At 59.7% G+C, this 187,653-nt stretch carries 153 protein-coding genes and 8 tRNA genes; 125 read left to right on the top strand and 36 right to left on the bottom strand.

What is annotated here, in order from left to right; genetic code table 11:
• Window positions 1–90 precede the first annotated feature (90 nt).
• Window positions 91–735, top strand: a complete 645-nt coding sequence (locus ACFO3S_RS17050) for a hypothetical protein (RefSeq protein WP_378098638.1) — start codon at window positions 91–93, stop codon at window positions 733–735.
• Between the two features lies 1 nt (window position 736).
• Window positions 737–853 (top strand): CD1375 family protein, encoded by a 117-nt coding sequence (locus tag ACFO3S_RS17045; RefSeq protein ID WP_378098637.1) that lies wholly within the window; start codon window positions 737–739, stop codon window positions 851–853.
• A 97-nt stretch (window positions 854–950) separates the two neighbouring features.
• Here the strand turns inward: ACFO3S_RS17045 and ACFO3S_RS17040 are convergent, their stop codons facing one another.
• The 4 genes from ACFO3S_RS17040 to ACFO3S_RS17025 all read right to left on the bottom strand — a co-directional run bounded on the left by ACFO3S_RS17040 (window position 951) and on the right by ACFO3S_RS17025 (window position 4,771).
• Window positions 951–1,559 (bottom strand): DUF1349 domain-containing protein, encoded by a 609-nt coding sequence (locus ACFO3S_RS17040; RefSeq protein ID WP_378098648.1) that lies wholly within the window; start codon window positions 1,557–1,559, stop codon window positions 951–953.
• A 226-nt stretch (window positions 1,560–1,785) separates the two neighbouring features.
• Window positions 1,786–2,154 (bottom strand): hypothetical protein, encoded by a 369-nt coding sequence (locus ACFO3S_RS17035; protein ID WP_378098636.1) that lies wholly within the window; start codon window positions 2,152–2,154, stop codon window positions 1,786–1,788.
• Between the two features lie 504 nt (window positions 2,155–2,658).
• Complete coding sequence (locus ACFO3S_RS17030; protein WP_378098635.1) at window positions 2,659–3,474, bottom strand: WYL domain-containing protein; 816 nt, start codon at window positions 3,472–3,474, stop codon at window positions 2,659–2,661.
• A complete protein-coding gene (locus ACFO3S_RS17025) occupies window positions 3,449–4,771 on the bottom strand; it encodes a helix-turn-helix transcriptional regulator (protein ID WP_378098633.1) in 1,323 nt (440 codons plus the stop codon). Before ACFO3S_RS17025 ends, ACFO3S_RS17030 begins: the two co-directional genes overlap by 26 nt.
• Window positions 4,772–4,963: 192 nt before the next feature.
• Here ACFO3S_RS17025 and ACFO3S_RS17020 point away from each other — a divergent pair, with 192 nt between their 5' ends.
• The 7 genes from ACFO3S_RS17020 to ACFO3S_RS16990 all read left to right on the top strand — a co-directional run bounded on the left by ACFO3S_RS17020 (window position 4,964) and on the right by ACFO3S_RS16990 (window position 16,648).
• Window positions 4,964–6,781, top strand: coding sequence for a cache domain-containing sensor histidine kinase (locus ACFO3S_RS17020; protein ID WP_378098632.1), 1,818 nt, complete (start codon window positions 4,964–4,966; stop codon window positions 6,779–6,781).
• Between the two features lie 20 nt (window positions 6,782–6,801).
• Window positions 6,802–8,394 (top strand): response regulator, encoded by a 1,593-nt coding sequence (locus ACFO3S_RS17015; protein ID WP_378098630.1) that lies wholly within the window; start codon window positions 6,802–6,804, stop codon window positions 8,392–8,394.
• A gap of 141 nt (window positions 8,395–8,535) precedes the next feature.
• Window positions 8,536–9,855: an ABC transporter substrate-binding protein gene (locus ACFO3S_RS17010; RefSeq protein WP_378098628.1), complete on the top strand. Its 1,320-nt coding sequence runs from the start codon at window positions 8,536–8,538 to the stop codon at window positions 9,853–9,855.
• 48 nt (window positions 9,856–9,903) lie between these two features.
• On the top strand, window positions 9,904–10,782 hold the full coding sequence (locus tag ACFO3S_RS17005) for a carbohydrate ABC transporter permease (protein WP_378098627.1): 879 nt from the start codon (window positions 9,904–9,906) through the stop codon (window positions 10,780–10,782).
• The gene (locus ACFO3S_RS17000) at window positions 10,779–11,615 is read left to right on the top strand and encodes a carbohydrate ABC transporter permease (RefSeq protein ID WP_378098625.1); all 837 of its coding nucleotides are present in this window, start codon (window positions 10,779–10,781) and stop codon (window positions 11,613–11,615) included. The genes ACFO3S_RS17005 and ACFO3S_RS17000 overlap by 4 nt, the downstream gene beginning before the upstream one ends.
• A 12-nt stretch (window positions 11,616–11,627) precedes the next feature.
• Window positions 11,628–13,550, top strand: coding sequence for an alpha-L-rhamnosidase-related protein (locus ACFO3S_RS16995; protein WP_378098623.1), 1,923 nt, complete (start codon window positions 11,628–11,630; stop codon window positions 13,548–13,550).
• 14 nt (window positions 13,551–13,564) lie between these two features.
• On the top strand, window positions 13,565–16,648 hold the full coding sequence (locus ACFO3S_RS16990) for a discoidin domain-containing protein (protein WP_378098621.1): 3,084 nt from the start codon (window positions 13,565–13,567) through the stop codon (window positions 16,646–16,648).
• A gap of 219 nt (window positions 16,649–16,867) precedes the next feature.
• Here the strand turns inward: ACFO3S_RS16990 and ACFO3S_RS16985 are convergent, their stop codons facing one another.
• The 3 genes from ACFO3S_RS16985 to ACFO3S_RS16975 all read right to left on the bottom strand — a co-directional run bounded on the left by ACFO3S_RS16985 (window position 16,868) and on the right by ACFO3S_RS16975 (window position 18,499).
• On the bottom strand, window positions 16,868–17,569 hold the full coding sequence (locus ACFO3S_RS16985; RefSeq protein ID WP_378098620.1) for a hypothetical protein: 702 nt from the start codon (window positions 17,567–17,569) through the stop codon (window positions 16,868–16,870).
• 217 nt (window positions 17,570–17,786) lie between these two features.
• The gene (locus ACFO3S_RS16980) at window positions 17,787–18,212 is read right to left on the bottom strand and encodes a type II toxin-antitoxin system RelE family toxin (RefSeq protein WP_378098619.1); all 426 of its coding nucleotides are present in this window, start codon (window positions 18,210–18,212) and stop codon (window positions 17,787–17,789) included.
• On the bottom strand, window positions 18,209–18,499 hold the full coding sequence (locus ACFO3S_RS16975; protein ID WP_378098618.1) for a hypothetical protein: 291 nt from the start codon (window positions 18,497–18,499) through the stop codon (window positions 18,209–18,211). The genes ACFO3S_RS16980 and ACFO3S_RS16975 overlap by 4 nt, the downstream gene beginning before the upstream one ends.
• A 1,223-nt stretch (window positions 18,500–19,722) precedes the next feature.
• On the opposite strand from ACFO3S_RS16975, the gene ACFO3S_RS16970 reads away from it, so the two are divergent.
• From ACFO3S_RS16970 to ACFO3S_RS16890, 17 genes are all read left to right on the top strand, one after another.
• Window positions 19,723–19,797 (top strand) — tRNA-His (locus ACFO3S_RS16970).
• Window positions 19,798–19,801: 4 nt separating this feature from the next.
• Window positions 19,802–19,875: transfer RNA gene (locus tag ACFO3S_RS16965), tRNA-Gln, on the top strand.
• 81 nt (window positions 19,876–19,956) lie between these two features.
• A tRNA-Glu gene (locus ACFO3S_RS16960) sits at window positions 19,957–20,033 on the top strand.
• 3 nt (window positions 20,034–20,036) lie between these two features.
• A tRNA-Asp gene (locus ACFO3S_RS16955) sits at window positions 20,037–20,110 on the top strand.
• 3 nt (window positions 20,111–20,113) lie between these two features.
• A tRNA-Pro gene (locus tag ACFO3S_RS16950) sits at window positions 20,114–20,191 on the top strand.
• A gap of 1 nt (window position 20,192) precedes the next feature.
• Window positions 20,193–20,268, top strand: a tRNA-Asn gene (locus ACFO3S_RS16945).
• A gap of 1 nt (window position 20,269) precedes the next feature.
• A tRNA-Trp gene (locus tag ACFO3S_RS16940) sits at window positions 20,270–20,344 on the top strand.
• Window positions 20,345–20,599: 255 nt separating this feature from the next.
• Window positions 20,600–21,163, top strand: coding sequence for a ribonuclease H-like YkuK family protein (locus ACFO3S_RS16935; protein ID WP_378098616.1), 564 nt, complete (start codon window positions 20,600–20,602; stop codon window positions 21,161–21,163).
• 110 nt (window positions 21,164–21,273) lie between these two features.
• Window positions 21,274–21,338: transfer RNA gene (locus ACFO3S_RS16930), tRNA-OTHER, on the top strand.
• Between the two features lie 336 nt (window positions 21,339–21,674).
• Window positions 21,675–23,168, top strand: a complete 1,494-nt coding sequence (locus ACFO3S_RS16925) for a TROVE domain-containing protein (RefSeq protein ID WP_378098615.1) — start codon at window positions 21,675–21,677, stop codon at window positions 23,166–23,168.
• A gap of 17 nt (window positions 23,169–23,185) precedes the next feature.
• Complete coding sequence (locus tag ACFO3S_RS16920; protein ID WP_378098613.1) at window positions 23,186–23,962, top strand: nucleotidyltransferase domain-containing protein; 777 nt, start codon at window positions 23,186–23,188, stop codon at window positions 23,960–23,962.
• Window positions 23,963–23,990: 28 nt separating this feature from the next.
• Window positions 23,991–25,217 (top strand): RtcB family protein, encoded by a 1,227-nt coding sequence (locus tag ACFO3S_RS16915; protein WP_378098611.1) that lies wholly within the window; start codon window positions 23,991–23,993, stop codon window positions 25,215–25,217.
• 160 nt (window positions 25,218–25,377) lie between these two features.
• Complete coding sequence (locus tag ACFO3S_RS16910) at window positions 25,378–26,478, top strand: RCC1 domain-containing protein (protein WP_378098609.1); 1,101 nt, start codon at window positions 25,378–25,380, stop codon at window positions 26,476–26,478.
• Window positions 26,479–26,836: 358 nt separating this feature from the next.
• Window positions 26,837–28,267 carry an RtcB family protein gene (locus ACFO3S_RS16905; protein ID WP_378098607.1) on the top strand — a complete coding sequence of 477 codons (1,431 nt, stop codon included), beginning with the start codon at window positions 26,837–26,839 and terminating at the stop codon, window positions 28,265–28,267.
• 8 nt (window positions 28,268–28,275) lie between these two features.
• Window positions 28,276–29,574, top strand: a complete 1,299-nt coding sequence (locus tag ACFO3S_RS16900) for an AAA family ATPase (RefSeq protein WP_378098606.1) — start codon at window positions 28,276–28,278, stop codon at window positions 29,572–29,574.
• 68 nt (window positions 29,575–29,642) lie between these two features.
• Window positions 29,643–30,374 carry an NAD-dependent protein deacylase gene (locus ACFO3S_RS16895; protein WP_378098604.1) on the top strand — a complete coding sequence of 244 codons (732 nt, stop codon included), beginning with the start codon at window positions 29,643–29,645 and terminating at the stop codon, window positions 30,372–30,374.
• Between the two features lie 294 nt (window positions 30,375–30,668).
• Window positions 30,669–30,893: a cold-shock protein gene (locus ACFO3S_RS16890; protein WP_378098603.1), complete on the top strand. Its 225-nt coding sequence runs from the start codon at window positions 30,669–30,671 to the stop codon at window positions 30,891–30,893.
• Here the strand turns inward: ACFO3S_RS16890 and ACFO3S_RS16885 are convergent.
• A complete protein-coding gene (locus ACFO3S_RS16885; RefSeq protein WP_378098602.1) occupies window positions 30,868–32,235 on the bottom strand; it encodes a sensor histidine kinase in 1,368 nt (455 codons plus the stop codon). The two genes, ACFO3S_RS16890 and ACFO3S_RS16885, sit on opposite strands and share 26 nt — an antisense overlap.
• Window positions 32,232–32,918 (bottom strand): response regulator, encoded by a 687-nt coding sequence (locus ACFO3S_RS16880; protein ID WP_378098600.1) that lies wholly within the window; start codon window positions 32,916–32,918, stop codon window positions 32,232–32,234. The genes ACFO3S_RS16885 and ACFO3S_RS16880 overlap by 4 nt, the downstream gene beginning before the upstream one ends.
• Before the next feature lie 159 nt (window positions 32,919–33,077).
• Here ACFO3S_RS16880 and ACFO3S_RS16875 point away from each other — a divergent pair, with 159 nt between their 5' ends.
• Both ACFO3S_RS16875 and ACFO3S_RS16870 read left to right on the top strand, forming a co-directional pair.
• Entirely contained in the window at window positions 33,078–33,290 is a 213-nt protein-coding gene (locus tag ACFO3S_RS16875) for a DUF5957 family protein (RefSeq protein WP_378098598.1), read from the top strand.
• Window positions 33,291–33,294: 4 nt separating this feature from the next.
• On the top strand, window positions 33,295–33,669 hold the full coding sequence (locus ACFO3S_RS16870) for a DUF6220 domain-containing protein (protein ID WP_378098596.1): 375 nt from the start codon (window positions 33,295–33,297) through the stop codon (window positions 33,667–33,669).
• A 23-nt stretch (window positions 33,670–33,692) separates the two neighbouring features.
• Here ACFO3S_RS16870 and ACFO3S_RS16865 read toward each other — a convergent pair whose 3' ends face one another.
• A complete protein-coding gene (locus ACFO3S_RS16865) occupies window positions 33,693–34,151 on the bottom strand; it encodes an ion transporter (protein ID WP_378098594.1) in 459 nt (152 codons plus the stop codon).
• A gap of 273 nt (window positions 34,152–34,424) precedes the next feature.
• Between ACFO3S_RS16865 and ACFO3S_RS16860 the strand changes: the two genes are divergently transcribed.
• From ACFO3S_RS16860 to serS, 6 genes are all read left to right on the top strand, one after another.
• Window positions 34,425–36,155 (top strand): methyl-accepting chemotaxis protein, encoded by a 1,731-nt coding sequence (locus ACFO3S_RS16860; protein ID WP_378098592.1) that lies wholly within the window; start codon window positions 34,425–34,427, stop codon window positions 36,153–36,155.
• Window positions 36,156–36,261: 106 nt separating this feature from the next.
• Window positions 36,262–37,266 (top strand): S1C family serine protease, encoded by a 1,005-nt coding sequence (locus tag ACFO3S_RS16855; RefSeq protein WP_378098590.1) that lies wholly within the window; start codon window positions 36,262–36,264, stop codon window positions 37,264–37,266.
• A 172-nt stretch (window positions 37,267–37,438) separates the two neighbouring features.
• Window positions 37,439–39,298, top strand: a complete 1,860-nt coding sequence (locus ACFO3S_RS16850; protein ID WP_378098588.1) for an SLC13 family permease — start codon at window positions 37,439–37,441, stop codon at window positions 39,296–39,298.
• A 321-nt stretch (window positions 39,299–39,619) separates the two neighbouring features.
• Complete coding sequence (locus ACFO3S_RS16845) at window positions 39,620–40,315, top strand: aminotransferase class V-fold PLP-dependent enzyme (protein WP_378098587.1); 696 nt, start codon at window positions 39,620–39,622, stop codon at window positions 40,313–40,315.
• Window positions 40,227–40,706, top strand: a complete 480-nt coding sequence (locus tag ACFO3S_RS16840) for an aminotransferase class V-fold PLP-dependent enzyme (protein ID WP_378098585.1) — start codon at window positions 40,227–40,229, stop codon at window positions 40,704–40,706. The genes ACFO3S_RS16845 and ACFO3S_RS16840 overlap by 89 nt, the downstream gene beginning before the upstream one ends.
• A 12-nt stretch (window positions 40,707–40,718) precedes the next feature.
• Window positions 40,719–42,005, top strand: a complete 1,287-nt coding sequence (gene serS / locus ACFO3S_RS16835; protein WP_378098583.1) for a serine--tRNA ligase — start codon at window positions 40,719–40,721, stop codon at window positions 42,003–42,005.
• A 108-nt stretch (window positions 42,006–42,113) separates the two neighbouring features.
• Here the strand turns inward: serS and ACFO3S_RS16830 are convergent, their stop codons facing one another.
• Window positions 42,114–43,037 carry a hypothetical protein gene (locus ACFO3S_RS16830; protein WP_378098581.1) on the bottom strand — a complete coding sequence of 308 codons (924 nt, stop codon included), beginning with the start codon at window positions 43,035–43,037 and terminating at the stop codon, window positions 42,114–42,116.
• Window positions 43,038–43,241: 204 nt separating this feature from the next.
• Here ACFO3S_RS16830 and ACFO3S_RS16825 point away from each other — a divergent pair, with 204 nt between their 5' ends.
• From ACFO3S_RS16825 to ACFO3S_RS16770, 12 genes are all read left to right on the top strand, one after another.
• Window positions 43,242–43,985, top strand: coding sequence for a DUF3800 domain-containing protein (locus ACFO3S_RS16825; protein ID WP_378098580.1), 744 nt, complete (start codon window positions 43,242–43,244; stop codon window positions 43,983–43,985).
• Window positions 43,986–44,225: 240 nt separating this feature from the next.
• Window positions 44,226–45,731 (top strand): TIGR02677 family protein, encoded by a 1,506-nt coding sequence (locus tag ACFO3S_RS16820; protein ID WP_378098578.1) that lies wholly within the window; start codon window positions 44,226–44,228, stop codon window positions 45,729–45,731.
• Window positions 45,724–46,974: a TIGR02678 family protein gene (locus tag ACFO3S_RS16815; RefSeq protein ID WP_378098577.1), complete on the top strand. Its 1,251-nt coding sequence runs from the start codon at window positions 45,724–45,726 to the stop codon at window positions 46,972–46,974. Before ACFO3S_RS16820 ends, ACFO3S_RS16815 begins: the two co-directional genes overlap by 8 nt.
• 17 nt (window positions 46,975–46,991) lie before the next feature.
• The gene (locus tag ACFO3S_RS16810; RefSeq protein ID WP_378098576.1) at window positions 46,992–51,203 is read left to right on the top strand and encodes a TIGR02680 family protein; all 4,212 of its coding nucleotides are present in this window, start codon (window positions 46,992–46,994) and stop codon (window positions 51,201–51,203) included.
• Window positions 51,178–52,716, top strand: coding sequence for a TIGR02679 domain-containing protein (locus ACFO3S_RS16805; RefSeq protein ID WP_378098575.1), 1,539 nt, complete (start codon window positions 51,178–51,180; stop codon window positions 52,714–52,716). Before ACFO3S_RS16810 ends, ACFO3S_RS16805 begins: the two co-directional genes overlap by 26 nt.
• Window positions 52,717–52,868: 152 nt before the next feature.
• The gene (locus tag ACFO3S_RS16800; protein ID WP_378098573.1) at window positions 52,869–53,015 is read left to right on the top strand and encodes a cytochrome c oxidase subunit 2A; all 147 of its coding nucleotides are present in this window, start codon (window positions 52,869–52,871) and stop codon (window positions 53,013–53,015) included.
• A gap of 17 nt (window positions 53,016–53,032) precedes the next feature.
• On the top strand, window positions 53,033–53,506 hold the full coding sequence (locus ACFO3S_RS16795; protein WP_378098571.1) for a cytochrome c oxidase subunit II: 474 nt from the start codon (window positions 53,033–53,035) through the stop codon (window positions 53,504–53,506).
• Between the two features lie 15 nt (window positions 53,507–53,521).
• Window positions 53,522–55,165 (top strand): cbb3-type cytochrome c oxidase subunit I, encoded by a 1,644-nt coding sequence (locus ACFO3S_RS16790; RefSeq protein WP_378098569.1) that lies wholly within the window; start codon window positions 53,522–53,524, stop codon window positions 55,163–55,165.
• Window positions 55,166–55,174: 9 nt separating this feature from the next.
• Complete coding sequence (locus ACFO3S_RS16785; protein WP_378098567.1) at window positions 55,175–55,816, top strand: SCO family protein; 642 nt, start codon at window positions 55,175–55,177, stop codon at window positions 55,814–55,816.
• Window positions 55,813–56,370 carry a hypothetical protein gene (locus ACFO3S_RS16780; protein WP_378098566.1) on the top strand — a complete coding sequence of 186 codons (558 nt, stop codon included), beginning with the start codon at window positions 55,813–55,815 and terminating at the stop codon, window positions 56,368–56,370. The genes ACFO3S_RS16785 and ACFO3S_RS16780 overlap by 4 nt, the downstream gene beginning before the upstream one ends.
• A gap of 169 nt (window positions 56,371–56,539) precedes the next feature.
• Window positions 56,540–56,869, top strand: coding sequence for a helix-turn-helix domain-containing protein (locus ACFO3S_RS16775; protein ID WP_378098564.1), 330 nt, complete (start codon window positions 56,540–56,542; stop codon window positions 56,867–56,869).
• A gap of 26 nt (window positions 56,870–56,895) precedes the next feature.
• On the top strand, window positions 56,896–57,216 hold the full coding sequence (locus ACFO3S_RS16770) for a hypothetical protein (protein WP_378098563.1): 321 nt from the start codon (window positions 56,896–56,898) through the stop codon (window positions 57,214–57,216).
• A gap of 15 nt (window positions 57,217–57,231) precedes the next feature.
• Here ACFO3S_RS16770 and ACFO3S_RS16765 read toward each other — a convergent pair whose 3' ends face one another.
• The 3 genes from ACFO3S_RS16765 to ACFO3S_RS16755 are packed head-to-tail and all read right to left on the bottom strand — an operon-like array spanning window position 57,232 to window position 58,847.
• Window positions 57,232–57,726 (bottom strand): nitroreductase family protein, encoded by a 495-nt coding sequence (locus ACFO3S_RS16765; protein ID WP_378098561.1) that lies wholly within the window; start codon window positions 57,724–57,726, stop codon window positions 57,232–57,234.
• Window positions 57,727–57,762: 36 nt separating this feature from the next.
• Complete coding sequence (locus tag ACFO3S_RS16760; RefSeq protein ID WP_378098559.1) at window positions 57,763–58,332, bottom strand: nitroreductase family protein; 570 nt, start codon at window positions 58,330–58,332, stop codon at window positions 57,763–57,765.
• Window positions 58,329–58,847: a MarR family transcriptional regulator gene (locus tag ACFO3S_RS16755; RefSeq protein WP_378098557.1), complete on the bottom strand. Its 519-nt coding sequence runs from the start codon at window positions 58,845–58,847 to the stop codon at window positions 58,329–58,331. The genes ACFO3S_RS16760 and ACFO3S_RS16755 overlap by 4 nt, the downstream gene beginning before the upstream one ends.
• Before the next feature lie 295 nt (window positions 58,848–59,142).
• Here ACFO3S_RS16755 and ACFO3S_RS16750 point away from each other — a divergent pair, with 295 nt between their 5' ends.
• The 7 genes from ACFO3S_RS16750 to ACFO3S_RS16720 all read left to right on the top strand — a co-directional run bounded on the left by ACFO3S_RS16750 (window position 59,143) and on the right by ACFO3S_RS16720 (window position 69,901).
• A complete protein-coding gene (locus ACFO3S_RS16750) occupies window positions 59,143–59,979 on the top strand; it encodes a carbohydrate ABC transporter permease (protein ID WP_378098556.1) in 837 nt (278 codons plus the stop codon).
• A gap of 118 nt (window positions 59,980–60,097) precedes the next feature.
• Window positions 60,098–61,456: an ABC transporter substrate-binding protein gene (locus tag ACFO3S_RS16745; RefSeq protein ID WP_378098554.1), complete on the top strand. Its 1,359-nt coding sequence runs from the start codon at window positions 60,098–60,100 to the stop codon at window positions 61,454–61,456.
• A 60-nt stretch (window positions 61,457–61,516) separates the two neighbouring features.
• Window positions 61,517–62,425: a carbohydrate ABC transporter permease gene (locus tag ACFO3S_RS16740; RefSeq protein ID WP_378098553.1), complete on the top strand. Its 909-nt coding sequence runs from the start codon at window positions 61,517–61,519 to the stop codon at window positions 62,423–62,425.
• Window positions 62,426–62,473: 48 nt separating this feature from the next.
• Window positions 62,474–64,837 (top strand): discoidin domain-containing protein, encoded by a 2,364-nt coding sequence (locus tag ACFO3S_RS16735; protein WP_378098552.1) that lies wholly within the window; start codon window positions 62,474–62,476, stop codon window positions 64,835–64,837.
• Window positions 64,838–64,879: 42 nt separating this feature from the next.
• Complete coding sequence (locus ACFO3S_RS16730; RefSeq protein WP_378098550.1) at window positions 64,880–66,310, top strand: DUF4185 domain-containing protein; 1,431 nt, start codon at window positions 64,880–64,882, stop codon at window positions 66,308–66,310.
• Window positions 66,311–66,330: 20 nt separating this feature from the next.
• The gene (locus tag ACFO3S_RS16725; RefSeq protein WP_378098548.1) at window positions 66,331–67,317 is read left to right on the top strand and encodes an ROK family protein; all 987 of its coding nucleotides are present in this window, start codon (window positions 66,331–66,333) and stop codon (window positions 67,315–67,317) included.
• On the top strand, window positions 67,280–69,901 hold the full coding sequence (locus ACFO3S_RS16720; protein ID WP_378098546.1) for a glycoside hydrolase family 38 N-terminal domain-containing protein: 2,622 nt from the start codon (window positions 67,280–67,282) through the stop codon (window positions 69,899–69,901). Before ACFO3S_RS16725 ends, ACFO3S_RS16720 begins: the two co-directional genes overlap by 38 nt.
• 75 nt (window positions 69,902–69,976) lie before the next feature.
• Here the strand turns inward: ACFO3S_RS16720 and ACFO3S_RS16715 are convergent, their stop codons facing one another.
• Window positions 69,977–70,876 (bottom strand): helix-turn-helix domain-containing protein, encoded by a 900-nt coding sequence (locus ACFO3S_RS16715; RefSeq protein ID WP_378098544.1) that lies wholly within the window; start codon window positions 70,874–70,876, stop codon window positions 69,977–69,979.
• 183 nt (window positions 70,877–71,059) lie between these two features.
• Here ACFO3S_RS16715 and ACFO3S_RS16710 point away from each other — a divergent pair, with 183 nt between their 5' ends.
• From ACFO3S_RS16710 to ACFO3S_RS16700, 3 genes are read left to right on the top strand one after another with little or no spacing between them, the layout of a single operon-like run.
• Complete coding sequence (locus ACFO3S_RS16710; protein WP_378098542.1) at window positions 71,060–72,799, top strand: class I mannose-6-phosphate isomerase; 1,740 nt, start codon at window positions 71,060–71,062, stop codon at window positions 72,797–72,799.
• Window positions 72,800–72,826: 27 nt separating this feature from the next.
• Window positions 72,827–73,780: an ROK family protein gene (locus tag ACFO3S_RS16705; protein WP_378098541.1), complete on the top strand. Its 954-nt coding sequence runs from the start codon at window positions 72,827–72,829 to the stop codon at window positions 73,778–73,780.
• A 5-nt stretch (window positions 73,781–73,785) separates the two neighbouring features.
• Window positions 73,786–75,225 carry a sialate O-acetylesterase gene (locus tag ACFO3S_RS16700; RefSeq protein WP_378098539.1) on the top strand — a complete coding sequence of 480 codons (1,440 nt, stop codon included), beginning with the start codon at window positions 73,786–73,788 and terminating at the stop codon, window positions 75,223–75,225.
• A 335-nt stretch (window positions 75,226–75,560) separates the two neighbouring features.
• On the opposite strand, the gene ACFO3S_RS16695 is transcribed toward ACFO3S_RS16700, so the two are convergent.
• Together ACFO3S_RS16695 and ACFO3S_RS16690 are read right to left on the bottom strand one after the other, a co-directional pair.
• Window positions 75,561–76,688, bottom strand: coding sequence for a transglutaminase domain-containing protein (locus ACFO3S_RS16695; protein WP_378098538.1), 1,128 nt, complete (start codon window positions 76,686–76,688; stop codon window positions 75,561–75,563).
• Between the two features lie 132 nt (window positions 76,689–76,820).
• Entirely contained in the window at window positions 76,821–77,696 is an 876-nt protein-coding gene (locus ACFO3S_RS16690) for an AraC family transcriptional regulator (protein ID WP_378098536.1), read from the bottom strand.
• Window positions 77,697–77,814: 118 nt separating this feature from the next.
• Here ACFO3S_RS16690 and ACFO3S_RS16685 point away from each other — a divergent pair, with 118 nt between their 5' ends.
• The 9 genes from ACFO3S_RS16685 (at window position 77,815) to rhaS (ending at window position 89,106) form a co-directional block, all read left to right on the top strand.
• Complete coding sequence (locus ACFO3S_RS16685; RefSeq protein WP_378098534.1) at window positions 77,815–79,317, top strand: L-arabinose isomerase family protein; 1,503 nt, start codon at window positions 77,815–77,817, stop codon at window positions 79,315–79,317.
• A gap of 48 nt (window positions 79,318–79,365) precedes the next feature.
• Window positions 79,366–80,412, top strand: a complete 1,047-nt coding sequence (locus ACFO3S_RS16680) for an autoinducer 2 ABC transporter substrate-binding protein (protein WP_378098532.1) — start codon at window positions 79,366–79,368, stop codon at window positions 80,410–80,412.
• Complete coding sequence (locus ACFO3S_RS16675; RefSeq protein ID WP_378098530.1) at window positions 80,402–82,237, top strand: cache domain-containing sensor histidine kinase; 1,836 nt, start codon at window positions 80,402–80,404, stop codon at window positions 82,235–82,237. Before ACFO3S_RS16680 ends, ACFO3S_RS16675 begins: the two co-directional genes overlap by 11 nt.
• Window positions 82,224–83,888 carry a response regulator transcription factor gene (locus tag ACFO3S_RS16670; protein WP_378098529.1) on the top strand — a complete coding sequence of 555 codons (1,665 nt, stop codon included), beginning with the start codon at window positions 82,224–82,226 and terminating at the stop codon, window positions 83,886–83,888. Before ACFO3S_RS16675 ends, ACFO3S_RS16670 begins: the two co-directional genes overlap by 14 nt.
• Window positions 83,872–84,198, top strand: a complete 327-nt coding sequence (locus ACFO3S_RS16665; RefSeq protein WP_378098527.1) for an L-rhamnose mutarotase — start codon at window positions 83,872–83,874, stop codon at window positions 84,196–84,198. Before ACFO3S_RS16670 ends, ACFO3S_RS16665 begins: the two co-directional genes overlap by 17 nt.
• A 144-nt stretch (window positions 84,199–84,342) precedes the next feature.
• Window positions 84,343–85,878, top strand: a complete 1,536-nt coding sequence (locus tag ACFO3S_RS16660; protein WP_378098526.1) for a sugar ABC transporter ATP-binding protein — start codon at window positions 84,343–84,345, stop codon at window positions 85,876–85,878.
• Window positions 85,875–86,924 carry an ABC transporter permease gene (locus ACFO3S_RS16655; protein WP_378098524.1) on the top strand — a complete coding sequence of 350 codons (1,050 nt, stop codon included), beginning with the start codon at window positions 85,875–85,877 and terminating at the stop codon, window positions 86,922–86,924. The genes ACFO3S_RS16660 and ACFO3S_RS16655 overlap by 4 nt, the downstream gene beginning before the upstream one ends.
• Window positions 86,925–86,927: 3 nt before the next feature.
• Entirely contained in the window at window positions 86,928–87,917 is a 990-nt protein-coding gene (locus tag ACFO3S_RS16650; RefSeq protein ID WP_378098522.1) for an ABC transporter permease, read from the top strand.
• A 94-nt stretch (window positions 87,918–88,011) separates the two neighbouring features.
• Window positions 88,012–89,106: a rhamnose ABC transporter substrate-binding protein gene (gene rhaS / locus ACFO3S_RS16645; RefSeq protein WP_378098520.1), complete on the top strand. Its 1,095-nt coding sequence runs from the start codon at window positions 88,012–88,014 to the stop codon at window positions 89,104–89,106.
• 160 nt (window positions 89,107–89,266) lie between these two features.
• On the opposite strand, the gene ACFO3S_RS16640 is transcribed toward rhaS, so the two are convergent.
• The gene (locus ACFO3S_RS16640; protein WP_378098519.1) at window positions 89,267–90,109 is read right to left on the bottom strand and encodes a lipoate--protein ligase family protein; all 843 of its coding nucleotides are present in this window, start codon (window positions 90,107–90,109) and stop codon (window positions 89,267–89,269) included.
• Between the two features lie 245 nt (window positions 90,110–90,354).
• Here ACFO3S_RS16640 and ACFO3S_RS16635 point away from each other — a divergent pair, with 245 nt between their 5' ends.
• The 5 genes from ACFO3S_RS16635 (at window position 90,355) to ACFO3S_RS16615 (ending at window position 97,221) form a co-directional block, all read left to right on the top strand.
• Window positions 90,355–91,680: a glycoside hydrolase family 125 protein gene (locus ACFO3S_RS16635; RefSeq protein WP_378098518.1), complete on the top strand. Its 1,326-nt coding sequence runs from the start codon at window positions 90,355–90,357 to the stop codon at window positions 91,678–91,680.
• A complete protein-coding gene (locus tag ACFO3S_RS16630; RefSeq protein ID WP_378098516.1) occupies window positions 91,673–94,783 on the top strand; it encodes a beta-galactosidase in 3,111 nt (1,036 codons plus the stop codon). Before ACFO3S_RS16635 ends, ACFO3S_RS16630 begins: the two co-directional genes overlap by 8 nt.
• Window positions 94,784–94,940: 157 nt before the next feature.
• Window positions 94,941–95,672, top strand: coding sequence for a ZIP family metal transporter (locus ACFO3S_RS16625; protein ID WP_378098514.1), 732 nt, complete (start codon window positions 94,941–94,943; stop codon window positions 95,670–95,672).
• A 19-nt stretch (window positions 95,673–95,691) separates the two neighbouring features.
• Window positions 95,692–96,309 carry a hypothetical protein gene (locus ACFO3S_RS16620; protein ID WP_378098512.1) on the top strand — a complete coding sequence of 206 codons (618 nt, stop codon included), beginning with the start codon at window positions 95,692–95,694 and terminating at the stop codon, window positions 96,307–96,309.
• A gap of 270 nt (window positions 96,310–96,579) precedes the next feature.
• Window positions 96,580–97,221, top strand: coding sequence for an Rpn family recombination-promoting nuclease/putative transposase (locus tag ACFO3S_RS16615; protein ID WP_378098510.1), 642 nt, complete (start codon window positions 96,580–96,582; stop codon window positions 97,219–97,221).
• A 194-nt stretch (window positions 97,222–97,415) separates the two neighbouring features.
• On the opposite strand, the gene ACFO3S_RS16610 is transcribed toward ACFO3S_RS16615, so the two are convergent.
• Window positions 97,416–97,721, bottom strand: a complete 306-nt coding sequence (locus tag ACFO3S_RS16610; protein WP_378098647.1) for a helix-turn-helix domain-containing protein — start codon at window positions 97,719–97,721, stop codon at window positions 97,416–97,418.
• A 285-nt stretch (window positions 97,722–98,006) separates the two neighbouring features.
• Between ACFO3S_RS16610 and ACFO3S_RS16605 the strand changes: the two genes are divergently transcribed.
• Both ACFO3S_RS16605 and ACFO3S_RS16600 read left to right on the top strand, forming a co-directional pair.
• A complete protein-coding gene (locus ACFO3S_RS16605) occupies window positions 98,007–98,363 on the top strand; it encodes a LytTR family DNA-binding domain-containing protein (RefSeq protein ID WP_378098507.1) in 357 nt (118 codons plus the stop codon).
• Window positions 98,364–98,453: 90 nt separating this feature from the next.
• Window positions 98,454–98,732, top strand: coding sequence for a hypothetical protein (locus ACFO3S_RS16600; protein ID WP_378098504.1), 279 nt, complete (start codon window positions 98,454–98,456; stop codon window positions 98,730–98,732).
• A gap of 70 nt (window positions 98,733–98,802) precedes the next feature.
• Here ACFO3S_RS16600 and ACFO3S_RS16595 read toward each other — a convergent pair whose 3' ends face one another.
• Together ACFO3S_RS16595 and ACFO3S_RS16590 are read right to left on the bottom strand one after the other, a co-directional pair.
• The gene (locus tag ACFO3S_RS16595; RefSeq protein WP_378098502.1) at window positions 98,803–101,781 is read right to left on the bottom strand and encodes an SNF2-related protein; all 2,979 of its coding nucleotides are present in this window, start codon (window positions 101,779–101,781) and stop codon (window positions 98,803–98,805) included.
• Window positions 101,778–103,418 carry an SWIM zinc finger family protein gene (locus ACFO3S_RS16590; protein WP_378098499.1) on the bottom strand — a complete coding sequence of 547 codons (1,641 nt, stop codon included), beginning with the start codon at window positions 103,416–103,418 and terminating at the stop codon, window positions 101,778–101,780. The genes ACFO3S_RS16595 and ACFO3S_RS16590 overlap by 4 nt, the downstream gene beginning before the upstream one ends.
• Window positions 103,419–103,632: 214 nt before the next feature.
• Between ACFO3S_RS16590 and ACFO3S_RS16585 the strand changes: the two genes are divergently transcribed.
• Window positions 103,633–105,393, top strand: a complete 1,761-nt coding sequence (locus tag ACFO3S_RS16585; protein ID WP_378098497.1) for a methyl-accepting chemotaxis protein — start codon at window positions 103,633–103,635, stop codon at window positions 105,391–105,393.
• A gap of 83 nt (window positions 105,394–105,476) precedes the next feature.
• Here ACFO3S_RS16585 and hflX read toward each other — a convergent pair whose 3' ends face one another.
• Window positions 105,477–106,748, bottom strand: coding sequence for a GTPase HflX (gene hflX, locus ACFO3S_RS16580; protein ID WP_378098495.1), 1,272 nt, complete (start codon window positions 106,746–106,748; stop codon window positions 105,477–105,479).
• 589 nt (window positions 106,749–107,337) lie between these two features.
• Here hflX and ACFO3S_RS16575 point away from each other — a divergent pair.
• The 9 genes from ACFO3S_RS16575 (at window position 107,338) to ACFO3S_RS16535 (ending at window position 116,723) form a co-directional block, all read left to right on the top strand.
• Window positions 107,338–108,474 (top strand): site-2 protease family protein, encoded by a 1,137-nt coding sequence (locus ACFO3S_RS16575; RefSeq protein ID WP_378098492.1) that lies wholly within the window; start codon window positions 107,338–107,340, stop codon window positions 108,472–108,474.
• A gap of 328 nt (window positions 108,475–108,802) precedes the next feature.
• On the top strand, window positions 108,803–109,003 hold the full coding sequence (locus ACFO3S_RS16570) for a hypothetical protein (RefSeq protein ID WP_378098490.1): 201 nt from the start codon (window positions 108,803–108,805) through the stop codon (window positions 109,001–109,003).
• A gap of 180 nt (window positions 109,004–109,183) precedes the next feature.
• Window positions 109,184–109,795 (top strand): TetR/AcrR family transcriptional regulator, encoded by a 612-nt coding sequence (locus tag ACFO3S_RS16565; RefSeq protein WP_378098487.1) that lies wholly within the window; start codon window positions 109,184–109,186, stop codon window positions 109,793–109,795.
• A gap of 263 nt (window positions 109,796–110,058) precedes the next feature.
• Window positions 110,059–111,282 carry an MFS transporter gene (locus ACFO3S_RS16560; RefSeq protein WP_378098484.1) on the top strand — a complete coding sequence of 408 codons (1,224 nt, stop codon included), beginning with the start codon at window positions 110,059–110,061 and terminating at the stop codon, window positions 111,280–111,282.
• A complete protein-coding gene (locus ACFO3S_RS16555; protein ID WP_378098481.1) occupies window positions 111,275–112,027 on the top strand; it encodes a CPBP family intramembrane glutamic endopeptidase in 753 nt (250 codons plus the stop codon). The genes ACFO3S_RS16560 and ACFO3S_RS16555 overlap by 8 nt, the downstream gene beginning before the upstream one ends.
• 123 nt (window positions 112,028–112,150) lie before the next feature.
• Complete coding sequence (locus ACFO3S_RS16550; protein ID WP_378098478.1) at window positions 112,151–112,732, top strand: sigma-70 family RNA polymerase sigma factor; 582 nt, start codon at window positions 112,151–112,153, stop codon at window positions 112,730–112,732.
• Complete coding sequence (locus ACFO3S_RS16545) at window positions 112,722–113,720, top strand: hypothetical protein (protein WP_378098475.1); 999 nt, start codon at window positions 112,722–112,724, stop codon at window positions 113,718–113,720. The genes ACFO3S_RS16550 and ACFO3S_RS16545 overlap by 11 nt, the downstream gene beginning before the upstream one ends.
• Before the next feature lie 303 nt (window positions 113,721–114,023).
• A complete protein-coding gene (locus tag ACFO3S_RS16540) occupies window positions 114,024–115,568 on the top strand; it encodes a helix-turn-helix domain-containing protein (protein WP_378098472.1) in 1,545 nt (514 codons plus the stop codon).
• Between the two features lie 129 nt (window positions 115,569–115,697).
• On the top strand, window positions 115,698–116,723 hold the full coding sequence (locus tag ACFO3S_RS16535; protein WP_378098469.1) for an ABC transporter substrate-binding protein: 1,026 nt from the start codon (window positions 115,698–115,700) through the stop codon (window positions 116,721–116,723).
• 92 nt (window positions 116,724–116,815) lie between these two features.
• Here ACFO3S_RS16535 and ACFO3S_RS16530 read toward each other — a convergent pair whose 3' ends face one another.
• On the bottom strand, window positions 116,816–117,988 hold the full coding sequence (locus ACFO3S_RS16530) for a ParB/RepB/Spo0J family partition protein (RefSeq protein ID WP_378098466.1): 1,173 nt from the start codon (window positions 117,986–117,988) through the stop codon (window positions 116,816–116,818).
• Between the two features lie 278 nt (window positions 117,989–118,266).
• On the opposite strand from ACFO3S_RS16530, the gene map reads away from it, so the two are divergent.
• A complete protein-coding gene (map, locus tag ACFO3S_RS16525; protein ID WP_378098463.1) occupies window positions 118,267–119,013 on the top strand; it encodes a type I methionyl aminopeptidase in 747 nt (248 codons plus the stop codon).
• Window positions 119,014–119,046: 33 nt separating this feature from the next.
• Window positions 119,047–119,685, top strand: a complete 639-nt coding sequence (gene rnhA / locus ACFO3S_RS16520; RefSeq protein ID WP_378098461.1) for a ribonuclease H — start codon at window positions 119,047–119,049, stop codon at window positions 119,683–119,685.
• 98 nt (window positions 119,686–119,783) lie between these two features.
• Here the strand turns inward: rnhA and ACFO3S_RS16515 are convergent, their stop codons facing one another.
• The gene (locus ACFO3S_RS16515) at window positions 119,784–120,746 is read right to left on the bottom strand and encodes a DNA-methyltransferase (protein ID WP_378098458.1); all 963 of its coding nucleotides are present in this window, start codon (window positions 120,744–120,746) and stop codon (window positions 119,784–119,786) included.
• A gap of 160 nt (window positions 120,747–120,906) precedes the next feature.
• On the opposite strand from ACFO3S_RS16515, the gene ACFO3S_RS16510 reads away from it, so the two are divergent.
• Window positions 120,907–121,965 carry a stalk domain-containing protein gene (locus ACFO3S_RS16510; protein WP_378098455.1) on the top strand — a complete coding sequence of 353 codons (1,059 nt, stop codon included), beginning with the start codon at window positions 120,907–120,909 and terminating at the stop codon, window positions 121,963–121,965.
• Window positions 121,966–122,060: 95 nt separating this feature from the next.
• Here the strand turns inward: ACFO3S_RS16510 and ACFO3S_RS16505 are convergent, their stop codons facing one another.
• Window positions 122,061–122,705: a peptidylprolyl isomerase gene (locus tag ACFO3S_RS16505; protein ID WP_378098452.1), complete on the bottom strand. Its 645-nt coding sequence runs from the start codon at window positions 122,703–122,705 to the stop codon at window positions 122,061–122,063.
• Window positions 122,706–122,885: 180 nt separating this feature from the next.
• On the opposite strand from ACFO3S_RS16505, the gene ACFO3S_RS16500 reads away from it, so the two are divergent.
• Window positions 122,886–124,640, top strand: a complete 1,755-nt coding sequence (locus tag ACFO3S_RS16500) for an ABC transporter ATP-binding protein (RefSeq protein WP_378098449.1) — start codon at window positions 122,886–122,888, stop codon at window positions 124,638–124,640.
• On the top strand, window positions 124,621–126,456 hold the full coding sequence (locus tag ACFO3S_RS16495; protein WP_378098447.1) for an ABC transporter ATP-binding protein: 1,836 nt from the start codon (window positions 124,621–124,623) through the stop codon (window positions 126,454–126,456). The genes ACFO3S_RS16500 and ACFO3S_RS16495 overlap by 20 nt, the downstream gene beginning before the upstream one ends.
• On the opposite strand, the gene ACFO3S_RS16490 is transcribed toward ACFO3S_RS16495, so the two are convergent.
• From ACFO3S_RS16490 to ACFO3S_RS16480, 3 genes are all read right to left on the bottom strand, one after another.
• Window positions 126,457–126,969 carry a L,D-transpeptidase gene (locus ACFO3S_RS16490; RefSeq protein ID WP_378098444.1) on the bottom strand — a complete coding sequence of 171 codons (513 nt, stop codon included), beginning with the start codon at window positions 126,967–126,969 and terminating at the stop codon, window positions 126,457–126,459. It lies immediately after the preceding gene.
• Window positions 126,970–127,090: 121 nt separating this feature from the next.
• Window positions 127,091–127,306 (bottom strand): hypothetical protein, encoded by a 216-nt coding sequence (locus tag ACFO3S_RS16485; RefSeq protein WP_378098441.1) that lies wholly within the window; start codon window positions 127,304–127,306, stop codon window positions 127,091–127,093.
• An 87-nt stretch (window positions 127,307–127,393) separates the two neighbouring features.
• Complete coding sequence (locus ACFO3S_RS16480; protein WP_378098438.1) at window positions 127,394–128,215, bottom strand: hypothetical protein; 822 nt, start codon at window positions 128,213–128,215, stop codon at window positions 127,394–127,396.
• 334 nt (window positions 128,216–128,549) lie between these two features.
• On the opposite strand from ACFO3S_RS16480, the gene ACFO3S_RS16475 reads away from it, so the two are divergent.
• Window positions 128,550–129,338 (top strand): SDR family oxidoreductase, encoded by a 789-nt coding sequence (locus tag ACFO3S_RS16475; RefSeq protein ID WP_378098435.1) that lies wholly within the window; start codon window positions 128,550–128,552, stop codon window positions 129,336–129,338.
• 65 nt (window positions 129,339–129,403) lie between these two features.
• Here the strand turns inward: ACFO3S_RS16475 and ACFO3S_RS16470 are convergent, their stop codons facing one another.
• On the bottom strand, window positions 129,404–130,084 hold the full coding sequence (locus ACFO3S_RS16470) for an SOS response-associated peptidase (protein ID WP_378098432.1): 681 nt from the start codon (window positions 130,082–130,084) through the stop codon (window positions 129,404–129,406).
• Window positions 130,085–130,276: 192 nt separating this feature from the next.
• Here ACFO3S_RS16470 and ACFO3S_RS16465 point away from each other — a divergent pair, with 192 nt between their 5' ends.
• The 19 genes from ACFO3S_RS16465 (at window position 130,277) to ACFO3S_RS16375 (ending at window position 156,902) form a co-directional block, all read left to right on the top strand.
• The gene (locus tag ACFO3S_RS16465; protein WP_378098429.1) at window positions 130,277–130,993 is read left to right on the top strand and encodes an HAD family hydrolase; all 717 of its coding nucleotides are present in this window, start codon (window positions 130,277–130,279) and stop codon (window positions 130,991–130,993) included.
• Window positions 130,994–131,013: 20 nt separating this feature from the next.
• Window positions 131,014–131,865 carry a MurR/RpiR family transcriptional regulator gene (locus ACFO3S_RS16460; RefSeq protein ID WP_378098646.1) on the top strand — a complete coding sequence of 284 codons (852 nt, stop codon included), beginning with the start codon at window positions 131,014–131,016 and terminating at the stop codon, window positions 131,863–131,865.
• 22 nt (window positions 131,866–131,887) lie between these two features.
• Window positions 131,888–132,622 carry an MBL fold metallo-hydrolase gene (locus ACFO3S_RS16455; RefSeq protein WP_378098426.1) on the top strand — a complete coding sequence of 245 codons (735 nt, stop codon included), beginning with the start codon at window positions 131,888–131,890 and terminating at the stop codon, window positions 132,620–132,622.
• Window positions 132,623–132,645: 23 nt separating this feature from the next.
• Complete coding sequence (locus tag ACFO3S_RS16450; protein WP_378098423.1) at window positions 132,646–134,238, top strand: ABC transporter substrate-binding protein; 1,593 nt, start codon at window positions 132,646–132,648, stop codon at window positions 134,236–134,238.
• A gap of 14 nt (window positions 134,239–134,252) precedes the next feature.
• Complete coding sequence (locus tag ACFO3S_RS16445; protein WP_378098420.1) at window positions 134,253–135,197, top strand: ABC transporter permease; 945 nt, start codon at window positions 134,253–134,255, stop codon at window positions 135,195–135,197.
• A gap of 5 nt (window positions 135,198–135,202) precedes the next feature.
• A complete protein-coding gene (locus tag ACFO3S_RS16440) occupies window positions 135,203–136,021 on the top strand; it encodes an ABC transporter permease (RefSeq protein WP_378098417.1) in 819 nt (272 codons plus the stop codon).
• Window positions 136,022–136,032: 11 nt separating this feature from the next.
• Window positions 136,033–137,028 carry an ABC transporter ATP-binding protein gene (locus ACFO3S_RS16435; protein ID WP_378098414.1) on the top strand — a complete coding sequence of 332 codons (996 nt, stop codon included), beginning with the start codon at window positions 136,033–136,035 and terminating at the stop codon, window positions 137,026–137,028.
• The gene (locus tag ACFO3S_RS16430; protein ID WP_378098412.1) at window positions 137,016–137,993 is read left to right on the top strand and encodes an ABC transporter ATP-binding protein; all 978 of its coding nucleotides are present in this window, start codon (window positions 137,016–137,018) and stop codon (window positions 137,991–137,993) included. Before ACFO3S_RS16435 ends, ACFO3S_RS16430 begins: the two co-directional genes overlap by 13 nt.
• Window positions 137,990–138,805, top strand: coding sequence for a metallophosphoesterase (locus ACFO3S_RS16425; protein ID WP_378098409.1), 816 nt, complete (start codon window positions 137,990–137,992; stop codon window positions 138,803–138,805). The genes ACFO3S_RS16430 and ACFO3S_RS16425 overlap by 4 nt, the downstream gene beginning before the upstream one ends.
• 135 nt (window positions 138,806–138,940) lie before the next feature.
• On the top strand, window positions 138,941–140,482 hold the full coding sequence (locus ACFO3S_RS16420; protein ID WP_378098406.1) for a M14 family zinc carboxypeptidase: 1,542 nt from the start codon (window positions 138,941–138,943) through the stop codon (window positions 140,480–140,482).
• Window positions 140,483–140,681: 199 nt separating this feature from the next.
• Window positions 140,682–141,554, top strand: coding sequence for a polyamine aminopropyltransferase (gene speE / locus ACFO3S_RS16415; protein WP_378098403.1), 873 nt, complete (start codon window positions 140,682–140,684; stop codon window positions 141,552–141,554).
• A gap of 227 nt (window positions 141,555–141,781) precedes the next feature.
• The gene (locus ACFO3S_RS16410) at window positions 141,782–142,429 is read left to right on the top strand and encodes a hypothetical protein (RefSeq protein WP_378098400.1); all 648 of its coding nucleotides are present in this window, start codon (window positions 141,782–141,784) and stop codon (window positions 142,427–142,429) included.
• Window positions 142,405–144,798: an ATP-binding protein gene (locus tag ACFO3S_RS16405; RefSeq protein WP_378098397.1), complete on the top strand. Its 2,394-nt coding sequence runs from the start codon at window positions 142,405–142,407 to the stop codon at window positions 144,796–144,798. The genes ACFO3S_RS16410 and ACFO3S_RS16405 overlap by 25 nt, the downstream gene beginning before the upstream one ends.
• A gap of 7 nt (window positions 144,799–144,805) precedes the next feature.
• A complete protein-coding gene (locus ACFO3S_RS16400; protein ID WP_378098394.1) occupies window positions 144,806–145,900 on the top strand; it encodes a response regulator in 1,095 nt (364 codons plus the stop codon).
• Between the two features lie 267 nt (window positions 145,901–146,167).
• Window positions 146,168–151,624, top strand: a complete 5,457-nt coding sequence (locus ACFO3S_RS16395; protein ID WP_378098391.1) for an immunoglobulin-like domain-containing protein — start codon at window positions 146,168–146,170, stop codon at window positions 151,622–151,624.
• 797 nt (window positions 151,625–152,421) lie between these two features.
• A complete protein-coding gene (locus tag ACFO3S_RS16390; protein ID WP_378098388.1) occupies window positions 152,422–153,294 on the top strand; it encodes an alpha/beta hydrolase in 873 nt (290 codons plus the stop codon).
• Window positions 153,287–154,732, top strand: coding sequence for a hypothetical protein (locus ACFO3S_RS16385; RefSeq protein WP_378098385.1), 1,446 nt, complete (start codon window positions 153,287–153,289; stop codon window positions 154,730–154,732). Before ACFO3S_RS16390 ends, ACFO3S_RS16385 begins: the two co-directional genes overlap by 8 nt.
• A gap of 292 nt (window positions 154,733–155,024) precedes the next feature.
• Window positions 155,025–155,795 carry a DeoR/GlpR family DNA-binding transcription regulator gene (locus ACFO3S_RS16380; protein WP_378098382.1) on the top strand — a complete coding sequence of 257 codons (771 nt, stop codon included), beginning with the start codon at window positions 155,025–155,027 and terminating at the stop codon, window positions 155,793–155,795.
• A gap of 252 nt (window positions 155,796–156,047) precedes the next feature.
• Window positions 156,048–156,902, top strand: coding sequence for a TVP38/TMEM64 family protein (locus ACFO3S_RS16375; RefSeq protein WP_378098379.1), 855 nt, complete (start codon window positions 156,048–156,050; stop codon window positions 156,900–156,902).
• Here ACFO3S_RS16375 and ACFO3S_RS16370 read toward each other — a convergent pair.
• Window positions 156,899–158,128: a hypothetical protein gene (locus ACFO3S_RS16370; RefSeq protein ID WP_378098376.1), complete on the bottom strand. Its 1,230-nt coding sequence runs from the start codon at window positions 158,126–158,128 to the stop codon at window positions 156,899–156,901. The two genes, ACFO3S_RS16375 and ACFO3S_RS16370, sit on opposite strands and share 4 nt — an antisense overlap.
• Window positions 158,129–158,286: 158 nt before the next feature.
• On the opposite strand from ACFO3S_RS16370, the gene ACFO3S_RS16365 reads away from it, so the two are divergent.
• The 3 genes from ACFO3S_RS16365 to ACFO3S_RS16355 all read left to right on the top strand — a co-directional run bounded on the left by ACFO3S_RS16365 (window position 158,287) and on the right by ACFO3S_RS16355 (window position 161,919).
• Window positions 158,287–160,590 carry a type IA DNA topoisomerase gene (locus ACFO3S_RS16365; RefSeq protein WP_378098644.1) on the top strand — a complete coding sequence of 768 codons (2,304 nt, stop codon included), beginning with the start codon at window positions 158,287–158,289 and terminating at the stop codon, window positions 160,588–160,590.
• A gap of 406 nt (window positions 160,591–160,996) precedes the next feature.
• Entirely contained in the window at window positions 160,997–161,359 is a 363-nt protein-coding gene (locus ACFO3S_RS16360) for a VOC family protein (protein ID WP_378098373.1), read from the top strand.
• Window positions 161,356–161,919: a winged helix-turn-helix transcriptional regulator gene (locus tag ACFO3S_RS16355; protein ID WP_378098370.1), complete on the top strand. Its 564-nt coding sequence runs from the start codon at window positions 161,356–161,358 to the stop codon at window positions 161,917–161,919. The genes ACFO3S_RS16360 and ACFO3S_RS16355 overlap by 4 nt, the downstream gene beginning before the upstream one ends.
• Window positions 161,920–162,135: 216 nt before the next feature.
• On the opposite strand, the gene ACFO3S_RS16350 is transcribed toward ACFO3S_RS16355, so the two are convergent.
• Genes ACFO3S_RS16350 through ACFO3S_RS16340 form a run of 3 tightly spaced genes read right to left on the bottom strand, consistent with a single transcriptional unit; the run spans window position 162,136 to window position 164,568 of the window.
• Window positions 162,136–163,119, bottom strand: coding sequence for an electron transfer flavoprotein subunit alpha/FixB family protein (locus tag ACFO3S_RS16350; protein WP_378098367.1), 984 nt, complete (start codon window positions 163,117–163,119; stop codon window positions 162,136–162,138).
• A 34-nt stretch (window positions 163,120–163,153) separates the two neighbouring features.
• On the bottom strand, window positions 163,154–163,921 hold the full coding sequence (locus ACFO3S_RS16345; RefSeq protein WP_378098364.1) for an electron transfer flavoprotein subunit beta/FixA family protein: 768 nt from the start codon (window positions 163,919–163,921) through the stop codon (window positions 163,154–163,156).
• 41 nt (window positions 163,922–163,962) lie between these two features.
• Window positions 163,963–164,568 carry a TetR/AcrR family transcriptional regulator gene (locus ACFO3S_RS16340; protein WP_378098361.1) on the bottom strand — a complete coding sequence of 202 codons (606 nt, stop codon included), beginning with the start codon at window positions 164,566–164,568 and terminating at the stop codon, window positions 163,963–163,965.
• Between the two features lie 74 nt (window positions 164,569–164,642).
• On the opposite strand from ACFO3S_RS16340, the gene ACFO3S_RS16335 reads away from it, so the two are divergent.
• The 10 genes from ACFO3S_RS16335 (at window position 164,643) to infC (ending at window position 178,403) form a co-directional block, all read left to right on the top strand.
• Window positions 164,643–166,856: a (Fe-S)-binding protein gene (locus tag ACFO3S_RS16335; RefSeq protein ID WP_378098643.1), complete on the top strand. Its 2,214-nt coding sequence runs from the start codon at window positions 164,643–164,645 to the stop codon at window positions 166,854–166,856.
• A gap of 5 nt (window positions 166,857–166,861) precedes the next feature.
• Window positions 166,862–169,261 (top strand): 3-hydroxyacyl-CoA dehydrogenase/enoyl-CoA hydratase family protein, encoded by a 2,400-nt coding sequence (locus ACFO3S_RS16330; protein WP_378098358.1) that lies wholly within the window; start codon window positions 166,862–166,864, stop codon window positions 169,259–169,261.
• Between the two features lie 247 nt (window positions 169,262–169,508).
• A complete protein-coding gene (locus ACFO3S_RS16325) occupies window positions 169,509–170,693 on the top strand; it encodes an acetyl-CoA C-acetyltransferase (protein WP_378098356.1) in 1,185 nt (394 codons plus the stop codon).
• A gap of 568 nt (window positions 170,694–171,261) precedes the next feature.
• The gene (locus tag ACFO3S_RS16320) at window positions 171,262–173,046 is read left to right on the top strand and encodes an acyl-CoA dehydrogenase family protein (protein ID WP_378098353.1); all 1,785 of its coding nucleotides are present in this window, start codon (window positions 171,262–171,264) and stop codon (window positions 173,044–173,046) included.
• A 37-nt stretch (window positions 173,047–173,083) separates the two neighbouring features.
• Complete coding sequence (locus ACFO3S_RS16315) at window positions 173,084–173,506, top strand: PaaI family thioesterase (protein ID WP_378098350.1); 423 nt, start codon at window positions 173,084–173,086, stop codon at window positions 173,504–173,506.
• Window positions 173,507–173,621: 115 nt separating this feature from the next.
• Window positions 173,622–174,302: a YdeI/OmpD-associated family protein gene (locus ACFO3S_RS16310; protein ID WP_378098347.1), complete on the top strand. Its 681-nt coding sequence runs from the start codon at window positions 173,622–173,624 to the stop codon at window positions 174,300–174,302.
• A 541-nt stretch (window positions 174,303–174,843) separates the two neighbouring features.
• Complete coding sequence (locus ACFO3S_RS16305; protein ID WP_378098344.1) at window positions 174,844–175,452, top strand: ECF transporter S component; 609 nt, start codon at window positions 174,844–174,846, stop codon at window positions 175,450–175,452.
• Window positions 175,453–175,577: 125 nt separating this feature from the next.
• Window positions 175,578–177,149, top strand: coding sequence for an ABC transporter ATP-binding protein (locus tag ACFO3S_RS16300; RefSeq protein WP_378098642.1), 1,572 nt, complete (start codon window positions 175,578–175,580; stop codon window positions 177,147–177,149).
• Window positions 177,103–177,894 (top strand): energy-coupling factor transporter transmembrane component T family protein, encoded by a 792-nt coding sequence (locus ACFO3S_RS16295; protein ID WP_378098341.1) that lies wholly within the window; start codon window positions 177,103–177,105, stop codon window positions 177,892–177,894. The genes ACFO3S_RS16300 and ACFO3S_RS16295 overlap by 47 nt, the downstream gene beginning before the upstream one ends.
• A 17-nt stretch (window positions 177,895–177,911) precedes the next feature.
• The gene (gene infC / locus ACFO3S_RS16290; RefSeq protein WP_378098338.1) at window positions 177,912–178,403 is read left to right on the top strand and encodes a translation initiation factor IF-3; all 492 of its coding nucleotides are present in this window, start codon (window positions 177,912–177,914) and stop codon (window positions 178,401–178,403) included.
• Window positions 178,404–178,484: 81 nt separating this feature from the next.
• On the opposite strand, the gene ACFO3S_RS16285 is transcribed toward infC, so the two are convergent.
• Both ACFO3S_RS16285 and ACFO3S_RS16280 read right to left on the bottom strand, forming a co-directional pair.
• Window positions 178,485–179,393 carry a pseudouridine-5'-phosphate glycosidase gene (locus ACFO3S_RS16285; protein ID WP_378098640.1) on the bottom strand — a complete coding sequence of 303 codons (909 nt, stop codon included), beginning with the start codon at window positions 179,391–179,393 and terminating at the stop codon, window positions 178,485–178,487.
• A gap of 8 nt (window positions 179,394–179,401) precedes the next feature.
• The gene (locus tag ACFO3S_RS16280) at window positions 179,402–180,499 is read right to left on the bottom strand and encodes a carbohydrate kinase (protein ID WP_378098335.1); all 1,098 of its coding nucleotides are present in this window, start codon (window positions 180,497–180,499) and stop codon (window positions 179,402–179,404) included.
• 146 nt (window positions 180,500–180,645) lie between these two features.
• Between ACFO3S_RS16280 and ACFO3S_RS16275 the strand changes: the two genes are divergently transcribed.
• The gene (locus ACFO3S_RS16275; RefSeq protein WP_378098332.1) at window positions 180,646–181,755 is read left to right on the top strand and encodes an acyl-CoA dehydrogenase family protein; all 1,110 of its coding nucleotides are present in this window, start codon (window positions 180,646–180,648) and stop codon (window positions 181,753–181,755) included.
• Window positions 181,756–181,850: 95 nt separating this feature from the next.
• Window positions 181,851–182,840, top strand: a complete 990-nt coding sequence (locus ACFO3S_RS16270) for an oxidoreductase (RefSeq protein WP_378098329.1) — start codon at window positions 181,851–181,853, stop codon at window positions 182,838–182,840.
• On the opposite strand, the gene ACFO3S_RS16265 is transcribed toward ACFO3S_RS16270, so the two are convergent.
• On the bottom strand, window positions 182,835–184,871 hold the full coding sequence (locus tag ACFO3S_RS16265; protein WP_378098326.1) for a molybdopterin-containing oxidoreductase family protein: 2,037 nt from the start codon (window positions 184,869–184,871) through the stop codon (window positions 182,835–182,837). The genes ACFO3S_RS16270 and ACFO3S_RS16265 overlap by 6 nt on opposite strands.
• A 294-nt stretch (window positions 184,872–185,165) precedes the next feature.
• Between ACFO3S_RS16265 and ACFO3S_RS16260 the strand changes: the two genes are divergently transcribed.
• The 3 genes from ACFO3S_RS16260 to tnpA all read left to right on the top strand — a co-directional run.
• Entirely contained in the window at window positions 185,166–185,366 is a 201-nt protein-coding gene (locus tag ACFO3S_RS16260; RefSeq protein WP_378098323.1) for a cold-shock protein, read from the top strand.
• A 362-nt stretch (window positions 185,367–185,728) separates the two neighbouring features.
• Window positions 185,729–186,988 (top strand): NAD(P)/FAD-dependent oxidoreductase, encoded by a 1,260-nt coding sequence (locus ACFO3S_RS16255; protein WP_378098320.1) that lies wholly within the window; start codon window positions 185,729–185,731, stop codon window positions 186,986–186,988.
• 441 nt (window positions 186,989–187,429) lie between these two features.
• Window positions 187,430–187,653, top strand: a 224-nt coding sequence (tnpA, locus tag ACFO3S_RS16250; RefSeq protein ID WP_378098317.1) for an IS200/IS605 family transposase, incomplete at its 3' end; no start/stop codon positions are given.

Raw genomic sequence — 187,653 nt, 5'->3', positions numbered from 1 at the left:
TCTACACCACGAATCCAGGGGGCTGGCCCCCATCGATTTATCGTGAAAGAATGCTGTCACAAGCAGCCTAGCAACAGGATTTCTTCATGAGTGTGTTTTCAAACTGCACTTTTCTTGACAACTCCAGCCATAAAAGTAGACCTCGAAGGCTATTACATCGAACCGGTCCTCGTTCCACTTTCTCAAACGGGAGTGACGGAGACCCGCGAACTGCTGCCCGCCGAAGACGACGAGGAGCCGGAAGAAGTCGTTACCGGCTATATCATAGCCGAGAAAGTCTCAAACGGGCTGTTTAAACCCCGATGGAACTTTGCTTTGTGGGCGGACTATCAGGCCGCGCTGATCGCCTCCCGTGAAGCCCACGATCAAGCCCTGGCGGACTGGTACGCCGAGACGGAGGAGGAGCGTGGGGAGCGCCCGGCTTATGTCGAGCCTCCGCGCCCGGAATGCTGGGTCGAGGGTATGCCGCAAGAGGAGATCGACGCAATCCGGAACGCGCCGCAGCCGGTCACGACAGAGCAGCGCGTTGCCCAACTCGAATCTGAAAGCGTCGAAACGATGCTCGGGCTTGCCGAAGTCTATGAGACATCGCTAACGGCCAACACTATCCGCGAGCAGGAGACCGTCGAGACGATGCTCGGACTTGCTGAGGCTTACGAAATCATCCTCATACAGCAAGCAACGATAGACGCCCTGTCTGCTCGTGTCGCCGCCCTGGAAGGGGGTGAGAGTTGACATGGCACAAGTATACGCCAATCTGATTCGCAAGGGTCTGAAGACAATCGAGGACGTTCCCGCCGAGAAGCGGGCAGAAGTCGAAGCCATCCTGAATGCCCAAAACAGTAATCGCTGACAGCCCCTTGCAATAAGTCCATCTCTGGATTAACCGGTAAGGGGGCGATAAAAACATCTCCCTCGTCCTACTAATTCAAGCCGACCCCACACGCGCCTCAAACATCTGCCGGAGGGTCAGCATGCAGTTCGGCATCGGGAGCCGTCAGCGACCAGCGGGTAAACACGACCTCCAGGCCGGCCCTCGTTGGCGCGCATACCAGCGGACCTGCCAGATTGCCGGACGAATAGGGAAAGCGCGCCACCCGAACCGTACGCCAGCCTTCGGATCGCGTGCGGGCGCGGATAATGACGGCTTCCTTCATCCGGGAAGCGCGGATCGTCACTTCCTCGCCGAGCCATTCGGGTACGGGGGCGAGCGACCAGTCCGAGTAGCCGTCCGTCGCGACGACAGCCAGATGCGGGACGCCGTCGTTTAATTCGATCCCCGCCTTGATCCATTGCTGCTGGCCGTGCCACAGCATCAGTCCGGCCTGGTCGTACAGCTCGGTCAGGGAGTCCAACCGGAAGCCGACCTCGACCGCGCGCCCGTCCGTCCATTCCGCCAGCAGCGCATGACCGTCGCGGTGCTCGAATTCGTAGAGCGTTTTCTCCCAATAATCGCTTCCGTGCTTGGCTCCGACCCTTAGCAGCCCTTCCTCTTCTTTCACGGATAACGGAGCCGTCGTCCATTTTCCCCTGCTCCATGGAATATCCTCGGACTTGATTGACATGGCGAAGTCCCCCTCTTGTCGGATTCTTTTAGTTTACCCGACCAGCCTCGATCTGGCGATATGCGAAAAAGGAGATGCGTTTTACACGCTCCGGTTTCGGCCGTCTCTTCGTCAGGTTTTGATAGGCGGAATACGGTAGAGGTCCATCGTCCAGACATGCAAAAGAGGTACAGCTCCCCCACCTGCTTGAGGAACTGTACCCTTTGCTTTTAGCTTGCGATTAGACGAATCGAGCGTAGGTGGTCAAGTCGGCGAGCGTGCCGGCGTAAGAATACCGAATTTTGTACGTGCCTTGCGTAAACGAAGTATTAAACGTAATCGTATAGTTCACAACGCTAGGGTTGGTGTAAATGTTCGAACGTCCGCTGGTCACGTACTCCTCGACACCGTTCACGATGCGGTATACGTCCGCGAAGATGATTCCGGCCGGAGGGCTGTTGCTAAAATAAGCAGTCCCGGTAATCAAAATATCCCCTTGCCCTGTAACGGTATCCGTGTGGTTTAACGGGGTGCTGGCGCTCGAAGCGGTCGAGAAGGCAAAGAGCAACACGACGGACAGCAGAAGTGCCGTTAACTTGTTCATTTTCACGAATATCCATCCTTTCAATGTGGGATTGTTTAGAAGGAGTTTCTGGAGGCTGAATGCTGGCCAGCGTTCATCGGGAGCTGCAACCCTTCCAACACCAGTATGACATCATTTGTAATTTCATGTAAATGATGATAAAGTACGGTACGCGATTCGACACTTAAGTCCGCAGACCTAATGGCCGAATCGACAAAATTCTCTTTACGGGTCGGAACGCGGGCAACAGCCGATCATGGAGATCGCGGGCAGGTCGGGATTCCATTCGTGTCTCCGCCAGGTTCCGCAAGCTTGGTGCCGTAGGATAGCTCGCGAATTAGGGGCTCCAGGATTGACAAATACCCGATCCGTGGATCGTCTCGCACAAGTTGCAGGAGAAGATCACGCCGGAAGGCGCTTTGAAGCCTTTTTACGGCGCAACGACGGGGTATCGCAGATCGGAACGAGATAAAGCACGGCGGAGGAAGTAGCCGATCTGTACGATATGCTGCGCGGCCCGTTAGGCCCCCGTTACTCTGCACTGCCGATCGAATCGCCATACCGCCCCAACGCTTTCTCCGCCGACTCCAGCATCCTTTTGCGAAGCCCGTCTCCCTCCACGACTTTCACCCTCAAGCCGAGAAAGCGGATTTTGGCTAACAGATACTCGCTCTCGTCCGCGAGGTAAGCGACCCGAATCCGATACAGGTTGGACTGTTCGTCATAGCTGACCGTCTTGTCGAAGCAGGAGAACGCATATAAAATGCGCGACAGCTCGGCATTGTAGGTGCGTACGACCTCAATAACGGTTTGCGCTTTGCGAGTGTCCAGCAGGCAGGCAATCCGATCTCGCATGGCGGCGATCCGTTCGGCAGGGAGCGCCATTTCCTCGACCGAGAGAATGTGGCTCAGCTTGGTGGACATGAGGATACGTTTGCGCGCGCTGTACCAGAGCAAATACCATTCCCGCTTCACCATCGAGTACTCCAATTTGAAAGGAAGACCCGACTGGCTCGCCTGGATCCCCCCATGCTTGATCCGGTAGGTCAGGCGAATGCCCATATCTCGCATGACGATGCGGCGAAGCGTTCGCAGAAGCGGGTGATACACCTGGCGTTCCCGGCTCTTGGCTTTCTCGGTCAACATTCCGCGAATGTCGATTGAGGCTTCTCCCTGAAGCAGCAGCTGCAGCTTGTCCAACGTATCGGGCGTGAAAGCGTCGGAGGAGGCCGGGTGCTCCAGCATCGTCTTCAGCCACGATCGTTCTTGAGCCGTCAGCGCGTAGGAATCCGATTCGTCCAGACGGGAGATGACTTGGTAATTAAATATTTTCTCGAACGGATTCATAGTACGCCTGGATCTCCTTCCACTCGGCAATGAACTCGCGGCGGAGCCAGGCCGGCTCCAGCACCTCGCAGCTTGATCCGAAGCTTCTCAGCCACGGCTTGATCTCGTATATCCCGTTAACCGTAATTTCATAGAGAAAGGTAGATTCGGATTCCTCGCGAACCGTTCCCCACTGGCCTTGCGCCTCCACCCGTTCCCGAATGAAGTTGGCCCCCGCGCGGTCGGGATGGTAGAAGCGGGCCACGACCTTTACCGGGCGCAGCGTATCCGTGACCCAGCTCCGTTCAAGCTGCTCCCGAGCGCGATCAAGCCGGGCGGCGAATCCCGCTTCGTCCACCGCTTCGCCCGTCTCGATCTGCGTAATTCCCTCCATTCGGTATTTCATCATGCCCAGCTTGGCGTGGTGACCGATCAGATACCAGCGTCCGTACTGATGATCGTAGACGACGAGCAGCGGAAGCGTTGATTCGTCGCTGCCCTCGGTTTCCCTCTCGAAGAGGGGGTTCGTATTTTTCGAGGCGTAGTTTTTCCCCTTTTTGGGGGACAGATAGAGAAAATGAAGCTTCTTCCGCTCCCGGATCGCCTGAAAAATGGCGTGCAGATGCGCCTCGTCGAGAATGCGCGAATGGTAGTGGTACTTGTACAGATGAATGTCCGACGCCTCCGGGGCGAAGCCCCGCTTGCCGAGCGCCTTCTTGAGCGTGTCGCGCAGCAGGTAGCCTTGAACCGCCGGCACCTGAGTGTTGGCCATCACGTCGACGTAATCGTACAGATCGAGCAGCTCGTCGTCGGACAGCCGATCGACCAAATCGTTGGCGGCTCGATAGCGGTAAGGACGACCGCCTTCGCAGCGCGCGATGACGCCGACCTCCTCCAGATACTTCAAGTCGCCTCGAATCGTCTTCTCGTCGGGGCAGGGGAAGTCGGCGGGCATGTTTTCGCTGCAGGCGTCCAGAAGCTCCATTGCCGTCAATTCCCGGTCCTGCAAAAGGGTGATCGTCAAGGAAAGCCGGACGCTTTCCGACTCCTTGAGCGATTTGGCGCGGAACAGGAACAGAAGCAGCGGGTCCGCCGACTCATAAGGATTGTAGCGAAGCCCCTCCGCGAGGTCGGACTCCTGCTTCTCGGAGAGAGGCTGAAGCGACGTTCTCATGTCCTTGAGGTGGCGAAGCGTTTTGTCGTAGGTATGCACGGAAATTCCCAGACGCGAGGCGAACTGCTGCCTATTGTACGCGCCGCCGGCGAGCGCCAGCAGCCGAAGAAACTGCACCTCTTTGTCGAAGCTCTCCCGGGCCATTCTGTTTCCTCCCGTTCTCTTCCGTTTCCGTATACGTTTCATTGTAGCAATTACAGAGGTTGGGGAAAATGGCATTTTATCGAGTCTGGGCAGCAGATCCAAGTGCCGGCCGCCGTTAATGCGTTAAAAAAAGAATGGTTCCGGCCGCTACGTTCCACTATAATCAATTCCAAAAAGTCTAACGGACAGGGGATGAGGGCGATTCGGCGCAAGTTCAGCATCAAGCACAAGCTGTTCGTGATTTTTCTAGGCGTCTCGCTCCTTCCGATTATTCTGATCACCGTCGTGTCCTACAGAGGATACTCGGATCTTATTCAACGGCAGGTGAGCGCGACCGCGGCCAATCTGCTGGACAACAGCATGAACAAGGTCGGCGACGCGCTGGACGAGATCGCGGACGTGAGCCAGACGTTCGCCTACCAGCCTTATTCGCCGGACAATCGTTCGATCATCGACATCTTGAGACGGCACAAGGCGTATACCGATGATTTGAACAACTTCGAGCTGTTGCAGAGCCATCGGGACTTGAAGTTTCTGTTCGAGAGTTTGCTCTATACGCATCGCTATATGAACGGCATCTATTTGTTTGCCGCAGGGGGCAACTCCTTCTATTACGCCAGAACGGATAACGATTTGCGGCTCGGGTACCGCCCGGAGGGGGCGGAATGGTACAACAGAACGCTGGAGGACGGAATTTATGTAAGCGATATCGGACGCAAGGACTATTCGATGTCGGTCAAGCCTTCGATCTCGTTCTCCCGTCTGATCGTCGACCCGACGACGAACGAGCCGCTGGGCGTCGTCTTGATCGATTGCAATCTGGAGCTGTTCGGAGGCATCGACAAAAACATCCTTCCCCAGCAGTCCGCTATGTTCATCACAAGCCTGGACGGACGCATCGAATACGACAGCTCGGAGGGGAAGGGAGGCGTGCCTCTGTCGGCGAGCGACGAAGAGCTGCTGTCCGGCAAGGAGGCCGGGCAGTTCATGGACGACGCGGGCGAATGGCTGACGATCTTCAGGACGTTCCCGAATTACGAATGGAAGCTCGTCCTTCGGGTGTCGATGGCCGCGTTGGAAAACCAGTTCATTCCCGTGCGCAACGTGCTGATCGCGATAGCCGTCACCTGCTGCATCATGTTCTGGGCGATTTCCTTTTTCCTGTCGCGCATGGTCACGAGGCCGATCGTCAACTTAAGCCGCATCATGAAGTCGGAGAAGTCCAATGAGGTGCTCTTGAACAACAAGCACCTGCGGGGCAGCGACGAGATCGCGACCTTGTACAACGAATACAACGCGATGATTGCGGAGAACAAGGCGATTATCAAGGAGCGCTATCAAAACCGAATTATTCTGCTGGATTCTCAGATGAGGGCGCTGGAGGCGCAGATCAACTCTCATTTTCTGTACAACACCCTGGAGTCGATCAACAGCATCGCGGACGTGGAGGGCGTTGTCAGCATTACGGTTATTACGAAGGCTCTGGGGGATATGTTCCGCTACAGCATCAAGACGGACAGCGAGCAGGTGCGGCTGCAGGACGAGCTTACTCATGTGCTCAATTACTTGACGATTCAGAAGATGCGCTACGGCGACAGGCTGGTCTTCGATATTCAGATCGACGAACCGCTGCGCGAGGAAAAAATATTGAAGCTCATCCTGCAGCCGCTGGTCGAAAATGCGATCTATCACGGTCTGGAGACGAAGGAGGGGCCGGGGAAAATCGCGATTTCGGGACGGATGGACGACGAAGCGATCGAGATCGACATCCGCGACGACGGCTCCGGGATGACGGCGGAGCAGCTTGAACGCCTGCGGCGTCAGTTGAAAGTGCCGCCTCGCTTCACGGAGATGGGGCGCAGGGAGAAGGGCGGCATCGGCGTTTCCAACATTCATTCGCGTATTCGCCTGTATTACGGACAAGCGTCGCAAGAAGCGGGAATCGAAGTAGACAGCGAGCAGGGCCGGGGCACGAACGTGCGCGTGCGCGTACCGAGGCTCAGGCCATAAAGGCAGGAGGGAGCAGGCTTATGATGTACAGCTATGTCATCGTGGACGACGAGCCGCTCATTCGCAGCGGCATTCGCAGCAAAATCGACAGCTTCGCCGAGTCGCTGAAGCTCGTTTGCGCAGGAGAAGCGAACAACGGGAGGGAAGCGCTGGCGCTTATCGCCGAGCGCGACCCGCAAATCATCGTGACGGATATGCGCATGCCGGGCGTGGACGGCCGGGAGCTGCTAGCCCTGCTGAAGCAGCACTATTCGGACAAGCAGATGATCGTCGTCAGCGGCTACAAGGATTACGAGTATATGATGGGCGCCATCGAAGCGCAGGTGGCCGGCTATCTGCTCAAGCCGTTCAGCCGCGAGGAGGTTCAGGCGGTGATGGCCAAAGCGATCGAGGCGATCGAAAAGGCAGCGGCGTCCAGAGAGCTTCGGGAGAAGCTCGACGACATGCAGGCCGAGCAGGAACGCTTGTATGAGCAGTATGATCTGGAGCTGTGCCGCGTTCAGATCGAGTCCGGCAGATCGGGAGCGGCTTCCGCGGAGCTTCAATCGCGCCGGGGCCGCACGCTTCAGGCGTTCAAGCGCTACATGCTGTTGGCGCAGTATACAAACGAGGCTCGAAGCGTGCAGAAGACGGGCTTGCGTCGACTCGCCGATCTGTTGCGGGAGCCGCACGAGTTCATCTCGGAGCCGGTCCTTATTCCGGGGTCGGCCGAGGCGTGGCTTTACCTCGTCGTTCCGTTGAATTCGGAGGACGACTCCAGGCGCGTCCATGCGCTGGCGAAGAAATCGATGACGGAAGCGGGCCCGCTTGTAGACGATACGACCGAGAGTCGACTCCTGATCGCCGCGAGCTTGCCGAAGCGGGAGCTGGGGCAGCTTCACGAAGCATATTTGGAATGCCGGTCGGCAATGGACGCCTGTCCGGCAGCCGGGAAGTACGGCTACAGCAGCTACTTCGAACGTCCGTCCGCAAGATCGGAGCGATGGGAGGAGACGGAGCGGTTCGTTTATTGGCTGGAATCCGGCTCGACAGATAAAGCCGCAGAGGAGATGAACGAGGCCCTATTCCGCGACAACCCGACCTGGAGCGAAGTCAGGTCGCGGTGCAGGCAGCTGATCGAGGCGATAACGAACGCGACGCGCCAGAAGCTGCTGCTGGCGCCGCCCGATTGGGCGAAGGAAGCGGATGCCGTACTGAACGACGGGTACGACAGTCGGCGGCTGGCCGAGTTCATGCAGGAGCTGCTGCAAGCGATAGAATCGCCAAGTCGCTCTTCCGGCGCGGACTCGTCCCATAGCCTGGTCCGCAAGCTTCAGAGCTATATCGAAGCGCATTACCAGGAGGAGCTGTCTCTGCAGAAGCTGGCTCAGCGCTTCTATGTCAACGCCAGCTATTGCAGCTATATTTTCAAAGAAAAGACGGGGATGAATATATCGGAATTCGTGCTAGCCAAGCGCATCGCCAAGGCGAAGGAACTGCTGGAACGAACCGATTACCCGCTCGATCGCATCGCCAGACTGGTCGGCTACAGCAACGACAAGTATTTCATTCGGATTTTCAAGAAAACGACGGGAGTTACTCCGCAAGCCTTTCGACAGTCCCGGCGGCGCTAGCGCCGCCTCCCCCAAAAAAAGTACACCCCAAATGCCAAAATCCTGTTCCGGTTTCTCGATTATAATCGATTTGTGCACAGTAAGGGCGAGCTTGCCGCAACGCATACGGGCATCGACAATCATAGGGAGGGCTTGTCTGAGATGAAAAAAAGCTTAGTAACGACGCTGGCGATCTTGCTGGCATTTGCCTTGGCCGCATGCGGGAAAGGCGACAATTCCGCCAACAATGGAAGCGGTGCCAATTCGCCGAAAACGGAAAACGAACCGATCACGATCACGATGCTGGGACCCGGGAACGCTTCGACGGATAAGAAGGATTTCAATACGGAGATTTTCCCGGAGTTGGTCAAAGAGAAATTCCCTCACGTCACGATCCAATCGGAGACGCTTCCGAACGAGCAATATATTACGACGCTGAAGGCGAGAATGGCGACGGGCGGCGGGCCGGACATTTTCTTCTACTGGCCGAAAATGCAGGCGCTGGACGTCGTGAAGCCGGGCTATGCGAAGGAGATTACCGGACTGTCGGTGCTGGACAAGTTCAATTCCGGAGTCGTGGACGCCTTCGCCGTCGACGGGAAGCAATATGCGATTCCGTCCGGGGTCAACATTCTTGGCGTCTATTACAACCAATCGCTGTTCGAGCAGGCCGGCATCGCGGAAATCCCCGGGGATTGGGAAGCTTTCCTCGCCGCCTGCCAGAAGCTTCAGGACGCGGGCATCCAACCGCTCGTTTCCGGGGACAAAGACGGCTTCGTGGCGCAGTTCGGCTTGTATCAGCTGGCAGCCTCGATCGTATACCCGCAGGAGAACGATTTCGACACCAAGCTGTTGGCGGGCGAGCAGAGCTTTGCCGACCCGAAATGGCTGGAAGTGCTGACGAAATACAAAACGCTGTACGACCGCGGCTTCGTTCAGAAAAATTCGCTCGGAGCGGGCAATACGCAGGCGCAGCAGCTCTTCATCGACGGCAAGGCCGCCATGACGATCGACGGCAACTGGTCGCAGTCCAACCTTACGCAGAAGGGCGAGGTCGATTTCGAACGCGGATTTTTCCCGCTGCCGGGCAACGATCCGGGAGAGCCGCTGGGCTTGTCGGCAGCGCCAAGCGGAGGAACGTTCATCAACGCGAAGACGGAGCATTACGATACGATCGTCGAAATCATGGAGTACATGTACGACGGAGAATCCCCGCTGTTCAAGGCATGGGCGGAATACAACGTCGGGCAGGTTCCGTCCTATAAAGGCGTGGAATTCCAAGGCGGCGAGGTGTTCGACGAATACTATCGGCTGTTCCAGACAAGTCCGTCCTGGTACTTCAGCAACCAGGCTTGGCCGGGCGGGTTGTCCGACGAGCTGTGCGCCAAAGTCCAGGAGATGATCAGCGGCAAGGAAACGGTCGAAGGCGTGGCCAAGGCGGCCGATCTGAAGCTGTCCGAGCTGATGGCACAGCAGCAGTAGGAGTCGAGCGGGCGGCCGGAAATCGGCCGTCCGTAGGAAGGAGCAGCTATGAGCGAGGCTTTCAAGAAAAGAATGTACTGGTTCGCCGTTCCGGCTTTGGCCGTATACGTGACCTTCTGGATCTGTCCGGTCCTTCTCACCTTTTACTACAGCCTGACGAACTCCAACGGATTCGACACCCAATACCGGTTTGTCGGCTTGCGAAATTACGAATATTTGCTCAAGGACGGAACGCTCGCCAACGCCATGAGAAATACGCTCGTCTACACGGTCGGAAGCGTCATCGCAACCAATGTGCTGGCGCTGGCCCTAGCGCTGGCGCTTAACGCCAGACTCCGGCTGAGCGGGCTTTACCGGACGTTCGCTTACGTTCCGACCTTGTTCAGCACGATCGTCGTCGGCTTTATCTGGGGCTTTATTTATTTGCCCGATTATGGCTTGCTGGCCGCGCTGCTGGGCAAAGTCGGGCTCGGAGGCTGGGAGCTGAACCTGCTCGGCGACGCCTCCACCGCGCTGTGGGCGACGATGGCCGTCGACGTATGGAAGGGCTTCGGGGGAACGATGATCATTTATTTGGCCGGGCTTCAGTCGGTGCCGGCGGAGCTGGAGGAGGCGGGGCGGATGGACGGCGCGAACGGCTGGCAGCTGATCCGCCGGATCAAGCTTCCGCTGCTGGCCGCCGCCGTGACGATCAACGTGACGCTGGGACTTATTAACGGCCTTAAGCAATTCGACTACATTTACACGATGACGCAGGGCGGTCCGGGCAAATCGACGAGAACGCTAATGTTCGAGATGTTCCGGATGGCCTTCGCGGAGTCGCTGTTCGGCAAGGCGGCCGCGCTCGGCGTCATCTCTTTCGTCGTCATTTCCGCCGTAACGATGGTGTTCGTCAAGCTGCTGAGAGCCAGGGAGGTGTCTGCATGAGAACTCGCAACCGAATCCGCTCCGCCCTCCTTCATGCGGCCATTGTATTGTTTTCCGTCGCCAGTCTGTACCCGCTTGTCATTGTGTTGTCCGGCTCCTTGCGGCCGCCCGGCCAGTCGGCTGCCCCGCTTAATCTGTTCGAGCAAGTGACGATGAGCAGCTACCGGGTCGCGTACGAAACGATGAAATACCCTTTGTCGCTGTGGAACAGCGTGCTGCTCACCTTCGTCTCCGTGACGGGGGTCGTCCTGCTGGCGTCTGCGGCCGCTTATCCGATGGCCCGCATTCAAAGCCGGACCAGCCGATTTCTGGCGATGTTCTTTCTCTCGGGGCTGATCGTATCCGGCCAAATGGCGTTGATCCCGATCTACACGGTAATGGACGCTTTGCAGATTAAAGACGGGCAGCTGGCGAGCATCCTGATGTTCTTGACGTGCAGCCTGCCGTTTTCCACCTTTCTGTATACCGGATTCATCAACAGCAGCGTCCCTTACGAGCTGGAAGAGGCGGCCGTGATCGACGGGGCGGGGTTGCTCCGGCGTTACTGGAGAATCGTTTTTCCTCTGCTGCTGCCCGCCACGACAGCCGTCGTCATTACGCAGGCGGTATGGATTTGGAACGATTTTCTCTATCCGCTCGTGTTTATCACTCAGCCCGACCAGAAGCCGCTGCCTCTCGTGATGATTCGGTTTCTGGGAGATCGGGAAAATCCGACGCAGTGGAATCAGCTATTTGCGGCTTGCGTCCTGTGCACGCTGCCGATGATTGCGGCATTTTCCTTGCTGCAGAGGTACTTCATCGGGGGCATGACCGTCGGCGCGGTGAAGGGATAGGGAGGAACCGCTATGAAAACCGGATTTATCTTTCCGAGCCTGGTGTCCGCAGAGGCCGGAGACGGGGAAGCGCTCAACGTGTCCGCGATGCTGAATAAGGGAGAAGGGGCTGCATATTTATCCGTCGGCGGATCGCGCGCTCCTAGCGTGCTGCTGGACTTCGGCATTAAGACGACCGGCTGCTTCTTCGTCGAACTGGAGAAAAGCTCGGGAGACGAGCTGGTCATTCAGTACGGACCTTTACGCGACGCGCTGATTAAATCGCTTGTCGTCCCGATGCCGGCTGACGGCGTACTCTGGGTCGACGAGGAATATATCGCCTTGCGCTACATGAAGCTGTCCATCCGCAGCAAGGCGGTGCTTCCGGCTCCTTGCCATGCTTCGATCCGGAGGGTCGGCGTGAAGTTTTCCGCGTATCCCTGCGTGTACCGCGGCAGCTTCCGCGCGGCCGATCCTTTCTGGGAGAAGCTGTGGCGGACCGGCGCGTATACGACGCAGCTGTGCCTGCAGCGCTCCCGCTTTGCCAGCACCTTCCGCAGCGAGCTGCCGGAGCCTCATCGGACTTTCGTGAACGAATGGCGCAGCCCTTATTCGGATTACGTTATTTTCGACGGCCCGCGCAGAGACCGCGAGGCCTGGATCGGCGATATCCGCACCGAAGCGCTCAACATTTATTACGCGTTCGGGGCGAACGAGACGGTGAAGAGCAGCCTGCACCTGTTCCATGCGCTCCAAGAGAGCTCGGGATTAATTCCCGGAAGCGCGGCTTCGCGGCAAGCTTTTACCGAATACAACCTGTGGTGGATCATTTCGATCTGGGAGCACTATCTGTTCACGGAGGACCGGGCCTTCCTGGAAAAAATGTACGAGGGCTACCGCTCCTTGATGGACTGGATCGAATTTCAGCTCGACCGCCGCGGCTTTCTGTATAACGATAAAACGTGGATGTGGACGTTCCCGCGGGAGGGCTGCGGGTCGGCTACGCAATGCGTTCTGTACCGGGCTTTGCAGTGCGCGGCGCTGATCGAAGAGGAAGCGGGCGAGCGCGAGCGGGGAGAAGAGCTGGAACGTCTGGCCGCCCATCTGCGCCATCATCTTGTCGAGACCTACTGGGATGAGGGAAAAGGAGTGTTCCGCGACGTGCTTAATCTCGAAGATACGGATGTCGTGCTGAGCGACGTGAACTGCTATGCCGTCGTCTTCGGACTCGCGGACCGGGAGATGTCCGAACGAATCCTGAGCTACTTGAAGGCCGAGATGTGGACCCCTTACGGCTCCGCGACGCTGGATCGCAAGCTGGAACGTGCAGTTCCGGCCGAGGGCTGCTCGCATTTCCAGACGTATTTGCCGGGAATCAACCTCACGGACGAGCAGACGATGAGCTTCATGTGGCCGCATAACAAGCAGATCTGGCCGTTCATGAACGGATATGAGGTTGAAGCCCGATTTCTGGCCGACCAGGCTGACGAGGCGTTGGAACTCACCCGTAGATGCTGGGGAACGATGCTGGCGAAGGAGCCGGGCACGTACTGGGAGATGATCGACGCCGAATCGGGCGAATTTCCGCTGCGGTCGTTTTTCGAGTTTTCCAAAGGGGACGCGCTGAACAGCGCCTGCCATGGCTGGTCGGGCTGGATTTCGGCCATTCTGCAAGGCTATGCGCTAGGGGTGAGACCGCCGCGCCCCGGATTTCGGGAGACGCTGATCGCTCCCCGACTCGGCGCTGGCTTAACCGAGATCGAGGGTGCGGTTCCTACGCCCCATGGTCCGATTTCCGTGAAAATCGAAAGCGATGAGAAGCAAGTCAGGCTGGAGGTCAGACATCCCGAGGCGGTTAAGGTGGTTTATGACTTCGCCAGCCGCTTTTTCGCAGGAAAACAGGTTGTGATCAACGGAGAAGCTGGGCACTCGCAAGGGCAATCCACTTCTGAATAAGAGAGGGATCAAGGATGAAACGCGGAGTAAAAAGGTTTTGCCTGTTCGGTTTATTGCTTCTGGTTGCAGCGGCGACAGTTCCGACAAGCTATGCGACTCGCGCCTTTGCATCTCCGAGCTTGACGGTATGGGCGGCCGACGGGCTGACCAAGCTGTTTCGGGCGACGCTTCCTCCCGGCGACGCGCCGGGAACGATCCGCCTGTTGGCGGCTCGCAACGAGTATCGGGCCGGACAGCTCGGCATTCGGTCCGCGCAGGAGCTGCACGACTTGTCCGTAACCGTCGGACCGTTGACGGGACCGGGCGGCGCCCAGATCGCGGCCTCCAACATCAGCGCGAGATGGATCGACTTCATTCATCTGAAGCAGCATACGGATCAGCTGCCGGTGGAGCATCAGGTGCTCGCCCCGGACGGCAGTATGGATTATCCGGACCGAATCACCAACGATTCGACGCTGGCCGTACTGCCCGCGAACACGACGCAGCCGGTCTGGTACAGCGTGTATGTGCCTGTCGGCACTCCGGCCGGTGAGTACTCGGGGACGGTAACGGTCCAATCCAACGAGGGGAGCGCCAGCGTTCCGGTTCACGTTCGGGTGTACGACGTGACGCTGCCGGACGGACGGCTGTCCTCGTACAAGGTCGACAACTGGTTTTCGTCGGCCGGATGGGAGCCTGCGGCGACGGAAGCGCTTCGCTACCAGTACGGGACTACGGAGTTTTCGAACGACTGGTGGACCGTGATGACCCGTTTTGCCCAATACATGAAGAAGCACCGCAACAACGTCATCTGGGTCGATCCGATCGGCTACCTGGTTCCCGACGTCCAGATCGGTCCGAGCGGAGAGTACCTGTTCGATTGGACGAAGTTCGACCGATTCGTGCAGCTGTTCATCGACGAAGGCGCGATGAAGGAGCTGCACGGAGCGAGCCTGATGACGAAGGCGGGAGACCGCTACCAGGTGCGCACGATTCAGAACGTCAACGGCGCGCCGCGAATGGTCCCGGTTCCCGCTCAGTCGGCCGAAGCGGAGGCGTGGCTCGACATTTATCTTCCCGCGCTGAGGGCGCATCTGGATACGAAGGGCTGGCTGAATCTGTTCTACCAAAGCGGCGGGGACGAGCCGATCAACGATCAGGATCGCGCGGACGACAACTGGTTTTACGGCAAAGTGCATTCGCTTGCGCCGGGCGTTCGGACGATTGAAGCCAACTTCGTGCCGACCTACGCCTTCGAGGACACGCTGGACGTGCAGGTGGTCAAGCAAAGCAACTACGATTACGAATCCAACTATCATAAAATCAGGCAGGATTTCGGACAGGAGGTGTGGCTGTACATTTGCAACTATCCGACGTGGGAGTATCTGGTGCGCAATATCGACGCCCCGCTAGCAAAAACGGTGCTCCCGCACTGGTACACGTTCCGCCACGGCATGGACGGGTATTTGCATTGGGGGTTCAACTACTGGAATTTGAACTCGGCGTCCGGCAACCGTCCGGTTGCCGCATCCAGCTCCTACGAAGCGGCCGGCTGGTCGACCGCGAATCTGACCGACGGGACCGTCAGCTCCCTGCCTTCCTCCATGGGATGGAGCAGCAGCTCGAATACGGGGGTCAACCATTCCGAGTGGATCACGGTCGATTTGGGCGAGAGCACGGAAGTGCGCAAGGCGACGCTGTTCCCGAGAGACGACGGAGCGAATCGAGGCTATGGCTTTCCGATCGATTTCTCGATAAGCGTTTCAGAGGACAACGTCAATTGGATCACCGTCGTATCGGAAGCCGGCCATCCTCAGCCGACCGTGTACGACGAAGCGCCGAGCTTCTCGTTCGCGCCGGTGTCGGCCCGTTACGTCAAGATCGAGGGCACGAATTTGCGCGCCAACCCGCATGACGGAGGCGCTTACCGCATGCAGTTCGCGGAGATCGCCGTCTATGGCATGGACGACGTACTGAAGGAGGCGGATACGCCGACGCCCGGAGATCGTTGGCTGGCGTATCCGGACAAAGCCAATCTGGGCCTGTTCGAATCGATTCGCGGCGAAGCCGAGCTGGAAGGCATCCAGGATCGGGAGCTGCTCATGCTGCTGGCGGAGTCAAAGCCCGATCTGGCGCAAAATATTGCCGAAGCGCTCATCTACAACGGAACGAGCTACAATGCCGACGGGAATTCAATTCGAATGGCGCGCCAGGCGATTCTGGACAGTCTGACGGGCAGCGGCGCGAACGAGACGTTCGTAGACGAGATGAACGATTTCAGCAGCATCTACGAACGAAGCGCCAATCTGACGGTGGACGGCTCCTATGCCGGCGTCATTGCCGAGAACGATGCCGGGCGCATTCGCAGAACGACGGGCTCCGAGGAGTATATCGTGTACAACCGTTTCAACATCCGTTCTTTTACGGCTGCGTTGTATTACGAAGGCTCCCGCGATCTTCGGTTCTATGCTTCGCCGGATAATCGCTCCTGGACGCCGATTACGGTAACGGAGGAGCCCCCCGTGCAGACGTCTGCGCCTTGGAATCGAATCCGCCTGAGCGCGGACAGCATTCCGTGGGGGACGAACTATTTGAAGATCGTATTCAGCGCCGCCAACGATTACGATTGGGTTCCGCAGCTGGGGCGGATAGAGATCGTCTCCGGTTACGGAGCGGGCGGCCCTCCGGCCGTCCTGCGCGATACGATGGACAATTTCCGCTGGATGCACGATCGCAGCGCCAACCTCGTCGTCGACGGATCTTACGCGAACGAGATCGCCGGCGGGGATGCGGGACGGGTTCGCCGGACGGCCGATTCAGACGAATGGTTCGTGTACAAGCGCACGAACATGCTTAGCTTCAAGGCTTCAATCTACTACGAAGGAACCGGGCAGTTGGAGCTCTACGCTTCGCCGGACGGCAGCTCCTGGACGCCGCTCAGCCCGGCTTGGGGCACTCCCGTCCCCGCCGCTGGCGGATCGCCTTGGTCCGGCAGAAGCGTTGAGGCGCCTTCGCTGCCTTCGGGAACGAACTACCTGAAAGTCGTGCTTCCCGCGACGAATACGTATTCATGGGCTCCTCAGATTGGGGAGGTTTGGATAACTTCTGAACCAGACTAAGAGGCTCGTATCGACACGAGGACGCTTTATAAATGACGGGAGCAGCGCAGAGTCAGGAAAGCGACTGTAGAGTTGGATCATGAGCAGGCAGTTCTAGCCAGAGATACAAGTGTTAGGAATCATCCGCCTCCACCAAATCAATAATCTGCCGAATATCGCTGATGCCTGGAGCATCGGCGATTTTTTTGTTCTTCAAGTCCTGAATAGGCCCGACGAGTATCAAAAGGTAATCGTAGCTCTCCAGGACCCTCCTCCTTGAGTGCAGGTGTAAGTGCCCGTGACCGTTCTTCCGTCTCCCGCGATAGTGCCGGTATAGTTGCAATTATTGCCATCGCTGCTGTTTCTGCGCAATACCTGGACGTTATTGCCGAACAGGTTGATCGTTAATACGGCCGTAATCGCTGCCGCCCCGGGCATCGTCCATATGGCGTCGAAAATGTTGCTGTTCCCCCGGCGAGTCCAGACGCCAGTCCAACCGCCTTCTTGTACGTACCAGACCCGTCCTAGTCGGGCTGCTTCGCGCCGAATGATTGTGGCGGTCCAAGTGCCTCCTCCCCGGATACATCTATAATTTCCGGTAACCGAACGGCCGTCTGCGGAGAGCGTTCCCGTGTAGTCGCAGTCATTGCCATCGCTGCTGTTCCGTCGCTGAACATACACGAAATTGCCGAAAATATAGATGGTCAAAACGGCTGTTACGGCCGGAGCTCCGGGCATTGTCCATATGGCATCGAAGAGGTTGCTGGTTCCCCGCCTGCGCCATACCCCGCTCCACGGGCCTTCTTGCACGCGCCACTCCACGCCCAACGCTTGCTGGCCAAATAGGAAGTCGGGGATTGGGAAAGGGGACAATTGGCGGTAGCCGTACGGAGCGTAATTGGACAGATCGTAATTGCACGGTTCCCAATTCTGTCGATACATCGCATCTTCTCCTTCGTCGAATCTAATTTCCCCCTATATTATGTTGGGTTTACGCCCAGGGTACCTGCATAAAAAACGGGTCGCCGAGCGTCGGTTCTACTATAATCATAATTGTATAAAAAAAATCGCTGGTGCCTCTTAAGGGCATCGGCGATTTTTTAAGCGAGGCTTGCGGCAGGAAGGATCAATCCTTTCTTTATTGGACAGTTCGTTGTGACTATTCGCCTTGCTTAGGTCTCTTGGTGCGTATCATATCCTGCCATCTTTTTTGTTTCTCGTGGAGCTTTCGCGATTCTTCTTTGGTTAGTTTACGAATGGCCTTCATCCGAGAATGGGCGATTTTGAAAGCCATATCACGGTTACGTCGCTCAATGGTCAGAACAATGACGATACGAAGCACGTGAACGACTTGATCTGTCACGCGGTATACAATTCGAATACCGGCATCACGTAGCTTTATCTCTCTGCAGCCTGCGAGTTTGGTATCATTATTATTCCTCAGTGCTTTGCCGACTTCATCAGCCCTGAGGACCAATTCGTCGATTGCCTTATTTACTGCGCCAAGAACAGAACCATCCAGTCGGTTATATTCCTCTTCAGCATCGGGGTCGAATCGAACATCAAAACAATCTTCGGACATCATGGTTCCGGTTTACGCTTGATGTCTTTCCACGATTTTGCGGCTGTTGGATTTTGTTCGGTTCGTTCGATACGCTCTAACAAGATTCGGCGCTCTTCTTCATCCTCCAGACGAGTGAGTCGGTCATAGATTTGTTCGAAGAGTTCATAACCAATCAATACGGAATCGACTGTACCGTTATCCGTAATAAATTGCGGATTTTTTTTTGCTTTTTTTCGCAGGTCGCCAAATTTTTTGGCCGCTTCCGATGAGGTAATCAGCTGATCAACGGTAAATGTTGGTTTCGTCATCCTCTTCACCATCTTTCATTTCCCTAATTACTCCCTATTATCTTATGTCTCATTCTTAAAGAAGTCATACGTACTCTGCTTATTATATTACGGAAAATATGACGTAATAACAAGGCGGAAGGATAAGACAGGAGCAAAGTTGTATCATCAATGCGCCTATGGCCGATAGGGGAGAGAAGACAATCGAAGCGTTGGCCGAGGCAGCGTAAGCAACTCTGCACGCAGCACAAATCATCGGCCGAGCGGAGAACGAACGATTTTACGCAGGCTACGGCAGAGTCAACCTCGATAGGCATCGAAGAGAGGAATAAAACGATGCTCAAGCGCAATAAGTTTTTTTCGTTGCCATACTTTCGCCCTGTTCGTAAGCCGTCTGATCGGCGAAAATCAGATTGTGAAGCCGAGGTCGCAAGGCAAAGGCCTCGCGGTTGCAGAGGCGCTAGGAAGGGTTACTTCGGTGGCTTAAAATGGGTTCGAATCCCATCCGTCTCCCTCGCAGGAAGCTGCGACGGAGGTGCGGTGAACACCTTTCCAAACTTTTTCCTCTGCAATTTTATGAAATGAATGGTTGACATGGTTAAAGATGAGATGTTAGGATTGTCAGCAAACATTCTAATCCAGAAAGGAGTGCAGGAACATGCGTGAGATGAATCGACTCGATTGGGAGAACAAACCGGCAGTTTATGCGGAGCAGTTCAATGAACAGTGGCATGAGACGCTTATTTCCTGCATTCCATTTCATAGAGGCTATCTTTACAAACGCAGACGATTCGTTGCGGTTCTTCGGCTGATCTCTACAGCCTGACTCCGTTCGCGATCGCATACCTAGCGTTCTTGTAAAGACTGCCGAGGCCGGTAGTCTTTTTCTATGGGCAGGCTTGGCCATGGGAGAAGACGAAGGCGACAGGGGTCTTTTTTTTAATCGCTTGGCCCCTATAAAGTACATATCGCAACAATAATCCATTTTAGAAAAGAGGCGAGTCCCATGAAAACCAATCTATATCCGTTCGAACGCAATTGGTGTCGTCAGGATCATGAGATCGAGACGACGGATAGCCGATCCGCGAGAGGAAGGCAACGTCTGCCGGACGACCGGCAGAGCTGCCCTGCCTTCTCATAGCGAGAACATTCTCGCGGCGCGAATCGAGCTATCCGGATGCCGAGTCCTTTTTCCCTGTTAAGGCGGGGAGCGGGGAACGGTCCCTGGATAGCTTTTTATTCTGGAGACCATGGCGAAAGGGCGAACGCGGCGGTTTGTGACCCCGTTAGTACCCGTTCGAGTCTGGTTGGTCTCCCCAATATTGCTCGGTAGCCAAGCGGCAAGGCAGATGACTTTGAATCATCGATCGCAGGTTCGATCCCTGCCCGGGCATCCAACATGGATAGGCGTTATCAGATAGGCTGCTGCGATTCGGCGGCCGACAGATCGGCGGGGAATACCCGCTCCTGTCCTCCACGGCGTGGTGGTGAAAAGGAATAACACACGGGCCTTTCACGTCCGGATGTGCGGGTTCGAGTCCCGTCCACGCCTCCACTCGGTCCCATCGTTCAGTGGAAGAACGCCGCGTTGTCAGCGCGGAAGCAGGAGTTCGATCCTCCTTGGGACCGCCATACCGGGACGTAGCTCAGCTTGGCTGGAGCGCTTGCCTTGGAAGCAAGAGGCCGCAGGTTCGAATCCTGCCGTTCCGACCATAGGGTTGTAGCTCAGCGGGTAGAGCGCCCGACTGTTAATCGGACGGTCGCAGGTTCGAGCCCTGCCAACCCTGCCATGGGGGTGTAGTTCAATAGGTAGAACGCCGGTCTCCAAAACCGCATATGCAGGTTCGACTCCTGCTGCCCCTGCCACATAACCTATTAAATGTGAGTTCAAAAAGTTCGGTTTTCAGCACCGAGAAGGTTGGATGAAGCCAGGAACTGAGGAACGGAGTGTAGGAGAACCTACATGAGTACCGGAAGATCCGGCTGAATGCAAGATTCGACGTCGAGTATGCTTCTTGGGATACTTCGTGATCAAAAGCGGACTTTTTAAACAACCACTTGAGAAAGGAAGAAGCCGACCTTGCGTTACAGGTGACCCTTATGCAGAGAAGACAAATCCCTATGATCCACGAAAAAACGTTCCGCAACGTCACCGAAAAGGAGCTGACGATGGACGACGTGTTCGCCCGCATTCGCGGCTTCATGAACGCCGATCCGCGCGCCGCCTACCAGCTGATGGTCGGCACGGATGCTCAAGTTCACGCCGGACATACGAAGTTCGTGACGTCCGTCGTCGTTCATCGGCCAGGCAGAGGAGCCTGGTTCTGCTATCGGCAGGTCGTTCTGCCGCGGGAAATCCGTTCCCTTCAGGAGAAGCTTAGTCTGGAGACGACGTTCAGCCAGGAGATTGCCTCATATTTCGATGAGAGCAAACGCGCCGAGCTGGAGGACATCCTCCTGCCTTACGTTTACCAGGGCGCGGAGCTGAAGCTGTTCATCGACATCGACGCGGGAACGGACGCCAAGCGCAACCGGACCTCGGCGTTCGTCGCGGACTTGGTCGGACGGATCGAGGCCATGGGGTTGTCGGCTCGTGTGAAGCCTGAGGCAATCGCAGCTTCTTCCGTATCGAACCGATATACGAAATCGCCCTATCGGGGCAAGGCGGCCGCTGCCGCGACCTGAAACAAAAAATGCTCGTCGTCATACTTCCGCCATGTTCGACCGGTTGGAAATAAGAGATGATAGGAGCATGAAACAAGCGGCCGTGCGGCCGAACAACAGAGCGCAGTTGAGGCGCATGGAAGGGTTACTTCGACTTTTAATCGGCCTGTCGTTGGTTCGAGTCCAACTCCCGCCGAGAGGCGGGATAGCTCAGTAGGTAGAGCAGCATGTTCCTTTCCGCCCTTTTCCTCAACTGCCGCATTACTACGCTACCAAGAGCGAGGCGCACGAGAGGGCTACTTCGTCCAAGATCAGGGCGGAACGAGCGGCATTACCGCTCTTCTGCACGCCTTCTTGAACTTTTCCTCGCTCCGCTTAATGAATCGCATACCGCCGGCGAGGCGCCGGGGAGGGCTGCTTCGCCACTTAGCGCGCACCCATTGATTTGCCTGGGCTTTACGGCAGGTTCGAGTCCTGCAGTCCGCCTTCCCCGCCCTTTCCTCGCCGGTTCAGTTTTAAGGAGGTAATACCGATGAGCTTCGCAAAAAAGTTGTTCTCGGCTATCAGGCCGTCAATAGGCAATAGAGAAGGTTATCCGGCGTATGCTCGCTCCATAGAGGAGCAGTACGTTCAGACGCTGGTGACCAATACGCTCGGCAACACGTTCTACGCGGATCAGCAGACGCTGCTGGCCGAAGCCGACGAGCTTCATCGCGAAATGGCGCAGAGCCGCCCGCAATTCATGGCGCAAGCGCTCGTCTATGCCCGCAACGAGGGCTACATGCGGCTGCAGCCGCTGTTCGGACTGGCGATTCTGTCCCAGCATCGTCCGGATTTGTTCGCGAAGGCTTTTCCGCAGGTCGTCCGGATTCCGTCCGATTTGTCCGACTTCTTGACCATCCTGAAGGGAATGGGAAGGGGCGAAGGCGGCCGGGCGGTGAAACGCCAGGTGAGTCGGTTTCTGACGGGCTTGTCCGAATATTGGGCCATCAAGTATAACGGCCGCTGCCGGGGCTACAGCCTGGGCGACGCGATCGCGACGGCTCACCCGAAGCCCGCGGATCTGAAGCAGCAAGCGCTGTTCCGCTATCTGCGCGGTCAGGAGGCGAACCTGACTCTCCTGCCGCAGGTCGAGGCGCTGGAGCAGTTGAAGCGGGCCTCGACAGAGGCCGAACGGTTGCGCTGGATCGAAGCAGGCAAGCTGCCGCACGAAGTCGTCACCGGAGCGGTGAAGCCTTCGAAAGCGATCTGGGAAGCGCTGCTAGGTCAGATGCCGACTTTCGCGCTGCTCCGCCACTTGAATACGCTGGAGCGCGAGGGCGTGCTGGAAGACCGCCGCTGCCTCGATGCCGCGATCGCTCGTCTGACCGATCCGACCGCACTGAGCAAGGCAAGGATTTTGCCTTTCCGATTCGCGAAGGCGTTCCGTCAGGTGAAGCGCCCGGAGCTGCGCGACGCGCTTCGGGACGCGGTGGAGATCACATTCGCCAACCTGCCCGATCTGGAAGACCGCACGGCGATCTTCCTTGACATCTCGGGCTCGATGAACGGCGAGTATTTGCAGATCGGCTCGGTATTCGCGCTGGCTCTGTACAAGAAGACGCAGGGCAACTCTCTGTTCTGGCTGTTCGACACCGAGGCCGAGGATGCCTTTCCGTCGCGCCGCGACAGCATTCTGTCGCAGGCGGAGCGGATTCAGACGCGCGGCGGCACGGATACCGGAGCTCCGGTTCGCAAGCTGCTCGCCGAACGCGTCAAGGTCGACCAGATCGTCATGATCACCGACGAGCAGCAAAACAGCGGCAGCCCATTCTACCGCGAACTGACGAGCTATCGCGCCAAGGTGAACCCGCAGGTCAAGGCGTTCATCATCGACATCGCGCCTTACCGCAGCGCCATGGTTCCGCCGCAGGATCCGAACACTTACTACATTTACGGCTGGAGCGACACGGTGCTGAGCTACATCGCCCAAACGGCGAAGGGCTACGGCTCGATGGTGCAAGCGATTGAGAAGATTGAACTGTAATGCGGGAGGTGGAAGCTATGCGAAAAGCGATAACCGAACAATTGGAGCGTCTGGAGAGCGAGGAGCAAATCCGCATTCTGTACGCGTGCGAATCGGGCAGCCGGGCGTGGGGCTTCCCTTCCCGGGACAGCGATTACGACGTGCGGTTCGTCTATATCCGGAAGCCGGAATGGTACCTGTCCATCTTCGAGAAGCGGGACGTCATCGAGCGGCCGATCAGCGACAAGCTCGATATCAGCGGGTGGGATCTGCGCAAGGCGCTGAACCTGTATCGGAAGTCGAACCCTCCGCTGCTGGAATGGCTGCAATCGCCGATTCGCTATGCAGAGAAATCCGGAGTCGCGGAGCAGCTTCGCAGGCTTTCTCCGCTGGCTTTTTCCCCGAAGTCCTGCATGTATCATTACCTCAATATGGCGCGCGGCAACTATCGGGAGTATTTGCAGGGAGAGCGGGTGCGGATCAAAAAGTACTTCTATGTGCTGCGGCCCGTTCTGGCGTGCGAATGGATCGAGCGTTACGGCGAGATGCCGCCTATGGAGTTCGATACGCTGGTGGAGCGGCTGATTCCGCGATCGGGGCGGTTGGGCGAGACGGTAGCGGAGCTGTTGGCGCGGAAAAAAGCGGGCGAGGAGCTGAACGTAGAGCCGAGGCTTGCCCCGATTAACGATTATCTGGAGAAACGATTGCAGGAGCTGGAACAAACGACGCATGAGATGAAGTCGGCCGACACGAAATTAGCAGACCGTCTGGACGATCTTTTCCGAGCGGCCTTAATAGAAAACGGGTCCATCTAAATGGATACCGGCAAGGAGAGAACGAGAAATGACTTACCAAACCATAGACGGAGTGCGGATATGGGGCAATCCTGATGCCGGCGCGCTGTCCCAAGCCATAACGTGCGCGGAGCACGGCAACGTCGTGCAAGCGCTGCTGATGGCCGACCATCACAAAGGGTACAGCCAGCCGATCGGCGGAGTCGTGGCGTACGAGGGCCAAATCTCGCCCTCCGGCGTAGGCTACGACATCGCCTGCGGCAATAAGGCGGTGCGGACGAACCTGTTGGCGGCGGACATCAAGCCGATTCTGCCCGCTCTGATGGATCAAATCGCCCGAAAAGTGTCCTTCGGCGTCGGGCGCGTCAACAGCGAAAGGGTGGATCACGAGCTGTTCGACGATCCCGATTGGAGCGTGTACGCGGCCATCGGGAAGCAGGAGCATGACAAGCTGAAGGCATTGGCCCGGGATCAGCTCGGCACGGTCGGCAGCGGCAACCACTACGTCGATCTGTTCGAGGAACCGGAGACGGGCCGGCTCTGGATCGGCAACCATTTCGGCAGCCGCGGCTTCGGCCATAAGACGGCGAGCGGATTTCTCAATCTGGCCGCCGGACGAGACTTTCTGGCGAACGCTCCGGGTGAGAAGATGGACCAGCCGCCCGTGCTGCTCGTTCTGGACAGCGAGCTCGGAGACCTGTATTACCGGGCAATGAAGCTGGCCGGTCGATACGCCTATGCCGGCCGGGATTACGTCATCGCTCAGGTGCTGTCGATTCTGGGAGCAAGCGGCGACTTCGAAGTGCACAACCATCACAACTACGCCTGGAAGGAATCCCACGGCGGCAAGGACGTGATCGTCGTCCGCAAAGGCGCGACGCCTTCGGCCCCGGGCCAGCTCGGCTTCATCGGCGGCAGCATGGGCGACATTTCCGTCATCGTGAGAGGGAAGGACACCGACGAGAACCGCGATTCTTTCTATAGCACCGTGCATGGGGCGGGAAGGATCATGAGCCGTACGCAAGCCGCGGGCAAGATGAACTGGAAAACCCGCAAGCGCACCGGAGGCCAGATTACTCCCGAACAGATGAAGCAAGCCGTTCGCGCCTTTAGCGTGGAGCTTCGCGGAGCCGGCACGGACGAGAGCCCGTTCGTCTACCGGAAGCTGCAGGAGGTGCTGGACGCTCATGCCGACACGATCGAGGTGCTGCACGTGCTGAAGCCGATCGGCGTATGCATGGCTGGCGCGGACGAGTTCGATCCGTATAAGGATTAAAGTTATATATCATAAAATGAGATGAGATTGTTAATAGGGAAACGCACAACTTTTTCCATGTAAAATCGTCTTATCTAATGGAAGATGATAATAAATATGGGAGTTGATTCTATTGATAGGGAGCCGACAAATAAAATCAATAGGAAAAATGAGGAGAACGTTGCTGCTTGCTATCGGATTATCGCTTGCTTTTTCAGTGCAAGCGGTTGCTGCTACGGCTTCCGGTGGAGATGTCGAGCAGGCTGCTTCTCCTATAACCGTTTCCGCTTCAGCCTATCACAGCGTCGTTAAGACCTCCAAGGGGGACGTCTGGTACTGGGGAGGGATTGCGGATGTTATTGACGGCAAACACACCTTCCGAGATAATACTCCATGGCTCGTTCAAGAGATGGAAGATGTAGTTGACATTGAATCGTTTCGACAGCAGGAAATCTTACTGAAGAGGGACGGAACTGTCTGGGAGTGGGGGCCGGAATATAAACTGAATTCTTCGGAGAATCACGATGGTAAGACTGTATTTCCAAGTCCTACGCAGATCATAGGCTTGTCCGAAATCGTAAAAATATCGGCAAGCAGTATAGCTTCTGCGATTGATAAAGAAGGCTCTGTCTGGGTTTGGCTTCCTGACCGGTATTTCTCGGGACCTCACAAATTGGAAAATATAGACGATGCCCAAGAGATTTCCGCTAATGCCAACGGCGAAATTCATATCCTGAGGAAGAACGGAACTGTTTGGAAGTGGTCTGGTTATGTGGAAACGAAGGCAAATGGAGATTACATTGCTAGCCAGGTTAGAGGTTTGAAAGAAGTCATTGCCTTATCGTCAGGGAATGGAAAGCAAAACTTTGCGATCAAAAAAGACGGCTCGGTGTGGGGCTGGGGAGCGAATATCGTAGGCATATTCCATTCTCCAGTAACTAAGGAAACGGAAAAGATAGAAGTTCCCGTGCGTGTGCCGAGTTTAAGAAATGTTTCTTCGATTGTGACGGGCCTTTATGGAACTCTTGTGCTGAAAAAAGATGGAACGCTATGGATTCTGGGTTACGACGTTGGAGCAAATGGGAGCCTTATTGATCGGGGATCAGAGCCCCGGCGAATTGAAGGGCTGAACAAAGTGGTTAGTGCTGCAGTTGGTTATGAACACTCCGTAGCCGTTACCGAGGATGGGAAAGTGTGGGCTTGGGGCAGCAATGCTGCAGGGCAACTAGGTGACGGCAGCTTTAAAGGCAGCACAACCCCAATTGCGGTAAATCTGCAATAGGCAGCACAGAGTAGAAATCGTACAGGGACTGAGCCGACGGGATATTGACAAAGCTTCCCAAGCCCGTATATGATAGACACTATCTTATTTAAGAAAGGAGGCCGAAGGACATGACCGCAGTGATCAACCGCCGCAACGTCGTCACGCCGCAATTGAATATTTCGTTCATTGTCCATCGGCCTCTACGGGCCCCAGCCAAGGAAGGAGAAAGCTAACGCCCCGCCGGCGCATCGTCGGAAGGGGAAGTCAGTCTTTCGTTTTCACTGCGCGCAGAAGACCGTAAGCGAATGGGCTTGCGGTTTTTTTGCGTTTTCATTTTAACGACAATACTCGGATTAAGAGAGGGTTTAAATCATTTATGGAACAAACATTTAACGATTCTTATTATCGGCGAATCGATCTCCCGGCCGGGGATCTTCACGTATTCGCGCACGACGATCTGTTTTATGCCATGGGGGCCAAGGTGCTCGAGATGGCGAACAATAATCTGCAAATCCCGAATATCCGATATATGAGCTATACGCCCGACGCTCATGTCGGAGTCGGAACCTGCATCGGCACGACGGCGGTGTGGGGCGTGGAGGACGGCTTCGTCTCTCCCTCCATCGTCGGCAGCGACATCGGATGCGGGATGCGGGTGCATCTGACGAATCTGCAGGCGGAGGACCTGCGGGACGTCAAGCTTCGCCGCAAGCTGGTCAAGGCGATCGAGAAGCGGATTCCGGTGGAAAATCATGCAAGAGGGCATTTCTCCGACGTCCGGCTGGAGGACGTGCTGCGCAAAGGGCTTCACGGCCTGCCGGGCAAATACGAGCCGGACGCGTACACGCCGAGAAAAGCGACTTCCCTGACCCATGTCGAGTGCAGCCGGTTCCGGTTCGACGAGAGCGAGCTGGACCGCATTCCGATGCCGGTATGGCACCGGTCGCATCGCCAGCTCGGCACGCTCGGCAACGGCAATCATTTTATCGAAATTCAGGCGTTGAGCATTCCGGAGGACAATCGGGCCATCGCGGAGCGGTGGGGGCTTCGGGACGGCCAGGTCGTGGTCATGATCCATTCCGGCTCGAGGTCTTGGGGAGGCGCGGTCAACCAGCATTGCGGCTCGCAGGTGGCGAAGACGATGAGCAGGCTCGGGCTCGGCACGGCCGATCCGAAGCTGGCTTACGCGCCGCTGGACAGCGAGGCGGGCCGGGCGTATGCGAATTTGATGTATTCGGCGCTGAACTTCGCGGTAGCGAACCGGCATCTGATGGCGTACGCCGTTCGCGACGCCTTCAAGGAGACGTTCGGCTCCCGGGCGGAAATGAGCACGCTCTACGACCTCATGCACAACTACGCCTGCGAAGAGAGCCACGGCGACGAGGCGATGCTCGTTCACCGCAAGGGCACGACGCGCGCGCTGCCGGCCGGACACGCCGGCAATCCCGAGCCCTATCGTGAGACGGGCCATCCCGCGCTCATCCCCGGTTCGATGGGGACGGCCTCTTACTTGATGGTCGGAGCCCCGGAAGGCTCGCGCAACTATTACTCCATCTGTCACGGAGCGGGCCGTATTCGGTCTCGCAACGCGACCAAGCAGCTCGTCACGGTAGACGAGTTCGCTTCTTCCCTGCGCGTCGGCCAGGAAGACGAGGTCGTCCTGAACCACCGAGCGCTCGAAGCGCTCGTGGACGAATCGCCGCAGGCTTACAAAGACGTAGACCAAATCATCGACAGCGTCGTTCAGGCGCGCTTGGCCTCCGTAGTGGCCAAGTGCCGTCCTCTGGCGGCAGTAAAAGGAGTGTGATTCAAGAGATGACGATTTTAACGAGGACGGCTAAGCCGCCATTTCTGGTGAAGGCGGACGGAGCCGTTCGCGAGCCGCTCGATGCGGAAAGCTATTTCAACTATATTTCCGTCGTTCAGGCCATCGTCGATTTTCTGAGCGAACGGTATGGGGGCGGCTTTCGTCTTTACTATCAGGATGACGGCAACGAAGTGTGGAACGGACTGGAAGAGGATCTTCGCGACGGTTACGAGGGGGTGGAATATGCGGCGAGTCTGTTCGACCTGGTTGAAACGGAGGTGTTCGAGTACGCCGCCGATTCCGATCCGCAGCGGTCGGGTTATGCGATCCGGCCCGCCGTGCGCAACAATCTGTTCGTCTATCCCCGGCATCTGGTCGCATTGGCCCGAATTCCGAGAGTGACTCAGCACGGTCTCGGCTACGAGGATCTCATTTTCTCCCCATCGAATGAAGGACTTGTCCGGTTTCTGGAGGAGCTGAGGGCGCGCCGGCTGGCCGACCCGAAGATCATCGTCTTCACCGACACCCGGGACGGGCTGGAACAGGAGCGCAAACCGGTCGGGTACGCCGTCGGCCGGGACGACGTGTTTATGGAAGCGGAGCTGAAGACGCAGATTTATCGCTCGATCGACGAGTTTTTCTCCAAGGACCGCTCGTTTTTCCAAACCTACGGCCTTCCTTACAAGAGGGGCATTCTTTTGTACGGCAAGCCGGGCAACGGCAAGACGACGCTGGTGAAGTCGATCTCGTCCACGACAAGCGCCCCAGTCGCCTATTGGCAAATTACGGAATATACGAGCAGCGGCTCGATTAAGGAAGTATTCGACACCGCGTCCCAGATGGCGCCGATGGTGCTGGTCATTGAAGACATCGACTCGATGCCGGACTCCTGCCGCTCCTACTTCCTCAATACGCTGGACGGAGCGACGTCGAAGGAGGGCATCTACCTCATCGGCACGACGAACTACCCGGAGAAGATCGATCCGGCGCTGATGAACCGGGCCGGACGCTTCGACCGGGCGTACGAGGTGAAGTCTCCGGACGAAGCGATGCGTCTCGCCTATTTGGCCCATATCGGCCTGCGGCGTCTTGCGAGCGAGGAGGAGCTGGAGCAGGCGGCCCGCCGAACGGACGGATTTACGCTTGCCCAGCTCAGCGAGCTGTACGCGTCAGCTGCGCTGCAGATGCATTACGAGAACGAGGTCGATCTCGAGCGGCTGATCGTGAGCATGAAGTCGGACTACGCCAAGGATCGCAGCCGAGAGTGGATGACAGACGACAAGTCGCGTAAAATGGGATTTGCGTAGAACGAAGGATGGCGGACGACAAGCCGCGTAAAGGGTTTGCGTAAAAAGAGCGATGCGGAGGGAACGAGATGGAGTTCGAGCGGTTGAAGAAAATCGCGGCCGAGAGCCGGAACATCGTGTTTTTCGGCGGGGCGGGCACTTCCACGGAAAGCGGGATTCCGGACTTCCGGTCGGCGGACGGGCTGTATCAGACGACAGGCGGGGGGCGGATCGCTCCGGAGGAAATATTAAGCCGAGATTTCTTCAGGGCTCGTCCGGCGGACTTTTACGCTTTCTACAGAAGCAAAATGCTCTACCCCAATGCTCGGCCTAACGTCGCTCACTACGCTCTTGCGGACTGGGAGCAGAAGGGCCGACTCGCCGCGGTCATTACCCAGAACATCGACGGGCTTCATCAGCAGGCCGGCAGCCGCAACGTGCTCGAGCTGCACGGCTCGGTCCACCGGAACTTCTGCATGGATTGCCGAGCGGTCTATTCTCTGCAGGATATCCTTCAGTCGGAGGAGATCTGTCCCCGCTGCCGCCGTTGCGGCGGCATCGTCAAGCCGGACGTCGTGCTGTACCAGGAAAGTCTCGATATGGACCTGCTTCAGAGGGCGGCGGAGTATATCCGGCAGGCGGACGTCCTGATCGTGGCGGGCACTTCGCTGACCGTGCAGCCGGCTGCGGGGCTCGTAAGGCTCTACGAAGGAAACAAGCTGGTCCTGATCAATAAAAGCGCGACCCCGCTGGACGGGAGAGCCGATCTTGTCATTTCGAACAGCGTGGCGAAGGTGCTGTCGTGTATTCGAGCCGGATGACGGAGGCCATAAGGGCGAGATTCTCCAAGGGGACGAACGTTTGCCGCGGCCGGTTCGCATCGGATTCGCTATTTCCGGCCGCTTGAGTTATAATGAACGTATTGACGCACGGCCTATAACGCAGAATAAAGATGCCCCGAACCTGATGTTTGGGGCATTTTATTCATGATCAGAAAGGATTAAATTCGCTATCCTGATCTGAATCGCCCCCGACATCAACGCGATCCCGCCGATCCCAAGGCCGGCGTCGCCCGTTTATGCTTGGCTGCATCCACCTCATCATAGAAAGAGGGAATGAACGTGTACTACTCTCGGAAAAAACCGTTCGAAGAATTGCCGGAGGAGATGACCGCCATTTGGCTCTGTTCGGGAGAGAGCTGCAAGAGATGGATGAGAGATAACTTCACGTTTTCCCTCACCCCCGTATGTCCCGAATGCCATTCCGAAATGGTCAGAGGAGAAAAAATGCTGACGACGCTAACGAATACAAGTCCTAACCAGCATAAAGACCGGCGCTGACCGGCAGCACCAATACGAACGTCGTCCCCCGGCCCGGACGGCTCTCCGCCTCGAGCGTTCCTTCGTGCGCGAGCACCAGCTCCTTGGCGATCGCCAGACCGAGCCCCATGCCGCCGCTGTTCCGAGCGCGCGCCTCGTCCGTCCGGTAGAACCGGTTGAAGATCTGCTCCAGCTGCTCGGGCGCGATGCCGACTCCGGTGTCCTCGATCGCGATCCTCAGCGCCGCTCCGCTTCGGCCGTCCGACGGTCGTTCCTGCACGCTGACCGTCACGCTCCCGCTCTCGGGCGTGTACCGGATGGCGTTGACCATCAGATTAAGCAGCACTTGCGTCATCCGGTTCGGATCGACGTCGATCGGCCGCACTTCCGCCTCGATCTTCAACGAGACCCGAATGCGCTTGCGCTCGGCGTCGGGCTCCAGATGCCGAACGACTTTCCGAACGAGGTCGGCCATGCTCGTCGGCTTCTTCTCCAGCGGCAGCCTGCGCGCTTCCGCCAGCGAGAGCAGGTGGAGATCCTCCACGAGACGGGACAAGCGGATGAGCTCGTCTTGCAGCGGCAGCAAGCTTTCCGGCTCGATCGCCTCCCCGGTCTGCTGAATTAAATCCAGCTTGCCGCGAACGATCGTCAGCGGCGTTCTCAGCTCATGAGCCGCGTCGGCGACCAGATTGCGGCGAACCTCTTCGTTCTTCCGCAGCTGCGCGGACATCGCGTTAAAGGCGACTGCAACTTGACCGTACTCGTCCCGGGAGACGACCGGCGCCTGAACGCCAAGCTCTCCATGCCTCAAGCGCTCGATGGCGGGGATCAGCATGCGGAGCGGCGAAGTGATTTTTCTCGCAATCCAATAGGCGGCCGGAAGCGAGAGAAGAACGATGAGAACGGTCGCGGCCGACAACAGAAGGATGACCGAGGCCGGGATGCCGATGCGCAGCCTGGACAGATCGGCAATCTCGGCGTCGTAGTAATATAAGGAGGCGATCCTCCGGTTATCGACCCGCAGACTCCGCTTGATCCCCAGGTTCTGGATCGCTTTCGGAGGGACCGTCCCCAAGGAATAGACCTGAGCGCCATCCCTGTCGAACAGCGCGATGCCGACGTCCCGCTTGCCGCCCAAGCCGGCGTCGTCCAGCACCATCTGCTGAACGCCGCTCCAGGACTTCCCGCGATCGTAAAATTCGATAAAACGCTCCGCAATCGTCTCCAGCGTTCCCCCCAGAGATTTGCTCGCCATCGCTTCGAACGATTCCTTAATGACCAAATGCGTGACCAGCACGAAAAGGACGACAATAATCGCAACGAACGACGCGATCGAGAGAAAGATTTTCCGCGTGACCGTCATTGGCCGACACCGAACCGATAGCCGAAGCCGTAGACGGTCTGAATGTACTGCGGACGGGCGGGGTCGTCCTCGATCTTTTTGCGAATGCGGCTGATATGGGCGTCCACCGTTCGTTCGTCGTTCAGAATATCGTCCTCGAGCGCCGCCTGAAGCAGCTGCAGCCTGCTGTATACGATGCCCGGTCTGGCGGCCAACGTCAGCAGCAGCTTGAACTCCGTCGGCGTCAGAGCCAGCTCCTCTCCTCGTTTCCATACCCGGCATTGCGCTTCGGACAGCGACAGCTCTCCTCGTTCGAGCGTCGCCGTCATAGGTTCGTTCCCTTCCGTCCGCCGCAGCACGGAGCGGATTCTTGCCGCCAGCTCCCGCAGGGAGAAGGGCTTCGTCAAGTAATCGTCGGCCCCGACCTCCAGGCCGATGATTTTGTCGCTCTCTTCCGCCCGCGCCGTCACCATGATAATGCCCATCCGTCCTATTTTGCGCAGCTCCCGGCATACCTCGATTCCGCTCATTCCCGGCAGCATCCAATCCAGCACCGCCAGCGCCGGATCGGCCTCGCGCGCTTTGCGCAGCGCCTCCGGGCCGGTTGAGGCCGTGACAATTCGATATCCCTCCTGAAGCAGGAACTTTTTCATGAAAGCCATGACCTGGTCTTCGTCGTCGACAAGCAGCAGCGTTCGCGTCATTTTCCGTATCCTCCTCGCCTTGTTGCCTACATTATATAGGCTCCCGCGAAGCATGGGGAAAATTTCACGAAACCCGTAATGCTCCGTCACAGGTTCGCAACATTTTGCTGCTAGTATGGCGATAGAACAAACCTGACCAGGAGAATGGAGGCGTCAAGGATGAGAAATAAAGCCGGAATTTTGCTGTTCGCGGTCCTCGGGGGATGTGTCGGAGGGTTTATCCTTTCCGAGCTGATCGGAGTTGCGGGCATGCTGATCTTCGATCGGGCGGTGGGGATCAAGTATCTCCCGATCCTTCTGCCGATCGTATGCGCAGTCGTTGCGCTCATTGTGGTCAACGGATGGACGCGAAGCAAAAGTCGAGGAGGATAAGAGGATGGAGAAAGTCAATACTAGCCCGAAGGGGAAATTCGCCGGCGCCGTATTTCGCGTCTTAGCGTGGCTGCTGGTCGCTTGCATCGTCGCGCAAACCTTTATCGCGGGAATGGCTCTGTTTCAGGATTCGACGCATTGGAAAGCTCACGTTCTGTTCGTGCATTTCTTCGAGGTCGTCCCGCTGCTTATGCTCGTATTTGCTTTTGCCGGCCGTCTTCCCGTAAGAACGCGTTGGTTAAGCTTGGCTCTGTTCGGACTGATCTTCATCCAGTACATGACGGCCAATCTTCCGGCTGCGGGAGCTATGCACCCCGTTATTGCGCTGGCGCTGATCGTGCTGTCTCTCCATGTGGCCAGACGCCCCGCCGGAGTCTGAGCCGACTTCGCCGTGCCGCCCGGCTATCTCCGCCGGGCCTCCAGAAGCTCGACTTCCTTGGCGGCCTTGGACGCCTTTTTGCCGATTTTATACGACTTCGCCACTTTGACGCCTTTCGCAGCTTTAAACAGCTTTAGCCCCTTCAACGCTTTTAACCCCTTCAGCCCCTTCAATGCGCTTAGCCCCGTTAACGAACCGAGACCGACGACCGCATCGACGAACTGCGTCACGGAAATCGAAGAGACCACGGCGAGAATGCTCAGCCATTGCTCCTTGAAAAACCTGCGCACATCCTTCGTAAGGAAGAACAGCACGCCCAACTCGATCACGAAAAACCATAAAATGCAGTATGCAGCCGTCTCAAGAGGCGCTCTGATGGCCTTGGAAACGGAGGTGAAGCTTAGAACGGTCACGAAAACGAGATAGAGGGAGAGGATTAGAGATACGATTAAGTACCACTTTTTGAAGTAGGCCTTGGACATAGCTGGGCGCGCGCCTCCTGCTCGAAACTGGATTTAGTGTAGCACGTTTTCGGGCGGACAAGCTAGAGGAGAAGCTTCCGGATGGGGATTGGTGCACGCCCGGATTGGAACACTTCCTGCAGGATGACCCCTTAACCGAGGTTGGCGCGGCTTTTTGTCGTGCTTCTAGGAAGGAAAAACCAGGAATCATGTCGAAAGTACTAAGGATTTCTTTAATTCCCCGACTAAAGTCAGAGAGGTATGGACACCATGATCAGATTCAGGAGTCGTCTCGTGTCGAAGCTATCGGCATTTATTCTGGCCGTTTTGGTTCTTTTGTCAAGCGCGCTCGTCTATATGCAGATCGAGAATACGAAAAAGGCAAGCGAGGAAGCGATCGGTCAGTTCAGCATTCATACGGCGGAGGCTTATGCGGGACAATTCGACCTGCAGGCCTACGAAAATTTTCTGCAGGACGCTCAAGAGAACGAGCTGTACTGGAGCCTGCGCGAGGAAATCAACCGTTACCGCCTGCAGATCGGCGCCTTGTATGTGTATACGGTGAAAATAGACGAGCAGAAGCAGCCGCTGCTGCTCATCGACGGCCAGCCGAGGGATTCGGACGCGGCTTCCCCCATCGGTGAAGTGACCGATATGCCGCGCGAGGCGATCGATGCGATCCTGGACGGACGGTCGGCCAAGACGGGCATTATTCGCAATCCGGAATACGGGAATTACATCTCGTCCTTCGCTCCTCTGCGCAACGGAAGCGGAGAGGTGATCGGCGCGATCGGGATTGACACGGACGTCTCCGTATCTCAGACGATCTACCGGGAGGTGATCGGGGAGAACACCTTGCTGTTCGTTCTGACGGGCGTGCTGACGATCGTCTTTTTCGTCTTGATCGTATTGTTCTTATCCCGGGCGCTGCGCCCGCTCGGTGCGATCGTTCGCGGAGCGGAAGCGATGGCCCGGGGAGACCTGGCCGAAGCGAAAGCCCATCTGGGAGCGGGCCGGTCAAGCCCGAACGACGAAATCGGACAGGCTTATTCCGCGATGATGAGGATGATCGAGAGGCTTGGCGTGACGCTCGGGGAGGTCCTGAAGGATATCGAGCTGACCGCCCGCGATCTCGTGCAGTCGACCGAGCGGTTCGGCTCCGAAGCGGAGCGGATGATCGCGATGAACGCCGAATTGGAGCAAGCCGCGGCGCAGCTGGCGGACGGAGCCGACAGTCAGCGTATCGGAGCGGCGCAAAGCGCCAAAGCGATGGAGGATATTACAGCGGCCATTCACAAGGCTTCGGAAGCGTCGAGCAGCGTCACCGAGGCTTCTGGCGAAGCGCTGGATTCCGCCGAGGAAGGCTCCGATTCGATCCGCAGCCTGCGGGAGCAGGTGCTGGCGATGGCCGCGGTGGCCGTGCAGACGACGCAATCGGTTCGAGAGCTCAACACTTATATGGAGGAGATCGAGCCTGTGCTGAGATCGATTACGGACATCGCCGATCAGACGAAGCTGCTGGCGCTGAACGCCTCTATCGAAGCGGCCAGGGCGGGCGAGCACGGTGCGGGCTTCGCGGTCGTGGCCGGCGAAGTGCGTAAGCTGGCGGAGTCTTCGTCCGAATCCGTGGAGAGAATCACGTCGCTGCTGCATCAGATTAAGCAGGAGTCCCGTCAGATTGACGAGCGGATGCAGATCGGCAACGAAGGAATGAGGCAGGGCTCCGAGCTGTCCGATCGGGCGGAGACGCTGTTCAACCTTACGATGGAGCGCTTCGGCCACGTGAACGGGCAAATTCAGGAGGTATCGGCAGTGATCGAAGAGGTGCTGGCCAGCGCCGAGGAGGTGGCCGCATCGGCGGAACAGATTTCGCAGATTTCCGCGCGGACGGCGAAAAGCACCGGGTCGATCGAACGGATGTCCGCCCACCAGTCGGAGGCGGCCAAGCTGATCGCCGATACGGCAGGCATGCTGCGGGAGCGAAGCAACCGTCTGGAGGCCGCCGTAGCCAAGTTTAAGCTGTAGCGATTCGCCTATGCGATCTTCATCTATCTTTTACTCTCGATTAAGTTCCGTTTAAGCTCCGTCCTCCATGATAGGAGCATAGACGATAAACGGGAGGATGATAGAAATGAACGACATCAACAATGAGCGCAGCGAGCCGAAGAAGAGTTATGATACTCCGCTAGTCGCTTCTTATGAGAAGGAAATGTCGGCCTTCCGCAGTCCGTCTTCCCCGGGAAGCGGTATCCCGAACAAGCGCCGAAACGGCGTTTCGTTCACCGCTTATCTGGCCTCCTTCCTGGTCGGGGCGATGCTGGTCGGAGGGTTCGGCTATGCCGCAGACCGCAGCGGCCTGTTCGGAGGGGAAAGCTCGGCAAGCGATTCGTCGGCGGATTCGACGGGGCCGGCCGCCTCCGGAATGACGGCTTCGATGAAGAGCAAGGGCGATATCGCTGCCGTATTCGAGTCGGTCAGCCCGGCAGTCGTCAAAATCGAAAGCTACGCCGTCCAAGCGTTCTCCCCGAGAAGCTTTTTCGGAGGCAGGGGAGGCGGACAGCAGCGTTCGGCAAGCGAGCCGGTGCTGACCGGATCGGGAACGGGCTTCTTTTTCTCGACGGACGGTTATATTCTGACCAACGAGCACGTCATTGCGGACGCGGACGAGCTTAAGGTGACGGTCCAAGGCGATGACGAGCCGCTGACGGCCAGCGTCGTAGGGGCGAGCTACGAGCTCGACCTGGCCGTGCTGAAGGTCGAAAGCCCGGACGGACAAGCGTTTCCCGCGCTGAAGCTGGGCGACGCCGATCAGACGAGCATCGGAGATTGGGTCATCGCCATAGGCAATCCGTACGGACTGGATCATACGATGACACTGGGCGTTCTCAGCGCCAAAGGGCGCGAGATTACAATCGCCGACGAACAGGGCAGCCATACGTACCGAAACCTGCTGCAGACCGACGCCTCGATCAACTCCGGCAATTCGGGCGGACCGCTGCTGAACGAGCAAGGCGAAGTCGTCGGGATGAACACGGCCGTTAACGCCGAAGCGCAGGGCATCGGGTTCGCGATTCCGTCCACGGTTATCCAAGAAGCGTTAAGCGGGTTGATGAACGCGAAATCGGCCGCGTCCTAAGCTTCGGTCCGTACGAGAGAATTTGGCCGAATGCCGTCCCCGGACGGGAGAGTTGGTCACGATATTGTCAAATTCCGGAAGGTTGACTGCCGCGGATTAACCGTGCTTAAATGGGAGCAAGGCAGAGCGCCCGATATGGACGACCGCCAATCTATCGAACGGGAGCCCTACCGTGAACGGACCGATGATCGCTACTCTAGCGCTGCTGACTCTAGCCTCTATTTTTTTCATATCCGGTAAAGTGCGTTCCGACCTGGTAGCCGTCGGAGCGCTTCTTCTGTTTATGCTGGGCGATATTCTGACGCCGGCCGAGGCGCTGTCGGGCTTCTCCAATTCCGTCGTCATCATGATGATCGGCTTGTTCGTCGTGGGCGGCGGGATCTTCCAGACCGGACTGGCGAAAATGATGAGCAGCAAAATGCTGCAGCTGGCCGGCACGAACGAGACTCGGCTGCTCGTGATGATCATGACCGTCACTTCGGCGATTGGCGCGTTCGTGAGCAATACCGGGACGATCGCCGTCATGATGCCGATCGTCGTCAGTCTGGCGATGAGCGCAGGGACGAATCCGGGGCGGCTGCTGATGCCGCTGGCCTTCGCCGGCAGCCTCGGGGGCATGCTGACCTTGATCGGAACGCCGCCCAATCTCGTCATTCAGGAGACGCTGCAGTCGGCGGGGTACGGGGGCGTTTCCTTTTTCACCTTCACTCCGATCGGTCTCATCTGCATCATCGTCGGAATCGCGGCGATGCTGTTCCTTCGCCGGTTCCTACCGCATAACGAAGGCGACAACAACGGAGCCAAGGAGCGTTCTCTGCAGGATCTGGCCCGGCAGTATCAGCTCAGGCAGAACCTGTACCGCGTTCAGGTCGGAGCCGGTTCGGCGATCTGCGGCAGGAAGCTGCAGGAACTGGACATTTCCGGGAAGCACGCCTTGAACATCATCGAAGTCCGGCGCAAAATGTCGGCGAAAAACCAGTTTTTCAAAACGATCAACCAGGAGATCGCCGATTCGAACACGGTGATCGAGGAAGAGGACATTCTGTACGTCCACGGGCCCTTCGAGCGCGTTCAGGCGTTCGCCGAGGCCGGCGGCCTCCGCATGCTGGACCGCCGCGTTCCGGAGAATAAGAGAACGGCCGATTCGGAACAGTATGCGACGGGTGATGTCGGCATTGCCGAGGTCATGCTGGCGCCGACTTCGCGGCTGATCAACTTGCTGATCAAGGAATCCGGCTTTCGGGAGCAGTACCGGGTGAACATTCTCGGCATTCAGCGGAGGGACCAGTATCTGTTGCATAATTTGAAGGAAGAGAAGATGCGTCTTGGAGACGCGATGCTCGTTCAGGGAACGTGGAAGGATATCGCAAGATTGGCCTCCGATCCGGACGTCGTCGTCGTCGGGCAGCCGATGGAGGAAGCCCGCAAGGTGACGATGGACAATAAGGCGCCGATCGCCGCAGGCATTATGGCCTTGATGGTCGGACTGTTGGTCACCGAGCTGATTCCGGCTGTGGCGTCGGTGATGCTTGCGGCGGTGCTGATGGTCGCGTTCCGCTGCGTAAGAAGTATGGAGGACGCGTACAAGACGATCAACTGGGAGAGCGTCGTGCTCATCGGCGGCATGATCCCGATGTCGATTGCCATCGAGAAGACGGGGGCGGCGGCGCTGTTGTCCGACGGCATGGTCAGCCTGCTCGGCGGTTACGGGCCGCTCGTTCTGCTGGCGGGCGTGTACTTCACGACGTCGATTCTGACCTTGTTTATCAGCAACACGGCTTGCGCCATTCTGCTGGCGCCGATCGCGCTTGCCGCGGCTCTGCAGCTTGGCGTCAGTCCGTATCCGTTTCTGTTCGCCGTGGCGGTCGGGGCGACGATGTGCTTCGCTTCCCCGTTCTCCACGCCGCCCAACGCGCTGGTCATGTCGGCCGGTCGTTACCGGTTCTCGCATTACCTCAAGGTCGGGCTGCCGCTTCAGCTGCTGATGGGCGTCGTGATGGTCGCCGTTCTTCCGCTATTTTTTCCTTTTTGACGGCGAGATGTGACGACAGACGCGACGGCAGGCTGTTGACAGATGACGGCGAAGGCGTTAGTATAATCAACAATTACACATTCGGATCATGCCTGTGAAGAGCATCCAACTCGGAGGCGTTTTCGTCAAGAACGGCTCGGTCGCCCGCGCCGTATCCTAAGCTTACCGTACCCGCCCGTTATCGCGGAACCAAGAGGGTCGGAGCGCTGCCGCGTTCCGGTCAAGTTGGGTGGCACCGCGAGCAGACGCTCCTCGTCCCAATTCGGACGAGGAGCGTCTTTGTTGTATTCACCTAATTAACTAAGGGAAGGTTGAGGGAGCATGAAGAGAAGCTGGAATTTCAATCCGGGGCCGGCCGCGCTGCCGCTGGAAGTGCTGAAGCAGGCTAAGGAAGCGTTCGTCGAGTATGGAGATCAGGGACTGTCGCTGCTGGAGATGTCGCATCGCAGCCGGGCGGTGGAGCGGATCGTCGAGGAGACGGAGCGGCTGCTGCTGGAGCTGACCGGACTGCCGACGGGTTATCGGGTATTGTTCATGGGAGGGGGAGCCAGCGCCCAGTTCGCGCTCGTTCCGATGAATTTTCTTCAGCCCGGGAAAGTCGGACGCTACCTCGTATCCGGCAGCTTCGCGGAGAAGGCCTACCGCGAAGCGTTGGCGGTCGGGCAAGCGGAGGCATTGACCGGCGGCAAGGCGGAGGGAGGGAAGAGACTCCCGGATGTGCGGCGGATGGAGATGGCTCCGGGCACCGCCTACGTTCACATGACCACGAACAATACGATCGAAGGCTCGCAGTTCCGCGACTTTCCCGATACTGGGACGGTTCCGCTGATCGGCGATATGACGAGCGACATTTTGAGCCGCAGGCTGGATTGGACGAAGTTCGCTCTGATCTATGGCGGCCGCTCAGAAAAACCTCGGCCCCGCCGGGGTGACGGCCGTCATCGTCAGGGAAGAACTGTTAAGAGCGGGCAGCGCGGACATTCCGGCGATCTTCCAGTATCGCACCTACGCCGATAACGGTTCGCTCTATAATACGCCTCCGGTCCATGCCATCTACATGATGAAGCTGATGCTGGAGTGGACGGCGCGCCAAGGGGGGATTCCGGAGCTGGAGAAGCGGAACGAACGGAAAATCGGATTCCTCTACGAGGCGATCGACGCCGGAGACGGATTTTACCGGGGGATCGTGGAGAAGCCGTACCGCTCGATGATGAACGCGACATGGCGGATGGCGGACGAGGCGCTGGAGAAGAGGTTTGTGCTGGAATCGGAGCGGGAGGGCTTTGTCGGCCTGGCGGGCCACCGCAGCGTCGGCGGGCTGCGCGCTTCCGCTTACAACGCGGTTCCCGAGGCAGCCTGCAAGGCGCTTGCCGAGTTTATGAACGATTTTCGCAGGAGATGCGGATAGGGGGACGACCGAATGTTGGATATGGCGTATATACGCGAGCACGGCGAGCTGCTGCAGCGGACGGCCGACGGCAAAGGCATTGCCCTGTCCGTGGCGGAGCTGCTGGAACTGGACGAACGAAGAAGGGGGCTGCTCCGGAAGGTCGAGAGGCTGCGCGGGGAGCGAAACCGGTATTCGGCACTGATCGGAAGGCTCGTGAAGCAAGGCGCCCGAGAGGAAGCGGAACCGGTCAGAAGGGAGGCTCAGGCGACGAACGACGAATTGGGCGCATTGGTGGCCGAGCTGGCCGAAGTCGAGGCAGGCTGCCGGAAGCGGCTGCTGCTGGTCCCCAATCCCGTGTCGGCGGACACGCCGGAAGGGAAATCGGATGCGGACAACGTAGAGCTCAAGCGGGTCGGAGAACCGCCGGCCTTTGAATTCGCGCCCTTGGACCACGTTGAGCTCGGGGAGTGGCTCGGCATCGTCGACCTGCCGCGCGGGGTGAAAATCGGAGGCGCGCGCCAGTACGTGTTGAAGGGAGCGGGCTGGCATTTGCACCGGGCGGTGCAGCAGCTGGCGATGGACGTATTGGAAAGCCGCGGCTTTACCCCGCTGGACGTTCCGATGATGGTGCGCGGCGAAACGCTGCGGAATACCGGATTTTTCCCGACGGGAGAAGACCAGGTGTTCGCGATTGCGAAAGAGGACCGATACCTGGTCGGCACATCGGAAGCGAGCTTGGTGTCGTATCTCGCGGGAGAGATTCTCGAGCTGGACGGCCCGATTCGGCTGGCGGCGGCGACGGCCTGCTTCCGCAGGGAGATCGGCTCGTCGGGGCGCGACGTTCACGGTCTGTACCGCGTGCATCAATTCTCCAAGGTCGAACAGGTCGTCGTCTGCGAGAACGATCCCGAGCTGTCGGAGCGGCTGCTTCAGGAAATCACGGACAACGCCGAGCGTATTTTGCAGCTGCTGGAGCTCCCTTATCGGATCGTCGCCGTCTGCATCGGCGACATGTCGCAGAAGACGCACAAGCAGTACGACATCGAGACGTGGATGCCGAGCCGGCAAGCCTACGGCGAGACGCATTCGGCCTCGAATCTGCTCGACTTCCAGGCGCGGAGAGCGAACGTCCGCTACCGGGACGGGGAAGGCAAGCTGCGCTACTGCCATACGCTGAACAATACGGCGATCGCGACGCCGCGTATTTTGATCCCGCTGCTGGAGAACCATCAGCGGGCGGACGGCTCGGTTTACGTGCCCCAGGCTTTGCGGCCGTATTTGGGCGGCAGGGAGGAGCTTCGGTCGGACGATTTATAGCTAGATAGACTCACAAGTTGAAATGTACCGGTTAACAGTGGATTTTAAGAAGAAAACTTTTCGGGCAATCTATTTTTCTATCGCGAAAGAAAAGTCTATAAACAATATTTATAGGCAAACATGTAGAAGATTTCTCAGGCGGGCTATGGGTTTCTGAGACTTGGTGTTGCTTAGATATTGCTGCCAAGCCGCATAGTGAGACAGATTACGGGTTGCCACACCACGCATTGAAGTGCTGTGCATGCTGTGGAATTCCTCGCTCAGTAACTGGACATTCCGTGTGTGGAGGAGTTGTAGTCTTATGCTTATGGAGCTCTGTTGAGCGGCTTTTGAACAATTCAGCTGAATAGAAACAGCGTTATGGAGCGTCCAGGCTGGAAGAGAATCATCGGTCAAATAACGTTCTGTAAGACGGGACAACTGATCTTTGGTGCCAAGAAACACATGGCCGTCGCGATTATGCGCAACAATTAGTCGATCTGGGGCTGCAGCAGTAGATTTGGATCGATTTTTACGCGGCAATCCTTTCCTGGAAGGTTTAACAGGAATCTCCATGACTTCTATGACTCCGCTATTAAGTTGAGGATGGAGCTTCGAGATTGCGTGCAGCACCTTGTGCCTCCAGGAAAGTGCAGTTGTTTTGCTCATACCCATAACGTCAGCTATTTTACGAAGCGGCAATCCTTCAAGCATGAATTCCAGAAAAGTTACAAGATTCTTAGGAGAACGAAGCTTGTGGAGCACTCCTGAAGTGTAGTCGTTAAAGGTATATCCCTTATTTCCCCGAAGATTTAGACAGCTTTTGCACTTATATCTACGTCGATCAGAACCGGGTTTCGTTGTTCCGTGACCAACAACGTGGGATGCGCTGCCGCATTTAGGGCAGATAATATCGCACTTTGAGCTATACTTTGCTTCGCGATTTGCCGAATCTTCATAACCGACAAGCTTGGAGATTTGTTTATAAAGCGGCAACTTTCTTTCTTTAGGAAGCATGTTAAGCTGTCGGTAAAGTTGACGGAAATCTCCCATTAAAGTTCCCTCCCCTATCTTCTTCATTTTAATTATAAGCGAACGAATATTCCCCATCCACTGCAAATTGGTACATTCGACATTCCTCTATTGGTGACAATTGAAATTTCGCTAAGTTTCGACTTATATTAGACGTAACTTGGCTTGAAGTTTTTTCAAATACGTTGCCAAGCTTAAATAACTTTCAAAAATCGGGGGATTAAAATGCTTGCCTTTATCGATGAGAGTGGTTTTCCTCATCCGAGCGACGACACCCAAAACCCGGTCCTTGCAGCAGTGTGCATACCTAAAGAAGCGGTTCGTTCTATCGTCCAACGTATGTACAAAATCAAGACGGACATTTTTGGCAGATTTGACGTTGAATTAAAAGCTGTAAATGTCCTGAAGCCCAAGTCCCTGACCAGAAATACCAACAATAAATTGTTCGCAGAACGAGTTGTGAACGAGGTTCTGAATAGCTCGCTGGATGTTAAAGTATTTGCAATCGTTATGGATCGACCTGAACGGCCACTGGATGTAGATAAAAGTACTTTTCCGAATCATTATCGGTTTCTGTTACAGAGAATCAATGGTTATGCGGCATTAAAAACAAGCAAGTGTCTTGTATGTTTCGATTCCCAGGACGAAGGTAACGATATGATCATTTCTCACAAAATGAGAAACTACTTGTTTCGTTCAATAGAAGGCAACCAATGTACCTCCATTGTAGAGTCGGCGTTTTTTGTAAGCTCCAAGGTCGAAGAAGGGATTCAACTAGCGGATTTGTGTGCGGGTTTAATTAGAAAGTATCATGAACAGAGGATTGCTGGCTCGCAATCGGATGATTTTTCGAATTGGATTAACGAACTATATGAGAAAATTCATAAACAGACTTGCTCGGTGCCTTCGCCCGATGCAAACAAGCAGTTAAACGGAATATATCGAATTCCTTCCAGACTTTTGCTATAAGAGGCTTATGCGCCGCAATTCATGTCAAGGATAGGGGTTGACTTTTCCATGGATCGGAGTTATCTTTTTCGTAAGACTGGTGTTGTGGTTCTGACTAGGAGCCGCCTCGCGCTGGTCTTATTTTAGTCTGAATTCAGGCCATCCGGAAGCCGGATGGCCTGTTCGACTTGGCAACAAATTCGTGTTTATTCGATATGGTAAAATAATGACTATCCAACTGTCAGTGGAGGGAATGTAGTAGTGAACGAGAGGATAGCGGCTTCGGCGCTCAGGCAGGTGCCCGAGCTGAATTACTTAAATGCGATCAACGTGGCCCGTTATCGCGCGATTATGCGATATGTTTATTTGCAGTATCAGCGACTCAAGTACTGGCTTAAGCCGGAGGAAATCTTCGAGGGCGTACAAGCCTGGGACGTCATAGACGACTATACGCTGGAGCAATGCATCTCGGATCTGGAGCAATTGAAAAGCTGGGGCAATCTGGCCTCCCGTCACGACGGCGGGAGGGCTTTGTCGTTGGAAGAATACATGCGCAAGAAGAGCCAATATTTGCTGACTCCGTATGCGATCGAGATCGAGCGGATGCTTGAAGCGTTGGAGAAGGTGAAAGGGTACGGAGGCTCGCTGGAGACGACCTACTTCGATACGATAGCGGAGTGTATTCAGCAAATTCGCGTAAATGCGGACGGAATGCGGGAAGGCGAGGCGCTGCACCATTGGGAGAAGCTCTACGTGGCGTTCAAGACGATGCACGAGAATGCCGCCGATTTCATCGCCAGCATGAACTCGATTCAGGCGGAGGAGATGATGGCGACGGACGGTTTTCTGGCTATGAAGGAAAATCTCGTCAACTATTTGCAGCATTTCGTGAAGAGTCTGCAGCGCAATGCGTACAGGATCGAGGGTCAGCTGCAGCAGATCTCTCCGACCCTTGCCGAGCTTTATTTGTCGCATGTGACAGCGGACGAGCTGCGCAAGCCGCGGCTGGAGGAAGGGAAATCGGCCGAAGAGCTGATGAGCGAATACCGGCAAGGCTGGGGCAATCTGATGCGTTGGTTCGCGGGAGACGCCGCCAACGTCAGCGAGCTTACGCTTCTGGAGAAAGCGACCAAGGACACGATCGCCAAAGTCGTTCGCAGCGCGGTGCGCCTCCAGGAGCGCAGGCGCGGCGGGGCAAGCAGGCGGCTGGATCTGGAGCTGGTCGCGGAGAGGTTCGCGGCGATGGATACGCTTGAGGAAGCGAATCGCTTCGCCGCCTATGTATTTGGGTTGTTTCCGGCCCGCCATCTGCAGGGCGAAGATCGCCGCGAGACGGAACGCGCGGACGCTTCCACTTGGGAGGAGCCGCCGAATATTCGGCTGATCCGCACCCGCAGCCGCAGGCGCGTGCTGAAGGGGGCCTCCGAGCCGATGCGCAGCCACGGCGCGAAGCGGGAGGCGCATCGGGAGCAGGTTCGGGGGCTGCTTGCCGAGGAGCAGGCTTTTACGGAACGGATGCTCGGCTACGGCTCGATCCGGATCGACGAGCTGCCCGAGGTGGAAGGGAAAGAGCGGATGCGGCTGCTGCAGTGGATCGGCCGTTGCTCGGCGGGCCAGTCGCGGTCTTTCGTTACGGCGGACGGGTGCAGGGTGTCGGTGAGCAAGCCGGAACCGGACGATACGGCGGTGCTCCGCTGCGAGGACGGCAATCTGACGATGCCGAACTACCGAATTGAAGTGTCGAGAGGGGAGTTCGCGCATGGCTAAAGGCGGGACGACGTCTTATGCGATCCGCAGAATGCGAACGAGCAAGCGGGCGGACGCGGAGCAATGGAATGAGCGTCGCCGGGCTTGCGCGCACGCTTTGCTGAACCGGACGTGGATTACGAAAGATTCCGATCCGGAGATCTTTTACTGGATTAAAGATCAATATACCGAATTAAGGGACTGGTTTTCGGAGTATACCGGATTCGTGCTCATCCTGACCCGCACGATGGCCAAGCTGGACAAAGCTCCTCTTGTCGCTCAGCCGTGGATGGGAATCCCCGAATTTCGGGAAGTGCGGGATTATACCTTTTTCACTTATGCGCTTTGGTTTCTCGAGGGAAAGACGGAGCTGGACCAGTTCGTGCTGACCGATATCGTGGAACAGGTAGGCGAGCAGACGGCTGCTGCGGGGTCGCCCGTCGATTGGGAAAATTATCAGCACCGGCTCTCGATGGTGCGGGCGCTGAAGAAGCTCCGGCAGCTTGGCGTGCTTGTCGGCATTGACGGAGACGAGTCCGAATGGGCGGGCAACAGCGGGCAGAGGAACGTGCTGTACGAATGCTCCCCGAGCACGCGGTACGTGCTTCGGCATTTTCCGCGTCCGCTGGGGCAGTATCGGTCGCCGGACGACTATAACGAGCTGATCGTTTACCCGGAGACGGCGGACGGAGAGCTGCGCAAGCGCCGTCACCGGGTATTCCGCCGGCTGCTTCTGGAACCGGCCATATCGGACGCGGACTGGCATCCGGACGATCTGTACTATGTGATCACGCAGCGGCGCACGATCATCGACAATATGCAATTCATGTTCGGCATGGAGGGCACCCGTTACCGGGAAGGACTTTATTTTTTCTATCCGGAGCTAAGCGGCGAATGCGATCTGTTCCCTACGGCGGCGGCCGTCTCGGACTTGGCGCTGCTGTTTGCCGGGGAGCTTCGTCGCAGATTAGGCGAGCGGGATTGGTTCGTCACCGAGCAGGGAACGATCGAGCTGACTCGTACGGACGTAGAGAGTATCGTGTATGCGCTCAAAAGACAGTTCGAGGACTATTGGAGCAAAGAGCATCGCACGATGGGGCTCGCCGAATTAGCGGAAACGCTGACGGCGCATATGTCCGAATGGGGTCTCGGTTCGTGGCGGCAGCAAGAGAGCGGTCAGGGAGAGCGTTTTGTCGTGTCGGCGGTTCTTTCTCGCTGGAATGCGGATTATTCGTTTGACGACGATGAGACGGACAAGGGATGAGAGGGAGAGACTTGGAGATGCAGGAGCTGGAGACGAGCCCGCAGCGGCAGGGCCGATGGCAAATGTCGCGCGCGGGCATTCTGAATTTTTGGTTTTATGAAGACGAGGAATTCGCGCTGGAGGATGGCCGCCTCGTATTGCGGGGAGCCAACGGATCGGGCAAGTCGGTGACGATGCAGAGCTTCCTCCCTCTTGTGCTGGACGGAGACAAGCGGCCTCACAGACTTGACCCGTTCGGGTCGAAGGACCGCCGTATTGAGTATTATCTGTTAGGGGAGAAGGACGAGCATACCGACAGAACCGGCTACCTCTGGGTGGAGTTCCGTCATACGATGAAGGGGATCTACAAGACGGTCGGCATCGGCCTTAGAGCCCGCAAGGGAGCTTCCCAGGTCGGCTTCTGGGGGTTTGTGCTGGAGGACGGCAGGCGCATCAACCACGATTTTTGGCTGTACGATCGCGTGCTGGAGCTGGAAGGAGCGGGCAAATATCCGTTGGACCGCAGGACTCTCGAGACAAACATAGGCTCGGGCGGCCAAGTCGTGCAGGAGCAGGGGGCTTATCGCGATCTGGTTAACCGGACTTTGTTTCACTTCCATGATCGGGAGGCTTATGCGGATTTGCTGCAGCTGCTCGTTCAGCTTCGCAGCCCGAAGCTGTCCAAGGATGTGAAGCCGACGGCGATCTACGAGGTGCTCGTTCAGGCGCTTCCGCCTCTGCATGAGGAAGAGCTGCGTCCGCTGTCCGAGGTGATGGAGGACATGGACCAGTTGGCGGACCGATTGGACGAGCTGAAGCTGCATCAAGCGGAGCTGACGAAGCTGAACCGCAGCTACGAGCAGTACAATCGTTATCACGTATATCGGAGCGGCGAGCAGCTGCTGCAGGCCAAAGCCGACAGCGATGAGACGCATCGGCAGTCCGGCGCCTTGTTGAAGCAGCTGCAGGCGGAGTTGAAGGAAGAAGCGAGAGTGCAAGAGGAACTGCAAGCTGCCCGAGAGCAAATGGTGGCGATCGATTCGGAGCTGGAGCTGCTGTCTCGCAGCGAAGCGATGGAAAAGCAGCGGGAGCTGGAGCAGGCCGAGCAGGCGCTGAAGGAAACGCAGCATTACGCGGAGCAGACGCGGAAGCGGCTGGCCTCGGCGCTGGCCAGCCGGGACGCGGCCCAGCATGCCCGAGAGAAAGCGCAAGCCGAGATGGCGGAACAATTGACGAATCAGACGAATGCGTTGGAGCATCTGGAAGGACTGGCCGGCGACATGGAATTCGGCCATCATGGCGTGTACCATCGCTACTGGATGCCGGGGCCTCCGGAAGAGACCGTGTTCTCGGGAGTCTGGCTCAAGGACTTGGAAGAGCACCGGACGGCAGTAGCGGAGGCGCTTAAGCTCGCCGAGCAGGAGCAGGAGGCGGAGCGCAGGGTAGCCGAATACGACAGGGAGCTTGGCCGGATGCGGGCGCAGCGGGACGAAGCCGAGCGGGCGATGAGAGCGGCGGAAGCCTCCGCCGAGGATGCGCTGCACCGCTGGAAGGAAGGCGTGCTGGAATGGAAGGAGGAGCTGCGGGAGCTGAAGCTTGGAGAGCGGGCGGTTCAGCTTCTGTTCGAGGCCAGCGCGGATTTGACCTACGAGCGTCAGAATTTGGAAGCGGTGCTGCGACCGGCCAAGGAGGAGGCTGACGGCCAGAAGCAGTCGCTGGTGGTGCGCAAGCTGGAGCTGGGGCAGCAGGCTAAGCTGATCGGGGACGAGATGCGCAAGCTGGAGGAGGAGAAGAGGGAATGGCAGAGCGCCCGCGAGCCGGAGCCGCCTCGCAGCGAGGCGCGCGTCGCGACGCGGAGAAGTTACGGCGCGGGACAAGGAGCGCCGCTGTTCGAGCTGTGCGAGTTCCGCAGCTCGCTTACGCCGCAGGAGCAGGCTTCGATCGAGCAGACGCTGCTGGAGAGCGGCCTGCTCGATGCCTGGGTGAGACCGGACGGGGCGATCGGCCGGGCGACGGATCAGGACGAGGAAGCGTGGATTGCGCCGGCTCCCCTGGAATGGGGTTATACGCTCGCGGATGTGCTGAAGCCGATGCCGTCGCCGGAATCCGGAGTATCGGAGCGGGTCGTGGAAGAAGCGCTGCGTTCCTTCGCATGGGGGGAACGGTTCGACGGGTCCGTGACGCTGTCCGCAGGCTCAGCGCAAGGAGTGACCGTCGGCAGCAACTATTATCAGTTCGGCGCGGTGACCGGGAAAGTCGGAGCGGCGGAACGCCGGGCGCAATATATCGGCAAGGAAGCGCGCAGGCAGTTCAAGCTGGCCGAAATCGCGAGATTAACCCGCGAGATCGAGGAAGGCGGGCGGCAGCTCGGCGAGCTGGCGGCCGGGATCGCGGAGTTGGAAGCCTCCATCACTGCCATCGGCGAGGAACTGGAGCGGTTTCCGCTGCACGGGGAGCTTCATGCGGCCGTGAAAGAAGCCTGGAAAGGCCAGTACGATGCGATGGCCCGCTTCCAATTGTATATGGAGCAGGAGGCGCGCAAGGCGGACGAACTGCGGGCGCAGCAGGAGCAATGGGCGCAGCTTAAGCGGAATTTGATCGCGGCTACCGCGCAGTGGGGGCGGCTGAAAAATGCGAGAGCGCTCAGGGAAGCGCTGCATGCCGTCTCGAGCTATCGGGAGACCGTCTCCGAGCTGCTCGCCGATTGGCGCATTTATGCGCAGGCGGCGAAGCAGGAGGAGAAGCATGCGTCCGATGCCGCCGCCTATGCCGAGCAAGCGGAATACGAGGAAGCGCAGCGCGACGAGCAGCAGGACAAGCTGTACACCTGCCGAGTAAAGGTCGAGCAGCTGCGCAAGCTGATGGAGGAGCTCGGCATCAGCGATCTGCATGCGCGCATCAGCGGACTGCGCGCTCGCCGCGAGGAGACCGCGAAGGCGCAGCAGCGCCTCGCCGATCTGCGGGCGGAGCTGGCCGGCCGTCTCGGCGGCCTGCGAGAGCGGCAGAGGCAGCTGGCGGAGCAGGAGAGCGAACGGCTGGAGCGGCTGGAGCGATCTGAGCGGGCGTTCCGCGAGGAGCTCGGCCTGCAGCTCATTCCCGAGCTGCAGCCTGACGGGGCGGACGGCGAGCCTCCCGCGGTCCATGCCGCACAGGCGCTGGAAGGCGGCCGGGACGAACTGATGCGGGCTTGCAGGCAGATCGTGTCCCTGCTCGAGACGGTCATGTCCCGCACGAGCAAGGAGCGGTTGGGAAGCATCTTGCAGGATCAATACAATGCGACCAAGCATCTTCTGAGCGAATACGCGATTGAAGCGGAGATCAACGAGCAGGGTCGCATCGCGCTGTCGTCGATGCGGGACCGGACGAGGCCGATGAGGCCGGGGGCATTGCTTGCGGAGATGAATCTGATTCTGGCGGAGCAGCAGGAACTGCTAAGCGAGAAGGATCGCGAGCTCTTCGAGGAAATCATTTTGCGAAGCGTCGGCAAAGCTATCCGCCAGCGCATTCAGCGCGCGGAGCTGTGGATGAAGACGATGAACAGGCTGATGGCCGAGCGCAATACGTCGAGCGGGCTGAAGCTGCAGCTGCAATGGCTGCCCAAGGCCGCGCAGACGGAGCAGGAGCTGAACAGCGACGAGCTGGTGACGCTGCTGCGGCGCGACGCCCATCTGCTGCACGACGAGGAGGTCGAGCGGCTGATCGCGCACTTCCGTTCCCGGATTCAGTGGGCCAAGCAGGGAGCGGCGGAGGAGAGGGAGTCGCTCCGCAAGCATCTGTACGAGATGCTGGATTACCGGACGTGGTTCCAGTTTTCCCTGCGCTACAAGAAAGGGGAGGAAGCGCAGTACCGGGAATTGACCGATGCCCGCTTCAACGTGCTGAGCGGCGGGGAGAAAGCGATGTCGATGTACATTCCGCTGTTCGCCGCAACGTATTCCCGCTATGCGGATGCCGCGCCCGAGGCTCCGAAAATCATTTCGCTGGATGAGGCCTTCGCCGGGGTGGACGATGAAAATATTCGCGACTTGTTCGGCCTGCTCACGCAGATGGATTTCGACTACATGATGACTTCCCAGGTGCTGTGGGGCTGTTACGATACGGTGCCGCGCTTGTCGATCTGCGAAATTTATCGTCCGAAGGATGCGGGCTTCGTTACGCTGTTCCGCTACCGTTGGAACGGAAAAACGAGAGAGTATATTCCCGACGGAGGAGAGAAGGAGCAAGATGACCGAAGCCCAGTCGAAGCTTGAGGAGGCTGTCCGGGCTTATTTCGGACAGTCTGGGTTTCGCCGCTTCCTTGCCGCGCTCCGCGCGAAGTTCCAGGCGTCGGATTCCCGTCCGCGCGGTTATGTGGAGCTGAATCGCCCGACGGAGGAAGAGTTCGAGGCGCTGGACGGCTTCTACGGGACTTACACGCCGGATCGAAGCCAGTCTGTCTATCGCTACTCTATACGCCGATTCGAGCGATTAATGCTCGCCAGCCGATTTCAACTGTCGATTCCGGAGCTGCTGCGGATTTTGTACGGGCCGGAGGTGCGGACGCGCGGCCAGCAGAGAGCGGCGACCGCGGAGTCGTGGGAGGCGATGATTCGCGAAGCGATGGAGCCGCTGCGCGCATCCGCCGTTCAAGCTCCGTGCGGGGAAACGGGAGAAGCGGGCGAGACGGAACGCGAGCTCCTGTCTTGCAGAGGGCGGATTGCGGAATGGATTGAAGGCATGCGAGAAGAGACGTCTCCCGGAGTACGGATATTGCGTAAACTGTTCGCGTCCGCGCCGGAGGAGGCGAGACACGGGTTAACGAATGCGATTCGAGCGCTTCTCTCATTAGCCGAGGTGCATGCTCGATCCGGTCTCCGTTCGGAACGGGAGCCGATCCGACTGCCCGTTCTCTCCGCGCAGGTGACAGGCGACGCCCATGCGCTGGATTGGAGACACCCGCTGGGGCGATTATTCTGGTGGGGATTGGTCGCTTGCTTTCATTCGCGCGAGGCGGAACCATTCGTATTCTCCGCAGCTTGCTCGGACATGGAGGCTGACGAGGATCCCCCTGGGAGGGAGCGCAGCGAACCCAGCCTCTCGCAAGCTCAGCTAATTCGCGAGGGTTATCGCCGGGGAGGCGTGGCGGACGACGATCTGTCTTCGCAAGTGATGTTTTTCGCGCCGGGATGGGATTTGCGCTGGGAAGAACGGGTGCTGACGCTGCGGCAGGTGGAAAAAATGGCAGGGGCGGCCCCAGGGACGCTGCGCTGCTCTGCCCTATTCGCAGTGGAGAATCCGTCGGTGTTCGCCGTTTTGACGGATGCGGCCGTGAAGCGGTACGAGCAAATCCGGACAAAAATGCAAGCTTCGGTCGGGGCGGCTGAGCTGCCTCTTCTCGTCTGCGTAAACGGGCAGCCGAGCGTAGCCGTAGTGAAGCTGCTTGAACTCGTTCTTGGGGACCCTGCGCAAGAAGAAGACGGTCCGCAGTTTTTGTATTCGGGGGATCTGGACGTGAAAGGACTCGAGATTGCCCTCGGCTTGCAGCAAAGGTTTACGCTGCGCTATCGACCTTGGAGGATGAATTCGGGACACTACAATCGCCATTCCCATCGCGGGATTCCGCTTACGGAGGCGGAGAGGCTGCGCCTTGAAGCTGCCGATATTCCATGGGAGCCGAAGCTGGGAAGCATTATCGCGGCTGCGGGATTTAAGCTGCATCAGGAGCTGTGGGTGAATGAATTAGAGCGCGACTGGCTCGATGCATTCGAACAGGCTCTGCATTGAACAGGAGGAGCGCCCCGATTTGACGTTTTTATGACGTCTTGTCGGGGGGCTTTGTTTTTTCTCCTGTTAATGTGATTCCTATCACGAACTTGAATCGCCGAGCCGTTACGATAACAGCAGGAAGCATTATTCATCGAAAGGAGCGGTCGGCGATGGAGTCCGTTAAACCGAATCGCGAAGAGGGTCGTCACGACGAGGTCGGCTCGCAAAAAGGAACCTTATTTTCCGTGTTTATGGTCGGAACTTTTATTGCTCTTTTGTTCGTCGCGGTGTTCGGTCTGTTCATGTCCAGAGTGTAGACGGAGGAGGGACGAAGATGAAGCTGAACATGCATCGCTACGAAGAAATCTGGTTGATTTGCGGAGTCTCCCTGCTGGTCGCGTTCATGCTCGTAACCGGATACCAGACGTTCGCCTTGGACATGGGGCCGCCGAGCCATATGGAGACGATCGATCCGCAGAAGGTCGACCAGACGGCCCCGTTCGACAAGCCGGGAGTGCACAAGATCGGCGATGGAGAGTACGAAGTGGTCATGACGCTGGAGTCGTTCGCTTTCTCGCCGTACGAGATCGAGATTCCGGCAGGCTCGACCGTGCATTTTATTTTGACCTCCAAGGACGTGACGCACGGCTTCGAAGTGGCGGGCACCAACGTCAACGCGATGGTCATGCCGGGCTACATCCAGAAGATCACGCAGAAGTTCGGCGAGGCGGGCGAGTATTTGGTCGTCTGCAACGAATACTGCGGAGCCGGGCACCAATACATGAGCACGATCATCAAAGTCGTCTAAGAGGAGGCGAGTCGAATGAATAAGCTGCTGGGAGCCCATCCGCGGGACGCGGTCCTGTCGAAAACGTATTTGTTCGCGGCCTTCGCTGCGCTGCTGCTGGGAGGCATCATGGGGTTGCTGCAGGCGGCGGAGCGGGCGGGATTGTTCGAAATGCCGAGCTGGTTCACCTATTATCAAGCGTTGACGACGCATGGGATTGTGCTGGTCGTCGTGTTGACGGCGTTTTTCACGATCGGCTACTTTTACGCGGCTCTGTCGCATACGCTGGGCGGCCTGCTGCCGAAGGTCAGGAAGATGGCGTGGACCGGCTTTGGGCTGAAAATCGTCGGCTTCGTGTTTGTCGTCATTCCCCTTCTGATGAACAAAGCCACGGTGATGTATACGTTCTATCCGCCGATGAAAGCCTCGCCCTACTTTTATATCGGCCTGGTGTTCATCGTGCTGGGCGTGTGGATGTGCGCGTTCGGGGCTTTCGTTCAGGTTGCGACCTGGAGAAAAAACAACCGGGGCAAGCACCTGCCGATTCTGTCCTTTTTCGCCACCGGCGTGTTCGTGCTGCTGTTCTTCGGCAGCCTCGGCGTGACGGTCGAGGTGCTGACGATCATCCCGTGGGCGTTCGGATGGACGAAGACGATCAACGTTATGGTCAGCAGGACGCTGTTCTGGTCGTTCGGCCATACGCTGGTCAACATCTGGTACTTGACGGCGGTATCGGCCTGGTACGTGATCGTGCCCAAGGTCATCGGAGGCAGAAGGTTTAGCGACGTCCTGACGAGGTTCGTCGTCATCGCCCTCGTCGTCACCAACATTCCCGGAGGCTTCCACCATCAGATTGTCGATCCGGGGATGTCGCAGTCGCTCAAATTCATGCACGTCTTCATGAGCCTCGTCATCGCCGTTCCTTCCCTGATGACGGCGTACGCGATGTTTTCCGTCTTCGAGCGCCGGGGCAGGGAGCTGGGAGGCAGAGGGCTGCTCGGATGGTTCAAGAAATTGCCGTGGGGCGACGTCCGGTTTCTGGCCCCGTTCATCGCCATGGTTGCGTTCATTCCCGGCGGAGCGGGAGGCATCGTGCAGACGACGAACCAGTTGAACCAGGTCGTCCACAATACGCTGTGGGTCGTCGGACACTTCCATCTGACGGTCGGCACATCGGTGATCCTGACCTTCTTCGGCATCAGCTATTGGCTGATTCCGTACGTCTCCAAGCGGGTGCTGACCCCGCGCATCAACAAGCTGGGAGTCGTGCAGACGATCTTCTGGGCGATCGGCATGCTGCTCATGACGGCGTCGATGCATATCGCCGGTCTGCTGGGCGCTCCGCGCAGAACCTCCTACACGACCTACGGGGATCATGCGGTCGCGGCCAGCTGGGATCCGTATACGATCGTCGTTGTGATCGGCGCGGCTTTCCTGCTGGTCGGAGGGGCGCTTCAGCTGTATGCCGCCTATTTTCTCATGTTCCGCGCGCCCAAAGGGCAGACGGAGTTTCCGCTGGCCGAGCCCGAAGAGAAGGGCTCGCCGACGCCGTACTGGACCGAGCGCTGGGGGAACACGATTATCGCGATGCTGCTGCTCGTCGCCATGGCTTACGTGGCTCCGCTGGTCAATTTTATTTTCAACTCGCCGCCGGGGTCGCCTCCTTTCGTCACTTGGTAGGCGGTCGGCATGAGCAGCCGCCGTTCGAATTTCCTCGCGACGCTCGCCGTCATTCTGTTCGGAGTTGCGCTGTTTTATTGGGGGACCGACGGATTTACCGCCTATACCGCGGAGTCGGCCAGAGTGAACCGGCTGATCGGCGCTCGTCCGGCGTTTCCGGCCGCGACGCTCGAAGACAGCAAGGGACGCAGCTACTCCATCTCCGAGTTCGAAGGCAAGTACGTGTTTCTGACGTTTTTCTATTCGACGTGCTCTACAGTATGCGTCCGGCTTGAGGGAAACATGGGGCAGGTGTACGAGTCGATACCGGCCGGACAGCTCGGCCGCCGGATCGCCTTCCTGAGCGTCAGCTTCGACCCGGCCAGAGACGATCCGGCCAGATTGGAAGAGTACCGAACGTTCTTCGGCAGCGACGGAGAGACGTGGCGGATGGCCAGGATCCCCGATCGGGCCGAGCTAGACAGGCTGCTGGACGAGTTCGGCGTCATCGTTATCCCGGACGAGAGCGGAGGCTTCGCCCATAATTCCGCTTTCTATCTCGTCGATCCGGAAGGAAGGCTGATCGACGTGATGGATTATACCCGGCCGGAGGAAGCGGCGGATAAGGTCGCCCGGATTCTTGCCGAGGAAAGAAGGGGGAACGGCCGATGAAGCAGTCGATATACGGGCTTGCGCTGTTCGTCCTGCTGGCCCTTCCCCCGGTGGCCGGCTTGATGGAATCGCTTATGATCGCGCATATGCACATGCAGATGCCTTTATTGGTCGCGTCCGGCTTCCTGATGGCGAAGGAGGGGCAGCTCCGTTTTCCCCGGTTTTGGGAGCGATGGAACGCCAGCGGCGTTCCCGGCATCCTGCTGTTCGCAATCATCGCGGCGTACTGGATGCTGCCTCGGGCGATGGACGAAGCGTTGGCCTCGCCGGGAATGGAGGCGTTCAAGTTCGCCAGCCTGCCGCTTCTGTGCGGCGTGCCGCTGCGGGACAGCTGGCCCAAAATCGGCCGTGCGGCCAAATGCGCGGTCATGATCGGGTTTGCGCTGCTGTTTGCCGGAATGGGGCTGCTGTACGTCATGGCGCCGGTGCAGCTCTGCAACAATTACTTGCTGCTCGAACAGATCGCGCTCGGCTGGGGGTTTCTGACGACGGCGATCTGCATGGCCGTTTTCTTGATCTATCGCGCTTTTGCTCGTCGTTCGGGGTACGAATGACGACCCGCTTGAATACAATTGCCGGAATACCGCGACCGCCGACGGCCGCGGTATTTTTGTCGGGTTTTTATACAAAATTATCCTTTTAGGTGAACCTAGAGGTTGAATTTGAGTTTATAGATATGTAATCGGTCGAGGGGGATTGTTATAGTCGGATTGGGTGATGACATTGAGCTTTGATTACTCGGTAATCGGCCATCGGATCAGGAAGGCCAGAGAAGAGAAAGGAATTACACAGGAGACGCTGGCGGAGGCTCTGGACGTATCCAACGCTTACATCAGCAAGATTGAGAGAGGCCGGACCCCGATCAATCTGAACAACCTGGATAAAATATGTGCGGTTCTGGAGACTTCCGCAGACTACATCCTGCGGGGGGCGAATACTTCCGGGGAAGATTATATGCGCAACGAGATCATGGCTATGCTGGAGGGATGTTCGCCCGAGAAAATCAAACTGATCGCGCAGATCATCAAGCCGATCGTCGATTACGAGGGATAACGTCATCGCGTAGGGAGGCGCCAGCCTTGGATCTGGATTTGCAAGTGTCGCTCGGGTATGTCCGGAGCAAGCTGCAAGAGAGAGGAAGGGCGCATCTGAGCGTTCGCGCCCAAGGCCGCAGCCTGGTCATCTATTCCCGGGAACGCGGCGAAGAGGCGATCCGAGCCGTGTTGACCCGGCTGGAGGGCCGCCCGGATTACGCGCTCAGCATCGCCAACCATCGCGGCAAGTGGCAGTTGGTGTCGGTCGTCGGCCCGCTTCGGGAGATGATGGACATGCTGACCGGCGAATTGGCTTTCGCGCTGGCCTACTGGCCCGACAACGGGCCTCATCGAGACGTCCGATAACCCTCGCCGTTCCCCTTAGAACTCGCCGACGCGAAGCCGAGGATACGGAGGCTCCTCCTCCGTCTTCGCGGCTTCTCCCTGGACATCCGCGTAGCCGATATCCAGCACGGCGGCGATTCGCTCGTTGGCCCGGATCCCCAGGCTCTGACAGAGGCCGGGGTCGTACATCCAATCCTCGATATGGACATGAACGGCCAATCCCTGCTCCCCGGCAAGCAGCTTCAGGTTCTGCACCAAGCAGTAGACTGCGGCCAAATCCTCTTCCTGCTTATGAGGATCGCCTGCGGCTTTGGCGATGACGACCAGGTGCGCAGGGCCTTCCCGATGCCGGGGAAGCGCGCTCTTGCGCCGTTCTCCGTCCACGAACAGAAAGCGCCAGGGCTCTCTTAAGCCGTCGTTCGGCGCCCATACGGCCGTCTCCAGCAGCTCGAGCACGGCGGCCGCTTCGACGGCGGCCGGTTGCAAGCGGGGCGCGCGGCAGATCTTCTCCAGACGGGCAATGACCGACATGACGTTCGACTCCTCTCGTTTGCCTCTTCGGCGGTTTTAAATGTTCGGCCACTGGGCCCATCTTCTGGCCGCAGGCGTGCGGTTGCGGGGGCGCGGCGTCTTGGCGATGAAGCCGAAGTGCATCAGGCCGACCAGGCGCTCGCCGCTGCCTATGCCGAGCAGCTCGAAGGCGGCCGACGAATACATCACCTCTTCCGATCTCCAGAACATGCCGAGCCCCTGCTCCCACGCCAGCAGCTGCAGCGTCTGCATGAAGAAGCACGCGTGAGCGTACTGCCAATCTTTCGTTCTCGCGGACCCGTCGTCCTTCACGGCGACGATCAGGTGTCCCGGCAGCTCGGCGAACCGCCTGGACATCGTATCCAGCAGCTGGCCGGGCATCAGCTTCCCCATCCGGGTTGCGGCGAGTGCTTCCGTCAGAGCGCGCGACAAGCGGTCTCGGGATTCCTTCCGGTTGGCCACGACGACGCGAGTCGCCTGCAGAGCGTTCCTGTCGCACAGATTTGCCGCCTGCTCCAGCAGTCCGTAGATCAGCGAATCCGGCACGTCGCGCTCTTCGAACTTCCGAATGCTTCTCCGGCCTTTCACAATCGCCGCCACGCTCATCCCCGTTCCTCCTCGTTCTCCGCATTTGCGATTCGTTCCGACAGGGTGCCGCTCAGCTCCTTCAGGAATCGCCCGATGACCAGCAGTTCGTCCGAATCGTATCCTTCGAGAAAGCGATAAAACCGCTCCTCCTCCTCCCGGTGAATCCGGGCATGCAGTTCGAAAACCATGCGCCCCTTCTCCGTAAGCAGGAAGTAGCTTTCCTTTTTGTTCTCGTTCATGCGCGTTCGCCTCACTAGTCCTTTTTGAAGGAGTTTTTTGCCGATTTTCGTAATCCCGGCTTTGGACAGCCCCATCCGCTCGGCGATCGAGGTGCTGTTGATCGGTTGGTGCCGGCCGATGCAGTCGATGACGTGGACGGTGGACATATGGAGGGGGAGGAACTCCTCCAGCGCTTCATTCTGCGCTTCGCGCAGGAACAGAACGCCTTCTGTTTCGGACAGCCGCTCCAGCAAGTGAACCAGCTGCAGGAAATGGTGATGGAGATGCTGCTGCGGCGTCGGTTTGTCGGTCATTTTCGTTCCCCTTTCCGGACAAACGGTCGATGAGCTTCACGGAATCGAAGACGGTTCGCTCATTATATTGTTTACTAGCTAACAATATAATTGAGAATCATTATCGATGTCAATCGTTTCTTTTCACAGGCTGTCCTGACGGGTGCCGGATCGTTGGGAATGGCTTCGGCCTGCTTCCGACAATGTCTCGATTTTATAAAAACGAGACGTCTATTCAAAAAGACGAAACCGGAGAAGGAGCCTTAAAATAAAAGCATGCTGTAAGCGGATTCAATTGAGATGGGAGATCGGAAACATGACATTGAAATCGGAAAGCCTGCTCTATAAGGTCTTCGTCTACGCGCTGCTGCTGGCCGGAAGCGCCGCCTTCATCCTGCCGCTCGTATGGCTGCTGTCCACGTCTCTGAAAGGGGATACGGGGTTGTTCGAGATTCCGCCGAAGTGGATTCCCGAACCGGTTCACTGGAGCAATTTCAGAAAGGCGGTCGAATCGTTCCCGTTCCTTCGCTATACGTGGAATACGGTATTCATTACCGCGATGTCGATGATCGGCTCGATTCTGTCCTCTTCGCTCGTCGCCTATGCTTTCGCGAGGCTCCGGTGGCCCGGGCGCGACGCCTGGTTCGTCATTCTGCTGGCGACGATGATGCTTCCGGCCCAAGTCACGATGATTCCGCTGTTCATTCTGTTTAAGGAGCTCGGCTGGGTCAACACGTATTTGCCGCTGATCGTGCCGTTTTTCTTCGGGAGCGCCTTTTACATCTTCCTGATGAGGCAGTTTTTCATGACGATTCCCAAGGAGCTCAGCGAGGCGGCGAAGATCGACGGCTGCTCCGAGGCCTATATCTGGTGGAGAATCTTTATGCCGCTGTCGAAGCCGGCCTTGGCCACGCTCGGTATTTTCACCTTTACGCTCGTCTGGAACGATTTTCAGGGGCCGCTCATTTACCTGAACGATCCGGACAAGTTCACGCTGATGCTCGGTCTTCGCAGCTTCCAGCAGCAGTACGGCACGAGATGGAACGTCATGATGGCGGCGTCCCTGCTTGTCATGCTGCCGACGCTCGTTCTATTCTTCTCCTTCCAGCGCTATTTCATCGAAGGCGTGACGCTCACCGGGGTTAAGGGGTAGAGAAGAGACCAGGATCGACGACTCTGCGAGAGGGGGGATGCCCGCCTTAGAGGGGAAAGGCTTAATCGGCTTGGCATCATGCAAAGAACGAACCATTCCTATGGGAGGTCACGACACAATGAAGAAGAAGAGCTTTATCCTTATGCTTGCGGCCGTTCTGTCCATGTCCGCGCTGGCTGCTTGCGGCAAGAACGACAACAACGAAGCTCAGCCCTCGTCCCCGGGCTCGTCCGCGGGCTCGTCGCCGTCCGCTTCGGAAAGCGAAGCGCCGAATCAGGAGCCCGTTACCATTTCTTACTGGCATATTTATACCGATGGTCCGATGAAGGAGCTGACGGACCAACTGATCGCCGACTTCCAGTCGAAGAACCCTCATATTACGGTCGAACAGCTCGGCGTCAATTTCTTCGATTACTGGACGAAGCTGTCCACGGCAATGGCAGCCGGCAGCGGTCCCGATCTGGCGCTTAACGACACGAGTACGGTTCAGACCCGCGCCCAGACGGGAGCAATCTTGAGCACGGACGAATACATCGCTCGAGACGGCATTCAACTGGACGACTATTTCCCGATTCTCGTCGACCGGATGAAATACGACGGAAAAATGTACGGCATGCCGAACGACACGGACGTGAGAGTGCTGTACTACAACAAAAAGATGTTTGCGGACGCGGGTCTGGATCCGAACAAGCCGCCGGCGAACTGGGACGAGCTGGAAGAGTACGCCGACAAGCTGACCCAGTGGAACAGCAACAACATGCTGGACGTGATCGGCTTCTCCCCGGCGCTAGGCAACCTGCATTTCTGGACGCTGGCCTGGACAAACGGCGGCGATTTCTGGGACGACGAGGGCAAGCCGACCTTCAACACCCCGGAAAACCTGGAAGCCCTGCAATGGGAGAAGAAAATCCAGGACAAGTACGGAGTGAAGGCGATGTCCGCATTCAACTCCCAGGCGAGCGCGCTAGGCTTCAGCCCGTTCATCGCAGGCAAGGCTGCGATGATCGTCGACGTGAACAATCTGTACCAGGAGATTCAGACTCGCGCTCCGGAGCTGGAATTCGGCGTCGCTCCGATTCCTTACAAGAAAAACCCGGCAAGCTGGTCTGCAGGCTTCAGCCTGGAGCTCGTCAACAACAAGGACGACAAGCGTGCGGCTGCCGCATGGGAGCTTATGAAATACTTGACGAGCGCGGAGGTTCAGGTGCAGATTCTCGAGGCGTCGGGCTCGCTCGTGTCCAATATGAAGGCGGCTACCGATCCGAAGTTCATGGAGGATCCGAACTGGAAAATGATCGTCGAGCAGATGGAGCATTCGAGATTTATCGAATACATCGAGGCGATGCCTTCCTGGCACGGCAGTCTTGACCCGGTCGAACAGGCGGTGCTGAACTCCGGCAAGGATCCCAAGGAATTTCTGGACGGAGCCCAGAGAGACGCAGAGAACGCCGTCGCGAACTTCGAGAAGACGAAATAACCGAGCTTCGGTTTCGCCGTCCGCCCGGGCGGCGAAACGCCAAGAAAGGGGTACGATTCCGTGCAAGCACGCCGCCCGATGAAACTAAGCGCCAAGGAAGCGCTGAACGGCTATCTGTTTTTCTCGCCGGGCCTGATCGGATTTCTCGTGTTCATGGGTTTTCCGATCGTGTATTCCTTGTACTTGAGCTTCACCTCCTACAACATTTACAGTCCTCCGAAGTGGATCGGGCTGCTGAACTACAAAATCATGTTTACCCAGGACCCGCTGTTCTTTAAGAGTCTGGTCAATACGCTCTACTACGTTGCCTTGAGCGTGCCGCTCAATACGGTGCTGGGCGTGCTGGTGGCCGTCTTAATGAACCAGAAAGCGTTCGGCATCCGCGTCTTCCGCACGATCTATTTTCTGCCGAGCGTCGTGTCCGGCGTCGCCGTGGCGCTGCTCTGGCAGTGGATTCTCGACGGCAACTTCGGTCTGTTGAATACGTTTCTGGCGAACTTCGGCATCGTCGGTCCCGGCTGGCTGACGGATGAGCTCTGGTCGAAGCCTTCTATGGTTTTGATGAACCTGTGGGCCGTGGGCGGCACCATGATCATCTACCTGGCTGGACTGCAAGGCGTGCCGAGAAGTCTGTACGAGGCCGCTATCGTCGACGGCGCCGGACGCATCCGGCAATTCTGGAACATTACGATCCCGATGCTGACGCCGACGATATTCTTTAATGTCATCATGGGCGTGCTCGGAGGCTTTCAGGTGTTTATCCAAGCTTACATCATGACAGGCGGCGGCCCGAACAACTCGACGATGTTCTACGCGCTGTATCTGTACAACAAAGCGTTCAAGGATTTGCAGATGGGCTATGCGTCTGCGCTGGCCTGGGTTCTGCTGCTGATCGCGATGGCGCTGACGCTGGTCATTCTGAAGACAAGCTCGAGATGGGTTTATTACGAAGGCTCCGATTCGAAGTAGAGCCGGATGACGGCAAGGATCGGATCGAACGGAAATGGGGGTGCCCCGATGAGAAGACGAGCGAAAGTCGGCCTCGCCGCATGCGCCATCGTCGTCGCGATGGCATCCGCCGCCGCGATCTGGGCGTCGCGTTCGCCGGGCGGCAAGCCGGCTGCGGAGACGGCGGCGGAGCGGGGAGCCTTCATCCCGGTCGCTTCTGCGACGGGGGGCGAAGCGGAAGGGTGCGCCGCCGGGCGCGCAGCAAACCAGTCCGGCATGTCCGGAGCGGAGGCTCGATCGCAGGTCCACGGCAACCGCAGCGGCACGATGTGGTGCGCGGAGACGGAACCGGGGGAATCGGCCGTCCTGACCTTCGACTTGGGTCGCGTGGAGCCGCTTGGGGAAATGTGGGTCTGGAACTACAACGACAACGAAAACAATTCGCCGGACGCGCCGTTGACCGGGCGCGGGCTGAGGGAGATCAGACTCTACCTGTCGGCGGATGGAGATACATGGGACGAATGGAAGGGCCCGGGCTACCCGTTCCGGCTGGCCAAGGCGGACGGCTCCGAGCGGCTGCCCGCAACGAACCTGGCCGACGGGAGCGGTCCTGTTCGGTTCGGCGGCGCTCCGGCCCGCTATGTCCGGCTGGAGGCGGCGAAGCCCGGAGAAGGCAATTGGTCCGACCGGGAAGAGAGCGTCTTCGGTCTGGCCGAGGTCCGCTTCTACCGCTATGCCGCTGAAGTAACGTACGGAGGGAGGATCGACCCGTCCGGCGCCGCCGATTCGTTCGGCGGCGCGGAGCCGACCCGTCCGGAGAACGTCGTTAACCGGTACGGCATCGTTACCGGATATGGGAAGGACGGCCGGCACGGCAACGACGGCCGCACGATGTGGCTGGCGCCGGGAAGAGGCGGGGAGACGCCGGCGCTTACGGTCGATCTGGGCGGAACCTACCCTCTAGGAGAGATGTGGGTGTGGAATTACAATGCCGCGGGGGAGTCCGAAGAGGACCTCTCCGCAGGCGGGCTGCGCAGCGTCGCCATCTACTATTCGATCGACGGAAGCACATGGACGGAGCTTAGAGGAAGCGGCTACCCGTACCGGTTCGCCCGGGCCGACGGCTCCGAGCGGCTCGCCGCGACGAATCTCGACGGCGACGGAGTACCGGTGAGCTTCGGGAACGCGCCGGCCCGGTACGTCAAGCTGGTTGCGCAGGGCGGAACGGGAGAAGGCAATTGGGGCGCCGAAGAGGATGGGGCGCCGCTGTACGGGCTTAGCGAGCTGCGCTTCTTCAGCGGAGAAGGGATAGTCGCGGAGCCGGAGCCGGAATGGACGGGACTGTTCAGCCGATACGAAGGCTGGACGGGGGCGGACGGCATCTTCTCCGTTCCGGTCGACGGCTCGGAGCGACCCGGCTCCTCCGGCGAAGGCGCGCAGACCGTGTTCCTGTTCAGCGATACGTATGCGGGACAAGCGAATCCCGTGTCGCGGGCAAGGGAATCGGGAGCGATCGTCAACAATTCCGTCGCGGCGCTGAACGGAGCCGAACCCGATCCGGAAGCGATCCGATTCGAGTGGGCGCCGAAGTCGGCGGATCTGTCCCTGTTCTCGCCGCACACTCCTCTGGCGGCAACGATGCCGGGCAGCTGGTACTGGCTGCAGGACGGCATCGTCCGCGACGGACGGCTCTATCTGTTCCCGCTGCTGATGACGAAGGATCCGGAGCAGCCGCCAGGCTTCCAGTTCGCCACTCGAGGCGTCGCGCGCATCGCCGTTCCGATGACGCAGAGCGGCCCCGACTACGCGGGACAGACACAGCAGGATACCGGTCTGTTCCGGAAGCTGCCGGACGGAGGGGAGATTGCGTTCGGCGCAGGCATCATGGACAACACGGCGGAGGCGGGCGCGCCCGAGCCGGACGGCTACATCTACGTTTACGGCTATAAGACCGACGCGCAGGGCGTCAAGCGGCTGACCGCCGCCCGCACGCTTCCCGATGCGGTCGGAGACGACGGGAAGTGGCGTTTCTGGGACGGACAGGGATGGTCGGAACGCATCGAGGACGCCGCGGAACTGCTGGACGGCGTTTCCCCGGAGCTCAGCGTGACCCCGATGACCTGGGGCAGATGGCAGGGAAAATATTTGCTCGTCTGCGAGAAGGATTCGATCAGCGGCCTCGTCGCGTATTCGGTCGGGGAAACCCCGGTCGGGCCTTACGAGCCGCTGACGCCGATCTACTATACGTCGGAGCTGAAGGACGGCCAGGACATCATCACCTATAATGCGAAGGCCCACCCTCATCTGTCCAAAGACGGAGAACTGTTGGTCACGTACAACGTCAATTCGACGAGCTTGGCGGCGAACGCGAACAATGCCGATATTTATCGCCCTCGATGGATTCGCCTACGGGAGCTTGCCCCGCCGTCATAGCAGCGAGCGGGACGGAACATCAATCAGGAGGTGCCAGGGACCATGAACGACGAACACGACAAGCGCCTCCCCGGGCGCAAGGGAGATCCCATTCCGGTTAGCCGAAGCTGGGAGACGGCAGACGGCCCGGAAGAGCGATGGACGATATACGACTTCGGCGCCACGTATCCGCTGGGAGAAATCCGAGGACCTTCCGCCGGCGGACCGCCGCGCCGCGCCGAATACTCCTTGGACGGGAGAGAGTGGACGCCGGTCCTTCCGCCGGAGCCGGGGGAGCAGCCGCTCCGGCCCGAGAGCACGCCGCATGCGAGATACGTCCGCACGGACGGCAAGGCGGAGGCTTTCCTCGCGGGCGCGGGCTTTGCGGTCGAGCCGGACGAGGAATGGACGCGGCTGTTTCACAGAAAACAAGGCTGGACCGGCTCGGACGGCATCTATTCAATTCCGTTGAACGGCGTGGAAGCGCCGGGCCGCGCGGCCGAAACCCGGACGCTGTTTCTGTTCGGGGATACGTTCATCGGCACGATCGACGAACATACGGACGAGCGCCGGAATACGGTCATGATCAACAATACGTTGGCCGTGCTGGACGGCGGCCGTCCGGACCCCGAGGCGATCACCTTCCTGTGGAACCGGGAGGGGGAGGCTCCCGCCAGTGCCATCGTGCCGGGAACGCCGAAAGGTCTGGCTCATGAGGGCACGTATTATTGGTTGCAGGACGGAACGTCGGTCGGCGGCAGGTTCCACTGCTTTCCGCTCATTATCGGGCCGAATCCGGACGGTCCGGAGGGCTTTCAGTTCGAGGTTCACGGCGTCGTCCGGGTATCGGCTCCGATGGGGGCGGACGGCCCGGAGCTGGATCGGCAGGAGCAGGCCGATACGGACCTGTATTTCCGCTCGGCGGCCGGCCATACGACCTATTTCGGGGCCGCCGTCCTGCCCTGCACGGCGGAGGCGGGCGTTCGCGAACCGGATGGCTTCGTCTACGTGTACGGGCTGCAGAACGACGGCGATACGAAGCTTGTCGTCGCCCGAGCGCTCGCGGAGGAGCTGGAGCGGACGGAGCAGTGGACGTTCTGGGACGGGAACGGCTGGACGCCCCGCAAGGAGCTATGCGCTCCGATCGCGTCCGGCGTCTCGTCCGAGTTGAGCGTCTCCCCCGTAGTCGGCGGGCCTCTGGACGGCAAGTATGTCCTGGTTATTCAGCAGGGGGGCGTCTCCGGGAACAGAGTGGCGTTAAGCGTGGGGGACGGCCCAGCCGGGCCCTTCGGGCCATACGTGCCTCTGCACGCGTGTGCGGAGCCGGAGCAAGGACGAGGCATCTATTCCTACAATGCCAAAGCCCATCCGCATCTGTCACCCCCCGGCGAGCTGCTGGCGAGCTACAATGTAAACACGACGAGCATGGACGTCCATATGGCGTTCGGCAGCATCTACCGGCCGAGATTCCTCCGGATTCGGCAGGTCGTCTAAACGAACGGGAGAGCGGGATCATGAAAAAATATACTATCGTATTCGACATAGGCGGCTTGTTCATCAAAGCTGCGGTCATGAACGCGCTCGGGAAGCTCGTTCCGGATTCCTATATGATCTACCCGGCCAAATCCAAGGAGTCGAAAGACGAACTGCTATCGCATTTTGTCGAGCTGATCAAACAGCAGACGAACCGGATTATGGACAAAACGTTCCGGATCGACGGAATCGGCTACGCTTTTCCGGGTCCCTTCGATTACGAGGAGGGCATCAGCTACATTCGGGGCGTAGACAAGTTTGAAAATATTTACGGGGTGAACTTGCGGGAGGAACTGACCGCGAGATTGGCCCAGGAGAGCTGGTTCGTCGGCAAGCGCTCGCCCGACTTTCATATCGTGTTCGAGAACGACGCGAATCTGTTCGCGCTGGGCGAGTACGCCGTGGGCAAGGCGGGCGCTTATGCCAGGTCGCTGTGCCTGACGATCGGAACGGGAGCAGGCTCCGCCTTTCTGGAGGGAGGCGTTCTCGTGAAGAACCGGAAGGATGTGCCCGAACACGGCTGGATCTACAACCAGCCCTTCCGGGATTCGATCGTGGACGACTACATCTCCAAGAGGGGCATCGTCCGGCTCATGCGGGAGGCGGGGCTGGACGACGCCCGCCTGGACGTGAAGAACGTGGCCGAGCTGGCCCGAGGCGGAGATCCGAGAGCCATAGGCGTCTTCCACCGCTTCGGCGACATGATCGGGGAGATGCTGCTGCCGTTTCTGGAGGCGTTCCGCCCGGAGGCGATCGTTCTCGGCGGGCAGATCGTCAAGAGCAAGGAGCTGTTTCTGGATCGCGTGAGGCAGGCCATCAGCCGATACGACGTCTCCCTCGAAGTGACCGGAGACACGTCGCTGAGCGCATTCGCGGGAGTTTCCCTGCTGCTGCGCCAGACGAAGAACGAAATGAAAGAGAGGGATAATCATGGCCGGGATCCGGGAAATTCTCGTATATCATCATAGCCATTTGGACGTCGGCTATACGCACCCTCAGCCGGTGCTGTGGGAGCTTCAGAAATCCTATATCGACCAGGCCATCGAGTTGTGCGAGTCGACGGCGGGCCAGGCGGAGGAAGATCGTTTCTATTGGACGTGCGAGGCGACGGAGCCGGTTCTCCGCTGGCTGGAGACCGCGGACGAGGGGCAAGTCGAGCGCTTCGCCGCTTGCGTCCGGAGAGGGCAGATCTGCCTCACCGCGGTTAACATGCACAGCACGCCCCTCTGCTCGGCGGAGGAAATCATACGCTCGCTGAGCCCGGTCAAGAAACTTCGCGAGCGCTTCGGCGTGCCGATTCGGACGGCGATCAACCATGACATCAACGGGCAGCCTTGGACGTTCGCCCAGATTTTGCTGGATGCGGGGATCGAGCTGTATACGACAGGGGTCAACATCCACTTCGGCGGCATTCCGTTCAAGCGTCCGAGCGCATTCCGCTGGACGGCGCCCGATCGGAAGCAGCTGCTCACCTTCCACGGAGAGCATTACTCGCTGTTTACTCAGTTCGGGGAGCTGTGGGAGAACGACACGGCCAGGATGAGGGCGGGGCTGGACCGCTACTTGTCCCGTCTGGAAAGCGAAAATTATCCGTACGATTTCGTCTACTTGTCGGCGACCAACATTCCGCTGTTCGACAATACGCCGCCGGATACGGAGCTGCTCGGCATGATCCGGAGATGGAACGCGGAGAAACTCGGTCCCCGCATCCGAATGGCGACCCCGGAGATGCTTCTGGAGCGGCTGAAGGAGCTTCCGAGCGGGCAGCTGCCCTCGTATTCGGGAGACTGGACCGATTATTGGAACTTCGGAGCGGCCAGCTCGGCCGATGAGACCCGACTTAGCCGCCGTTCCAAAGCAGCCCTGCAGAGTGCGGAGTTTCTGGCCGCCTTCCGCGAAGAGCCGCTGCCGGCAGCGGAGGCCGACATGTACGAAGCGGCCTGGGAGCAGCTTCAACTGTTCGACGAGCACACCTGGGGAGCGAACATCTCGGTGACCGATCCGGATTCGGATTACACGAAGGTGCTCTGGGGGCATAAGGCCCACTTCGCCCATCAGGCGAACAGCCTGAGCGGCTATCTGCTGAATCGCGAACTGGAGCGCTTCGCCGGCAATCCGCCGCAGTCCGGCAAACCGGAAGGGACGCTGCTCGTGAACGCGTCGCCTGTGGAACAGACCATCGATCTGCGGCTGCCGGAATACTGGTATCACGAAGGGCGTCATCTGACGGCCTCGCGCTTCACCGTTCATCGCAACAATCTGGACACGGACTGGAGCCTTCCGTCCGTTGGCCGGGTCACGATTCCGCCGTTCAGCTGGAAGAAGGTGCCTCACGCTGCGCTCTCCCCGGCCGCGAAGGAACCGGCAGCGTTGAAGATGGAGCCGGGAAGCATCGAGACGCAGTATTACCGGCTCGGTTACGATCCGGAGACCGGACGAATCGGAGAGTTGTTCGACAAGAAGGCGGGCTGGTCGATGATTGATCCCGACAGCGAATGGACATGGTTCCAGTACGTGCACGAGATGCCCGATCCGCTGGCGGACCGCCGCCACCGGGAGACGCTATTCCTGCGCGACATCGACAAGTGCAACAACAGCGTGAGCTGCTGGAACAACGACTGGAAGGCGCGCCGCAGAGGTGCAGACCGGCTGCTGTCGTGCTCCGCCGCGGAACACGACAGCGGGGTGACGCTGACATGGGTTTGGGAGGCGCCGGGCGTTCGCCGACTGGAGCAGCGGATCACTCTGTTCCGCGACCGTCCCGGTATCGAGATGCGGGCGCTGCTGGACAAGACGGACGATCGGGAGCCGGAATCGATTTACTTCGCCTTCCCGCTCCGGCTGAAGGCGGGCTGGGAAGCCGCCTTCGACACTGCCGGTTCGCTCGTTCGACTGGACGACGATCAGCTGCCAGGCGTCAGCCGCGACTGGGTGACGGCGGATCGCGCCATATCGGTGTACGACGGCCGCAACGGCGTCACCCTGGCTTGCCCGGACGCGCCGCTCGTCCAGATCGGCGGCTTCAACTTCGGGCGGGAGAGCGCTGCGATATCTCGCGACGCGAATCCGATTCTGCTGGCATGGCCGCTCAACAACTACTGGGACACGAACTTCCGTGCGAGTCAGCCGGGCACGATCTCGTTAACGTACAGGCTCTTCTCTTTCGCGGGGACGTTCCGGCCGGAGGAGATGGCGCGGCAGGGGATCGAGACTTCGCTTCCGGTGCAGCAGTTCCCGGCCTACGCTTGTGCGAAGGAATCGGGCGGAACGCTGCTCGAGGCGTCGGGCGACGGCGTCGTTGCGACTTACGTCAAGGCGGCGGAGGACGGCGACGGGATCATCGTTCGGCTGCAGGATGTCCGGGGCGCGCTCGGCGCGCAGGCTGTTCCTTACGTTGTGCGAATGCCTGGCAGGAGCATCGCGCGGGCTTTCCGCGTGAACGTGCTGGAGGAGAACGTCGAGGAGCTGGATACGACGGGGGGAGAAATCCGCGGTCTATTGGAGGCCGGAGGGCTTGCGGCCGTTCGGGTTATCGTCGGAGCCTCCTCGTGAAATCAACGAGCGGGTCCGCCGCTCCGCCTACTTGTGCAGAAGCGATCGGCGGCGTTGGCCGACAGTACGAAGGCGTCAGAATATCTCCGTCTGTTCCTTCAGCTTCCGCAGAAATTGGCCGGGCGGCTCGCCCATCTCGGCTTTAAATACGGTCGTGAAATAGTGCACGGTCTCAAAGCCGGTTTCCTCTGCGATGCGCTTGATCGACCAGTCCGTCGTCGTCAGCAGAGACACGGCTTGCCGGATTCGTTCCTTCCGGACGTAAGCGGAGAAGGACTGGCCCAGCTCTTCGCCGAACAGGCGGGAGAGATGGCGCGAAGACACGTGCAAATAATCGGCCACCGTCGACAGCTTCAGCTCTTGAGCCAGATTGTCGCGAATGTACAACTTCGCCCGGTGAACGAGCGTAGAGGTGGAACTCGGGACGGGCGCAGGTCTGGCCGAGCTGCGCTGGTCCGAGAATGCGCTTTCGAAGGAGGTCATCAGTCCTCGCGCCAGTCCGAGAATGCCCTCCTCGAGAAAATGCATGGAGGAAGAGACCTGCCGCAGCAGGGCAAGCCAGATCAGAACCGCGGGACACTGCTCCGCGTTGCGGATGCAGAAGGTTCTGGATTTCTCCAGATTTCGGAACCTTCGCAGTCCTTCTCTGGACGATTCTGACGGGAGCAGCTCGAAGGCGACGAAGAGGATGTACAGGCCGTCGTCGCTGATGATCTGATGCTTGAAGTGAGGCCGCGACATGAATAGCGTGCCCGGCTCGATCGGCAGCCGGTGGGAGCCTTCCTCGTAAGTGCCTTGCCCGTCGATAACGTAACAAATTTCGAAAAAGGAATGCTTGTGCACATGGTTCGTGTAAAGCTTTCTTTCGCCGCCCCAATAGTGGACGTAGAAGGAGAGCTCCGAGCCGCTCAAGTTCACGGCGCAGTCGTTAAGTACGGCGTTGAAGTGATTGAGTTCCTGCTGTGTGAATTCCATTGTTGAACACCATCCGTTACTTTCATCTTAACGAAGGCGGCGGCCGAAATCAATGTGACTTGGCCGGACCGGGCAACCGGTTTCTGTCCAATTTTTATAAAAGGCCGTCCCTTCTCTGAAAAGACGGAAGAGCGCTTTCGGCCTAAGATGAAGGGGAGAACAGAACGAACAGGGGGATGCCAAGTGACTTTGTATGAGAAGGAACCGATCGTCGAGATCGAAGGGTGGAGACGGGAAGCGTGGGCCGGCTATGAGTCGATTGCCGGCAGACTGGCCGAGGAAACAAGAAAGCGCGACAAAACGGTGATCGTCGTGGAGTGCTATCCGGCTGTCCGCATCGACGAGATCGTTCGAGGTCTTGGCGGACTGCAGCCGGCGGCGGTCATTCTGGCGGAGGAGGCGGCGCTGGACGCCGATCGTCTGCAGGCCAAGCTGGAGCGTTACTTGACAGAGGACCGCGTATTCGGTTATCTGTCGCCTTTTACGATAGATGAATTTTACGATCGCGAGCGGTTGGACGCGCTGGCCGCGCAAGCTCGCGGGATCGAAGCGGGAGTCGTCGTCGTCATCGGGTTCGGGGCTTCCCTCGTCGCCGAGGGAGACGTGCTCGTCTATGCCGATCTGGCTCGCTGGGAAATTCAGCAGCGCTATCGCAGCAAGGAGTTCGGCAACTGGCGGGCGGGCAATGAGGACGAAGACATTCTCAGAAAATACAAGCGAGGGTTTTTCGTCGAATGGCGGACGGCGGACCGGCTGAAGCGGTCGCTGCTGGAACGGGCCGATTATTACCTCGACACAAACCGCAAGGACGATCCGCGTATGGTCACGGGAGCGGCGCTGTTCGCCGGAATTCGCGAGACCGTGCGGAGGCCTTTCCGTCTCGTTCCGTACTTCGACCCCGGCGTCTGGGGAGGCCGCTGGCTGGAGGAGCGCATCGGTCTCGAACCGCGGGACAATCCGTATGCCTGGGGCTTCGACGGCGTCCCGGAAGAGAACAGCCTGTATTTCCAATACGACGATCTGCGGATCGAGCTGCCTTCCTTAAACGTCGTGTTCTTCGAACCGCAGGCGCTGCTCGGAGAGCAGGTGTACGCGCGCTTCGGAGCGGAATTCCCGATTCGCTTCGACTTCCTGGACACGATCGGCGGGCAGAACCTGAGCTTGCAGGTGCATCCTCTCACGGATTACATCAAGCAGCACTTCGGCATGAGCTATACGCAGGACGAAAGCTATTACATTCTGGAGGCCAAGGAAGGGGCGCACGTATACCTGGGCTTGAAGGAAGACGTCGATCCCGATCGGATGATCGCGGATCTGGAGCGGGCGCAGCAGGGGGGATTCTCCTTCCCCGCGGACCGTCACGTCAACGCCTTCCCGGCCCGCAAGCACGACCACTTCCTCATCCCGGCCGGAACGGTTCACTGCTCGTGCACGGACACGATGGTGCTGGAGATCAGCGCGACGCCGTATATCTTCACGTTTAAGCTGTGGGATTGGGACCGACTGGGGCTGGACGGCAAGCCCCGACCGGTTCATCTGGAGCACGGGAAGCGCAACATTCAGTGGGAGCGCAGAACCGAATGGGTGAAAAGCAATCTGATCGATCGAACGGTTCAAGTCGCGGAGGGCGAGGGCTGGATCGAGGAGCGGACCGGCTTGCACGAGCTGGAGTTCATTGAGACCCGGCGGCACTGGTTTACGAGCAGGGTGACCCATCATACGAACGGCGGCGTTCAGATGCTGAACCTGGTCGAAGGGGAGGAAGCGGTCGTCGAAAGCCCGAGCGGCGCGTTTGCGCCGTTCCTCGTCCGCTATGCGGAGACGTTCGTCATCCCCGCGGCTGTCGGCGAATATACGATTCGTCCGACCGATCGCAGCGAGGGGACCCGTCTGGCGACGATCAAAGCCTATGTGAGAACTTGAAACGAGCGGCAAGCGGAGGAATGAAGCATGAATATCGCCATTGACTTCGGCGGAACGAACATCAAAATCGGATTGATAGACCGCGGCAAGGTGGCGGCCAAAGCTAGCATTCCGGCTTATTCCGAGCACGGGCTCGCCGGCCGCCTTCCGGCGGTCGAGAAGACCGTCAAAGCGCTGCTGGGAGAGGCCGGGTGGACTCCGGCGGCCTGCCGGGGCGTCGGCTTGGCGCTGCCGGGCATCGTGGATGCGGACAACCGCACGCTTCTGTCCATCCACGATAAATATGCCGATGCGATCGGATTCGATTTCAGCCAATGGGTGGCGGACGCCTTCTCGCTTCCGTTCGTCATGGAGAATGACGCGCGCGCGGCCCTTGTCGGGGAAGTGGCTTACGGCGCGGCGCGCGGGGCGAAGGATGCGGTGCTGATGATGTTCGGCACCGGAATCGGGACAGCCGCGATCATGAACGGAAGTGTCGTGCGCGGCCGGCATTATCAGGCCGGCATTCTCGGCGGCCATCTGGCGACGGATATTCATGGAGAGAAGTGCGCCTGCGGCAACGTCGGGTGCATGGAAGCCCAGGCGAGTCACTGGGCGCTGTCCGTCCGCGCGGCCCGGATGCCGGGATTCTCCGACAGTCCGTTGTCGGAAAATTCCGGGGCGTTGGGCTACGAGGACGTGATCTCGGCGGGCGAACGGGGAGAAGGGTGGGCGCGAAGCCTCGTCGAGAGTCTGCTGGAGCATTGGAGCGCGGGCATCGTCAACCTGATTCACGCCTACGATCCCGAGGTTGTCGTGCTCAGCGGAGGCTTAATGAAGTCCGCGGACCGGGTGCTGCCGCAAGTCATTGACCGCACGCTCGCATCCGCCTGGACGCCGTGGGGAGCGCCGAGGTTCGTCGTGGCGGAGGACCCGGAAACTTCAGTGCTGCTCGGCTTGTCGCATCTGGCGGATTCGGAAGAACGCAGCCGGAAAGGGTGAGACGGTTGGAGAAACGGGCGAATGGCGCCTTCTTGACGGAAGCTCCCTCCTCTTGGACGATTGTTCAGCAGGGGATCGACGGATTCGCGGAATGGACGCTTCGGGGAAGCTGGCATGCGGAAGGGGATTACGAGCTGGAGCGGGCTCAGGTGTACGCGCGCATCGTCCGGGAGGACGACGGGCGGCTCGTGCTGGCCTGGACGCCCGCCGAGATGGAGGAGGAACGAAGCTGGACGGTCAGGCTTCGAGTTCCCGCCGGAGGGCTATACCGGGTGGAAACCTGTCTTCGCGTGCGGAAGGACGATCCGGCGATGGAGTGGCCGATGCGCGGCGATATGATCCACCATCTCGGCGTCGGGGATCTCTGGATCATCGCCGGGCAGAGCAATGCGGCCGGATACGGCAGAGGTCCGTGCGAAGACGGGCCTGAGCCGGGCGTTCATATGCTGCGGCTGAACGGGCAGTGGGATATGGCCAGCCATCCGTTGAACGATCCGACGGCGACGCGGTTCGCGCCTAACCGGGAATGGTCCAATCCGGGACATTCGCCGTTTCTCCTGTTCGGCAAGCGGCTGAGGGCGGAGCTAGGGTACCCGATTGGCCTCCTACCGACGGCGCTTGGCGGCTCGCATCTGCACAGCTGGAATCCGGAGGAGCAGGGAGAGCTGTACCGCAACATGCTCGATATTGCGGCGGCGGCCGGCGGCCGAGTGAAGGGCGTGCTTTGGTACCAGGGCTGCTCGGACGCGAACATGCCGGAGACGGACGAATCCGACACCTATTTGGAACGCTTCGGGGCATGGGTGCGCTGTCTAAGGAAGGACTTCGGCGACTCCGAGCTTCCCGTTCTCACCGTTCAGTTGAACCGCTTGATCGGCTGGGAGACCGGAGACGAGCTCGACCGCTGCTGGGGGCGGGTCAGAGAAGCCCAGAAGGAAGCGGCCGAACGGCTGCCGAACGTGTACGTCGTGCCTTCGCTGGATTGCGAGGTGTGCGATAACATTCATAATGCGCCGGCTGGCAATCGGCTGATCGGAGAACGGCTTGCAGCGGCGGCGCTGGGCGGGGTATACGGAAAGCGCGGCTTCGAGAGGCATCGCGCGCCGCGCGCGAAGGAGGCCGTCATCCGCCGGGGCATATCCTCGCACGAAGCGTCCGGAGCGGGAGAGATCGTGCTTCGCTTCTCCGACGTCTGCGGCCGGTTGCTCGCGCATACGAAGGAAGAGGTGTTTCGGGCGGAGGACGAGGCGGGGAAGCTCGGGGTGATCGAATGGAGGGTGACCGGCGAGGCCGAGATCGTGCTCTCCCTGTCGCGGGAGCCCGTGGGCGAGACGTTCGTGCACGGCGCCTATGAGACCAACCCCGCCTATTACGTTCCGTTCGACGACGAATCTCGGCTGCCGATGTTGGCCTTCTATCGGCTGCAGGCCAGGGAGCCGGGCTGAGGGAGGCGGCGGCGTCCGGCTCTGCGCGGAAGGCGTCTCGCGAGGCTTCGCGGCGCTCCTCGACCGCTCCGGCCAGCGTCCCGGCCGCTCGTCTTCCTCCCGGAAGTGCGAGGAAAGACGCAAGCAAGGCCCCGACCATGAGTTCATGGCCGGGGCCTTGGCTTTTTAAGTGATTCAGCAAGTATAAAATTCGTTATCCTTATCTGAATCCCCTCCGACATAAACGTTATCCCGCCGGTCCCAAGGACGGCGTAAGCCGTTTATGCTTGGTGATGGATAAAATTCGCTACGTGCTCCCGCCGATCCCAAGGACGGCGGGAGCCATATGCTTGACCTTAGCGGTGCAAAGTAATGCGGAGCAGCTTATCGTTGGCCGGCGTGCGGGTGTAATTCTCGAGCGTGTAGCTCATCCGGGAAGCGCCGGTTTGGGCGTTGAACGCTTTTTTGAGATCCGAGGCGACCGTAGCGCTTCTCGTATACCGGACGAAGAGCTCGGACTCTCCGGAGTCGGCGGCGGCGCGAATGCGCTCCGTCAACTCGGTGACGCTTGAGGCCGTGTAGGCGTCCTCCATGTAGGGGTATCCCATCAAGTCGTACAGCTGGCGATAGAAGCCGTTTTTTCCCGATTCCTTCTTCGCGAGCCGGGCCGCGACTTGGCCGTAATCCGTAGCGGCTGCGGGATAGCCGGCCGTGACCGACCATTTGTGATCGGGCCGGATTTGCGCGTCGGTCAGATTGTAGTAGTTGTACTGAACTTTCCCGAAGGCGTCCGGCACGGGATCGTTCCAGGTCGTGTCGATATGGTACCATTTCTTCTCGATCTGCACGAGATTCCACGTATGGGCGCTTCCCCTTGAAGTGCCTTCCACGATCCGCACCGGAATGCCCGCCTGCTTCATCATCTCGTAGGTGAGCAGGGCGTAGCCCTGGCAGACGGTCGAGCCGTCGACCAGCCCGTCGTAAGCGGAGTGCGAGACGAGGCGGGTGTCGTAGGCCAGATTCGCGACCACCCAATCGTGGACGGCCTTCACCTTCTGATGGTCGTTCATGCCGGGAGTGACGATCCTTCTGACGATAGCCGCGACCTGCCTGCGAACCTCGGCCGTCTGCGCAAGCGATTCCCAGTAGGTAAAGCTGAAGTCGATCGTCGCGGTATTCCCCTTGATCGCGGCCTGATATTTATAGGTTTTCACGATGTAATGCACGTAATCGTCGGAGCGAATGGCCGCCTCGAGAATGTTTTTGATGTCCTGCTTCAGCGTGGCGCCCTTGCCGACGTATTTCAATTGAACGGAGCTCTTACGCTGACTCAACGCGGTTTCGATCGCTTTCTGCAGCAGCTGGGCCTGGGACGTCGAGCCGTCCGCGGCGTGAACGATCTGAAGCGTGCCGCATCCTGCCGTCAGCAGCAGAATGCTCAGGAAGAGCGAGGAGGCGATCCAAGCTTTCAGTCTGGCGTTCATGTCCGTCGTATCCTCTCTCTTTCGCGCCGCAGGGCGAGTGCGCCGCGGCCGCAGCATTTTCTCTGGCGGTTATATTCGTAATATAGCATAACGTTCGTTCGGCCGTATATCTATATTCCGCAGTCGAGAGATTTAGGATTCCCGCCACATTTTCCGGTAGGCAAGCGGAGTCTGCAGCTCGCGGTCCCGGAACAGATTGATGAAGTGACTGGCGCTGTCGATGCCGACGGCCGACGCGATCTCGGCAACGGGCATGTCGGTGAAGCGGAGCAGCTCCTTGGCTCGGGTAACTCGGGTATGGATCAAGTACTCGTTCGGCGAAAAGCCGGTATAGCGCTTGAACGCCTTCGAGAGATGGTACTTGTCTGCGGCGAACAAGGCCGATACGCCATCCAGCGTGAGGCGTTCGCCATAGTGCCGGTCGTAGTGCTTCATAACGTCCCGCACAAGCGCCGGAATTGCCGGAGCGGCCGAGGCGTCCCGGCGATGGACGGCCAGCAGCAGCTCGGTGAGCAGATCGACGATAAGCCGGGAGCCCTCGAGCTCCGAGCGCATCGTTCTTCGCTGGCCCAGAGAGACGATGTCCTGCAGGATGGCGGGGATTCTGGAGCCGTCGGACAATCGGAGCACAGGGCCGCCGGCGGCGGAGAAGCGATCGTAATAAGCGGGAGACGAGCTGCCGTTGAAGTGAACCCAGATCATCTCCCACAGCTGCTCGGGGTCGGTTCGATAGTGCTGATACGAACGGCAATCGATGCAGATCAGCTGTCCGGGCGACAGGGCGTAGCTCTTGCCCTCGTAGGTGAGGTAGCCCAATCCTTTCGTCGTATAGAGAACCAGGTAGGAGTCCAGATTCTCCCTCTCCGTATAGTAGGAGGGCATCGTGCGGAACTTTCCGGACTCCTGAACGTAGTACAGCGACGCCTTGGCGAACGCGGAAGGCGTGGCGATCGTGCGGATCGAATCGCCGGTCCAGTCGTGAGAGGCTTCTTCCCGATAGCCGGGCATAGGGATCAGCTCCAAGATACTGTGATTTTTGACCAAGATCGTAGGATGCCAATTCGGGTGTAAGCATTTACAATCGGATTATATCCATTATTTCATACGAAATCGGAGGGGTAAACAGATGTCTGGCATGCAAGCGATCAAGCCGCCGCGCAAGGCGCGGATCGGGCTGTACAGCGTTGGGCTTCGCGCCTATTGGGAGCAGTTCCCGGGCTTGCGGGATCGCCTTCTTGAATACGGCAAGGCGATCGAAGAGCGGATGTCGCAGTGGGGAGAAATCTACAATTACGGGCTGGTCGATACCGAGGCGGAAGGGCGCAAAGCGGGAGAATGGCTGAACGCGAGCCACGTGGATCTGGTCTTCTGCCATGCGGCCACCTATTCGACGAGCTCGACCGTGCTCCCGGTTCATCAGCTGTGCCGGGCGCCCGCCGTGTTTCTGAACCTTCAGCCGACCGATCGGATCGATTACGAGCGGACGACGACCGGAGAATGGCTCGCCCATTGCGGCGCCTGTCCGGTTCCGGAATTCGCCAACGCGTTTAATCGCGCCGGCATTCCCTTCCGCGTCGTGAACGGCATGCTCGGGCTCGACTATACGCCGGCCGTCTCTCTGACGAACGAGAATACGCGCCAGAAGCCGGAAGCGATTCGAGCCTGGCGGGAGATCGAGGAGTGGGTTCGCGCCGCCTCCGTGCCTCGCACGCTTAAGCACAGCCGTTTCGGTTTTTTGGGAAATACGTACAGCGGCATGCTCGATATGTACAGCGATTTTACGATGCTGCAAGCCCAGACGGGGATGCATGTGGAAGTGCTGGAAATGTGCGATCTCGACCGGCTGCTGAAGGAGGTCTCGGAACGAGACGTGAAGGAGAAGCTCGAAGCGGTTCGGGAGATGTTCCAGATTAGCGGGGATTCTCCGTCCGATCCGATCGCGAGAAAGCCGACCGACGAGCAGCTCGACTGGTCGTGCCGGGTTGCGGCGGCGCAGGAGAAGCTTGTTCGCGAGTTCGATCTTGACGCGTTGTGTTATTATTACCATGGTGCCCCGGGAGGGGAATACGAGAAGCTGCAGGGCGGCTTTATCGTCGGACACTCCCTGCTGACGGCCAGAGGCGTTCCGTGCGCCGGGGAGGGCGATCTCAAGACCGCTCTGGCGATGAAAATCTGCGACATTCTGGGAACCGGGGGCAGCTTCTCGGAGATCGTCGCGACCGACTACGTCGACGGCACGATTCTGCTCGGCCATGACGGTCCGTTCCATATCGCCATCTCGGAAGGCCGGCCGACGCTTCGGGGAATGGGGCTGTATCACGGCAAGCAGGGCACAGGCGTATCCGTCGAGGCGAAGGTCAAATCTGGCCCGATCACGACGCTGAACGTCACCCAAACCGGAGACGGCAAGCTGAAGCTGATCATCAGCGAGGCGGAGTCGACGGACGGTCCGATTATGAGAATCGGCAACACCCAGACGCCGGTCAAGTTCCGCATGCATCCGGACGACTACATGTCGCGCTGGTTCGCCGAAGCGCCGACGCATCATTGCGCGATGTCCATCGGCCACAATGCGGGCTTGTTGGCCAAGGCGGGAGAAATCATGCAGGTAAAGCACGTCATTCTATAAAAAAAGCGGTCGGTCGATTTTACAAGGCTGGGGAGCGGAGGGAGTCCGGTGTTTCGTACAATGGCGAGCTTGATGATGTTGGCGCTGCTTGTCGCGTGCAGCTCCGGACCCTCCGGAGACTACGAGCTGATCTATTCGATGGAGCCGGTCGGTTCGGTCGAGACGCCTTCGCCTTCGGGTGAGAGCGGCCCTCCCGAACGGTACAAGATCGCCATGGTGCCCAAGGTCCGGAACGACTACTTTAACTACGTGGCCGAGGGCGCCAGGGAGGCGGCCGGGGATCTGGGCGTCGAGCTGATCTATCGGGAGCCGTCCAGCGCCGACGCGGAGCCTCAGATCGAGGTGGTGGAGGAGCTCATCGAGCGGAAGGTCGACCTGATTGCGCTGTCGGCTAACGATCCGGTCAAGCTGGTTCCCGTTCTGCGGAAGGCGAAGGAGCAGGGGATCCGGGTGATCACGTGGGATGCGGACACCGAGGCGGCTGGGCGAGAGTTCTTCGTGAACATGGTCGATCCCGAGGTGCTGGGCAGACATCTGTTGGATACGCTTGCGCTGACGATGGGAGAGGAAGGCAGCTTCGCGATTATGACGAGCTCGTTCTCCGCCGCCAACAATAACGAATGGCTGGAATGGATCAAAGTTCAGCAGCAGGAATATTACCCGGATTTAACGCTCGTGACGACGGTCGCGACGGACGACGACCTGGGGAAATCTTATCAGGTGGCGAACGAGCTGCTCGCCGACTATCCGGAGCTGGACGGCATTATCGGCAATTCCTCCGTCGGTCCTCCCGGCGCGGCCAAGGCGGTAAGGGAAGCGGGCAAGCGTGGGCGCGTGAAGGTCGTCGGCCTCTCCGGTCCGAACCTGATGAGGGAGTATTTGCTGGACGGCTCGGCGCAGATGTCGACGCTGTGGAGTCCGAAGAAGCTCGGCTACTTGACGATTCGGCTTGCCGACGATCTGCTGAACGGCAAGACGCCGACCGACGGTCGGGAGATCGACGGCGTCGGCAATATCCGCGTGAACGGGGATATGGTTATTATGGGAGAGCCGCTCGATTTTACGGCGGAGAACGTAGGTCAATATGATTTTTAGGCGCCGAAGAGGATGGAATTTTCGCCACTATCCGATCGCGTATAAGCTGACGGTTGTCTATGTGGCGCTGACGGTGCTTCCCCTGCTGCTGCTCGTCTACGTCTCGTATACGCAATACGCGAGATCGGTCGAGGAGCAGATCGGCGAATATATGCCCCGGTTCCTGTTCCAGGCGAACGCGGATATCGAGAAGCACATCGACGAGCTGACGACGCTTCCGGATATGCTGTTCAATTCGGAGGACGTTCTGACGATTCTCCGGCGCGAGGGGTACGACCGGAGATCCGCTCTGAACCGGGATCAGTACGCGATGAACAGCTATTTGGCGCGCACGTATACGAGCGGAAGAAACGCCGACGTGATGGGCGTTTTTGTCTTGTCTAACGGGCGTCTGTTTTTCAGCTCGAAGGCCGGCTTTCGGGAGGCCGATTGGAGCGAGCGGCTTGGCGCCGACATCGGACGGTTCGGGACGGCCGGCAGCCGGGCAAGAATCTTGCTTCCGGACGAGATGAACGTGAAGCTCGACACCGGCACTCCCTACGTGTTCATTCACAAGCCGATCAGCGACAACGACAACCGCAGAAATCTGGGGACGATGCTGATCGCGGTCGATCTGAGCTTCATCGACAACATCGTGCGCAACTTCGAACGGAACGAGCGGGCGGAGCTGTGGGTCATGACCTCGGCGGGGAACATTATTTTCCACACGAACCGCGACAAGATCGGGACGGTCGACGAGAACAAGATCCGCTATCCGACGCTGAACGGCAGCTTCCGAACGAGCGCGTCCGGTCCGGCCAAGCTGGTCAGCGTCAACCAGTCTCCTGGCCGGGGGTGGGTGCTCCTGCACAGCATTCCGCTGAAGGAGCTGACCGAAAGAACCGACATCGTGCGCAATGTGACCGTATTCGTCATTATCGGGATCATCTTCGTGACGTCCCTGATCGCCATCCTGCTCTCGTACAGCATGACCCGGCCGTTAAAGAAGCTGAGCGGTCTGATGAAGTCGGTCGAGCGCGGAGATTTCCAGGTCGACTTGCAGGTGCGCAGCGGCGACGAGGTCGGCACGCTGGCGAGAAGCTTCAACTCGATGATCTCGACGATTCGGGAATTGATCGAGCAGAACTATCAGATCGAGATCCGCCAGCGGGAGGCGGAGCTGTACGCGCTGCAGTCCCAGATCAATCCCCACTTCATGTACAATACGCTCGAGACGATCGGCATGGCCGTCGAGGAAGGGGACACCGAGCAGGTGGTGGACATGGTGACGCTGCTCGGCCGCATGCTGCGTTTTTCCGTGTCCAATCATGCCAAATCCGTCGCGATCGCGGAAGAGGTCCAGCACGTGAAGGATTATTTGACGATTCAGAAGTTCCGCTTCGAGGACCGGCTGCGCTTCAAGCTGGTCACGACGATAGGCGAACTTGATTTACGCACGCTGTATACGCCGAAGTTCATCCTGCAGCCGATTGTGGAGAACTCGATCAAATACGGTCTGGAGACGCGCAAGGCGCTCGAAATCCATATTACGGCCAGCGAGGAGTTCGGCGCCCGATCGGGCAAGCGGGACATCGTATTCCGGGTCAGGGACAACGGGCCGGGCATCCCGGGAGAGAAGCTGGAGGAGCTGGAGCACTCGCTGAAGAGGATCAGCTTCGAAGGGCGAAGCGCGCATTTTGGCCTGATCAATGTAAACGCCAGAATCGTGATGATGCACGGCGCGGATTACGGATTGCAGCTGCACAGCATCGTCGGGCTGGGCACGGAAGTGACCGTCCGCATTCCGATGACGAGAGGGGAGGCGAATGAAGGTGCAGACGATTAGGACGCTGATCGTGGACGACGAGCCCAGAATACGCAGAGGGATCGAGCGGCTCGTGCTGTCCTGCGGAGAGGGCTGGGAGGTGGCGGCGACGGCTGGAGACGGAAGGGAGGCTCTCGACTATTTTCGCGCGACGGACGGCGCGGTGGACCTGCTCATCACGGACGTGAAGATGCCGGAGATGGACGGGCTGACGCTGATCCAGGAAGCGAAGAAGAGCTACTCCTTCTACCCTCTGCTAATCAGCGGGTACGACGATTTCCAATATTTGCAGACGGCGCTCCGCGAGGGAGCGCTGGACTATTTGCTCAAGCCGGTTGACCGCGAGCAGTTCCGCAGGAGAATGGCGGAAATTCGCCAGATCGTGTCCGAGGGGCGGTATCAGCTGCAGAAGCGGGGAGAGATGGAGCGCGAGGCGGAGAAGCACCGGAAGGCGCGGCAAATCCAGACGCTGAGCTACATCGCCTCAATGGATATCGATGCGGCTTCGCTCGGGTACTGGGTGGACGATTTTCCGAAAGGGCGATATCTGCTGATGGCGGTTCGCATGGACACGATGCCGGTCAAGGCCCGGAGCTACAAGCCGGGCGATTGGAAGGCGTATTTCTACGCGCTCGAGAACATTATGGGCGAGGTGCTGGAGCAGCGCTTCAGCGGACAGGGGGACCGTCTGGGCTGGTGCTGGCGAGGCGGCGAGACGGAATTCTGGATGCTGCTCTTCAGCCCGGATCCCGGTCTGGAATGGGAAGCGGAGGCGCTTGAGCTGGCAACCGGGCTGCGCTCTTCGATTCAGACGTATACGCCGTTCTCGGTGTCTGTTTCCTACGGAGACCCGATCGAGGATTTGTACCTGCTGCCCGAGGCGAAGCGCCAGGCGCTCGGCTTGATGAACTACCGGTTTCTGTACGGAGGCAACCGAATTTTCCGCCGGGAACGGACCGAGCCGGAGACGGCCGCATCCGGAGCGCCGGACAAGGAGCTGGCGGCGACGCTGCGGAAGCTGAAGCGAAGCGTCGAGCAGGGACAGGCGGAGGAGGCCGAGGCATGCTCGAAGCGGCTGTTCGAGCTGCTGGACCGAACGGGTTCGCCCGACAAGCTGCAGAGGATGGCGAGGAACGCGATGATTCTCGTTCATTCGGCAGGGCTGGAAAATCTGAGCGGCTACGCGATGTCTCTGTCGCTGGAGGAGGAGCTGCACAAGGCGGAGAACGCCGCCAGTCTACACGAGCTGAAGAGGTGCGTGAACGGGCTGCTGGAGCGGGTGCTGAAGGACATCGGCCAGGCTCGCGAGAGCGGCAGCCGCAAGCCGATCGAGCAGGCGAAGGCCTGGATGGCGGAGCATCTGGATCAGGAGATCACAATCAAGAGAATCGCCGACATGGTCTATATGAACCCGACGTATTTCAGCGAATATTTCAAGCAGCAGACAGGAGAAACGATGCTCGATTACTTGACGCGGCAGCGAATCGAACGGGCCAAGACGCTGCTTGCGGACCAGAGGCTGAAAATTCAGGAGATATGCGGACGGATCGGCTATCAAGACGCCAAATATTTCGGCAGGCTGTTCAAGCAGTGGACCGGGCACACGCCCTCGGGATACAGGGAGCGCCTGCTGGCGCGGGAAGGAGAGATGGCGAATGAGCAAGAGCCGTAAATTCGCTTGGACGTGGACGATCAAGGCAGACCGGGTGGAGGAGTACGTCGCCCTGCATGCCGAGCCGTGGCCGGAGGTGCTGGAGGAGCATGCCCGGGCGGGCATCCGCAATTATTCGATCTTCCGCAGTGGCAACCGGTTTTTCTATTGCTTCGAGTGCGACGATGTGGAGCGGGCTTTCGCCTACCTGGCGGAGAGCGAGGCCTGCCGCCGTTGGAATGCCGTCACGTCGGAGATGGTCGAAGGCTCGTTCGACTTGAACGAGCCGGAGCCGATCCGTCCAATGGAGGAAGTGTTTTATTTGCAATAGCCGTCCGGCCGTCCTGTCGGCCGCCCCGAGCTTCATGACCCGAAATTTGCCCCCCCTATCTGAATAATGCCCCCTATGGACGCTATCCCGACCGCAGTATTCTTAAGCTACGCATTGAGAGCTAGAGAGAAGGAGGGGTCGGGGATGGCGCAGGCGGAATACGTCCTGGAGCTGCGAGGGATCACGAAGGTGTTCCCTGGCGTCAAAGCGCTGGACGACGTCTACTTCCAGTTAAAGCCCGGAGAGATCCACGCCCTGATGGGAGAGAACGGAGCAGGCAAATCGACTTTCATCAAAGTGATTACCGGCGTTCACGCCCCGGAGGAGGGCGACATGTTCCTGAACGGGAGGAAGGTGTCGTTCAAGCATCCGACGGACGCCCAGAAGGCCGGAATCGCGGCGATCTATCAGCATGTCACCAACTATCCGGATTTGAGCGTGACCGAGAACATCTTCATGGGTCACGAGAAAATACAGAAAGGAACGCGGCGCATCCGCTGGAAGGAGATGCACGAGGAAGCGGGCCGCCTGCTGAAGGAGCTGGGCGCAAGCTTCGGCCCGAAGACGCAGATGGGCGCGCTCAGCGTCGCCGAGCAGCAGATCGTGGAAATTGCGAAAGCGCTGTCGGTAGACGCCAAAATTATCATTATGGACGAACCGACGGCCGCGCTGACGAAAAACGAAAGCGAGGAGCTGTACCGAATTACGGAGCGCTTGCGGGACGGCGGCGCGTCGATCATCTTCATCTCGCACCGGTTTGAGGACATGTATCGGCTGGCGAGCCGGGTGACCGTATTCCGCGATTCGAAATATATCGGCACGTGGAACGTCGACGAGATTTCCAACCCCGATCTGATCGTGGCGATGGTCGGACGGGAAATTTCCCAGCTGTTCCCGAAGACGGAGGCGAAGATCGGAGAGGAGCTTCTTCGTCTCGAAGGGCTCGGTAAAACCGGTTATTTCGCGGACGTTTCCTTCACCTTGAGAAGAGGGGAGATTCTCGGGCTCACGGGCCTCGTCGGTGCGGGCCGCACGGAGGTGTGCGAGACGCTGTTCGGCGTATCGAAGCACGACAAGGGCCGAATCGTGTTCAAGGGCAAGGAGCTGAACGTCAGAAGCCCCCGGGAAGCGATGAACGTCGGCATCGGCTACTTGCCGGAGGACCGCCAGAAGCAGGGCCTCGTGCTGCAGTGGGGGATCGGCCGGAACATTACGCTGCCCGCGCTGCAGAGATTTTCCCGCCAGGGGATGCTGAACGCCCGCAAGGAGCTGGCGCTGGCCAAGGAGCTCGCGGAGAAGGTCGGCGTCAAAGCGAACAGCGTATTCACGCTGGCCGGCGCCCTCTCGGGAGGCAATCAGCAGAAGGTCGTGTTCGCCAAGCTGCTGACGGCCGAGCTGGACGTGCTCATCCTCGACGAGCCGACCAAGGGCGTGGACGTCGGCGCGAAGTCGGCGATCTACGAGATGATCAGCGATCTGGCGAACGCCGGCTACGGGATTCTGATGGTGTCCTCGGAGATGCCGGAGATCATCGGCATGTGCGATCGGGTCGCCGTCATGAGAGAGGGCCGGATTACGACGATTCTGAATCGGGAGGAGCTGTCGCAGGAAGCCATTCTGGCCGCTTCGATGGACGATTCGGCATCCGCGGCGAGCCGGGCAAGGGGGGAGGGGGCATGAAACCGACGGCAACGAATCCCGCGGCGGCCATTCAGGGCGCGCAGGGACGGCCGGACAAGGCCGGCTCTCTTAGCGCCGGCATCGCCAAGTTCCGGGAGCTGGGGCTGCTGCTCTTCATCGTGCTGCTGTCCATCGGCGTGCAGCTGCGCAATCCGAGCTTCCTGACCTGGGAGAATATCGGCGACATCGCGACGAACACGGCGATTCTCGGCATCCTCTCGGTCGGCATGATGCTCGTCATCCTGACGAGAGGGATCGATCTCTCGATCGGCGCGACTCTGGCGCTGGCCGGGATGGTCTCGGCGCTAACGGTCAGCCACTATCCCGGCCTGCATCCGCTGCTGGCGATCGGCGTCGGAATCGGCGTCGGCCTGGCGTGCGGCATCGTAATCGGCTTCCTGGTGTCCTGGGTCAACATTCTTCCGATCATCGCCACGCTCGGCATGATGAACGTCTTCCGCGGGTTGACGTTCGAGACGAGCGGCGGCAAGTGGGTCAGCGCTCACCAGATGCCGGAGAGCTTCAAGGCGATCGCAACCGGATCGGTGCTCGGCATTAACCACTTGATCCTGATCGCGGTCGCCGTCTATATCGCCGCCTACTATTTCGTCGGCCATACCCGCACGGGAAGAAGGGTGTATGCGATCGGAAGCAACCCGACCTCGGCGGAGATCAGCGGCATTCGGACGGGCCGGATTCTATGGCTGGTCTACTCGATCATGGGCGGGCTGTCCGGACTGGCCGGCGTGCTGTGGGTGTCCAAATTCGCTTCGGCGCAGGGGGACACGGCTGCGGGCTACGAGCTCAGCGTCATCGCCGCTTGCGTGCTCGGCGGCGTCAGCATCGCGGGCGGCGTCGGCAAGCTGTCGGGCGTCATTCTTGGCGCGGTGCTGCTCGGCATCCTGAACAATGCGCTGCCGATGATCAATGTGTCGCCGTTCTGGCAGAACTTCATTCAAGGCTCGATCATCCTCATTGCCGTGCTGGTCAACGCCCTGGTGAAGCGGGGAATCGACCGCAACAACCTGATGAGGAGGAAGATATAAGCCATGGAACAACGACAGATTGCAAGCAAGAGGGAGTTTACGCTGAAGGGCTTCGTCCTCCAGTGGGAATGGCTGCTCGTTCTTCTCCTGCTCGGCGTGTTCGTCATGAACTCGAACCTGTCGGAATATTTTCTGGACTCCGCCAATCTGAGAGACGCGACGATGGGCTTTCTGGACAAAGCGTTTATCGTGCTGCCGATGGTCTTCATCATCCTGCTCGGGGATATCGATATTTCCGTCGCCTCGATCGTCGCCCTGTCGTCGGTCATCATGGCGGATCTGTACCAGCACGGCGTCCCGATGGAGCTGGCCGTGGTCATCTGTCTGGCTGTCGGCACGCTGTGCGGCTGGATCAACGGCTTGCTGATCGTCAAATACAAGGAGCTGTCCGCCGTCATCGTCACGCTGGCGACGATGATCATCTATCGCGGAATCGCCTACATTCTGCTGGAAGACCAGGCTGCGGGCAAATTCCCGGGCTGGTTCAAGTTTCTCGGCTGGGGCTACGTCGCAGGCATTCCTTTTATTCTGATCGCATTCGCTTTCTTCGCCGTCGTCTTCTGGATTCTGCTGCACAGAACGACATTCGGCAGAAAAGTGTACGCAATAGGGAATAACGCAACCGCGGCCAGATTTTCCGGCATTCAGGTCGACCGGATCAAGATCGTCGTCTTTACGCTGGCCGGTCTGATGTCCGCCATCGCCGCCCTGTTCCTGACTTCGCGGATGGGCAGCACCCGTCCGAACATCGCCACGGGCTACGAGCTTGAGGTGATCGCGATGGTCGTACTCGGCGGCGTCAGCACGGCGGGGGGCAAGGGACGCATGATCGGAGCGATACTGGCCGTCTTCCTGATCGGATTTTTGCGCTACGGTCTCGGCCTTGTGAACGTCTCCGCGCAAACGCTGCTCATCATTATGGGCGCGCTGCTGATCGCTTCGGTAGCGATTCCGCAGCTGAAGCAGCGCTTCTCCGCCGTCCGCAGGACGTAAGCGACGGGTTCAAGCACGCTACAACACGGTCTTGCGACTGTTTTGTATAGTCATTATCATGCTTCAGAGCGAGAAGAAAAGGGAGGATAAGAAAATGAAAAAGGTGTTTGGAACGATTCTGACCGCGGTTATGCTCATCGCGGCGCTGTCGGCTTGCGGCGGCGGCAAGGACGGCAGCGGAGGCGGCCAGGCTTCGAGCAGCCCGTCGTCCAGCGGCCAGGCTTCGGGCAGTCCGTCGTCCGGAGGCCAAGCGGACGAACAGAAGAAATTCGCCATCGTCTTCAAGAACGCCGGAAATCCGTACGGAGAGAAAGAAATGGAGGGCTACAAGAACGCGATTGAGGAGCTTGGCTACGAGGTCATCCTGAAAGCTCCGGACCAGCCGACCGCTGAAGCCCAAATCTCGATGATCGACGAGCTGATCTCCCAGAAGGTGAACGCCCTCGCGATCGTGGGCAACGATCCGGACGCGCTGCAGCCGGCGCTGGAGAAGGCGATGAACGCCGGAATCAAGGTGCTGTCGCTCGACTCTGCGGTAAACGCGCAAAGCCGCATGCTGCACATCAATCAGGCGGATCCCGAGCGCATCGGCCGCACGCTCGTGCAGGGCATGGTCGAGATGATCGGCGGATCCGGAGAAATCGCCATTCTGAGCGCGACCTCTCAAGCGACGAACCAAAACCTGTGGATCGAATGGATGAAAAAAGAGCTGGAGGACCCGAAATACGCCGACGTCAAATTGGTGAAGGTTGCTTACGGCGACGACCTGCGCGACAAGAGCGTATCCGAGACCGAAGCGCTGCTGAAGTCGTACCCGAATTTGAAGGGCATCATCTCTCCGACGACGGTCGGCATTGCGGCCGCCGGCAAGGTGCTGACCGACAAAGGCCTGAAGGGCAAAGTGCAGTTGACAGGTCTTGGCCTGCCGAGCGAGATGGCCGAGTACATCGAAAGCGGCGTCTGCCAGTGGATGTACCTGTGGAACCCGCTTGACGTCGGCTATCTGTCCGGCTATGCCGCCGACGCTCTCGTCAACGGCACGATCACCGGCGCCATAGGCGACAAGTTCACGGCCGGCAAGCTCGGCGAGAAGGAAGTCATCGCCGACGGCGACGGCACGCAGGTGATGCTGGGCGATCCGTTCAAGTTCGACGCATCCAACATCGCAGAATGGAAAGACGTCTATTAATTACGCGAAAATAGAAGAGGGAGCCGTTTCGAAAGGTCTGCTGCAGACTGGAGGAACGGCTCCTTTCTCTTCCCGAGGAGGAGGGGCGGCGCGCGCCGTCTCGGAAGCGCCGAGCGGCTCTGCCCAATGGAACGGACGCCCGGCGACTTGAGCCGCCGAGTCAGCTCAGCAGCGGGTATCGTTCCCGAAGCTTCCGGCTCATGCCCGCGACGGCTTCCTCGTCGAGCCGATGCAGGGGGAAGCGGCGAAGCGGGGAGGCAGGCCGAGCCAGCTCCTCCAGCGCGCGGACGACCGCGCCGGTGAACGCCTCTGCGGAAGCGGGGCCGGCCGGCGCCCGCTCGTTCAGGCTGGTCATCGTATCCGGCCTGACCGCAGGATAGTCTTCCGGTCCGGCGCCGGCTGCAGCCTCGTCGTAGAACGCCTTGACCAGCTCCGCCCGCTCGGCGCCGGAGCCTTCGACGACAACGAAAGCCTGAACGATCATCGCCTTCAGCTGTCTTCGCTGAGCGATGCCGCAAAATTTCAGCCCGTCCACGCTCAGATCGTAGTCTCCGGGGCAGTAAGAGCCCGCGATTTCGCCCTTGTCGATTCGGACGCCGTAGAAGGACAGCGCCCGGCCGATCGTCCGAGCCATCTTCTCAAAGTCGTCCGAGTAGTTCTGCGTCCGGCTGACGTCAATCGGCAGCACGAGCGAGACGTTCGCGACTCCGGCGTCGAGCGGAACCGCCGCGCCTCCGGAATGGCGGACAAGCACGGAGTAGCCCATGCGGCGAAGCCGACGGGCCGCTTCGGGCGCGCCGGGCAGCCGGCTGTCTCTTGCCCCGATGACGAAAGCGCGCGGATGCCGCCATAGATGGCACACCGGATCCGCTCCGCCTCCGACCCCCCTGCCGAGCAACTCGTCGATCGCGAAGGATCGGGCGACGTCTTGTCCGCCATCAAGCTCCGCCGTCCGGTCCAGAATTCTGATTCCCCGCGCCCATTCATTCTCCCGTCCGTCCATGTGTAGCCCCTCCCTGATCTGCCGAATGTTCCGGTCTCCCTAGCATACCTGATGCGGGAGAGGGGCAACAACCGGCCATCCCGACGGTTGACCTCGCTCGACGTCTACTCGATTCCTGTAATTGCGGCCGGTCTCGTCTGCTTACCCGCGGCCCTGATGTCCATCCGCGCGAAGAAGCTCGGGACGGTGAAGGAATCGCGGGGGTGCGCGCAGAATCGTTTAGGTTATGGAGGGATTTATCAATCATGGAACAATTCCGATTGCCCCAAATTTCCATGCCTAAGCTGGAGCTGCCCCAGGCGGTGCAGGACGCGCTGTCCGAAGCGGAGAGACGGCTGGCTCATCGCCCCAAGCTGCTGAAGCTGTTCAAGAACTGCTTTCCGAACACGCTGGAGACGACGACCAAGCTGAAGGACGACGGCACGACGTTCGTCATAACCGGGGACATTCCGGCCATGTGGCTGCGCGACTCCGTCGAGCAGGTCATCCATTACGTGCCGTTGGCCAAAGACGACGCCGATCTTCAGCGGGTGATCGCCGGACTGGTCAAGCTTCATATGAAGCTGATTCAAATCGATCCTTACGCCAACGCCTTTAACGAAATGGACAACGACTGGCATTGGGATGCGGACGACGTCACGGAGATGTCGCCGCGAGTGTGGGAACGCAAGTTCGAGCTGGACTCGATCTGCTTCTCGATGCGGCTTGCCTACGCCTATTGGAAGATGACGGGACTCGCGGACATCTTCGACTCCGAGTTCAAGAAGGCGATGCGTACGGCGGTCGATCTGTGGAAAAGGGAGCAGCGCCATTTCGAGCAATCTCCGTACCGCTTCGAGCGGAACAACGGCATTCCGACCGACTCGCTCATGAACGGCGGGCTGGGCATGCCGGTCAACTATACGGGCATGGTCTGGTCCGGCTTCCGTCCGAGCGACGACGCCTGCGACTTCCATTACAACATTCCGGACAACATGTTCCTCGTCGTCACGCTGCGGCAAATGCGGGAAATCGCCGAATTCGTGTTCCGCGACCTGTCGTTCGAGCGGGAAATGGCCAAGCTGGAGCGCGAGGTCGATCACGGCATTCGGCTGTACGGCGTCTACCGGCATCCGGAATTCGGCCCGATCTACGCGTACGAGACGGACGGCTTCGGCAATTATAGCTTGATGGACGACGCCGGAACGCCGGGCTTGATCTCGATTCCTTACTTGGGCTACGTCTCCGAGGACGATCCGATTTACGAAAATACGCGCCGCTTCGCGCTGAGCCGGGAAAATCCGTTCTACTACGAAGGCAAGGCTGCTAAGGGAATCGGCAGCCCGCACACGCCCCCGGACTATATCTGGCATATGGCGCTGTCGATGCAGGGGCTGACGGCGAAGTCGGCCGAAGAGAAGCTGGAGATGATCGCCCTGCTGGAAGCGACGGACGCGGACACGGGCTTCATGCACGAAGGCTTCCATGCCGACGATCCAAGCCGATTTACGAGAAAATGGTTCGCGTGGTCGAACAGTCTGTTTTCCCAGCTGGTCTATAAGTCGATGAAGGCGGGATTGTTGGATGGCTAAAACGGTTATTTTCTACGACCCTTCGTTTCCGGGCGCCGCGGCGCTCGGGGGCGAAGCGACGGAACGGCTGCGGGCGATCGGCACGGTTGCGGACGCGGCCGGCTTAGCGTCCGCGTTGAAGGAGGCGGACGGAGGCAGCTTCGTCACGCTGCATGCGCCTTACTTTCCTGCGGACGCCTGGGAGGAGACGCTGGTTTTCCTGAAACGGGGAGGCGGACTGGTCAGCGCGGGCGGAGCGCCGTTCCGCCGACCGGTGCGTTCGGTCGAAGGCCGATGGCATGTCGAGCCCGAACAAACCGCCTATCACCGGCAGCTTCGCATTCACGAAATGCTGCCGGTCAAGTCCGAGCCTGTCGCGAAGCTGGAAGCGGCGGGCGATCTTCCGTTGTTCAGGGGCAGCGAGGCGCTGCTCGACGTTACGGATACATGGAACCTCGTTCCTCACGTGACGAAGTCGAGCGACCTGCCGCATCAGATGGGCTCCGCCGGTCCGATGGACGCGATGATCCACGCCCTGGTGAAGGGCGTATCGTCCGAAGGGCGGGAGGTTGCCGCTCCGGTCGTGCTGTGGGAGAACATGCGCGGCGAATTCGCCGGCGGGCGATGGCTGTTCGTCAACCAGCCGCTCGGTCGTGCGTTCGCCGAGTCCGGCGGCTTCGCGGCGCTGGCTCGCTGGGCTTCGTTCTGCGCGGCCGGGGTCACCGAGCTGTGGGTGAAGCCGGGCTACGCCTCCTACGAGCTGCACGAGCGCCCTCTGCTGACGCTTCAAGCCCAGAAGCTCGGGCGCGGCGGAGAGGCTCGCGAGTGGACGTTCGCGATCCGGGTCGTCCGGGAGAAGGACGGGGCGGACGTATTCGAGCGCCGGCTTGCGGCCAAGGTTGGGGAAGGGATTTGGTTCGAGCGCATTCCGCTGCCGATCGATCTGGAAGGCGGCTATTATGCGGTGGCGTGCGAGGCGGAGGCTTCGGACGGGGAGAAGCGCACCTTGCGCCAAGGCTTCTGGGCCGTCGACGCGGAGCTGCTGAAGTCGGGCAGCCCGATCCGCGCCGGCCGGGACTACTTCGAGAAGGACGGGCAGCCGCTGCCGATCGTCGGCATGACGTATATGACATCGGACGTCGCCCGCAAGTTTCTGTTCCTGCCCAACGTCTCCGTCTGGGACAAGGATATGGCCCAGATGCGCAAGGCCGGCATCAACTGGATTCGCACGGGCATCTGGACCGCCTATCGTAACGTCATGCAAGTGGATGGACACGCGTCGGAGGAAGTGCTGCGTTCCATTGACGCTTTCTTCCTGACGGCGAAGAAGCATGACCTGCAGGTGACGTTTACGTTTTTCTCGTTTACGCCGGAGACGTGGGAAGGGACGAATCCGTATCTCGACCCTCGGAGCGTGGAGGCGCAGAAGCGCTTCATTCGCTCGATCGTCAGCCGTCACCGGGAGACGGCCAACGTCGATTGGGATTTGATCAACGAGCCCTCGATGTTCGATTCCGAGCGGATTTTCTCCAGCGGTCCCCGGTCCTGCCGGGACGGCTTCGAGCGGCAGGCTTACGTGCGGTGGCTGTCCGAGCGGCACGGCACGGTCGAGGCGCTGCGCGAGCGCTGGGGCATGACGCCGGGAGAGCTGCCGGACTTCGCGGCGGCGGCCATTCCGGAGGCAAGCGAGATCAACTTCGACGTTCAGGATATGCATTCGGGAAAAAGAGGGACGCGCTGGCTGGATTACGTCTTGTTTTCGATGGAGATGCACAACCGTTGGGCCAAGGAGCTGTACGGCGCGATCAAGGAAGTGTGCCCGAACCAGCTTGTCACGGTCGGCCAGGACGAGGCGCTCGGGGCGCAGCGGCCGTCTCCGTTCTTCTATCAGGAGGCGGCGGATTACACGACAGTGCACAGCTGGTGGCTGAACGACCACCTGCTGTGGGACGGCATTTTCGCCAAGACGGCCTATAAGCCGAATGTGGTCCAAGAAACGGGCATTATGTATGTGGAGACGCCGGAAGGCTTCGCCAAGCGGAGCGAGGAAGAGCTGCGCGCCATGCTGGAGCGCAAGTATGCCTACGCGTTCTCGACGGGCGGAGCGGGCGCGATCCACTGGATCTGGAACACCAATTTCTATATGGACAACGCCAACGAATCGCACATCGGCGCGCTGCGCGCCGACGGAACGGAGAAGCCGGAGGCGGACGTGTCGTATCGCTTCGGCAGCTTCATGGAGGAGATTCGCGGCTTGTTCCGGGACCGAGAACTCGAGGACGTCGCCGTCGTCTTCCCGTATTCCAACGATTTCTCGAACCGCAGGCTGGCCTTCGACGCCACGACGCGGTTGACGCGGGTGCTCGGTTACGAGCTGAACGTGCCGTTCCGAGGCGTGTCGGAATATCGCTTGCGCGAGCTGGAGGCGGCTCCGGCCAAGCTCGTCATCGTACCGTCCGCGCATAACGTCGACGACCGGGCGTTCTCGGAGCTGCTCGATTACGTTGCCCGTACGGGTGCGACTTTGTTGTTCACCGGACCGATGGGCCTCGACGCGTATTGGCGTTCGGCGGAGAGGCTGGCCGATGCGTTCGGAAAACGGAAGCTAAGCAACGTCGTTCGCGAGGAGCGGCTGGTCATCGGCGGCGCGTCTTATCCGGTGTCGTACGGCAGCCGGAGGATCGCCGAGGCGTTTAAGGAATTTTTCGTCGGGGGAAGCGGATCGGGTTCGGCGGGCGATGCGGTCGTGGAGGCCGCTTACGGCAAAGGACGCGTCATCTGGTGTCCGCTGCCCGTGGAGCTGAACGATCGGATCGAGCCGATCGCGGCGCTGTATGTTTACGCGCTGAAAATCGCCGGATACGAAGCGGAGATGGAATGGCTGGAAGGCGATCAGCCTGGCGTGTACGGTCGGCGGCTGAAGTTCCGGGACGGCTCGCTGTACGTGTTCGTGTCGGAGTACGCCTTCGATATGCCCGTTCGGGTGAAGGACCCGCTCACGGCCGCGACTTACGGCTTCAAGCTGGAGCGCGAGAGAGCGGTGCTGTTCGCGACGGACGGAGAGGGGCGGATCGTGTCCGTCTACCGGCCGGAGGAGGTTCGGGTAACCGCCGACGTATGCTAGGCGAGGAGCCGAATCGGACCCGTTGCGATTCGAGGGCCGCCCCTCCCGGCCGCCGCTGGACTGGGGGGCGGCCCTCGTTCGCGATTGCAATGGCGGGCGATTCAAATTAGAATCAACTCAGACGCTAATGTTATCGGCACGAAGGGAGCATTCGGCTTTGGAGTCCGCTTTACTCGGAAGTTTCATTTCGGCAATGGCCACGGTGCTCGGAGCCGCGCCTATCTTTTTCATCCGCAGGCTGTCCGAGAAGTGGAAGGACGTGCTGGTCGCCTTCACGGCGGGCATTATGGTGTCGGCTTCGACGTTCGGTCTGATGCCGCAGGCGATTCAGGAATCAGGGATAGTCGGCCTGACTCTCGGCCTTCTGGTCGGAGTCGTCGTGCTCGATCTGATCGAGAAGAACATTCCTCATATCGACGTGGAGAACGACAGCCGGGTCAGCTCGTTCGATTCGAAGTCTCTGCTCGTCATTATCGCGCTGTTCATTCATAACATTCCCGAGGGCCTGAGCACGGGCTTCAGCTACGCGAGCCAGAACCAGGGGCTGGGACCGATGGTGGCGATCTCGATCGGAGCCCAGAACATGCCGGAAGGGCTCATTCTCGCCGTCTTCCTGATCAACTCGAAGGTGAGCAAGCTGAGATCGTTCGCCATCGTATTTTTGACCGGGCTGATGGAAGCCGTCTCGGCGGTCGTCGGCTACTTTACGGCAAGCGGAATCGCCGGCATGATCGGCTACGGACTGGCTTTCGCCGCAGGAGCGATGCTGTTCATCTCCTATAAAGAGCTCATACCGGAAAGCCATGGGCACGGGTACGAAAGGTCCTCTACTTACTCTTTTATCCTGGGATTGCTGCTCATGCTCTATATTAGCCAGTGGTTCGGATGAAGGGAGCGCGTCGGCGAAAATGAAGTTGTACGGCATACGGCTGAATCCTGCGTTCGAGGGCCGCTTTGGGAAATTTTTGGAAGACAATTATGTCAGCATCGGCTGCTCGGGCATCGGGGATTTGGAGGGAGCGGGCAGGGACGAGATCGAGGACAGATTGGCCCGAATAAGCGGCTATTCCGGGCGGGAGCTTTCGCAAAGCGCGGAGGAAATCCATCTGTTCGCCAGCGGTGTGCGGGACGGCGATTTGATTTTGTTCGCCGACGGAGACACGGTCATGCTGGGCGATGTCGGGGATTACTTCTACGTGGAGTCGTCTGACGTTCCGGAGGACGGGGCTTGCCATCGCCGCGGCGTCACGTGGCTGCACCGGATCGCGCGTTCGGAGCTGAACGGCCTCGTCCGGGACATGCTGGACGCCCCGGGCGCCATCAAGACTTTTCCTTATCCGATTCAGCTGGCGCAATTGGACCGATGGCTGTCGCCGCGGACGGGCGAGCCGCCGTCCGAAGGCCGGCCGAGGGTCGACGACGAGACGGTCGCGGAGGCGCTGGCGGTGCTGAAGGAGGCGCTTCGCAGCGGCGATCCCGACAGGCGGGAGCGCGCCGCCGCCGCTATTCTGCGTTACGCGAAGTGAAGCGCTGGACGGGATGATGGAACGCCTAGAACATGATATAATGTCTTTATACGCCGATACGGAAGCACCGATGGAGCGTGGCATTTTGTGCCGACTAACCATACGGGAGAGTGGATGTATTGGCTGTCGTTCGTTTGAAACCGAAAAACGATTTAATATTCCGCCATTTGTTCGTGCTTCAGAAAGTATAAAATTCGTTATCCTTATCTGAATCACCTCCGACATAAACGTTATCCCGCCGGTCCCAACGACGGCGTAAGCCGTTTATGCTTGGGAAGGCAAGCGTCGGAGGAAAGCTTGAAGGCGTTGCTGAACGCGATTCTTCGGCCGGACGGGACGGATCCGATCACGTCGCTCAATATTGCGGGAAACATGGAGCTAGGCAGCGATACGCCGGCGGGCAAAACCGGCCGCCTCGATATTCTGGCCGAACTGTCCGGCGGCGAATTGATCAATATCGAAATGCAAATGGTTGATCGTAACAACATGGTGAAGCGCACCCTGTTTTATTTGTCGAAGCTGTTCGCTTCAACGCTCGCCGCAGGGAAGCCTTACGAAAGCTTGAGAAAGACGATCACCATTAACTTCCTCAACTTCAACCTTTTCCCATACGATAGGTTTCATAGCTCGTACCACTTCTACGAGGACCACGAGGAACGTGCGCTGCTGACCGATGAGCTCGAAGTTCATTTTATCGAGTTTCCCAAGTTCGAGCGAATGGAGAAAGACACAAGCATCGCCTTGCACAGGTGGCTGATGTTCATGGACGAGAAGCTGCCTGAAGACCAATTGAAGGAGCTGATCGCCATGGATCCGATCATTGCCAAAACGGAAGAAAAGCTGGAAGAGCTAAGTTTAGAGGAACCGAGATGGCGCTCAAGATGCTGGCCAAAGGAATGGACATCGGGTTGATCGCCGAAGTCAGCGGGATGAGCGAGGAGCAAATCCGACGGCTGCCGGAGAGCAACGCCAAGCCGAACGCATGAGGAACCCTTCGTTGGATGCGCCAAGAAACCGTTCAGATCGTAAATCGGGGTCTCGCCTCCGTTTACGAAAGAACGGTTTCTTTGCGTTAGGATGGTTCTCCCGGAGGAGCGTTCATAGGCTCAACTCCGCTTATCCGTCGAATACTGATCACCGTCTCCCAGAATTTCCCGAACGACGTTGCGAACCATCCGAACCTGGTCGGGCTTCTGGGCTCGCAGCGCGGACAGGATCTCCTGCAGATCCCTTTCCGAGTCGGTCCGTTTTTCCTCCCCGTCTATGTAAGTGAACAACTGCGACAAGCTGACTTCCAGCGCTGCGGAAATTTTCGCCAAATTCAGCAGGGAAACGTTCTTCTCCCCGCGCTCCACTTGTCCAATATAGGAGTAGTGAAAGCCGCCTTTCTCCCCGAGCTGTTCCTGGGACATTCCCCGTTCCTTGCGCAAGCTTCGTATGCGTTGGCCGACGAGCTTGAGAATATCGTTCGCCAATCGTTCACACCTCTCAATCGTTCCTTACCAGTGTAGAAAAGTAGCGAAAGGGAATGAAGCGGCAGAAAGATACAGATGCGCCTAAAACCTGTATTCATAAATCGTATTTAAAGCTATAATCAAGACATCCGATTCTTGCATTTGCTTGGGATGCGATTTATGTGTATCATCTCCGCGCCGAAAATACTTATGCGCTACTAGCCACCGAGGAGGAGGAGACGGATGCGGCTGCCGCTGATGAATTCGAGAGGGGAGCATCGACTGCTCGACGTGAAGGAGATCGTGTATTTGCAGACGAACGGAGCGGGGAAAATGACGATTTATTCGTACGACGACGAGTATAAACTGATTTCCACGGTGAAAGAATTGTCCGATCTGCTGCAGGAATCGGGATTTCTTCGTACGGACCGGGGGACGCTCATTCACCCGGAGCGCGTGGAGGCGTTCGACGGAATCTTGAATATCGTCAAGCTTCGCACGATGAACGGAGAGATCATCGCGCCCGTGTCGAGCAAGGCGCAGAAGCAAATCAAGACCTACCTGAAAAGCTTGAAGGAGGTCAAAATGGACGAAGACTAAATCGACCGGCCATTCGGCCGGTCGAAGGTTTAACGGGCGCGATTCCTGACCACTCTAGTAATGAAATCATTTACTAGACGGGGTGATCGCATGATCTTGCTATGGTTGGCTGCCGGAACGGCATCTATCGCTTGTTTGATGGTATTCGGGATCGGCTCCCGCTCTGCTGCGGGCAAGGCGCTCGGCATGCTGTCCGCCGCGCTTGGAATCGCGCTCGGCGTGACGGCCGGCTCTGTGACGGCAAGTCTCGGAGCCGACGACAGGACGACCGCGGCCGTCGGCCTGCTCGGCTGCTCTCTGGTCGTGATCGCGGGCAGCGCTGCAGCGCGCAGGCTGCTCCGGAAATCGGCTCTACAGCGCCATCTATAAGAAAAGAGAGCGGTCTGCCCGAGAAGCAGGCACCGGCTGCATCCCTCCGGTCGGGAGTCCCGCCCTTCCGTCATCCGACGAGATCCCGCCGCAGCGTAAACAGGTCCTTCAATTCCTCCGTCGACAGCTCGGTAATCCATCCCTCGGAAGAGGAGACGACGTTGTCGCTGAGCTGCTGCTTGCTTTCCAGCATTTCGTCGATTTTCTCCTCCAGCGTGCCGAGCGCGATGAATTTGTGCACCTGCACGTCGCGCGTCTGACCCATCCGGTAGGCGCGGTCCGTCGCCTGGTTTTCGACCGCCGGATTCCACCAGCGGTCGAAGTGGAAGACGTGATTCGCCGCCGTCAGATTCAGCCCGACGCCGCCGGCCTTCAAAGACAGGACGAACACGCCGGGACGTCCTTCCTCCGAAGGCTCGGCAACCGATTGGAACTGCTCGATCATGCGGTCCCTTGCCGCCTTGGGCGTGCTTCCGTTGAGATAGAATACGGGCTCCTGCAATTCCTGCTTCAGAATTCGTCTCAGCATATTCCCCATATCGACGTATTGCGTAAAGATCAGGCAGCGGTCGCCCTCTTCGCGGAGCTCCTTGACCATGGCGATCAGGCGCTCCAGCTTGGAGGAGCGGCCGGCGAGCGCTTCGACGTCCAGGAGCGCCCCCTCGTCCGGCGAAGCCTCGGATTCGGGCACGGCTTCCTTGGTCAGCAGCAGCGGATGGTCGCACAGCTGCTTAAGCCGGGTCAGGGCGGCCAGAATCGCCCCTTTTCGTTCGATGCCCTCCAGCTTTTGCATTTTCTCCATCAGCTCGTTCACCGTCTGCTCGTACAGCGCGCCCTGCTCGGCGGTCAGATGAACATACGTTTTCATTTCGTTCTTGTCGGGAAGGTCGAGCTGAATGGCCGGGTCCTTCTTCTTGCGCCGCAGCATGAACGGCTTGATCAGCTTCTGCAGCTCGGCTGTGCTTTGCTCGTCCTTGTCCCTCTCGATCGCCGCGGCGAACCGGCTGCCGAATTCCCGCGAGCTTCCGAGGTAGCCCGGATTGATGAAGTCGTACAGCGACCACAGCTCGGACAGCCGGTTCTCGATCGGCGTTCCGGTTAGCGCGATCCGGTGCCTGGCGGGCAGGCTGCGCACGACGGCAGACTGCTTCGTCTGCGCGTTCTTGATGTTCTGCGCCTCGTCCAGGCTGATCGAGGTCCAGGTCAGTCCCTGGAGCGTCTCCTGGTCGAGCGAGCAGGTCGCGTACGAAGTCAGCACGACGTCCGCCCGTTTGGCTTCTTCGACGAATTCCTCCCCGCCGAGCCGCTTGCTGCCGTAATGCAGCATGACCTTCAGAGAAGGCGCGAAGCGGGCGAGCTCCTTCTGCCAGTTGCCGAGCACGGACGTCGGACAGACGATCAGCGACGGCATCGGGCGCTCGCCCTCTGGCGCGCTCTCCTGAATACGCAGCAGGTAGGCGATCAGCTGAACCGTCTTGCCGAGGCCCATATCGTCGGCCAGACAGGCGCCGAGCCCGAACTGGCGAAGGAAGCTCAGCCAGGCGTAGCCCTCCCGCTGATAGGAGCGGAGCTCGGCCCGCAGTCCCGCCGGCACGGGGAGCGCAGGCTGCTCCGATTGCTGGGTCAGCTGCCCGATGAGTCTCGTCAGATGCTCGTTCAGCTCGATCTCCAGCCGGATGCGATGCTCCCGCTCGGCGCCGGACTCCTCGTTCTCTCCGAGCTCTCCGCTGCTCCAATCGTCGTCCCCACCCAGAAGATGCAGCTGCAGCACTTGCTGGAAGGAGAGACCTTGGCGGCGGTCCACAGAGGCCATCGCTTTGCGAATTTGCGCCAGCAGCGCGGGGTCCAATTGAATCCACTGGCCGCGGAAGCGTACAAGCCGGGCGCCCCGGGCGACCAACTCGGCGAACTCCGCCTCCGACAGATCGACGTCGCCGATGGCGACTCGCCAGTCGAAGTCGACCAGCGAGTCGAGTCCGAACAGCGACCCGCCGGAGCGGCCTCCTTCGGCCGAGCCGACTTTGGCGCGGAGACGGGGCTTCTTCCGGCTGGCCGCCTCCCACCAGGCGGGCAGCAGCACCTGCCAGCCGGCCGCCAGCAGCCGCTGGCTGTCCGCCGTCAGGAAGCGCCAGGCGGCTTCGTCGTCCAGCGGCTCCGCGAACACGTCGCGAGGAGAGCCGTTGAACCGGTCGTCCGGCAGCAGGGCAAGCAGTCGTTCCAGCCATTGCGGCGATCGCTGCGCGACATACGGCGACCATTCGCGGGGCCAAGCGCCGAGCAGCTCTCCGGTCGCGGCCAGCCGCACGGGGAAGAGCGCCGACTCGTCCTGCTTGTCCTGGAGAACGAGCCGCATGCGCCAATCGTCCGCCCGTTCGTCCGGCTCCAGCAGCTGCAGCGCGGGGCGGAACGGCGCGTTATCCGCTCTCCAGCCTATGGCTACGAGCCAGTCGTTCTCGGTCAAGCCGGCTTGAACGAGCTTCTCCTTGCCCGTGAAGAGCAGCGGGAATTCCCTGCGGAGATCTCCGGCCGACGTCGGCAGCCCGTAATGCGTCTGGAAGACCGCACCGGAGAACGCCGCCCGAAGTCCGGCCGCGAACTCTTCATCGGATGAGACCGAGGCCAATAGGGCGCGGTCTTCCGCAGATAGCCCGTCTTCGTCCCACGTCCACTCCAGCTTATCGGCCAAGAAGGCTTCGTAGCTCGGGTGAAATTTCCTTTCCTCGATCCGCTTGGCCAGCAGAGGGGCGACTCCGATCAGCTGAAGGGCGCAGTCGTCCCATTCCCATTCGATATGGCGAAGCAGGTTCAGCTCGGCGAAGTATGGGATGACCATCTCGGATGGCAGCACGACGGCCTCGATGTCCTCCAGCCGATGGACGATCAGATCCGTACCGTAAAAAGAGGGCTCGTGCCAGGCGAACAGCGCATGCTTCAGAGCGACGCCCGAAGCGGAATCGTAGCCTGCGTAAAGGCCGTGAAGCAGAGCGTCGCCGTATCCTCCGAGCAGAACGCGCACGTAGATTTTTCGGTCTGTCTGGTGGTGCGTCATGTCAGCAGCTTTCCTTTCCGTAGCTCCTCCTGAAGCGCGCGGAGCCGGCTGTGCTTGTCGGCGAACGCCTCGAGGAACGCCTCCCAGCGAGCTTCCCGTTTCAGCCTCTTGTACAGCTTCGCCAGCCGCTTGAGCAGCTTGACCGCGATTTTGTAGCCTTCCCGGTTCTTAAGCAGGACGTAGCGTTCTACCGCTTGGTGGTAAAAGGGGAGCAGCGCTTCCGGCGCGTTCTTCTCGATGGGCGCCAGATTGGCAACCCGGAACTCCAACGGATCGTTGCCCATGCTGAGCTGAAAGTCCATCCATCGCCGCCATTGGCCGGTTGCCAGCAGCTTCTCCTCGTACAGCTCCCGGGTATGGGGCAGCATGGAGACGAGACTGTCCCACATCCGCTCGCCGGCTTCGGGGCAATGGCCCGTCGCCTGCTCCCAATATTCGGCATAGGCGCGCAGATTGCTGCCCTTGCGGAAATTGAGCATGGGCGCAATCTCGCCCAGCCAGTCGGCGAGCCGCCGCCATTGGCCGGTATTCGCCAGGTGCTCGAGCAAGCTCCACAGAAGCTCCTCGGGGACGTCCGTCTGCTCGTCGACGGTCCGAAGCAGCTCCATCGCCTGCTCGTCGTTTCCCTGGAACATCATGAGCCCGGCCCGGGCAGCGTCGCGGGCAAGGGCGGAGGGGGAATCGGCCGCTGCGGCCGTCTCCTCCAGACGAAGGAACTCCGCCTCGTAGTCGGTGGAAGCGCCCGAGCGGGGAAGCAGCCATTCCCTCCAAATTTGCAGATAATGATGCAGGAAATAGCGATTCTCGTTCGTCTCCGCCAGCATTTCATCACGCACGTAATCCAGCGTCTCGCGCGTTCTGGACTCGTTGTCCGGATCGGCCGACGCCCCGGCCATCTGCCCGATGCGCCGGCCGATCTTGCTTTGCAGGTCGGAGGCCGCGTGGTGCATGTGGAACGCCAGGTAGGAATACATATAGCCGGACAAATCCTGCGGCCGCTGGGTCAGCTTGCCCAGCACGTAAAAATGGGCGTGCAGGAGGAAAAAGGCGTCGACGTCCGCCGGAAGCGACGGCTTATGCCGATAGATCGCCGCAAGGGCGTCGTTAATAAACTGCGCGTTCCGCGAGCTCTGCATCAGCGGAGCGGTCGCCAGCGCCAGCCATTCGTGCCATTCCCGCACGCTGAGCTCGGCGAGCCTGCGGGCTTGCGACTGCAGCAGAGCCAGATCCTCGGCCGCCTTCTTGGCGGCGAGCTTCTTGGCCTCGTTGTAGGAGGCTGCGCGTTGTCTGGGCGCCTGAGCGCCGGCTAGCGACTTGGCGTTGACGAGCGTATGGATCGACCGGTTGTACAGGTCGGCATAGCGAAGAATCGCGGCGAACATATGCTTGCAGGAGTAGCCGACGGGACAGTCGCAGCGGCTGGACGATAGACTGTCGAGGTTTAATGAGAGATGGTAAAGCTCGCTGCCCTCGACGACGGCCTTCACCGTCCTCTCGGAGGGAAGGGTCAGCTTGACGACCTTGCCCCGTTTGAAGTATTGGAAGCCCCTGCTGATCGTGACTTCGCCGAAATGCTTGGCCACGTCCCGAACGAGCCGATCCCATTGCTCGTCGTCCAGTTCATAGGTTGGTATCATATTTGAAGTCTCCCGGTGATGGTGATCAGGCAATGATCCCTATAGTATAGCATGTTCCGCGGCGCTGCGTCCTTCGTTCCGGGCGGACGCCCGCGCGGCGATTCGTTCACATAATTGTGCCAAAAGTTTGACAAGCCCCGACGGAACTTCTGATATGATGTTCAGAGAGCGGATAGGATAAATTAACCATGACCTGAGACGGAGGGCTCTGGCAATGTCGCAAAATACGAAGCATTCAAGCATGCTAACGATTCGAAAAAAGCTGTTGACGGTTTCTTTTTTTCTGTTAGTCGTTCCGATTGTCATTCTGGGCGTCGTGGCCTACCGAGTCGGCACAGAGGAAACCGGCGACTTGATCCGGAAAAATCTGAAGAACAGCGTAACGATGGCGGGCGAAATGATGAGCGCCCTGAACGAATCCGTTCAGAGCGGCCTGCTGACGCGGGAGGAAGCCGAGGAGAGCCTGCGGGTGATGCTCCTGGGCGAGAAGCTGCCGGACGGCACGAGACCGATCAACAAAACGATCGATTTGGGCGAGAACGGGTATTTCTACGCTATGGACGATAAGGGAAATCTGCTGGCCCATCCGAACCAGGAGGGGCAGAATATATGGGACAAGGTGACGTCCGACGGTACATATTATATCCGAGAGGTTGCGGAGGTCGCGCTTAACGGGGGAGGCTTCACGTATTACGATTGGCCGCTGCCCCAGTCGGACAAGGAGGCCCGCAAGATCGTATATGCCGTAGCCGAGCCGGACTGGGGATGGATTCTCGCGGCCGGCTCCTATGTGGAGGATTACAACGGAGGACAGAAAGCGATTCTGGGGGCGATTGTGTGGACGCTGATCTTCTGTCTGATCGGCGGCATCCTCACGTTGGCGCTGTTCGGCGAGCATATCTCGCGCCCGGTCATCCGGATGACGAGGCTGGCGGAGCGGATGGCACAGGGAGACTTGACTGGGGAAGAGCTGACCGTCCGCAATCGCGACGAAATCGGGAGATTGGCGAGAGCTTTCAATCGGTTGGCGAGCAATCTGAAGGACTTGGCGGGCAACCAGACGCTTAGCGCGAACGCGCTGGCGAACGCTTCGAGTCAACTGGCGGGCATTATCGGGGATACCGTTCGGGCAGCGCATCAGACGTCCGAATCGCTGGCCGAATTGGCGGCGAGCAACGAGGCTCAAGCGAAGGGCATCGAGGAGACGTCCAAGGCGGTGGAGGAGATGACGATCGGCATCGGCCGAATCGCCGATTCCGCAGGGGCGACGTTCGAAGCTTCCGCATCGACGCTGGAGGAAGCGGAGGAGGGCCGCAGAAGGATTGTCGAGTCTTCCGAGCGGGTAGAGACGATCAGCGTCACGGTCGGCGAGATCGGCCGGGTCGTCAGCCGGCTGGAGGACCGGTCTCAGCAGATCGGCGACATCTCGCAGGCGATCCGGGAAATCTCGGCGCAGACGAACCTGCTTGCGCTGAACGCTTCTATTGAAGCCGCACGCGCGGGAGAGCACGGCAAAGGCTTCGCCGTCGTGGCGGGAGAAATACGCAAGCTGGCGGAGAGATCGGACGAATCCGCGGGTCAAGTGACGGAGCTGATCGAAGCGATTATCGCCGATATCGCGACGGCGGGCGTGTCCATGGAGAAAGGCGAACGGGACGTCCAGCATGGCATCGCATCGATTCGTCAGACGGGCGAGGCGTTCGAGCGCATCGTGGGAGCGACGAGAAGCGTCGCGGACCAGGCCGAGGAAGCTTCCTCGGCCGCCGAGCAGATGTCCGCCGGCGCACAGCAGGTGGCGGCGTCGCTGCAGCAGATGGAGAAGGGAGCGGCACAGTCGGCGGAATCGGCCGGCTCCATCTCCGCCGCGAACGAGGAGCAGCTGGCCGCCATGGACGAGATCGCAGCGTCCGCTGAACGCTTGAACCAGATGTCCGACAGCATGAAGGAGCTTGCCGGCCGGTTTAAAACCGGTTGACGCGAAGGGCGGCCGCGCTATCCGTTAGAAGGATTGCGCGGCCGTCCTTTGACATGGAGAGCGGATATCGGCGACGGCCGCTATCAGTCCGGCGCTGCAAACAAGTTCCGATACTTGTCGTAGTCGGCTTCCCGGCAGGTCATCCTTAACCGGGTGCCGTTCTCTTCGTAGCTTATGGCATGGATGACCGCATTCTCTTTGAAATAAGAGACGAGGCGTCCCTGATCGAACGGGATAAGCACTTCGCAATCCTTGTCGTCGGTGAAGACGCGTTCGCCGATCAGCCCGACAAGCTCGTCGATCCCGGCTCCTTCCCTCGCCGACAAGTAAATGCCGCCGTCGGCCTCCGCGGGATAGCTCCGGCCTTCCGCCAAGTCCGCTTTGTTATAGACGTACAGGGACGGGATATCTCCGGCCCCGAGCTCGCGCAGCGTTTCGTTCGTCACTTCGATCCGCTTGGCGTTCTCCGGATCGGAGCAGTCGACGACGTGAAGCAGCAGATCGGCGTTCGTCACTTCCTCGAGCGTCGAGCGGAACGCCTTAATCAGGTGGTGGGGCAACTGGCTGACGAAGCCGACCGTATCGGCGAGCAGGAACGAGCGTCGGTTCGGAAGCGAGATGCTGCGAACCGACGTCTCGAGCGTGGCGAACAGCATATCCTTCACCAGCACTTCCTTGTCCGAGCCGGGATCGACTTTCCGGATGACGGCGTTCATCAGGCTGGACTTGCCCGCATTCGTGTAGCCGACCAGGCAGACGACGGGGATTTCGTTTTTGCGCCGCTGGTTTCGCTGGACTTGGCGCCTGGCGACCAGCTTCTCCAGGTCGTCCTGCAGCGCCGCAATCCGGTCTTCGATCCGTCTGCGGTCGAGCTCCAGCTTCGTTTCGCCCGAGCCGCGGTTTTTCAGGCCTGCGCCTCCGCCCTGACGGCCGAGCGACTCCCGGAGCCCGATCAGGCGAGGCAGCATGTACTGCAGCCTGGCGACTTCGACTTGGAGCTTGGCTTCCCGGGTCTGCGCCCGGCTTGCGAAAATATCGAGGATGAGCAGCGTCCGGTCGATGACCCGGCAATCCAGCTCCGCCTCGAGATTGCGGATCTGCGACGGGGACAGCTCGTCGTTGAAGATGGCGACGCCGGCTTCGCTGGCCGCCAGCGCTTCCTTCAGCTCCTTGAGCTTGCCGCTTCCCATATAGGTCGCGGTCACGATTTTTTCCGCTTTCTGCGTCACTTCTCCGACCACTTCCAGTTCGCAGGCGTCCGCCAAGCTGCGCAGTTCCTCCATCGACGCGCGGAACCCGGGCTTCTGATTCAGCTGAACGCCGACCGTAATCGCTTGATCTCTCGTTCGTTCCATATCGGAATTCCTCCATTCGTATAAAAGGCGTGTTCCTCTAAAACACAATAAAAAAACACAGACATCTCTCTGCCTGTGCGGTCATATGACGATAGAGGTTCCGAACGGACCATACCTATAGGCCTGCGGCGCAACGCATAAGGAAATGCCCGAAAAACGGACGGCGATCTTGATTCGCCGACCATCATCCGTTCCGCGCATATTCGCTTCGTTCGCCGTGGTAAAGGGGTTATAGGACAGACTGATCCGGTGTCCTCTGCACGCAGGCAGAGCCTTAAGCGCTATTCAATTAGCCGCGCAAGGATTTAACCCGGATGGAGTCAATCACTCGTAGCCCCTCCATTTCCTATAAGTACGTGTAAGTGTAGCACGGATGACGACGGCAAGCAAGCATAAACGGCTTGCGCCGTCCTTGGGATCGGCGGGATCACGTTGATGTCGGAGGGGGTTCAGTCAGGAAAGCGGGTATTTTGTACTTGCCGAATCGCCAAAGAAAATTTCCGAGACGAAACTAGGCTTTGTCCCCGGACGTATTATAGGGGATAATAGGAAGTAATCTAGCTAGCGAACGCAACGAAGGGAGCCCGACGTGGATAAAACCAAAAGCAGATCGTTGCTGATGGGAATCGGCGTATTCTTGTTGGCGAAATTCAAATGGGTGCTCGCGCTGCTCAAGTGGACCAAGTTCGGCGGAACGCTGATCACGATGATGGTGAGCCTGGGCGCGTACGCCGCCTTGTACGGCTGGAAGTTCGGGGTCGCGGTCGTCTACCTCATTTTCGTGCACGAGATGGGACATGTCGTGGCGGCGAAGCGCAAAGGGATCGAGACGTCGCCGGCGTTCTTCATTCCGTTCATGGGGGCGTTCATCTCGATGAAGCAGATGCCCAGAGACGCGGCTACCGAAGCGTATTTGGCTTACGGAGGGCCGCTGGCCGGGCTGCTCTCGTTTCTTCCCGCCGTCGCGCTGTACGAGTGGACGGGAGATCCGTTCTGGGCGCTGGTCGTATTTTTGGGAGCGATGATCAATCTGTTTAACCTGATTCCGGTTTCTCCGCTCGACGGGGGCCGCATCGTCTCCGTGCTGTCGACGAAAGTTTGGCTGCTCGGCTTAATTCTGCTCGGAGCTTACGCCTTTCTCTCGCACAGCCCTCTTGTCGTCTTTATTTTCATTATCGGCGCGGTCAGTTGGTGGAACCGGGCCAGGGAGGGCTACAGGGGAGGCCTGCTCGCTTACGAGAAGCGGAAGCTGACCGAACTTCGCAAGGAGCTGCTGCGCTGGCCCAATCTGGCGAGCACCTGGGAGCTGAAGCAAGCGCTGCTGGCCCAGATCGAGACGGCCAAGCGAGAGGAGGAGGAGGAGGGCGGCAGGAAAAGGCTGATCCCGTTCCTTCAGGACGAAGAGAAGCTGGCCCGGGAACAGGCTCGGATGGATCGCGAATTCGCCGAGCGGCAGCTCTCCCTGCTCCAGGAGTGGGAGTACGAGCCGGTGCTGTACGAGGACGGCGATCCGGACAAGCCGATTCCGTCCGATCTGCTTGCCGAAGAGGTCAGGAAAGCCGACGAGGCGATCGCCGGAATCGACGAGGAGCTGCAGCGCTACCGAACGTATTACGAGGCTCCGGCGTCCGTGAAGTGGAAGGTGCTGGCCGCCTATCTGCTGCTGGCCGGGGTGCTGTCCGTGTTTATGCTGTACGGGCACCGAATGATGGAGCTGCATAGATAGACCATAGGGGGACGCCAGCCAACGATCGGCGGGCGTCTTTTCTCTATTTTGGACGGACATGTTTTGGTTGACGGAGCCCTGCGTCGTCGCTCCGCAGTCGCATCGGGCTACACCGCGGCCTTGCGCTTCCTACGGATGGACAGATGGACCATCGTTCGCCAGCGGAACGAAGGCAGCCCACTGTCTAGGTCTTGCGGCTCAGGGGCGGCCTTCGTTCTTTTCGCCTAATGATGAGCCGGATTTCAACCGATGATACTATATAGGTTGAAAGTAGGCCATGAACGAAAAGTCACGGTGAGAGACTCGATTAACACCAGGGTGGGCTACGATGGAACTGATCAATTGCGGCAGGTGCGGCAAGCTGCAGGTGCAGAAGCCGGATACGCTCTGCAAGGAATGCCAGCAAATTTATATCGCGGAGTCTCATCTCGTGAAAGATTACGTCAAGAGCCATCCCGGCGTAACGCTCATGGACGTCGTGCGGCATACGGGGCTTCCCTTAAGACGGGTTAAGGAGATTTTGAAGTAAGCTTCGGCCAGGCCGAGACAGGGGGCCTCCGCCCGGCGGCAAGCGCCGCAGGGGCGATCTGCCGACGCTAAGTCGCATCGCGCGAACCGGCGAATTCGCTCGAACGGACGGAAGGCTATTGCAGAGTCCGCTCCTGTTCGCTTATAATTAGACCAACCGGTCGGTCTAGGGGGTTGAACCATGGTCAAAGGACGATCCGACGGAGAGGAAACGAAGAAAAGGATTACCGCCACAGCGAAGGAGCTGTTTATCCGGAAAGGCTACGGAGCGGTATCGATGAACGAGGTGTGCGAGGCGGCCGAAGTCAGCAAAGGCAGCTTGTACCACCACTTCAAGAGCAAGGAGGAATTGTTCCTTCAAGTGATTGAAGAGGATTCGCAGCGGTGGAGCCTCGAATGGGAGCGGATCCGGGAGGGGGCAGCCACAGTGGAGGAGCAGCTCTACGCGCTGGCCGAGCATTACGCCAGCGATTTCCAGAATCCGCTGCTCGCGGCTCAGGAGGAGTTTGCCCGGAGTCGCGCCATTACCGACGTAGTTTTCGACCGGCTGCTGCGCATCTCCGACAACAACTCGCAAGCGTGCCGCAGCGTACTGCGCGAAGGCATGGAGAAGGGGGAACTGGCGCGCGGGGACCTCGATCGGTCGGTCATTCTCGTCAGCAGCATGCTGGAAGGGCTAGGCAAGCTTTACTACGCGCCCGATCTCGCCAAACAGCAGGATAAGGTCAGGGAGTATTACCGGGATGCGGTACGCCTGTTGTTGGAAGGCATTCGCGCCAAGGCGACTCTATAGGTTGAACCAAAGACGCGACTTGAGTAGGCAGAAAGCCATGGAGAAAGGGAATGGTTTGCCGCGAGTTCTGACTTTGAGTTTCTCACCGATAAAGGTCTAATCCATCCAAGAAACTCAACAGGCTGTCTGAAGCCGGCAAGCCATCCCTTTCGGAATGGAACGGACCTCTATACTCATGGGTTCAACCTGTATAGACTGTAGAAGCTTGGATTTTTTATATCGATTAATTAGACCGGATGGTCGGTCCATTTGGAGGGTTGATGATGCTATTCAAAAATCGGACGTTCCGGCACATTTTCGTGTCCGATCTGCTGCAGCAGCTGGCGATCTGGATCCGGAACATGGCTTTGCTGTACTACGTTCTGGAGAGAACGAACGGAGACAAGTTCGCCGTATCCTTGCTGTCCATCGTCGAGTATGCGCCCATATTCGTTTTCTCCATCGTCGGAGGGCTGTTCGCGGACAGATGGAACCCGAAGCGGACGATGATCGCGGGGGATTTGCTCAGCGCGGCCTCCATTCTGATCATTCTGGCGCTCATTGCCGCGGACGCATGGCAGTCGTTGTACGCCGCCGTTTTTCTGTCGGCTGTTCTCAGCCAGTTCTCGCAGCCATCTTCCGCCAAAATATTCAAGGCCCGCATCCCGGAGGAGCAGGTTCCTGCGGCAATCGGATTGACTCAGAGCATGAGCTCGCTGTTTCTCATTCTGGGACCGGTCGTAGGCACGGCGATCTACCAATGGGCGGGTCTGAACGCTTCGCTGATCGCCCTGCCGATTCTGTTCCTGCTGTCCGCGGCGGTGCTGTCGTTTCTGCCCGGAGACCAAGCCCCCGCCTCGCCGGTCTCCGGTACTCTTCGGGACGATATGAGAGCGGGCATCCGTTTCGTTCGGTCGGAGAGCGGCTTGAAGAGACTGTTTCTTTCCTTTGCCCTGATCGGATTGGGAGCGGGACTGGTACAGCCGCTCGAAATATTTATCGTGACGGAAAGGCTCGGACTGTCTCCCGACAATGTGCAGTGGTTCGCGGCGGCCGACGGCCTTGGCTTGCTGTTGGGAGCGCTCATCGCGGCCGGCTTTGCGGGACTTCTGAACTTCCGCTATTTGTTTCCTGCGGCAGTGGTTTTCCTGGGGGTGACTTACGTTGTCGAAGCGTTGTCGGTCTGGCCCGTGCTGACGGGAGGATTCCGATTCGCGAACGGGATCCTGCTCGCGATTCTCAATACGGCGGTAGGCAGCTATGTTATCGCGAAAATTCCGAGCGAGATGGTCGGAAGAGTAAGCGGCATCGTCACCCCGCTCTCCATGGGAGCGCTGTTGATCGGGACGTCGGCCTCAGGCCCTTTGAGCCACAACGCAGGCGTAATGGCGGCTTACTTCGCGGCGGCTGTCCTATGCGTTTTATCCGCTATTCCCTCGTTCGGGCTGCGTTTCGTTCAGCAAGCTTCCCGAGTAAAGGAAACGAAGGGAGTCGTTTCGCATGACTGATCTCCTCTTGATTATGATTCTGGTCGGCTTGTGCGTTCCCGGCATTTGGGCCATGAGCGCCGCGTCGGGCGTTTTGCTTGCCGAGAAGCCGGACAATAAATTGTCCGTCAAGTCGCTCGCGATTCTTTCGGGCGTTCAGACGACGGCGATTGTCATCGCCAGCGCCATGGCGGGGACCTATAAGGGACCGGAGGCGGGCATTCGGGACGAATTTCTGGAAGGATTGGCGCAGGGCGTATGGAGAGGCTCGGATCTGCTTTCCCAGCTTGGCGCCGGTGCTCTCGGAGGCGTCGTTTGCTCGTTTGGCTGGCTGCTCGCCTACTACGGTTGGCTAAGGAAGAGGTTGGATCCGAAGACGTTACACATTTGGGAAAGCATGAATCGGCGGCTCGGATTATGGGTCAGAGTGACCTCCGGCGGCATCGTTGAGGAAGTGATTTTTCGCTGGGGCTTGCTTACTTTCATCCTGTGGGGGCTGGTCTCCCTGTCTCTCGAACCGACGCTTTCGTTCTGGATCGCCCTGCTCGCAAGCGGGCTCGTGTTCGGTCTGGCGCATCTGCCCGGCGGCCTTGAGCTGGGCGCCAAACCGACGCCGCTGCTGATCTGGACGGCCGTTCTGGGCAACCTCTGGGTTACGTTGTTCTGCGGCTATCTGCTGTATCATGATGGCTTGATTGCGGCGATGATCGTCCATATTCTTTTCCATGTGTTATGGTACCCGTTTGAGAGGAAAAGAGTTGAATAACCAAGTACATTCGCGAGGAAGGGGAAGGCGTGTACCGGATTGAGCCGATACAGCGATAACGGGAATTCGAACCTTTTTGCCGCATCGGGCCAATATAGGGCGAGACCCACTTAGGAGGCGCCTATGCAGGATCACGAATTTCAACCATGGCTCGATCGTATGATCCAGGGAGATCCGGATGCTTTTCGCCGCGTATACGAGCTGACCAAGGACGACGTCTATCGCCTGCTTGTCTTTCTGCTGAACGACAAGGAAGATGCCGGCGATGTCATGAGCGAGGTGTATCTCAACCTGCACCGATCGCTGCCCGGCTACCGGCGGGATCAGCCGTTTCGCAAATGGCTCAACGGAATCGCGGCTCGGCAGGCAAGCAGTTGGAAGCGCAAGCTGTGGCGCGGAACGCGGCTCTTCGAACGAGTGAGCGCGGCAGCCGCCTCTTCGCCGGCCGGCCGTCTGGCGGAGGAGCAGGCGATCGCCAATGAATCTAGCTCGGAGCTGCTCGCACTGGTCAACCGGCTGCCCTACAAGCTCAGAGAAGTCGTCGTGCTTCGGCACTATCGCGAGTACTCGCTCGAGGAGATCGCGGAGGCGCTCGACATCCCGGTCGGCACGGTCAAGTCGAGGCATCATTCGGCGATCGGCAAGCTGCGCCAGTGGATCGGACAAGACACGTACCTTGAGGAGGCTGCGTATCATGCGGATTGAGCAAAACCTGAAGGCCGCTTATCGACAGGCGGCAGAGAACATCTCCGTTCCGCTCTCGGCGGATCGGAGCGCGAGAGCCAAGATCGATCGCCTGCTTGAAGCGAAGCCGAGAAGAAGCTCCAGGCTGCGCCGAAGATCGTTGCAGTGGACGATTGCCGGATTGCTTGCGCTGCTGATCATGGGATTTACCGCGCAATACTTCGTTCGGCTCGGAGACGACCGCTTCAGTCTGGAAATGTCCTTGAACGAGCAGCTCCGCTTCGACGCGCGCACTGCTAGCCTCGTGCGCAGCCAGTTGCAGACGGTAAGTAGCCAGTTAGCGGTCGGAGAGAAGGCTCTCGTCTACTCCCCGGAGATTGAATCGTTGTTGCCGGACTACAGGAGCAAAGGGCTGTTTTACGCGGAATACGCAAGCAATCCTTATCTGTTCAAGGACTACGGGGAATGGAAGGAACGATTGGCCCGGCTCGTGCCGGAGCTCGTGCTTCCGGACGCGGAGAAGAACGGACTTGTCTTCGTTGACGGCAAGGATGAGGCGGCGTATGGAGGAAGCGTGTTCGAGTTGGAGACGGTCAGACGGCTGCAAGCCGAGGTGGCGGAGCAGGGCAAAGCGATCGCCTGGGAGAAAATCGAACGGGAGGAGGAGCCATTTCCCGCTTATACGACCACTTACCGGGATGCGGGAGGCCGTGAACTGACCTTCTCCGCCCAGGTGTTCGAGGAGAAAGCGAAGCTTGTCGGCCTGACCCGGGCACCGCAGGAGAAAATCCGGCTGAGCGACGGCCGGGAAGCGCTGTACGCCGTGAACGACGAATATTTGTACACCGAGACAAACCGCTATACGAGCGTAAGCTGGATCGACACTCAGGAGGGGGCCTCCGTTCTTTACACCGTCGGCAGTTCCTCGGACGCGGTCACGAAGGAGCAACTGCTCGCCTTAGCGGAATCCGCAATTTCGCGGGAAATCAAAGAAAAGCCGGCCGCTTAAAGGTTCGGGAGACGTCAGCCCGTGGGCCCGCCAAGCGCTGACGAACGGAGTCGGCGAGCTCCTGCTGAAGGGAGGCTGGTCGCCGCTGTCGCCCAAGAACGCCGGCACGCGGTCGGAACCGGCGGTTATGGCGAGCCGCCTGCTGCAGCGCACCGGCCTTAACGATTGGGATGATTGCAAGCTGCGAAGCGGAAGCCGACGGAGTCAGCGTTGACGATGATAATCATTTTCATTTAAAATGCGGATAAACCTGTCGGAACGAAACGCAGGGCTGCATTTCCCATTTTGGAGGAGAAGAGGCGAATGACGGAGGATCGATACGTCGGCGGCGATGTCTGGTTCAAGCTCAGACTTGTCGCGCGGATGAAGGAGATCGGAAGATTGCCGGATCGGCCGGATACTTGTCTGCTGATCGCGGTCAACCGGGACGATATGCGGCTAACGGTGGAGAATCGTCTTCTCGCGCTAACTCGCGGCGACATTTTCATCTCTCTTCCGGGCCGGGACGTGACTTATATGCAAAGCGTCGCGACGGAGGCGGACGAAACTATTTTGCTGCTGTTCGAGATGGAGGGGGACGATGTCGCGCGCGATGCGGCTATGCGGCGAATCGCCGGAGATTGCGGGACAAAAACCTTGTCGAATCCATTAACGGCCGAACTTATGCCGTTGTTCGAGAAGGCGTATCAATATTGGCGGATGCCGGATTCGTGGGAGCGGCTGCGCAGTCAGGCCGTGTTCCAGAAAATTGTCTATCTGCTGCCGCAGCAGCGGGAAGCGCCTGTCGATAACGGGCTGAACGAAGCGCTTGAACGGGTCCGCCATCAGTTGGAGCGAGATTATTGCAAGAATCTGTCGATAGAGCATTTGGCGCAGCAGGCGGGAATAAGCTCGCGGCATTTGCGGCGCGAGTTCAAGGGAAGATTCGGCGTCAGTCCAACCGAGTATGTGACGGAGCTGCGCATGGCGCAAGCGAAACGGTTGTTGGCGGCCAAGCAGCCGGTGTCGGATATCGCGCGGCAGGTCGGCTATCAGGATGAGAGCCATTTTCGGAGGACGTTTAAAGCGAAAACGGGCATTCCGCCAGCGGTATACGTCCGTAATCGCAAGCTTCGTGTAGCTGCCTGCAGCTTCCCCAATATCGGCCAGCTGCTGCCATTGCGCGTCATTCCTTTCGCCGCGCCTATCGATCATGAATGGACCGACGTTTATCGTCGCAGGTATCGCGAAGAGGTGCTGTATCCGCTGCATCACAATAACGAAGCGAACCGCAGAACGTTGCTGGCTGCGAAGCCGGACAGAATCCTCGCTATCGATGCTTACGGCACGGACGATTTTCAGCAAGGTTTGAGAGAAATCGCTCCGTCGTTGGTTATTCCGTGGCGGACACGAAGCTGGAGCGAGCATTTGCTGATGACGGCGGCGTTCCTGGACAAAGCGTTGGAAGCCGAACAATGGCTTGCCTCTTACGAGGAGAAGGCGGAGGAGGTCTGCGAACGATTGACGGGCAAGCTGCTGCTCATGATCGACCGGCAGCGGCTGTACAGATGGAGAGGCGTCGGCCGGCCGTTCGAGCCGGCACGTCACAGGGCTGAGGCCGATCCGTGCTTCGAAGCCGTAACTTCGGAAGAGCTGGGCGGCTGTCCGTGCGACCGCATCGTGCTGCTGCTGTCGGAGGATCGCCACTCGCTTCATACATGGAGCCTGCTGCGCGGCACGAGCGCATGGAGGAGGCATCCTGCGGTGAGAGTCGGCCGAGTCGAGCTGGTTCCGATCGGCCCTTGGTTCGAATATACGGCGCACAATCACGGCGTCATTCTCGATCGGCTGGAGAAACTTCCGATATAATGAAAGCTTTGTCCGAAAAGCGCACAATAGTTGTCCGCTCGATTCATATACAAGGTTTCCCCGGCAGGCTTATACTAGGCCCTGAGGATAATAATCATTCTCAATTGTAGGCGAAGGGGCGCTAGAAAAGTGAGATTTGCAGGATGGAAAAGTTACTTTACGGGCATGACCGTTATCGTTCTTCTTCTCTTGGTCGCGGCATGCGGCAACGGAGCGGATCCGGCTAACTCGGCTTCGGGAGGGGCTTCTCCCGGTTTGGCGGAGCAGACGCCGGAAAGCGGCGGAGAAGCAGCGCCGTCCGCGCCGGAGGCCGAAGCCGGGCTGCGGACGTTCACCGCAGCCAACGGTACGGTGGAGGTTCCGGAGCGGCCCGAGCGCATCGTCGCACTGGCTCCGAATTATGCGGGTTATTTGCTGGCGCTCGGAGTCACGCCGGTGGGCGTGCCGAATTTTACCCTGGGCAATCCTTACTTGACCGACAAGCTGAAGCAAGCGGTCGATCTGGGAGAGAACGCCCCGACGGAGCCGTCGATCGAACAGGTTCTGGAGTTGAAGCCGGATTTGATCGTGGCCATTCATGTGTTGAAAAATTTGGAGCTGTTGGAGAAGGTCGCTCCAATCGTGACGTTCGAGAGCACGATGAACAACCGGGAGTTGCTGCTCGCGCTCGGGACGCTGACCCGGCGCGAGGACGAGGCGAAGGCGTGGCTGCAGGGCTGGGACGAGCAGATTGCGGCGCTGAAGCCGGAGATCGAAGCGGCGGTGCAGGGGCGGACCGTGTCCGTTATGTATCCTTCAGCCAAGGGCATTTATTTGTTTCGTCAAGGGTACGGCCGGGGCACGGAGATTTTGTACGGCGACTTCGGCCTGAGCATGCCGGAGAAGGCGGCTCAGTCGTTCGAGGAGGGCAAGGGATTTTTCCTCGCCAGCCTGGAAAGCCTGCCGGAGCTGGCGGGGGACATTATTTTCTCCGCTCCCTGGCTCGGAGACAGCGCGGGGGCCGATACGGTATACGACAGTCCGATCTGGAAAAACCTCCCCGCTGTGAAGAGCGGCTATGCTTATCAGGTCGACTACGATATTTTCACGTTCAGCGATCCATTCTCTTGGCAAGGCCAGTTGGACATTATTGCGGATAAGCTGCTTAACCGATAGATTGCGCGATAAAATTCGCTATACTTCTCTGAATCACCTCCGACAAAAACGCGATTCTGCGTCGAAGTTTGCATAGTGTAGGCGTGCCGATGTTATAACGACGCTCGGGGGCTTAACATGTCCTTCACGGAGCGCCACTCGGCCAAGTGCTGCTCCAGATCCGCGATCAGCGTGTCCACGTCCCGCGAGAACTGCTGCAGCTCGACGCCCTCCAGCTCCGGCAGATCTGCCGGAGACAGATGGCTGGGCGCAGGCAGAGTGGCCAGCAGCAGATTCAGCATATCCTCGACGGCGCTTCCGGACGACGGCTCCTCATCAGTCCCGGGCGCCGGTCCGTCTTCGTCTTCCCCGGCTGGCGCAGGCATGGCGAGCTGGACCGCTTCCGAAGCGGGCCTCGATCTCGGCTTCGCCTGTCCGCCGCCTCGGGGCGCGCTGCCTGCCGCCGCATCCTCGCCGCGCGCGTCCGTCCCGCTCGCCGCCGACGTCGCCGCCTCGGACGAGCTTTCCGCCGCCGTATAGGGCTCTTCCTTCGGCGTCGCGCTTCTCGCTTTTTCCTTCCGGTTATGCTCGTAAGTCGACCACGTCTCGAGAAGCTGGTACCCCGTCTTGAACAGCAGCTTGCCCTTCGTCGCGTCCGAGATCTCCTTGTCCTTGAACAGGCGGGCGATTCTCTTCACGTCGCTCACAGCCATCTCGTCCTCGGCCATGATGAGCGCCAGGGAGTCGCGGTACTCCATCGGCAAATCCTTGAGCGGCATCAGCTGGTCTTCCGTCAGACGGCCCTTCTTGATCTCGGTGCCGGCGGAAATCCGTTGGCGGACGGAGAGGCTGAACTTCAGCAGATCCAGCTTGTTCTTGATGTAAGACTCCGGCTTGCCGAGCTTGCTGGACAAGTACTTGATCGAGCTGCTGAATTTCGGATCGGTCAGCAGCTTGTTGAACGCCTCGGCTTCCTCAATCGGTGAGAACCCTTGCCGCGTCAAGTTCTCAGCGATTTGTTCCAGGTAGATTTCCATCTCGTCCGTCGCTTCGGACACGATGCACGGAATGGTTGCCAGGTTGAGCGCGGCGCAAGCCTTGTAGCGGCGGTTGCCGTAAATGATTTTGTAGCGCCCGTCCCCGGTCTTGCGAACTTTGATCGGCGACAGCAGTCCGAGCTCTCCGATGCTGTTCATCAGCTCCTGCAAAGCTTCGTCGTCGAACTGGTACCTTGGCTGCTCTTTATCTTCATCGATCAGATGAGTAGGAATCGGAATGATGTCCATGCGTGGTCTCCTGTCTATGAATTCTGGTAGGACGAACCAGTGGGAACATCTGTATTATATAATAGATCGTTGCGATACGTCTTGCTGTTTTGTCCCGGCCGGAATAGGATAGAAGCGCGAACGCGCTGCCGATGGGCATTCTGATCGCTGCGGCGAACGCCGGAGCGATCCTGTGCTGCGTCTTCATGGTGCGCAAAGTTGAGCAAAAGGGCTAAAAGTTGTAAGGTTAGGAGAAGAGAAGCGAACGACGATTCGCTAACGGAAAGAAGGATCGGCGGATGACGGCACAAACTCCCCACGATATCGACAGCCTGATGAAGATCGGTAAAATCGTGGCGCTGACGATAGAAGAAATGAAAAAGCGGACCCGACCCGGTATGACGACGAAGCAGCTCGACCTGATCGGACGGGACGTGCTGCTGTCGCACGGGGCTTCGTCCGCTCCGATGAAGGACGTCCGATTTCCCGGCTATACGTGCATCAGCGTCAACGAGGAAGTCGCACACGGCATTCCCGGAGACCGGATCATTCAGGCGGGCGATCTGGTGAACATCGATGTGTCCGCGGAGCTCGGGGGCTACTATGCGGATGCCGGCCAGTCGTTTCAGGTCGCTCCGGTCTCCGTCGAAGTGGACCGGCTCTGCCGGCATGCTCATGCGACGATGATGAAGGTGATCTCCGATCTGAAAGCCGGCATGAAGCTGAACCGAATCGGCAAAACGATGGAGGAGGAGGCCGAGCGGGGCGGCTACCGCATCATTAAAAACCTGTGCAGCCATGGCGTAGGCAAGGGACTTCACGAAGAACCGTACGAAATCCTGCCCTATTTCGAGCCGCGAGACCGGCGAATTCTGAAGGCCGGCCAGGTCATTACGATCGAGCCGTTCGTCTCCACCGGAGCGACCTATGTCGACCCGCAGCCGGACGGATGGACGCTGAAGGTTCCCGACCGCAGCCGAGTCGCGCAGTTCGAGCATACGATTATCATTACGAACGGCAAACCGATGATCACAACCTTGTGTTAACGCCGCTGCCGGAACGGGAGAGACAAGCGATACATGACGAAGTCGAAGCACTATGTCGTATGGGTGGGGCGCCGGCCGGGGGTCTATGCGAGCTGGAAGGAATGCCAGGAGCAGATCGACCGGTTCGACGAAGCAAAGTACAAATCGTACGAGTCGAAGGCCGCCGCGGAACAGGCTTATCGGGAAGGCTGGAAGAAGCATTGGGGCAGAGGGAAGACGTCGGGGGGCGCGGGCGCGGCGGGTGCGTCCGCCGCCCCTCCCGGCAAGATCGATTACGACAGCATCTCGGTAGACGTAGGCACGCAAGGCAACCCGGGACCCGTCGAGTATAAAGGCGTGGACACGCGGACGGGCGAGGTGATTTTCTCGGTCGGTCCGATCTCGAAGGGGACGAACAATCTGGGCGAGTTTCTCGCCATCGTACACGCGCTCGCTTATCTGAAGAAAAGCGGAAGCGCCAAAACGGTGTACAGCGATTCGGCCAACGCGCTGAAATGGGTGAAGCAGAAGGAAGTGTCGTCCACGCTGGTCCGCGACGAATCGACCCGGGAAATCTGGGACCTGGTCGACCGGGCCGTCCGCTGGCTGAGAACGAACGAATACCCCAACAAGGTGTTGAAATGGCAGACGAAGGAGTGGGGGGAGATTAAGGCGGACTACGGGCGGAAGTAGCGGCGGGGGGCGGAGGAGCTTCTCCCGAACCGGAAGCGGGGAACAGTCCGGCAGACGGGCACCGCGCCTGCCGCTGGCGCGGAGCCGGAATCGGGACGCTACGGGCGGGGAGCGTGCCGGACGTGAGGGAACGCGTTCCGCTCCCAGAAGACGCCGTCCGAATACCCTTGGATCGAAGCGTCCTCCTCGGCCATCCGCAGCCGCTTCTCGGTCAGGCAGCAGTAGCTTTCGTCGATCTCGACGCTCGCGAACCGCCGATTCAGCTTCTTGGCGACGACGGCCGTCGTCCCTGCGCCCCCGAAGGGGTCGAACACGACGTCGTGTTCGTCCGAGCTGGCCAGGATGATCTTCGCCAGCAGCTTCTCGGGCTTCTGCGTCGGATGGTCGGTGTTCTCGGCCATCGACCAGAAGGGGACCGTCAGATCGGTCCACAGATTGGACGGGTGGGTCAAGCGGTACTTGCCGTCCGACTCGTCGTCCCAGTCCTTCGGCTCGCCTTGGGCCGTCCGGTACGGCGCGATCACCCTTCGCTTGAGCTTCACGCGGTCGACGTAAAACTTGTAGTCTCCGGACTTCGTGCAGTGCCAGATGTCTTCCGAGGCGTTCTTCCAGTTGGAGAGCGCGCCTCGGCCCTTTTCCCGTTCCCACGTAATTCGGTTTATGACGTTCAAGTAGCTCGAAGCGACTTCGAAGATGGAATGGCTCGAGCGCCAGTCTCCGCATACGTAGACGGTCGCATCCGGCTTCAGAATGCGCATAAGCTTCGAGAACCAGCCGTCCAGCCAATCGGCGTATTGCCGGGGATTCATGCGGTTAAACGTGTTTCCGTTAAAATTTTTCGTCAAATTGTACGGAGGATCGACGAACAGCAAATCCACGAACGCATCCGGCAAATAGTCGACCGCCTCGAACAGATTCTGGCATATCGTGCGGCCCAGCAGCTGTTCGGGCTCCGCCGGCGCCGTCAGCGTGAGGAGCCTCGAGCGGTATTCCGCCCTTTCAGCGTCGCTGAGCGTAATCGTTTTGTTTCTTTTCGCCCGTTCTCTTTCGTCATGGGACAAGCAGCAGCACCGCCTTACCGATCGGTCTTACCTGTTTTCATTATCATATCAGATCCGGGACCCGGCAATCTATAAGTCTATTTCACGGGAAGAATTGAACCCTTTCGACAGAAGCTGCGTCTATAAGAGGGAAGCCTTCATCAGTAGGGAGGAAAATGGAATGAAATCAACGATACGCAAGGCGGGAATGAAGGCGGCGCTGATCTTGGCCGTTGCCGCCGCCGCCGTGCCGTCGCTGCAGCCGGAGGGCTTGGCCGAAGCGGCGGCAAGCCAGTACGCGGTCATCGAGCAACCGGTCGAAGTGAACGGCAACCGGGTCTCGCTGTCGGCGATCAATTCGGATCATACGACCTATGTGGCCGTCCGCAGCTTGAACGATCTGATCGGCTTGAATACGCGCTGGGATCAGAAGAGCAAGACGGTGACCGTGACCGGCCGCGATCGGGAGCTGGCCTTGAATACGATCGACGGGAGCGCGGTACTGAACGACCAGAGAATCTATGGCCTGCCGGCCATTTTGCACAACGACACGACCTATGTTCCGTTCCGGTTTTTGCTGGAGCGCATGGGGTACGGCGTCTCTTACGATCCGGAGACGAAGGAGATCGGGATCGAGGCGATTCAGGAGAACGCTCTGCGGGTGACGACGGGGACGATTCAGGAGATCGAAGGGCGCAAGTCGATCCGCGTTCACTATCCGGTCCTCTCGGGCTTTGCGAGGGAGGACGTCCAGAATGCGATTAACGAGGTATTGAAGAAGGACGCGGAGCTGAACGCCGACCTCGCCCGGACGACGCTGGCCAACGCGTTGGAGGAAGACGACGCCTCTTACGACGTGTCGTTCGAAGGCACGTATACGGTCACCTACAACGAGCAGGACAGGCTGAGCCTGTTCGTGGACTATCACAGCTATACGGGCGGGGCCCACGGCTTGACTGCCCGCGTGCCCTACACGTTCGATCTGAAGACGGGCAAGCTGCTGACGCTGAAGGACGTGACGGAGGGCAACGGGAATTACGTGTCGATTATCAACGATACCATTCAGCGCCAGATCAAGGCGCGCGGCATCGTCCTGCTGAATCCGTTCAAGACGATCGAGCCGGACCGCGACTTTTTCCTGAAGCACAACGGCGTCGTCGTCTATTTCAGCGAGTACGAATATACGCCGTACGCGGCGGGAATGCCGGAATTCGAAACTCCCTTTTCCGCTTTCCGATAAGCTAGCGTTCCTTCCCCGACGACTTGGGAGGAAGAAGCAGGGCCATGCCGCCAGGAGTCGATCCATTAGGCGGGCATGGCCCTGTTGAATTGCAATTAGTTGATGATCTCCGGCTCCGGAATGGCGGCTCCGCGGGTGTCCACGGTGACCTTCTTCATGACCTGAGGCGTCTTCGGCCGGTCGTTGGCGCCTCTGGACGTGTTGACGATCTCCTGGGCGACTTCGATGCCCTCGATAACTTGGCCGAAGGCGGCGTAAGCGCCGTCCAGATGGGGAGAGTCGGCGACCATAATGAAAAATTGGGAGCCGGCGCTGTTCGGATTCTGAGCCCGGGCCATGGAGAGAACGCCGGTCGTGTGCTTCAAGTCGTTCTGGAAGCCGTTTTGCGTAAACTCTCCTTCGATCGAATAGCCCGGACCGCCCATTCCCGTTCCGTCCGGGTCGCCGCCCTGGATCATGAAGCCGGGAATGACGCGATGAAAGATCGTCCCGTCATAAAAGCCTTTGTTCACGAGAGAAATAAAGTTGTTAACCGTGTTCGGCGCGACTTTCGGATAGAGCTCGGCTTTGATCGTTTTGCCGCTATCCATCTCGATCGTAACGATCGGATTATCGCCTGTAGTGTCTGGTCCGCCCAATGTAGAATCCTCCTTTTCTTTGCCTCCGCATCCCGCTGCGATCAACAGAAGCGCGAATACCGCAATTAGAGATACGGACAAACGTCGACGTCTCGATGTCAAGCTGATGTCCCCCTTGTCCACGATATCCATTCGTATCATACCATTTGCAAGTGCAGGATTCCACTGTCATCCGGCGGCGAGAAAGGTTAAAATAGAAAGACGATCATATGTATAGGCTGACATAGGGGTGTGGAAACGGACGGCGCAGCCCGTTCAGGCATAATCGGAGGACAGGGAATCATGAGATCGATTTTTCAGGTGCTGGGCAAATACCGAGTGGCCGCAGTTACGGCGATTCTGCTAATGCTGGTGGAGCTGGCCGTCGAGCTGGTTCAGCCGATGCTGATCTCCAAAATCATCGACGACGGCATCGGTCCGCGCAACGCGCAGGTTGTCGTCTGGTGGGGGGCGGTGCTCGTCGGAGGGTCCTTGCTGGCTTTTGGAGCCGGCCTGTTGAGCTCGTTCTATGCAGCCCACGTGAGCCAAAGTCTCGGGTACGACGTACGCGAGAAGCTTTACGGGAATGTGCAAGCGTTCACATACTCGGTGTTTAACCGCTTCGTCCCTTCGTCGCTGATCACCCGGCTGACGAACGACGTTACGCAGGTGCAGGACACCGTATTTATGGGTCTCAGGTTTATGCTGCGCGTTCCGCTCGTCGTCATCGGCAGCATGATCATGGCGCTGATCGTGCATCCGGGTCTCGGGTTTCTGCTGCTGCTGACCGTGCCGGTTCTGGTGCTTTTCATTTTATGGATGGTGAAGAAGGCGGCCGCGCTGTTCGGCAGAGTGCAGCTTCGCCTCGATGCGGTCAACGGCGTCATGCAGGAGAATTTGTCGGGGATGCGCCTCATTCGCGTCTTCGTGCGGGGGGAGAGGGAGGCCGAGCGCTTCGCCCGGCACAGCGGCGAGCTGATGCAGAGCTCGACGTCTGCCCAGCGGCTGACGGAGATTACGCAGCCCTTTATCGTACTGATTATGAATGCGGGCATTATTGCCGTGCTGTGGTTCGGCCACTTGGACGTTCAGACCGGGAGCGCCACGACCGGCGAGGTGGTGGCCATCGTCAATTATTCGCTGCGAACGGCCGGCGCCTTATCGGCCTTGTCGATGCTGGTCGCGGCATTCTCCAGAGGGAAAGCTTCGGCCGGCCGGATCGAGGAGACGCTGCTCACGGAGAATCCCGGAGCCGGCGAGACCGGAAGCCGTCCCGCCGGATCGGAGGAGCCGGCCGGCATCGTCGACGGAAGCGTAGAGTTCGATCGCGTGTCCTTCCGGTATCCCGACACGGAAGCCTATGCGCTGGAGGACGTCTCCTTCCGGGCAAGGGCGGGCGACACGGTAGCGATCCTCGGCGCGACGGGAGCGGGGAAATCTTCTCTGGTGCAGCTGATCGTGCGCCTGTACGAGGAGGAACGGGGCGTCATTCGCATCGGCGGGAGAGACATACGCGAATGGGACGCGCGCCGGCTGCGCGACTCCGTCGGCTACGTGCCGCAGGAGGTCGTGCTGTTTACGGGCACGATTCGCGACAACATCGCCTGGGGCGCTCCGGACGCCAGCGAGGAGGAGATTGTGGAAGCGGCCCGGGCGGCCCAGATTCACGAGACGATCGCGAGCCTTCCCCGGGGTTACGATACGATGCTGGGACAGAGAGGCGTCAATCTGTCCGGCGGGCAGAAGCAGCGTATCTCGATCGCCCGCGCGCTCGTGCGCAAGCCGGCGATTCTGCTGCTGGACGACAGCACGAGCGCGCTGGATGTGCGCACGGAAGCCGCGTTGCTGCGGGCGTTGGGAGGGATGGCCTGCACGACGTTCCTGGTGACGCAGAAGATCAGCTCCGCATCGGAGGCGAATCTGATTCTGCTGCTGGACGACGGCCGTCTGATCGCGCAGGGCGGCCACAGCCGATTGCTGGCCGAGCACCCGCTGTACCGCCGCATCTACGAATCGCAGTACGGAGAGGAGGAGTCCCATGCGAAAAGCGCTAAGTGAGCCTCTTCGTTATCCGAGATCGCGCGCGCTGGTCGAGCGGGGGCTCGCGAAGGAAGACGTCCGGCATCCGGCGCGAAAGGCGAAAAACTGGCAGGCGACGTTAAAGCGAATCTGGGGCTACCTGGCTCGCCGCAAAGCGATGCTGAGTCTGGTGCTGTTCATGGTGCTGATCAGCTCCGGCCTTTCCCTGCTCGGTCCCTATATGATCGGAGTGGCGATCGACCGCTACCTGGAGGGGGAAGGCGGGAGGCCCTGGCTGCTCTTTCTCGCGGCGCTGGCCGCCGTATACGCGCTCGGCTCCGTCGCCGCCTGGCTGCAGAACGTATGGATGATCTCGGTCGCTCAGGAAACGGTATACCGGATGAGGCTCGATCTGTTCCGGCATCTGCACCGGCTGCCGATTCCGTTCTTCGCCAAGAGGCAGCGCGGAGAGCTGATGAGCCGCATGACCAACGATATGGACAACGTCAGCTCCACGCTGAACAGCTCGGCGATCCAGATTTTCTCCAGCGTGCTGATTCTCGTCGGCACCGTCGTCGTCATGCTGGCGCTCAGCCCGCTTCTGACCGTGCTGACCTTTCTCGTCGTTCCTCTGATGTCGGCGGGCATGAAGTGGATTACGAGAAGGACGAGCGTCCTGTTTAAGGAGCGGCAGCGCAACCTTGGCGATTTGAACGGCTACATCGAAGAGACGCTGTCGGGCCAGCGCATCGTAAAAGCCTTCTCCAGAGAGGAGGCCGTCATTCGCGAGTTCGGCGAGCGGAACGCCCGGATCAAGCAATCCGGCTACTGGGCGCAGGCGATCTCGGGCTTCATTCCGAAGCTGATGAACGGGTTGAACAACTTGAGCTATGCGATCATCGTCGGCGTCGGCGGGCTGCTGGTCATTCGCGGGTCGATCACGGTCGGGGTCATCGTCGTCTTCGTGGAGTACGCCCGTCAGTTCACGCGCCCGCTGAACGATCTGGCGAACCAGTGGAATACGCTGCTATCGGCGATCGCGGGGGCGGAGCGCGTATTCGAAATTTTGGACGAGGAGGACGAGATGACGGATGAAGCCGGCGCTTCTCCGATCGATGCGGTCCGGGGCGCCGTCTCGTTCTCCGATGTCTCCTTCTCCTATACACCGGGAGAGCAGACGCTGAAGGGAATCAGCTTCGAGGCGAAGCCGGGGGAGACGATTGCGATTATCGGGCCGACGGGCGCGGGCAAGACGTCGCTCATCCAGCTCCTCTCGCGCTTCTATGAGGCCGACTCGGGGACGATCGCGGTCGACGGCCGCGACATTCGGACGATCCGGCGGGAAAGCTTGCGCTCCCATATGGCGTTCGTGCTTCAGGATTCGTTCCTGTTCGAGGGAACGATTCGCGACAACATCCGCTACGGCAAGCCGGAGGCGACCGACGAGGAGGTGGAGCGGGCCGCCAGGCTGGCGAACGCCCACTCCTTCATCGACCGCCTGCCCGGCGGGTACGACAAAGTGCTGCACGGGGACGGCGGAGGCATCAGCCAAGGCCAGAAGCAGCTGCTCGCGATCGCCAGGGCGATTCTGGCCGATCCGGCCATCCTGGTGCTGGACGAGGCGACGAGCAGCATCGATACGGTCACGGAAATTAAAATACAGGAGGGCCTGCAGCGGCTGATGGAGGGCAGGACGAGCTTCGTTATCGCCCATCGGCTGAATACGATTCGCCGCGCGGATCAGATTCTCGTGCTGAAGGACGGCAGGCTGATCGAGCGAGGCTCCCACGAGCAGCTGCTGGCCGAATCGGGATTGTACAGCGAAATGGTTCGCGGCCATCTGCAGCTGTCGTAGTTAAAGCTTCTTGACGATCAATACCGGGACGGAGGTGTCGACGCGGTCGTACAGCCAGCGCACCTCCTTGTTGTGCATGCGTATGCAGCCGGCGGACGCGTACTTGCCGATCGATTTCTCGTCGTTGTTGCCGTGAATGCCGTAGGCGTAAGAGGTTTTGCCGTTGACGGTCACCTTCAGGCCGAGCCAGCGGTCTCCTAGAGGATTTTTGGGGTCGCCTCCTTTAATGTTTTCTTTGTAATAAGGACGGTTTTTGATTTTCTCACGAATGGTAAACAAGCCTTCCGGCGTGTAGGAAGGCTTCTTTCCCGTTGCGACCGAGAACGACTTGATCAGCTTGCCCTTCTCGAAAAAATGGAGCCTGTTCGAGGATTTGTCGATCAGAATGAACTGTTCGTGCTTGGCGTACTTCTGGTCCAGCTTCACCGATTCGGTCTGCGCAGCGGCGACGGCCGGAACGAGGAACAGGACGGACAGGAGCATCAGAACTCGCAGCCACAAGGCCTTCTTCATGTCAATCGCCCTCCCGAAAAAGATCTGACTCCTCTATATATGCGTCAGCTCGGGAAAAATGGTCTTTTTCAGAGATTTTGGGCTTGGCCGACAGGGCGATGGCTGTCCCGGAGCGCTCCGCCTATCTCGCTCTCAGCTCGAAGATCTCGCATTCGCCGCGGTCATGGTAGGCAAGATCGCCGACTCCGGTCTGGACGACGACGGTGCGAGAGTCGAAGCGTACGATAACGCCGCCGGAATCGATAATATGGTCGTCCTTGAACACGCGGATGCGCACGCGGCTCTCGAAGGCTTCCTGGAAATCCTGGTCGGTCGTCAGTCGAATATTCCTGGCCATAAGGGGGGGCCTCCTTCTTCGTTATCGCGAAGGGGAGTCCCTTATGCGATAGTCGTGGACTCTATTATACCTTGTTATGAGCGTCAGCTACAGATGACGGGCTTTCGTGACGGCGATGACGCTCGCGATCTTCCCCTCCAGAACGTAGATTCTCTGCTGATCCGCGACGATCTGCTTGACGGCGGCGACGAGTGAGTTCAGCGATTGGACCGCGCTGCCCGGGTCGTTCTTCTTCAGGGCGTACTTGAAGTTCGACCATACCGGAGACAGCCCGGCCCGCGTCCGGCTCATGCTGCTGCGCCGGTCCTTAATCTGAATCTTGAGCGGGTCGATCGCCGACAAGGAATCCCGCGCGGCCTTGATTTTGGCGGAGGCGGCGGCTTTGGCCGCCTTGTGGGCGTCGTTCTTCGCCTTCATATCCTCGCGGGCCAGTCGGACGGGCAGCTTCATCGCTTCGGCCTGGAAGCTGAGGGCGCTGACGAGCGTCTTGCTCTTAACCGACCGGGCCAGCGACAGCCGCTTGTTCAGGGAGGCGTAGGAGTCGAGGAGCGGCTTGTAGCGGGCTTTGGCCTGCTGGGCTTCGGCGGCCAGGCGGGCGATTCTGGCGGCGTCGATCTCGCGGATCTGCTTGCGGACGAGAAGAACCGCCTCCTCGTTGCGATGCTTCAGCGTCTTGATGTCGGCCGCCATCTTCTTGTCGGCCTGAAGCTGAACGTCGAGCTCGGCGTACAGCGTGCGCAGCCGGGCAGCCGTCTTGGCGTCCGCCGAAGCGGCGGTCTTGTCGAGCGAGGCTTTAAGGGAAGCGGTCAATTCGACGGATGCTGCGCCGGCGGGCGCAACGACGATAAAGGACAGCAGGAGAGCGAGGAGCGGGACGAGACGGCGAAACGGGACGGATAAAGGCGGCATGACGGATTCCTCCTTGGTTTGTGGGAATGGACGGCAAAAAAGCACCTGCAAGAAGGCTGGCTCAGCCTTGCTTACGGGTGCTTCCGTCGTAAGTGGAAAATTTCGTATTGTTCGTTCAATATACCGGACTCCGGCAAAGGTGTCAAGCTTTTCCTCCTCCCGAATTCTCGCTCCGCTTCGCGTCGGGGCAACCGCCAGCTCGCCGCCGGCGAAAGGAGTCTTAAGGCTGTTGCGCCGGGACCGTCCATATGGCACTCTAAGCTTAAGCTGTTGGCCGTTAGCATGAACGCCGTCAAGGCAGCCATCGACAGATGACGAAAGGGTGCTGCGAATTATGGATTTAATGCTGAAAGGGAAATCGGTATTCGTGGCGGCGGCGAGCAAGGGCTTGGGCAAAGCCGTCGCGCTGCAATACGCGAAGGAAGGGGCCAGGGTAACGATCGCGAGCCGAAGCCTGGACCGGCTCGCCGAGGCGCGCAGAGACATTCTGGAGCAAACCGGGGTCGAGGTGTCGACGATCGGGATGGACGCATCCAGGGACGAGGATATTCGCCATGCGATCCGCACGGCGGCCGCTGCTGCGGACGGGCTGGACGCGCTCGTCACGAACGCCGGAGGTCCGCGCGGCGGCTTCTTCTCCGATATGGAGGACGCCGATTGGACGCGGGGCTTCGAGCTGACGCTGCTGAGCACGGTCCGGATGATTCGCGAAGCGCTGCCCTTCATGAAGGCGGCTGGAGGCGGCCGAATCGTCAACGTGTCGTCCGTCTCCGTCAAGCAGCCGATCGAGGGCTTGATTCTGTCCAACGTGTTTCGTGCGGGGGTGTATTCCCTCACGAAGAGCTTGGCGACCGAGCTGGCTCCCTACGGCATTCTCGTCAATACCGTTGCGCCCGGCCGAATCGGAACCGACCGGATCGCCGAGCTCGACGCCAAGAGAGCGGCGGATCTGGGGCGAACGCTTGAGGACGTCCAGGCGGAGGCCGTCTCGCGCATTCCGCTCGGCCGGACGGGGACGCCGGAGGAATTCGCCCGTCACGCCGTATTTTACGGATCGTTCGCCAACACGTACGTCACCGGCCAAGCGCTGCTCGTGGACGGAGGGACAACCCGAGGGCTGTAAGCTGTAAGGCAGCGCGCGGAGGGCTCGGCCGGACCTGCCGGCGCGCCGACGGCGAGCGGCTCCGCTCAGAGCGGGGCCGGCTGCTCCGCGATGCACGCCTCCGTATCGTTCTTCACGTTGCCGACGGCGGAGGACACCGGGTAGGCCCGCATCCTCTCCGCCGGATACGGACGCAGCATAGCCATGAGCGCCTGGATGTCGCTGTTGCCCCGGTCCAGCCATAACGCTTCGTCCTCCGGTTTCAGGATGGCCGGCATTCGATCGTGAATGTCGGCCATCAGACCGTTCGGGGCGGTCGTAATGATCGTGCAAGTGCCGATTCTGCGGCCGTCCGAAGCCTGCCACGTATCGTACAGTCCCGCCATCGAGAATAGAGAGCCGTCCTTCATCGTAATCCTCATCGGCTGTTTGCGCCCGCCCTCCTTTCGCCATTCGTAGAAGCCGTCCGCCGGGATAATCGCCCGCTTTCTCCCTACCAGCGTTTTGAACGAAGCCCGCTCCAGCAGCGTTTCCGCCCGCGCGTTAATCATGCGGCTCCCGATTCTGTCGTCCTTCGCCCACGAGGGCACAAGCCCCCATCGAAGCTCGCCGAGCCTGTTCTTCCTCCCGTCGTGAATAACCGCCCACACCTCTTGCGTCGGAGCCACGTTGTAGCGCGGCGCCGCGTATCGGGCCATCGGCTGCTCGATCAGATAACGCCGCACCAGCTCTTCCATCGTCACGACGATCGTGAATCTTCCGCACATCGCTCGTCCCTCCTTTTACAGTCATTGAAGCATAGCGGCGCTCTTCGTTCAAGCGGGCCGACTGCAACTTTTACGAAAATACGATCTGCAATTAACGCTGTACAAATACTCGCTCTCTATGATGGAGTCGTGAAGGAAAGACAACATTTCAGTAAATCTGAAGGAAATCCTACATCGGGAGCTGCTTAACGAATGATTCGCTATTTATGGTTTGACCTCGGTTACACGCTGGTGAGAACGAACCGGGAGGAGGCGTATCAGAGGGTGCTGGAGCGCTTCGGCGTCTACCGCAACCGGGAGGAGATCGCGATCGCCTATCATCTGACGGACAAGCTGTTCATGCGGGAGTATCCGGGCGTGCTCGGCAAGGACGGCCGGGCGTTTCTGCCTTGGTATACGGGAGCGCTCAACTATCAGCTGCGGCTGCTGCTGCCGATCGACGAGGTGCTGCAGGCGCATCGGGATATCGCACGGGAATATCCGGTCAAATGGCAGGCCTACGACGGGGCGAAGCGGACGCTGAGTTACTTGCGGGGCCTCGGCTACCGGCTCGGTCTGATCTCGAACTGGGACGGGTCGGCCAGGGAAGTGCTTGCGCTCAACGGCCTGGACGAGGAACTGGACGACATTCTGATCTCCTCGGAGGTCGGGATCGAGAAGCCGAGCCCGGACATTTTCCGCATGGCGCTCGCCCGGGGCGGGGTGTCGGCGAGCGAAGCGCTGTATATCGGAGACAACTATTACGACGACGTAGTCGGCAGCCAGAAGGTCGGCATGCACTGTCTGCTCGTCAACGCTTACGGCAACCGCGGCATCGAGGAGCTGTCGTACCGCCCGGTCATCTCCGGCATCCAGGACGTGGCGGCCTATCTCGGACATCCCCGAATGCCGCTGGATCATACGGGATAAGGAGTTCGGCGGCTGTGACCATGGCGGATAACATTCAGGCGCGCTTCGACGAGCTGAGCGTCGCGCAGAAGAAGGTCGCGCATTACATTCAAACCCATATGCAAGATGCGGTGATGTCGTCCGCCCAGCGAATCGCCGACAAGTCCGGGGTCAGCGAGGCGACCGTTCATCGGCTGGCCCAGACGTTAGGGTACCCGGGCTTCGCGAGCATGCTTCAGGATTTGCGCGGACACGTGCTGAGAGATCAGCGCGCGGTGCAAAATTTCGTCTTCACGACGAGCCGCCAGGAGGAGTCCTGGATCGAGAAGCATTTTATGCAGGAGATCGACAATCTTCGGGAGACGATGGCCGGGACGGACAAGGCTCGCGTCCGCCAGGCCGCCCGGATGCTGCTGGACGCTGACCGGATCTGGATCGCCGGATGGCGGATGGGGCTGTCGGTCACCTCGTTCTTCAGCTTCGTTCTCAAGTACATGCTGGGCAATTGCGAGTTGATCCCCCAGGGAGGTGTTGCGGAATACGCATCCTACGTTAAATCCGGCGATCTCGTATTCGTGTGCGGCTTTCCCCGGTATTGCTCGCGGACGCTCAAGGTGGCGGCGCTGGCCAAGGAACAGGGAACGAAGGTCATCGCGTTGACCGACTCCGCGCTGTCGCCGTTCGCGAAGCTGTCCGATCTGACGCTGCTGGCGGCGTGCAAGTCGACCGGATTTCTCGATTCCTACACGGCGGCGTTATCCGTCGTAAACGCGCTGATCAACGAAATCTCTCATCTGGAGAAGGCTCGGGTCAAGCAGAATATCGAGAAAATGGAAGTCATGTTCAAGCAGTTCCAAGACAACTTCGAATGGACGAACAGGTCCAGACCTTAATTGCGGCAGGAAAGGATACTCCATGAACATTACGGTAATCGGCTGTTGGGGAGCGTACCCCGAGAAAAACGAAGCGACCTCCGGCTATCTGGTCGAATGCGGGGGAAGCCGCATCCTGCTCGACTGCGGCAGCGGCGTTCTGTCCCGGCTGCAAAGCCATTGTCCGTTGGAAGAGCTGGACGCGGTCGTCCTGACGCACACCCATGCGGATCATATCGCCGACGTCTACAGCCTGGAATTCGCGATTCTGGTTCTTATGCAGATCGGCAAGCGGTCCGTTCCGCTCGACGTCTACGTGAACGAAGCGGAGATCGGCAGCCTCGCCTTCGAATACCCGGATTGCATTCGCGTGCGCCCCGTCCGGGCGGGCGGCGAAACGAGAATCGGGGACGTCAGTCTGGCCTTCTCCGAGACGGTGCACGAAATTCCGTGCCTGGCCGTCAGGCTGACGTCCCCGGACGGCAAAGCGCTCGTCTATTCGGGAGACAGCGGCTACTGCCAGGCGCTGATCGAGCTGTCCCGTTCGGCGGACGTGCTGATTATCGAGAGCAGCTTTTACGAGGCTCAAGCGGGCAGGATGAAGGGGCATCTGACAGCCGGAGAAGCCGGCAGGATCGCCGCGCTGGCCGGCGCGGGGCAGACGGTCTTGACGCATCTGCCCCACTATGGAGAATTGGATCAATTGGTTGCGGAAGCTTCGCGGCATTATAAGGGGCCGATTCGGCTCGCTTATTGCGATATGAAAATCAACATCTGAGGATGAAAGGGGTTTTTCTCTTGTTGAAGCTGAAAAGATCGCTCGTGCTAGGCTGCTCTGTGTTGATGTCGGTGTCGCTCGTCCTGTCCGCCTGCGGCGGCAATTCGAACCCGGAAGGGGCCGGCGGATCCGCGTCGCCGACGAACGGGAACGCTTCGGCGCCGGCCCCGTCCGCATCGGCCGGCGGGGGGAAAGTCGAAGGCGGCACCGTGCGGGTCGCGATGGCGACCGAGCCGGACAACCTCGATCCGTACCTGTCCGCGGCGACGGATACCGGCTCGATGATGGACAACGTGTTCGACGGTCTGTTCGAAGGCGGGGAGAACAGCGACCTGGTTCCGGCGATCGCGGAATCGTACAGCGTCTCCGAGGACGGGCTGACGTATACGTTCGTACTGCGGCAAGGCATCCGATTCCACGACGGTTCCGAGCTGACCTCGGAGGACGTGTACTACTCGTACGCCAAGCTGTCCGGTCTGAACGGCAAGGAGCCCCTGTCCTCGAAGTTCGCGGCTATCGAAAGGATCGACACCCCGGACGACGCTACGGTCGTCGTGAAGCTGAAGGAGAAGGACGCGGCTTTCCTGGCGGCCAACATTGTCGCCATCGTCCCCAAGGACTACGAGGAGCAAAGCGCGAAGCCGATCGGAGCCGGCCCGTTCAAGTTCGCCTCGTACACGCCGGGACAGCAGCTCGTGCTCGAGAAGAACGAGGACTTCTATAACCGAGACATGGCGCCGACGCTCGATCGCGTCGAATTCAAGTTCATGCCGGACGCGAACGCCTCCGTGCTGGCGCTGAAATCCGGCGACATCGACATGGTGCCGGGCATCTCCGCGCAAGGCGCTCTGCAGCTGGGAGAAGGCTTCAGCATCGTATCGGGGCCGCAAAACATGGTTCAGCTGATGGCTCTTAACCATTCAGCGGAGCCGCTGAACGACGTGAAAGTGCGCCAGGCGATCAATTATGCGGTCGACAAGGACGTCATCATTCAGACGGTGGCGGAGGGCAACGGCGCCAAGCTCGGCTCCAACATGAGCCCGGCGATGAAAATGTACTATCAGGAAGGCCTGGAGCAGCGCTACGAGACGAACGCCGAGCAGGCGAAGCAGCTGCTGAAGGAAGCGGGCTACGAGCAGGGCTTCGATCTGACGATTACCGTTCCGTCCAACTATAAGTTCCACGTCGACACGGCGCAGGTCATCGCCGAGCAATTGAAGGCCGTCGGCATCCGGGCGACGATCAAGCAGATCGAGTGGAGCAGCTGGCTGGAGGACGTCTACAACAACGCCAAGTACGAGGCGACCATCGTCGGCCTGACGGGCAAGCTCGACCCGCACGAGGTGCTGGGACGGTACGAGACGCATTATGCCCGAAATTTCTTCAAGTTCAGCAGCGCCGATTTCGACGAGCTTGTCGGCAGGGCGCGTCTGGAGATCGACCCGGACAAGCGGGCCGAGCTGTACAAGCAGGCTCAGACGATTCTGACCGAACAGGCCGCCGCGGTGTACATTATGGACCCGAGCCGTTCGGTCGCGATGAAGGACGGTCTGGAAGGCTTTAAGCTGTATCCGATTCAGAAATACGATTTCGCCGCTATGTATTACACGAAGTAACGAAGGAGAATGCAGTGAGATTCTACATCCGGAAGCTGGCGGCGTTAGGCTCGACCGTCCTGCTCGTATCGGTCATCACTTTTCTGGTCTTTCAAGTGCTTCCGGGCGATCCGGCCCAGATCGTGCTCGGCGTCGACGCCGATCCGCACCAGCTCGCCGAGCTGAGGAAGCGTATGGAGCTCGACCGCCCGGCAGCGGAACGCTATCTGATCTGGGTCAAGGATGCGGCTGCCGGGGATCTGGGCCAGTCTCTCCGATACCATCGGCCGGTGGCGGATATCGTCGCCGAGCGGCTGCCCGTGACGGTGTCGCTCGCGCTGATGTCTCTCGGGCTCACGCTGCTGATCGGCATACCTCTCGGCATCTATATCGCGCGGAAGGACGGCGGGCTTCCGGCGCTGCTGATGTCGGCGTTCACCCAGCTCGGTCTGGCGGTTCCGTCGTTCTGGCTCGCCTTTATTCTGATCCTGGTCTTCTCGGTCGCGTTCAAATGGTTTCCGACCTACGGATACGTGCCCTGGAGCGAAAATCCGGCGCAGGCGCTGCGGTCTCTGTTCCTGCCCTCGCTCGCTCTCGCCGTGCCCGGCATCGCCGTCGTGATCCGGTATTTGCGCAATACGCTGCTCGACCAATTTCGCATGGATTACGTGCGAACGGCGAAGAGTAAAGGGCTGCGCGACCGCCTCGTCCTGTACCGCCACGTCCTGCGCAATTCGCTTGTTCCGGTGCTGACGATCGTCGGTCTGCTCATCGCGGATACGCTGGGGGGCAGCATTGTCGTGGAGAACGTGTTTGCCTTGCCGGGTCTCGGCAATCTGCTGATCACTTCGATCGGCACGCGCGATCTGCCGCTGCTGCAGACGATGGTGCTGTACATTGCGGTCATTGTCGTCTGCATTCATTTTATTGTCGACATCCTGTACCGGGTCATCGACCCGCGCATTCGATTGAAAAGGTGAACGAGATGAATTGGAAACGGCTGATCCGCAACAAGCCGTCGGTCATCGGAGGCAGTCTGATTCTGCTGCTGCTGGGGCTGATGGTGACAAGTCTGATCTATACCCCGTACGGGCCCAACGAGATGAATACGGCGATGCGCCTCGCTCCGCCGCAGGCGGATTATTGGTGGGGGACGGACAATTTCGGAAGGGACATCTTCAGCCGGATTATGGAAGGGACGCAGACGGCTTTCCTGATCGGATTCTCATCCGTGGCGATCGGCCTTTTCTTCGGGCTGCTGATCGGCGCTCTGGCCGGTTATGCGGGAGGCTGGACCGACGAGATTCTGATGCGCGTCATCGATGCGAAGCTGGCGTTTCCCGGCATTCTTCTGGCGATCATGCTCGTCTCCGTATTCGGACCCGGGCTCGGCAATACGATCGTCGCGCTCGGTCTGATGAGCATTCCCGCATTCGCCAGAATCGCGCGCAGCGGGTTTATCCAATACAAGGAATTCGCATTCGTCCAGGCCGCCAAGGCGCGGGGAGCGGGACCGCTTCGCATCGTCTTTCTCCATATTCTGCCGAATATTTCTTCGCCGCTTGTCGTGACGGCTTCTCTTCGCTTCTCGGGGTCAATTCTCGCCGAAGCCGGCCTCAGCTATTTGGGACTCGGCGTGCAGCCTCCCGACCCGAGCTGGGGGAGAATGCTGAGCGAGGCTCAGCCGTTCATCGCGAACGCGCCCTGGTACGTTCTGATCACGGGCGCGGTCATTACGGCAATGGTGCTCGGCTTTAACCTGTTGGGAGACGGAATCCGGGATGTATACGACAAGAAAGGTTAGGAGGAGGCGTCATGGGGAGCGCGCTGCTTGAGGTATGCGACATGGAGGTGACGTTCCGGATCGGGAAACAGGCGTATCCGGCGCTTCGGCAAATTTCCTTTCGGGTGGAGGAGAAGGAAACGGTGGGTATCGTCGGGGAGTCCGGCTGCGGCAAAAGTCTGACCTCATTGGCGGTGATGGGGCTGCTGCCCGAGACGGCGGAGATGACCCGGGGCGCGATGACGCTGGACGGCAAGCCGCTGGACCCCGCGTCTCCGGAAGATTGGAGCTCGATCCGGGGCAGGCAGGCGTCGATGATTTTCCAGAATCCGATGTCGGCGCTGAATCCGCTCATGCCGGTCGGCAAGCAGATCGCCGAGATGGCCTCCATCCATCTGTCCGTTCCGACGAGGGAGGCGAGACGGCTGGCGACGGAGATGATGGCGCGGGTCGGCCTCTCGCGCGTCGAGCGCCTGTACGGCGACTACCCCCACCAGCTCTCCGGCGGCATGATGCAGCGGATTATGATCGCAATGGCGCTGATCTGCCGGCCGAAGCTGCTGATCGCCGACGAGCCGACAACGGCGCTGGACGTGACGATCCAAGCGCAAATTCTCGATTTGCTGAACGAGATGAATCGGGCGATGGGCACGGCGATTCTCTTTATCTCTCACGATCTGGGCGTCATTCGCGAGGTTTGCGACCGGGTCGTCGTCATGTATGCCGGGTACGTCGTGGAGGACGCTCCGGTCGGGGAAATTCTGGAGCGTCCCAAGCATCCGTATACGACGGGATTGCTTCAGTCCTTGCCGAGTCTCGGCAAGAAGGGGCGACCGCTGTACGCGATTCCCGGACGGGTGCCGCCCTTGGCCGACCGGGGGACGGGCTGTCCGTTCGCGGGCCGCTGTCCGAGCGCGACGGAGCTTTGCCGCTCGAAGACTCCGGAGCTTCGGGAAGTCGAGTCCGGCCACCGGGTTCGCTGTCACCTCTACGAAAGCGACGGGAGGGCGGTAGAATGGAGACGCTGATCGAAGCCCGGGCGCTGGCCAAGCATTATCCCGTTTCGAAGCGGAAACTGCTGGAGAAGCGCAGCGTGCTGCGGGCGGTGGACGGCGTATCGTTCCGTATTCGCGAAGGTGAAATCTTCGGCCTGGTCGGGGAAAGCGGCTGCGGCAAGTCGACGACGGGCCAGATGCTCGTGCAGCTCGTCCAGCAGACGGCCGGAGATCTCCTCTACCGGGGACGCTCGATTCAGGGGCTGACGGACAAGGAGATGAAGGCGCTCCGCCAGGACATTCAGATCGTGTTTCAGGATCCGTATTCGTCCCTGAACCCGAAGAAGACGGTCGGCTGGCTGCTCGAAGAGCCGCTGGTCGTGCATCGAATCGGCGATAAGGCGTCAAGACGGAGAATCGTCGCGGAGACGCTCGAGCAGGTCGGGCTGGACACGAGCTATGCCGGCCGGTATCCGCACGAGCTGAGCGGAGGACAGCGCCAGCGCGTCGGAATCGCCGCGGCGCTGGTGCTGGCTCCCAAGTTTATCGTCATCGACGAAGCGGTGTCGGCGCTGGACGTGTCGGTTCAGGCGCAGATTTTGAATCTGCTTAAGGAGCTTCAAGAAAAGCGCGGCTTAACTTATCTGTTCATCTCCCACGACCTGAACGTCGTGGACTACATCAGCGACCGCGTCGGCGTGATGTACCTGGGCAGGCTGGCGGAGATTTTTACGGTCGGGGAAGGGGGCGGAGAGCCGCTTCATCCGTACACCCGGGCGCTGTTCTCTTCGGTTCCCGACGTGTCCGGGAGGAAGCGTGGAGCGGCGCTCCAGGGCGAGGTGCCGAGTCCGATCGATCCGCCGAGCGGCTGCGCGTTCCATCCGAGATGCCCGCTGGCGACGGACCGCTGCCGCACGGAGGCGCCGGAGCTGAAGCATGTCGGCCCGGGTCACGAAGTCAGCTGTCATCACTACGAGGAGGGGAACGTCACACCGTGAACATAGGCGTGATATCGGATTTGCACGTCGATCTGAACGAGCTGGAGGGCGATTTGCCGATCGAGGAAGCGCTGGCCGAGGCGGTCGGCGAACGGGAGCTGGACGGACTGATCGTCGCCGGCGACATCTCCAACGAGATGAATCGCAGCCTTGCCGTGCTCCGCTGGTTGAAGGAGCGGTGCGGAATTCCCGTCTGGTTCGTTCCGGGCAATCACGATTACTGGAGCAAGGACAACGGAATTCGCGACACCTGGCAAATATACCGGCAATACCAGGCGTACGAGGACTGCCTGAGCGAGAGGCCGTGCGAGCTTGGCAACGGCTGGGTTGTCGTCGGCAACTCCGGCTGGTACGACTATACGATGGGCGAGCCCGGCCATACGTTCGAAGACTTCGAAAAGATGCATGCGATGGACCGGACGTGGCAGGACAGCCTGTACGTGAATTGGGGGATGAGCAACCGCGACATCCACCGCTATTTCTACAGCAGTTTGGAGCGGGAGCTGGCGGCGCACGAAGGCAAGCCGATCGTGATGGTCACGCATATGCTGGGGCATCCGGCTTTCAAGGTGCCGATGCCGCACCCGCTGTGGTCGTATTTCAACGCGTTTCTCGGAAGCGAGGAATACGCCGGACTGTATCGGCGTTACGGCGTCCGTTACGGAATTATGGGGCATGTCCATTATCGGAAGAAACACGAGTACGAAGGGACAGAGCTCATCTGCGCCTGCCTCGGGTACCGCAAGGAATGGCGGCAGACGTCGGCGGTTCAAGAGATTCGGGACTGCTTGCAGACGATTGCGCTGGCCTAGAAGAGAGAACCGCTGGAGCCGAGGCTTCGGCGGTTGTTTGTCTCCCGATTTTTATTCGCAGAGAAGGAGTTGCGCGGAAAATGTCGAAGCGTATGTTCTGACCATTCAAATTTGAATTCAGGAGATACGAGAGAGATGTCGTGCTTTAAGCGTTGTAGTATCCGGCTAAACCTGATTCTGCTATTTTCCTTATGTTTGACCGCGTTCGCCAGCGCGCTAGATCCGAGAGACGCGGCTGCTGCGGAAGCTATGTCTTCGCCGATCGTCAATCCCAAGCAAATCTATTCGTACTCTGTCATGACCCGCGATCTTAAAGCGCTCGCCGCCCGCTACCCCGGGCTGATCAAGCTCGGGTCGGCCGGCGTCAGCGAGTACGGGCGGGAGCTGTGGACGGCGGACATCGGGCGCGGTCCGGCCGTCATTCTCGTATTGGGCTCCCATCATGCGCGGGAGTGGGTCACGACGATCAATTCCATGATGCAGCTGGAGACGATCGCCCGCCAATCCGGGCAGGGCTCCTCCGTATACGGCGGATACCGGGCCGGAGACTTGCTCGATCGCGTCACTTTCCGGTTCGTGCCGATGGTGAATCCCGACGGCGTGACGCTGCAGCAGTCCGGCTTGGCCGCTTTTCCGACCGAGGCTCGCGCTTCCCTTGTTGAGATGAACGGAGGAAGCCGGAACTTCAAGCGCTGGAAGGCCAATGGCAAGGGTATCGATCTGAACCGTTCGTATCCCGCCGACTGGGACCATATCCACAACCCAGGAAGCGGTCCTTCCTATATGAACTATAAAGGAAAGCAGCCGCTTCAGGCCAAGGAAGCCCAGGCAATCTACGACCTGACGCTGGCTTCCGAGCCGGAGATCGCCGTCGCCTATCATTCCTCCGGCGAAATTCTCTATTGGAACTTTAAGACCGACCCGGACAACGTGAAGCGGGACAGGGCGATCGCCGTCGCGTACTCCGCCATGACAGGCTATCGGCTGTTCGAGCCGCTGGCCAACCCCTCCGGCGGGGGATTTACCGACTGGTTCATTCAGGAGTTCGGGAGGCCGGGGCTGACGCCGGAGCTTGGACGCAGCGCAGGACCGACGAACGTGCCGCTGTCCGAATGGGACCGCATCTGGAATCAGCAGAAAGACACCTTGTGGATGCTCGCCAGGGAAGGGTATTCCCTATGGCTCGAGCGGCAGCCCGTCTCCGAGCTGAGCGAGGAGGTTCGCCTGACCCGGGCGGAGCCGGGCTTCCGGTATCCGGATATGCGCTCCAAGCGCGAGGCGCTGCTCTACCCGGGCCGTTACCCGGCGCTCAGGCAGAAGGGCGACTGGGTGCAAATTTCGTCGTCTAATGGCGTTGTCTGGGTCGCCTCCGGTCATGCGCTGATCGGCCCGTTCGAGAAGCTTGAAGGCCGGGGCGTCGCGGTTGGCCCCGAGACGGAGGCGTATTCGTCGCCGATCGCGGATCGGCCCGAAGAGGCGAAGCTCGAGAGCCAGACGGCGGTCGGCCTCGAACGCTGGCGGAACTGGCTGCTGATCCGCGCGGCCGAGGGCATCTTCTGGATCCAAGAGCCGCCGGAGCCGGAGCCGGATCTGGATGCGGAGCCGGAGCCGTCCGAAGGCGGGACGGGCACGGAAGCCGAAGATGAACGGCCTGGCTCGAACGGGGCCGACGCCTAGGCAGGTCCGCTGGCCCAAGCCGCCATGCTGCCTTGCTATCGGCAAGCCGCGCGAGGCAGCATGGCGGAGCCGGGGATGTCCCGGAAGTCAAATTTGGGGCATCCTCTGTTCCTTTTTTCCTCCTTTTTCGCCGTACAATCTACCCCTCTGCGTTTTTTTGATACAATAGAAAGGATAACGATGATGGGGAGGTTGAAAATTGAAACGGTTGCCCAAGTATATTCATAACTCACAGGGTACACTGTGGTTGACCGAGGACGAGAGGGACAATCTGAAAATCAGCTACCGAATTAAGGAAGTGTTGTTCGAGGAATCGAGTCCGTTCCAGCATGTGATGGTGCTGGATTCGTTCGATTTCGGTCCGATGCTCGTGCTCGACGGCGTCGTGCAGACGACCTCGAAGGACGGGTACATCTACAACGAGATGATCACTCACGTTCCGCTATCGGTTCATCCGCGCCCTAAAGACGTGCTCATTATCGGCGGAGGAGATTGCGGAGCCGCCAAAGAGGCGGCCAAGTATGGCAGCGTCGAACGGATCGATCTGGTCGAGATCGACGAAGTCGTCGTGAAGGCCAGCAAACGCCATATGCCGGAGGTGTCCGGCAACCTGTCCGATCCGCGGGTCAACTACCATTACGTGGACGGCGTCGACTTCGCCAAGCGGCAATCGGCCGCCTACGACGTCATTATCGTCGATTCGTCCGACCCGGTCGGACCGGCGCAGCAGCTGTTCGAGCCGGCTTTCTACGAGAGTCTCTACCGGGCTTTGCGCGCAGACGGGATGATGGTCTGCCAGAGTCAATCTCCGATTTTTCACGGCGATATTATGGAGCAGGCGTATCGCCGAATCGGACGAATTTTTCCTTACAGCAGCCTATACACGGCTGTCGTTCCGACGTATCCGGGAGGCTTGTGGAGCTTTACGCTCGGCTCCAAGAAAGAGCTTCCCGCTCCGGAGCGAATCCGTTTCGATAAATCCGCGTTGTATGCGAACGAGGAGCTGGTGCGCCGCTGCTTCTCGCTGCCCGCCTTTCTGAGAGAGAGGCTGGAACGCCGGCCGACCGGTTAGCGGCGTTGCGACGGGGCAGCTTGCGCAAGCGATAGAAGGGGCCGTTCCGGATTTCCGGAGCGGCTTCTTTCTGCTGCTGCGGCTCCCTCAGCGGCTGCAAAGCCGGTGTTTGACGATGCTCCTTCAGTACGATTGGCTTCACATGAACTGTTGCGAGACAAAAAGCAGGATATCGCCGAGAAATGTCGAAACAGGAGACAACGAGTCGGCATAGGAGTCGGGGCATCATGTTGAAGAAAGCGGTCTTTCGTTTACTGATCGGCCTGTGGCTGGCCTATGTGATCGCCCCTTACATACAACCGGACGACCCGGCCGGATGTGTGCGCATGACGCCCGGCGTTATGGATTATAGCGGATGCAGCTTTGACGGCCATTCTGTCTATAAGCTGGATGGCGAGTGGGAGTTTTTCCGCAATGCGATGCTCCCCCCTGATCGCATGGATGCTTCTCGGCTGTCTGATGCCGAATATATCGAGGTTCCCTCCTCTTGGAGCAGGACATGGACACTTCATCCCGAGGAGCGTCTCGGCTACGCGACGTATCGGCTTCGTCTCATCCTGCCTGAGAAACAACGGTCCTATGGGCTCCAGTTGACTCGAATCCTGTCGTCCAGCCAGCTGTATGTCGATGGCGAGCTGCTGGGCGGAAGCGGTCAACCGGGAACTTCAGCCGAAACGACGATCTCGGTGAGTCGGCCGTATACTGCCTATTTCGACACCGATGGTCCCGATGTGGAGCTCGTCATTCATGTCGCCAACTTTGCGTATTGGACCAGCGGAATCGCCGAACCGGTCTATCTGGGCACTGCGGAGACTATCAGCGACCGGGCGTTCGCCATGAGCGGTACGAATTGGCGGTTATCGTCAGTCTTTTGATCATGGGAGTCTATTATGCCGGTCAAGGGATACTGCATCGCAGAGACTCCGCATTCTACCTGATCTCCTTGTTTTGCCTCGTCACCTCTTTCTACGTAACTACAGCGGGAGATAAGCTGATCTATGAGCTTGTTCCCGGCCTATCCTACACGGTTCTATTGTTTCTGCAGCCTTTCTCTTCCTTGCTGGCGATAGGGCTTCTGACCGTATACTCCCACACCATTCACCCGATGAGAGACACGCGATTCGTTGCTTGGCTGATCGGCGGCTGGACCCTGGGATATTTCATCTATTCTCTTTTCGCCGGAATGGAGAGAGCAACCTTCCTCTTTCCCTTGACGATTACCGTCGTGCTGTCTGCCGGCTTCTTTCTCGTTTATGCGCTGTCCCGAGCGATTGCGAAGCGTATCACAGGCTCGGTTTACCTCTTGATCGCCCTGCTGGGGGCGGTCCAATTCGCCGCCGCTTATGCAGCGAATATTACGCTGTCCTATGACATCTACATACAGCCTCCGATCGGCATCTTTATTTTTCTCCTGGCCCAAGGATTGTTCCTCGGGGCGCGCAGCAAGGAAGCGCTGGACACGATCGAGACGTTGTCCGCGGAGTTAAGACGGCAGAACAAGGAGAAGGAAGAGTTTCTTCAGCACACCGCTCAGGAGCTGCAAACCCCGCTTCAGGCGATGACGCAAATCGTGCGGTCCTTGCTGCAAGGGGTGGGCGGAACGCTTACGAACCGGCAGCACAAGGATCTGACGCTTCTGGAGCATACGTCCCGGAGGCTGTCGTTCCTGATGAATGACGTCTTCGAATACGAGCGCATGAAGGATGGCAGCGTGAATCTCCATCGTCAGCCCCTGGAGCTGTCGGCATTGGTTGATGTGGTGCTGGAGGTGTTCCGGCAGTCGGGTAATGGGGAGCGGATTCGGTTGCAACATACGATTGCGCCTCGACAATTCGTCATACTGGGAGATGAAAATCGGATCACCCAAATTATCTATCATCTGATTGAGGAATCGATGCAGGGGTTAAAGGAGGGGCTAGTGGAAATCGACGCTGCTGCTGAAGGAACGGAAGTGCAAATTTCCGTAAGCGCTTCGGGGACTCGGGAAATCCCTCCTGCGCATGGAGAGGGAATGGGCATGGCCGTCAGCCGGATGCTGGTCGGCCTGCATCAAGGAAGACTGGCAGCGAAATCCTCGCCAACCAAGGGGAGTTGCCGTTATGTGATTCATCTGCCCTCGGCCCGAACGCCCGCGCTCGCCAGAGCGGAGCTGCAGGCGGACACGCGGAATGTGTCCAGCGTCGCTGAGATGGACGCTGAAAAGGGGAGTCTGGAGACAACAGCCATGGAGGAGCGGGATCTGGAGAGGCTGGGCCGGATTCTCCTAGTAGGCGAGCCTGTACAGATCAGGGCGCTGGCCGGTTTGATTCAGGCCGAGGGGGCCGGCGTGGCGGAAGCTCACAGCGGCAATGAAGCGTTGAACCTGCTGGCGGCGGAGACGGTGCCGGACTTGGCTATCATCGACGTTCTGCTGCCGGACATGTCCGGCTTTGCGCTGTGTCGGCAGATCAGGGTGACGCACAACGTCATTGATCTGCCGATCCTGATGACCACGGCCAACTCTCGGGTACGGATGAATGAAGCCGGCCTGGCTTCCGGAGCTAATGATCTGATCCGGAAGCCTTATGAGCCGGAGGAGCTGATGGCGCGGGTCCGCACCTTGGTCCAACTCAAGCGCACGGCCGCAAGCTTGCTGGACTCCGAGGTTGCCATGCTGCGGGCTCAGATTCGGCCTCACTTTCTGTTTAATGCGTTCAACACGATTATCTGGATGAGCAAGCGCGACGCAGTCCGGACGGGCGAGCTGCTGCGCGATTTAAGCCGTTTTCTGCGCGGTAGCTTCGATTTCAACGATGGGGAGTCGCTGATTCCTCTGGATAGAGAGATGTCCCTTGTTCGGGCATACCTCTCCCTGGAGCAAGCGAGGTTGGGCGACCGCCTGCAGGTCCATTATGAACTGGAAACAACCGACCCGATGATTCCGCCGTTCACCATCCAGCCGCTGGTGGAGAATGCTGTTCGACATGGGTATGGGGCGGAATCGGAAGCGCTGACCGTCGTCATTTCGGTGCGAAGAACAGAGGAAGGGGTCGAGATTCGGGTGACGGATAATGGCGTAGGAATGTCTGCAGAGCTGATCGAGCGCTGGAGGAGCGAGCATAAGCTTCCCCGCAGCGAGTCTTCCGGCGGTATCGGATTGTCCAATGTGAATCGGCGCTTGCAGCGGATGTTCGGGAGCGCGCTTGGCATTGAGGCGCGCGAAGGCGGCGGCGTCGTGGTATCCATGAGATTGCCCGGGAGGTGAAGCGAAGATGAAGCTGAATGCGATTATTGTTGATGATGACAGGCCTGCTATCGAGGAATTGGAGGATGCGCTGGCTTCGGCGGGACTGGCGGGTCGAGTGGAAAGCTATACCCGGGCTGCAGCAGCAATCCAGGCGATGAAGGAGAGCCGCCCGGATATCGTGCTGTTAGATATTCAGATGCCTGGGCTGAGCGGCTTGGAGGCAGCCCGGGAGCTGCGGCAGACGGCATCGGGGTGTGCGGTCGTCTTCGTGACGGCTCATGCCGAGCACGCCGTCGAAGCCTTCGGATTGGCCGCCTTCGACTATCTGCTGAAACCGGTCGATCCCGAGAGGCTGCGGCAAACGCTGGAACGCATCTGGGAGCGCAAGCAGCCGAAGACGGAGCCCGGCGCCGAGCGGACAGACATTCGCCTCTTCGGTTCGCTGCGGGTTGCAGGACCGAGTGGTCAGGTAAAGTGGAGGACGTTCAAGAGCAGCGAACTGTTCGCTTACTTGTACCTGAACCGGGAGGTGTCTCAGGATCGGATTATTGACGATCTTTTCCTGGACGGCAGGACGGATAATACCAAGGCGTATTTGCATACCAGCATGTATCAGCTGCGCAAGAGCCTGGCCGCAGCCGGTCTAAGCGAGCAGTTGAAGATCAGCTTCGACAAACAAAGCTACAGGCTGGAATCGATAAACCTGAATAGCGATATCGAGCATTTCGAGCAGATCGCCGACAGCTCCTCGCCGGGCAAGGAAGCGCTGTTCAAGGCAGTCAATCTCTATGGCGGAGGGCTGCTGGAGGGCATGAACAGTCTGTGGCTGGCAGAGCGGCGGGAGCGCAGTCGCAGACAATTTATCGCGATGGCTGCCCGGCTGGTCGAGCTGCTGCAGTCGGAGAGGGGATGGCGACAGGCGCTGGAGATCGTGCTGCGGCTTCACCTGCATGATCCGCTAAACGATTCGCTCGCTCTTCATGTCGCCCGCCTGTATGTCGAGCTGGGTCAGCGTCGATTGGCGGATGAATACATCCAGCGTTATCTGAAGCGGTACTACGATGAATTGGGGACGGAGAGCCTAGGGGTGGCTGAAGAATACAGGCGATTATTGGAGTGATAGTTTTACAGATTATCCCTTTTTGTTCAGCAGGTGTTCATTGTTCCCTTATACACTAATCCTTAAATCAAGGAAAGTGGCTGGGAACAGTGACGGAATTACGGCACGGGAACGGTCATACTGGCGGCATGCGAATAAACACCCTTTTTTATTTCGTGTTTATTTGCATGCCGCCAAGTCAATAGGGCCGACTGCAATCCGACCCCCGGACGAGAGCCGAAAGGACGTCATTCTTGACACTGTGGAACGCGAGAGGAAGGGATAGGGATGAACGATTGGCGGTTAGTTAATCCGAATCTATGCGAAAAAGGAATGCGAGCAGCGCTGATTGCGGCGCTCTTGTGGGGGATGTTGTACGCCGCCGGTATTCGGACGGCGCACGCGGCGGAGGTGACGGTCAATGACTGGGATTCGCTGTCGGGCGCTTTTACGAGCAGTGCAAGCGGCACGACCATCATTCTGGGAGCGAATATTACGCAGCCCGCCGGAGCGCTGGCGGTTCCTTCAGCGACGGATCTGACGCTGGATCTGGCCGGGTACACGCTGTCCATTACATCACCGGGTATTTCGGCCATTAGGGTGGATTCGGGAAGAGCCTTAACGATCGAAGATTCGAGTGCCGGGGGCGCCGGGACACTGATCGCGAAGACGAACGGTTTCGGCCACGCAGGGATCGGAGGAGAGGGAGGAGTGATCGATTCAGCTGCGGGAACGATAACGATCAACGGTGGAAGGATTGAAGCGTACGGCGGCCCGAATGCCGCAGGCATCGGTGGGAATATGGGAAGCTCAGGCGGTTCGATCCATATCAACGAAGGCACAATAAAGGCGACTGGAGGGAGCGGCGGTGCAGGAATCGGAGGCGGTTATAGCAGCTCGGGAGGAACTATTAACATTAATGGAGGAACGGTTACCGCTGCAGGGGGGCTGATGAACAGCGCAGGAATCGGAGGCGGTTATGGCGCCGCCGGCGGTACGATCACGATCACTGACGGCACGGTCCATGCAACCGGCGGCATCTATGGTGCGGGAATCGGAGGAGGCTATGGCGGCGATGGCGGTACGATCACGATACATAACGGGACCGTCACCGCCTTCAGCAGCAATTACGGAGCGGGAATCGGAGGCGGCTTTGGCGGCGATGGCGGTACGATCACGATATATAATGGCACGGTCACCGCTACCAGCAATGTATTTGGAGCGGGGATCGGGGGTGGATTTCAGGGTGGCGGAGGCACGATTGCGATCCACGATGGGACGGTTATACCGTCCACACGCGCCACTCCCAGCGTTTCTGTCATCGGTCCGGGCCACGAAGGTGCCGAGGATTCGTTTTCTTTGGTTAACGGAGGAACGATTACCATACCGGAGGGCTACCAACTGATTATTCCCGAGGGCGTCACGGTCGAGAATTCAGGAACGATCAACGGTGGCGGGAGCATTGGCGGTGCCGGAAGCATCGAGAACACCGGTACGATCACGGTCGAGGTTGTGGGACCGGAAGTGGGCGGAACGGCCTTTCTGCTTCGTTTTGACCTCAATGGCGGTACCGGCTCGATCCCTTCCATAACTGTGTATGCCGCAACCTTGCAGGATGCGGGTGCAACCTTGCCGGAACCGATCAGAGAGGGATATGAGTTTGAAGGCTGGTACACGCAGCCCGATGGCGGGGACGAGATGACCGCAACGTATGCAATCAGCGGGGATATGGACTTGTTTGCCCGTTGGAACGCGAAGGAGGTGACCGTCGTTGACTGGGATTCGCTGTTGGACGCGTTTGCGAACAGTACAAGCGGCACGACCATCATTCTGGGAGCGGATATTACGCAGCCTGCAGGAGCGCTGACGGTTCCTTCCGCGACGAATCTGACTCTGGATCTGGCTGGGCACACGCTCTCCATTACGTCTGGGTCCAACTCGGCAATCCGAGTGAATGCCGGGACTTCTTTAACAATTGAAGATTCAAGCGCCTACGGCGCAGGGAGATTGATCGCGATAACGACCGGTTCGGGTTATGCCGGGATCGGAGGCGGACCCGACTTCGGCACAATAATGATCAACGGCGGGAACGTTGATGCGCGCGGTGCCAATAAGGCTGCCGGAATCGGAGGCGGGATGGTTTCTGCTGGAGGGGTAATCCGCATCAGCGGCGGGGAAGTGAGCGCGACTGGCGGCATGGACGGCGCGGGAATTGGAGGAGGTCCTCAAGGCGACGGGGGCACGATAACGATCGACGGCGGAGCGGTGAGCGCGGCCGGCGGCCATGGCGGTGCGGGAATTGGAGGCGGCGGATTCAGCACCGGCGTGACGATTCATATGAATGGAGGAACAGTGATCGCTAACGGGGGCGGCAACGGTGCAGGGATCGGGGGAGGATATCAAGGAGTCGGCAGTACAATTCATATCAATGGCGGAACAGTGACCGCTAATGGGGGAGTGTATAGCGCAGGGATCGGAGGCGGATACCAGGGGGCCGGCGGCGGTACGATCACGATCACTGACGGCACGGTCCATGCAACCGGCGGCATCTATGGTGCGGGAATCGGAGGCGGATATCAGGGGGCCGGCGGCACGATCGCCATCCACGGTGGGACGGTCATCCCGTCCTCAGGCGCCAATCCTGACGTTTCCGTCATCGGCCCGGGTCAAGAAGCTGAAGATGAATCATTTTCATTGATCAATGGAGGAACGATTACCCTGCCGGCGGGACACCGTCTGATCGTTCCCGAAGGCGTCACAGTCGAAAATTCAGGAACGATCAACGGTGGCGGCAGCATCGGCGGCGCCGGTCAAATCCATAACACCGGCATCATCGCGGTCGTTGTTGAAGGACCGGAAGTGAATGGGGTGGCTTTCGAGCTTCGGTTTGACCTGAACGGCGGTACCGGCTCGATTCCGTCCATAACCGTCTTTGCCGCAACCTTGCAGGAAGCCGGTGTGACCTTGCCGGAACCGGTTCGAGAGGGGTATGAGTTTGAAGGCTGGCATACGCAGCCGGACGGCGGGGACGAGATGACCGAAACGTATGCAATCAGCGGGGATATGGACTTGTTTGCCCGTTGGAAGGATTTAACTCCGCCGGCAGTAACGCTGAACGGCCCGGCCGACGATCCGTTGAACGGAGCGTTCGAGGTGACGGCAACGTTCAGCGAAGGAGTAACGGGCTTTAGCGTAGAGGATATTGAAGTGATAAATGGAACGGCGGGCAGTTGGAATGCAGCAAACAGTTGGACGTATACGTTTGTAGTGACGCCGACGACCGATGGTCCGGTGACAATCGAGATATCGGCGGGAGTTGCGGAGGATGCGGCGGGGAACGAGAATACGGCGTCCTTGCCGCTGACCCGGACGTATGACGGGACGGCACCTGATATTGTGCTCGATCCTCCCGGCAGCACTGAGCCGGCGCAGAGCGTCCAACCGGAGGCCGCGGTGACAGACGCCAGTGAGCTGGCCGCGCTGCAGTATGCTTGGACGACTAACCCGGCAGCTCCGGGGACGGGCGATCCGGAATGGCAGCCGTTCTCCAGCGGCGATGCCCTGACCCTGGCCACCGGAGACGGCGACCGGTATGTGCACATCTATGCCAGGGATGCGGCGGGGAACGAACAAGCGGTCTCGTTCGGACCGTATGTGCTGGACAACACGGCACCGGTCATCGGTTTGAATGGCGACAGTCCGCTTTATCTTCTGGCCGGACAGCCGTATGTCGAGCCTGGAGCTTGGGCGACGGATAACATCGACGGACCGATAGATAGCGGGGAGATCACAGTGACCGGGGAAGTGGACGCACACCGTCCGGGCGCTTACGAGGTGCGATATGCGGTCAGCGACCGGGCTGGCAATCACGGGACGGTCACACGCAGCGTGTACGTGTACGACGGGGATAGTCCAGTGATCGTTCTCCGCGGCGACAACCCGATGGTGGTAGCTGTGGGCAGCGAATTCGTGGATCCGGGGGCGACCGCACAGGATGCCCAGGATGGCGATGTCACGGCGGCAATCACGGTAACCGGGTCGGTCTACGCTCATGCGGCAGGGACGTATACTCTATCTTACAACGTATCCGACAGCGCAGGAAACGCAGCGCCGGAAGCAAAGCGAACGGTGCATGTGATCGCCCCGCCGGCTATGGCTTTGATCGGCCCGACCGAGGTCACGATTCCGCGAGGCGGCTCGTTCAGCGATCCGGGCGCCACGGCTAACGATGCCTATTACGGCAACCTGAGCGATCGGATCGTGGTGAGCGGCAGCGTGGATACGCAGACACCCGGTGTCTATACGCTGCGGTATACAGTAACGAATCCGATCGGGCAAACGGCTGAAGCGACCCGAACGGTGACGGTCAGGCAACCCCCTTCGCCGGGAGGAGTCAACGGCGGAGGAACTCGTGACGATGAAGACGGGGCCGAGGAGACGGAAACCGGTCATACGAACGCCGTGAATATCGTCCTGAACGGTTTGTCCGTAGCGGTGGACTCGGTGCAGGAAACGACAGACGACGGCCGGACGGTTGTACGGCTGCGGCTGACGGCAGAGATGATTGCCGCTTTGTTCGGCGCTCCGGTCGACGCGGTTGCCGAGGCGTCCGGCAGCGGCGAAGTGGTTGCGCTTGGTCGTACGGCGACGCCTTTATTGTCCGCAGCCTTGACGAAAGCGGTCATCGCTGCAGACGGGATCGGCGATGTGGTTGTCCTCGAGCTGCCGGCCGTCGCGCTCCACGGGGTGCGGCGAATACAGCCGGAAGCCGTGCTGAGACTGGTTGTGGACGGCCACGGCCTGCTTCTGCCGCTGAATGCGGTGGAGCGGGTGTCGGCCGACGCCGTCGTGGAGGTGACGATCGGTCGGGCCTCGTCCGCCGACAGCGACGCGGCGAAGCGCGCGATCGCCGCTCTGGAGGCGGAGGCGCTGCAGGCGCATCCGGTCATTTATACGCTGGCCGCGGACGGACGGCCCGTAGGAGGTTGGGACGGAGCGTACCGGGAGCGGACGATGACGCTGCAGGCCCCGGCCGATGCGCATCATTCGACGGCGGTATGGATCGATGAACGGGGCGGGCTGCATTTCGTCCCGTCGGTGTTCGAGGAGGGAGGCCGTGATGTCACTCTGCCGACGCGGCAGGACGGGGCGTATACGGTCATCCGATCGAATCGGACATTCCGTGATTTGCAGGAGCACTGGGCAAGGGACGAGATCGAACAATTGGCGAATAAACGGATTGTCGCGGGACGGGAGACGGGGGCGTTCGCGCCGTCCGATCCGGTGACGCGCGCGGAATTCGCGGCGCTGCTGGTGCGCGGGCTCGGTCTGCCCCAGCGGGAAGGCACTTCGACGTTCTCGGACGTGGCGGCTGCAAGCTGGTACGCCGAGGCTGTCGGGACGGCGAGCGAAGCGGGGCTGGTTCATGGCTATGAGGACGGCACATTCCGTCCACAGGAGCGGATCACGCGCGAGCAGATGGCGGTGATGATCGCCCGGGCCATAGCGTATGCGGGACAAGCAACGGGAGGGGCGGGAGACGAGGCGTCCTTCCGTCGGGATGCGTTCGCCGATAGAGCGGAGATTGCGGAATGGGCCAAGGAGGAGGTGGCGCAGTTGGCCGCGGCGGGCATCATCCAAGGCCTGACGACGACGGAATTCGCACCGCAATCGGACACTTCTCGCGCGCAGAGCGCAGTCATACTGAAGCGGATGCTGCTTTACCTCGGGTTCATAAATCCGTAAGGAATGAAACTTGGCCTGTGCATCGCTACTCCGTGAGGGAATGGCGAATGCATAGGCCAAGTTCTGATGGAGCGGCAGTTCCGGATCTCCAAATCGGACTAATCGCCGGTATCGCTGCCTCGATTAGCCTATGACAGGGGGAGGGGGGACGATATCCATGTTGTCAGGTTAAGCCGTTGTCGTATGCGATCGATGGCGCGCATCCGGTCGGCAACGTCTAACGGTTGCAGTGGCGCTTAATCGGCCGTTTTTCCGAAAAAGGACAAGCTAACGGTTGCCGTCGCGCTTATTTTGGGGTTAACGAGCGAAACGGCGTGGTTTCAGCTGAAATAGCCGCTGCAGCAACCGTTACAGTCCCTATGTTGCGAAAACGGCACGATTAGCGGCGCTGGCAACCGTTACGTTTGTGGGTTGGCGTAGGCTGATGGACTGTCGAGGACTGGTGGGCCAACGTGGGTTGGTGGGCTGTCGTAGGCTGGTGGGTTGTCGCAGGCTGGTGGGCTAACGTGAGTTGGTGGACTGTCGCGGGCTGGTGGAGATGATATGCCGCTGGCCTCCGCCGATCAAGGCTGGCCGTATCGTTGGCCGGTCGTCGTTTCATACGCTTCAATCCCGAAGCGGAGAAGAGGAGAAGCTTCTCCTGACGGTCCGTGACATGAACGAGCATGATCGGGAACCGTTGCATTGTTAATAAGAGGAAAAATTTGTCCGGTTATGATAGGATAATAGAAATTGTTGTTTGCATTGGCGCGCGGAGCGATCGCGCGACGCGGGTGAACAGATGCCGGAGGATCGTCATGTTGGAGAAAGCGCTGCCCCCCATCCGGACCTACGAGGCAAGGGATGGAAAATCATTATGCTACCGCCATTACGAGGCAACATCGGGCAAGGTCGTCATCTTGCTGCACGGAATTTCCGAAGACGGACAGTACTTGCACCCGCTGGCCGAGTTTATATCGGGCAAAGGACTGGCGCAGGTCGTCGTTCCCGATCTGAGGGGCTACGGATTTCACCCGGTTCGACGGGGGGACGTGGAATACGTCGGACAGCACGATCACGATCTGGAGGATCTGGTGAACTGGCTGCAGAGCCGCTCCGGCGTCGATCTGGATTTCATTATGGCGGGACACTCCGGAGGAGGGGGGAACGCGATCCGGCTGGCCCGTCATCGGCTCGCCGCTCGGATTGGAGGGTATTTGCTGCTTGCGCCGGAGGTTCATCCCGATGCGCCGATTCGGCATAAGAAGGAGCCATGGAGCGACACTCAGGTGGACAAGCTCCGCTTCAACGTGCTGTCCGTGCTGAATGCGCTCGGACTCAGGTTCTGGAACGGCTGGACTGTTCTGCGCCGGGATAAGCCCTCCGAACGCCGGCACGGCCGGGAGACGCTGGAGCTCAGCTACAGATTGCTGCGGTCGAGAACTCCGAGCTCCAAGTACCAGAAGCAGCTGCGGGCGATGACCCAGCCGACGCTCGTCCTGGTCGGGGAGAAGGACGAAGTGTTCCAGCCGGGACAATACGCGCCGTTGTTCGCGGAATGCGTACAGGCCAAAGTCGCCCTGATCCGGGATAGCGACCATGACGGCATATTGTCGGACCGGGCGGCGCTGCGGGAAGTGGAGAACTGGCTTCAGTCGCTAGAGAAGATGAGGGGGAAAAAGGATGCCTAAAATTAACGGAGACCGCAAGAAGAGGGAAACGGGCAAGAAGACCGCCTCCTCCGCCTCCTCGTCGGCGGTCGGGGACGCCTTGCTGGAGATGCAGCAAACGGGAGGCAACCAGCACGCCTTGAGCATGATACAGACCGTTCCGTCCGATGCCGGGCCTTCACCGGGCATGTTCTCGATCGGATCGGGCGGCTTTCAATATCAGCTTCCGCAGGCGTCTCTCATTCAAGAGTTCAGTCGCGATCTGACGTCCGGCTATGCGCAGGCCCCCAGCGCGAGCGATCGAGAACGGTTCCCTCATCTGAATCGCGAAGAGGGGGACCGGCGGTTGGCGGAGCTGAGAGAGCCGGCGGATCGGGCCGCTCTGGTGAAGGAGGCTCGGGACCAGGGCCGCGCGCACGAATATCTGAGGCTCACCGCGACGTCCTCGAGAGGGCGGGAGTCCGCGCTCAGGCTGGGAAGAGTGCAGGGGACCAAAAAGCGCGGGCAGCAGAGAGAGCAGCATTTCTACGATTCCGGCGGCAAGTTTACGCCCTATCCCCGGGAAGCCGAGCATCTCGAAGGGATGACGTCCCCTGGCACAAGCACGCAGAAAGTGTGGAAGGCGCTCGATGCCGTCAATCGCGGAGAAGCGCCGCCTCAAGGGTTCGAGAGCCAGGAGCGGGAGCTGATGTCGGTTCCGGTCATTACGAATCTGTCCGAAGTGCAGCGGTCTCCGCTGATGGGCGCGGCCAGCAATATGGAGATCGCCAATCAAGCCCATACGACGGGAACGCCCAAGTCTTTCGAAGAAGCGTTCGGGCGTTCGGAGGAACGCGAGGTCAAGAAGCGGAAACGGAAGAGAGAGAAAGCCGACTCGGACGAAGGCGATTCGAAGACGAAGGCGTTCAACTTCCCCGGATCGATCAGCGCGACGGGGTCTGGAGCCGTCCACCAGTTTCAGGCGGTGGAAGATTCGCTGATGCGCGGAGAGCTCTCGGAGGATGCTGTCCGCAAACGGGTCAGAAGAGCTCCCGAGGGCAGCGACGTCGAGGAAGCCCGCAGGCTTGCCGTCGGCAAGCAGAAGGCGCTGCTCGGCACGTTCCAGGATCGCCTGTCGATGACGGACGTCTCTTACGCCCAGGGAGAATCGGTAGGCGCGGATCGCGAGATGGCGACGCTCATGCGGCTGAGATCCGGTCTGCGCCGCAATGCGATGCCGCAGATGGGGCTGCTGCCAAGTCTTCGTACGCTGGAGAAGCAGACGGCTTCGAGCTCGTCCTCCACGTCTTCCACATCCCCCGCGGCCAAGGTGCCTTTCGAAGCGTTCGATTCCGGGCACGAGGTCGACGACGACGAATTCGTGCCTCGCCGGGAGGAGTTGGAGGAGTCCGAGGACGAGAGCGCACTCGCCGAGCTTGAGGAGGAAGAAGAGGAAGAAGATAATTCGACCATTCGATAAAACGCGGGAGCATAGAAAGCCGCAGAATCCGCAAAAGCCGAGCCGATGGATACGGAAATTCGGTTCGGCCAGCCGTTCGTACGCTGCAATTCGGCAAGGACCTCCGGGGGAGCTCGCCCGCTCGACCGGAGAAAGGGCGACGGCAAGTCTCCGTTTTCCAGAAGGCGCGCCTTGACCTTGTTGCGGAAGGAAAAGCTGCGAAGGCTGTGTGTGGTCATATGCATTTCTTTGCGTTATCTTCGGCAGATGTGCTACACTCCCTGTATGGAGATTTGACGGGAGGAGAGGCGCGATGCTTGTCCATGAAAGACACAACGCCATCTTGCACATGCTTCACGAGAACCAGTCGGTCCGAGTATCCGATCTGATCGGGAAGTTCGGCGTATCCTTCGAGACCATTCGCAGAGACCTGGAGAGTCTGGAGAAGGAGGGGTTCCTGAGAAGGGTGCACGGAGGCGCGACTTTGCCCGCGTTCGACTACCGGAAGGAGCTGCCTTTTACCGTTCGCGAATTAAAGCGCGTGAAGGAGAAGGCCGAGTTGGCCCAGACGGCGGCGAAACTGGTCTCCGACGGGCAGTCGCTGTTTCTCGACGTAAGCACGACGAATACGGAATTTGCCAAAGTGCTGATGAAAAATTTCGAAAGGTTGACGGTGCTGACGAACTCCTTCGCCATCTCTTCCCTGTTGATGGAGAAGCCGGGCTTTACGATTATTTTTATCGGCGGCGTCGTGCGAAATTCCGAGCAGTGCGTCGTTGGGGACATCGCGGAAGACTTCGTGTCGCGCTTTCACGCGGACACGTTCTTCATGAGCATCAGCGGCATATCGTTGAATGAAGGGCTTACCGATTACGGCATAGGCGAAATTCAGCTGAAGAAAAAAATGATGGCCCGCTCGAAGGAAATTGTCGTGCTGGCGGACAGCAGCAAGTTCGGAGCGGTGTCCTTGTCGCCTGTCTGCGGCTTCGACGAGATCGATCGCATCGTCACGGATTCCCACGTTGACCCGGAAACCGTTCGCTCCTTGGCGAAAGCCGGAGTCGAGGTCGTTTATTCGCGTTAACGCTCGGCATTGGAGCCTTCATGGCGCCGAAGACGAGAAGGACGCTCGCGGAAGTGCGTGGGCGTCCTTTTGTGTGTTTATGTGTGTTTGTGAGGGGCGGATTCTTCTGACGGCAGGGCGGCTGCTCCGGCTCGCCGGAATCCACGACTTGCCCTCGGATTGGCGATCTAGCGTCCGGACAGGGAGAGTTGCCCGAAGGGACGCACTTCATATACACTGGGTAGGAGATGCATAAGATGGAGGTCGTGATTCATGACCCGTAAAATGCCAAAAGTCTCCTTGCTATTATTCCCGATTATCCCGGTTCTGTTGTTCAAGTTCGAGTTTATTCAGACGCTGAATCCCGAATTTCGATATTCGCTGATCGGCTTCGGTCTTCTCTTACTCTTTCTGGGCATCGCCGCCATGCTGATGAAGCGATACGGCTGGGCGCATATCGTCAAATGGGTGTCCGTCTACTATTTGGCGTTCACGTGCGCCATCTGGGTCGTCTACCTCGTCAGCCGAATTATCGTCTTTACCGACGTCTACGGAATGGAGAAGCTGCTGCAGGATCATCATGCGGCCGCGCAGTGGATTTATATCGCGATTTGCTTCGCGCAGCCGATTCTGCTGCCGATTCCCGAGGCCGTGACAGTCGTGGCGGGCAGCACGATTCTCGGCGCTCCCCAGGCGTTTTTCTACGGCTTTGCCGGCACGATGCTGGGAGTGGCCACGATGTTCGGTCTGGCCCGCATCGGAGGCACGCGGCTCGTCAGCCGGCTGGTGAAGGCCGAGCAGCTGGAGCGTTACCATCAGTTCGTTCGGAAAAACGAAGGCTTCATCATGGGGCTGCTGTTCGTCATTCCCGTGCTGCCCGACGAGATCGTCTGCGTCGGAGCGGGGGTGAGCGGGGTCACGCCCCGCAAGTTTCTGCTGATTGCAGCCGCGGCGAAGCTGGCGACCTCGTTCCTGCTGGCTTATTCCGTGCAAGTGGCGGAATGGCTGTCGATGTCCCCTTCGGAAGTGACGATCGCCCTGTCCGTCGCGGTCGGCGTCACGCTGCTGGCCGTCTTCCTGTTCAAGAGAAGGATGAGAAGCCAAGCTCCTCGCCAGGACAACAGCTAACGGTCGACGAGCTCGTCGATCGGCGCGCATACGGCCTCGTCGCTCCACGCCGGGTTGGCATAGCCGGCGGGTGCGTTAAGATAAGCCAGCCAGGACGAGGCGTAGCCGCTTTTTTTCCGGGCGGCCGCGCAGGCGCGCTCCTCGTCCGCTCCTTGCGACCGGAGCTCCAGCAGCTCCCGTCTGAATCGGGCAAACCGATGAACGATCTCCTCGAATTTCCGTTCCTCGTCCTCCAGCGTTCCGCCTTCCGCCCATTCGCCGTCGAAGACGAAAGCGTAGTCCCGGTAGCTCTCGGCTTTCATGGCAGCCGCAGCCTCGTAATGCCGCAAGGCTTGCTCCGCATTGCCGTCCGCTTCCGCCCATAGACCGTCCAGCAGCCGATGATACGGAGTCGGAGCGTCCGCGAACGCGCGGCTTACTCGCTTAAGCGCGCCGTCGGCAGCCGTATAGATATCGGTATATTCCCTCTGCCAGGGTCCCGCTCCGACGGAATGGATCATCCCTCCGGTAACGGTCAGCTTCCCGTCGCGTATGGCGGCACCGGTTGCGCTCGGAACGATCGCAGCTCCTTGAACGGGACGGAGCTTCCCGTTGTCCCAGCCTGATGCCGTATAAGTGAAGGTCGAGGTGTGCGCTCCGATTCCGAGCGAGGCCCAGACGATCTCCGGCTTGCCGTCGCCGTCCAAATCTCCGATCGCTTCAATCGACGCCCGCCCGTAGTCTTCCTCGGGGAACACGAAGCTTTGCCATTCATACTTGCCGTCCCGATAGGCCGCGACGATTCCGTAGGCGTAGCGATACTCGCCGCTTGCCTCAAGCCGGCTCTCGTAGACGACGGCCGCCCATTCGCGCTCGAAGCCGTCCCCGTCGAGATCGGCGCGGACGACGGCAACCGGCTCATCGCCCGGATTGTCTTGCTCGGCTCTTGTTCGGAGCCACTCCTGAAATTGCTCCTCCGGGATGCGCCCGTCTTCCAACTCGGAGCGGAGCCGATCCGGCAGAGGGATCCAACGCCCGCCGGGCTCGTCCGATCCGGCCGCAGCGCCGGGGGAGGAGTCCGCCGCCGGAGGAGTCCCGGCCGCTTCTGCCCTAGGGATCGCGAGCTCCGGCCCCTGAGCGGCGGCCGGGCTCCCGGAAGCGTCTTCGCGCGGGCTGCAGGCAACCGCAAGAAACAGAGCTCCGGTGAGAACGCCCGCGGCAAGTCTGTTCAGCTTCAAGTCGGTCATCGGAGGATTCATCCTTTTCGTCTTGTTATGAAATAAACGTCCGAGGAGGGCGGCAGGTTCATTTTGGCGAGGCGGCTCGAATCCTGTGATATAATCGACTTATATCGATCCATTCGCAGAACGGTTGCGCGGATGGGAACGGAGAGGACGAAGCCGTGTTGAAGACGCTGGTCATCGCGGAGAAACCCGACATGGGCCGCAATATCGCGGCCGTGATCGAGCCGAAGGCGCAGAATAGACGCTCTTATCTGGAGGGCGAGCGCTATATCATCACGTGGGCGATCGGCCATCTGATCGGCCTGGCCGAGCCCGATCTCTACGACGAGAAATACAAGAAATGGAGATTCGGCGATCTGCCGATCATTCCGGACGATTTTAAGCTGCTCCCGAATCCCCGCACGAAGGATCAGCTGCAGGTGATCGCGGATTTGGCCGCTCGCAGCGGCGAACTGGTTAACGCGTGCGACGCCGGGCGGGAGGGACAGCATATCTTTTCGCTGATCGTCCGGCATCTGGGGCTGCGGCATCCGGTTAAGCGGCTGTGGATATCGGACTTGACGGCGGATACGATTCGCAAAGGATTCGACCAGCTGAAGGACAATGCGGAGTACGACAATCTGACCCAGGCCGCCCGAGCTCGCAGCGAGGCCGACTGGCTGATCGGGATGAACGGCTCGCGAGCGTTCACGACGAAGCATAACGAGCTGCTGTCCGTCGGCCGGGTTCAGACGCCCGTTCTGGCGCTGATCTATGACCGGCAGAAGCAGATCGAATCGTTCGATTCTCTGAAATTTTACGAGATTGCGGGGACGTTCGAGCAGAGCGGCCGTTCGCCGTACAGAGGAATCTGGCAGGGCGACAGGCTGACCGACGCCGAGAAGGCGAAGATCATCGCCGACAAGGTGAGGGGCAAGACGGGAGCGATCGCGAGCTACGAGGTCAAGGAGACGAAGGAGTACCCGTACAAGCTGTACGATCTGACGCTGCTGCAGCGGGAGGCGAACGGCAAGTTCGGCTTCTCCGCCAAGAAGACGCTCGACGTTGCGCAGGCGCTCTACGAGAAGCATAAGGTCATCTCTTATCCCCGCACGAACTCGAACTATGTGAACGAAGAGAACATTCCGGAGATGCACAAAATTTTGGACGCGATGCGAAGCTCTCCTGAATACGGGGAATGGGTGAACGGCGCGAACAAGCGATTCGTTCACGCCGGCAACAAGAATGTGTGCAATCCGGCCAAAGTCGAGGATCACCACGCGATTATGCCGACGATGAGGAAGCCTCAGGGGCTAAGCCCGGACGAGCGCAAGCTGTACGATCTGGTCGTCAAAAGATTCCTGTCCCACTTCTACCCGGCGGCGGAATACAAAGTGCATACGGTGCTGACGGAAGTGGAGAAGGAGACGTTCAAGACGACGGTGAAGCAGCTGCTCTCTCTCGGATGGAAGCTCATCTACGCAGGGGACGTTCCGGCTTCCAAGGGAGACGGCAAGGAAAAAGCCAAGGACAAGGACGACGGAGCGGCGGAGGAAGAGGAGCAGGAGACGGACGCGCCGTTCGAGATCGATTCGCACATGCCTGTCGTCTGCGCGGACGCCGAGGTCAAGGAGAAGGAGACGCAGCCTCCGAAGCCGTACACCGAAGGAACGCTGCTGAAGGCGATGGAAAGCGCGGGCAAGCAGATCGAGGACGAGGAGCTGCGCGACGCGATGAAGGATTCCGGCCTGGGCACGCCTGCGACGCGCGCGGCGACGATCGAGCGGCTGAAGCAGGTCGGCTACATCGATATGCAGGGCAAGCGAATCGTCATCACCCCCAAGGGAAGAACGGCGATCGAGCTCATTCGCGGCGCGGGCGTCGAGCTGCTGACGTCGCCGGAGATGACCGGCCATTGGGAACGGCGGCTCACCGAGATTGCCCGCGGACAAGCTTCGGCGGAAGCGTTCATGGGTAATGTGAAAAAGTTTACGCGGCTCATTATCGACAAGGTTAACGTTCAGCGTCCGGCGGCCCGGAACGCGTTCGCCAGGCCGGAGTCCCAGGCGAAGGGGGCGAGGCGGGGAGGCAAGAAGACGGCAGACGGCGGCGGAGAGTCGGGCGGCGCGGCGGCCGTCGCCGCGAAGAAAGCGCCGGCGAAGCGAAAGGCGGCAGTTAAAGCGTCTTCTGCGGAGCAGAGCGGGGAGCCGACCGTGCTCGGCGTCTGTCCGAGTCCCGGGTGCGGGGGCCGCATTTTCATGGGGCGCAAAGGCTACGGATGCAGTCATTACAAAACGGGCTGCAAGTTCGTCATCTGGAAGGAAAGCCTGGGCCGCACGCTGACCGACGCCATGGTCAAAGCGTTGATCGGCAAAGGCCGGACCGGCAAGCTCAAGTTCCCGGGTACAGGCGGCGGAGACGCGTTCGAGGCGCGGATCGTGCTGAAGAACGACAGGACGGGGGAGTTGGCTCTGGAGCGGGAGTAGGCAGAGGGGGCGTCTGCTCCAAATAGGCGACGCTACCCCCTTTCTCTTCATCCTAAGCTGCGGGAGAACGTGGGATTGTATTCGTTCGTGAGGATGAACGAGTTGGACGACGATCAACTGCTCGAAAGCATAAAGAGGGACGGCGTATTGTTATACAGAAGCGAAGAAGCGGCAGCGGCTGCGCTCTTTTGGCGCCGATGACTGCGGAGAGATCGTTTGGAACGATGGCCTTTGTGCGTTTTGGCGCATATAAGGCTTTTTTTTGTGAGCATAAGGTAACCTGGTTGTCTTCGAAAATTTCTGTACAGAGGGCGGGCGCGTTTACTTTCTCGAGACGGATAAAATTCGTCTTTACTACCGAAAGTATACTTGGTATAATTTCGGTAGTAAAAAGGAGGGTGATGAGATGTTCGTTCCAGGAATCACTGTATGGTACAGCGTCAAAAGCATTGAGCGCGCGCTGGCGTTCTACACCGAAAAGCTGGGCTTCGAGGTGCTGTTCCACAATCCGGAGTGGGGCATGGCGATGGTAAAGACGAATACCGAGGGCTGCGTGATCGGCTTCTCCGAAGCGGAGACGGTCGAGCCTTCGACGTCTTCCACCGTATTCGACGTGGCGGATATCGAGGATGCCGTGAACAAGCTCAAGCGGCTTGACGTCAGCTTCTCCGGAGAAATCGAAGTCATCGACGATTTCGTCAAGCTGGCGACCTTCACCGATCCGGACGGTCACTCGCTTATGCTTTCGGAGCAGCTGACGCAGCTTTGAGCAAAGAGCAGTTCGTGCTGCAGCTTACGCAGCAGCTGTCCGGCCGCTGGACGATTCCGATCTTGCTCTCGCTCGAGAGCAGCGGCGGCAGGTTCACTCCGCTGCAGAGGCAGCTGGACATTGCGCCTGCACGGCTTAGCGACAATCTGAAGCAGTTAAGCGACGCGGAACTCCTCCATCATCTGACTCCTCTGGAGCGTCGCCATCCTCTGCTGCCGGAGTACAAGCTCACCGAGAAAGGCAAGCTCTACCGGGAGGCGGCCCAAGCAATCCGCAGCTCCGAGGCGCGAATCGGCCATGGGACGCTGTCCGCCAAAGCTTGGAATATGCCGGTGCTCGTGGCGCTGAATTACCAGCACGGCAGATTTCAGGAAATTCGTCGCGTTCTGCAGCCCGTCACGCCCCGCATTCTGTCCGCGCGTCTGGACGAGCTGTACGGAGAGGCGTTAATCGTCAGAGAGATTGCCGACCCGTCACGGCCTTCCTTCGTGTACGAGCTGTCCTCGCTCAGCGCCAGGCCGATCGAGACGCTGACGGCCGATCTGTCTTCTCTTGTGTAGGGGGACGGAATATAAAAGACACATGCCTCTCCCGAACGAAGGGGGCATGTGTCTTTTTACAAATATGAACCACTCGAGCTCATCTGTGCGATAAATCGTACAAGCTGGTCTCAGATAAGCGAAGGGGGCGAGTTTTGTACGAAATTTCATCAACAGGTGACGTGGGCCAAACAAACAAATAAACGACAGCATGCTTGAAGACGACGAAGCCGTCGCTTACGAGCTGGCGAGCGCCTTCTTGAACTCCTCGGTCAGCAGCGGCACCACCTCGAACAGATCGCCGACGATGCCGTAGTCGGCCACGTTGAAGATCGGCGCCTCCGGGTCTTTGTTGACGGCGATGATGACGCGGGACTGGCTCATGCCGGCCAGATGCTGGATCGCGCCGCTGATGCCGCAGGCGATGTAGATTTCGGGCGTGACGACTTTGCCGGTCTGCCCGATCTGCAGCGCATAGTCGCAATAACCGGCGTCGCATGCGCCGCGCGAAGCGCCGACCGCGGCGTTCAGCGCCTCCGCGAGCCGCTCCAGCGGGCGGAATCCTTCGGCGCTCTTCACGCCCCGGCCTCCGGAGACGACGACCTTCGCCTCCGTCAAGTCGACTTTGCCCGACGTCTTGCGAACGACCTCCTTCACGGCAGAGCGAAGGCCCGAGAGCGGCGGTGCGCCGGAGACGACGACGGGGCCGGGAGCGGAGACGGGCCCCGCGGCCGGGAAGTTGTTGGGCCGGACGGTCACGATTCGCACGCCGCCCGGAACGAAGCGCTTGCGCTCGAACGCTTTGCCGGCATAGAGCGGTCTGACGTAGACGGCGTCGCTGCCGGCGCCTTCGATCGCGGTGACGTCGGAAATCTGCCCCGCGTCCAAGCGGGCGGCGATCATCGGAGCCAGATCGCGGCCGATCGCCGTATGCCCGAGGAAGACGGCGTCCGGATTCAGCTCGTTCAGCGCGCCAATCGCGGCCGCGGCCGCCGCTTCGGCATGGTAAGCCGCCAGCTCGGGGCGGTCGACGACCTGCACCGGGCCGTCGACATAGCGCGCCAGCTCCTCCGCCAGCGTCGACATCTGATGCCCGATCAGCACCGCGGCGATCCGGCCGCCCTCCCCCTTGGTCCGTCTGGCCGCTTCGATCGCCTCGAACGTCACCTGACGCAGCTTGCCTTCTCGCGTCTCCGCGATAATCGCATAGGTATGGCTCATCGTTCATTCCTCCCTCGATATGGAATCGATCCGCTCACAGCACCTTCGCTTCCGTGCGCAGCAGCTTGACCAGCTCCGCGGCCTGCTGAGCCGGATCGCCCTTCAGCAGCTTGCCGGCTTGGCGGGCGGGCGGGAGCGAGAGCGACAGACGCTCCGTTTTCGGCGCGACATCCGCCTCCGTCAGGCCAACGTCCTCCAGCCTCAGCGTCCGCAGCGGCTTCTTCTTGGCCTTCATGATGCCGGGAAGCGAAGGATAGCGGGGCTCGTTCAACCCTTGCTGAGCCGTGATCAGCGCAGGCAGCGCCAGCTCGATCGTCTCGGCGTCCCCTTCGGCGTCTCGCAGGGCGACGGCTAGGCCGCCGTCGACCGTCAGCCGCGTAACGGACGCGGCGTGCGGGAGATCCAGCAGCGCCGCAAGCCTCACGGCGACCTGCCCGCTTCCGTTGTCGATCGAGAAGTTGCCCCCCAGGACGAGGTCGAACTTCTGCGCTCCCAGATAGGCAGCCAGCGCTCTGGAGACGGAATACTCGTCTCCGCCGATGCGCTCGTCGCAGAGGAGCACCGCTTCGTCGGCCCCCATCGCCAGAGCCGTTCGCAGCGCCTCCGCCGCGCGATCCGGTCCGACGGAGACGGCCACGATCGTGCCGCCGTGCCGGTCTTTGAGCCGAATCGCCTCCTCTACGGCATACTCGTCGTACGGGTTAATGACGAATTTGACCCCGTCCTCCGCGATTTGTCCGTCCCGCAGCACGATTTTCTCTTCGGTGTCGAACGTTTGCTTCAAAATAACGTAAATGTTCATTCGCATGCTCTCCCCTCTTAGTCGTCCATTGGGTCTTCTCTTCAACGCAGCTTGGGTTCAACCTCTACCGCCAAGCCCCTTAAAAAGAAATCTACGGTTTTGTCCACCTGCCCCGACAACGAATATTTCCGTCCCGAGATCACCCATGAGGTGACGACCTGGTCCATCGCCCCGAAGAGGAGCAGGCGGGTCAGCTTCGTGTCCAGATCGGCGCGAAACGTATTCTCCTCGATCCCCTTTCTTACGATATTCTCGATCAGCACGATATAGGGCTTCACGGTAAGCCCGATGGCGCTGCGCAGCTTCGGAGAGCTCTGCCGCAGCTCGATCTGGGTGACATGGGCGAGATCGGCGTGCCGCTCCAGCATCGTGAAGTGAATCTCGCACACGATGCGAAGCGCCTCGCCGGCGGTGTGCGTCTCCCGTATGCTGTCGTGAAACCGCTGCACGAGGGAGCCGAGACGTTCCCGGAACAGGGATATGAGCAGGTCCTCCTTGTTTTTGAAATACAAGTAGACCGTGCCGTCCGCGACGCCGGCTTCCTTCGCGATGCGCGACACTTGAGCGCCGTGATAGCCGCTGCGGGCGATCACCTTCTCGGCGGCATCGAGAATGAGGCCGTACTTCTCCCGTTTTCTTCCCGTCATCGCGAGCACCCCAGTGGAAAAAAATCGATGGCTGAATGAAGCCTCATTCATTTTATTCGCCTTCCGGCCATATCATGAGAAAAAGCGGGAGAGGAGGGCGAGCGACGGTGTGGTTGGCGATCAACGCGCTTTTATTTGCGGCGGCAGCCGGATACGGCTGCTATTTGTTCGGAAGAGCCGTGCATCATCGGTACCTGTACGTAAAGCTGGGGCAGGCGGAGAAGCTTCATGCGCGGGGAAAAGAAGGAACGGGCGCGTTCCTCTCGCAGGTGTTCGGACAGAAGAAGCTGTTCAAGGACCTTCGCAGCGGTCTGATGCATTTCGTCGTGTTTTACGGCTTTATCGTTCTGCAGTTCGGAGCGATTGATCTGATCGTAAAAGGGTTGACCGCAGGCGGCCATCTGCCGCTGCCGGCCTATGATCTGTTCGGTCTGATCCAGGAAATGACGGTGCTGCTCGTTCTCGTCGCGATGGGCTATGCCGCTTACCGTCGCTACGGGGAGAAGCTGAGCCGGCTGAAGCGCGGCTGGAAACCAAGCCTCGTTCTCTATTTTATTTTCTCTCTCATGCTGACCGTGCTGCTGTCGCTCGGCTTCGAGCGTCTCTGGCTGGGCCTCGAGTATTCGAACTACGCGCCGGTCTCCTCCGCGATCGCGCTGATCTTCCAACCCCTGTCCGCTGCGGCGGCGCAATCGCTCTTCTACTTTTTCTGGTGGCTGCATCTGCTCGTTCTGCTCGCTTTTCTCGTCTACGTTCCGCAATCGAAGCATTTTCATCTGATTACCGCGCCAGTCAACCTTTGGCTCGGCCGGGCCGAGACGCCCGGCAAGCTGAAGAAGCTCGACCTGGAGGACGAAGAGGCGGAATCGTTCGGCGTCGGCCGGATCGAGGACTTCACGCGGAAGCAGATGCTCGACTTCTACGCCTGCGTGGAATGCGGGCGGTGCACGAACGTATGCCCGGCCTCGAATACCGGCAAGACGCTGTCGCCGATGCACCTCATCACGAAGCTGCGGGATCACCTGACGGAAAAAGGAGCGGCCATGACGGGAAAATCGCCTTGGGTGCCGGAGTTTGCGTTCGGGGACGGCGCAGCGAAGGCGCATTCGCTTGCGGCCGCGGCCGACAGCAAGGTCGCCTGGGAGGAAGAGAGCGGCGCGATCACCGACATTCGTCCGACGCTCGCTTGGCAGCAGGCGTCTTGGACCGCGGCGTCCTCCGCAAGCCCCGAGCAGACCGAGTTAATCGGCGGCGTCATGACCGAGGAAGAGATCTGGTCCTGCACGACGTGCCGCAACTGCGAGGACCAGTGTCCGGTCGGCAACGGCCACGTCGACAAGATCGTCGATCTCCGCCGGCACCTCGTGCTGATGCAGGGAAGCATGCCGCACGAAGGCCAGCGCGCGCTGCAGAACATCGAGCGGCAGGGCAATCCTTGGGGGCTGAGCCGCAGCGACCGCGACAAATGGACCGGAGAGGTCGAAGGCGTGCCCGTCCCTACGGTCCGAGACCGTCCGAATTTCGACTATCTGTTTTTCGTCGGCTCGATGGGGGCTTACGACTTGCGGGCGCGCAGGGTTTCGCGGGCGTTCGCCCGGCTGCTGAACGAGGCCGGCGTAAGCTTCGCCATTCTCGGCAACGAGGAGCGCAATTCGGGAGACACGCCGCGCCGGATGGGCAACGAGCTGCTGTTCCAGCAGCTCGCGGCGGACAACATCGAGACGTTCCGCAAATACGGCGTGCGCAGGATCGTCACCGCCTGCCCGCATACGTTCCACACGTTCAAGAACGAATACCCCGACTTCGGCCTGGAAGGCGTCGAAGTGCTGCACCATACGCAGCTGCTCGACCGGCTGATTCGGGACGGTCGCCTCCAACCCCGCCACGAGGTCAACGAGCGCATCGCTTACCACGACTCCTGCTACCTCGGGCGTTACAACAACGTTTACGACGAGCCCCGCAGCGTGCTGAAAGCGATTCCGGGCGTGGAGCTGGCCGAGATGGCCAGAAGCCGCGAGAACGGGATGTGCTGCGGCGCGGGCGGCGGCATGATGTGGATGGAGGAAACGTCGGGCAAGCGCGTCAATCTGGCTCGCGTCGAGCAAGCGCTGGAGGCGAAGCCGACCGTCATCGGCAGCGCCTGTCCGTATTGCCTCACGATGATGGAGGACGGGACAAAAATGAAGGAAGTCGAGGACGCAGTACGGGCGAAGGATATTGCGGAAATTTTGGAGCAGGCCGTGTTCGGCGCTTCGCCGCTTCGCCGGAACCATTCGATCGGAGGTTAGAGGAGATGAACAAACCGATTCGCAAAGCCGCCGTCATCGGCTCGGGCATGATGGGCTCCGGCATCGCCGCCCATCTGGCCAACGTCGGCATTCCGTGCCTGCTGCTGGACGTGACGCCCGCGCAGCTTACCGGGGAAGAAGCCGCCAAGGGGCTGACGCCGGAGCACCCCGCCGTGCGCAGCCGGCTGGCTTCGGCCGCCGTCGCCAAGCTGAAGAAGACGAATCCGCCCCCGCTCTACGACGAGGCGTTCGCGGAGCGAATTACGCCGGGCAATCTGGACGATCATTTGGCGTCGATCGGCGAGGTCGACTGGGTGATCGAGGCCGTCGTCGAAAATTTGCAGGTGAAAAGAGAGCTGCTGTCCCGGATCGAGCGTTATTGGGAGTCCGGAACGATCGTCTCGTCCAACACGTCGGGCATCTCGATCGACGCGATGTCGGCGCATTGCGGCGAGGCGTTCCGGCGGCATTTTATGGGGACCCACTTTTTTAACCCGCCTCGTTATATGAAACTGCTCGAGATCGTGCCGGGTCGGGAGACGAACCCGGAGCTGGTCGACCGGATGAGATCGTTCTGCGAGAAAACGCTCGGCAAAGGCGTCGTGCTCGCCAAGGACACGCCGAACTTCGTAGCCAACCGCATCGGCACCTACGGGCTGCTGGCCACGCTTAGGGAGATGGAGGCGGGCGGATATACGGTGGAGGAGATCGACGCGGTGACCGGTCCCGCGATGGGCCGTCCGAAAAGCGCGACGTTCCGCACGCTCGACCTCGTCGGCATCGACACGTTCGTGCATGTGGCGGACAACGTCTTCGGCAGCGTCCGGGAGGAGACGGAGAGGGAGGCGTTCCGCGCTCCGCAGGCCTTGAAGAGCTTGGTCGACAGAGGCTGGCTCGGAGAGAAGTCCGGGCAGGGCTTCTATCGGAAGACGAAAGGGCCGGACGGCAAAAGCGAGATCGCCTCGCTCGATCTGTCCGCGATGACCTACTCGCCTCGGAAGAAGGCGGGTTCCGGCTCGCTGGAGGCCGCCAAGCTGGCCAAGGGAGCCGGGGAGAAGATCAAGGCGCTGCTGTCCGGAGGCGACCGCTATTCCGGATTGGCGTGGAGCCTGCTCAAGCAGGTGCTCGTCTATTCCGCGGAGAAGGTCGGCGAAATCGCGGACACGATCGAGGAGATCGACAACGCGATGAAGTGGGGCTTCAACTGGGAGCTCGGCCCGTTCGAGATTTGGGACGCGATCGGTCTCGCCCGTTCGGTTGAACGGATGGAGCGGGAAGGGACGCCGGTTCCGCCATGGGTGAAAGACTGGATCGCGCAGGGGAACGAGACGTTGTACCGCAAGGAGAACGGCTTGCTGTTCTACGTCCATGAAGGGACATTCAGGCAGGCGGAGGAGCGGCCGGAGGTCGTGTCCCTGCCCAGCCTGAAGGAGCGCGGACGCACGATCCGGAGCAACGGAGGCGCCAGTCTGATCGACCTTGGAGACGGCGTGGCGTGCCTGGAGTTCCATTCCCCGAACAACGCGATCGGCGGCGACATTCTGAGCATGATCACGCAGAGCGTCGAGGAGGTACGGCGGAATTACGAGGGGCTGGTCATCGCCAATCAGGGCCGCAACTTCTGCGTCGGAGCCAATCTGATGCTGCTGCTTATGGAAGCGCAGGATGAGGAATGGGACGAAGTGGACGGCATTGTCCGCCTGTTCCAGAACGCGATGTACGCCGTGAAAAGGCTGGAAAAGCCGGTCGTGGCCGCGCCGCACCGGATGACGCTGGGCGGAGGGGTGGAGGCGTGTCTGCCCGCCGATCAGGTGATCGCCTCGGCCGAGACGTATTACGGGCTCGTGGAGACCGGCGTCGGCCTGATTCCGGCGGGCGGCGGCTGCAAGGAGTTCGCGATTCGGATCGGCAAGAGCGCCGGGCTTCCGGAAGCCGATTTGCAGCCGTACTTGAACCGGGCGTTCGAGACGATCGGCATGGCCAAGGTGTCCTCGAGCGGGCACGATGCGAAGCGGCTCGGCTACTTGCGCGAGACGGACCGCGTGCTGGCGAATCAGGACCATCTTATTTATGAGGCCAAGCAAGCCGTGCTGCGGATGGCGCAGGCGGGCTACGAGCCGATCCGCGAGGAACGGATTCGCGTCGCCGGCGCGGAGGGCAAGGCCGTGCTTCAGCTCGGCGCGATCGGCATGAGGGAGAGCGGCTACATCAGCGACCACGACTTGAAGATCGCCAAGAAGCTGGCGCACGTGCTGGCCGGCGGCGACGTTCCGGCGGGCGCGCTCGTGACCGAGCAATATTTGCTCGATCTGGAGCGGGAAGCGTTCCTCAGCCTGTGCGGCGAGCCGAAGACGCAGCAGCGGATGCAGCACATGCTGACCAAGGGCAAGCCGCTGCGCAACTAACTTTGCGGGGGAGAGAGTGAGGGGGCATGAAGGAGTCCGTATTCGCAACCATGAAGGGCGGTTGCAACGCAACTAACATTGCAGGGGAGCGAAAGGGGCATGAAGGAGTCCGTATTCGCAACGATGAAGGGTAGTTGCAACGCAACTAACATTGTAGGGGAGCGAAAGGGGCATGAAGGAGTCCGTATTCGCAACGATGAAGGGCAATTCGCAGTGCAACTAACATTGCAGGGGAGTGAGCAAGGCGATGAGAGAGGCCGTAATCGTGACCGTCGCGCGCACCGCGGTGGGAAAGGCGAAGAAGGGCAGCCTGGCGCAGACGCGCGCCGACGACTTGGGCAAGGCGGTGCTGGAGGCGGTCGTCGAACGGACGCCCGGCTTGCGGAAGGAGGACGTCGAGGACGTCATCATCGGCTGCGCGATGCCGGAGGGCGAGCAGGGGCTGAACTTCGCGCGCATCATGTCGCTGTACGCGGGTTTTCCGAGCGAGGTGCCCGCGCTGACGATCAACCGCTTCTGCTCCTCCGGGCTGCAGGCGATCGCGTTCGCCGCCGAACGGATCATGCTCGGCCATGCCGACGCGATTATCGCCGGAGGAGTGGAGAGCATGAGCCATGTGCCGATGACCGGATTCAAAATCTCACCGAACCCGCGCATCGTCGAGGAAATGCCGCAAGTCTACATCGGCATGGGGCATACAGCGGAGAACGTCGCCGCCCGGTTCGGCTTGTCGCGCGACGATCAGGACGCGTTCGCGGCGAGATCGCATGCGAAGGCGGCGAAAGCGATCGCGGAGGGCAGGTTCAGGGACGAGATCGTGCCGGTGACGGTCGAGCGGAAAAGCGTAGACGACAAGGGCAGGCTGCGGACGGAGCGGCTGACGTTCGATACGGACGAAGGGGTTCGCGCCGATACGAACGTCGAAGCGCTGGGCAAGCTGAAGCCGTCGTTTAAGCTCGGCGGCACGGTGACGGCCGGCAACGCCTCGCAGATGAGCGACGGAGCAGCAGCGGCCGTCGTCATGAGCCGGGAGCGGGCGGACGCGCTCGGACTGAAGCCGCTCGCCGCCTTCCGTTCGTTCGCGTTGGCCGGCGTAGATCCCGACATCATGGGCGTCGGCCCGGTCAAGGCGATTCCGAAGGCGCTGAAGATGGCGGGCATCGGCATGGACGACGTCGCGCTGTTCGAAATTAACGAAGCGTTCGCCTCCCAATGCGTGCACATCATTCGCGAGTTGGGCATCGACGAGGAGAAGGTGAACGCGAACGGCGGCGCCATCGCGCTCGGGCATCCGCTCGGCTGCACGGGAACGAAGCTGACGGCGACGCTGCTCCACGAGCTGCGCCGCAGGGGCGGCGGCTACGGCGTCGTCTCGATGTGCATCGGCGGCGGGATGGGCGCGGCCGGCGTGTTCGAGGTGTACGCGGGATAGGCAGGGCGCGCGAAGGCCAAAAAAGTGCCTCGGTGCTGAGGCCTCGGCTTCGAGAAGGCCAAAAAAGTGCCTCGGTGCCTCGGTGCCGCGGCCCCGGCTCCGCGAAGGCCAAAAAAGTGCCTCGGTGCTGAGGCCCCGGCTCCGCGAAGGCCAAAAAAGTGCCTCGGTGCTGAGGCCCCGGCTCCGCGAAGGCCAAAAAAGTGCCTCGGTGCTGAGGCCCCGGCTTCGAGAAGGCCAAAAAAGTGCCTCGGTGCTGAGGCCCCGGCTCCGCGAAGGCCAAAAAAGTGCCTCGGTGCTGAGGCCCCGGCTCCGCGAAGGCCAAAAAAGTGCCTCGGTGCTGAGGCCCCGGCTCCGCGAAGGCCAAAAAAGTGCCTCGGTGCTGAGGCCCCGGCTTCGAGAAGGCCAAAAAAGTGCCTCGGTGCCGCGGCCCCGGCTCCGCGAAGGCCAAAAAAGTGCCTCGGTGCTGAGGCCCCTGCTCCAAGAGGGCCAAAAATGCCTAGAGGCTGCGGCCCCAGGAAGCAAGCCGGGCAGTCGCGTGTTCAGATCATTCGAGAAGGAGAGGAAAGCGATGAGCAAGGCGCTAAGCGGCAAGGTAATCGGCGGAAGCTTCGTCATCGAGGACATCGGCCCAGACCGCATCGTGACGCCGGAGGATTTCACCGAGGAGCAGCGGATGATCGCGCAGACGACCGAGGATTTCATCGCGGCCGAGATCGCGCCCCATGACGAAGCGATCGAGAAGCTGAACTACGAACTGACCGTCGCGAAGCTGCGGCAGGCGGGCGAGACCGGCCTGCTGGGCGCGGACGTGCCCGAAGCCTACGGCGGGCTCGGCCTGGACAAAGTCGGCACGACGCTGATCGGCGAGCGTTTCGCCAAGGCTTCCTCCTTCGCGCTGTCCGCCGGAGCGCATGTCGGCATCGGCACGCTGCCGATCGTCTACTTCGGCACCGAGGAGCAGAAGCGCAAGTATTTGCCGGAGCTGGCCTCGGGCCGGAAGCTGGCCGCTTACTGCTTGACGGAGCCGTCCTCCGGCTCGGACGCGCAGGGAGCGAAGACGACGGCAACGCCTTCGGACGACGGCAAGTTTTACGTGCTGAACGGCACGAAGCAGTTCATTACGAACGCCGGCTTCGCCGACCTTTTCATCGTGTACGCCAAGGTGAACGGAACCGACTTCAGCACGTTTATCGTCGAGCGGACGATGCCCGGCGTCAGCATCGGGCCGGAGGAGAGGAAGATGGGCATCAAGGGCTCGTCCACTTGCCCGCTTATTCTGGAGGACGTCAAGGTGCCGGCCGAAAACTTGCTGTGGGAAGTCGGCAAAGGCCATCTGATCGCCTTCAACATTTTGAACATCGGCCGTTTCAAGCTGGCTGCGGGAACGCTCGGAACCGCCAAGGAAGCGATCGGGCTGTCCGCCAAGTATGCCAACGAGCGCGTGCAGTTCGGCCGCCCGATCTCCTCGTTCCCGCTTATCGGCAAGAAGCTGGCGGAGATGAATATTCGCTCTTACGCGCTGGAGAGCATGGTGTACCGCACCGCCGGGCTGTTCGACGAAGGGCTGGCCGAGGTCGATCACGGCGCGGACAACGTCGGGCTTCAGGCGGCCAAGGCGATCGCAGAATACCAGCTCGAATGCTCGATCAACAAGGTATTCGGCTCGGAGGCGCTCGACTTCGTCGCTGACGAGGGCGTGCAGATCCATGGGGGCTACGGCTACATTCAGGAGTATCGCATCGAACGCATTTACCGGGACTCGCGCATTAACCGCATTTTCGAAGGGACGAACGAGATCAACCGGCTGCTCATTCCCGGAGCTTTAATCAAACGCGCTTTGAAGGGCGAGCTGCCGCTGCTGCAGAAGGCGACGGCGCTTCAGTCCGAACTGCTGGAGCCGATGCCGAGCCGGGAGTTCGGCGGGACGCTGGAGCAGGAGACGCATTTGCTGGCCATGGCCAAAAAGATATTTCTGATGGTCGGCGCCCAAGCGGTGCAGAAGTATCAGACGAAGCTGGACCGGGAGCAGGAGGTGCTCAGCCATCTGGGCGACATGCTGATCTCCGTGTTCGCGATGGAAAGCGCGCTGCTGCGCGCCCGCAAGCTGCTCGGCCGGAGCGGCGAAGCCAAAGCGGCCAACGCGATCGACATGACGACCGTTTTCGTCCACGAGGAGTTCGGCAAAGTCGAAGAGCGGGCTCGGGAGGCGCTGGCGGCGATGGAGTCGGGAGACCTGCTGCGGACGCAGCTGTCCATTCTGAAGAAGCTCGGACGCCGGGCGGCGGTCGATACGATCGGACTGAAGCGGCGGATCGCGGCCAAAGTGATCGAAACGGAAAAGTACGTCGTGTGAAGGCCCAATGGCAGACGCGGGAAAGGAGGACGAACGGATGGGGACCGATAAAGAAATTGAGCTGCCTCCCGAGATGGAACAGTGGAAGGCGAAGGCGGAGTCGACGTTCTGGGGCTGGGTCGGCTGCTCGTTCGAGCGGGTGGACGAACGGCGGATCGTGGTGTCTCTGGACGTGAAGCCCCACCATCTGAATTTGATCGGCATCCTTCACGGCGGGGTGCATGCGACGATGATCGATTCCGCGATGGGGCTTGCGGCGATGATCGCGCGTCCGGACGTCGGCGTCGTAACGACGCACCTGAACCTGAACTACGTCGCGCCTGTCGGAGCCGGCCGGATTTTCGTCGAAGCGGAAATCGCGCATCTGTCCCGCAAGACGGTGACGACGCAGGCGCGCGTCAGAACCGAGGAAGGCGAGCTGCTGGCGTTCGGGACGGGAACGTTTCGCCTGCTGGAGTAACGCCTCCAGCCCATCGGATGCTCTTGGCCGGGGCGGTTGGAGAAAGAATGAATCCGTCCGGGCGATTATCGGCTATAATGTTCGTACAAACGATAATCGCCTGGAGGATGAAACGATGTCGAAAACGATCGTGGATAAACTGAACTTGCGCAAATACGAGCGGGTCGCGATATTGGACCAGCCGGAAGGGCCGGATTATTTTACGGAATTGACGGGGTACGACACATCGCTCAAGGACGGCGGGTACGATCTGATCTTCTCCTTCGCGCTGGATATGGAGGCGATGAAAACCCTTGTCGGCCGCGTAATTGCCGAGCAAGCGCTGCGTCCGAACGGATATTTGTTCGTCGCCTATCCGAAGATGGGCAATAAAAAGTACGCGACTTCTATTCATCGGGACGAGCTGTTCCCGGGGCTCGGAGCCGACGAGGACGGGTATATCGCGGGAAGCGCCGTCAAGTTCGCGAGGATGGTCGGACTGGACGACACGTTTACCGTCGTCGGGTTCAAGGAAGACTCCAAGAGCAAGGGGGCGCCGTCGCCGCGCACGGCTCAGCCGAGCCAGAGGGTGGACGACTACGTAGAGCTGATCCCGAGCGTAGAGCAGGATTTGTCCGATTCTCCCGAGCTTCTGGCTTTCTACCGGTCGCTTACCCCGGGCTATCGCAAGGATTGGGCCCGCTACGTCTACAGCGCCAAGCAGGAGGAGACGCGGGAGAATCGGCGGCAGGAGATGAAAGCGATCCTCCAGGCCGGCTACAAAAGCCGCGAGCTCTATCGGCAGGCTGGGAAATAGGAGGAAAAATTCTTGGCGGACGGTAACGATCGCCGTCTTTTCGCTTTTCCAAGCTGTAAAAGAGGATTGAAACAAATCAACCGTCAAACGCATCCTGCATGGTCGAGGACGGCGGAAGCGGACCGGCGGATCGGCAATCGCATATTGCCAAAACCGTGCGCATGAGATAAGTTATAGATAATTGAATCGCAAAGAAACGGGTGCTTGATGAAGTCAGGCTGAGATTGCGGCCGTATGCCGCTGACCGTCGATCTGATCTGGGTAATGCCAGCGTAGAGACAACTTTGGTCGCGTATCTTCGGATGCCGTGCGCTAGCCTGCCCTGCTCGTAAGGGGCGGGCTTTTTTTACGTGATACGGGAAGGATCAAATTCGCTATCCTTTTCCGAATCACCTCCGACAAAAAAGCGATTCTGCGTCTAGAGGCCGCCGAAGGCGTTTTGGCTTGCGTTGTGCAAAGCCGGAAGGGGCCGGATCATGCGGTCGGTCGCCCGTTCAAGCGTTCAAGAAGCAACATCATTCTGGAGAGGGAGTGTCAGGTTATGGCGCAAGCCGGACAAGGGACGAAGTCCCGGGGATTGAAATTGACCGATATTCTGGTCACGATCGTGATCGCGGTCGTATTCGGCATTATCTACAAAATATGGGGGCCGATGTACGACGTCTTTAAGCCGCTCGGCCTGCATGCGGAGCAGCTGTCGTACGGCATGTGGTTTCTGGCCGGAACGTTCGCGTTCCTCGTCATCCGCAAGCCGGGCGTGGCGGTGCTGGCCGAAGTCGCGGCCGCAAGCGTGAGCGCGCTGCTCGGCAGCGAATGGGGGATCTCGACGCTATGGTACGGGCTGCTGCAAGGACTTGGGGCCGAGATCGTATTCGCGATTTTCCTGTACCGCAGTTTCTCGGTGTGGGTCGCCTCGCTGGCGGCCATCGGCGCGGCGGCCGGTTCGCTGGTGCTGGATTTCGGCTACAGCTACATCGAGCAGCTCACCGCGTGGAGCTATGCGCTGTTCATCGGACTGCGGCTGATCGGCAGCGTCGTTATCGCGGGCCTCTTCGCGTATTCCTTGGCCAAGGCGTTGGAGTTGACGGGCGTCACTAAGGTGCTGCGTCCCGCTTCGAAACAGGACTTCGACGCGCTTCACCGGGCATGACGGGGAACGCGTCAGCCGCGGGCAGCCCTGCGTCGAAGCCCGCGGCTGGCGCTTCGGCGCCGATCCGCACCGGCGCATCCGCACCGACGGCTCAGACGGCAGCTCCTCCGGAGCGGTCGCCTGCAATGCCGCTGCCCGATGCCGACGCGGCGTCCGTCTCCCGTCTGAAGCTGAAATTCCCCGGAGAGGACACCTTGCTGTTCCGGGGTCTATCCCTCGCTTTTCGCAAGGGGGAGCATACGCTGCTGCTCGGGCCGAGCGGTTGCGGCAAGTCGACGCTGCTCCAGGTGCTGAGCGGATTGATTCCCGGCTCGATCGAAGTGCCGATGATCGCGGACGAGACGATCGTGCCTGAGCGATGGGGATACGTCTTCCAGGACCCGGACACGCAGTTCTGCATGCCCTATGCGGACGAAGAGCTGGCCTTCGTGCTGGAGAATCTGCAGGTGCCGCGAGAGGAGATGCCGGATCGCATTTCCCGGCTCTTGCGGCAGGTCGGCCTGAGCCTGCCCGACCCGCACGCGCCGATCCAGACGTTCTCCCAGGGAATGAAGCAGCGGCTGGCGATCGCGTCTGCGCTGGCGACGGAGCCGGAGGTGCTGTTTCTGGACGAACCGACGGCGCTGCTCGACGAGGAAGGCACGGAGCAGGTGTGGCGGACGATCCGTTCGGTCGCGGACGGCATGACGCTGATCGCCGTCGAGCACAAAATCGAGGGAATCGCCGATCTGTTCGACCGGATCGTCGTTCTCGGGCCCGGCGGGGAGATCGTGGCGGACGGCGCGGCGGCGGACGTTTTCGCGCTTCATCGTTCCGACCTGATCCGTTACGGAATTTGGTATCCGGGCATCTGGGAGGATCGCGACCGGAAGCTCGGAAGACGGCCGGGCTCTCGGTTAAGGGATGTCGAACGGATGAAGACCGGGGAACGGACGATCCCCGCACCGCCGCGCGCGGAGAGAAGGGGGGCGGCCCGGAATTCGTCCGGACGTCCCGATGCCGCACGTTCGGGTCAGCCGATCGTCGAGCTTGAAGGCTATTGCGGGCTCAGAGGGGCGAAGCCGGTCATCGGGGTCGATCGCGCGGAGGTCTGGCCGGGAGACTGGATCGCCGTTATGGGCGGCAACGGAGCGGGCAAAAGCTCGCTCCTGCTGGCGATCATGCGCCTGATCAAGACGGAAGGGCTCTGCAAGGTGGCGGGACGGGAGCTTCGGAAGACGGAGCAAGTGGCCGAGTATGCGGCGTTTGTGTTCCAGAACCCGGAATTTCAATTCGTTACGCATACGGTCCGGGACGAGATCGAGTATTCGCTGCTCGTCGACGGAGTAGATGCGGGGGAGCGGAGAGAGAGAAGCGAACGTCTGATGGAGGAGCTGCAGCTGGCCGAATGCGCGAGCCGCCATCCCTATCAGCTGTCGATGGGACAGAAGAGACGGCTCAGCGTCGCTTCCGCGATCGTTCGCGGCCAGCGGCTGCTGCTGCTCGACGAGCCGACGTTCGGGCTAGACGCGCGGAACACGTTCGCCCTGCTGGCCCTGCTGGAACGCCTCCGGTCGGAAGGGATGGCGATCCTCATGGTGACGCACGATGCTCGCATCGCGGAACGTTATGGCTCGGGGATCTGGCGCGTCCGGGAAGGGAGGCTGACGGATGCAATTGACCTTTCCGCACCGGCGGACGTGGCTTCATCGCGTTAACCCTGTCGTGAAGCTCGCGCTGTTTTCTCTCTGGTTTTTCGCGGTCATTCTCATTCACGATTTCAGCGTCATGGCGAACGTGGCGGCCGGCTCCGTCCTCCTGCTCCTCTGGTCCGGGCACCCTTGGCGCAGACTGCTGCTGTACGCCTCTCCGTTCCTGCTCGTCTTCGTCTCCTCGACGACGGGGATGATGTTTTTCGGCAAAGGGGAGACGCCGTGGTTTTCGTGGGGCATCGTGAACATTACCGAGGAAAGCTTTTACCGCGGGCTGCATCTCGGCTTCCGGGCGCTGAGCATGGCTGCGGTCGGCCTGCTGTTCGGGCTGACGACGCGGCCGGTCGATCTGTTCTACGCGCTGATGCAGAAGGCGAAGCTGCCGCCGAAATACGCCTACAGCTTTCTCGCCGCGATGCGGATGCTCCCGATTCTCGCCGAAGAGTTCCAGACGCTGCGCCACGCGCTGAAGGTTCGGGGGATGAGGAAGCAGGGCAAGCTGAAGACGTTCTATCAGACGTGGCGCCGTTATGCGATTCCGCTGCTGGCGCAGAGCATCCGCCGGGCGCACCGGATTGCGGTCGCGATGGAGGCGAAGCGGTTTGCGGGGCAGGCGAGAAGAACCTATTATTATGATATCGGGTTCAGCTACCGGGATATCGTCTTCGGAGCGGCAACGGCGGCTCTGTTCGGGCTGTCGCTTGCGCTGGGAACCCAGTGGCCGTACGTCGGCATTGCCGATGTGCGATGAGCAAAGGGGATAAAGGCATGCTGATCATGAACGAGAAAATAAAAGCTTCCGAGGTGTGGCTGACGGGAGTGGACGGAGAGGATCTGGGCGTGGTCTCCAGAGACGAGGCTCTGGCTCTGGCGCGCGAGCTGAAGGCGGATCTGGTGTGCACCTCGCTGCTGAGCAGCCCGCCTCTGTGCAGACTGACGGCGCGAGGCACGGCCAAGCAGGCGGCCGCCAAGGAGAAGCAGCAGGAGCGCAAGGCCGCGCTGCCTCCGAAGGTGAAGGAAATCCGCCTGACGCCCCATATCGAGGATCACGACTACGAGACGAAGCGGCGCCAGGCGGAGAAGCTGCTCGCCTCCGGCGACGCGGTGCAGCTCGTCGTGAAAATTCAAGGCAAGGAAGGGCAGCGGGCGAAGGAGCTGCTCGAGCAATTGCTGAAGGACCTTGCGGAGGTCGGCCGCAAGGAGACCGGCATCCAGCTCAGCGGCAAACAAGCGGCCGTTCGTGTCAACCCCGTTCGCTAGGGGCTGTCCGGCGGCCGCTTGGCATGCGGCGGGGGGCGGTGAGGCAAGCGGCGGAGCCCGTCCGTCCCCCGCGATCGGGGATCAGGCTTTCAGCGCGACGGCGATCTGCGCCGCCACTTTGGCGTTATGGTAGACGAGCGCGATGTTCGTCTCCAGGCTGCGGCCGCCGGTCAGCTCCTTGATGCGGGCGAGCAGGAACGGAGTCACCTTCTTGCCGGTAATGTGCTGCTCTTTGGCCTCGCTTAGCGCCTGCTGAATGACGCCTTCGATCTCGGCCTGCGGAAGGGCGGATTCGGCCGGTACCGGGTTGGCGACGATGGCGCCGCCCTGCAAGCCGAGCTGCCATTTTTTCTTCAGCACGTCGGCCACCTGCGACGGCTCGTCGAGCCGGAAGTCGACGCCGTAGCCGCTCTCCCGGGCGTAGAACGACGGGAATTCGTCGGTCTTGTAGCCGATGACGGGCACGCCGTGCGTCTCCAAATATTCGAGCGTGCGGCCGATATCGAGAATCGACTTGGCCCCCGCGCAGACAACGGCGACGTTCGTCTGCGCCAGCTCGGTCAGGTCGGCCGAGACGTCCATCGTCGTTTCGCCCTCGCGGTGCACGCCGCCGATGCCGCCGGTCGCGAACACCTCGATGCCGGCCAGCGCCGCGCCGATCATCGTGGCAGCCACGGTCGTCGCGCCGATCTTGCCGGAGGACAGCAGATAAGGGAAGTCGCGGCGGCTGACTTTTTCTACGGAACGGGATGTGGCGAAAGCTTCCAGCTCCTGCTCGTTCAAGCCGATTTTGATGCGGCCGTCCATGATGCCGATCGTCGCCGGAACGGCTCCCTGCTCGCGGATGATCCGCTCGACGGTGCGGGCCATTTCGATATTTTGCGGATAGGGCATGCCGTGGGAGATGATCGTCGTCTCCAGGGCGACGATCGGCTTGCCGGAGGCGATCGCCTCGCGGACTTCGTCCGTGTAGGTCAAGTACTGGCTGATGGCGTTGTTCATGGGAATCTCTCCTCTATCGTTTGTTGGAGCGTCTGCTCGCTCAGGCGCGACGAGACCGATTCGTCGGTCTGCAAGGTCAGGTGGGAGGCGGCGAGTCCGAATCGGCAGGCCTCGCGGTAAGGACGGTCGTGCAGCAGGCCGTAAGCGACACCGGCGACGAAGGCGTCTCCGGCTCCCGTCACCTCGACGACGTCGGTCGGAATCGAGGCGATGCGCGCCGGCTCCCCGTCCGCAGAAGAATGGAAAACGCCCTGCTCTCCGACGGTAATGCAGACGTGGGCGACTCCGCGCTCGTGTATCGCCCGCGCCAGCTCCGCGCAGTCCGGCTCGTCCGAAGGGGCCGCTCCGGCCAGCTCGGCGGCTTCCTCCAGATTGGGGAAGATCGCGGTCACGCCGGTCAGGTCGGACGGCAGCTTCTTCGCTTTGCCGGAGGAGACCGGATCGATCAGCAGCGGCAGCGAGCCGTCGCGGCATCGGCTGACCAGCTCGGCGAGCGTCTCCGCCGGCAGGTTCGCGTCGGCGACGACAAGCTTGGATGAGGCGATGTGCGGCCATGTCTCCTGCAGGAGCTGGGGGGTGAAGCGGTCGTAGATTTCCATGTCGGCGTATGCGACGAACATTTCTCCGTCCGGATCGAGCAGGGCGGTGTACGTTCCGGTCTTCTCGCCGGCCAGTACCCGGGCAAGCGAGGTGTTGACGCCGGAAGCGGCCGTTTCCTTCAGTACCCACTGTCCGGCTTGGTCGTCTCCGACGACGGTCAGCAGGGAGACGGCGCAGCTCAGACGGGCCAAGTTCTCCGCGATATTGCGGGCAACGCCCCCGCTGGACGCAGCGACGACGGCCGGGTTGGAGGAGCCGGCGCGGATGCGCTGCTTGGCGGTCGCCTTGGTGTCCAGGTTGGCTCCGCCGATGCATATTACGGAATTCTCCTCCGCAGTGATATAGGCTCGTCCGCGAATGACGCCCCGCTTGGTCAGAGCCGCGATATAGCCGGCTACCGCGGAGCGGGAAATGCCGACGCTGGCGGCGATGTCGTTCTGCGAGATAAAAGGATTGTGGCGGATCAGGTCCATAATTTGGCGCTCGCGGTCCATTGTCCGATCCTCCTTTATTTCTAATGAAAACTGAAAGCAAGTTCATCATACACCCTAGATAAACTATTGTCCATAAAATAAACTTTTGTCCTCGAAGGGGCGGTTCGTCCCCAAAAGGGCGAGAGGAAGAAAAGAGGAACATCAACATGACAAAATCGGCAGCAGAAACGGGCGGGATAGCAGGCGAGATTACAGGCAGAATCCCGGAATCGCTTGCGCTGGCGGCCAAACGGTATGCGGACTTGCCCGAAGGAACCGCTCTGCCCTCGGACGTGCTTGCGGGCATCTATGAGGCCAAGCTGTTTAAGCTGTTCGTGCCGGTGGATTTGAACGGCTTGATGCTGCCGCTGCCCGAGGCGCTGCGCGTCTTCGCGGAGGCCTCCGCCATCGACGGGAGCTTCGGCTGGCTCGTGACGATCGGCTCGGGCGGCGGATTTTTCTCGGCGGCGCTGCCGCCGGCGCAGGCGCGAGAGCTGTTCGGCCCGGCGAACGCGGTTGTGGCCGGCAGCGGGCATCCGAACGGAGTCGCCCGTCCGGTCGAGGGAGGCTACCGGGTCAGCGGTCAGTGGCAATATTGCAGCGGCTCCACGTTCGCCAGCCTGTATACGGCGAACTGCCGCATCGACCGGGGCGCGGGAGCGGAGCCGGACATTCGGTCGTTCGCGTTTTTGCCCGAGCAGGTCCGCCTCGTCCGCGATTGGCGTTCGTTCGGCCTGAAAGGCACGGACAGCCATTCGATGGCGGTGGACGACGCGTTCGTGCCCGAAGAGCGCACCTTCAGTATTATGAGCACGCCCCACTACGACGATCCCATTTTCCGCTATCCGTTTCTGCCGTTCGCCCAGACGTCGTTCGCCGCCGTATGCCTCGGCATTGGCCGGCATTTGCTCGCGGAGTCCCGTTCGTTCGTCGCCGCCAAACGCGCCGAATGGGAGGCCGCCAAGCCGGGACGAGCCGATGGCGCGGAGCGCGCGATCTCCGAGCAGGAGGCGAAGCTGGAAGCGGACGCGGCCGGGTTTTACGAGACGGTGGAACGGACATGGGACGTCTTCCTCGCTTCCGGGGGAATGCCGGAGGCCGATCAGGAGGAGGTCGGACGGGCGTGCCGGCAGTTGGCCGGGGGCACATTAGCGTATGCGCATACGATTTTCCCCTTGCTCGGCATGGCCGTGCTGATGGAGGACCATCCGGTGAACCGCATTTGGCGGGATCTTCATACGGTCGCGCAGCACGCGGCGCTGGCCCCCCAGGCCTGAGCCGGTCTAACGGGCAAAAGCGGCGCCGCCGCTACCCGATCCCCCGAAGAAGGAGTAAACTGAAAGGGAAAGGCTAATCTCGGGAGGGGAAAAGCATGGATACTTTCAGAGCGCTGGTCGTGAATCGTACGCAAGACGGGAGCCATGAATGCGAGGTCGGTCTGCTTAAGAATGAGCAGCTTCCGCAAGGGGAGCTGCTGGTGCGCGTGGCTTACTCCAGCCTGAACTACAAGGACGCTCTGGCCGCAGCGCCCGACGGCAACATCGTGAAAGGCTACCCGTTCGTTCCCGGCATTGATCTGGCGGGCACCGTCGTCTCCAGCGAGGACGGCCGCTATCGGGAAGGGGATGCGATTCTGGCGACGGGCTACGGGCTTGGGGTTGCCCATTACGGCGGATACGCCGAGTATGCCCGCATCCCGGCCGACTGGGCGATTCCGCTGCCGGACGGATTAACGCTCAAGGAAGCGATGATCTACGGGACGGCGGGCTTCACGGCGGCGCTGTCGGTTCGGGCGCTGCAGGACAACGGCGTCGTCCCGGAAGGCGGGCCGGTGCTGGTCACCGGAGCAACCGGCGGCGTAGGCAGCGTTGCGACGGCGGTTCTGGCGAAGCTCGGCTACGAGGTGACGGCCAGCACAGGCAAGCCGGAGGCGAAGGAGGAGCTGCTCGGACTCGGAGCGCGAAGCGTGATCGATCGGGCCGAGCTGACGCCGGCGTCTCTCCGCCCGTTGGACAAGCAGCGGTGGTCCGGCGTCGTCGATTGCGTGGGCGGCCGATCGCTTGCTGCGATATTGGCCGGCGTGAAATACGGCGGTACGGTCGCCGCCAGCGGGCTGACGGGAGGAACGGATCTTCCGGCCACCGTATTCCCGTTTATTCTTCGCGGCGTGCGTCTGATCGGCATCGACTCGGTGTTCGTTCCGCTGCCGGCCAGACGGCGGACGTGGGAGCTGCTGGCGTCCGAATACCGCCCGGCCAAGCTGCACGAGCTGTCGTCGGAAATCCCGCTCGAAGGCGTTCCCGCGGCGATGGCCGCCATGCTCGCCGGCAAGTCTCGCGGCCGAATCGTCGTTAAGCTATAGCTTCTCGACCTCGACCCGCGTGGAGAAGAAGGTCGCCCCGCCGCCCAGATCGGCCAGCCGCTGCGAGGTCAGCGCGTTGACGGCCTGAACGCCGTCGTTGCCGTGCTCCCACCACAAGCCTTGCGTGACGAGTACGCCCGGCAGCACGGTATCCGCGACCTTCGCCTTCAGGCGAACCTCGCCGCGCCCGTTCCACATTCGCACCGAATCGCCGTGCGAGATGCCCCGGGCGGCGGCGTCTTCGGCGTTCATATCGACGGCCGGCTCCTTCTCCAGCTTCTTCAGCCGGTCCTGATTGCCGAACGTGGAATTGATGAAGCTGTGGTTCGGCCCGGTCACAAGCAGGAACGGATAATCCGCCGGCTCCCGAAGCGGCGTATATTCCGGCACGGGCGGCAGGCCCGCGCTTTGCATCCGGTCCGAGAACAGCTCGATTTTGCCGGAGGGCGTCGGAATACGCTCCGGAACGAGCGACGGCCGGCCCAGCTTCATTTTCACCGAACCTTCCCGCTTCAGCTCCTCGTAGGTCAGACCGTCCAGGTACGGGCTCTCGTATTCCAATGCCTCGCGAATCATCTGTTCCTCGGTAAGCTCGAACGTCTCCGGCTCGAACCCCATGCGCAGCCCAAGCTCCTTAAACAGCGTGAAGTTGGACTTGCATTCCCCCATCGGCTCCAGAATCGGCTCATGAAGCTGCAAGTGCAGATGCCAATAAGAGGAGAACAAATCCAGATTCTCGAAATGGCTCGTCGCCGGAAGCACGAGATCGGCATACTTGCAAGTGTCGGTCAGAAACAGGTCGTGCGTTACGGTGAACAGATCGTTCCGCATCAGTCCTTGGCGCACCCGATTCTGGTCGGGCGCGACGACCGCGGGATTGCTGTTGTAGACGAACAGCACGTCGACGGACGGCTTCGATTCGAGCAGCGCTTCGCCGAGCCGGTTCATGTTGATCGAGCGGACGCTGCGGTCCGGCAGCAGGTCCGGCCGTTCCAGCTTATAGGCGTTAACGGCGGAATAATGGCTGTTGCCCTTGATCGCTCCGCCTCCGGGAACGCCCCATTGGCCGGTTAGAGCGGGCAGGCAGGCGATCGTGCGGATCGCCATGCCGCCGTTGTCGTGGTGCTGAAGGCCGTTGCCGATGCGGATGAACGAAGGGGTCGTCCCCGCGTATTCGCGGGCGAGCCGGACGACCGTCTCTGCGGGAACGCCGGTCACAGCCGCCACCCGCTCCGGCGGGTAGTTCTCCGCCTGGGCGGCAAGCTCCTCGAACCCTTTCGTATACTCCGCGATAAACCGCTCGTCCGTCCGCTTTTCTTTGATCAGCACATGCATCATTCCGAGCGCCAGAGCCGTATCGGTTCCCGGCAGAATCGCCACGAATTCGTCGGCCCAAGCCGAGGTGCGGTTGCGGTGCACGTCGATGTGAACGATTTTCGCTCCGCGCTTGCGGGCTTCGGTCAGGTACATCGCTTGGTGCATGTTGGTCGATACGAGATTGCAGCCCCAAATCAGGGCATACTTCGTATGGATCGTCGTCTCGGGATCGGTGCCCGCGGACGCGCCCATCGTATAGCCGTAGCCCGCCGATCCCGCCGCGTTGCAGATCGTCCGCTCCAGCCGGCTGGCGCCGAGCCGATGGAAAAAGCGGCGATCCATTCCCTCGGCGTTCAGGATGCCCATGTTGCCGTAAAAGCTGTAGGGCAGAATCGATTCCGCTCCCTTGGAGGCGACGGCGGCGTTCAGCCTGGCGACGATCTCGTCGTAGGCTTCGTCCCAGGTGATCCGCTCGAACTCGAGCGTCCCCTTGGGGCCGGTTCTGCGCAGCGGATGCAGCACGCGGTCGGGATGGTACACGCGCTCGCGCAAATGCCGGACTTTGTTGCAGATCGCGCCCCGCGTGACTGGGTGATCGGGATTTCCGTCTATGGATACGATGGCGTTGTTTTCAAGAGTCACGTGGAGGCTGCACGTGTCGGGACAATCGAACGGACAGACCGATCGTACGATTTTTTTCTCCGTTGCGAACATGTTCACTTCAACTCCATTCCCTATCCAGTATAGCTCATAACGGCCGCGTTGCGGGAGCGAGGAATCGCCCGGCTGACTTATAGAATGAATGAAACCGGGACATACTAAGTTCAGACAGAAGAATAAGTTGCTTTTTGCATGGGAACCTGTTATAGTGAAGACTATCGAAATCGTGACCTGAATTCACAAAATGGAAAGGGTTATCATTTTGAAGTTAACCCTGCCGTTTTGTGAATTTTTTATTCGTATGAATAAAAAAGTTCATGAGGCAATCGTTATTTGGAGGTGAAATACATGCAAGAGGGTACAGTGAAATGGTTCAACGCTGACAAAGGCTTCGGATTCATCGAAGTTGAAGGCGGCAACGACGTATTCGTGCACTTCAGCGCGATCACGGGCGACGGCTTCAAAACGTTGGACGAAGGCCAACGCGTTCAATTCAACGTGGTTCAAGGCAACCGCGGACCGCAAGCGGAAAACGTAGTTAAGCTGTAAGCATAACGCGTTTGGAAGAGACCGTTCCTCGAATCGGCTATGCCGATCGGAGGAGCGGTCTCTTTTTGTTAAGTCTGAATCACCTCCGGCATAAAACGTGACCCCGCCGATCTCAAGGACGGCGGGATCCGTTTATGCTTGGGCGATTGGCGGTTTGCGGTTGAGGTTGAGGCTTCGGTTGGCCGGAACGGATGTCGACCGCAACCGGGCATGCAGGCCTATTCCTTTGCGGGTGAAATCGCGTTATTCAGTGACGGTCTTGGTGACGGCCGTAACTGGTCATATGACAAACGCAGAGGATACGATGGGAGGAGATCATTTTCCGTCCCTGGGGGGACGGAGCGAACAGGAGAGAAACAGGGATGAAATATGATGCGATTGTGGTCGGAGCCCGCGTAGCGGGCTCCTGTCTGGCCTACGGGCTGGCCAAAGCGGGCTACAGGGTGCTGCTGCTGGACCGGACGGTTTTTCCAAGCGATACGCTGTCGACGCATAACATGTTCAGCAACTCGCTGGCCATGCTGCGGGAGATGGGCGTATTGGAGGAGCTGTTGAAGACGGACACGCCTCTCTATGACAGAGGACATATCGATATCGACGGGGCGGTCATCGACGGTCGGTTCCCCGAGACGAACGGCATTCAAGGCTGTCTGTGCGTACGCCGCAAGTATTTGGACCGGATTCTGTTCGAGAAGGCTAAGAGCCAACCAGGGGTAACGGCGATCGAGGGCTTCAAGGTCACCTCTCTGCTCCGAAGCGACGGCGCGGTCGCGGGCGTGCAGGGCAAACGGCGGGACGGGCTGGGACGAACGGAAAGGTTCGAGGCCCGGATCGTCGTCGGCGCGGACGGCAGGCGTTCAAGGGTGAGAGAGTGGGCCGGAAGCGAGCGCAAAATCTCGCTTCCGACCGATTTCGCCTCCTACGTGGGATACGTGACCGGCTTCCGGCAGGAAGGCGATACGCATGTGGAGTTTTACAAAAACGGCGATAAGCTGGCGATCGTCTTTCCGACCAGCGACAGGCAATTCGTCGTCGGGGGGATGTTCCCGCTGAACGATCTCCCTCGCCTGGAACGCTTCCGTTCGAATCCGCAGGCCGGCTTCCGGGAGTTGATCGAGGAAGGCTTCGGACATACGACGCTGGCGGAGAGGTTCCGGAGCGTCAAATTCGTCGAGCCGATTCGCGGCCTGCACGGCTACGACAACGACTGGTACGTCGGAATGGGAGAAGGCTGGGCGCTGCTGGGCGATGCGCTTACGTTCAAGGATCCGGCCGTCGGGCAAGGGATGCATGACGCGATCTTCGGCGCGCGGCTGCTGACGGATATTCTCTCGCGGTATCCCGCGGATCAGTGGAGAACTCATGCGGCGTCGATGGGCGAGGCCTACCAGTCGGCGATGGAGGAGAAGCTGATGTCCCGCTTCTGGATCGGCTGCCAGTTTACGAAGAACGTTCCCGTGCCCAAGGAAACGTTGGATGCTTACCGCCTGGTCGGTACGGACCCGAGAGCGACGGAGACGTTCCTCGGCATGTATAACTATGCCAGCGAGCCGGAGGATCTGCAGGCGGAGATCGGCCGACTGATCGCGTCCGCCCCGGGCGGCGCTACGGCGCAGGCGTAACCGAGAAGGAAGAGGCATGCCCCTCCGTCGTCGAGGGGGCATGCCTCTTTGATTCTCTTCGTCGCCAGTTTCCGTCCCCGAGCTCTTGCGCTGCCTTCCGGTCGAAGGCGAAGAAAGTCGAATGATCCTCCGCTCCAGCTCCGCCCGTTCTTTCTTTTCGGGAAGCGGCAATTGTAACCTTTGGCTCCGCTTTTACGTCTATCCTACAGTACGGCATGCCCAACGGACATGCGGCCGGCTTCAGGCCGATTCCCTCGAATAGCCCGGACGCCCGGACGAGACCGGTTGCGCGCGCAGCCGGGTTTTTTATTGTCTAAGAAAACCCCCAGTTCGACTGGGGGTTCAGGAAAGCTTATAGCTATGAGTAAAAATCCCTTGACCTTTATGATAAGATGGTAGCCGGTCTGCCAACCGCACCATCAAATCAAGGAGGACAAGGGAATGGATAAGAGCAGTCTAGCACATACGCGCTGGAACTGCAAATACCATATTGTATTTGCACCAAAGTATAGACGGCAAGTGATCTACGGGAAGTTGAAGCGAGAAATTGGGAAAATCATTCGAGAATTATGTGAGCGCAAAGGTGTAGAGATCCACGAAGCAGAAGCGTGTCCAGATCATATTCATATGTTGGTGAGTATTCCACCAAAGTTGAGTGTGTCGGA

This window comes from Cohnella hongkongensis, assembly GCF_042654645.1.
GTDB lineage: Bacteria > Bacillota > Bacilli > Paenibacillales > Paenibacillaceae > Cohnella > Cohnella hongkongensis.
This window is presented reverse-complemented; position numbering and strand designations above follow the sequence as displayed.

Coding starts and splice junctions, on each gene's coding strand:
- ACFO3S_RS17045 (WP_378098637.1), top strand. CDS start 737: ATGGCACAAGTATACGCCAATCTGATTCGCAAGGGTCTGAAGACAATC.
- ACFO3S_RS17030 (WP_378098635.1), bottom strand. CDS start 3,474: ATGAATCCGTTCGAGAAAATATTTAATTACCAAGTCATCTCCCGTCTG.
- ACFO3S_RS17025 (WP_378098633.1), bottom strand. CDS start 4,771: ATGGCCCGGGAGAGCTTCGACAAAGAGGTGCAGTTTCTTCGGCTGCTG.
- ACFO3S_RS17020 (WP_378098632.1), top strand. CDS start 4,964: ATGAGGGCGATTCGGCGCAAGTTCAGCATCAAGCACAAGCTGTTCGTG.
- ACFO3S_RS17015 (WP_378098630.1), top strand. CDS start 6,802: ATGATGTACAGCTATGTCATCGTGGACGACGAGCCGCTCATTCGCAGC.
- ACFO3S_RS17010 (WP_378098628.1), top strand. CDS start 8,536: ATGAAAAAAAGCTTAGTAACGACGCTGGCGATCTTGCTGGCATTTGCC.
- ACFO3S_RS17005 (WP_378098627.1), top strand. CDS start 9,904: ATGAGCGAGGCTTTCAAGAAAAGAATGTACTGGTTCGCCGTTCCGGCT.
- ACFO3S_RS17000 (WP_378098625.1), top strand. CDS start 10,779: ATGAGAACTCGCAACCGAATCCGCTCCGCCCTCCTTCATGCGGCCATT.
- ACFO3S_RS16995 (WP_378098623.1), top strand. CDS start 11,628: ATGAAAACCGGATTTATCTTTCCGAGCCTGGTGTCCGCAGAGGCCGGA.
- ACFO3S_RS16990 (WP_378098621.1), top strand. CDS start 13,565: ATGAAACGCGGAGTAAAAAGGTTTTGCCTGTTCGGTTTATTGCTTCTG.
- ACFO3S_RS16985 (WP_378098620.1), bottom strand. CDS start 17,569: ATGTATCGACAGAATTGGGAACCGTGCAATTACGATCTGTCCAATTAC.
- ACFO3S_RS16980 (WP_378098619.1), bottom strand. CDS start 18,212: ATGATGTCCGAAGATTGTTTTGATGTTCGATTCGACCCCGATGCTGAA.
- ACFO3S_RS16975 (WP_378098618.1), bottom strand. CDS start 18,499: ATGACGAAACCAACATTTACCGTTGATCAGCTGATTACCTCATCGGAA.
- ACFO3S_RS16935 (WP_378098616.1), top strand. CDS start 20,600: ATGATCCACGAAAAAACGTTCCGCAACGTCACCGAAAAGGAGCTGACG.
- ACFO3S_RS16925 (WP_378098615.1), top strand. CDS start 21,675: ATGAGCTTCGCAAAAAAGTTGTTCTCGGCTATCAGGCCGTCAATAGGC.
- ACFO3S_RS16920 (WP_378098613.1), top strand. CDS start 23,186: ATGCGAAAAGCGATAACCGAACAATTGGAGCGTCTGGAGAGCGAGGAG.
- ACFO3S_RS16915 (WP_378098611.1), top strand. CDS start 23,991: ATGACTTACCAAACCATAGACGGAGTGCGGATATGGGGCAATCCTGAT.
- ACFO3S_RS16905 (WP_378098607.1), top strand. CDS start 26,837: ATGGAACAAACATTTAACGATTCTTATTATCGGCGAATCGATCTCCCG.
- ACFO3S_RS16900 (WP_378098606.1), top strand. CDS start 28,276: ATGACGATTTTAACGAGGACGGCTAAGCCGCCATTTCTGGTGAAGGCG.
- ACFO3S_RS16895 (WP_378098604.1), top strand. CDS start 29,643: ATGGAGTTCGAGCGGTTGAAGAAAATCGCGGCCGAGAGCCGGAACATC.
- ACFO3S_RS16890 (WP_378098603.1), top strand. CDS start 30,669: ATGAACGTGTACTACTCTCGGAAAAAACCGTTCGAAGAATTGCCGGAG.
- ACFO3S_RS16885 (WP_378098602.1), bottom strand. CDS start 32,235: ATGACGGTCACGCGGAAAATCTTTCTCTCGATCGCGTCGTTCGTTGCG.
- ACFO3S_RS16880 (WP_378098600.1), bottom strand. CDS start 32,918: ATGACGCGAACGCTGCTGCTTGTCGACGACGAAGACCAGGTCATGGCT.
- ACFO3S_RS16875 (WP_378098598.1), top strand. CDS start 33,078: ATGAGAAATAAAGCCGGAATTTTGCTGTTCGCGGTCCTCGGGGGATGT.
- ACFO3S_RS16870 (WP_378098596.1), top strand. CDS start 33,295: ATGGAGAAAGTCAATACTAGCCCGAAGGGGAAATTCGCCGGCGCCGTA.
- ACFO3S_RS16865 (WP_378098594.1), bottom strand. CDS start 34,151: ATGTCCAAGGCCTACTTCAAAAAGTGGTACTTAATCGTATCTCTAATC.
- ACFO3S_RS16855 (WP_378098590.1), top strand. CDS start 36,262: ATGAACGACATCAACAATGAGCGCAGCGAGCCGAAGAAGAGTTATGAT.
- ACFO3S_RS16845 (WP_378098587.1), top strand. CDS start 39,620: ATGAAGAGAAGCTGGAATTTCAATCCGGGGCCGGCCGCGCTGCCGCTG.
- serS (WP_378098583.1), top strand. CDS start 40,719: ATGTTGGATATGGCGTATATACGCGAGCACGGCGAGCTGCTGCAGCGG.
- ACFO3S_RS16830 (WP_378098581.1), bottom strand. CDS start 43,037: ATGGGAGATTTCCGTCAACTTTACCGACAGCTTAACATGCTTCCTAAA.
- ACFO3S_RS16825 (WP_378098580.1), top strand. CDS start 43,242: ATGCTTGCCTTTATCGATGAGAGTGGTTTTCCTCATCCGAGCGACGAC.
- ACFO3S_RS16815 (WP_378098577.1), top strand. CDS start 45,724: ATGGCTAAAGGCGGGACGACGTCTTATGCGATCCGCAGAATGCGAACG.
- ACFO3S_RS16810 (WP_378098576.1), top strand. CDS start 46,992: ATGCAGGAGCTGGAGACGAGCCCGCAGCGGCAGGGCCGATGGCAAATG.
- ACFO3S_RS16805 (WP_378098575.1), top strand. CDS start 51,178: ATGACCGAAGCCCAGTCGAAGCTTGAGGAGGCTGTCCGGGCTTATTTC.
- ACFO3S_RS16800 (WP_378098573.1), top strand. CDS start 52,869: ATGGAGTCCGTTAAACCGAATCGCGAAGAGGGTCGTCACGACGAGGTC.
- ACFO3S_RS16795 (WP_378098571.1), top strand. CDS start 53,033: ATGAAGCTGAACATGCATCGCTACGAAGAAATCTGGTTGATTTGCGGA.
- ACFO3S_RS16790 (WP_378098569.1), top strand. CDS start 53,522: ATGAATAAGCTGCTGGGAGCCCATCCGCGGGACGCGGTCCTGTCGAAA.
- ACFO3S_RS16785 (WP_378098567.1), top strand. CDS start 55,175: ATGAGCAGCCGCCGTTCGAATTTCCTCGCGACGCTCGCCGTCATTCTG.
- ACFO3S_RS16780 (WP_378098566.1), top strand. CDS start 55,813: ATGAAGCAGTCGATATACGGGCTTGCGCTGTTCGTCCTGCTGGCCCTT.
- ACFO3S_RS16765 (WP_378098561.1), bottom strand. CDS start 57,726: ATGTCGGTCATTGCCCGTCTGGAGAAGATCTGCCGCGCGCCCCGCTTG.
- ACFO3S_RS16760 (WP_378098559.1), bottom strand. CDS start 58,332: ATGAGCGTGGCGGCGATTGTGAAAGGCCGGAGAAGCATTCGGAAGTTC.
- ACFO3S_RS16755 (WP_378098557.1), bottom strand. CDS start 58,847: ATGACCGACAAACCGACGCCGCAGCAGCATCTCCATCACCATTTCCTG.
- ACFO3S_RS16750 (WP_378098556.1), top strand. CDS start 59,143: ATGACATTGAAATCGGAAAGCCTGCTCTATAAGGTCTTCGTCTACGCG.
- ACFO3S_RS16745 (WP_378098554.1), top strand. CDS start 60,098: ATGAAGAAGAAGAGCTTTATCCTTATGCTTGCGGCCGTTCTGTCCATG.
- ACFO3S_RS16735 (WP_378098552.1), top strand. CDS start 62,474: ATGAGAAGACGAGCGAAAGTCGGCCTCGCCGCATGCGCCATCGTCGTC.
- ACFO3S_RS16730 (WP_378098550.1), top strand. CDS start 64,880: ATGAACGACGAACACGACAAGCGCCTCCCCGGGCGCAAGGGAGATCCC.
- ACFO3S_RS16725 (WP_378098548.1), top strand. CDS start 66,331: ATGAAAAAATATACTATCGTATTCGACATAGGCGGCTTGTTCATCAAA.
- ACFO3S_RS16720 (WP_378098546.1), top strand. CDS start 67,280: ATGGCCGGGATCCGGGAAATTCTCGTATATCATCATAGCCATTTGGAC.
- ACFO3S_RS16715 (WP_378098544.1), bottom strand. CDS start 70,876: ATGGAATTCACACAGCAGGAACTCAATCACTTCAACGCCGTACTTAAC.
- ACFO3S_RS16705 (WP_378098541.1), top strand. CDS start 72,827: ATGAATATCGCCATTGACTTCGGCGGAACGAACATCAAAATCGGATTG.
- ACFO3S_RS16695 (WP_378098538.1), bottom strand. CDS start 76,688: ATGAACGCCAGACTGAAAGCTTGGATCGCCTCCTCGCTCTTCCTGAGC.
- ACFO3S_RS16690 (WP_378098536.1), bottom strand. CDS start 77,696: ATGCCCGGCTATCGGGAAGAAGCCTCTCACGACTGGACCGGCGATTCG.
- ACFO3S_RS16685 (WP_378098534.1), top strand. CDS start 77,815: ATGTCTGGCATGCAAGCGATCAAGCCGCCGCGCAAGGCGCGGATCGGG.
- ACFO3S_RS16675 (WP_378098530.1), top strand. CDS start 80,402: ATGATTTTTAGGCGCCGAAGAGGATGGAATTTTCGCCACTATCCGATC.
- ACFO3S_RS16665 (WP_378098527.1), top strand. CDS start 83,872: ATGAGCAAGAGCCGTAAATTCGCTTGGACGTGGACGATCAAGGCAGAC.
- ACFO3S_RS16660 (WP_378098526.1), top strand. CDS start 84,343: ATGGCGCAGGCGGAATACGTCCTGGAGCTGCGAGGGATCACGAAGGTG.
- ACFO3S_RS16655 (WP_378098524.1), top strand. CDS start 85,875: ATGAAACCGACGGCAACGAATCCCGCGGCGGCCATTCAGGGCGCGCAG.
- ACFO3S_RS16650 (WP_378098522.1), top strand. CDS start 86,928: ATGGAACAACGACAGATTGCAAGCAAGAGGGAGTTTACGCTGAAGGGC.
- rhaS (WP_378098520.1), top strand. CDS start 88,012: ATGAAAAAGGTGTTTGGAACGATTCTGACCGCGGTTATGCTCATCGCG.
- ACFO3S_RS16640 (WP_378098519.1), bottom strand. CDS start 90,109: ATGGACGGACGGGAGAATGAATGGGCGCGGGGAATCAGAATTCTGGAC.
- ACFO3S_RS16635 (WP_378098518.1), top strand. CDS start 90,355: ATGGAACAATTCCGATTGCCCCAAATTTCCATGCCTAAGCTGGAGCTG.
- ACFO3S_RS16630 (WP_378098516.1), top strand. CDS start 91,673: ATGGCTAAAACGGTTATTTTCTACGACCCTTCGTTTCCGGGCGCCGCG.
- ACFO3S_RS16620 (WP_378098512.1), top strand. CDS start 95,692: ATGAAGTTGTACGGCATACGGCTGAATCCTGCGTTCGAGGGCCGCTTT.
- ACFO3S_RS16610 (WP_378098647.1), bottom strand. CDS start 97,721: ATGTCCCAGGAACAGCTCGGGGAGAAAGGCGGCTTTCACTACTCCTAT.
- ACFO3S_RS16605 (WP_378098507.1), top strand. CDS start 98,007: ATGCGGCTGCCGCTGATGAATTCGAGAGGGGAGCATCGACTGCTCGAC.
- ACFO3S_RS16600 (WP_378098504.1), top strand. CDS start 98,454: ATGATCTTGCTATGGTTGGCTGCCGGAACGGCATCTATCGCTTGTTTG.
- ACFO3S_RS16595 (WP_378098502.1), bottom strand. CDS start 101,781: ATGACGCACCACCAGACAGACCGAAAAATCTACGTGCGCGTTCTGCTC.
- ACFO3S_RS16590 (WP_378098499.1), bottom strand. CDS start 103,418: ATGATACCAACCTATGAACTGGACGACGAGCAATGGGATCGGCTCGTT.
- ACFO3S_RS16585 (WP_378098497.1), top strand. CDS start 103,633: ATGTCGCAAAATACGAAGCATTCAAGCATGCTAACGATTCGAAAAAAG.
- hflX (WP_378098495.1), bottom strand. CDS start 106,748: ATGGAACGAACGAGAGATCAAGCGATTACGGTCGGCGTTCAGCTGAAT.
- ACFO3S_RS16570 (WP_378098490.1), top strand. CDS start 108,803: ATGGAACTGATCAATTGCGGCAGGTGCGGCAAGCTGCAGGTGCAGAAG.
- ACFO3S_RS16565 (WP_378098487.1), top strand. CDS start 109,184: ATGGTCAAAGGACGATCCGACGGAGAGGAAACGAAGAAAAGGATTACC.
- ACFO3S_RS16560 (WP_378098484.1), top strand. CDS start 110,059: ATGCTATTCAAAAATCGGACGTTCCGGCACATTTTCGTGTCCGATCTG.
- ACFO3S_RS16555 (WP_378098481.1), top strand. CDS start 111,275: ATGACTGATCTCCTCTTGATTATGATTCTGGTCGGCTTGTGCGTTCCC.
- ACFO3S_RS16550 (WP_378098478.1), top strand. CDS start 112,151: ATGCAGGATCACGAATTTCAACCATGGCTCGATCGTATGATCCAGGGA.
- ACFO3S_RS16545 (WP_378098475.1), top strand. CDS start 112,722: ATGCGGATTGAGCAAAACCTGAAGGCCGCTTATCGACAGGCGGCAGAG.
- ACFO3S_RS16540 (WP_378098472.1), top strand. CDS start 114,024: ATGACGGAGGATCGATACGTCGGCGGCGATGTCTGGTTCAAGCTCAGA.
- ACFO3S_RS16530 (WP_378098466.1), bottom strand. CDS start 117,988: ATGGACATCATTCCGATTCCTACTCATCTGATCGATGAAGATAAAGAG.
- map (WP_378098463.1), top strand. CDS start 118,267: ATGACGGCACAAACTCCCCACGATATCGACAGCCTGATGAAGATCGGT.
- rnhA (WP_378098461.1), top strand. CDS start 119,047: ATGACGAAGTCGAAGCACTATGTCGTATGGGTGGGGCGCCGGCCGGGG.
- ACFO3S_RS16510 (WP_378098455.1), top strand. CDS start 120,907: ATGAAATCAACGATACGCAAGGCGGGAATGAAGGCGGCGCTGATCTTG.
- ACFO3S_RS16500 (WP_378098449.1), top strand. CDS start 122,886: ATGAGATCGATTTTTCAGGTGCTGGGCAAATACCGAGTGGCCGCAGTT.
- ACFO3S_RS16495 (WP_378098447.1), top strand. CDS start 124,621: ATGCGAAAAGCGCTAAGTGAGCCTCTTCGTTATCCGAGATCGCGCGCG.
- ACFO3S_RS16490 (WP_378098444.1), bottom strand. CDS start 126,969: ATGAAGAAGGCCTTGTGGCTGCGAGTTCTGATGCTCCTGTCCGTCCTG.
- ACFO3S_RS16485 (WP_378098441.1), bottom strand. CDS start 127,306: ATGGCCAGGAATATTCGACTGACGACCGACCAGGATTTCCAGGAAGCC.
- ACFO3S_RS16480 (WP_378098438.1), bottom strand. CDS start 128,215: ATGCCGCCTTTATCCGTCCCGTTTCGCCGTCTCGTCCCGCTCCTCGCT.
- ACFO3S_RS16475 (WP_378098435.1), top strand. CDS start 128,550: ATGGATTTAATGCTGAAAGGGAAATCGGTATTCGTGGCGGCGGCGAGC.
- ACFO3S_RS16470 (WP_378098432.1), bottom strand. CDS start 130,084: ATGTGCGGAAGATTCACGATCGTCGTGACGATGGAAGAGCTGGTGCGG.
- ACFO3S_RS16465 (WP_378098429.1), top strand. CDS start 130,277: ATGATTCGCTATTTATGGTTTGACCTCGGTTACACGCTGGTGAGAACG.
- ACFO3S_RS16460 (WP_378098646.1), top strand. CDS start 131,014: ATGGCGGATAACATTCAGGCGCGCTTCGACGAGCTGAGCGTCGCGCAG.
- ACFO3S_RS16455 (WP_378098426.1), top strand. CDS start 131,888: ATGAACATTACGGTAATCGGCTGTTGGGGAGCGTACCCCGAGAAAAAC.
- ACFO3S_RS16440 (WP_378098417.1), top strand. CDS start 135,203: ATGAATTGGAAACGGCTGATCCGCAACAAGCCGTCGGTCATCGGAGGC.
- ACFO3S_RS16435 (WP_378098414.1), top strand. CDS start 136,033: ATGGGGAGCGCGCTGCTTGAGGTATGCGACATGGAGGTGACGTTCCGG.
- ACFO3S_RS16430 (WP_378098412.1), top strand. CDS start 137,016: ATGGAGACGCTGATCGAAGCCCGGGCGCTGGCCAAGCATTATCCCGTT.
- ACFO3S_RS16420 (WP_378098406.1), top strand. CDS start 138,941: ATGTCGTGCTTTAAGCGTTGTAGTATCCGGCTAAACCTGATTCTGCTA.
- ACFO3S_RS16410 (WP_378098400.1), top strand. CDS start 141,782: ATGTTGAAGAAAGCGGTCTTTCGTTTACTGATCGGCCTGTGGCTGGCC.
- ACFO3S_RS16400 (WP_378098394.1), top strand. CDS start 144,806: ATGAAGCTGAATGCGATTATTGTTGATGATGACAGGCCTGCTATCGAG.
- ACFO3S_RS16395 (WP_378098391.1), top strand. CDS start 146,168: ATGAACGATTGGCGGTTAGTTAATCCGAATCTATGCGAAAAAGGAATG.
- ACFO3S_RS16390 (WP_378098388.1), top strand. CDS start 152,422: ATGTTGGAGAAAGCGCTGCCCCCCATCCGGACCTACGAGGCAAGGGAT.
- ACFO3S_RS16385 (WP_378098385.1), top strand. CDS start 153,287: ATGCCTAAAATTAACGGAGACCGCAAGAAGAGGGAAACGGGCAAGAAG.
- ACFO3S_RS16380 (WP_378098382.1), top strand. CDS start 155,025: ATGCTTGTCCATGAAAGACACAACGCCATCTTGCACATGCTTCACGAG.
- ACFO3S_RS16375 (WP_378098379.1), top strand. CDS start 156,048: ATGACCCGTAAAATGCCAAAAGTCTCCTTGCTATTATTCCCGATTATC.
- ACFO3S_RS16370 (WP_378098376.1), bottom strand. CDS start 158,128: ATGACCGACTTGAAGCTGAACAGACTTGCCGCGGGCGTTCTCACCGGA.
- ACFO3S_RS16360 (WP_378098373.1), top strand. CDS start 160,997: ATGTTCGTTCCAGGAATCACTGTATGGTACAGCGTCAAAAGCATTGAG.
- ACFO3S_RS16350 (WP_378098367.1), bottom strand. CDS start 163,119: ATGAGCCATACCTATGCGATTATCGCGGAGACGCGAGAAGGCAAGCTG.
- ACFO3S_RS16345 (WP_378098364.1), bottom strand. CDS start 163,921: ATGAACATTTACGTTATTTTGAAGCAAACGTTCGACACCGAAGAGAAA.
- ACFO3S_RS16340 (WP_378098361.1), bottom strand. CDS start 164,568: ATGACGGGAAGAAAACGGGAGAAGTACGGCCTCATTCTCGATGCCGCC.
- ACFO3S_RS16335 (WP_378098643.1), top strand. CDS start 164,643: ATGAGAAAAAGCGGGAGAGGAGGGCGAGCGACGGTGTGGTTGGCGATC.
- ACFO3S_RS16330 (WP_378098358.1), top strand. CDS start 166,862: ATGAACAAACCGATTCGCAAAGCCGCCGTCATCGGCTCGGGCATGATG.
- ACFO3S_RS16325 (WP_378098356.1), top strand. CDS start 169,509: ATGAGAGAGGCCGTAATCGTGACCGTCGCGCGCACCGCGGTGGGAAAG.
- ACFO3S_RS16320 (WP_378098353.1), top strand. CDS start 171,262: ATGAGCAAGGCGCTAAGCGGCAAGGTAATCGGCGGAAGCTTCGTCATC.
- ACFO3S_RS16315 (WP_378098350.1), top strand. CDS start 173,084: ATGGGGACCGATAAAGAAATTGAGCTGCCTCCCGAGATGGAACAGTGG.
- ACFO3S_RS16310 (WP_378098347.1), top strand. CDS start 173,622: ATGTCGAAAACGATCGTGGATAAACTGAACTTGCGCAAATACGAGCGG.
- ACFO3S_RS16305 (WP_378098344.1), top strand. CDS start 174,844: ATGGCGCAAGCCGGACAAGGGACGAAGTCCCGGGGATTGAAATTGACC.
- ACFO3S_RS16300 (WP_378098642.1), top strand. CDS start 175,578: ATGCCGCTGCCCGATGCCGACGCGGCGTCCGTCTCCCGTCTGAAGCTG.
- ACFO3S_RS16295 (WP_378098341.1), top strand. CDS start 177,103: ATGCAATTGACCTTTCCGCACCGGCGGACGTGGCTTCATCGCGTTAAC.
- infC (WP_378098338.1), top strand. CDS start 177,912: ATGCTGATCATGAACGAGAAAATAAAAGCTTCCGAGGTGTGGCTGACG.
- ACFO3S_RS16280 (WP_378098335.1), bottom strand. CDS start 180,499: ATGGACCGCGAGCGCCAAATTATGGACCTGATCCGCCACAATCCTTTT.
- ACFO3S_RS16275 (WP_378098332.1), top strand. CDS start 180,646: ATGACAAAATCGGCAGCAGAAACGGGCGGGATAGCAGGCGAGATTACA.
- ACFO3S_RS16270 (WP_378098329.1), top strand. CDS start 181,851: ATGGATACTTTCAGAGCGCTGGTCGTGAATCGTACGCAAGACGGGAGC.
- ACFO3S_RS16265 (WP_378098326.1), bottom strand. CDS start 184,871: ATGTTCGCAACGGAGAAAAAAATCGTACGATCGGTCTGTCCGTTCGAT.
- ACFO3S_RS16260 (WP_378098323.1), top strand. CDS start 185,166: ATGCAAGAGGGTACAGTGAAATGGTTCAACGCTGACAAAGGCTTCGGA.
- ACFO3S_RS16255 (WP_378098320.1), top strand. CDS start 185,729: ATGAAATATGATGCGATTGTGGTCGGAGCCCGCGTAGCGGGCTCCTGT.